This is a genomic window from Pelagicoccus albus (genome assembly GCF_014230145.1).
In the GTDB taxonomy this organism is placed as follows: domain Bacteria; phylum Verrucomicrobiota; class Verrucomicrobiia; order Opitutales; family Opitutaceae; genus Pelagicoccus; species Pelagicoccus albus.
In genome coordinates, this window is record NZ_JACHVC010000006.1 from 634,061 (window position 1) to 798,111 (window position 164,051).

General features: G+C 51.1%; 141 protein-coding genes and 2 tRNA genes (1 of these 143 cut by a window edge). 73 read left to right on the forward strand and 70 right to left on the reverse strand.

Going from position 1 to position 164,051, the window contains the following annotated elements:
- From H5P27_RS06105 to H5P27_RS06120, 4 genes are all read left to right on the forward strand, one after another.
- Positions 1-2,520: the end of a LamG-like jellyroll fold domain-containing protein gene (locus H5P27_RS06105; RefSeq protein ID WP_185659481.1), read on the forward strand. The gene continues 5,004 nt to the left of window position 1, outside the view; the window shows 2,520 of its 7,524 coding nt (coding positions 5,005-7,524); the start codon falls outside the window, past its left edge; its stop codon occupies positions 2,518-2,520.
- Between the two features lie 20 nt (positions 2,521-2,540).
- A complete protein-coding gene (locus H5P27_RS06110; RefSeq protein WP_185659482.1) occupies positions 2,541-3,146 on the forward strand; it encodes an RNA polymerase sigma factor in 606 nt (201 codons plus the stop codon).
- 1,016 nt (positions 3,147-4,162) lie between these two features.
- Positions 4,163-10,864: a PKD domain-containing protein gene (locus tag H5P27_RS06115; RefSeq protein WP_185659483.1), complete on the forward strand. Its 6,702-nt coding sequence runs from the start codon at positions 4,163-4,165 to the stop codon at positions 10,862-10,864.
- 71 nt (positions 10,865-10,935) lie between these two features.
- On the forward strand, positions 10,936-14,070 hold the full coding sequence (locus tag H5P27_RS06120) for a S8 family serine peptidase (RefSeq protein ID WP_185659484.1): 3,135 nt from the start codon (positions 10,936-10,938) through the stop codon (positions 14,068-14,070).
- A 687-nt stretch (positions 14,071-14,757) separates the two neighbouring features.
- On the opposite strand, the gene H5P27_RS06125 is transcribed toward H5P27_RS06120, so the two are convergent.
- From H5P27_RS06125 to H5P27_RS06135, 3 genes are all read right to left on the reverse strand, one after another.
- Positions 14,758-15,954: a metallophosphoesterase family protein gene (locus H5P27_RS06125; RefSeq protein ID WP_185659485.1), complete on the reverse strand. Its 1,197-nt coding sequence runs from the start codon at positions 15,952-15,954 to the stop codon at positions 14,758-14,760.
- Between the two features lie 165 nt (positions 15,955-16,119).
- Positions 16,120-16,317: a hypothetical protein gene (locus H5P27_RS06130; protein WP_185659486.1), complete on the reverse strand. Its 198-nt coding sequence runs from the start codon at positions 16,315-16,317 to the stop codon at positions 16,120-16,122.
- A complete protein-coding gene (locus H5P27_RS06135; protein WP_185659487.1) occupies positions 16,314-16,658 on the reverse strand; it encodes a CHC2 zinc finger domain-containing protein in 345 nt (114 codons plus the stop codon). Before H5P27_RS06135 ends, H5P27_RS06130 begins: the two co-directional genes overlap by 4 nt.
- Positions 16,659-16,965: 307 nt before the next feature.
- Here H5P27_RS06135 and H5P27_RS06140 point away from each other — a divergent pair, with 307 nt between their 5' ends.
- Positions 16,966-17,490: a hypothetical protein gene (locus H5P27_RS06140; protein WP_185659488.1), complete on the forward strand. Its 525-nt coding sequence runs from the start codon at positions 16,966-16,968 to the stop codon at positions 17,488-17,490.
- Positions 17,491-17,564: 74 nt separating this feature from the next.
- Here H5P27_RS06140 and H5P27_RS06145 read toward each other — a convergent pair whose 3' ends face one another.
- Entirely contained in the window at positions 17,565-18,140 is a 576-nt protein-coding gene (locus tag H5P27_RS06145) for a hypothetical protein (RefSeq protein WP_185659489.1), read from the reverse strand.
- Between the two features lie 208 nt (positions 18,141-18,348).
- Here H5P27_RS06145 and H5P27_RS06150 point away from each other — a divergent pair, with 208 nt between their 5' ends.
- Positions 18,349-18,927, forward strand: a complete 579-nt coding sequence (locus H5P27_RS06150) for a hypothetical protein (RefSeq protein ID WP_185659490.1) — start codon at positions 18,349-18,351, stop codon at positions 18,925-18,927.
- 25 nt (positions 18,928-18,952) lie between these two features.
- On the opposite strand, the gene H5P27_RS06155 is transcribed toward H5P27_RS06150, so the two are convergent.
- From H5P27_RS06155 to H5P27_RS06165, 3 genes are all read right to left on the reverse strand, one after another.
- Positions 18,953-19,180, reverse strand: a complete 228-nt coding sequence (locus tag H5P27_RS06155; protein WP_185659491.1) for a hypothetical protein — start codon at positions 19,178-19,180, stop codon at positions 18,953-18,955.
- Between the two features lie 295 nt (positions 19,181-19,475).
- A complete protein-coding gene (locus tag H5P27_RS06160; protein ID WP_185659492.1) occupies positions 19,476-19,709 on the reverse strand; it encodes a hypothetical protein in 234 nt (77 codons plus the stop codon).
- Between the two features lie 117 nt (positions 19,710-19,826).
- Positions 19,827-21,320, reverse strand: coding sequence for a MobA/MobL family protein (locus H5P27_RS06165; RefSeq protein WP_185659493.1), 1,494 nt, complete (start codon positions 21,318-21,320; stop codon positions 19,827-19,829).
- 417 nt (positions 21,321-21,737) lie between these two features.
- Here H5P27_RS06165 and H5P27_RS06170 point away from each other — a divergent pair, with 417 nt between their 5' ends.
- Positions 21,738-22,136, forward strand: coding sequence for a hypothetical protein (locus tag H5P27_RS06170; RefSeq protein WP_185659494.1), 399 nt, complete (start codon positions 21,738-21,740; stop codon positions 22,134-22,136).
- A gap of 101 nt (positions 22,137-22,237) precedes the next feature.
- Here the strand turns inward: H5P27_RS06170 and H5P27_RS06175 are convergent, their stop codons facing one another.
- Positions 22,238-22,405 (reverse strand): hypothetical protein, encoded by a 168-nt coding sequence (locus H5P27_RS06175; protein ID WP_185659495.1) that lies wholly within the window; start codon positions 22,403-22,405, stop codon positions 22,238-22,240.
- A 404-nt stretch (positions 22,406-22,809) separates the two neighbouring features.
- Here H5P27_RS06175 and H5P27_RS06180 point away from each other — a divergent pair, with 404 nt between their 5' ends.
- The 7 genes from H5P27_RS06180 to H5P27_RS06210 all read left to right on the forward strand — a co-directional run bounded on the left by H5P27_RS06180 (position 22,810) and on the right by H5P27_RS06210 (position 39,082).
- The gene (locus tag H5P27_RS06180; protein WP_185659496.1) at positions 22,810-23,934 is read left to right on the forward strand and encodes a hypothetical protein; all 1,125 of its coding nucleotides are present in this window, start codon (positions 22,810-22,812) and stop codon (positions 23,932-23,934) included.
- Positions 23,935-24,005: 71 nt separating this feature from the next.
- Positions 24,006-25,589 carry a type I restriction-modification system subunit M gene (locus tag H5P27_RS06185; RefSeq protein ID WP_185659497.1) on the forward strand — a complete coding sequence of 528 codons (1,584 nt, stop codon included), beginning with the start codon at positions 24,006-24,008 and terminating at the stop codon, positions 25,587-25,589.
- The gene (locus H5P27_RS06190; RefSeq protein WP_185659498.1) at positions 25,586-26,737 is read left to right on the forward strand and encodes a restriction endonuclease subunit S; all 1,152 of its coding nucleotides are present in this window, start codon (positions 25,586-25,588) and stop codon (positions 26,735-26,737) included. Before H5P27_RS06185 ends, H5P27_RS06190 begins: the two co-directional genes overlap by 4 nt.
- A gap of 351 nt (positions 26,738-27,088) precedes the next feature.
- A complete protein-coding gene (gene drt2 / locus H5P27_RS20035) occupies positions 27,089-28,477 on the forward strand; it encodes an antiviral reverse transcriptase Drt2 (protein ID WP_185659499.1) in 1,389 nt (462 codons plus the stop codon).
- Positions 28,470-29,930, forward strand: a complete 1,461-nt coding sequence (locus tag H5P27_RS20040) for a DUF3644 domain-containing protein (RefSeq protein WP_185659500.1) — start codon at positions 28,470-28,472, stop codon at positions 29,928-29,930. Before drt2 ends, H5P27_RS20040 begins: the two co-directional genes overlap by 8 nt.
- An 18-nt stretch (positions 29,931-29,948) precedes the next feature.
- Entirely contained in the window at positions 29,949-35,621 is a 5,673-nt protein-coding gene (locus H5P27_RS06205) for an AAA domain-containing protein (protein WP_185659501.1), read from the forward strand.
- A 74-nt stretch (positions 35,622-35,695) separates the two neighbouring features.
- On the forward strand, positions 35,696-39,082 hold the full coding sequence (locus H5P27_RS06210; RefSeq protein ID WP_185659502.1) for a DEAD/DEAH box helicase family protein: 3,387 nt from the start codon (positions 35,696-35,698) through the stop codon (positions 39,080-39,082).
- A 148-nt stretch (positions 39,083-39,230) separates the two neighbouring features.
- Here H5P27_RS06210 and H5P27_RS06215 read toward each other — a convergent pair whose 3' ends face one another.
- The 4 genes from H5P27_RS06215 to H5P27_RS06230 form a co-directional block, all read right to left on the reverse strand.
- Positions 39,231-40,460 carry a site-specific integrase gene (locus H5P27_RS06215; RefSeq protein WP_185659503.1) on the reverse strand — a complete coding sequence of 410 codons (1,230 nt, stop codon included), beginning with the start codon at positions 40,458-40,460 and terminating at the stop codon, positions 39,231-39,233.
- 176 nt (positions 40,461-40,636) lie between these two features.
- Positions 40,637-40,710 (reverse strand) — tRNA-Cys (locus H5P27_RS06220).
- A gap of 96 nt (positions 40,711-40,806) precedes the next feature.
- The gene (locus tag H5P27_RS06225) at positions 40,807-41,304 is read right to left on the reverse strand and encodes a cell wall hydrolase (RefSeq protein ID WP_221774623.1); all 498 of its coding nucleotides are present in this window, start codon (positions 41,302-41,304) and stop codon (positions 40,807-40,809) included.
- Positions 41,305-41,375: 71 nt separating this feature from the next.
- Positions 41,376-42,365 (reverse strand): helix-turn-helix transcriptional regulator, encoded by a 990-nt coding sequence (locus H5P27_RS06230; protein WP_185659505.1) that lies wholly within the window; start codon positions 42,363-42,365, stop codon positions 41,376-41,378.
- 240 nt (positions 42,366-42,605) lie between these two features.
- Between H5P27_RS06230 and H5P27_RS06235 the strand changes: the two genes are divergently transcribed.
- Positions 42,606-43,001, forward strand: a complete 396-nt coding sequence (locus tag H5P27_RS06235; RefSeq protein ID WP_185659506.1) for a helix-turn-helix domain-containing protein — start codon at positions 42,606-42,608, stop codon at positions 42,999-43,001.
- 78 nt (positions 43,002-43,079) lie between these two features.
- Here the strand turns inward: H5P27_RS06235 and moeB are convergent, their stop codons facing one another.
- Positions 43,080-44,270: a molybdopterin-synthase adenylyltransferase MoeB gene (moeB, locus tag H5P27_RS06240; protein WP_185659507.1), complete on the reverse strand. Its 1,191-nt coding sequence runs from the start codon at positions 44,268-44,270 to the stop codon at positions 43,080-43,082.
- A 117-nt stretch (positions 44,271-44,387) separates the two neighbouring features.
- Between moeB and H5P27_RS06245 the strand changes: the two genes are divergently transcribed.
- From H5P27_RS06245 to H5P27_RS06290, 10 genes are all read left to right on the forward strand, one after another.
- Positions 44,388-45,476 (forward strand): mannose-1-phosphate guanylyltransferase, encoded by a 1,089-nt coding sequence (locus H5P27_RS06245; RefSeq protein ID WP_221774624.1) that lies wholly within the window; start codon positions 44,388-44,390, stop codon positions 45,474-45,476.
- A gap of 19 nt (positions 45,477-45,495) precedes the next feature.
- Positions 45,496-45,954, forward strand: coding sequence for a Holliday junction resolvase RuvX (ruvX, locus tag H5P27_RS06250; protein WP_185659508.1), 459 nt, complete (start codon positions 45,496-45,498; stop codon positions 45,952-45,954).
- Positions 45,954-46,691: a tRNA pseudouridine(38-40) synthase TruA gene (truA, locus tag H5P27_RS06255; protein WP_221774625.1), complete on the forward strand. Its 738-nt coding sequence runs from the start codon at positions 45,954-45,956 to the stop codon at positions 46,689-46,691. The genes ruvX and truA overlap by 1 nt, the downstream gene beginning before the upstream one ends.
- A gap of 72 nt (positions 46,692-46,763) precedes the next feature.
- Positions 46,764-47,636, forward strand: coding sequence for a helix-turn-helix domain-containing protein (locus H5P27_RS06260; protein ID WP_185659510.1), 873 nt, complete (start codon positions 46,764-46,766; stop codon positions 47,634-47,636).
- An 84-nt stretch (positions 47,637-47,720) separates the two neighbouring features.
- Positions 47,721-49,145 carry a 3-isopropylmalate dehydratase large subunit gene (gene leuC / locus H5P27_RS06265; protein ID WP_185659511.1) on the forward strand — a complete coding sequence of 475 codons (1,425 nt, stop codon included), beginning with the start codon at positions 47,721-47,723 and terminating at the stop codon, positions 49,143-49,145.
- A gap of 20 nt (positions 49,146-49,165) precedes the next feature.
- Complete coding sequence (gene leuD, locus H5P27_RS06270) at positions 49,166-49,768, forward strand: 3-isopropylmalate dehydratase small subunit (RefSeq protein WP_185659512.1); 603 nt, start codon at positions 49,166-49,168, stop codon at positions 49,766-49,768.
- A gap of 165 nt (positions 49,769-49,933) precedes the next feature.
- Complete coding sequence (locus tag H5P27_RS06275; RefSeq protein ID WP_185659513.1) at positions 49,934-50,491, forward strand: MotA/TolQ/ExbB proton channel family protein; 558 nt, start codon at positions 49,934-49,936, stop codon at positions 50,489-50,491.
- A complete protein-coding gene (locus H5P27_RS06280) occupies positions 50,488-50,886 on the forward strand; it encodes an ExbD/TolR family protein (protein WP_185659514.1) in 399 nt (132 codons plus the stop codon). The genes H5P27_RS06275 and H5P27_RS06280 overlap by 4 nt, the downstream gene beginning before the upstream one ends.
- 150 nt (positions 50,887-51,036) lie before the next feature.
- Positions 51,037-51,459, forward strand: coding sequence for an SRPBCC family protein (locus H5P27_RS06285; RefSeq protein ID WP_185659515.1), 423 nt, complete (start codon positions 51,037-51,039; stop codon positions 51,457-51,459).
- 40 nt (positions 51,460-51,499) lie between these two features.
- Positions 51,500-52,312: a TatD family hydrolase gene (locus tag H5P27_RS06290; RefSeq protein ID WP_185659516.1), complete on the forward strand. Its 813-nt coding sequence runs from the start codon at positions 51,500-51,502 to the stop codon at positions 52,310-52,312.
- Here H5P27_RS06290 and H5P27_RS06295 read toward each other — a convergent pair.
- The 5 genes from H5P27_RS06295 to H5P27_RS06315 all read right to left on the reverse strand — a co-directional run bounded on the left by H5P27_RS06295 (position 52,299) and on the right by H5P27_RS06315 (position 57,494).
- The gene (locus H5P27_RS06295; protein ID WP_185659517.1) at positions 52,299-54,053 is read right to left on the reverse strand and encodes a hypothetical protein; all 1,755 of its coding nucleotides are present in this window, start codon (positions 54,051-54,053) and stop codon (positions 52,299-52,301) included. The genes H5P27_RS06290 and H5P27_RS06295 overlap by 14 nt on opposite strands.
- Positions 54,054-54,065: 12 nt before the next feature.
- A complete protein-coding gene (locus H5P27_RS06300; protein WP_185659518.1) occupies positions 54,066-54,986 on the reverse strand; it encodes a DUF368 domain-containing protein in 921 nt (306 codons plus the stop codon).
- A 21-nt stretch (positions 54,987-55,007) separates the two neighbouring features.
- Positions 55,008-55,526 carry an arsenate reductase/protein-tyrosine-phosphatase family protein gene (locus H5P27_RS06305; protein WP_185659519.1) on the reverse strand — a complete coding sequence of 173 codons (519 nt, stop codon included), beginning with the start codon at positions 55,524-55,526 and terminating at the stop codon, positions 55,008-55,010.
- Positions 55,527-55,659: 133 nt separating this feature from the next.
- Entirely contained in the window at positions 55,660-56,820 is a 1,161-nt protein-coding gene (alr, locus tag H5P27_RS06310) for an alanine racemase (protein ID WP_185659520.1), read from the reverse strand.
- Entirely contained in the window at positions 56,817-57,494 is a 678-nt protein-coding gene (locus tag H5P27_RS06315) for a hypothetical protein (RefSeq protein ID WP_185659521.1), read from the reverse strand. The genes alr and H5P27_RS06315 overlap by 4 nt, the downstream gene beginning before the upstream one ends.
- 203 nt (positions 57,495-57,697) lie before the next feature.
- On the opposite strand from H5P27_RS06315, the gene tig reads away from it, so the two are divergent.
- The 3 genes from tig to clpX are packed head-to-tail and all read left to right on the forward strand — an operon-like array spanning position 57,698 to position 60,977.
- A complete protein-coding gene (gene tig / locus H5P27_RS06320) occupies positions 57,698-59,002 on the forward strand; it encodes a trigger factor (protein WP_185659522.1) in 1,305 nt (434 codons plus the stop codon).
- A 58-nt stretch (positions 59,003-59,060) separates the two neighbouring features.
- A complete protein-coding gene (locus H5P27_RS06325) occupies positions 59,061-59,663 on the forward strand; it encodes an ATP-dependent Clp protease proteolytic subunit (RefSeq protein WP_185659523.1) in 603 nt (200 codons plus the stop codon).
- A gap of 9 nt (positions 59,664-59,672) precedes the next feature.
- Positions 59,673-60,977, forward strand: coding sequence for an ATP-dependent Clp protease ATP-binding subunit ClpX (clpX, locus tag H5P27_RS06330; RefSeq protein ID WP_185659524.1), 1,305 nt, complete (start codon positions 59,673-59,675; stop codon positions 60,975-60,977).
- Between the two features lie 170 nt (positions 60,978-61,147).
- On the opposite strand, the gene H5P27_RS06335 is transcribed toward clpX, so the two are convergent.
- From H5P27_RS06335 to mce, 6 genes are all read right to left on the reverse strand, one after another.
- On the reverse strand, positions 61,148-62,641 hold the full coding sequence (locus H5P27_RS06335) for a butyryl-CoA:acetate CoA transferase (RefSeq protein ID WP_185659525.1): 1,494 nt from the start codon (positions 62,639-62,641) through the stop codon (positions 61,148-61,150).
- A 72-nt stretch (positions 62,642-62,713) separates the two neighbouring features.
- Entirely contained in the window at positions 62,714-64,243 is a 1,530-nt protein-coding gene (locus H5P27_RS06340; protein WP_185659526.1) for a sodium ion-translocating decarboxylase subunit beta, read from the reverse strand.
- Between the two features lie 37 nt (positions 64,244-64,280).
- Complete coding sequence (locus H5P27_RS06345; protein ID WP_185659527.1) at positions 64,281-64,679, reverse strand: biotin/lipoyl-containing protein; 399 nt, start codon at positions 64,677-64,679, stop codon at positions 64,281-64,283.
- Between the two features lie 54 nt (positions 64,680-64,733).
- On the reverse strand, positions 64,734-65,129 hold the full coding sequence (locus H5P27_RS06350) for an OadG family transporter subunit (protein ID WP_185659528.1): 396 nt from the start codon (positions 65,127-65,129) through the stop codon (positions 64,734-64,736).
- 56 nt (positions 65,130-65,185) lie between these two features.
- On the reverse strand, positions 65,186-66,739 hold the full coding sequence (locus H5P27_RS06355) for an acyl-CoA carboxylase subunit beta (RefSeq protein WP_185659529.1): 1,554 nt from the start codon (positions 66,737-66,739) through the stop codon (positions 65,186-65,188).
- Positions 66,740-66,793: 54 nt separating this feature from the next.
- Entirely contained in the window at positions 66,794-67,195 is a 402-nt protein-coding gene (mce, locus tag H5P27_RS06360; RefSeq protein ID WP_185659530.1) for a methylmalonyl-CoA epimerase, read from the reverse strand.
- Between the two features lie 175 nt (positions 67,196-67,370).
- On the opposite strand from mce, the gene H5P27_RS06365 reads away from it, so the two are divergent.
- Genes H5P27_RS06365 through meaB form a run of 3 tightly spaced genes read left to right on the forward strand, consistent with a single transcriptional unit; the run spans position 67,371 to position 72,806 of the window.
- The gene (locus tag H5P27_RS06365) at positions 67,371-69,494 is read left to right on the forward strand and encodes a methylmalonyl-CoA mutase family protein (protein WP_185659531.1); all 2,124 of its coding nucleotides are present in this window, start codon (positions 67,371-67,373) and stop codon (positions 69,492-69,494) included.
- Positions 69,495-69,525: 31 nt separating this feature from the next.
- On the forward strand, positions 69,526-71,709 hold the full coding sequence (scpA, locus tag H5P27_RS06370) for a methylmalonyl-CoA mutase (RefSeq protein WP_185659532.1): 2,184 nt from the start codon (positions 69,526-69,528) through the stop codon (positions 71,707-71,709).
- Positions 71,706-72,806, forward strand: coding sequence for a methylmalonyl Co-A mutase-associated GTPase MeaB (gene meaB / locus H5P27_RS06375; protein WP_185659533.1), 1,101 nt, complete (start codon positions 71,706-71,708; stop codon positions 72,804-72,806). The genes scpA and meaB overlap by 4 nt, the downstream gene beginning before the upstream one ends.
- A 67-nt stretch (positions 72,807-72,873) precedes the next feature.
- Here meaB and hemH read toward each other — a convergent pair whose 3' ends face one another.
- From hemH to eno, 3 genes are all read right to left on the reverse strand, one after another.
- Positions 72,874-73,938, reverse strand: a complete 1,065-nt coding sequence (hemH, locus tag H5P27_RS06380; protein WP_185659534.1) for a ferrochelatase — start codon at positions 73,936-73,938, stop codon at positions 72,874-72,876.
- Positions 73,939-74,058: 120 nt separating this feature from the next.
- The gene (locus H5P27_RS06385) at positions 74,059-74,856 is read right to left on the reverse strand and encodes a helix-turn-helix domain-containing protein (protein ID WP_185659535.1); all 798 of its coding nucleotides are present in this window, start codon (positions 74,854-74,856) and stop codon (positions 74,059-74,061) included.
- Between the two features lie 162 nt (positions 74,857-75,018).
- Positions 75,019-76,308 carry a phosphopyruvate hydratase gene (gene eno / locus H5P27_RS06390; RefSeq protein ID WP_185659536.1) on the reverse strand — a complete coding sequence of 430 codons (1,290 nt, stop codon included), beginning with the start codon at positions 76,306-76,308 and terminating at the stop codon, positions 75,019-75,021.
- Positions 76,309-76,733: 425 nt separating this feature from the next.
- Here eno and H5P27_RS06395 point away from each other — a divergent pair, with 425 nt between their 5' ends.
- Genes H5P27_RS06395 through H5P27_RS06405 form a run of 3 tightly spaced genes read left to right on the forward strand, consistent with a single transcriptional unit; the run spans position 76,734 to position 81,025 of the window.
- The gene (locus H5P27_RS06395; protein WP_185659537.1) at positions 76,734-77,705 is read left to right on the forward strand and encodes an AAA family ATPase; all 972 of its coding nucleotides are present in this window, start codon (positions 76,734-76,736) and stop codon (positions 77,703-77,705) included.
- A gap of 10 nt (positions 77,706-77,715) precedes the next feature.
- Positions 77,716-78,846 (forward strand): DUF58 domain-containing protein, encoded by a 1,131-nt coding sequence (locus H5P27_RS06400; protein ID WP_185659538.1) that lies wholly within the window; start codon positions 77,716-77,718, stop codon positions 78,844-78,846.
- Entirely contained in the window at positions 78,821-81,025 is a 2,205-nt protein-coding gene (locus tag H5P27_RS06405) for a transglutaminase TgpA family protein (RefSeq protein WP_185659539.1), read from the forward strand. The genes H5P27_RS06400 and H5P27_RS06405 overlap by 26 nt, the downstream gene beginning before the upstream one ends.
- On the opposite strand, the gene H5P27_RS06410 is transcribed toward H5P27_RS06405, so the two are convergent.
- From H5P27_RS06410 to H5P27_RS06445, 8 genes are all read right to left on the reverse strand, one after another.
- On the reverse strand, positions 81,000-82,952 hold the full coding sequence (locus tag H5P27_RS06410; protein WP_185659540.1) for a penicillin-binding transpeptidase domain-containing protein: 1,953 nt from the start codon (positions 82,950-82,952) through the stop codon (positions 81,000-81,002). The genes H5P27_RS06405 and H5P27_RS06410 overlap by 26 nt on opposite strands.
- Positions 82,949-83,485 (reverse strand): hypothetical protein, encoded by a 537-nt coding sequence (locus tag H5P27_RS06415; protein WP_185659541.1) that lies wholly within the window; start codon positions 83,483-83,485, stop codon positions 82,949-82,951. Before H5P27_RS06415 ends, H5P27_RS06410 begins: the two co-directional genes overlap by 4 nt.
- Entirely contained in the window at positions 83,482-84,318 is an 837-nt protein-coding gene (gene mreC, locus H5P27_RS06420) for a rod shape-determining protein MreC (RefSeq protein ID WP_185659542.1), read from the reverse strand. Before mreC ends, H5P27_RS06415 begins: the two co-directional genes overlap by 4 nt.
- Before the next feature lie 45 nt (positions 84,319-84,363).
- Positions 84,364-85,395 (reverse strand): rod shape-determining protein, encoded by a 1,032-nt coding sequence (locus H5P27_RS06425; protein WP_185659543.1) that lies wholly within the window; start codon positions 85,393-85,395, stop codon positions 84,364-84,366.
- Between the two features lie 198 nt (positions 85,396-85,593).
- The gene (locus H5P27_RS06430; RefSeq protein ID WP_185659544.1) at positions 85,594-85,857 is read right to left on the reverse strand and encodes a Sec-independent protein translocase subunit TatA/TatB; all 264 of its coding nucleotides are present in this window, start codon (positions 85,855-85,857) and stop codon (positions 85,594-85,596) included.
- Between the two features lie 72 nt (positions 85,858-85,929).
- A complete protein-coding gene (gene rpoD, locus H5P27_RS06435) occupies positions 85,930-87,660 on the reverse strand; it encodes an RNA polymerase sigma factor RpoD (protein WP_185659545.1) in 1,731 nt (576 codons plus the stop codon).
- 21 nt (positions 87,661-87,681) lie between these two features.
- Positions 87,682-89,577 carry a DNA primase gene (gene dnaG, locus H5P27_RS06440; RefSeq protein WP_185659546.1) on the reverse strand — a complete coding sequence of 632 codons (1,896 nt, stop codon included), beginning with the start codon at positions 89,575-89,577 and terminating at the stop codon, positions 87,682-87,684.
- 36 nt (positions 89,578-89,613) lie between these two features.
- Complete coding sequence (locus H5P27_RS06445) at positions 89,614-91,146, reverse strand: tetratricopeptide repeat protein (protein WP_185659547.1); 1,533 nt, start codon at positions 91,144-91,146, stop codon at positions 89,614-89,616.
- A 283-nt stretch (positions 91,147-91,429) separates the two neighbouring features.
- Here H5P27_RS06445 and H5P27_RS06450 point away from each other — a divergent pair, with 283 nt between their 5' ends.
- From H5P27_RS06450 to H5P27_RS06460, 3 genes are read left to right on the forward strand one after another with little or no spacing between them, the layout of a single operon-like run.
- Positions 91,430-92,455, forward strand: a complete 1,026-nt coding sequence (locus tag H5P27_RS06450; protein WP_221774626.1) for a hypothetical protein — start codon at positions 91,430-91,432, stop codon at positions 92,453-92,455.
- A gap of 26 nt (positions 92,456-92,481) precedes the next feature.
- Entirely contained in the window at positions 92,482-93,576 is a 1,095-nt protein-coding gene (aroB, locus tag H5P27_RS06455; protein WP_185659548.1) for a 3-dehydroquinate synthase, read from the forward strand.
- 33 nt (positions 93,577-93,609) lie between these two features.
- Positions 93,610-94,209, forward strand: a complete 600-nt coding sequence (locus tag H5P27_RS06460; protein WP_185659549.1) for a hypothetical protein — start codon at positions 93,610-93,612, stop codon at positions 94,207-94,209.
- On the opposite strand, the gene H5P27_RS06465 is transcribed toward H5P27_RS06460, so the two are convergent.
- Both H5P27_RS06465 and H5P27_RS06470 read right to left on the reverse strand, forming a co-directional pair.
- Positions 94,206-95,393 carry a class I SAM-dependent methyltransferase gene (locus H5P27_RS06465; protein ID WP_185659550.1) on the reverse strand — a complete coding sequence of 396 codons (1,188 nt, stop codon included), beginning with the start codon at positions 95,391-95,393 and terminating at the stop codon, positions 94,206-94,208. The genes H5P27_RS06460 and H5P27_RS06465 overlap by 4 nt on opposite strands.
- 92 nt (positions 95,394-95,485) lie before the next feature.
- Positions 95,486-96,775, reverse strand: a complete 1,290-nt coding sequence (locus H5P27_RS06470) for an FAD-dependent oxidoreductase (RefSeq protein ID WP_185659551.1) — start codon at positions 96,773-96,775, stop codon at positions 95,486-95,488.
- Between the two features lie 325 nt (positions 96,776-97,100).
- Between H5P27_RS06470 and H5P27_RS06475 the strand changes: the two genes are divergently transcribed.
- On the forward strand, positions 97,101-97,940 hold the full coding sequence (locus H5P27_RS06475) for an ion transporter (protein ID WP_185659552.1): 840 nt from the start codon (positions 97,101-97,103) through the stop codon (positions 97,938-97,940).
- Between the two features lie 11 nt (positions 97,941-97,951).
- Here the strand turns inward: H5P27_RS06475 and H5P27_RS06480 are convergent, their stop codons facing one another.
- The 3 genes from H5P27_RS06480 to H5P27_RS06490 are packed head-to-tail and all read right to left on the reverse strand — an operon-like array spanning position 97,952 to position 100,720.
- Positions 97,952-98,896 (reverse strand): DNA polymerase III subunit gamma/tau, encoded by a 945-nt coding sequence (locus H5P27_RS06480; RefSeq protein WP_185659553.1) that lies wholly within the window; start codon positions 98,894-98,896, stop codon positions 97,952-97,954.
- Between the two features lie 26 nt (positions 98,897-98,922).
- The gene (gene tmk / locus H5P27_RS06485; protein ID WP_185659554.1) at positions 98,923-99,567 is read right to left on the reverse strand and encodes a dTMP kinase; all 645 of its coding nucleotides are present in this window, start codon (positions 99,565-99,567) and stop codon (positions 98,923-98,925) included.
- A gap of 40 nt (positions 99,568-99,607) precedes the next feature.
- Positions 99,608-100,720, reverse strand: a complete 1,113-nt coding sequence (locus tag H5P27_RS06490; protein ID WP_185659555.1) for a PfkB family carbohydrate kinase — start codon at positions 100,718-100,720, stop codon at positions 99,608-99,610.
- Between the two features lie 214 nt (positions 100,721-100,934).
- On the opposite strand from H5P27_RS06490, the gene H5P27_RS06495 reads away from it, so the two are divergent.
- From H5P27_RS06495 to H5P27_RS06505, 3 genes are read left to right on the forward strand one after another with little or no spacing between them, the layout of a single operon-like run.
- Positions 100,935-101,621 carry a MotA/TolQ/ExbB proton channel family protein gene (locus H5P27_RS06495; protein WP_185659556.1) on the forward strand — a complete coding sequence of 229 codons (687 nt, stop codon included), beginning with the start codon at positions 100,935-100,937 and terminating at the stop codon, positions 101,619-101,621.
- Between the two features lie 9 nt (positions 101,622-101,630).
- Positions 101,631-102,047, forward strand: a complete 417-nt coding sequence (locus tag H5P27_RS06500) for an ExbD/TolR family protein (RefSeq protein WP_185659557.1) — start codon at positions 101,631-101,633, stop codon at positions 102,045-102,047.
- Positions 102,048-102,063: 16 nt separating this feature from the next.
- On the forward strand, positions 102,064-102,897 hold the full coding sequence (locus H5P27_RS06505; RefSeq protein WP_185659558.1) for a TonB family protein: 834 nt from the start codon (positions 102,064-102,066) through the stop codon (positions 102,895-102,897).
- 37 nt (positions 102,898-102,934) lie between these two features.
- Here the strand turns inward: H5P27_RS06505 and H5P27_RS06510 are convergent, their stop codons facing one another.
- On the reverse strand, positions 102,935-103,555 hold the full coding sequence (locus H5P27_RS06510) for a class I SAM-dependent methyltransferase (RefSeq protein ID WP_185659559.1): 621 nt from the start codon (positions 103,553-103,555) through the stop codon (positions 102,935-102,937).
- 239 nt (positions 103,556-103,794) lie between these two features.
- Between H5P27_RS06510 and H5P27_RS06515 the strand changes: the two genes are divergently transcribed.
- The 7 genes from H5P27_RS06515 to H5P27_RS06545 all read left to right on the forward strand — a co-directional run bounded on the left by H5P27_RS06515 (position 103,795) and on the right by H5P27_RS06545 (position 112,652).
- Positions 103,795-104,115, forward strand: coding sequence for a hypothetical protein (locus tag H5P27_RS06515; protein ID WP_185659560.1), 321 nt, complete (start codon positions 103,795-103,797; stop codon positions 104,113-104,115).
- 141 nt (positions 104,116-104,256) lie between these two features.
- A complete protein-coding gene (locus H5P27_RS06520; protein ID WP_185659561.1) occupies positions 104,257-106,203 on the forward strand; it encodes a DUF294 nucleotidyltransferase-like domain-containing protein in 1,947 nt (648 codons plus the stop codon).
- Entirely contained in the window at positions 106,200-106,880 is a 681-nt protein-coding gene (locus H5P27_RS06525) for a 3'-5' exonuclease (RefSeq protein WP_185659562.1), read from the forward strand. The genes H5P27_RS06520 and H5P27_RS06525 overlap by 4 nt, the downstream gene beginning before the upstream one ends.
- A gap of 1 nt (position 106,881) precedes the next feature.
- On the forward strand, positions 106,882-109,401 hold the full coding sequence (locus H5P27_RS06530) for a hypothetical protein (protein ID WP_185659563.1): 2,520 nt from the start codon (positions 106,882-106,884) through the stop codon (positions 109,399-109,401).
- A gap of 158 nt (positions 109,402-109,559) precedes the next feature.
- Entirely contained in the window at positions 109,560-112,061 is a 2,502-nt protein-coding gene (locus tag H5P27_RS20045) for an ATP-binding protein (protein WP_185659564.1), read from the forward strand.
- A gap of 178 nt (positions 112,062-112,239) precedes the next feature.
- A complete protein-coding gene (locus H5P27_RS06540; RefSeq protein ID WP_185659565.1) occupies positions 112,240-112,482 on the forward strand; it encodes a glutaredoxin family protein in 243 nt (80 codons plus the stop codon).
- A 94-nt stretch (positions 112,483-112,576) separates the two neighbouring features.
- Positions 112,577-112,652: transfer RNA gene (locus H5P27_RS06545), tRNA-Ala, on the forward strand.
- Between the two features lie 63 nt (positions 112,653-112,715).
- Here the strand turns inward: H5P27_RS06545 and H5P27_RS06550 are convergent.
- Together H5P27_RS06550 and H5P27_RS06555 are read right to left on the reverse strand one after the other, a co-directional pair.
- Positions 112,716-114,155 (reverse strand): response regulator, encoded by a 1,440-nt coding sequence (locus tag H5P27_RS06550; RefSeq protein WP_185659566.1) that lies wholly within the window; start codon positions 114,153-114,155, stop codon positions 112,716-112,718.
- 26 nt (positions 114,156-114,181) lie between these two features.
- Complete coding sequence (locus H5P27_RS06555) at positions 114,182-116,227, reverse strand: sensor histidine kinase (RefSeq protein ID WP_185659567.1); 2,046 nt, start codon at positions 116,225-116,227, stop codon at positions 114,182-114,184.
- 252 nt (positions 116,228-116,479) lie between these two features.
- Here H5P27_RS06555 and H5P27_RS06560 point away from each other — a divergent pair, with 252 nt between their 5' ends.
- The 3 genes from H5P27_RS06560 (at position 116,480) to H5P27_RS06570 (ending at position 120,089) form a co-directional block, all read left to right on the forward strand.
- A complete protein-coding gene (locus H5P27_RS06560) occupies positions 116,480-116,986 on the forward strand; it encodes a DinB family protein (protein ID WP_185659568.1) in 507 nt (168 codons plus the stop codon).
- A complete protein-coding gene (locus tag H5P27_RS06565; RefSeq protein ID WP_185659569.1) occupies positions 116,987-117,721 on the forward strand; it encodes an NRDE family protein in 735 nt (244 codons plus the stop codon).
- 211 nt (positions 117,722-117,932) lie between these two features.
- Positions 117,933-120,089: a VTT domain-containing protein gene (locus tag H5P27_RS06570; protein WP_185659570.1), complete on the forward strand. Its 2,157-nt coding sequence runs from the start codon at positions 117,933-117,935 to the stop codon at positions 120,087-120,089.
- Here the strand turns inward: H5P27_RS06570 and H5P27_RS06575 are convergent.
- The 3 genes from H5P27_RS06575 to H5P27_RS06585 form a co-directional block, all read right to left on the reverse strand.
- Complete coding sequence (locus H5P27_RS06575; RefSeq protein ID WP_185659571.1) at positions 120,058-120,807, reverse strand: hypothetical protein; 750 nt, start codon at positions 120,805-120,807, stop codon at positions 120,058-120,060. The two genes, H5P27_RS06570 and H5P27_RS06575, sit on opposite strands and share 32 nt — an antisense overlap.
- Before the next feature lie 79 nt (positions 120,808-120,886).
- Entirely contained in the window at positions 120,887-121,666 is a 780-nt protein-coding gene (locus H5P27_RS06580; RefSeq protein WP_185659572.1) for a hypothetical protein, read from the reverse strand.
- Between the two features lie 36 nt (positions 121,667-121,702).
- Positions 121,703-122,317, reverse strand: a complete 615-nt coding sequence (locus H5P27_RS06585; RefSeq protein WP_185659573.1) for a hypothetical protein — start codon at positions 122,315-122,317, stop codon at positions 121,703-121,705.
- Between the two features lie 228 nt (positions 122,318-122,545).
- Between H5P27_RS06585 and H5P27_RS06590 the strand changes: the two genes are divergently transcribed.
- Genes H5P27_RS06590 through H5P27_RS06605 form a run of 4 tightly spaced genes read left to right on the forward strand, consistent with a single transcriptional unit; the run spans position 122,546 to position 127,080 of the window.
- Positions 122,546-123,394, forward strand: a complete 849-nt coding sequence (locus H5P27_RS06590) for a MotA/TolQ/ExbB proton channel family protein (protein ID WP_185659574.1) — start codon at positions 122,546-122,548, stop codon at positions 123,392-123,394.
- A 23-nt stretch (positions 123,395-123,417) separates the two neighbouring features.
- Entirely contained in the window at positions 123,418-124,923 is a 1,506-nt protein-coding gene (locus H5P27_RS06595) for a hypothetical protein (RefSeq protein ID WP_185659575.1), read from the forward strand.
- The gene (locus tag H5P27_RS06600; protein ID WP_185659576.1) at positions 124,913-125,980 is read left to right on the forward strand and encodes a vWA domain-containing protein; all 1,068 of its coding nucleotides are present in this window, start codon (positions 124,913-124,915) and stop codon (positions 125,978-125,980) included. The genes H5P27_RS06595 and H5P27_RS06600 overlap by 11 nt, the downstream gene beginning before the upstream one ends.
- Positions 125,977-127,080 (forward strand): hypothetical protein, encoded by a 1,104-nt coding sequence (locus H5P27_RS06605; protein WP_185659577.1) that lies wholly within the window; start codon positions 125,977-125,979, stop codon positions 127,078-127,080. The genes H5P27_RS06600 and H5P27_RS06605 overlap by 4 nt, the downstream gene beginning before the upstream one ends.
- A 64-nt stretch (positions 127,081-127,144) precedes the next feature.
- On the opposite strand, the gene pyrE is transcribed toward H5P27_RS06605, so the two are convergent.
- A complete protein-coding gene (gene pyrE, locus H5P27_RS06610) occupies positions 127,145-127,714 on the reverse strand; it encodes an orotate phosphoribosyltransferase (protein ID WP_185659578.1) in 570 nt (189 codons plus the stop codon).
- A 192-nt stretch (positions 127,715-127,906) separates the two neighbouring features.
- Between pyrE and H5P27_RS06615 the strand changes: the two genes are divergently transcribed.
- Both H5P27_RS06615 and H5P27_RS06620 read left to right on the forward strand, forming a co-directional pair.
- On the forward strand, positions 127,907-128,278 hold the full coding sequence (locus H5P27_RS06615; RefSeq protein ID WP_185659579.1) for a hypothetical protein: 372 nt from the start codon (positions 127,907-127,909) through the stop codon (positions 128,276-128,278).
- A gap of 226 nt (positions 128,279-128,504) precedes the next feature.
- Positions 128,505-129,575, forward strand: a complete 1,071-nt coding sequence (locus H5P27_RS06620; protein WP_185659641.1) for a methylated-DNA--[protein]-cysteine S-methyltransferase — start codon at positions 128,505-128,507, stop codon at positions 129,573-129,575.
- Positions 129,576-129,619: 44 nt separating this feature from the next.
- Here the strand turns inward: H5P27_RS06620 and guaB are convergent, their stop codons facing one another.
- Entirely contained in the window at positions 129,620-131,188 is a 1,569-nt protein-coding gene (guaB, locus tag H5P27_RS06625) for an IMP dehydrogenase (RefSeq protein WP_185659580.1), read from the reverse strand.
- A 101-nt stretch (positions 131,189-131,289) separates the two neighbouring features.
- Here guaB and menC point away from each other — a divergent pair, with 101 nt between their 5' ends.
- From menC to polX, 3 genes are read left to right on the forward strand one after another with little or no spacing between them, the layout of a single operon-like run.
- Positions 131,290-132,288: an o-succinylbenzoate synthase gene (gene menC, locus H5P27_RS06630; RefSeq protein WP_185659581.1), complete on the forward strand. Its 999-nt coding sequence runs from the start codon at positions 131,290-131,292 to the stop codon at positions 132,286-132,288.
- Positions 132,273-133,676 (forward strand): AMP-binding protein, encoded by a 1,404-nt coding sequence (locus H5P27_RS06635; protein ID WP_185659582.1) that lies wholly within the window; start codon positions 132,273-132,275, stop codon positions 133,674-133,676. Before menC ends, H5P27_RS06635 begins: the two co-directional genes overlap by 16 nt.
- Before the next feature lie 12 nt (positions 133,677-133,688).
- The gene (gene polX / locus H5P27_RS06640) at positions 133,689-135,446 is read left to right on the forward strand and encodes a DNA polymerase/3'-5' exonuclease PolX (protein WP_185659583.1); all 1,758 of its coding nucleotides are present in this window, start codon (positions 133,689-133,691) and stop codon (positions 135,444-135,446) included.
- A 17-nt stretch (positions 135,447-135,463) separates the two neighbouring features.
- On the opposite strand, the gene H5P27_RS06645 is transcribed toward polX, so the two are convergent.
- A complete protein-coding gene (locus tag H5P27_RS06645; RefSeq protein WP_185659584.1) occupies positions 135,464-136,093 on the reverse strand; it encodes an LON peptidase substrate-binding domain-containing protein in 630 nt (209 codons plus the stop codon).
- 243 nt (positions 136,094-136,336) lie between these two features.
- Here H5P27_RS06645 and dnaK point away from each other — a divergent pair, with 243 nt between their 5' ends.
- From dnaK to groL, 3 genes are all read left to right on the forward strand, one after another.
- Positions 136,337-138,274 (forward strand): molecular chaperone DnaK, encoded by a 1,938-nt coding sequence (gene dnaK, locus H5P27_RS06650; protein WP_185659585.1) that lies wholly within the window; start codon positions 136,337-136,339, stop codon positions 138,272-138,274.
- Positions 138,275-138,383: 109 nt separating this feature from the next.
- Positions 138,384-138,674, forward strand: coding sequence for a co-chaperone GroES (locus tag H5P27_RS06655; protein ID WP_185659642.1), 291 nt, complete (start codon positions 138,384-138,386; stop codon positions 138,672-138,674).
- A 52-nt stretch (positions 138,675-138,726) separates the two neighbouring features.
- Positions 138,727-140,370, forward strand: coding sequence for a chaperonin GroEL (gene groL, locus H5P27_RS06660; RefSeq protein ID WP_185659586.1), 1,644 nt, complete (start codon positions 138,727-138,729; stop codon positions 140,368-140,370).
- Between the two features lie 92 nt (positions 140,371-140,462).
- Here groL and H5P27_RS06665 read toward each other — a convergent pair whose 3' ends face one another.
- Positions 140,463-141,458, reverse strand: a complete 996-nt coding sequence (locus H5P27_RS06665; protein WP_185659587.1) for a pyridoxal-phosphate dependent enzyme — start codon at positions 141,456-141,458, stop codon at positions 140,463-140,465.
- Positions 141,455-142,417: a GSCFA domain-containing protein gene (locus tag H5P27_RS06670; RefSeq protein ID WP_185659588.1), complete on the reverse strand. Its 963-nt coding sequence runs from the start codon at positions 142,415-142,417 to the stop codon at positions 141,455-141,457. The genes H5P27_RS06665 and H5P27_RS06670 overlap by 4 nt, the downstream gene beginning before the upstream one ends.
- 144 nt (positions 142,418-142,561) lie before the next feature.
- Here H5P27_RS06670 and H5P27_RS06675 point away from each other — a divergent pair, with 144 nt between their 5' ends.
- Positions 142,562-143,176: a fumarylacetoacetate hydrolase family protein gene (locus H5P27_RS06675; protein ID WP_185659589.1), complete on the forward strand. Its 615-nt coding sequence runs from the start codon at positions 142,562-142,564 to the stop codon at positions 143,174-143,176.
- On the opposite strand, the gene H5P27_RS06680 is transcribed toward H5P27_RS06675, so the two are convergent.
- The gene (locus H5P27_RS06680) at positions 143,170-143,958 is read right to left on the reverse strand and encodes an SGNH/GDSL hydrolase family protein (RefSeq protein WP_185659590.1); all 789 of its coding nucleotides are present in this window, start codon (positions 143,956-143,958) and stop codon (positions 143,170-143,172) included. The genes H5P27_RS06675 and H5P27_RS06680 overlap by 7 nt on opposite strands.
- 126 nt (positions 143,959-144,084) lie before the next feature.
- Between H5P27_RS06680 and H5P27_RS06685 the strand changes: the two genes are divergently transcribed.
- The 3 genes from H5P27_RS06685 to H5P27_RS19625 all read left to right on the forward strand — a co-directional run bounded on the left by H5P27_RS06685 (position 144,085) and on the right by H5P27_RS19625 (position 147,933).
- Positions 144,085-145,269 carry a class I SAM-dependent methyltransferase gene (locus tag H5P27_RS06685; RefSeq protein ID WP_185659591.1) on the forward strand — a complete coding sequence of 395 codons (1,185 nt, stop codon included), beginning with the start codon at positions 144,085-144,087 and terminating at the stop codon, positions 145,267-145,269.
- 17 nt (positions 145,270-145,286) lie between these two features.
- On the forward strand, positions 145,287-145,811 hold the full coding sequence (locus tag H5P27_RS06690; RefSeq protein ID WP_185659592.1) for a pyridoxamine 5'-phosphate oxidase family protein: 525 nt from the start codon (positions 145,287-145,289) through the stop codon (positions 145,809-145,811).
- A gap of 145 nt (positions 145,812-145,956) precedes the next feature.
- Complete coding sequence (locus tag H5P27_RS19625; RefSeq protein WP_221774629.1) at positions 145,957-147,933, forward strand: sodium:solute symporter family transporter; 1,977 nt, start codon at positions 145,957-145,959, stop codon at positions 147,931-147,933.
- A gap of 134 nt (positions 147,934-148,067) precedes the next feature.
- Here the strand turns inward: H5P27_RS19625 and H5P27_RS06705 are convergent, their stop codons facing one another.
- Positions 148,068-148,499 carry an acyl-CoA thioesterase gene (locus tag H5P27_RS06705; RefSeq protein WP_185659593.1) on the reverse strand — a complete coding sequence of 144 codons (432 nt, stop codon included), beginning with the start codon at positions 148,497-148,499 and terminating at the stop codon, positions 148,068-148,070.
- Between the two features lie 165 nt (positions 148,500-148,664).
- On the opposite strand from H5P27_RS06705, the gene H5P27_RS06710 reads away from it, so the two are divergent.
- The 6 genes from H5P27_RS06710 to mutL all read left to right on the forward strand — a co-directional run bounded on the left by H5P27_RS06710 (position 148,665) and on the right by mutL (position 154,732).
- Positions 148,665-149,726 (forward strand): 3-keto-disaccharide hydrolase, encoded by a 1,062-nt coding sequence (locus H5P27_RS06710; protein WP_185659594.1) that lies wholly within the window; start codon positions 148,665-148,667, stop codon positions 149,724-149,726.
- A gap of 53 nt (positions 149,727-149,779) precedes the next feature.
- On the forward strand, positions 149,780-150,472 hold the full coding sequence (locus H5P27_RS06715) for an SDR family oxidoreductase (protein ID WP_185659595.1): 693 nt from the start codon (positions 149,780-149,782) through the stop codon (positions 150,470-150,472).
- 11 nt (positions 150,473-150,483) lie between these two features.
- Positions 150,484-150,918, forward strand: a complete 435-nt coding sequence (locus H5P27_RS06720) for an ExbD/TolR family protein (protein WP_185659596.1) — start codon at positions 150,484-150,486, stop codon at positions 150,916-150,918.
- Positions 150,915-151,361 (forward strand): ExbD/TolR family protein, encoded by a 447-nt coding sequence (locus tag H5P27_RS06725; protein WP_185659597.1) that lies wholly within the window; start codon positions 150,915-150,917, stop codon positions 151,359-151,361. The genes H5P27_RS06720 and H5P27_RS06725 overlap by 4 nt, the downstream gene beginning before the upstream one ends.
- Positions 151,362-151,425: 64 nt before the next feature.
- Positions 151,426-152,826 (forward strand): argininosuccinate lyase, encoded by a 1,401-nt coding sequence (argH, locus tag H5P27_RS06730; protein ID WP_185659598.1) that lies wholly within the window; start codon positions 151,426-151,428, stop codon positions 152,824-152,826.
- 16 nt (positions 152,827-152,842) lie between these two features.
- Positions 152,843-154,732, forward strand: a complete 1,890-nt coding sequence (gene mutL / locus H5P27_RS06735) for a DNA mismatch repair endonuclease MutL (protein ID WP_185659599.1) — start codon at positions 152,843-152,845, stop codon at positions 154,730-154,732.
- A 361-nt stretch (positions 154,733-155,093) separates the two neighbouring features.
- Here the strand turns inward: mutL and H5P27_RS06740 are convergent, their stop codons facing one another.
- From H5P27_RS06740 to H5P27_RS06810, 17 genes are all read right to left on the reverse strand, one after another.
- Positions 155,094-155,498: a hypothetical protein gene (locus H5P27_RS06740; RefSeq protein ID WP_185659600.1), complete on the reverse strand. Its 405-nt coding sequence runs from the start codon at positions 155,496-155,498 to the stop codon at positions 155,094-155,096.
- An 89-nt stretch (positions 155,499-155,587) separates the two neighbouring features.
- Entirely contained in the window at positions 155,588-155,896 is a 309-nt protein-coding gene (locus H5P27_RS06745) for a hypothetical protein (RefSeq protein WP_185659601.1), read from the reverse strand.
- Between the two features lie 75 nt (positions 155,897-155,971).
- Positions 155,972-156,277: a type II toxin-antitoxin system RelE/ParE family toxin gene (locus H5P27_RS06750; protein ID WP_185659602.1), complete on the reverse strand. Its 306-nt coding sequence runs from the start codon at positions 156,275-156,277 to the stop codon at positions 155,972-155,974.
- Positions 156,274-156,486, reverse strand: coding sequence for an addiction module protein (locus tag H5P27_RS06755; RefSeq protein ID WP_185659603.1), 213 nt, complete (start codon positions 156,484-156,486; stop codon positions 156,274-156,276). Before H5P27_RS06755 ends, H5P27_RS06750 begins: the two co-directional genes overlap by 4 nt.
- Before the next feature lie 115 nt (positions 156,487-156,601).
- Entirely contained in the window at positions 156,602-156,781 is a 180-nt protein-coding gene (locus tag H5P27_RS20185) for a HepT-like ribonuclease domain-containing protein (protein WP_425511338.1), read from the reverse strand.
- Positions 156,771-157,007, reverse strand: a complete 237-nt coding sequence (locus H5P27_RS06760) for a nucleotidyltransferase family protein (RefSeq protein ID WP_185659604.1) — start codon at positions 157,005-157,007, stop codon at positions 156,771-156,773. The genes H5P27_RS20185 and H5P27_RS06760 overlap by 11 nt, the downstream gene beginning before the upstream one ends.
- A 189-nt stretch (positions 157,008-157,196) precedes the next feature.
- On the reverse strand, positions 157,197-157,613 hold the full coding sequence (locus tag H5P27_RS06765; RefSeq protein ID WP_185659605.1) for a PIN domain-containing protein: 417 nt from the start codon (positions 157,611-157,613) through the stop codon (positions 157,197-157,199).
- Positions 157,610-157,810 carry a type II toxin-antitoxin system VapB family antitoxin gene (locus H5P27_RS06770; RefSeq protein ID WP_185659606.1) on the reverse strand — a complete coding sequence of 67 codons (201 nt, stop codon included), beginning with the start codon at positions 157,808-157,810 and terminating at the stop codon, positions 157,610-157,612. Before H5P27_RS06770 ends, H5P27_RS06765 begins: the two co-directional genes overlap by 4 nt.
- Positions 157,811-157,867: 57 nt before the next feature.
- Positions 157,868-158,248: a hypothetical protein gene (locus tag H5P27_RS06775; protein ID WP_185659607.1), complete on the reverse strand. Its 381-nt coding sequence runs from the start codon at positions 158,246-158,248 to the stop codon at positions 157,868-157,870.
- Positions 158,249-158,333: 85 nt separating this feature from the next.
- Positions 158,334-158,915, reverse strand: a complete 582-nt coding sequence (locus H5P27_RS06780; protein ID WP_185659608.1) for a hypothetical protein — start codon at positions 158,913-158,915, stop codon at positions 158,334-158,336.
- A 40-nt stretch (positions 158,916-158,955) separates the two neighbouring features.
- Positions 158,956-159,393 carry a hypothetical protein gene (locus H5P27_RS06785; protein WP_185659609.1) on the reverse strand — a complete coding sequence of 146 codons (438 nt, stop codon included), beginning with the start codon at positions 159,391-159,393 and terminating at the stop codon, positions 158,956-158,958.
- Positions 159,394-159,427: 34 nt separating this feature from the next.
- Positions 159,428-159,562 carry a hypothetical protein gene (locus tag H5P27_RS19920; protein WP_281384217.1) on the reverse strand — a complete coding sequence of 45 codons (135 nt, stop codon included), beginning with the start codon at positions 159,560-159,562 and terminating at the stop codon, positions 159,428-159,430.
- A 966-nt stretch (positions 159,563-160,528) separates the two neighbouring features.
- The gene (locus H5P27_RS06790; protein ID WP_185659610.1) at positions 160,529-161,062 is read right to left on the reverse strand and encodes a CC0125/CC1285 family lipoprotein; all 534 of its coding nucleotides are present in this window, start codon (positions 161,060-161,062) and stop codon (positions 160,529-160,531) included.
- 71 nt (positions 161,063-161,133) lie between these two features.
- Positions 161,134-161,520, reverse strand: a complete 387-nt coding sequence (locus H5P27_RS06795; protein ID WP_185659611.1) for a hypothetical protein — start codon at positions 161,518-161,520, stop codon at positions 161,134-161,136.
- Positions 161,521-161,645: 125 nt separating this feature from the next.
- Positions 161,646-162,209: a hypothetical protein gene (locus tag H5P27_RS06800; protein WP_185659612.1), complete on the reverse strand. Its 564-nt coding sequence runs from the start codon at positions 162,207-162,209 to the stop codon at positions 161,646-161,648.
- A gap of 114 nt (positions 162,210-162,323) precedes the next feature.
- Positions 162,324-162,803, reverse strand: a complete 480-nt coding sequence (locus tag H5P27_RS06805) for a hypothetical protein (protein ID WP_185659613.1) — start codon at positions 162,801-162,803, stop codon at positions 162,324-162,326.
- Positions 162,804-163,509: 706 nt separating this feature from the next.
- Positions 163,510-163,776 carry a hypothetical protein gene (locus H5P27_RS06810; RefSeq protein WP_185659614.1) on the reverse strand — a complete coding sequence of 89 codons (267 nt, stop codon included), beginning with the start codon at positions 163,774-163,776 and terminating at the stop codon, positions 163,510-163,512.
- Between the last annotated feature and the right edge of the window lie 275 nt (positions 163,777-164,051).

Below are 164,051 nucleotides of genomic sequence, written 5' to 3' on the forward strand. Positions count from 1 at the left end.
GTGCTCAGGCTTAAGTCTGGATTACTTGATGGGTCTGACGAATACACAGTCTCGCTGTGGGCCAAGATCGATGCGGATGTCAATTTGTCGAATACAAGATTCTCTCTGTTCAACCAAGGCAGCTACCCCGGTGGTAATGCTCGAAGCCCTGGATTAGAGTTCTACAATGGTACACTGAGGTATCATCATTTCGATGACGCACTAGAGATGCTGGTGGTCGACACTCCTGGTATCGTTAATGGTGAATGGTTTAACGTGACTGCCGTTTGGGCTGCAGATGGGCATCTAGAGCTATGGCTTGATGGAGTGTTAATCGGTCGGAGCGAGTCGCCAATTGGATTCGGTCAGGAGCTCAATAACTTCTATTTGGGTGCGAATGGAGGCTTCGAGAGCGACTACTTCAAGGGAGCAATGGATGAGGTACGGATTTATCACAGAGCCTTGTCGGCGGATGAAATCCAAACTCTAGCGAGTAAGACGCTAGGGTTCGCTCCAATTGCTGATGCAGGCGAAGATCAAGTGCTGTCCGTCCTAGGATGCCGTGGCACAAACTATGTAGACCTGGATGCGACAGGTAGTTTTGATTTGGATGGCCGGATCGTCAGCTACGAGTGGTTCTTGGGTAGTGAGCAAGTCGCAGTCGGCAGCAACGCAGTGGCGGCCCTCATGACTGGTCCAAATGTGTTAACTTTGGTGGTAGCCGACGACGATGGGAATGAAAACTCTGACACGGTTACGTATACTCTTTTGGACACACCTAATGAGAATCCTAGAATTCATCTAAGCGACTTGCTGGGCCTTAGTGAAGGTAGCTTTATCTATGCTTATGATATGGATGGAAATGGTTCAGAAACTGTAACGATCGATGCTTCAAAGTCTTTCGATCCAGATGGTTCAATATTGAACTACACTTGGAGCATCGACGGAAGATCAGATGTTTCTGGGAACTATGATGATAGCTTCACGGCTGAATTTGATGCGGGCGATACAACAGTTAAGCTTACGCTGACTGACGAGTGTCTGGGTGAAGCTATGGCTACTTTCGTGGTCCGAGTGTTGAGTTTCAGTGTCGATCAAGATGGAGTTATCGCTTCCTTCGAGCTTGATGGAGATGGCGAGGATGCTGGCTCGGGTTCGTTCGATATGGAAGAGATTGCTACTGCGGCTACGGCCAGTCGTTTCGAGCAGTCCGGTGAGGCGATCTACCTTAATGGCGACAGTTCATACCTTCGGTCGAAGAAGCCTATTTTGAACTCTGCAGAACCATACGCGATTTCACTCTGGCTAAAGGCGGATAGTGGGGTGGAGCTTGCTGACAGTCGCATGTCTATTTTTAACCAAGGAAGCGATCCAGGCGGGCAAGCCAGAAGTCCGGGACTCGAACTCGCCTGGGGCAGGTGGAGATTCCATCATTGGACGGGCGAGCTGCATATGATCGAAGCAGCTGCATCGAACGACGTAGTGGAAAATTGGACACATTTGGTGGCAATGTGGACCGAAGCTGGCTTTTTGGAATTGTGGATCAATGGAGAGAGGCTTGCTCGTTCCCTAACGCCAATCGAGTTTGGCCAAGAGCTCGGAAACTTTTACCTAGGTGCGAATCCCGCGTTCAACGCAGATTTCTTTCAGGGCAGCATGGATGAGCTGAGGATTTACCAAAGGGAACTGTCGACCGATGAGATTGTAGCTCTTGCTGCAGAGAGTGGAGAAGAGGATGAGGAAGAAGCTGACCCCAAACCGAATCTACAGAACTTCATTTTGGCCAACAAGGCGTCGTCAACCGACACGACCTCGGTGGTGTTCGAGTATTTGTCAGCGGATGGCGTGGCGGAGGAATTCAGAATCAGCGAGGACCCAGAATTCGAAGGAGTTAGCTGGCAAGGTATAGCGAGCTCTAATGTTTTCACTCTGAGTGAAGGGAATGGCATCAAAAAGGTTTATTTCCAGTTGAGAAATGCTTATGGTGAATCAAACGTATTGAGCGATACAATACAGCTTGATGAATTGATGCCGCCAGGGCTTGTGCAGAATATTGCAGCCACAGATGGAGATTATCCGGATCGTGTCATCGTGTCTTGGTCAAGCACTGACAGTGCAGCGACATACACCGTCTACCGAGCTGTTGCGCAAAGTGAGAGCATGACGCTGATCGCGAGTGGTATCGAAGGTAACGAGATAGAGGACACTGACATCGAACCCGGCCAGACCTACACCTATTGGGCTATTGCTCTTAATGAAGCTGGGCAAAGCGACGTAACTGAAAGCGATAGTGGCTTTGCGCTCGTCAAGGACCTTTCCTCGCCGGTGCTTCTGATTTCCCCCTTGGAAAAGGGTAGGTACAAGCTAATCGCTTTTGGCGATGCCTCAGCATCAGGCTATTTGATTCAAACCTCGCATGACCTAGTGAATTGGCAGTCCTTGGATGTTGGAGTCATTCAGCTCTCGGAGGAATCCGCTTACGAGTACCAGCTGCCGGACCTATCGGAAACTCCTATATTCTTCCGAATCATTGAAAACTAGGAAATCGAGATTCAACGCACATGAGCAAGCCAAGGGCATCAGTTGAATGCTGGCACTCGAGGGAAGATCTAAATGCTGCTCTAGAAGAATCGCTGCACCGCATCACGCTCGGTTGTGACCGAGCTCTGCCCGCGGCAATGCAGTTCCTCAAGCGGTATGCTTACTGCATCCTAAACGGAATGCTGAATGATCGCAGAGATCGAGAGGAGGTTTTTTTTGATTCTCTCATTAAGCTATATCGTCAAGCAGGACGATTCGATACGAAGAGGGGTAGGGCTTTGGACTTTTATAAGGCAATCCTCAAGAATTGCGCCATAGACCGCATTCGAAAAAGGGAGCCGCTTGTGTATCTGGAAATTCCTTACGAACTGCCTACCGATAACAGCCTTAATCGGGATGCTCTCAATCCGGCTGTTAACGCCGAAAGGAATTCAGACATCGCTTTCCTATCAAACGAAATTGATCGTCTGAATTGTAGCCAGAGAAAAACAATAGCTTGGGTATTCAAAAACGACTCGACTCTATCGGAGGCCTCAGAGGAGCTCAATATCCCCCTTGGCACCGCCAAGTCAGCTTATCGAAGAGGTCTGCTGAAACTGAGAGCGGAGTTGTTGAAAACAGCCTGAAAGAAGAAGTTTAGGAATCACTGCCGATTTTCATGCGCTCTCTTCTTCTTTTCTTTTACGGAAGCTCAGGATTGGATAATTCGCGGCTACCTTATAATTTAGAGAATGAAATCTCGTTGCTTCGTGAGAGACGGCTCGAGGGACTCATCCCCACAAGGAGTTGGGAAACGCTTTCTTGGCATCGTATGTCGAGGGGACGGAAACTTAATTTGATTCTGATATCAAATAATTCTGACGGGTTCGAGCTTCGGTGCTACGAAGACTTCAAAGCTTCTATGAGGCTTAAGGCTGTTCGCGATGAATGCTTCTCGTTAAAGAGAGATGCTGCGTCGACGTTTGTAGTTTGCCAAGCCATATTAGATGGCTGCACAAATGATCGAGAAACCCTAGTTAGGGCAAATCTTTCGGCGTTAAAATCCGCTACTGCCCGTCGAATCATAAGTAAAGCGAAGGCAGTCCTCAAAGAGAGTAAATCAATGAAGGTCCCGGAAGTAACTCGCAGAAATCTGCCATGAATATGGGAGATGAAATGATCTAATCATGACATGCGAAACATCTCATAAAGATTGTATAACCTACTTAGAGTAGTATAGCCTCTTCTGTGGTGATATCTCAATAATTGTTTATTATTATTACTGCGGTTGGCACTGAAAAGCAATCTGCCAACTGAATCAAATAGCAAAGAATTTGGCCTGTTTTTCACCTCGACGTAGAGGAGGAGAACAAAATTGGAAAAGGGAATGAGTGCAAAGGACGCGACAAATGAGATGCGTGGTCTACATCTATATTTTACCTATATCCTCACATCGATCTAGATGATGTAGAATTGCATCTTATGCGTTCTATAACCCCTAGGGTATTATACTTTATACTCCTCTTCAAGTCCTAGCCTAACCAGCTATTGCCCATAAGTTTAGCCATTCCACCTAGGAGTGGCTTCCTTGTTTTACGCACTACCCCTGCAACCTCGTGTTTTTCCTAAAAGTTGCCGCGTAAAAACCGTTCCCCTTACAAACATGCGTAATACAACGTATATTCTGATAGCGATTGCCCTTGGATCGCTGGCTCTTGTCCTAATTCCCGAAACGTCTCAGGACAAGACCGGCCCCGCTTCAATTATCGAGGGCGAGATACGCTATGCCTCAACTCAAGCATTGCCTCAGGACCTCGAAGAGATCCGCCCAAGTTCTAGAATTCCCGCGCCTGCCCCGTTCTCCTTCTCAAATTTGCGGGAGACTGCGATTGAAGACTGCGAAAGTCTCACGGCCATTTTGGACAAAAGCGATAGCGCCATTGCCGACACCGCTTCCAATAGGGCGAGCGCCCAAAAGCGTCTAGCCGCTTTGCAATGGCTACTCGACCATGACACGGATACAGCCGCCAGACTTGCATTGACTGAAACACAAAGGGCGAAACTTCCCTCAATCTGGGGAAGCAATCTAGTCGAATCCCGAATCCGTCAAACAGCCTTTATCAACGTGTTTCCGATCGATTCCGTAAAGGGGACAATCGTTACCGCCCGCACTGACGAAGGCAGCCTCCAGTTCCAGCCGGGATACCCGATCGCCGCAGTGTCAGGAACCGCTGAAATCGACTACATTGAAACCGAAGGAAAAACCGCGCTCGTTTCCGCTGTATCCGAATTGGATCCGATCGAATTTCCCCAAAGCACTACCGTGCAAAGCGACTTTGGATCCGATGTCGCCGAAATCACATCGGCGGCGAGCTCGACCTCGACATACAACAAGCTTGTTCACGTTCGGTTTTCGGACCAAGACGCATATACCGTTTCCGATACCTCGTACATAGACGAAACATCCGCTTTCCTCTACGAAACGTCCCTTCAGAAATACGCCAATGGGGTAACGGCGGATACCGCGGTCTACGACTTGCCGCAAACCGCGGACTACTACTCCTACCATATCGAAGAGCTTCTTTCCGACGTCCGTTCGGTCTACCTGGCCGAAACAGGCAACTCGATCGAATCATACAACGTAATAACCTATTTCCCGGCAAGCGACGCCTTTACCTTCGAGGCTACCGCCTCGATCGACGGCAGCGACGTCCTCCTAAATGGAGCGAACACCTTCCACCAGCTTTCCCATAACCTAGGCCATCTCCTTGGCCTACATCATGCGGAATCGGCCAACTACCCAGGCGGCGTTTCCGAAGAACTCGGAGACAACTTCGACGTCATGGGCAACGGCCAGCAAAGCACCGACCTGTTCGGCGTCTTCAGCTTGCTCCGCAGAGGCTGGGTAACCGAAAGCCAAATCGGCATAGCGGGCGAGGGGACCTATCGCATCTACAACAGTGAAGCCGTAGAGGCCAAATACTCGGAAAAGCTGGGATACCTTGTCCAACGCGGGGAGGGCGCCACTTACTTGGTTTCCTATCGAGCCGTCAATTCTCCCGACTCTGCCTACATCCAATGGGTCAAGGACTCCGAAACCGCCAGCTACATCGACGCTCCAATCGTAGGCGAACCCTTCCTTAGCCACAACCGAGACTTCAAGGCTACCGTAACCGACAGTGGCGGGGCCGCTCCTTACAACTGGATCGACGTCCAGGTAGAGGCCTTCGATCCAATCCCCCTGGATACTCCAGTCCTTACAAGTCCCGATACGGCCAATGCCCGCGAATCGGTTAGCCTTTCGGTTTACGTGCCCAACCATGAGGAAGAAGACATCCTCTACACCTGGGAATTCGACGACGGCCAAACCGCCTACGGATCTGAAATTTCATGGGTATTCGCAGCCGGCGGATCCCGAACCGTAACCGTAACGGCTTTGGATAGCTCCGGCGCCTCCTCTTCCGTCTCCAAGACAATCGAAGTATCCGACCCTCTCTCCACCTTCACATCCTTTTCAGGATTTCCGGAGCAGGCCAATTCCGTCACCTTCGTCGGGCCGGTACACACTGCCTTAACCTCAGAGGGCGCCGTATTCACTTCCGCCGACGGACAGCAATGGACCCGCGAGGGCAGCCTTCCTCAAAGCCAAATCTATACAGGCTATCTGACCGCTTCCAACGGCGACACTATCGCGGTCGCCACGCAAAACTCGGAAACGCTTTCCCAGAGCATAGTAGCGTCTAGCGACGGAGGCCGAAGCTGGAACACCGCCGACCTATCGATCCTCTCTGCAGGCGAAACCATTGCCGCCATCGAGACTTCTGGAGATTCCTTCGTCATTGCCACCAATACGCTTCTGGATAGCTCATGGGCGATTGGAATCTACTCAAGCGACAACGCCCTAAGCTGGACTTTGAAATCCACGATTTCGAGCTCGGAGCCCGCTGAGAGCTTAGACAACGCCAACGGCCATCTCATAGTAACGGGCGACAACGGAGCCCTCTACGCCAGCGACAACCTTACCCTATGGGTAGACCTTTCCCTCCAAAACGGGGAAGGCCTTGAAAGCAGAGGAGTCGCCAGCAACGGAACGCGAATTATCGCCCTGCAAAGCGACGCCATCTTTCAGACTCTCGATTCAGCCTACGATTGGGATATCCTCAGCCATTCCGCACCGGTAAGCTTTGGAGATCACGTAGAGTCTTTCCACAACCTTTGGCTTTCGATCGGAGACGATATCGCAATCGCCACCGAGAACCTCACGACAAGCCTGCCCGAGAGCTGGGGCGTCTACAGCGAGATCCCAGGATCCATTCGCAAAACCCACCAAGGGCGAATCTGGGCCTACGGAGATCAATACTCCTACTCCAGCGAACCTATCGAAACCTTTACCGCTCCATCCGTTAGCCTTACCGCCTCCGATACAGGCTTAGCTCGAACCAATATCGAAGCCAGCGCCTCCGGAGCTGACAGCTACGCCTGGAAAACCGCGCAAGGATGGAAATACGGAGCTTCCGTAAGCCTTTCGTTCCCGATTGGAGGAACCAAGCAAATCGAAACATACGGAACCCAGGGCGAGGCAACTGCCTTGGCTACCTCGGATATCGAAATATCCGACCCATTGCTCACTTGGAACTTGGCGTATGAAATGGGAGACACCCCCATCTCCACCGCTAGCCAAACCGGATCGTTCAATTCCGCTACCACAGCCTACGTCCTAAACGGAGCTCCCTTCAATCCGGCCAGCTGGGAAGGAAACGACCTTGGACTAGACCAGATCGACCTGTTCAAGAACCTAAACGGAACCTATTTCGCGGCCGGCCTCGTCGACGGCACGCCATCGTACTGCTACAGCGAAGATGGAAGCAGCTGGACCGCTCCCGTCGCGGCTCCTTTCGCCATAGTCGACATTGCCTGGATCGAAGGTAAGGCATTCGCCATAGCGGCGGATGGCCAAACGATGACATCTGAAAACCTGACAACATGGACAGGCGGAGCCATCCCCGGGCTAAGCTCGGTCAAGGCTATCGCGTTCGATGGCGATATCGCCATCATTATTGGAAACGATACATGGATAAGCGAAGACTCCGGCGCCTCATGGACCGCTCGCTCAATTAGCGGACCAAGCAATTGTTCGGCCCTTATTCCTACCCAGTCCGGATTCTATGCGATCGCGGACGAAACCCTTCGCTACGACCTTACAACCGAAAAATGGGAAACAACGGAGCTTCCTGACGGAATATCCGACATCGTATCCCTAAACGGCGTCTACTACGCCTTGAATCCCACAACCGACGAGCTCTACGCTTCTTTCGAAGGGATTCACTGGGAAAGCGCCGACCTGCCGATATCAATCGCGTTCCTAAGCGCCAACGGCGACACCTTGCTCGGAGCATCCTCGGACGGCAGCATCTATGCAGCCGGCGAAATGGGCGTCCCTCCCTCCATTACATCCTTCACAATAGGACAGGGCGCTAGCTCCACGTACCACGCATCGATCGGAGTGGATATCGAAACCTCGGGAGTTGCTACCCACTACCGAATTTCAGATTCCAATGTAACAAGCTACGACTGGATCGAGCTCGAAGACATTTCCAACTTGTGGCTATCCGAACCTTTCGGAACCAAGACCTTTCACGTCCAAGTTGCCGGCGACTGGGGCGTATCCAGCCTTGCAAGCACCTCTATCGATTTCGTGGACGGGCCCCCCGCGGTGGAGACCATAAGCTTCTCCGAAGCGGTCGATTCAGTGGTAACCACCAAATACCTAAGCCTCTCTTTCGCCACCAACAAGGCGATCGAAGAATACCTGATAAGCGAAGACCCAACCTTCGATGGAGCAGAATGGCTAGAGTACCAAAGCGACATGTCCTTCACCCTAAGCGAAGGCAGCGGCCTAAAGACAGTCTACCTTAAGGTACGCAACGAAAACGGAGTATCTGAAACTCAATCCTTGGAAGTAACCCTTGAGGCGAATCCTCCTGTAATCGATTCCGCTTCATACAGCGCCGCTTCCAATCAGACCGAAAACTCTATAGAACTCTCGTACCAGTCTAGCGGATACACCGAATACCAAATCAGCCTGGAAAACGACTTTTCCGAAGCCCTTTGGACTGAAATGCCCGAAGACGGCATCCTCACGGCTACCTTCCCAAGTGAAGATGGCTCATACTACGTTTACGCCAGGCTGCAAAACGAACATGGCGTCTCGGATCCCTATGAGATTCAAATCGATCTCGATATCCCTGATCCCGCCATACTCACGGCAATAACTTCGCCTGATTCGGCATCTTCACAATATGTAAAAATCTCCCTCGAGGTAAGCGGAGACCCAAGCTTCGAGTTCATGACTTCAACCGATGAAACCTTTTCGGACGCCTCTCCCGCAGACCTACCTTCCGACAATATAGTCATAGCAACCCTTCCGGGATTCGGGCGCCACCAGGTATACGTCAAAGTCTGGAACTCGTTTGGAAGCAGCCAGGATAGTTTCCTTATAGACTATGGCACGGCTGCAATCCTCGAATCATTCACCGCACCATCCGAAACAGATAACGAGGCTATCACTCTAACCCTCGAATGTTCGGGAAGCGGCAATATCGAATATCAAGCCAGCCTCGACCCTGACTTCGCGGGCGAACAATGGCTAAGCCTGCCCGAGAATGGCTCAATCGCATTCAATCTGCCAAGTTACGAAGGCGAGCATACCGTCTACACTCGAATCCGGAACGCTTTCGGACCGACGGAAGCCCTGAGCTCGACTTGCGCCCTTCGCTTTCCCGTTCCATCGATAGCTACGCTCTCCGGAACCGAAACTACCGCATCGACAGTCAATACGCTTTCTCTCGAGTACGACTCTCGCCTGCCAACCGAATACCAAATCAGCCTAAACGGCGATTTTTCGGACTGCGAGTGGATAGAAATGACCGAAGACGGGACCATCGAATTCACATTACCTGAAGCCGATGGAAACTATTCAATCCACACAAGGCTAAGAAACGCCAATGGCGTATCGGGAACCTCCGTACATGAAGTTACATTGAACTTTCCGGAACCCGCTTCGCTCCTTGGGATCGCATACGAGTCCATCGCCTCGAGCAAGACCGTCACCCTCGAGCTCGAACTGGAAGGAGACCCATCTTTCGAATACAAGCTCTCCTATGACGAGGACTTCTCCGATTGCGAATGGGCCGAACTCCCAAGCGATTACATTATCGAAGCGAACTTGCCCGACTCCGGCGACCATACCCTTTGGGTTAAGCTGAAAAACGATTACGGAGAGAGCCAAGCTCTCGACGCGACGATACGCTACGGATCCCCCGCTATCCTTACATCCATCGATTGCGAACCTTCCGGATATAGCAACCTTGTGGAGCTATCTCTCGAATACGAAGGAACGGAAACCTTGCAATATCAAGCCAGCCTAAGCGACACCTTCGAGAATTCCTCATGGCTAACGTTCGAAGGAGACGGCTCCTTAGACTACGTTTTGCCTACGGAAATTGGCAGCTACGAAATCTACGTCCGCCTAAGGAACGGCTTCGGCAATACTCAAACCTTAAGCTCCCAGTACGAGCTTATCGCCGCGCCAACGCCACCTCCCGAAATCGTTTCCATCGCTACTGGCGAGACTTCGGAATCCACGGATATCAACCTGTCGCTCCTTTACGAAGGGGAGGGGACCATCGAATACGAAACAAGCTTCGACCCTAACTTCGAAAACTGCTCCTGGGAACCTTTGGATTCCACTGATATCCCGATCGAGCTACCGGCAATTGCAGGCATCCATACCGTCTATGTCAGGCTGAAATCCGAATACGGCGTATCTGAAATTCAATCTTCAGAGGTTGAATTGCTCCTGGCCCCAACCATTACCAGTTGGGACCTGTTCGACAATCAAGGCATGCCCTACGCAAGCGGTAGCGTACACTACGAGGGTTCAGGAGAGATTGAATACACGATTTCATGGAATCCCAAATATCTCGATTCAGGATGGACTACCCTTAGTTCGAATACGATCAGTTGCGATCTGCCTGACAGAGTAGGAGCCTATACCATCTATATCAAACTCAGGAACGAGATCGGCGAATCGCCGCTCGCTAGCGCCAGCGCTACCGTAAAGTCCCAAGAAGACCGAGAATCAAGCCTGATTCCGCCCTCAATCCGCCACCTTGGCGTATTGGGCAACGAGCAACTTGTCGAAATTACCGGCCTCGAAACCAACAACCGCTATATCCTCTACGGCAGTTCGGACCTGCAGGAATGGTCGGAGATAGAAACCCTTCCAGTCGAAAATCCAATCACAAGAACCATACCAATCAGCAATGCCTTCCTAAGGGTAACATGCGAAAGCATCCCTGACTAAAGGCCGATTGGAACCACATCCATTCGCCGCTATCGCGCCTATGCCGATAACGGCCCCTTTCCCCTTACAAAATGAAATTCTCACGCATCCTATTAGCAACCGCGACCCTCTTCCTTCTGGGCGTCGTAGCCTATAGGCTTACTTTAAATACGACTAACGCGCCCAATGGGCACGCTAACGTATCCACGGTAACCAATTCCGAAACCCTAAATCCGGAAACGAAGCTTCCTGTCGCTAAGGTTACGCCTTCAGCCCCTAAAGCTATTCAATTGCCCGCTGAGGCAATGAGCTATGAATCCCTTCTGGATGCTTTCTCATTCCTTCCGGAACAGGCAGAGCTAGCTCCTACCCAGCCTCAAGACTCTGAGCTTCAACAGATGATTGCCACCGAAATGGGCGCTCCCCATTCAAGCGAAAACGTTATTGTATTCCTCGACAAGCGTACTGCTACCGCGCCCGCTATAGCCTCGATCGCAAAACGCTGCGAAATCGCATCGATAACCCGTTTCGAAAACCTAGGAGGCGGCATGATCCTAAGCCTTCAAAGATCTCAGCTCAGCCCCGAGGTCGAAGAGGTTTTGCTAGCATTCGGTGAAAGCGGACTTACCCGTTCCATCGAAACCGACAAGCTTTCATACATCCAGGAAGCCACTGCTCCGAACGACCCAAATTTCGACTACCAATGGGGACTCGACAACCAAGGAGTACTATTTCCCGGAGCTATTGCCGGGTCTGACATAAACGTCCGCGAAGCCTGGGACTACCAGACGAGCTCCAAGGGCACCATTGTCGCTATCGTCGATACCGGCGCCTTAACCACCCACGAAGATCTTCAGTCCAATATTTGGTCAGGAATAGGCTACGACTACGAAAGCAACGACTCCGATCCAACCGACGAGCACGGCCATGGAACCCATGTTGCCGGCATCATAGGCGCAGTTACAAACAATGGCCTCGGAGTTTCCGGCGTAGCTCAGGAAGCCGATATGATGATACTGAAAGCTTCCGGCTCTTCAGGAGGAATGCCGCTCTCAGTCATCCTAAACTGCTTTAGCTACGCAATCGCCAACGGCGCCTCCATCGTCAACGCAAGCTTCGGAAGTACTAGTTACTCTTCAGTTCAACAGGAGTCTATAGAAGACCTACGAACCGCAGATATCATCCTTGTAGCTGCCGCCGGCAATTACACTGCCAATCTCGATAACGAGGGATTCTACCCAGCTACTTACGACCTCGACAATATCGTCACAGTCGGAGCCAGTGATTGTGACGACCAAATTGCTGACTTCTCAAATTACGGATCCACCGAGGTCGATATATTCGCCCCAGGCGAAACAATCTATTCCACCTACTACACCGGAACTTCCAAATACGGCTTCAAGAATGGAACCTCCATGGCAGCTCCTATGGTAACAGGAGCATTAAGCCTTATAAGGGCAAACAAGCCTAGCCTAACCTACAAGCAAACCATCGACTTCCTTCTCGAGAATTGCGACGAAGTATCGGCACTTACTCCTTATTGCATCTATGGACGCCTCAATGTCGGAGCCGCCATCGCCGCCTCATCCGCCTACGTCCCGGAAGCGCCTGAAGGCAGCGACCCTTTGGATTTCGAGCCCGACTCCAACGATCTCCTTTTGCTAACCGAAAGCGCTATAACTAAATGGAGTATCGACGAAACCGATACCTTCCAAGGGTACGCTTCCTTGGACGGAGGAGAGATGGGAGAAAACTGGGAACCCGTCGGTTACGGCAACATCGACGCCGACATTGAAAAGGAAATCGTTTTCCACAACACTTCAGATGGCCGCATCTCCTACTGGAACGTAGATACGGGAGCCTTCCAAAGCAGCGAAACGCTGCAATCCATCATTACCGCTTCCTACAGTACTGAAGGCCTCTCCCTCCAAGCCGCGCTCGACATAGACGAGAACGGAAGCCTCGACCTTGTATGGAAAGACGCCTCCAACCATATGCAGGTTTGGATGATGGAAAACAGGGCCCGGCTCAGCCAGCATACCGTTACCAGCAACGAAGGATATCCGCTCGCCATTCTATGGAACCAAATAGAGGATCTAAACGCATCCAACGGAAAGCTTACGTTCCTTACTGATCTCAACGGTACCGATCACCTGGTCACGAAGCTTGACTCGAACCTCTCCGTAGAAACGCAAAGCCAAGTCGAAATCAGCCATCGGTACGGAGCCCTGAAAGCCTTTATGGACTTTAATGGCGACGGGCACCGAGACGCCTACTACTACCAAAGGCAACAGGGAAGGGGACTAGTCTTCTACATGAACAACTACGAACCACAAAGCTTCCAGTACGTAAAGGACGCCAACAACGACCTTTCCCAATGGATACCCGCCGCTGTAGCCGACCTTGACGGCAACAGCCAGGACGAACTGGTCTGGCAACATGTCACCACAGGTGCAATCCGCTATACCGATAACCACTTGGATACGGAATCGTTCTCAACCTACCCGTCATATTCCCAATCGCTAACCGATTCGGAGACCGCCCAAACGATCAAAGGCTCTTTACTAAAGGGATTTGCCGATCTCGACGGGGACGGAAAAAGCGACGCGCTTTTCTCCCAAAGAGACGGCAGCGTATTCTCAATGTCAGTAACCTCCGAGAACGCCTTCGCTCTATCGCATGTCGCGGAGGCAGACGGCTCATTCGGAACGATATCTACCGAAGATCTAGTGATTAGCGGAGACGTTGCAGGAATAGCCGATATCGACCTAGACGGCTACCTTGAAATCCTTGGAAGCGATTCCGAAGGCCAACTATACTCGTACACGATATCCGGATCTTCAATCACTAACGCCAACCATATCGACGGCACCACGCTACCAGCTGGGGCAACCTTGGTTAAGCTAATAGACTGGAACGAAGATTCGTTCCTGGATATAGTTTGGGCCGATGCGGATGGAACCCTGAAAGTCTGGATTCTCGAATACTATACCCTGATCGACGAGGAAACTATCCTCGACGAAACAGGATCCGAGTTAGTATCCCCGACAATCCACGACATATACCCTCAAGGATCCGGCATATTCAAAATGGCCGTATCTCATTCGGGATCTCTCGAATACTGGACATTCGATTCCGTAACCAACAGGAGAACGTCTCAAACACCTGCGCTCGACTGGCTAGGAGACCCCCTAAGCTTAACGAGCCAATCGTTCCCTCAATTCTAAATAGCAAAGGCACGGCCTTGTACTGGTAAAGAAACCATGTCATTCGCTGGGTTTCTTTGTTTCCATTGACTGTACTTAGTCGGCTTTAGTGCAATGTATTCAACCGACTCCTGGGTAGGGTCCGCACGCCAAGAATTGTCTTAGCAGACCGTATGAAGGTCTTTTAGGGCCCCAAGAGCTTCTTAGAGCGACTTTGCGATCGGAAAAGACTAAATACCGATATACTAATGGAAATTTTTGAACATGTATAAATAAAAACACTACGATAATGGTTGTCCTGTCTTTGAATTTTATTGGATGGATTATGACTGATTGCTTCGGTCTGGATGAAAGAAGCTAAGCCCAGCGTAAGATAACGAATTTCGCCCTGTGTGCGATCAATTCTATATCTAAACGAGTAACAGGTTCGCACTATCCTAGCAAAGACATCGAATCCTATAAGTCGTTGCCCGGTCGCCCTGTTTAGCTGTGGGATCAATTTAGTCTGCCTAGAACCCGTAATCAGCAACCAGCAACCGAATCAGAACCACCCACCCGTCGCGCCGAGCTCCATCTCAAGAAAAAGAAAAAGGGGAAAAGAAAAAGAAATGGAGAGCCTAGCTTGGCAGGTGGCCGTTAAGCCGTGGTTCGAAAGGAAGGGAGAGCGGACCGTTGGGCGCGGCCGCTCTCCGGGTTTGTATCGGATCGCTAGCTACAAGCGTCCCGGACGGCGTTTACGTGGCCCTCGGCTTGGGTTTGCTTCGTGTGGGCCAGGGGCAGGAGCCAAAAGCTTCCGTGCTGCGAGACGTTGTTGAATTTCGTACCGTTGTCCCGGTCGTAGCCGTAGCCCTCGTCGTGTCCGAAAACATGGTAGCGCGGCGCAATCCAACGGACGCGTTCCCGCAGGATCGGGCATCCCTTGTTGGTTCCGGGAATCGAGTCGTCCAGAATCCCGAACGGCGGCATGTGCGTGGCTAGCAGGTCTATATCATCCGGAATCGCCTCGGCTGCCGCAAGCGTCTCCTCCGCGCTTCGCAGGCCGAAGCGCTCGTTTTCCAGGCGGGAGAAGAAGGATGCCCCGTAGATCTTGAACCCTCCGATTTCGGCAAGCTTGCCATTTAGGATTTCAAAACCCTCGATCGCTTCCGCGCCCTGGCTGGCGGCCTCCAGCAAAGGGTAGTCGTTATGGCCGGGCACGATGAACTTGCGCTTGAAGTCCTGTCTGGCGAACCAGGCCTTGAGGCGCTGCAACCCGGGATCGGTTTCGCCGGACGCGTAGAAGTTCCCGCAATGGATGAGGGCGTCGCCGCTCAGGTCGAACCTGTCGTTCAGACCTGCGGTATCGGAGAGGACCGTGAAATCGATGTAGGGGTTGGTGTTGGTATTGATGCATGGAAACGGATCGGGTTTCGGCGGGGGCAACGCGGAAGCGGGAGGCTCGCGATCCTCCCGAAAGGCCTCCAGGATCGCTTCGGTATCCGGATTCACGCTTTCCTCTTCGCGAATCAGATGGGCGTAGGTTTCGAGATGGGACTTGGCCTGATCCAGACGCCCGTCGAAAGCCAGCATGCGGGCGATTTCAAGCTCTAGCTCGGCCTGGTCCTCACAAGTCTTGAAGGCTTCGTCGATGCATTTGTCCGCCTCTTCTTGCCGGCCCAGCTTGCGATAGGCGTAGGATAGGCTCATCCGGGCCCTTGCGCATTGGTCATCGTGCTCGATATGAAGTCGAGCCACGAAATCCAGAAGTTTCCAGGCTCGGGCCCTTCTGGCTCTGCCCATTACCTCGAAGCTTGGCTCGGGATCTTCGAATACGATCCCTGCGTACAGGTATTCGATCTCTTCCTCGTTTAGCTTCGTCATGGCTCGCAGATCGTGGTCCTGGTATTGTTTTATTGATGTTAACATGTCGTGTTTTCTAGGTAAGGAAAGGCCCCGGAGCGTCGCGCGCTTCGGGGCCTTTAATTGTCTTTTGGTTTTCGGAACGCTTCGTCAGTCAGATTGTTTATGGACGTCCGTTCCTTAGCGTTTCTTTGTTTTATGTATAATTGGGGTTTGTGTTGCCGACGGCCGCTACTTGGCGGCCTGGATTCTGGCCAATGCTTGTTTCACCTTTAACGGATCGTAGCGCACCAGGCGTCCGACCTTTAGCGAGGGAATCACTCCCGAACTTCGCATACGGCTAAGCCATTTGAGCGAGGGCCGGGAATGTTCGTCAAAAAGCGTTTCGAGAAGTCCGGAACCGTCGACCAGCTTGTTTCTTCCGCTCATAATCCCTTGTCCTCCCGTTTGCTTTCCGAACCAGGCAAGGAGGGGGCCTTCGGTGGAGGATCGCTCGTGAGCCGCTGGCCGTCGCTTTTGGCCAGCCGGGCAACGGCCTCCTCGAAACCGATCCCGTCCGTAGCCATGACCCAGTCTATGACGTCGCCATTTTTTCCAGTTTTCAGGCAGCGGAACCATTGGTAGGTGCCGGAGACCACCAGGAACTTATCCTTGGCTCCGTTTGTGAACGGGCTTTGGCCAAAGTAGAAGTAGTCCTCCTCCTGGTCAAGATTGACGGTTTTCCGAATCGTAGTTACGATATCGATACGAGACTTGAGGTTATTTATCATATCTCGAGAGAGCATTATTGTCCTTTTGTTATATGTTGCGCCGCTTTTGCGGCCTTGAGGGACGAGCGACTTGTCGCGAGGAACGCCATTCGCTACCAGTAGCCCCATATTCAAAAAACAAGGAATGTTGGAGCGTAAGCCCCAGCCAAAGGCTAGGGCTGGCGCTCGTTCGCCCAAAAATAATTCAAGGACAATAGAGGACTTAAAGGGACTCTATCGGACTCTAAAAGACTGTAGGGGAAATTAGGATACGGACCCCAAAAAAACCGTCTGGACAGACTGCCTAAAATGGATCTAGCGGTTGGGTATGCAAAAGATAACTGATTACGAAACAAGCAGGCTAAAGGCGGAAAGGGTTTTGGGAAAACTGGATCTTGCTGCCGTATTCAAAAGCGTATTTCCAGACTATGAAAACCATTACAAATCGACCGAGAAAGAGGACCGAGCGGGAACGGACTATTTTGTTAATTGCCGCTCGGGAATGCGCAAAGTCGACATAAAGCTGATGCTCAAGAAATCGCCTTGGATTGGATCCCGCTGCGACAACCTTCCAGTAGAGTACTGGTCGGTGAAGGAGAGGGGAATAAGGGGGCTCGAGGGCGATGCCGACTACGTCATATGGCTGTACGCCGATACTCTGCGTGCCGTCTGCGCGCCACGGAAGCAGCTACGTAACTACATAGACCGGCATCGCCTCGAATGGACATACTTTTTAAGCAAAGGTGAATCGCGAACACGTTTGTGTAGTGGTTACGAGTATACTTCGACTTTCTTTTGGGTGCCTGCTTGGGAGATTGAGAAAATTGGAGGTGGTATACTAAAGGTTGCTTAACGCGTGCTACTGCGAACTTCGTTTGCTGTTTTCAGAAGTTCTAGAACCAAAGCGATTCGGAAGCACCAAGTTTATTATGTTTCTTCCCGAATCTGGTGTAGAAAACCAGGTCGCTCCAATTCCTCAAAAACCTTCTCCATGGTTTCGCTATTAATTTCCAGAATGGATTTGAGCCAAACGATCTCACGCTGAATGCGGACTCTTTGGTCCTGTAGCGTTTTGATCTCTCTCCGGCAGCTTTCGACTGTTTCGAGATCCATTGTTTTAAGCGAAGTATGCACGAGATCGTTGCGTTCATCGACTAGCTTCCTCATGCGTTCAGTGACCTCCTCCTTCGCCTCGCCCTCGAGCTTAATACGAAATCCGGAAAAAATGGTCGTCTGGCTTGTGTTGTGATTCGCTAGCTCTGCCAATTTGGAATCTATATCAGATACAACCTTATCGAAGAATCGAGTCGAAATGCCGCCGAGTGTCTGCTGCTCGGTTTGCGGTTTTGAAATTTCTTCGCCCTTAATTTTGAGGTCCGATTTGGATACCAAGTCCTTGAGCAGTATCTCTAGTAGCTGGAACCTCAGCAGGTTTTTTCCGATCTCTTGATAAAGCAGATTGCGCAGTTCTCGCATCTCCTCTGTTTCGGGTGTCTCGCTCATTGGTTACTGTCTCCTTTATTCGATCCCAAGGAATTGACGAACTTAGCTGTCCGCTGGCACTTAGTCGAGATTCCCTAGAGAACGTTAGTGCGCCTTCAAGGTGAGCTAGCTCGTGCTATCGAAGAGTTCCGCGGAAATGACTTGGTTGTTATCACAGTTACTCAGCCAGAATCAATGTTCTTGAGGCTCGTTTAGAAGTAATAAGTTATTGCAAAAAGATAATGCAATAACTTATTACTTATTGATCATGTCTCCGAACAGGGTAGCTCAAACAAGAATACGTCGAAAGAAACCAGCCACTTCGAATGTCTCGGTACGCATTCCGTCGGAGTGGGAGAGCAAATTGGTGGAAATCGAGGTGGCGACGTTGCTGGATGTTAGTGCTCTGGTTCGAGTTGTTTGTCACAGTCTGGCTAAAGGCCTCGAAGAGAGTAGAACTTATGTTCTGCTGCCTCCAAGACCTCAGCATAGTCTGCAGGCGACATTGAGCGTGGCTTTGCGTACCGAGACCCTGGAACTGGCGAAACAGAGGATTGAGAAATTTGAGGCCAAAAATTTGGTACGACTTGCTGTGGCCCTGCTTTTCCGAGTGTTTGACTCTGGAGCTATCGTTATCCCGTTTCGTTGCGGGATCTCTGGCAACGCGTTGCAGTTGTCGAACATCGAGGCGCTAGGTAATGCTCAACCTACGCCGACCTTCAGCCGCAGCCTCGGACTGAAACTATCTTTCAATCGACGCTTAGTTATGGGACCTGGACAGACGGAAGTCCCGAAGGTTGAAAACTAGCTGAGAGTACGCAGGTTTAGCGGGACTAAATGTTACCGGCCTTGCAGTCCTCCTTCAAAAAATGTAGCTCTAAGGTTTCATGCATGGCCTTCAGTAATGAGGGATCCACGTCCGGTGGGACTTTCCCTTTTAGCAGCGAGTCGACAAGTTCCACGCGGGCCCTAGCGCGTTGCGCTGCCAGCTTAGCGCGCAACTTTGCTTTTTTGCTGTTCAGGTTTTCGATTTGCTTTTTGATGCGATCCTCGGCTTTCATTGGTAGTGGGCCTCGACTTTGGCTCGGACTCGCTCGAAGGATAAAGCTCGGTCCCGGTCAGTCATTTTAGAGTCGATCAGATTAAGGACCTCGGCCCCGATTTCCCTCGCGTAAGCTAGTTTATATCTATCGGCTTCATGTGATGGCATTTTGGTGTCCAATACGCGGTAGTAAGGGCGGATTAAGCCCAAATACAATCCGTCCATATGTCGCGGTTTAGTCCTGTAATTTGACAAGAAGAATTGCATCTTCCGCAGATTATGATGCCAAAAATATTTTCGCTTGTCGAACTGCATCATTGATCAGAACCCTCCCCGTTGTTCTTGTCCATTATCCTATCTAGCATCAGTACGATAGGGTGATCAGGGTATTCTTCGCGCAGCTTCAGAATTTCTCCGCCGTAAAGCTTTCGATCTCTCAACCGTTTCCGGCTTTCTCTTTGAGCCAGCCTGTTCTCAAGCTGCAGTATCTTTTTAGAGGTTCGCGCTATTACCGATTCAATTTCTTCGATTTCTTTATCTATCTTCATCGCTTGCTGTATGGGCGTTTTGGGGGGCGGAATCGGGAGATTTTCTGTTTTTTTACAGAATTCTGAGAGTTATGAGGATAGCTGAATGGGGATATTAGGACAAGCAAGTGAGGCGAGCTAACGACCTAGGTCACGCTCGTTGTTTTGTCTCTCACTTACCTTGTGGGTCCTATTTTCAGGCATCTGCTTCCTCCGGCTGAGCTTTTTCTCGGTCTTTGGAGAGGACTCTTCAAAGATGTCTACCCTTGGAGAGTAAGGAACAGTAGAATCGGCCAGCAGCCTACTTGCTGCTTTCAATGCGCTTTCATCGTTCTTTTTTTTGATCTGTTTATTACCCTCGGAATCGGGACTTGAAAGGTTGGTCGAGGGTAGGCTCGGAGTACTCGCTATATCATTTTTGGGATTGCGAGGGTCTTGTTTGTATCTTGCGGGACAAGGGTTCGTTAAAGGCTCTTGTTTAGCCTCTTGAGCCGAAGGTAGGATGGACGCCATAACAAGTTTGCTTGCGGCGTCCTGAACCGCTTGTTTGTCCCTTTCCGCATCAAGGGTCCTCTTTTCTCGTTTGCGCCTTTTTTCCTCTTCAGGGTCATCTTCGGGAGCATCGAGGGTCGGGGAAATCGGAGGGCTCAGGTTCGCACTCTTCAGGCTCTCCTCGGGCTGGGAAGCCTTGGCGTCAGGGGCTTTCGTTTCAACGTGAGTCTTCCAGGTTTGGTTTTGCTTGGACGGAGCCGAGTCGAAGGCCCCGGTATCACATTGCCCAAGCGGAGGCGTCGGTTCTGCCTCTTTTCCGATGCTCGCGTCGAGCGCTGTAATCTGTCTTTTCTTCAGTTTTTTCAATTGTTCGGAAAGGTTGTCTCGCTCGCGTTTCAGCGCCTTAATAGCCGGTATCAGCTCTTCGAGGACGAGGCGGTTTCGCCGACGAATCAATTCGTTTTCTCCCTTCGCGAGCTTTACGTATTCGTCTGACCCAGAGCCTACATGCTTTTCGCCGAGGGCGGGTAACCCTCGCGCCTCGTAACTTCGGTGGTCTATCCGCGTTTCGATACCCCGCGCTGCGAAAGCCCGATTTACAATCATCTCCCATGCCTGGCGTAAGCTGCGTATGTGCATGCCCGACTTACACGGATTGCCTAAATCCTCCAGGCGCTTTTGCTTGAGGAAACCGATTTGTTTACTCCCTTCCAGGCCGTAGGAAAACTCCCGGCTCGGAATAAATATATGTGCGTGTGGATTACCCTTCGCCAGGTGGATTGCGGCGACAACGACGGTGTTAAATTTGCCTGCGATGTACAGAGCCAGTCCCCAGACGCACGCGAGCATTTCCTCGGGGTAGACAGCCAATTCGTACGGTATCGCTACGACCATATCCCGTCCAAGGTTCGCTTTGCAATGTGTGTGCGATGCCTCGCAGTTGTCGCTATAATCTTGCAGGGTCATTTTCGGTTCCTCGGCACCGATGAGCTCCACACGGTATAGGTCTTTGCGGTTGCTGAAATTGTGCACATGACCAGTGCGGTCGTTGGTGAGTTTTTTACGTGCGATGTAGGCTACTTTTGCGGCCACTGAGTGGCCTTGGCTACGGCTGACTTGTTTGCAACGAGAGTAAAACATTTGAGGAACTTTGATTTGAAACGCTACCTTGCGCTGTTTGGGCTTTCTGAGCTATATATGGGACATTGGGGAGGGGCCAACAAGGCCACCTCTGAAAATCCTGATTAAACTTTCAGCAGTTGTCTCTCGGGGTTCACATTTTGTAGGCTTCGCTAGACTCCGGCCGTATCCGGGCGGTACTGTAAGAGTTGACCTATTCTCGAGGGGACGAGGTGGAGGTTTTCGAAGGGGCAACAAAGTTATTCAGCAAGACAAAGGCTTAATCGGATGGTTAAGGTACTAGTCCTCTCATTTGGTTTTTGAGGAGTATGGGCAGGATACTGCTTCCTTGAAAACCTATGGCTGATTTTTTCGGTGTTTCCGAAAAAAGTTGCCCACCCCGCTTTGACGCGACCCCTTGCCTCTCATATCCCTAGGGTGAGAACTCGTTTACCGAATAAAGCCTACCCTGAGCGCGACGTAGATAACCCTAAAGATTGTCAGGGGTGCATCATTTTTCCATCGGATTCCGCTGAGCCTGCGATCAGCAAAGCCTGCCCCGCCTGGGATATTTTAACGCAAATGCAACGAATGCTCGCCGACCAAAATGAGATCCTTGAAAGGGGCAAAGGAGGTGCAACCGTGAGATATCTAAGCACGACGGAAGCGGCACACTACTGCGGCATGGGCGGCAGGGATCCTAAGCAGCGCAAGTTTCTGCGGTTTGTGAGGGAGGAGGGCATCCGTTTCAAACAGGGCAACACCGAAACTCAAAAATTGTTCGACAAACTTGAGCTCGACAGGGTTCTGCATGACAACAGAAAGCAGCTAAGCTGAGAGCAAATGGGACCAGATTTATCCACCCAAAAGGTGAAAGGCTCTGATCGCTTCATATAAAGGTTTACCGTTGCAGGCAGAGGTTCTCGGAATAGTTCGAATCACATAGTACGATAAGGCTTGGTAACGACGTGGGATTGGAGCTGACCCTCAGGGCAAATTTTTTCGATGTCCTCATTCCCCAAGTCTGCTGGGTTATCAGTTTCAGGAATCGGAATAAGGATGCCTCGTAAGGAGGCTTGCAGGGTGTTGGCATTCGGAAGCAGCATTGTGACATGATCTTATTGTGATGGGCCTCTGGACTGTTTGATTTGCTCGCTAATATATCAGATAGGGTGCTGTCGAAGGATCTCGCCACATCCGCTAGCTCTCGCCCCATTTGATTCGGTCTCAGGGTTTCATCTTTCAGGGTAGGTGGTGGCCTAAAGGGTTTGAAGGGGTATGGCTAAAAATTCGCTTCGAGTAAGGTATCATCGTAAAATGGCATTTGTAGGGTTATGCCGATACCTCTGCAGGGTGGCTAGGTGGCTAGTCCGTTGCCCGAATCGCACGTGCAGCTCGGCCCTAAATGATCCGTCCCTTACAGATCCAAACTTGTAAAAAGCCTAGGGCCTATTACGAATGAGCGAATGTAAGAGCTTCTAGGCTCTTACCGCTTCTCGATCTTGAATAAATGAACAACGCGTACCTTTTAAACCCCGATGGCTCCTCGAATCCGATGCAGCGTATCCGGTGCTCTGACGAGACTCGAGAGCTGCAGGATATCCTCGAGAAAAACCTCGACCTGATTCCCGGGGATCAGATCAACCCAGAGGATCCGCGGCGATGGATTTGCGTCAAGCGAGAGTTGCCGATCGAGGATCCGACCACGGGAGACAATCGTTGGTCCTGCGACTTCCTTCTACTCGACCAGTCAGGCATCCCCACATTCGTGGAGTGCAAACGTTTCTTGGATTCGCGCTCTCGTCGGGAAGTGATTGGGCAGATGTTCGACTATGCGGCGAATGGCAGTGGTTACTTCTCGCGTGATCTTGTTGCCGATTATCTGACGTCGGAAGCTCTGCGTCGTGGCACCACCTTGGATGGCTTGCTTCAAACTCTAGGCCCCGACTCTGGCGAATCGCTGGACGACTACCTTGATCTGGTGGAAAACAACATAAAGCAGGGGCAGGTACGCCTTGTCTTCTTCATGGAGGAGGCTCGCCCTGAACTCCGTAGCATCGTCGAATTCCTCAACTCGCAACTCGAACGTACCGAAATGCTGATTGTCGAGGCCAAGCAATTTCAGTCTGCAAACCAGCGCTTCGTCATTCCAAGTCTTTGGGGCTACACGGAAGAGGCGCGGACCATTAAGAAAAAGGTTACGGTTACTTCCCGCGCAGGCCCACGTCGCCGCTGGACCGAGGAAGAGTTTTTTGAGGCCTTGAATGGAAACTGTGCGCCTCAGCAAGTCGATTGGCTGCGAGGGTTTAGTGATCGCTTGAAGGCGTCGGAACGTTTAACCCTCCGAATGGGAAATGGACGAAAGACTGGATCCCTCATCGTAACCTTTCCTGAACTGAGCTCCCGTTCCTTTCTTTTCTTTGATTCTAATGGAGGGATCGTGTTCTCGCTTCATCTTGTTTCGAATGATGAGGGCGGTTCCCGACTCAAGGATCTCGTACTGGAGCATTTCTCCCGTGTACCCAGACTCGCCATCCCTGAGGAGAAGCGTAGTGGCTACCATGGAGTTGAGGATTGGTTCGGCGACCGCTCGGAGATCGAAGCTTTCTTCGATAAATTGGAAGCCCTCTCGTAACCCCCCTTTCTTCGCGCAGCCTGCGCTACGCTCAAACGCACTTCTTCAATTCTTACGATAAACTTTTCTCTATGATCACTGGTGAAATCAGATCCAAGGTAGACCGCATTTGGGACGCCATGTGGGCGGGCGGCATTGCCAATCCCCTTACCGTTATCGAGCAGCTGACCTACTTGCTCTTCATCAAGCGTCTCGACGAGCTGCATACCCTGCGCGAGGCCAAGGCCAACCGACTCGGCACGCCCATCGAAGAGCCGATCTTTCCCGAGGGCAAGAACCCTGCCGTGGAGCACCGTCCCGTCGATTGCCAGGAGTTGCGCTGGAGCCGTTTCAAAAATCTCGCCCCCGAGCCCATGTTCAATCTGGTCCGCGACCAGGTCTTCCCCTTCATGAAGGCCCTCGGGCAAAACGGGCGCGACGAGCTGAGCGAAGGGGAGGGCAGCGAGTCCTCCTTCTCCAGCCACATGAAGGACGCTCTCTTCATGTTCCCCAAAGCCAGCCTGCTGGCCAACGTGGTGGACATGCTCGACGCCATCGAGATGGCCGACCGCGATACCAAGGGCGACCTGTACGAATACATGCTGGGCAAGATCGCCAGCGCCGGGCAAAACGGCCAGTTCCGCACCCCTCGCCACATCATCCGACTCATGGTGGAGATGATGGCTCCGCAGCCCAGCGACGCCATTTGCGACCCCGCTTGCGGTACCTGCGGCTTCCTCGTGGCGGCCAACGAGTATTTGCGGGACAACTACAGCAGCGAGATCTTCAAAAACGCCGCCAGCCGTCGTCGCTTCAACGAGGAGACCTTTCATGGCTACGACTTCGACAGCACCATGCTGCGCATCGGCTCAATGAACATGATGCTGCACGGCGTGGAAAACCCAGACGTGCGCTACAAGGATTCGCTGGAGGAAACCCATGCCGGCGACTCCGAGGCTTATTCGCTCATCCTCGCCAATCCGCCCTTCGCCGGCAGTCTCGACTACGAGTCCACCGCCAAGGACCTGCTGCAGATCGTCAAGACCAAGAAAACCGAGCTGCTCTTCATCGCTCTCTTCCTGCGACTGCTCAAACTCGGCGGACGGGCAGCGGTCATCGTGCCCGACGGCGTACTCTTCGGTTCGTCCAAGGCTCACAAGACCCTGCGGAAAATGCTGGTGGAGGAGCAAAAGCTCGACGCCGTGGTGTCCATGCCCTCCGGCACTTTCAAGCCCTACGCCGGCGTATCGACCGCCATTCTCTTCTTCACCAAAACCAACTCTGGTGGCACGGACAATGTCTGGTTCTACGACATGCAAGCCGACGGCCAATCGCTCGATGACAAGCGGACCAACCTGCTCGACCCCGAGCTGCTCGGCCCCGTGCCCGCCCGCCAGCTCAAGCCCGAAGAGCATGCCAAAAACAACCTGCCCGATGTGCTGACCCGCTGGAACAATCTCGCAGGCGAGACCGGTCGCAAACGCACCGAGCAAAGCTTTCTCGTGCCCAAGGTCGACATCGCCGCCAACGATTACGACCTCTCCATCAATCGCTATAAGGAAGTCGAGTATGAGGAAGTTCAATACGAATCGCCCAAGGATATTCTCGCCGGCTTGAACGAGCTGGAAGCCGAGATCGCCAAAGGGCAGAAAGAGCTGGAGGAGCTGATTGGATGAGTTGGACTATTTCTAGTCTATCCGAAGCTGCCGACATTGTGGCGGGTCAACATATCCCTTCTGATCTGTATTCAGATGATGAATCTGGTACGCCTTATCTGACTGGACCAGTTGATTTTGGAATGAGAGTCCCGTCTGTTACAAAATGGACTTCGGCTCCCAAGGTGTTTGCTGAGAAAGGCGATGTCCTCGTCACCGTCAAAGGTAGTGGTGTTGGGAAATCAAATCTAGGAATTGATGCTGCGATCGGTCGTCAGCTGATGGCAATAAGACCAAGGCTTACAAAAATAGATCAGTTCTATCTCTATACTTTTATAAAGTCGGTAGAGCCGCGAATTCACAAACTAGCGCAGGGAGCTGCCATCCCAGGTATTGTTAAGGCTGATTTAGCCGACCTACAAATCCCGCTTCCGCCGTTGGCGGAGCAGAAGCGGATAGCGGGGATTTTGGATGCGGCGGATGGCTTGCGGGCGAAGCGCCGCGCCGCGCTCGCCCAACTCGACACCCTTCTCCAATCCACCTTCCTAGACCTATTCGGCGACCCCAATCGATGGTCTTCGAAGTTCAAGATAAGTAGACTCGTCGATTGCTGTACGAAAATTACGGATGGAGAGCATGGAACCGTCGAGCGTCTCGAATCTGGTCGTCTTTACTTGATGGCTAGGAACGTAACGAAGCAGAAGTCCATCGATTTGTCTGACGTTTCTTATATCTCAGAAGAAGATCACAGACGAATCTACAAAAGGTGTGGTCCGGAGGCTGGAGATCTTTTGCTAGTATGCGTTGGTGCTACCATAGGGAAAGTTGCTCTGGTGCCTGAAGGCGAAGAGTTTTCACTGGCTCGAAGCGTAGCATTGATCAAACCGAATCGAGATCGGATGTTGCCGAGTTTTTTGCTACATCTTTTCGATTCTGGATACATTCAGTTTAAGCTTCTGGGGCAACGAAATACAGGTGCTCAGTCAGGCTTGTATTTGGGGAAGATTAAGGAATTGGAAATCCCGCTTCCCCCTCTCGACCTGCAACGTCGCTTTGCGTCGATCGTGGAATCGGTGGAGCGGCAAAAGGCCCGCCACCGCGAGCACCTCGCCCAGCTCGACACCCTCTTCGCCTCCCTACAACAACGTGCCTTCAAAGGAGACCTGTAGTGGAGTATGGATACAACAGAATTTTACCTCCTCAGCGGCAGCAGAGGACACCCAATGATGAAATAGGCGTTGGGGGCAAGACACCGAAGTCAAGCTTCGTGTACCACTTTCGTGGTGCCGTGGCCCCAGCTTCGTGCCTGCTATGGATTCTAAGATTTAGGTTCATGGTAGATATTATGCTATGCATAGTTACATACGCAGCGCTTTGCTTCGGCAAGGATCATGCACGACCTGTGGTCGTGCTTCAAAGGAGGAGAAAGGGAATGTGGACTCGCTGCTACCCTTATCCCAGCTCGTCTTCGGACGGGTCTTTCTCCTCTTGCGAATTTCTAGAGACGGAAAGGCTTCCAAGTGCCAGAGTTTGAATACAGGCCAAGGAGTTATTTGCATTTCGATGCACCGCCTAGCCGTGAGACGGCGGAAGAGCTAGCGACTTCCCCAGATCGGGTCGCTCGCCATTCGTTTTATCCGTTCCTTGGTTTCACGATCGAGACACCAAGGATTACCAAAGGGGCTGATGGACATATTCTGAAGGGAGCAGATGGAAAGCCCCTTCGGGAACCTAAGAAGCGACCGATCAAGTTGGCTGCCCATTTGGATGCAGCCATATGCTCGCACTATGCGAGGATATTGTCTGAAGCCTATGAAGCAGATGTCTTACGGACTGGGATTGGCGACAACGTAACTGCGTTTCGAAAGCTGACCGGAGCAAATAGGAACAATATCGACTTTGCTGATGAGGCATTTGAGTTTATTCAGAGCAACCGTCCGTGCGTAGCTGTCGGCTTGGATGTACGGAAGTTCTTCGATAACTTGGACCATCTTGTCTTGAAGGCTCGATGGGCAAGGACGCTACGAGTCGATCGCTTGCCACCTGATCACTTTGCGTTGTTCAAGTACCTGACTCGTTTTAAGTGGATCGACCGGGATCGGGCGTTGGAAGCGGTCGGTATCGATAGGTGGGAGACGCGAGGTAAGGGGGCAAAGCTGCGACGTATTTGCAGTGCATCTGATTTTCGCTCCAAGGTCTGCAAGCCGGAGTTGCTTTGGTCTAATCCACAAGAAGGTCGTGGTATTCCGCAGGGCTCCCCGATTAGTGCTTTGCTCTCGAATGTTTATATGTTCGAGTTCGATCGGATCATGAAGAATGCGGTTTCCGCGAGTCGTGGAATGTATCGAAGATACTGTGACGACATCCTCTTAGTCGTGCCACCGAGTATGGTTCAGACAGTGGAGAGAATCGCTGCTGAAGAGATTCGGAAGCTTGGTTTGGAATTGAATGAGGAGAAGACGGCTAGGGTCCGTTTTTCAGAAGAGCCAAAGAGTCGAGCTATCGATGATGAAGTACTGCAGTACTTAGGCTTTGATTTCAACGGAGTGCAGAAGCTGATCCGATCATCGTCATTGGTTCGGTATTATGGAAAGATGCGTCGTGGAGTACGGTTTGCAAAGATCAACTGTCGAGCTGCAAACAAGAAACTGAGGAAGCACGGACTGCCTACCACAGAGTTGCGAACACGTAAGCTGAAAGTACGCTACTCGTATTTGATACGTCGAAAGCGGAGGTTGAAATCTGGTGAGTCAAAGCACTGTAAGAAGAATTTCATTACGTACGCGATTGATGCTGCAGAGCGTATGAATGCTTCCGAGATTAAAAGGCAGATTAAGAATCATTGGAAGAAGTTGAATGAGGAGATTGCGAAGCCGCTAAAGCCATCAAAGGAGACGGATCGTGACTGATCTACGGGAAAAGGTTGATGAGGCTATCGCTCGAACGCTTTTGGTGAAAGAAACCAAGGAGCCCAGGGATGCTCTGCCATATTCATCGGATTTCGAGAGCCTTCATGCTCTCTACGGTGAACGTTCGGGATCGCGAATCTCGAAGTCAGCTCTGATGCAGGCCTTCTTCAGAATTGGGAAGAAGGGTGGAGTGAGTGGAAGGCGGGCGACTGTTCATGCTCCGAAAGTAGGGCAAAAGGAAACTGTGTTTGTTGGAAAGCAAGTGGGCGAGAAACTCGCGGCTAGAGCATCGATGGTTTACACGGTTGAGTTCGATGCTTTCCATGAAAAGTACTCGAAGCGGTTTGGGGAACTGTCAAAGTCGGAACTTTGGCTCGTGCTGGATAAAGTCGCTAAGAAGGCGAAGGGCGACGAATGGAAACTGCAGCTTCGAAAAGCGAGAGAATCTGCGTGTCTTGCAGTCGAGCTTTACAACAAGCCACTATCAACTTTTCGGACGCAAGGGTTTGTCGCACTGATGGTGATTGCTTGGACGAGCCTGTATCACGCATTCTACTACAGACTCGGGATCGTTCCCAAATACCCGAGGGCAGAGAACGAAAACGAAGACAAGTATTGGGATTTGAGTAAATGCTTGAAGGTATTCTACGGAGGTGAATCCTCTCCGTCGCGGTCCAATCTAGAGTTTTTCATCGGATTGCGAAATGAAATCGAGCACCGCAGCCTACCGGAAATAGACCATTCGCTGTTTGGCTACTGCCAAGCTATGGTTATGAATTTTGAGGATCTGCTGGTCGGTCAATTCGGTCAGAACGCTAGTTTAGCAGAGAGCCTGGCTCTCGCAGTTCAGTTTTCTCGAGCTAAGAGTGCGGAGCAATGCGAGGCAATTAGGAGACAGCTCCTGCCAATGCCAGAGGACATTGCGAAATTCATAGAAAACCACAGGGGGAATTTGAGTGGCGAGATCCAGGACTCGATGGAGTACTGCTACAAGGTCTTCATCGTTCCCAAGATCGCGAGTCGTGAGAACTCGAGTGATCTGGCGGTTGAGTTTGTCCCTTTTGATCCGGATGAACCCTCTGGCCGCAAGTTTGGGGAAAAGCTAACTGCGATGATAAAGGAGAGGCAGGTACCGGTAGCTAACAAAGGTCGGCTGAAGGCGGGTAACGTTTGCGAGAAGGTTATGACTCAGGTGAGTCAAAAGGGCTTCAAAAAGAAATTCTCTCCATCGTACCACCACGCAGCTGCAGTTGAATTTTATGGAATACGCCCGAGCAAGGACTCTAAGCGCCCAGACAAGACGATTACTAAATACTGCGTCTACGACGAGGTGCATGGCGACTACGTCTACACTCCGGCGTGGGTTGAGCATCTAATCGAAGAGCTCCAAAAAGAAGGACAGTACGAGCGGATTATGGAAGCTTGGCGTTCCAGCCGGAAGCAGGAGAGTTGAAGAGGAAATTTAGAAAAAATGTCTGAATCTGACCCAAGAAAAGTTCTAGTCGAAACGCTAGAGTACGTGAAGAAGCTCGTGGAGTTTCAAAAGAAAGTAGTGTGGCAAATTTCCGAATACACGGATTTTGCTGCAACGGAAGGCGAAGTGCAGGGCCTGCCAGGCATTCGCTATTTCTTTGAGGGTAGCGATGGGGGGCCGGTTTGGATGGAGATCGAAAGGCTGCACAAGGATTTGCCTCCGGAACTGCCGGAGGAACTCGAAGATTGGGTGGAAAACAGCGACGATCCGGAGCAGGTACCGACGCTTGTGGACTCACGAATGGTGACGGTTTCTCATGAGATGGCCGAAACTATGTTGGTGAAGGGGGAGCTGCAGCGAGGGAACGTGATGAACTCTCCACGCGAGCCAGGGATGTCGGACGTAAGGTTACTGAGCGAAGACAACCCGAGCTTGGAGAAAGCCTTAAATGCTTATTTGGAGGCCCATTGGTATCCTTGGTCTGTGGAAGAACGTCCGCGTCGGGATTCGATGAAAGTCTACCACAAACTCTTCAGCGTTCAACAGAAGATGGTGGTTGGCGAGAGTGATGGCCCACTGGAGGCGATTTGGGGGCTGGGGCATTCTACTTGGATTGCGGAAGGTGTAGACGGGCAAAAGCATAGGCTCAGTCATCCATTGATCGAGTTCCAGGTGGAGTTTGAACTGAATGGAGAACAGACTTTGCTCGTGCGGCCTCGCTCCACTTGGCAAGCGAGGCCGAGACTGAACCTTGAAACCTACGAAACGCTTGGTATCAGTGGAGTCGCTGGAGTGAAACGTTTCTTCGATGAAACGGTTCGCCAATTGGAAGAGGACGATCAGTTGCTCTCCGCAGATGATTCAGGGAATTGCGATTTGATTCTGAGAAGCGCTGCATCGCAACTTTCGGGTAGGGCGAGATATTGGCCGGATATCGTCAAGGATCCGACTGACCGAAGTCTTCCGAATCCCAGCGAGGACTTGGCGGTCACGGATACGTGGGCCCTTTTCGTTAGGAAGAAGGCGCCAAACGCCCTTTCCGAAGATATCGAGCGTCTGCAGAGTAATGCTGATAAGGTCGAGTCGACTAATGATAAAGCTGCGTTTCATTTTGCTCAGCTGCCCTCTGATGAAAAACCGACGACAGGTGGAATGGGTTGGCCGGCGAGTGGACATGGCAGTGGAAGCGGCAGTTCGGCGGATAGAAGTCGTAGTTTGTACTTCCCAAAGCCTTTCAATGATGCTCAGCGAGAAATAGTGAGGCGGCTTGAGGATCGAGTTGGTGTTGTGGTCCAAGGGCCTCCGGGAACGGGCAAGACGCATACTATCGCCAATATAATCTGCCACTATCTGGCGACTGGCAGGCGGGTTTTGGTGACGGCTAAGTCTGAGACGGCTCTCAAGGTACTGAAGAATCAAATCCCGAAGCCGATTCAGCCGCTAGTCGTTTCGCTGGTGTCCAGCGACCGGGAGGGGATGAGGCAGCAAAAGGAGGCTATTGAAACGCTTCAAGCTAAGGTCATTTCGTTGCAAGGGCGAGAGGGGTACCTGCATCAGGAAATCAGCCGGGGCGAGGTCCAGCTGGAATCGATAGAGTCGGAGCTGGAGCAGATTGCCCGGAACGTAGAAACTCTGGTAAAGAAGCAGCTCGAAGAAGTGAAGCTCCCATTTCTGGAGCAACGATTCGAGAATGCGACGGAACTGGCTAAATGGGTTGTGGAAGGAAGAAATCGCTACCACTGGTTTACCGACAAGCTTGGAAACGAGCCGAAGTATAACCCTACGTTTTCTCGTTCGGATCTGGAAAAGCTCAAGGACGCGAAAGAGTGGGTGGGCGAAGATTTGGCCCTTCTTGGAGTAGGAATACCGAGATTGGATCAGTTACCTTCGACTGAGGAGATTGCTCGGGCTCATCGCGATTTTCTCGCCAAGGACGAATTGGAAGCGATGGTAGCCAAAGGCTCCTTGATCGAGAGAATAGGGCCAGCTCAGGCGGAAAAACTGGGTGCTTTGGGCGAGGAGTTGAGACAGTTTTCGAGATGGCTCGATGAGTTGGGTGCGGGCGAAGCATGGCAACGAGAGCTCTTTGAAATCTCTTTCGATCCATCTAGGAAAAGACCTGTTTGGTACGAGCTAGCTAGGGAGCTCGACGGAGAAATAGATCGGTTTGTGGCGGAGAGAACCGTTTACCTGCGTCAGCCGATCGACTTGGGAACCGAAAATCCAGAAGAGCTGGCATTTCTTCGAGAGGCGGCAGAGCGAGCTGCGGAAGGAAAACCTGCCCTTTCGTTCATGCAACGAATGAAGCGAGGAAATCGTGAGTTGTTGGAGCGGGTGAGGGTAGTCGGCCAATCTCCCAATTCGACCACGATGTGGAAGCATATTGTGTCGTATTATATTTTCCAGGACAACTGCCGGAGCTTGGTGATCCGTTGGAATGCGGTGGCTAAGGAAGGACCGCTGAAGGAAGTTTCAGTCGAAGCTCCGCTAGGCGTGTTGGAAGGGGTGTTGGCGCGTTTACGATCTCTAGAGGAAGGAGCTCAGAAGGCGAAGCGTTTGGAAAACGCGGTTTATGAGGAGTTCAAGAACCTCAATTACCGGGTCGAATTTGGGTTCACGGGAGAATCGTTGCGATCAATCGCCGAGTTGGTCGACGTGAACGTCGCTCGTTACCGACTTTCCGCTTCAGAAGCGACTCGGCACAAGACAATCGAATACCTTTGTCGGTTTGGGTTGGACGAAGCCAAGGACGCTTTGGAACTGGTGAAACGACAACTCGGAAACAAGGAAAAGGAGGAATTGGATCTGATGGAAGCATGGCGTCTGCTCTGTCTGAGATTTAAGGAGTTGCACGACCTGCAGCCTTTTTTCCAGACGATCGATATGGTCTGTCGTCAGATATCCGAGTCGGGCGCCCCCATTTGGGCTCGGAGGCTGCGCGCCGATAACAGAGGCGAGGAGGAGCTCGGCGAGTTCGATGGGGCGTTCGAAGCATGGAGTTGGTCTCGGGCCAAGTCCGTGTTCGAAAAGGACAATGCCCAAGCTGAACTCACTGCTCTCGAAACGAAGCGACTAGATGCAGAAAAGCGGATGCGAACTACGCTGGAGAGCATCGTCGAGAAGAAGACTTTTCTGGCCTTGTGCGGTTCTATGAGCGATCGGGCCAAGTCGTTGTTGTCCCAATTCGTGGCGGCGATAAGTAATATTGGTGGCGGAACCGGAAAGAAAGCGCCATTCTTCAGAGCAGCCGCTCAGAAGGCTATGTATGGATGCTCAGGCGCGATTCCGTGCTGGGTTATGCCTAGCTGGAGAGCATCAGAAGTATTGCCCTCTGAATACGCCTCGTTCGATCTGGTAGTAGTCGACGAAGCCTCCCAGTGCGATATACGAGAGCTTCCGGCGTTGGCTCGAGCTCGCAAGGTCCTGGTTGTGGGAGATGACAAACAGGTAAGTCCGACGATAGTTGGGCTGGATTTTAATCGTGTTGTACAGCTCAAGCACAATTATTTGAGGAAACAGCCGTTCGCGGATTTGATGCTTCCAGAAAGTTCGCTCTATGATCTGGCGAGCAGTGTCTTCGCCGGTGGCCAGATCCTGCTGAACGAACATTTCCGCTGCGTGGAACCTATCGTGCGGTTTAGTTTTCAGTTCTATCGAAAGGATGGTATCTTACCTGTGAGGGTTCCAAAGGCGGCCGAACGAATTGATCCGCCACTTATTGGAGTGTATGTAAAGGATGGTTACAGGGTTCGTGATGTAAATGAACCTGAGGCACTGGCGATCGTAGACGAAATCGAGAAGCTGGTAGATGATCCTGTCTACGAAAAGCGATCGATTGGAGTGATTTCGATGGTCGGGCATAAACAAGCTCAACGTATTAATGACCTATTGCTTGATCGAATAGGGCAGAAGAAGTTCTTGACTCACGACATCGTCTGCGGCGACTCGGCTACGTTCCAAGGTAGAGAAAAGGACATTATGTTTTTGAGTCTCGTAGTGGCGCCTGGGAAGCGAAAGATCGCCAAGGTAACCTCGCGGATGTGGGAACAGCGATACAACGTAGCGGCTAGCCGGGCGAGGGATCGAATGTACGTCTACTATAGCTTCGAGCCTTCGACCTTGCAGAACGATGACTTGAAATCGCGTCTGATTGCTCACCTCAAGGAACCAATGCCACAGGTCGCGGAGGTCGGTGAGGACTTGATAGACCTTTGCGAATCGCCATTCGAACAAGAAGTTTTCTCAACTCTGGTCGAACTTGGCTACTCAGTGACTCCTCAAGTCCCGTGCGCAGGACGGCGAATCGACCTCGTGATCGAGGGTGAAAGCGATTCTCGATTGGCAGTAGAGCTAGATGGAGATACTTACCATGGTCCAGAAGTTTGGTTGGAGGATTGGTCGCGTCAGAAGATCTTAGAGCGTGTTGGGTGGAAGTTCTGGAGATGCTGGTACTCAAGTTTCGTAGCGGCTCCGGATGAGTGTATCGCCTCGCTGGTAGCGCGACTCGAGGAAGAGGGGATTAAGCCGACCCAAGGAAAGAGTGTTTCGCGTAAATACTCGGAATTCAGGACGGTGGGCGAAGACGAGATCAAAGAAGAAGGCGACCTAGATACAAAAGTTGAAGACCTAAGTGAGATTGTCGAGGTCGGTGACACTGTGACTATAGCTCGCCAGAATCCAAAATATGGATACTTAACATTGAAGGTAGTTGAGGCAGGGGAGAATCTAGCAAACTACATCTACAAACCGAGTCATCCAGTAGCAGTTGCTCTTCTAGGTATGACGATCGAAGACGAGCTTGACCTCGATATTGGTTCCGGAGTTGAGAGGGTCTGTATCGTTAGTATCGGAAAGTCTAATGAGCAAAATGAAGGAAAAAGTTCATCACAGACAGAAGGTGCTGATCAGAAAACCGAGGATAAAGGGCCCGAAATAAAAACTGTCGTAGAAAACGAAAATAATAAGAACTCGCTGGAAGGAGATCGAACGGAGTACCGAACCTCGGCGAGCGTGTCCGATGTGTTAGGGCATTGCTCGGAGGAAAAGAGCAGCCGATATGGCGAATCGCCGAGTCGCTCTAGCAGTGATGAATTTGTGGCCGAGTCTCGACAAACCAGAGGGATGCAGACCTACATAACGGATTCTGATTTTGAACTCTCTGAGTTCAACCTACCTACCGGGGTTGAAACTCAAAAGAGCGAAAACAATGGTGAAGAATCATTATTTGAGACGGAGGTCAGATCGAAATTGAAGAGCATTGTAGAGGAATATGGACCGATGTTATCCACTCATGCCATTTTGAAGACCAGCTCGACCTATGGTGACCATCCTCGGCAACTTATCAACAAAGCCATCTTAAAATTAATTCAAGCCGGGGATGTTTTGAGACAAGAGTTTTGTATTCCCGGTGAAGGCTTGCGAGAAGAAGTGCTTAAGTTGACGGGGCAGCCCGATTTCGAAGTCCGTCCTGACAGCAAACGAAATTTTTCCCAGATTCCCAGTAACGAATTGATGGAAGTTATCGGGGGGATATCGAAATCTCAGGAGGAGCTATCAAGAGAAGAACTAGAGACAGCGGTCATCAGGTTTTACGGGAAGCATGTGATATCGAGATCTGATCGCCTCCGACTGAAGGCGTGTATCGCTGCGCTGAAAAGCGGTGACGATTAAGCTGGGATGAATTGAAGTAGTAACACGACTGTGAAAAGTTAATCTGTTTATGAGAACTAAAATCTACATCCTTGATGTTATCTAACTTCCAGTTTCTTCGACCTGAGTTCTCGGAGCTTTTTGAAGCGGCTCGGAAGGCGGAGCAATATGCCCGTTCGGATGCCCGCGCTTCTGTTATCTATGCGCGAATGGCGTTGGAAGCGTCCATCATTTGGCTTTACGAGCACGACCACCGCTTGCAGTTGCCCTATGATTCCTCTCTGGGAGCTTTGCTACATGGAGAAAAGTTCCGAAACGTGGTGCCTGAGCAGTTCTTTCATAAAGCGAAGGCAATCCAGAAGGCGGGCAATTTTGCGGTTCACAATCAGAGAAAGCCGGTCAGACAGTGGGAAGCGCAGAGCCTGACGCGAGAGCTCTTCCATTCGTTGTATTGGCTAGCACGAACTTATCATCGCCAACCCTTGGCGACCGTCGGCGACTTCGACCCTGAGATTATTCCAAGGGAGGGAGAGGCTCCTGCTTCTGTGAAGCTTGACGAGGCGCGAGTGAATGAACTGCAGTCTGAACTAGAGAAGAAGGCCAAAGAGCTAGAGGAGCGGGAAAAGGCTCTCGATGCCAAACTTGCCGAGGTGCAAGAGCAGGTGGCTCTCGCCAGAGTGGCGAATATCCAGGAAGAGGATACGCACGACTATTCGGAAGCCAAGACAAGGGAACTGCATATCGATCTCGACTTGAAGCGTGCTGGCTGGGATCTGAGCAATCCTCAGGATACTGAGTTTGAAGTTGAAGGCATGCCGAATCCAAGCGGCAAAGGCTTTGTCGACTACGTCCTTTGGGGCGAGAATGGAAAGCCTTTGGCTGTGGTCGAGGCAAAGCGGACGACGGAGAATGTGGACAGAGGGCAGCAGCAAGCGAAACTCTATGCGGATTGCCTGGAGAAGCGTTTCGGAGTGCGTCCTTTGATCTACTACACGAACGGCTACGAGATCAATTTCTGGGACGACATGGATTACCCGCCGAGGGAAGTATCCGGATATCGGACACGAGAGGAATTGGAGCTCTTGATCCAACGAAGAGGTAAGCGCCAGACGCCCGCTGCATCTGGTGTGAATAAGGAAATTGCTGGCCGGCCCTATCAGAAACGGGCGATTGGAAGCCTTTCGGAACATATCGTTTCCAAGCATAGACGTGGCTTGCTGGTCATGGCTACTGGAACGGGTAAGACTAGGACGGCGATCGCACTGGTCGATCTGCTGCAACGTTGCAACTGGGTCAAACGTGCCCTGTTTCTCGCTGACAGGGTGTCTCTAGTGAACCAGGCAGCGAACGCCTTTAAGAAAAATCTTCCCAGCTCTAGTCCGGTGAATCTCTGTACGGAGAAAAAGAGCGATGGCCGAGTGTATCTGAGCACGTATCCGACTATGATGGGATTGATAGACGAGCTGGACAAAGGAATGGCTCGGTTTGGACCGGGCTTCTTTGACCTGATCATAATCGATGAAGCCCACCGTTCCGTTTATCAGAGATATCGAGCGATCTTCGGTTACTTCGATTCATTGCTGATTGGCCTAACGGCTACCCCTCGTGAGGAAGTCGACCGCAATACTTACGAGCTTTTCGACTTGGAGGATGGTGTTCCGAATGACGCTTACGAGTTAGAGGACGCTGTAAGGGAGGAATGGCTTGTCCCACCTCGGGTGAAGCAGGTCAATCTTCGTTATCCAAGAGAAGGCATCCGGTACGAGAATCTCTCTGAAGAGGAAAAGCGGAAATGGGAGACTACCGATTGGGGTGATGATATGCCAACCGATGCGTATCCGGATGGAGTTGATGCAGGAGCGATCAACAAATGGCTCTTCAACGAGGATACTGTCGACAAGGTTTTAGAGATTCTGATGGAGCAGGGCCACAAGGTCGCAGGTGGTGACCGGCTTGCCAAGACGATCATTTTCGCTCGAAGCCATGATCACGCCGCCTATATCGAGAAGCGGTTTAATCATCATTTTCCGGAATACAAAGGTAGCTTTGCTCGGGTGGTCGACAATCAGGTCAAATACGCACAGAGCCTAATCGATGACTTTTCTTTGAAAGAGAAGGATCCACATATAGCGATCAGTGTGGATATGTTGGATACGGGTATCGACGTGCCGGAGGTTGCGAATCTGGTCTTCTTCAAGCCAGTCTACTCCAAAATCAAATTCTGGCAAATGATAGGTCGAGGGACGCGACTTTGCCCTAGCCTGTATGGAGATGGCGAGGATAAGACCGATTTCAGAATCTTCGATTTCTGCTTCAACTTCGAATTCTTCGAAGAAAACCCAGAAGGAATCGGAGGGGGTGTGTCTGAAACGCTCGGTAAACGCCTCTTCAAATCGAGAGCACGTATCGTCCACTTGTTGGATGAAAGCCCGGGTTTTGAAGGAGTCGGTGGTGTCCGGGAGACCCTTGTAAGTGGGCTGCGTTCTGAGATTCACTCTATGAACAGAGAGAACTTCTTGGTGCGGAAAACTCTTTCTACCGTTGAGCTATTCGCTGAGGAGTCGCAGTGGAATTCCATAAACGAGGAAGCTTGTGAAGCTTTGCAGCGAGATCTATCGGGTCTGCCGACCCAGGTTGAAAAAGAAAAGGAGGAGACAAAGCGTTTTGATCTGCTCTGCTATCAGATCGAATTGGCTTTGCTCGAAAACGAAAGCGGAAAGTTCGAGATGCGTCGACTTCGGGTGATTGAGATAGCTGCGAATCTCGAAACGAAACCAAGTGTTCCAGCTATCAAATCCCAGCTCGCGTATTTGCAATCGGTGCAACAACCGGAGTTTTGGGAATGCGTATCGTTGGAAATTGTTGAGGAGCTCAGACTTAGGCTTCGAGGTCTCGCCCAATTTGTTGACAAGAAGAAAAAGCGAATCGTTTACACAAACCTCGAGGATGAAGTTCTCGAGGTGAAGGAGGTCCAGACTGTAGCGTTGCCTTCGATGACGTCTAGCCAGTACGAGAAGAAGGTTAACGATTATCTGAAGTCTCATCTTGACTCGATTGCGATCCAGAAGCTTCGTCTCAACGAACCACTGACGAAACAGGATCTTGAATCCCTCGAGGAAACCCTTGTGTCGATTGGCGAAAGAGAAGGGGATAAGCTTCTCAAGAGTCTCCTAGAAAAAAGTGAGTGTCCGACTATTCCCTATTTTGTCAGAACCCTAGTCGGATTGGATCGAAAGGCTGTCCAGAAGCTGTTGGGGGCGTTTTTGGAGGATCGCACCCTGTCCAGCTCTCAAATCCGTTTCCTTCAAACCCTCGTCGAGCAATTGACGCAAAGGGGAGTTGTGGAATCAAAGGCTTTATACGAAAGTCCGTATGCGGATTTCCATGACGAAGGTCCGGATGGTCTCTTCGCAGGGCGGGATAATCTCATCGAAGGCGTTTTCGAAGCACTAAGGAACGTGCGAAAAAATCTTATAGTCTAGTTAGTCCGATCAGCTGGGCGGAGAGGTTGTCGGAGGTTCGCAGGAGCAGCTCGATTTTTCAGTACAGGCGTTTATGTGGCTTCGCGATGTGCAAAAGTCACCGCACTAATAGAGTCCTTGTTCTGGATCGTCTAGGATTAGCCGATACTCAAAGCCTCAACTCTCGTAAGCGCGTGGAAGGAACGATAGAGAAGTAGTCCATCGCAACGTTTCGAGGAACCATCGTGCCTAAGTACGATTTCCACAATGTGTTCGTCGAGCGGTGTTTCAAAAGCAAAGCTGTTTTCTCGGCAGATTGGTGGAGGGAGATATGAAAGGTGCAAAAGCTGTCTCGGCGTGCATTATCTGGCCAAGTCTTAACGCCGATAGCTTTTAGTAAAGCTGGTCGCAAGTCGTAGTACCAACGGTGATCGTTGGGGTGGGGAATGGTTCCGCTTGTTTGCTCCCCTTTGTATGACTCGTACCAGAGCCAGAAATTATCCGGTAAATCCACAAGTCTCCATGCATCTTGGGTTTTAACGCTGTAATCTTCTCTTTCGGACTCCTCGTTGTAAAAAGATAGTGGGAGTAGTATTATGCGTTCTTCCGCTTTGATCCATTCAATTTGAAACCTATTCGCTTCGGAGATGCGGAAACCGGCGAAAAGCTGGAGAGCATGCCACAGTGCCCACTTGCTCCAATTTTCTTCGACTTCCAGCATCATGGCTCGAACCTGCTCTACGCTTAGAGGATTTTTCTTCGACGGAGGTAGTTTGGGTAGGTCATCGGTTGTTATGTTTCTAAGGGGTGATGAATCTATGTACTGCTGTCGCTCCATCCAAAGAAAGAAAGTTTTCCAGTTAGTGAAGTAGTTTCTGATTGTTCTGGCACCGCGCTGAGGTCTCATGCCAAGAAGGACGTCCTTAGCGATTTTCGTGGTTACAGCATCCAAGGAGAGTCCACCCCAGTGAGCTTTGAGCTCTCTCATCGCACTCTCCAAATGTCCAATCTGACGCTCTCCAACGTTTCCATTGGCTCGCTTTTCAGCTAAAAACTTTTCTACAGCTACTTCGAAACAGTCAGGACGGTCGGCAACGACATTTCTCGAGCGATAAAAGATCGCTGCTTCGACCAGGCTTACCCCGGGCGGTAGATGTCGTTTCGCCTCTTCGTATTCTCGCCAATCGACGTCGAGGTATTTTGCTGTTAGTTTCCCAAATTTCTTGGTGCCCTTGGTTAAGAATTTGAGGGCCTCCTCTGCCTCTTCTAGACTCTCGTAGGACTGGCAAAAGGACTTCCCAGCGACCATTCGGCGAACCCGAAAACGCTTTTTTGACTTTGAACTGACTCCAGTTGCTTCCTCGATTCCCTGTTTTACTCTCTTCCAGCCTTTTGCCATACCTCATTTACGAACAAGATGGTACAAAAGTTGAGTCCGAAAATGCCCGAAAATGCCTATTTTTGACGCGGCTATCCGGCGGTAGGGGAATAGGATATCTTCAACGCCTAGGGGCTAAATTGTTGATTTAGAACGATTAGGCACAAAAAAAGCCCTCTGGCGAGGGCGTTTAAGATTGGAGGCGTGGGCCGGAATCGAACCGGCGATAGAGCTTTTGCAGAGCTCGGCCTTACCACTTGGCTACCACGCCCTCCGTCTTAAAGGACGGTCACAATTGCGTTCTGATTTTGAGTTTCAAGTCGAAACTGCAATAATTGTAAATTTCCGAGGCTTTCCGGGTGGCGCTTTAATATCGTTTGAAGAATAGATGGTCCCCGATGACTGCGGTAGCTCGCATGCCGTGGCTCCAGGATGGAAGTTGGTCTCGCCGAGAGTAGTGGTCCGCTCCAAACGTGTTGTCCGGCAGAGTGTCAGCGTATAGCTGATCGACGATCTTGAGGGCTATGGGCCAGGCTTGATGATCCCGAGATGCGCGTGCTATCTCCTCTGAAAAGCCTTTTTCGCCAGTTTTACCGGTGGTGGGCTTTATCAGAGCGCTGAAGGCGTAGGGCGTCTTTACAATGCTGAGGTATTGGCTTGGGTCTCCCTTGGCGCGATTTGCGATTACGGACGCTACGGCTTGCATACCGGATTCGCCCTGATTGGCGGCTTCGAGAACGAGGCAGGTGGCCACGATCTCTTTCTCCCATTCTGTCGGTTGGGCCATGGAAGGAGTAGCCTTGGATAGACTCAAAACAATCGTTAAGCAAAGTAGTAGATGTTTCTTCATTGGAAGGCTGGGCATGCGGATTCCGATAGAAATTCAGAGCGACTAATAAGTTCCCTGTGGATGGCTTCAAATAGAATGTTCTCTTGTTAGTAGAGCTGGGCTACCTTGTTGGCGATCGACTTGATTTGCTTTTTGAGTTCCTTTGGTTGGACGACTTTCGCGTTTGCCCCCCAGCTTAGGATCCAGGATGTCACCTCCGTCAAATTGCTGAGTTTGAAGCCTATCGTTACAGTTCCGTCTTTGTGGTATTCTACTGATTGTGACGGATGCCATGTGTTTTCGGCAATGTATTCGGATATTGGATTTTGGAAGTGCACTTTTATATCATGATCGCCCACGGGTGAGTAGATTCCGAAACTGCTACCGAGATAATCGTCGGCAGAGAAGGATTTTGGCACCGAGAACGTTTCGGATCTAAGCTCGGCTGATTCCACCCTGTTTAGCAAAAAAGTTCGGATGGCTTGGCGTTTGGAATCCAGCCCGATTGCGTACCACTTGCCCAAGAAGTTTGTTAGATGATACGTTTTGAGAGTTCTAGATTCGCCAGTTTTTGCTCCCAACTTCCGGTAGACGAATCCGATTTCCGTTTTATCCAAAACTGAGCGGGTGAAAGCGTTTAATATTGTGTCGTCGATTTGTGAGGATCGGCCTTGCCGAAATGATATCGACTCGCTGAGTTCGTCTAAGTTCGCGGTTATGGTGTCGGGCAGATTGGCCGCCAACTTATTTAATGCGTTGGAAAGGGGGCGCTCGAAGGGAGTCCCCTTGTAGTGGTCCATCGCTTTGCGGGCTATGGAAAGGGCGAGCAGCTCACCTTCTGAAATATCGATAGTGGGTAGGCTTTGGACTTCTCTGGTATAGTAGAAACCATGTTGAATGGCATCGTAGTCTACGGGCAGAAGCATGCGGTCGCGCATAAAGTCTATGTCGCGACTGATTGTTTTTGTACTAACCTCCATCTGTTTGGAAAGGGAGGTGCAGTTCGGGTATGAATTGGCTTTGAGCTCGTTATGGATACGGAGCATTCGCTCTATGGCGGGCCGTTTGAGAGTGTGTATTTTTGCGTCTTTCTGCATGTCGGATTGTCCAGACTGTCGGTGCAGGCTTGGTGGACGAATGTCGGTACTAATACTTGCTATATATGAACCTCCGATGATCGAAGTTCAGAAACTAGGTATTATTCAGGGATCAATTTCTAGGGTGTTTGGTAGAACTACTGTGTTATTCAAATAATAGACTTATGATAAATGCTTATTTTGACGTAATATATTGGTTTTGAGTTGAATATTGCATTTTGTGAACTTTGTTACGTTTCAATGATCACTGATACACAGAAACAAATTGCTGCTGCAAAGGCGAAGCTCGAGGCACTCGAAAAGAAGGCCGCTGCGGAAATGTCTAAGAAATTGACTACTCTCCATAAGGAGGTCGGATTTGCAACTCGTGCCGAGTTGATATCCGCTTTGCAAGGTCTTGAAGGCGGCGCCAAGCGTGGCCGCAAGCCTAAGGCTGCTGCAGCTGCCTCTGCTGGTAAAGCCAAGAAGCGGGCCAAGCGCGCTCGCATCACTGAAGAGCTGAAGGCTCAAGTGATCGAGGCTGTCAAGGCAGGTGAGAAGGGTGCTGCGATCGCTAGTAAGTTCGGTATTTCTGTTCCGTCTTTACAGAATATCAAGAAGGCTGCAGGCCTAACCAAAACGCGCGGCAGCAAGTAAAACTCGCTTCTCGAATCTATTTCTCAGGCCTGTCTTCTTTTAGGAGGCAGGCCTGTTTGTATTTACACACCTCGAGTTTTAATAGCGAGGCAGGGAGGAGTCTATTTGGGTGCTCCAAGCATCTATGCCTCCTGCGACGTTGGAAACGGTAGAGAATCCTTGCTGTTGTAGAAATTGCACAACTCTGGCGCTTCGTCCTCCGTGATGGCAATGTACCAAGATTTTCTTATCCTTTGGCAGCTCCTCGGTTCGGTTAGGAATCTCGCCCATCGGAATATGTAGGCTTTGTTCGATTTTGCTTATATCGCGTTCGAAATTTTCTCGAACATCGAGAAGGAGAACATCTTCGGAGTCCATTAGCTCCTTTGTCTGGAGAACGTTTATTTCTATGGGCAAGTCACTCATGTTTTCTTTGTCAGGTTTACTAGTGATTTTTGGGTCGGATTTTGTTTCGCAGAGTTCCGCGTAGTTTCTGGCTTCAATCGTTTTGTACTTAGGATGGAGTCCGCAGAGAGGGCAAGACGGGTCTTTCTTTAGCTTCAGCTTCTTAAACTCTATGTTAAGAGTATCTATGAAGAGGAGTTGACCTGTTAAGGTTTCGCCGGTCCCTGTCAGGTGTTTAATGGTCTCCATCGCTTGGATACTTCCGACAATTCCGCAAAGAGCACCCATCACTCCCGCTTCTCCGCAGCTCGGTACGCTGCCAGGAGGAGGGGGCTCTGGAAACAAGCACCGGTAGCACGGACCGTCGGATGAGGAATCAAAGAAGGATGCCTGTCCTTCGAATTTGAAAATGCTCCCGTAGACGAGGGGCTTGCCTGCAAAATAGGCCGCATCGTTGTTTAGATAACGAGTCGAAAAATTATCCGTACCATCGATGACAATATCGTATTGGGAAAACAGTTCTACGGCATTGTCTGGCTGTATACCTTCTGGATGAAGGTTTACAGTGATGAGCGGATTTATCTCAGAAAGCGCTTCTTTTGCGGATTCGGTTTTCTTGCGATCCACATCGGAGTTGCCGTGGAGAATCTGTCTTTGAAGGTTGTGGAGCTCGACTTTATCGAAATCGGCCAAGCCAATCGTTCCTACTCCTGCCGCCGCTAAGTACAAAGCAACTGGACTGCCCAGGCCACCTGCTCCGATCACGAGCGCCTTGGCTGCTTTTAGCTTCTGCTGTCCTTCCACGCCTATCTGTTCGAGCAATATATGACGACTGTAGCGAGTGAGCTCAGTTGGGCTCAATTTTTCCTGTTTTGGCGGAGGCATTAGGGGCTTTGTGTGGATCGTCACAAGTGATTCAACGGTATTTGGCGCTGATTTGTATCTGGGTGGTTTGCCTGTTCTCCATTGACGGCGAGACGGTCTTCCGGTTTCTGGTGTGTCATGGCAGATCGATATGCAGTTATAATGGCAGGTGGAAAAGGTGAGCGGTTTTGGCCGGCTAGCCGGCTAGCGCGTCCGAAGCACTTGCTTCCGATCGTCGGCGATAAGCCGATGCTGACTCAAACGATTGAGCGGCTGATCGGACTTCTTCCAGTCGAAAATATTATCGTCATCACAAACAGCGAACAGCTCGAAGGGGTTCGGGATGTTGCTCCAATGTTGCCTGATGCGAACATCGTGGCAGAGCCAGTCGGCCGCGATACCGCTGCTGCCGTTGGCTTGGCGATGCTCTTGGTTAAGCAACGTAATCCTGCGGCATCGATGGCGATGCTGCCAGCTGATGCTGTGGTCAATGATGCAGACTCCTACAAGTCTGCACTCGAGACTGCCTTTAAGGCGGCTGAATCTTCCGCGAGCCTAGTTACTCTTGGAGTTCAACCCACCGAACCAGCGACCGGATACGGCTACATCCAGTGTGGTCCGGTAAAGGAAGTTATAGACAACCGAGACATTTTCAGCGTTCGCCAATTCAAGGAAAAGCCGGATCTAGAAACCGCGAAGCTCTATTTGCAAAGCGGAGAGTACTTTTGGAACGCCGGTATGTTCGTATGGAGCGTTGAGACAATTTCAGCAGCTCTTTCCGAATTCACTCCGACCTTGATGACCGGTCTCGAGGAGATCGAGTCAGGCATGAACGAAGGTAAGGATTTGGTCGCATTGCTCGGCGAGCTCTACCCACATTTGGAAAAGATCTCTGTCGACTTCGCCATCATGGAGAAGGCGGAAAATGTCCTGACTTTGGCCGCTACATTCGATTGGGACGACGTAGGCGCTTGGCCAGCGATCGAACGCCAGTTCCCATCCGACCGCGCGGGCAACGTCAACAAGGGTGAAGCCCGCTACATGGAGTGTTCCAACAACATCGTAGTCAGCGGTGAAGATCACCTTGTGGCTTTGATCGGAGTCGAAGATTTGATCGTCGTCCACACCGGTGACGCCACTTTGGTTTGCCGTAAGGACAAGGCTCAGAAAATCAAGGAAATGGTCCGTAACCTCGGTGAAGAAGAAGCTCTGAAGCGTCTCCTCTGATCGTTACTTTTATATTCCTATGCGTTGTATCGGTGTAGACTACGGTGAGCGTCGGGTCGGCGTAGCCTATGGCGATGAGATAGGAGTAGCGACTCCGCTTCCGGCGATAGTGAAAGCGACGGAAGCGGAGCGAATCGATGCTTTGGCCGAGCTCGCTAGACAACGACGAGCTACGGCTTTCGTATTTGGTTATCCATACAACATGGATGGCTCCGTGGGCTTCAAAGCCAAGGAAGTGGATGCGTTCATCGAGAAGCTCCTTCTCAAGATCCAGCTCCCTGTGCACCGCCTCGACGAGCGGCTAACCTCGGTCGAAGCCTCCAAGTCTTTTCCAAAGGGACGGAACGATGAGTTGAGGCGCTCCGGCAAGATTGATTCGGTCGCTGCGAGCCTGATTTTGCAGGATTACCTGAATCAGAATATCGCTTTGCCAGAGTATGACCCTTACGCGGAAGTCGACGAGGAGAACGGCTATTGATGCGGTGGAAGTGTACTTGCGCTTACGACGGTAGAGAGTACGCGGGCTGGCAAAAACAGAACGGCCAGATTTCGGTTCAACAGGTTGTCGAAGAGGTTATGGCGACCTTTTTTAAGGAACCAGTCGGGATTCAGGGAAGCGGTCGGACCGATGCGGGAGTTCACGCTCTGGAACAGGTTTTCCACTTCGACCAAGATTGGAAACACGGCGGCGAGAAGATGGTGAAGGCCTTCGCGGCTCTGCTTCCCAAATCAATCCAAGTGAGCTCAGTCGTTGAGGTTGAGGATGATTTTCATGCCCGTTTTTCCGCGATTTCGAAACGCTATTTCTACCAGATCAAGCTGGGTGACGCAGATCCATTCGAGGACCCGTTTTGCTGGTCGATACCGGGTCCGATTGATTTCAATCTCTTAAATGCGGCCCTCGAGCTCTTTGTGGGCGAAAAAGATTTTGCCGCTTTTGCTTCCTCTCGAGGGAATGGCCTAGAGTACGAAACGACCGTCAGGACGATCCAAGAGGCGAAGCTCAGGCAGGACTCCAGCTTCATCCGGCTATCGTTTCAGGCGGACGGCTTCATGTACAAAATGGTAAGGAGCCTCGTTGGAACCGCGGTTAACGTCGGGGCGGGGCGATTGTCACTTGAGCAACTGGAGAAGGTGTTCGAAACGAAGCAGCGTATACCTCTCGTTCAAGCAGCTCCGGCCAAAGGGCTCTTTCTCGAAAAGGTCTTTTACTAGGGATTGTTGAAATGTTGCACAGAGGAATTGTGGTGTTGATGAACGTCACAAAATGAGAATGATTTGTGCCCAATGTTTGAAAATTGGGCACTTCAGGCGAGTGAATCGGATTCGATATCTTTTCAAGATTTTGATGTAGAGGGACTTGCGGACGACTTGCACAGGCACTCTTCCTATGAGTTGGTATACATTTCTGCGGGTTCAGGCGTTTGGCAGATCGGAGGAGTGCAGGGGGCTTTTGGAGCTGGGACTCTGATCCTTTGTCCTCCTCGTGTGATGCATGCTTGGTGGAGCGGATCGGCGGCTAAAAGTGGCTCAAGAACCTCGGGAATCGTGCTCAGGTTTAGCCGTGAAGTTTTGCCAGGTTCCTTGCTGCGATTGCCAGAAATGGAGAGTCTTCGCGAGTTGGAAAAGAAGCTTTCGGCTCCCTTGGAATTCAGGGTTTTGGACCAGGCTAGATTGCGCACGCGGCTGAATTCTGTGGACCGTTCGAAAGGTGTTTTGAAGATTGCTCGTTTGTTGGTGGCTTTGGACCTAATAGCGTCTTTGGAATGTAAGCAAGTTGTTGCAGAAGAGAAAAATAAAGCGGATTTGGGCTCGAAGGATTTCGCTCGAATTGAGCGGGTGAAACGTTTCATTGAAGAGCATTTTAGGCAGCACATTTCCCGCAGTGATGCGGCTAGAGCCTTGGGTATGGAGGAGGCCGCTTTTTCTCGATTTTTCCGTCGGACGCTGGGCATGACCTATGTCGACTACGTGAATAATTTTCGGGTGCGGCAAGCGGCTGCATTGCTCGGAAATCGACGCGGGATGGGTATCGAGGAAATCGCTCGGCAAAGTGGATTTGGCAGCCTCGCGTCATTGCATAGGCAGTTTAAAAAGCGGCTCGGAACGACGCCTGAATCCTACCGCAAGGCCGCCAATTCCGAATTCCAGGCTCCTTAGCGAAAAAAGCTGATTTCGATTGCCGAACGGTCGGCAAGTTTCGATTTTGCCGAACCTCTAACTTCAGCAGAAATTCGAAATATTATGGGAAAATCATTATTCCAAAAAGTATGGGACGCGCACACGGTGCGAACCTTGTCCAATGGTCAGACTCAATTGCTGATCGGTACCCACCTCTTGCACGAGGTGACTAGCCCGCAGGCTTTCGGCATGTTGCGGGACCTCGGACTCAAGGTTGCTTATCCGCACCGCACATTCGCGACTGTCGACCATATCGTTCCGACCGATTCCCGCGTTGAGCCGTTTGCCGATCCTTTGGCGGACGCCATGATCAACGAGCTCCGTAAGAATTGCGCCGAAACTGGAGTCACTTTCTTCGACATGAGCACTGGCAAGCAAGGCATCGTGCACGTGGTAGGTCCCGAGCAGGGCATCACTCAGCCGGGTACGACCATCGCTTGTGGAGACTCTCACACTTCTACCCACGGAGCGTTTGGTGCGATCGCCTTCGGTATCGGCACTACCCAGATCCGCGACCTGCTCGCTACGCAGACCATGGCTTTGGCTCCGCTCAAGGTTCGTCAAATCAAGGTGAACGGAAAGCTACGTCCGGGAGTTTACGCGAAGGACGTGATTTTGCACATCATCCGCAAGCTTGGCGTGAATGGCGGAACCGGTTTCGCCTACGAGTATGCGGGCGAAGTGTTCGAGAACTTCTCGATGGAAGAGCGCATGACTGTTTGTAACATGTCGATCGAAGGTGGAGCTCGCGTCGGTTACATTAACCCTGACGAAAAGACCTTCGAGTACCTCAAAGGCCGTCCTTATTCTCCGAAGGGCGCTGACTGGGACGCCGCGGTTGAGAGCTGGAAGTCTTTTGCCTCCGACGACGACTGCGAGTACGATGACGTTGTCGAAATCGACGCTGCCGATATCGCTCCCACCGTGACTTGGGGAATCAACCCAGCTCAAGCCATCACGATCGAAGAGAGCATCCCTAGCGTGGATTCCGTAGCCGCTTCCGAAAAGGCGATCACGGCGGAAGCTCTCGAGTATATGAAGCTCGAAGGCGGATCTCCGATCAAGGGGACCAAGGTAGATGTATGTTTCGTCGGCTCTTGCACCAACGGCCGTCTTTCTGACTTCGAAGAAGTAGCCAAGTACATCAAGGGCCACAAAGTGGCTTACGGCGTGAAGGCTATCGCTGTTCCAGGATCCCAGATTGTAGATGCGATTTGTAAGGAAAAGGGAATCGACGTGATCTATCGCGAAGCTGGATTCGAGTGGCGTGAGGCCGGTTGCTCCATGTGTTTGGCGATGAACCCAGACAAGCTCATCGGCGACCAATTGAGCGCTAGCTCTTCGAACCGTAACTTCAAGGGCCGCCAGGGAAGTCCAACTGGCCGTACCGTTCTCATGAGCCCGGTAATGGTCGCTGCTGCAGCGATCCGTGGCGAAATCAGCGACTCCCGCGAAGTGTTCGACATCTGCGCAACCGCGAACGCGTAACCTGAAAGGAACTACATAAAATGGCTTTAGAAAAAATCACTCAAGTAACTGGTAAAGGCGTCACCGTGGCCGGCGACGAAATCGATACCGACCGCATCATCCCAGCTCGCTTCATGAAGTGCGTCACTTTCGACAGCATGGGCGAGTACCTCTTCTACGATGTCCGCAAGAACGAAGATGGTAGCGACAAGGTTCACCCGCTCAACGAAGAGCGATTCAAGGATGCGAGCATCCTTCTCAGTGGAGCGAACTTCGGCTGCGGCAGCTCTCGCGAGCATGCGCCTCAGGCTATCTACCGCTATGGATTCCGCGGAATCATCGCCGAAAGCTACGCTGAAATCTTCTTTGGCAACTGCACGACGCTCGGCATACCTTGCTTCATCGCAACGAAGGAAGACATTGCCAAGATCTCCGCAGCAGTTGAAGCGGATCCATCGATCGAGATCACCCTCGATGTCGAGAACGAGCGCATCCTCTTCGGGGAGGAAAGTCTTCCAGCCGTAGTTCGCGAATCTGCCCAGAAGGCATTGGTTGCCGGTAAGTGGGATATGATTGGGGAGCTGAAGGAAGCCGAGTCAGATATCGCTTCCGTCGTATCGAAGCTTCCATACATGGCCAAGTAGGCCAACCCAGCCAGTTTCGAAAAATTCAGCCCGGCGGTCGAAAACCCGTCGGGCTTTTTTTTGCCCAAAATTGGATACGAACGTTTTTCTATTGAACAAGCGTAAGGCTTTGCAGTCTTTTGAGGGTCGCTTCGCGAGAAGCGCCTTTTGTTCCATTCTTTGCATATGCCAGACATCCTCAAAGACGCTGGGATCTTCGTTTATCCCCTTCTTGCCTGCTCGCTAGTGGGCGTTTTCGTAATCTGCGAGAGACTTTATTCTCTCCGACGGAGAGCGATCTTGCCGGACGAATTGGCGGTAGAAGCCGGTGAAGGGCGAAGGGGCGAGGGAGAATCCGTTTCCGCTTTTGGCCGAATCTTGCGACACTGGCACAAGCACGAAGCCGATGTAGGAGCAGTGAAAGCCTATGCTCGCCTCGAAGTGAATAGGATGGAACGCGGCCTTGTGTTTTTAGAAATCGTGATCGGGGCGGCTCCTTTACTTGGGCTTTTGGGTACGGTCACGGGTTTGGTGACCGTTTTTGGAAACGTTTCTTTGGATACGGGACTACCAGAGCCCGCACTGTTCACGAAAGGCATCGCCATGGCGATGACAACTACGGTTCTGGGGCTCACGGTGGCGATTCCCTGTTTGATCGCTAACAGCTATTTCCAGCGTCGAGTGGAGACCTTCGCCGTAGAAATCGAAGCCTTGCTCGAGCAGCTAGGTCTCAAAGAGGTATGAGCGGCTTGCTGACTAGGAAGCGTCCTAAGCCGACGATCAATATCGTTCCGCTTATGGACGTGCTGACCATCCTCATCTTTTTCTTTTTGGTCAGTATGCAATTCAAGGAAATGACCACCTTGAACCTTACGCTGCCAACGATCGAGTCAGCGGGAAAAAACGAATTTCCGGATAAGATCCAGATAAGTATCGACGAAGAAGGCGTGGTTTTCTTAGAAAACAAGCAGGTCGAGATCGAAGAGCTGAAAGGTGTGATTTCCAATCTATCGGATCTCAGCAACGACATACCTGTGTTGATAAGAGCGCACAACCTGACTCCCTTGGAGACGGTTACGGACGTCATGGACGCCTGCCGACTCAATGGCTTAAGCAAAATTCGTTTGCAGTCTCGCTAGCCTGTTGAGCCCAGTTTTTTCGCCAAATCGGCTTATCCGGTTGGAAATTGGGCGTTTTTCAGCAATTTAGAGCCAATATATGGTTTCGGGGGACGATAGGTAGTTATCGGTACCGCTTGTTATGCAAGTGCTTCCCGTTCTGAAGACGCCATGAAAATAGTAGATGCAACCGTGATTCGCGAATTTCCTTATTCCAAGGAAACGGTGTGTCGCTTTTTCTCCGCGCCCGCTCTGATCGTGAGTTGGCATCCATGGATCGAAACGGTGTCGATCTTTGATAAGTGCGGACTTTCCTTTCGGAGAGCTACTTTGAGTGGTGGAGAGACGGAGTTGGTCGAAAAGTATTGGAGCGACCAGAACGACGAAGAATTCTTCTATCAAGTGGTCGAAGGCCTATGGTCAGACTATCGCTACCGATCCAAGGTTTTGGTTGAGTCGACAGGTGAGGAATCCTGTCGCATCACGTGGGAAGGTCGTCTCATGCTGCAGAAGCCCGAGGATGAAAAGGAGCAGATGGAGGCATTCTTTTCCGAAGGCTTAGACGGCTTGGAAGTCTTTCTGGCCGATCTCTAAGATTCTCGCCACGGCTCCATTCTTTGTTTCGCATAGCGGTATGGAGTTTTACGACGCCCATTGCCATTTACAGGATGCGAGGCTCGAGCCGCATCTCGATGATTTACAGAAGCGGTACAATCGCTTCGGAGTAGGTGGGGCAGTCGTAAATGGCACGGGAGAGGGCGACTGGCATCAAGTGGCGCGCCTTTGTCAGCGATACTCCTTTCTCAAGCCATCCTTTGGTCTGCACCCTTGGAGGGTAAACGAGGCTTCGGGGCGTTGGAAAGAATCGATGTTGGAGCGCTTGGACCAGTTCCCTCAAGCAGGAGTTGGAGAAATCGGTTTGGATCGTTGGATTCAAGGATACGATTTAGAGAAGCAGGAAGAAGCGTTTGTTTGGCAACTGAGAATCGCGGCGGAGAGGAACCTACCGGTTTCGATTCATTGCCTCAAAGCTTGGGGATGGATGTTGGAAGTCTTGCAACGAGTCGAGCTTCCAAGCCGCGGCTTTCTTCTACACTCCTATGGCGGGTCGTCCGAGATGGTTGAAGCGTTTGCTGATTTAGGAGCCTATTTTTCCGTCTCGGCCTATTTTGCTTTTGAAAGAAAAGCCAAACAGCGGGATGCCTTTCGAAAAGTGCCTTTGGATCGGCTTTTGATTGAGACGGACGCTCCGGATATGAAAGGTCCGGATCAGTATGTAAGCGAGACTCTAGAAGCGGATATTACGCTGAATAGCCCCTTGAATATTGTGGGCGTTTATGAGTTTTCGGCAGATTTACTAGAAGTACCTTTGGAAGACCTGAAGCAAAAGGTTGGGACTAACTATTGCCGGTTTTTTGGAATAAAAATGGGACCTACTGAGCTTTAGATACACGGTAAAGTTCACCATCCGCGTCGTTATAAACTCGAGACGAGCGCTCTTGGTTTAAGCTGTTAAGGCTACTCCAATCGAAAAGCTCTAGCTCGGCGGGAAGTCTTTTTCCGGGGTTGAGCTGTTGGTAGAAGACTGGAGCACACCGGTTGAGTGTGTAGGCCATGTTTTGGGCAGAAAACCGCCCGTTTCCGATTAATTCTGAGTTTGGGGTCGGGTCGGGTTGGGATATCAAGTAGGAAGACGCGGGTTTCTGAATAAGGTAAAACGATTTCAAGGTGCCGTAGCCAAAAGTTAAATACTGGTCTTCGACGCGAATTGCGAATCGGCCGCCTGTCACGCTGGAATCGTAATCCGAGTCAATGTATAGGGTGTCACCCTCCTGATATATCAACCTTGGATTGCTTTTAGTCAGGGTTGGGAATCTGTTACGAAGCACTTTCCCTAATTCTGAATCCGTTTCAAAAGGGACTCGGAATGCGACATCGTACAAAAGGTTTTCTACTATATTTCCATCTCTGTCGCGAGCGGTTCCAATATCCAAAGTCTGCAGGGTGCGAAGCTTTTTTTCAAAGGAGGACTCCAAAAGTTGGACGAAGTTTTTCCGGGTCTCGGAATACACTTTCGCGTTGAACGCGATGTAGGGAAAATTCGCTATGGGTGCGGCCTTTAGGAAGGCGTTTTGGACCAGAATCAATAGTTCTCCTACGTTGACGCTCAGTTCACCTTGATTGACGAGTGATAGTTCGACCGGCAAGTCGGAGAGGTTAGCAAGATGCGGTGGGTTTGCGGTGCCGATCAGTGGATTAGGAGCGTTGTATTTGACTCCAGAATACAGTGCTTGATCTCCAGTTAATTCAAAAGCGAGAAGTGCGGATTGCAGCCCGTTTAGACCTAGCGTCTCGATGAAGCTCGAGGCGTCGAAGGCGGAATAGAGTCCGCCCCGTTGCAATAATCGATTTTGGATCTGTGTCGTCGCAAGTGTGACTGCAGGTTCTAGATTTGCGTAGGCGATTACGTCCGGATCGATGATATGTTGAGCGACTTTGTGCCTCGTAAGCCGTTCCTCGAGGTTGGGTGACTCCTTGCTTTGAGCGTGCTGTAGGAGTTTTTCTAACCCATCGCTTGAGTAGGTGAGATAGAATACGTCCTCGAATACTGTGCAGCAGATGGTGGGAAATACGCTTAGGCTATAATCGAGGCTGGGGGTGATATTCAACTCTTGGTAGCGTATGTTGCCAAATGCGCTTTCGGACCACTCGAACTGTATCGATTTACTGGATGCTTGTTTCGCAATCTCTATTAGCGTTTCGTACAGGGATTCTTGGGAGCCAGAAAACTGTCCGAGTAGGGCGATGTCATTTCCTTCTGGCGACGGAATAGCAATCGCAATCTGGGATTTGAAGTGAAGTCCCAGCTTTGCGAGGAGCTTCGGGTCGACCTGGATCTCCGAGGTCCAATTTGGCAATGAGCTCGAGCTCGAGTCGCCTACGCTGAGAGCAATGGCTTGCGCCACGTTGCTCATGGATTTGAGTCGGTCGTCAGTAGCGAATGCGATAGCTGCCTTTCGGATGTGCCGAATGGAAAGATAAGCCGATGTGTCCTCAGGAAGCTTTCGTGCCAGAGAGTCACGCTCAAATCCGATAATGTAGGAGTACAAGAAAACGCATACGGCGGCTGCGAGAGTGATCGCTGCTCCGCCAATTATGAGTTTTTTGCGCATAAACAAGCTATGCATACACCACGCCGCTTAACGCGACTTGGCTGTTTTTTCCAAGAGAATGACTGACAGGACTCCGAGAACCATCAGCGCAATTGCGATCCATGTTCCACTATTTGAAAGCGAGGGAGCGTACCACTGGTAACCTTGGACGATAGATTCGCCATCTTTCAAAAGAAGCTCGCCAGCATCATCTACGAGAAACACTTCCTCTTTCCAGGGCCAAATAACGGCCAAGGATCCGAGGATGAAACCTGTTAGAGCGCTAAGGGTTGTATCGTGGTAGTGGTGGAGCAAGTACGAGATTGCTCGCGAAAGGACAATAAAACCGATGCCTCCTCCGATCGCGAAGGGGAAAATGACCTGCAAGTTGAGGTCTGGAACGGCTTGAAGCATGACGAGCTGGTAATTGCCCATCAGGATGAGAACGAAAGATCCGGATAGTCCTGGCAATATCATGCTGCATACCGCGACAACGCCGCAAATCGCCACGTAAAGGAACGCTGGGTTTTCCTCGGCTGGTTTTAGCAACGCTAAAGCCAAGGCCGCGACTGTACCGAGAACAAAGGTAATATAAACGGGAGCGGTCCGTTTCCGTATGTTTTCGGAAACGTAGTATACGGATGCCAGAATGAGGCCGAAAAAGAAGCTCCAAACTAGGATCGGGTAGTCTGAGAAGAGCCAGTCCAGCAATTTACCCAGAGAAAAGAGACTGACGGCGACCCCTAAAAAAAGAGGGAAGAGAAAGGCGAAATTTACGTGCTTTAGGAGAGCTCGAATTTCAAAGCGGAGGGCGAGTTTCAGAGCCGTCAGGTCGAACGCTTTAAGGCTATCGATGAATTCGGTGTAGATTCCGGTTACGAAGGCGATCGTTCCGCCGCTAACTCCCGGTATTACGTTGGCAGCGCCCATAGCGATGCCTTTCAGGAAAAGGTAAATGTAATTAGCCATACTGTTTGTTGGAAAGCGGTACTATGATTCCTCGCCCCCATCCTCTGTCGAGCTGGCAGCGTCGTGCAGTTGCTTGACTACTTCCAGAAGAGAAGGGATCGCCTCTACCATACTGTCGCGACAGGCCTCATATTGGGCTAGATTGCCACCGAATGGATCGGGAATCTGGGTACTCGCCTCGGGACCAATGAACTGCCGCATGAGAAATGCGTTGGGTGGAGGCGGGTCAATTTGGTAACTGAGCATCGCGTGGTGCGAGTCGGTCATGCAAAAGAAGGCAAGGGCATTGTCGACCAGCTCTTGGCTAAGGGGTTGGCTCGCATGGTCGCTCAGATCTATATTCACCTTTTTCAAAGCTGCTACGGAGTTGGCGCTAGCAGCTTGTCCAGCGAAAGCGGATACACCCGCAGAGGAGACTTTAAGGGACCGCAGAGGCTCCTCCTGAGCGGCCAATGCGTGCCTAAACAGGGCTGCAGCCATCGGGCTGCGGCAGGTGTTTGCGGTACAGACGAATACGATTTCGTTGGGAATATTTGGCATGCTTGGATCGAACGAGCGTGAAACTAGGTCATACGGACATGCTGTAAACAGCGGAATTTGATCATCGGATCAAGCGCAAGCGGAAGTCGGCAGACAAGAGATAGGATTGGAGGCACTTGTCTATTCGCAGATTTCAACCGGTTGCGATGGCCGTTTTGTAGATTCGTGGCACCCGCTTTGTTATTGAGCAAAGGATCTCCCAGGAAATGGTTTGGGCCCAACGCGCGAATTGCTCGATCTTTATCTCACCGCCACCTTGCGATCCTATGAGGCAAACTTCGTCGCCGACGGATACCTCGTTTTCGGGTAGGTCGGTTACGTCAATGATGGTTTGGTCCATGGTTACTCGACCAAGGTAGGGGCAACGTTTTCCGTTAACCAAGGCGAATCCTTTATTGCTCAATGCCCTCGGAATACCATCGCCGTATCCAGCGCAGAGAATTGCCACCCGACTCGGCCGCTTCAATCGACAGGTGCGTCCATAGCTGATCTCCATTCCGGCCGGAAGGCTTTTTACGAGAGCTACTCTGGTTTTGAAGCTGAAGATCGGGGTGGTCGGAACTTTGGCGAAGAGAGATTTGGCGTAGGGAGTGATGCCAAATTGAAGCAGGCCTATCCGCACCGCATTGTAGGCGCTCGACTTGGAGAAGCTTCGTAGTCCCGCGCTATTGTCCGCGTGAATCAAGAGCTGGGAGGGATCGATCCAATCCACCGCCGCGATTGCGGTCATGAAGCGGCGACGTTGAACCTCGGTGAATTCGACGTCTGTCTCGGCATGGGCGAAATGGGTATAGATTCCGTCCAGCTTTAGGTTTTTCGCCGCTTTCATGGCCTCGAAGAGTTCACCCGCATTTTCGTGCCAAATGCCGAGGCGCCCCATGCCGGTGTCGATCTTTAGGTGAACTTTCAGCTCTGTCCGACGCTCGACGGCCATTTTGTCCAGCATCTCTACCTCGGCTATACTCGAAAGGGTGGGTGTTAAGTCGTATTCGAAAAGAAACCCCGCTTCCTCAGGCAAGGTTGCTCCTAGGACGAGTATCGACCAGCCATTGCCCCCGATTTCACGGATCGTTACCGCCTCGGCGACATTTGCGACGCCATACATTTCGATACCTGCCTGCATGAGGCGAGCCACAGTCTGATGGACGCCGTGACCATAGGCGTCCGCTTTCACGATCGCGATGTAGCGTATGTGCTCGGGCAGAGCTGCTTGTATGGCTTTGAGGTTTCGTTCCAGGGCGGCGAGATCGATTTCTGCCCAACACCGACGAGGTATCTGCTCGTGGCCGTTCATGCTTCGGGAGCGGCGTGGATCTTTGCGTCCCACTTCTTGAATTCATTCTGGCGGATTACCAGTGGGACCGCTTCCGGAACTTGCTTAATGATAGCCAGAAACGCTTCGTTTGCGAAGGTTTGGGCGGGTGAATAGCTGATCTTGGTGATGGATGCCTCGGTTTTGGTCCAGGTCGGGAACTCTTCAAAGCTCAAGATAGCCGAACCGGCTTTCTCGAGTTGCTCGTTTCCGACGATTTGAATAGAGGAATCTGGATATGCCGGGAAGTCTAACGCATTCCAGGAAGAGCGTCTGGCATCCGTCACGATTAGTCCCGACTCTGGCAAACCGCTCGCTGACTCGACCAAACAGGCTCCTAGGCGGAGGCTATTGTATTCGAAGACATTGTTGGCTGCTTCAACCCCGATGCCCTTCCAAGACCGGATGGCCATGCAGGATGTGCGTGCCCCTAGCATCGACCCCGGACCAGAACAGAATATAATCGCCCCCAAATCGAACAAAGATAGCCCTGCTGACTTCAGCAGCTCGTCGGTAAGCTTAAACAAGGTTTTGCTCGGATCTTGCTCTTCGCACCTGTAGTCGAGTTCGTTGGGACCGCTTTTCAATCCGACCCAAGTCCTCCTCGAGGCGGTATCTAGTATTAGAAGCGGATATTTGGGAGTCGGTTGAGACATTTTCAGTTGGGAGACTGATCAGCGAACTCGGTGGCGCTCAAGCGCGAATTTAGGGCTGCAACTCACTTTCCTTTGTCAAAGAGAAGTGAGTGGAATAGCTTTTGCAGTCTGGTTGACCTAATTCCATTGACCGAGTCGAAAAATGTCTTCTAGTTTGCGCGATTTTCTCCGGCTAACTGAAACCTGGACACCCGCAATACGCAGTGAAAATCGACATACAAGACGTCAACGATACCCGTAAAACCCTCGCGGTTTCTTTTGAAGCCAGCGAGATCGCCGCTGAAGAGACACAGCTGCTTAAGCAGTTCTCGAAGCAGGCTAAGATCCCCGGCTTCCGCCCAGGCAAAGCCCCGGTCAACATGATTCGCCAGCGCTTTGGCAAGCAGATCAAGGACGAGCTCCGCCAGCGCGTCATCTCCAAGGCTTATCAGGACGGCACTAAGGAATCGAAGCTCGACCTTCTCAACGTGGTTGACCTAGCGGACGCTGAAATCGCGGCAGATCAGGACGCCGAGCTGAAGTTCACCGTAGATGTCCGCCCGGAATTTGAAATCAGCGACTACAAGGAACTTCCTGTAACAGGGCTTTCCGAAGAAGTGGGCGACGAAGATGTCGAAGCGGCGATCACCCAGATCCGCACTGAGCGCGCTGAATTCTCTCCCGTCGAGCGGGAAGCAGCCAAGGGCGACTACGTAAAGTTCTCTCACGAAGGCACCATCGATGGTCAGGCGATCAGCGAAATTGCTCCTGAGAAGCCCGTTTACGCGAAAATGCCTCAAACTTGGGAAGAAATCGGCTCCGAGCACGGATTGATCCCCGGACTTGGCGATGGTCTTGAAGGCCTCAAGACTGGCGACAAGAAGGAGATCGAAGTCGAATTCCCAGCGGATTTCACAGTTGAAGCTCTGCAGGGCAAAAAGGCTGTCTACGCGGTTGAAGTGCAGGAAGTGCGTGAGCGCAAGCTTCCCGAGCTCGATGAAGAGTTTTGTAAGGCTCAGGGCGCGGAAAGCGTAGACCAGTTCAAGGAACGTGTTACCGAGATGGTCAAGGGCCGCAAATCGCAAGAGCGTCGCGCCGACATTCGCCGCCAAGTGACTGAAGCTATTTCCGATAAGGTAAATATCTCCCTTCCCCAGAGCCTCGTGGACTACGAGACTGAGATGGCGATGCGTCAGGTCGTACAGAGCAACGTACGCAAAGGCATTTCCCAGGATAAGCTCGAGGAGAACAAGGACGAGATCCACGCGGAATCCAAGGCAGCGGCAGAAGAGGCAGTTAAATTGCAGCTGATCCTCACGCAGATCGCCGAAAAGGAAGAGATCAAGGTTGAGGACGCTGATTTCTCCCGCTTCATCATGCAGCGTGCTTATCAGTCCGGACAGAAGCCAGACGACATCGTAAAGGAACTTCGCAAGGACCAAGATCAGGTTCGGCGCATTCAGTCGTCGCTCCTATACGATAAGACACTTGAATTCCTAGTCGATCAGGCTAAGGTGACCGAGGCTTAGTCTCGAGCCGGCGCCCTTTAGCTAGGGCGTTTAACAGCACATTTAATAAAGGAAATACGTGTCATACTACTTACCAAACGTTATTGAGAACACTGGTCGCGGCGAGCGTAGCATGGATATCTACTCTCGTTTGTTGAAGGACCGTATCGTATTTATCGGTACGCCAATCAACGACGAGATCGCCAACGCTATTATCGCCCAGTTGCTCTTCCTGCAAATGGAAGACCCCAAGAAGGACATCAGCGTATATATAAATTCCCCAGGTGGCAGCGTCACTGCCGGTATGGCGATTTATGATACCATGAACTTCCTGTCCTGTGAGATCTCGACTTGGTGCATCGGTATGGCAGCCAGCATGGGCACAATCCTTTTGGCCGGCGGAACCAAAGGTAAGCGTTACGCTTTGCCGAATAGCCGTGTGATGATTCATCAGCCTTCTGGTGGAGCGGGCGGCCAAGCCTCCGATATCTCCATTCAGGCTAAGGAAATCATTCGTTGGCGTGAAACGTTGAACACTGTGTTGGCAGAACGCACCGGACAAACTGTCGATAGAATCCAGAAGGATTCTGACCGTGATTATTGGATGACTTCTCAGGAAGCTAAGGATTACGGTGTTATCGACCACGTTTACTACGGTAATAATACAAAGGCGGAACAGTAATCCAGCTATATGGCAAAATCCTCACGCATGACACTCTGCTCCTTCTGCGGTAAATCGCAGTCGGAGGTTCGTAAGATGATCGCCGGTCCCGGCGTCTATATTTGCGACGCGTGTGTATCGGTCTGTAAGACTATCATCGAACGCGAATTAGGTGGCGATGAGAAGTCGGACGAAGAGAAACCAGCCTTTAACCTGATCAAGCCTACCGAAATCAAAGCGGTCTTGGATCAGCACGTTATTGGTCAGGATCATGCGAAAAAGGTTTTGTCCGTAGCTGTTTACAACCACTACAAGAGACTGGGCTTCGAGGTGAAGAAGCCGGAAACTTCTGAAGATTCAGAAGATTCGGTAATCGCGGCCCATTCCTCTGAGTATGCGGATGTCGAAGTAGAGAAGAGCAACATCTTGCTCGTGGGTCCGACAGGTTCAGGAAAAACCTTCCTAGCCCGAAATCTGGCCCGCATTCTTGACGTTCCTTTCGCAATCGCGGATGCGACCACTTTGACTGAAGCGGGTTACGTTGGTGACGACGTCGAAAACATCGTGTTGAGACTACTTCAGTCCGCCAATTATGATGTGAAGCGTGCCGAGTGCGGAATCATCTATGTCGATGAGATCGACAAGATTGGCCGTAAGACGGAAAACGTTTCGATCACCAGAGACGTATCCGGCGAAGGAGTACAGCAGGCCCTTCTAAAAATTCTTGAAGGAACTACCTGCAACGTGCCGCCACAAGGTGGTCGTAAGCATCCTAATCAAGAGTATATCCAAGTTGATACTTCCAAGATCTTATTCATCTGTGGCGGAGCGTTCGTAGGTTTGGACGAAGTCATTCAAAAGAGATCTGGTGGTTTCACATTAGGTTTTGGGTCCGAAACGCGCGAGGAAATGTCGGGCGAGGACGTCATGAAGAAGATCGAGCCAGAGGATTTGGTGAAGTTCGGCATGATTCCGGAATTTATCGGTCGCTTGCCTGTGATTTCCGTTTTGGAACAACTCAGCGTAGAGGACTTGGAAAATATTCTCCTCAACACCAAGAATTCCATAATCAAGCAGTATGCGAAGCTCTTCTCCATAGATGGCGTGAAACTGACATTGACAGAAGGTGCCGTGAAAGCTGTAGCTGATAAAGCCATAGAGCTTCGCACTGGGGCACGCGCTTTGCGATCGATCATGGAAAATCTTACGCTGGAAATCATGTACGAGGTACCCGATCGAGATGATATATCCGAAGTAGTAATCAGCCGTGATGTTGTTTTGGGTACCAAAAAACCTGAATTCAAAAAGACGAGGTCCGATAAGGACGCCGCTTAATTCGTCCGTTTAACTTTATCGTTTTCCAAAACCGTGCTCATTGGAGTGCGGTTTTTTTGTATCTCCTTTATAGGATTGTTAGTGAATTGCCAAAAAAAAGGACAGCGCCCTCGAAGTGAGAACGCTGCCCATATGGCGGGAGTGCCGCGAAGGGCACATGAGGAACTTGATCAGACAGTCGGGGACACGGGGATTCTCATATCCTTGTGCTCGAGGAAACGCTCGTGCATCTGGAAGGCTGTCTTTAGGGTTTGTGGAGTGTGCCCTCCCTTGAAGCTCTGGAAGTACTCGAGGAGCTGCTCCCGATATTCAGGGTGGACGCAATTGTTTATGATCGCTGTGGCTCTTCCTTGTGGGTCCTTAGCGCGGAGGTCAGCTATGCCTTGTTCAGTGATTAGAACCTGCACACTGTGCTCGCTGTGGTCGAGGTGACTCACGAAAGGCACGATGGTGCTGATAGCTCCGCCCTTGGCGATCGAAGGACAGGTAAAGATGGAGATAAACGCATTTCGAGTGAAGTCGCCAGACCCACCGATACCATTCATCATCTCTTTGCCCATCACGTGGGTGCTGTTTACGTTGCCGAAAATATCTACCTCGATAGCTGTATTGATAGAGATGATACCTAGGCGTCGAATGACTTCCGGGTTGTTGGAGATTTCTTGGGGACGCAGGAGCAAGCGACGCTTGAAGTATTCGTAGTTGTCATACGTTTGCTTCAGGACCGCGGGGCTGAGGGTAAGAGAGGTTGCGCTGGCGAACTTGATCTTATCCTCCTTCATCAAGGCGATAACGGAGTCCTGGATTACCTCGGAATACATTTCGAAGGTAGGGATTTCCTCATTCTCGCCGAGAGCTCCAAGTACCGCGTTGGCTATGTTGCCTACGCCTGATTGGATTGGTAGGAATTCGGGAGGAATCCGGCCCGAGCGCATTTCGCTTGCGAGGAAGGTCGCGACGTTTTCGCCGATCTTCATCGTAGTTTCGTCAGACTCGCGGAACCCGCCGATCTCGTCGGGTTGTTTTGACGCGACTACGCCCACGATTTTAGCAGGATCGATCTGTACGTATTCGGTACCGATTCTCGCATCGCAACGGCAAAGATTGATCGGGCGACGTAGAGGCGGATCTAGAGGCTCGTAGATGTCGTGGAGGCCGTACAGTGACTCCTGGTGGGATGTGTTGAGCTCGATGATTACTTTATCGGCTACGCGCGCTAGCGTAGGGGATGCTCCGACCGAAGTTGTCAGAATTATTTTTCCATCTGCCTGAACTTCGCTGGCTTCGATAACTGCTACATCGACTTTTCCCAAGAAACCGTAACGCAGGTTTTGAGGGAGTTGCGACAAGTGCATGTCGAAGAACTTCGTTTTTCCGAGGTTGATGTTCTTGCGAAGGAATTTGTCAGATTGGTAAGGTGTACGCCATGCAACGGCGTCCGCGCGGGCAAGTTCTCCATCAAGGGAATCGCCGGTGGAAGCTCCGGTGATGACGCCGATTTTGAAATCGCGTCCGGAGTCGTGTTCTTCTTTTGCGAACTTTGCGATCGCCTTGGGGACGACCTTAGCGGCACCAGCTGGAGTGAATCCGCTAAAACCAACGGTCATTCCATTTGTTATATAGCTAGCTGCTTCCTCTGGGGTGAGTTCGATGAGCTTTTTCATTTATGTAATTGGTAAAAGGATACCGCACGGCCGCAGCCGTGCGGATTTGGAGTGTTTTGCAATAGGGATAGCCTAGTGGCCCGATCCCAACATCGTCATGAAGTAACCGGCAACGAGTGCTGTGCCGATAACGCCAGCCACGTTCGGTCCCATGGCGTGCATGAGCAGGAAGTTGCTGGAATCAGCCTTTTGGCCTTCCACTTGGCTAACACGTGCCGCCATAGGTACGGCGGATACACCTGCGGAACCGATCAGCGGGTTGATCTTGTTCTTGGAGAACAGGTTCATGAATTTCGCCATGAGGAGTCCTGAACAGGTTGCGATTCCGAATGCCACAACACCGAGCGCGAGAATCGCGAGTGTTTCAGCTTTTAGGAAGCGATCGCCTGTCATCGTGATGCCGACACTGGTGCCGAGGAAGATCGTGATTACGTTGATCAACTCGTTTTGTGCGGCCTTCGATAGTCTCTCAGTCACACCACATTCACGGAGGAAGTTTCCGAGGAGGAGAAGTCCAACCAGTGGTGATGCATCTGGTACCAGAAGGATACAGAAGATAAGTACGACCAGCGCGAAGATCAGCTTTTCGAGACGGCTTACTTTGCGAAGGCTTTGCATGCGAATCTTACGTTCTTTCTCGGTCGTCAGGGCCCTCATGATCGGGGGCTGGATTACCGGAACCAGAGCCATGTAACTGTACGCTGCCACCGCGATCGGAGCCAAGAGCTCCGGAGCAAGACTGTTCGCGAGGAAGATGGATGTCGGTCCGTCCGCCCCTCCGATGATGCCGATTGCTGCGGCTTGGCTAGAGTTGAACAGGCCTGAGGCCATTGCACCTGCGTAGGTCGCGAATACGCCGAACTGGGCAGCAGCTCCGAGGAGCAGCGTGCGAGGGTTGGCGATTAGCGGCCCGAAGTCAGTCAAGGCTCCTACTCCCAAGAAGATGAGAGGAGGGAATAGCTCCAGGATGATTCCCAGGGAGATGTAGTGGAAGAATCCACCAGTATGGTTACTGTGAACATCTGCCAATTCTGCGCCAGAGACAACGTGTTCTCCGACAATGTCTTGGTAACCGGATACACTACCTGAGGCGTCAGCCCAGACAAGTTTGTCGGTGCTACGCAGTGTTATCGGCGCTGAGTTTAGCGTGACCTGAATTTCAGAGTAATCTGGCTCTGTTGCGAATTTCTCGGGAACGTCCGGACGGATAACGAACAGTAGCATTTGCTCGTTTTCCGCAGCTTTCTCGAATTCCGATACGATCAACTCTTCAGCCTCTGACTTAGCTTTCAATTTGCCCAAGGTGTTGGGCATTTCGTGCACGACAGCTGGCAGCCTGACATCGTCTCCAAGTTCAACAGTCGAGAGGATCACCGTACCGTTTACCGGGCTCAATATGGCACCCGCTGGTGAGTTAACCATATTTTGCGTTGGCAAGTTAGCTAGTAAGGCCCCGAAAGCGATCGGAACGAGCAGGAGCGGTTCAAATTGCTTGAATACCGCGAGATACAGGAGAACCGCTGCGACGAGCCACATGACAATCATGCGCCACTCGAGAGCGAAGAATCCTGTTTGGTAGAATAGCTCTTCGATTTGCTTCATAGCGTTTGGGTGGGAGGTTTATCTAGATAATTCCCGGCTATGAGAGGGTGAGGAGCGGGCTGCCTTCGTCTACCGATTGTCCGGCGTCTACGTGGATTGCTGAAACAGTGCCTGCGCTTGGAGCGCTTACGATGGTGTTCATCTTCATCGCCTCGAGAGTCACGACTTGATCTCCAGCGGCGACAGTGTCGCCGATCTTTACGTCGACGGAAACGACCTTGCCGGATAGCGGGCTAGGCACGTCACCTGGAGCAGCGGCTGCTGCCGCTGGTGCCGGCGCTGCGGCCGGGGCTGCAGGAGCTGCCGCTACTGGTGAGGCGGCGGCTGGACGTGAGCGCGCTGGTGCGGAGCGTGGCGCTGCTTCGTTTTCTTCGCCGAGGATCTCGACATCTACTTCGTAGGCTTTGCCTTCGATGGTGATACGTAAGTGTTTCATAGGGAAATTTTATTTAAAAGTGTATTCTGAATATGGATATATAATGGCTTCAGTTTAACGGAAGCGGTGTGAGGAGAAGATCTCGCGTCGACCTTCTTGAGCCCAGCCTTGGCCCATGCTCCTAATGCTGACGATCTTTTGAGGTCTGCCTTGTAGAGCGATATGAGTAGCAGTAGCGATGAGAGCCACGATATGTTCGGGGATATCATCGTCTTTCTGTATACTGCTAGCGGGGGCTGGAGCTGGAGCGGCGGCGGGTGCCGGTTTTGCAGCTGGTTTGGCCTTTGGCTCATCTTTAATAAGACGAGTGCACAGGGCGCCGATGCACGTGGTGATCAGCGATAGTACTCCGAGGACAAACAGCACGAAAAGGAATCCCACAATGATGAAGGAAACGTTTTCCGCAAAGGTCGGCTTAGCCGCTAGGGCTGCTGCTAATGTATATGTCATGATAGACTATTGGGTTAACATCTTCTGTAATGGTCGGATTGTGTATCCAGAAGTTATTACAGAGGGATGTTTCCGTGCTTCTTAGGTGGACGTGTATCTCTCTTGGAGAGAGTCAGACGAAGCGCTTGAGCTATCTTCGAACGAGTCTCGGCTGGCTCGATGACATCGGTGATCATCGCGTTTGCGGCAGCCTGGTAAGGCGATGCGAATTCGTCGTGGTACTCCTCGACTAGTTCCGCTGTGCGTTTGGCGGGATCCTTCGCCTCAGCGAGTTCCTTTTTGAAGAGAACGCCTACTGCGCCTTCAGCGCCCATAACGGCGATTTCCGCAGTTGGCCACGCGTAGACTACGTCCGCGCCCATGTCAGCTGAACACATTGCCAAGTATGCTCCCCCGTACGCTTTACGCATAATCAGAGTGATCTTTGGCACGGTGGCGGATGCATATGCGAAGAGCATCTTCGCACCGTGGCGAATGATGCCGCCGCGCTCTTGGGCTAGGCCCGGCATGAAGCCTGGGACGTCGACCAAGTTAACGATGGGGATGTTGTATATATTACAAGTACGGATGAAGCGCGCTCCCTTGTCGGAAGAGTCGATATCTAAAGTACCGGCCTTGACCTTAGGATTGTTGCCGATGATGCCGACTACGAGGCCGCCGATTCTTGCGAAACCAGTGATGATGTTTGGAGCGAATGCTCCCATGATTTCGAAGAAGTGGGCTTCGTCTACGAGGTAGGAGATAACCTCGTGTGTATCGAGTGGCATCTTGTTTGTATCCGGTACGACGTCGTTCATGCGAGTGTCGTGCGGGATTTCCCAGTTGGCATCCAGATTGTGTGGAGGATCGGAGATGTTGTTGCTTGGGAGGAAGGAGAGCAGCTCGGATGCGAGTTCGATGGCGTGCTTGTCGTCGTCCGCCACGATGTGGATGTTACCCGCTACGGAAGCGTGAGCCGAAGCGGTTGCAAACTGTTCGAGTGACGCGTTTTCGCCAGTGGCTGCCTTGATCACGCCAGGACCGCAAATGAACATGTTGGCATTCTTCTGCGTCATGATGATGAAGTCCGCCAGAGCAGGGGAGTAGGCTGCACCACCAGCGCAAGGGCCAGCGATGATCGCTACTTGCGGCACGACACCAGAGAGGAACACGTTCTTATAGAAAACTTGTCCGTATCCAGAAAGTGAATCAACGCCTTCTTGAATACGGGCTCCTCCGGAGTCGTTAACTGAAACGACTGGGATGCCCGTATCGTGAGCATAGTCCATAAGGTCGCAGATTTTCTTGGCGTGAATACGGCCAAGAGCTCCGCCGCCTACTGTGAAGTCCTGGCTGAAGGCGGCAACTGGTCGGCCATCGACGAAACCAGCTCCGCAAACGACGCCGTCGCCCGGAAGTTTCTTGTCCTTAAGTCCAAAGCGATGGCAAGAGTGGGCGGCGTGCTGGCCGAACTCCTGAAATTCGCCGTGGTCGAAAAGCGCCTTGAGGCGTTCGCGAGCCGAGAGTTGCCCCTTGGTCTTGCGTTTCTCCAACTTGTCTTTTCCGCCGGCCAGCTCAGCTGTCTTGCGCCGCTCGGAAAGGTCTTTCAACAATTTAGGGTTGATGCTCATTTTTAGAAGATTGTTTGGTGCGTTAGCGCGTTTGGCTTATCTTCGAAATTAGTTCTATTTGCTCATGCAGAGCTCGGTGAGAACGCCGTAGGTTGATTTTGGGTGGAGGAAAGCGACTAGCTTTTCGCCTGCGCCGTCGATGGGCACTTCATGGATCAGAGCTACGCCGCTGTCCTTTGCCTTTCCGAGCTGTCCGTTGATGTCGTCGGTACGGAAAGCGATGTGGTGGATGCCTTCTCCCTTCTTTTCGATGAACTTAGCGATAGGGCTGTCTGGGCTTGTAGCCTCGAGGAGCTCGATATGGACGTCACCCGCTTCGAAGAAGGCAGTTTTGACCTTCTGTGACTCGACTACTTCGGTGCCATGGAGCTCGAGACCGAGCGATTCTTCGTAGTAGCGAGAGGCCTTTTCAAGGTCCTTCACCGCAATTCCAATGTGATCGATTTGCTGAATCATTATATAAAGATAGGTTTGTCTTTAAATGAGACTTGACGATAAGAATTCCTAAAGTCAAACATTCTAACGTATCACATTAACTAATTTAACAATTTCCCTTTTCACTTCGTTGATTTTCGCGAGTAGCTTCACTGATAATACAGGTGAGGAGCTATAATGCAAACTGGTTTTCAATATGAGCACTGAAACTAACCAAGATCTTCTAAAAGATTTTAAACAAGCGACTTACGAAGAGTGGCGCACCGCGGCAGAAGCTCTGCTCAAAGGTGCTCCCTTCGAGAAGCGGATGCTGACGAAGACTCCGGAAGGAATCGTCTTGCAGCCGATTTATCGACAAGAGGACGTTGCTGAGCTGAATACTTCCGTTTGCGCCCCAGGCGAAGGGAATTTTGCGAGAGGCGCGGATGCTAGCGGCTACCTCGGAAATGCTTGGGAAATCGCCCAAGAGCAGCCGTACGGAGATCCGCAGACTTTTAATACCGCGCTTCTCAAGGATCTGGACGCAGGGCAAAGCGCCGTTAACACTTTGCTGGATGCGGCCAGCCAGCTCGGACTCGACCCGGACCAAGCTGAAGATAGCCAAGTGGGCGAGTGCGGTCTTTCGCTCTCGAGCTTAGCCGACCTGAAAGTGGCTTTCAGCGGCCTGAAGGCGGACTTCCTTCCTGTCTATTTTCAATCCGGTTGCGCGGGTCTTAGTACAGAGGCTTTGTTCGCAGCTTGGCTCAAAGACGAAGGCTTGAAGCTGTCTGAAGTTAAGGGCGGCCTTAACATGGATCCCTATGGCGTTTTGGCAGCACGAGGCAAATTGCCGGCGAGCTTGGATAGCCTGCTCGATGAGCTCGCATTGCTCGTAAAGTATAACGCTAAGAACGCTCCTGATTTTTCAGCGGCGGGTATCAGCGGCATCCCTTACCACGGCGCTGGAGCCAGTGCCACGGAGGAGCTCGCTAGTGTGCTCTCCACTGGAGTCGCTTACCTCCGCGAAATGGACAAGCGAGGCATCTCGGTCGATGAGGCGGCTAGCCAAGTCCGATTCACGCTATCGATCGGCGGCAATTTCTTCATGGAAATCGCTAAGTTCAAGGTAGCTCGCATGCTTTGGGCCAAAATCGTCAAGGAACTTGGTGGCAGTGAGTCGGCTTGCCGTATGGTGATTCATGCCCGTACCGGTATGGCGAACAAGACTCAGCTCGACCCGTATGTGAACATGCTGCGCGGTACGACTGAAGCTTTCTCGGCAGTGGTTGGCGGGGCGTCCAGCATTTGCGTTGGTTGCTTTGATGAAACGGTACGCATGCCGGACGATTTCTCGCGTCGTATCGCTCGCAATCTGCAAGTCATTCTGCAGGAAGAGTGCGAATTGACTCATGTTATCGACCCAGCGGGTGGATCTTGGTACATCGACTCTCTGACCTCCGAACTTTCCAAAAAAGCTTGGGAGTGTTTCCAAGAGCTGGAAGCAGAGGGCGGTATTCTCGCTTCTCTGAAGGGTGGCAAATGGCAGGCTAAGCTTGCCGAGACACGTAGCGCCAAAGAAACAGCATTGGCTCAGCGTCGCTCGAGCTTGATCGGCACCAATCAGTATCCAAACTTGGAAGAGAAGCCGCTGGTCGCGGAAGTGTTTACTACGGACGCGTTCAAGGCCAAGGTTCGCGAAGCAGCCAAGGCTGCCCGTTCCGCGAAGGATTGCGATTGCGCCAAAGCTGCGTTTGCCAAAGTGAGCGATGACGAAAAGGTCGACTTCCTGATTGGCAAGATCGAAGACGGAGCGACTATCGGTTGTATCACTAAGCTTTTCCGCGCTGATGCGGTTGAAGAAGTTCTCGAAGCTCCGCTTCCAAGCTGGCGTTTGGCACAAAATTACGAAGCTCTCAGAATGGCTGCTAGTGAGTATTGTGCAAAGACTGGATCTGCTCCAAAGATCTTCCTCTCGAACCTAGGTCCACTCAAGAAACACAAGATTCGCGCGGACTTCACTCGTTCATTCTTCGCAGCTGGCGGCTTCGAGTGTCAGTATGGAGAAGGTATTGAAGATGTAGATACAGGCGTGAAGGAGTTCTTAGATTCCGGTGCACGTATCGCAGTTATTTGCGGAACGGATCCTGACTACGTCGAAAAGGTTCCCGCCTTGGCTGCAGCCTTGAAGAAGGCGGCTCCAGAAATGAAGCTTCTTTTGGCAGGTTTCCCAGGAGACAACTTGGAAACATTTAAGGAAGCAGGGCTCGACGACTACATTTTCGTCAAGTCCAACAACTACGAAGTGAATAAGTCACACCTCGAGTGGCTCGGAGTCCTATAAGTTAAGAGCCTGTAACTCAGAATTGAATACAATGAAAACAGTAGATTTTTCAAAAGTAGCCCTCGAGGCAAATGACGCAGACGTGCCCGCTTCCAAATGGGAAGAATCTTTCAAGGCAGAAAGCGGCAAGGCTCCAGAAGCGACATCGCACGAGACGATGGAGCGGATCCCTGTCAAGCCTCTCTATACCAAGGTAGATTGCGAAGGTATGACTCACCTCGGCTTCACCGCCGGTTTGGCGCCGTTCCTTCGTGGCCCGTACGCCACTATGTATGTTTTCCGCCCATGGACGGTTCGCCAATATGCGGGCTTTTCCACAGCGGAAGAATCGAACGCTTTCTATCGCCGCAATATCGCAGCAGGTCAGCAAGGCCTCTCGGTCGCCTTCGACTTGGCGACGCACCGTGGATACGATAGCGACCACCCGCGCGTTTCTGGCGATGTCGGTAAAGCGGGTGTAGCGATCGACTCAGTCGAGGACATGAAGATCTTGTTCGACAAGATTCCTCTCGATCAAGTCTCCGTATCTATGACCATGAACGGCGCGGTTATCCCGGTGCTTGCGTTCTACATCGCAGCGGCTCTCGAACAAGGTTGCACGCTCGATCAGCTCAGCGGAACGATCCAGAACGATATCCTCAAGGAGTTCATGGTTCGTAATACCTACATCTATCCGCCAGCACCGAGTATGAAGATCATCGGGGACATCTTCGAGTTTACCTCGCAGAAGATGCCGCGCTTCAACTCCATTTCGATCTCCGGCTATCACATGCAAGAAGCGGGAGCGACCGCTGACCTTGAAATGGGTTACACTCTAGCGGATGGACTTGAATACCTCCGTAAAGGTGTGGATGCGGGACTCGATATCGACAGCTTTGCTCCACGTCTCTCCTTCTTCTGGGCGATCGGTAAGAACTTCTTCATGGAAGTTGCCAAGATGCGCGCGGCTCGTCTGCTTTGGGCGAAGTTGGTTAAGCAGTTTAACCCGAAGAATCCTAAGTCTTTGGCGCTTCGTACGCACTCGCAGACTTCTGGTTGGTCTTTGACTGAGCAAGATCCGTTTAACAACGTTGCTCGTACCGCGATCGAAGCTTTGGCGTCCGCTTGCGGACACACACAGAGCTTGCACACCAACGCCCTCGACGAAGCGATCGCTCTGCCAACTGATTTCTCTGCCCGTATCGCGCGTAACACCCAGCTCTTCCTTCAAGAAGAAACCGGCATTTGTAACGTGATCGATCCTTGGGGCGGTAGCTACTACGTCGAGTCCTTGACCAAGGAATTGATGGAAAAGGCTTGGGCCCATATCGAAGAAATCGAGTCCCTCGGTGGCATGACCAAGGCGATCGAGGAAGGTATTCCTAAGCTTCGCATCGAGGAAGCGGCGGCCCGTCGCCAAGCTCGTATCGATAGCGGCGCGGAAACGATCGTAGGTCTCAATAAGTTCCGTCTCGCGAAGGAAGATCCACTTGAGATCCTCGACATCGACAATTCCGCGGTTCGCGATTCGCAGATCGAGCGTCTGGCCGAGCTTCGTGCCAACCGTGACTCTGAGAAGTGCCAAGCGGCCCTCGACGCTCTTGCGGCTTGTGCTGCGGGCGGAGAAGGCAATTTGCTTGGATTGGCTGTTGAAGCTGCTCAAGCTCGCGCTTCTCTTGGTGAAATCTCCGATGCCATGGAAAAGACCTTTGGTCGCTATAAGGCCCAGATTCGCTCAATCTCTGGAGTTTACTCCAAGGAATTCGGACAAGGATCCGCTATGGAAGAAGTTAGCACACTCGTTGAAAAATTCGAAAAGCTTGAAGGACGTCGTCCTCGTATCATGGTCGCGAAACTCGGCCAAGACGGACACGACCGTGGAGCAAAGGTGGTATCAACTGCCTACGCTGACCTCGGATTCGACGTCGATATCGGACCGCTCTTCCAGACTCCTGAAGAAGCGGCCCGTCAAGCGGTCGAAAACGACGTACATGTGCTCGCCATGAGCTCCTTGGCGGCAGGTCACAAGACCCTGCTTCCAATGCTGGTCGAGGCTCTCAAATCGCATGGTCGCGAGGACATCCTTGTCGTATGTGGTGGAGTAATCCCTGCTCAGGATTACGATTACCTCTACGAGAACGGAGCGAGCGCGATCTTCGGTCCAGGTACGATCATTCCAGACTCCGCTAAGAAGATCTTGGAGACGTTGGTCGATACCTTGGAATCTGAGGCATGAGCGAGGAGGGTAAAACCCGACCGCCAGAATGGCATCCTAGCGATGCCGACAAATCTAAGTTTGCGGGCGAAGTAATGGCTGGAAAAGTCGAAGCTTCGCCCGCGATTAAGGTTGTTCGTAAGCCGCGTCGGCGTCCATTGGATGTCGACGAGCTTTATGAAGGGATTCTGGCAGGTAACCGAACCGCTTTAGCTCGCGGGATAACGTGCGTCGAGAGCGAAGCTCCGCGTCATCGCGTCATCGCTCGAGAACTCTTGAGGAGATGTCTGCCTCACTCTGGTGACTCTGTAAGGATTGGTATCACCGGCGTTCCGGGGGCTGGCAAAAGTCAGTTTTTGGAATGCATTGGCAAGATGCTCTGCGACGCGGATAAACGTGTTGCTATTCTCGCAGTCGATCCGAGTAGTTCCGTTACGGGCGGCAGTATTCTTGGCGACAAGACTCGTATGGAGAACCTCTGCCGGGACGAGCGAGCCTTTATTCGCCCGTCACCTGCGGGGAAAACACTTGGAGGCGTTGCGGCGAAAACTCGTGAATCCATCATTCTGTGTGAAGCGGCTGGATACAAAGTAATCTTCGTCGAAACCGTAGGTGTTGGGCAGAGCGAAGTCGCAGTTCGTTCGATGGTGGATTTCTTTTTGCTGCTTCAGTTATCAGGTGGCGGAGATGAACTCCAAGGCATCAAAAAAGGTGTCATCGAAATGGCGGATGCGATCGTAGTGAACAAGTCCGACGGCGATAACGTGCAGCGGACTAAAGTAGCCAGAGGCGAATATGCCAGGGTGCTACACCATTTGCATCCTTATACGGAGGGCTGGGAACCGCAGGCTCTTTGTTGCTCCGGGCTACATGGAACGGGCGTTTGGGAAATCTGGGAAATGGTCCTCAAATTCTGCGATAAGCTGAAAGCGGAAAATCGTTTCGAAGATATTCGCAGCAAGCAAAACGCAAAGTGGTTCCGTTCTTTGCTCGAGCAGAGAGTGCTCGAAGCGTTCTACTCGAAGCAAAAAGAGTCGGGCCTGTTTCTACAGCTCGAATCAGATGTAACCAATGGCCGGATACCTGTTATCGAAGCGGTCGATCAATTACTAGGTTAGGAGTAAGCTTGCCCGCAGTTTCGCTTTTCCTGTTTGGAGGGGCTTAGAACTGCGGGCAGGTTCTTAACTAGTCCAGCCAACCTTGAAGGTTGGCTTCCACGATTTTGGCGAGGGCTTCCATGTGGGCGTCGTCGTCGTTCAGGCAAGGGATGTAAGTGAACTCCTCGCCTCCGGCTTCCTCGAAGCTTTCTTTGATCTCCTCGTTGATTTCTTCTAGGGTCTCAATGCAGTCCGCCGAAAAGGCAGGAGCGCAAATGGCGATGCGCTTCTTTCCGGCCTTCGCGAGTCGGGCGACTTCCTCGACGGTGTATGGCTGGAGCCATTCTTCAGGACCAAATTTCGACTGGAAAGTCGGGACGACCTCGATGTCATCCCATCCGAGTCTTTCGCGGAGAAGATCTGTCGTAGTCAGGCACTCGCAGTAGTACGGGTCGCCTTCGTAAACATAGCGCTTAGGCACGCCGTGGTAGGAGCAAACCAGAACGTCGGGTCGCGTCTCGAGTTTGTCGATCGCCCTTTCTACCGATTTGGCGAGGGCGTCGATGTACATCGGGTTTTCGTAATAGGGTTCTACCGTGCGGGCGATGGGTTGCCATTTGATGGTCATCAAGGCCTTGAAAAAGGCGTCACAAGCGGTGCCGGAAGTCGCTCCAGCATATTGTGGATAAAGGGGTAGAAATAGAATGCGTTGGCAGCCTTGAGCCCGAAGCGCTTCGACTTTCGATTGGGTGGAAGGATTTCCGTAGCGCATGCAGAATTCGACTCTGACGTCATCGCCGTAGCGTTCCGCCATCAGCTCGGCCATCTTTTTGGTCTGGTCCTTGGTGATGGTCATGAGCGGACTTTCGTTTTGCTCGTGATTCCAGATGGACTCGTATGCCTTGCCGGAGGCGAATGGGCGTCTGGTCAAAATGATTAGCTGCAGGAGCGGTTGCCAGAGTAGAGGGGAGTAGTCTATGACGCGTCGATCAGAAAGGAACTCGCTCAAGTAACGGCGCATGGCCCAGTAGCTGTAGTGGTCTGGCGTGCCGAGGTTTGCCAAAAGGATCCCTACGCGATCGACCCTTAAATCGGTGCAGCTTTTTGATGAATTATCTGAATCAGGTGATGGTGTAGCCGTTTTTTCGCTCATTCGAGTTTTGGTTATAGGTCGGGAGACGGATGGGTCATCAACAAAGTTGCGAATAACCTACAGTTTTTGAACGGGGAGTTCAGTGAACTTGTTCACTGATTGGCGATTTGATGAGCCAATTCAAAGAGTACGGCCGAGGCGCAAGCTTTCTGGGGACTGCCCGAGTCTGGAAGTGAATAGTTCTCGAAAGAAGGTTAGATCGTCGTAGCCGAGGTTGATCGCGATTTCCTCGATGGGCAGACTGGACTGTTGGATTTGCCGTTTTGCTTCCTCCATGCGGCGGCGAATAACGTAGTGGATTGGAGGCTCGTTCATCATCCGTTTGAATGAGCGAGCGAAACTACCAGCGGTCATTTCCGCTTCCGAAGCCAGATCGGCGACCGTCCACTTTCGAGCGAGGTCGTTCTCGATTGCGTAGAGCGCTTCGTAGGTGCGGGAATCGAAATTACCCGAATGGTGAGTCGCTTCGGAAACGATGATACGAACGAGCATCTTGATGGCATCTTCGAACAGAGTGTCATGGGGCTGGCGCGATGCGACCAGTTCGGCGAGCGGTTCTAGATTTCGAACATTGCGAATGAAGAGACTTTCGAAGTTCTGACCGACTCTTTCTGCGTCTTCTTGGGATGTATCCAAGTTTTGGAACTGAGCTAGGAAAAGGAAGAGCGGGTAGGACGGGTTTTGTTGAGCCTCGATTTTGGAACCGGGCTTTAAGAAAAAGCAAAGGCCTTGTCTCAAATCGATCTGCTGATCGTCGACGGTTAGTTTACCTCGCCCATCTAGAATTAGCAGGATGGCGTGGTCCGAAAGCGACTCTACTTTCCAGCTCCAAATTGGTTCGCAGCGGTAAAGGATCGGAGCGGTCGTGAGCTCTAGCTTACTGTGGTCGAGAATCGACTGTAAGGAGTTGGGAGGCATCTCAGAAGAATCGTAGGCCGAAGATCCGTTTTGTCGAATAGCGATCTGCGAATTGCAGCCCGCCAAAGTGTTTTGCGGAGAAATAGATTCGCCACGAAAAAGCCCGACGCAATGAAGCGTCGGGCTTGAAAGTGTAGTTGCTTTTTGAAGCTCTGAAGCGAACTAGTAACCGTACTTTGCGTTGTCGCCGAGCTGCTCTTCGATGCGGAGGAGCTGGTTGTACTTGGCGATACGGTCGGAACGGCTGAGCGAACCAGTCTTGATTTGACCGGAGTTCGTTGCAACAGCGAGGTCAGCGATAGTCGCGTCTTCCGTTTCACCTGAACGGTGAGAAGTCACGGAAGTGTATCCAGCGCGGTGAGCCATCTCGATTGCGTCGAGTGTTTCGGTGAGGGTACCGATTTGGTTGACCTTGATGAGGATAGAGTTACCTGCGCCGAGCTTGATGCCCTTGGAGAGGTAGTCTACGTTGGTTACGAAGAGGTCGTCACCAACGAGCTGGCAAGTGTCACCAAGTACCTTGGTTACTGCAACCCAACCATCCCAGTCGTTTTCGTCCATACCGTCTTCGATAGAGTCGATTGGGTACTTGTCGCAAAGCTCCTTGAGGAATGCGGCTTGCTCGTCGGATGTGCGCTTGGCGGCACCTTCGCCTTCGAACTTGGTGTAGTCGTAAACGCCGTCGGAGAAGAATTCGGAAGAAGCGCAGTCGAGAGCGATGGAAACGTCTCCACCTTCGGACTTGCGGCCTGGCTTGTATCCAGCGTCCTTGACGGCTTGGATGATGGACTCGAGGGCATCTTCAGTTCCATCGAGAGTTGGAGCGAAGCCACCTTCATCACCTACTGCGGTGGAGAGGCCGCGCTTCTTGAAGATTGCCTTCAGCGCGTGGAATACTTCAGCACCCATGCGGAGGCCTTCCTTGAAGGAAGAAGCGCCAACTGGGCGGATCATGAATTCCTGGAACGCGATCGGAGCGTCCGAGTGGGAACCGCCGTTGATGATGTTCATCATTGGCACTGGAAGAGTCTTAGCGTTCGGTCCGCCGATGTACTGGTAAAGTTCGAGGCCGGAAGCTTGAGCGGCTGCTTTGGCAACAGCGAGGGATACGCCGAGGATTGCGTTCGCGCCGAGCTTACTCTTGGTCTTTGTTCCGTCGAGGGCGAGCATCGCCTTGTCGATAGCAACTTGGTCGCAAGCGTCCATGCCTTCGATTTCTGGAAGGATAAGTTCATGGATGTTGTCCACAGCCTTGCTTACGCCCTTTCCGAGGTAACGGTCCTTGTCTCCGTCGCGAAGCTCGAGAGCTTCGTGCTCGCCGGTGCTGGCTCCGGATGGCACAGCTGCGCGGCCGATGATTCCAGAAGCGAGTACTACGTCTACTTCGACTGTTGGGTTACCGCGCGAGTCGAGGATCTCGCGAGCGTTGATGTCTATGATATCGGTCGTCATTTTCTTTTGTGATATTTAACGATTTTCCGGCGGGCAGATCCCGACGAAGGGCTGGAACTTATGACCGCGCTTCGGGGAAATGCAAGCATGGTGAATGCAACAATGGCATCCTTCTAATATTTGTTGAACGGAATTGCCGAAATGCCGGTTTTGAGGGGTTCTAAGGCTCAGTTTTTCTGCCCCAAAGAGTCCAAATTACAGTTTCTAGGCCTGAGTAATAGTCTGGTCTAATTTGATGGATTAGCCTAAGTTTTCAAAGCATGTTTTCTAATCCGTGGAGAGCTTGAAAGATCATTCGTTTTTGATGTTTTTTAGGGAACGTCTCTGGTTGATCCGGGCACAATAGGGTAAACATCGCGGTGGGGATGCCGATATAAGTGTGTCTGAACCTCCTGAGCTAAATAGTTAATTTCTAAGATCTTGTGATGAGCGAATTCCTGACCAACAGCGCCCTAAACCAATGCCGCGATACTTTGAAACGGTTGCAGACTGCTATTGGTAGCCGGATTAAGGGTAAGGAACACGTTATCGATCAGGCACTTATCAGCTTGGCGGCAGGTGGCCACGTTTTAATCGAAGACTTGCCTGGTGTGGGAAAGACCACTCTCGCCTATTGCTTAGCGAGGGCAATGAACACGGAGTTTAAGCGTATCCAGTTTACCAGCGACCTCCTGCCAACTGATGTTACGGGAATCTCAATTTACGACGAAAGGGATAGGGAATTCCACTTCAAGCCGGGTCCAATCTTTTCCAACATCGTATTAGCGGACGAAATCAATCGGGCGACTCCCAAGACGCAGTCCAGCCTTTTGGAGGTGATGGACCATGGGAAAGTTACGGTCGATGGAATCACGCACGAAGTTGGTTCTCCGTTTATGGTAATCGCCACTCAAAATCCCGTGGACTACGAAGGCACATTCCCATTGCCGGAAAGCCAGATGGACCGGTTTCTGATGCGTTTGCAAATGGGGTATCCGGACCCGGAAAGCGAAATCGAAATCCTGGCGGAAAAGAGCGAAGGCTACGACGAGTTGAAGATGCAAGATGTCGTCGACGCCGCGGATATAGAACACATCCAGAAAACCGTGCCGAACATCTACCTCGAGCGTTCAATTTTGGAATACCTTCTGAAATTGATCACTGCCACTAGAACAGAGAGTGAATTTAAATCAGGTGTTAGTGTTCGAGGAGGCATCGCTCTCAAAACTGCGGCCCAAGCCAGAGCTCTCTATCTCGGAAGAGATTTTGTGCTACCGGAGGATGTATCCCAAGTTGCTAAACCTGTTATGTGTCATCGTCTGAATCTGCGCCGACCTTCTTCGGATGCTTTGGAAGAAAGACGCATGGTTGAAGGCATTTTGTCTCGGTTAATAGATTCGGTTCCGCAACCGAAGTAAAGGTTTGCCCATGGCTGCGGACGTAGCGGAAGAACGTTTCGATTGGAAGGGGCCGGCAGCGTACAAGCGCCGGATTCCATTGTTACGGAAACTTACCCGAGTTGTTGTTCCGCCGAAGGGTCATAAGGTGGTTCCGACTGGATCTGGGATGTTGCTGATTTTTATAGGTCTCACCATTGGACTAGCGGCATACAATACGGTGAACAATGTGCTATTTGCGGCCCTAGCTCTGCTCATCTCCGCGCTCATTTTAAGTGGTGTTATATGCTGGGGAAATATGCTCTGCGCTCGTTGGAGACTTGAGGCGAGTCCCACTTTTAGGGTGGGGGAAGAAGGTAGCGTAAGTATTGTCCTAGAAAACGCTCGGAGGAGATTTCCGCTCTTTTGCGTTTCGTTTGAGATCAGTTCAGGTGGGCTTGAAGATCACTGCAAACTTTTCATGAGAGAGCGATTGGACCCGGGAGAGTCAACGGCTCTTACCTGGCGTTTTAAGCCCTCCAAGCGGATGAAGACTGCTTTTCGCATCGAGAGCGCTGTATCCAGTTTCCCATTTGGATTTCTTGTGAAATACCTGCCAGGCGAGAGCGAGCGAGAGGTTAGGATTTGGCCCCGCAGGATCGCGTACACAAGGAACCGCAGTCAGGAGTCGGTAGGCGCGAAAGAAGGCAAGAGTAGTCGCAAACAAGGTATCTCCGGCGAGCTAATAGGGCTTCGCCATTACGAGAGAGGAGACTCTTTGAGGTCCATTCATTGGAAAGTATCCGCGAAACAAGGACGGCTAATCGTAAAGGAAAACGCTACCGAAACTCAGCCTATATTCGATATTGTCGTTGATCCGGCTAATTACCTCTGGAGCGATGAAACCCATTTCGAGAAGATGTGTTCGATGGCGGCTAGCATGTCGGAAGACCTATTTCTGGAAGGCAAGATCGCGCATTGCCACGTGAAAGGTTGGGGAAGTATTCGAATCCAACGCGTGTCAGACCTTGAAGCTTTTTTTGACATTTTATCGGAGCTAAATCCGGTCGAGCCGCAAGCAACTTGGGATGTTTTGGCTGGACCAAACAGAATCAACTTTGCCCCGCTGCAAGGGGATGGGGTAGGAGCATTTGTAAATGATGTCCAAGTCGCACAGTCATAGCCTTGAGGATTTGCTCGCCCTCAAATGGGTTCTTGGCGCTTTGATGGGGCTCGTTTGTATCACGACGCTTTTCAACATCACGGGACACAGTAAGTTACCTGCGATTCTTGCTAGCGCTGCGGTGCTAGCGGCCCTCGTGAAGCCTGGCCTCATAGCCAAAATCCCGCAGGTCGTTTGGAAAACTTATGCCTTGGCCATCATTCCGCTGGTATTGGTCGATGTAATCGCCAAGGACACAATCCCGGCTCTGTTGGATCTGAATACCTGGCTGATTTTGTATCGTTGCTTAAATCACGGTAAGCGACGGGAGGAAATGCAGCTCGCCTTGCTCTGCCTTTTTTTGATGATAATGGCAGGGATTTTGACAGCTACGCTTGTATTTGGTTTTCAGTTACTAGCTTTCTCCGGGCTCGTGGTTGCGTATTTGTTGGTCAATACATCCATTGAGGCCAAGGCGGGCGGAGATTACGAGTACCTGGAGTCTTTCGTTCGGAATCATAATTTGAATGTCCTTCGGGCCTTAGGGTCGACTTTCTCAACACGCTTTTGGTTCCTTGGACTCGGCATTTTCTCGTCGATGGTGCTATTGGCTGCTGTCGTTTTTATTGCGATACCTCGTATCAATATAGACGACAAGGTAAGTCTCTTTCAGATGAAGACCAAACAAACGTATTCGGGTTTTAGTGACAGAATACAGCTTGGAGAGGTTACGAATATCAAAAATGACACGAGTGTGGCATTGAGAGTAGACGTGCCAGATGATGCCACGGTTCCCATGGAGCCCTACTGGAGAATGTTGGCTCTCGATGATTACGAGAATGGGGTTTTCCGCCTTTCTGACAGTTTAGCAGAATTGCAGAAGAGTCCGTTGGCCTCGCCGTACCACGCAGTGCGCTATTGGCCCGACAGGCGTTTTTCAGAAAAGCCTAGCTCCCTCAGCCGAGACAAGTGGACCTTTTTCATGGAGCCGGAAGTGAGTCGATATCTACCATTGGTCGGTGATTTTCAGCAAATGACCGTGTCAGATTTAGATGACATCTCAATCGGACCCCACACCTATTCGGTGGCCCTGGACGAGATTAATTCAAAAATGGTTTCGTACCAATTGGAGGGCGTTCGCTTTAACGGAGTAGTGCCTGATGTCCCATCGAGTGCTTATCCCCAATTTTTGTCAGATCCATTTGCATCCGATGTTGATCGAACAGCGTCGCAGTATCCCAAAACTTTACTACAATTGCCTAGCGACGATGCCTCTGCTCGGGTTTTTAGGAGCGCTGCAGCACGTTTAGTCAATGGCGAGAGCCTGACTCCCATAGAATTTGCGCGGAGAGCAACTCAGTCACTTTGGGATTCTCACAGTTACTCGATGTCTGTGCGTCTGCCAAAACTGGATGGAATGTCCGATCCCGTGGCAAGATGGTTTAGTTCGGAGCTTCCAGGCCATTGTGAGCTTTTCGCAACCTCCTTTGTCCTGATGGCTCGCTCTGCTGGTTTTCCAGCCAGAGTTGTCGTTGGCTTCAAAGGCGGAGAATGGAATGACTATGAAAATTACTTTATGGTTAGTAATTCCGATGCCCACGCTTGGGCTGAAATTTATGATGGTGTTGGAAATTGGATACGCGTTGATCCGACTCCTGGCTCTGCGATGCCTTCGATTGAACAAAGCACTGAACTGGTTGCGGAAAAAAAGGGGATATCCGATTCGGCCGCATTTTTGGATAGCTTGAAACTCCTTTGGTACCGAAGAATCGTGAATTTCGACGAGGAGGCCCAACGCGAAGCGGCAGTCCAGCTGAAGGATTTCTTCCTCGCTTACGCGATGGTAGCGGAAGATTGGGCCAAGCAGGCTGGGGAATATCTTTATTACTGGGTGACCTCTCCTTGGAACGCATGGAGAATCACCTACATGCTCAGCCTTTTGGCAATCCTCATAGCTGCCTTCATCATTCAGAGAAATATGGCTTTGAACCTGAGAGAGCTCGTGTTGGCTCCTTTCAGAAGGGGAGATCCTATTAGGCGAAAAGCGAGCAAACTTCTTGATCGTCTGTCGCAGAGGACGGCAAAGGACGACGAAACTTTCAATCGAGTGCTAGACGATTTGAAGAGGCTTAGATTTGGCTCAAAGCAAAGTTGGCCCAACGCTCGTGTTGTATTCAAGGATGCGCGACGCTTGCTGTAGGGGGAACGTCTAACAGGTCCGGATTTTTCTCCACGTAAGCCTGCAGCATGGCGTGAGCGACCGGAGCCGCGTGTGCCCCCCCAAAAAAATTCTGATTCAGAATTTGCCCCTCTATCACCACGGCCAGTGCGACTTTTGGATTTTCCACGGGAGCGAAAGCAACGATCCATGCCAGCTCGATCTTCCCGCCATCCTTGGCGACTTCAGCGGTACCGGTTTTTGCTGCGATGGAAAGTCCCGGAACGCGGATATTTCGACTGCTTCCCAAGGTGGCTGAACCTACCATCCCTTTCACCAGAATTTGGTGTTGCTCTGGAGTCAGACCAGTAGGTTTTGGAGGTGGACGTTGTTCGACCTCTGCCGGACTGAGGCGAAGGATACTAGGTTTGGTCACGATTTCGTTGCGGGCTACTCCCGCTATGAAGACTGCCATTTGCAGAGGAGTGACCCGGGTGAAACCTTGGCCAATCGCAAGATTGGTTGTGTCGCCGTGATACCAACCTTGGCCGATGCGTTCTTTTTTCCACTCCTTAGTGGGGATAATCATGTACCCCGTTTCATGAGGTAGGTCTATGCCTGTCTTATTGGCCAATCCCATGTAGATGGCCTCGCGACTGATATTGTCCACTCCGGTTTCCAGTCCAGTCTCGTAGAAATACACATTGCAGCTGTCGCGTATACCTTCCCATAGAATTTCTTCTTGGTGCCCGCTTCTTTTCCAACAGTACTGAATCCGTCCGCTTACGTGTTTAAAATAGCCAGGGCAGTAGTGAACGGTATCGGCGGTAACAGTGTTGGCTTTCAACGCAGCGGTCGATGTTACCAGTTTGAATGGGGAACCCGGCGGATACAGTCCTTGGATCGCTCGGTTTTGGAGTCCGCCGTCCCGCTTCATCTCCTCATAGGTTTCGGTACTGATGAAGGGGGTCGTGTCGTTTAAATCGTAGTCCGGCTTACTGACCATTGCCAGGACCTCGAGGGAATTCACATCGAGCATGACGGCGGCGCCAACTTGTTCACCTTCAGTTTCAGTGGCTTCGTCGTAGGTTTTGAATGCGTCTTCGGCGGCTATCTGGACGTCTATATCCAAGGAGAGCTGAATGTCTTTTCCTTTAACCGGATACTGTCTCTCAGTGCTTTCAACCTGGAAACCGTAAGGATCGACTATCCAGATTTCAGTCCCCATCTCACCTTGCAGAATGTCGTCGAATTGTTTTTCGACTCCGGATCTGCCAAAGGTGCCCTTCTCCGAAAACGTGGTTAGATCATCTCCCGGAAGTTGGGAGTCGGGGGTTAGGACAGTTGAGGAGACGTAGCCCAGTGTGTGTGACGCTGTTGATTCGTAGGGGTAGTTTCGCTGGTTGGAAACGTAGACTTGAACCGGCGATTCGATTGGTAGCGATTCGAGTAGAATAGCGAATTCCTCGCGAGTGAGGTCTTGGATAATCGGAAAGGGCAGAAGCGGGTTGTAGTTAAGGTGGGCGGATACCTTTTCCACATTAACGTGTTCGTCTGTCCCAAGCATCCGATTTACGTCGTCCAGGTAGGTTTGGATTACGTTGGCCCTCGCTTCCTTTTGAAGCCGTCCCACATTGTATTTCTCCTCACGCTCGATAAACCCGTCTCGCAGGGTCCGGTATTCGCGGCGGAACGCTTCTCTTACGCCGGAATCGCTGAGGTAGACGACTGCGGAAAATTTAGGCTTGTTACCCACGAGGAGTCGGCCCTCTCGGTCGAAAATATTCCCGCGAGGGGCTGGGGTAACAATTCTGCGGTGGTTTTGCTTCTTAACTCGAGTGGAAAACTCATCGGTTTCCACCAACTGCCGGTAGCCTACGCCAACGAGCAAGGTTGTAATCATCATGCCCAAGAGGATATAGAACAGGAGCAAGCGCCCCTGATATTTCGTGGTCTCCTCTTGTTTCATAAGGGCTCTCGTTGTTCCTCAGCCAAATTGATTCCGAAAATGGCGAGCACGCCAGTGTGTGTGTCGAAGAAAATCTTATTGATTATAATTACGACAAAAGTGCTTGCGAAAAGGTTCAAAACAACGGGCCAAAAGTGAATCGCTTCTGCGCCTAGGTACTTGGCGGCTCCAACAGTATAAACGCCGTAGGAGACGATGTTTAGTATGATCGTTGTGGCCATCGCTGAGGTGCTTACTTCCCGGCGAACCTTGGAGCGAAGCAGATGGGCGATCGTGCAGAGAATTAGGCTTAGCACGAGGGTGAAGCCGAATGGGAGAGGTGATCTGCTATCTAAGTAGAAGGCGATAGGGGCGAGAGACAGCATACCTTGCTTGAGACTCAGCTCCAGAGCGCTGAAGGAAATGAGCATTCCCAGTACAAAAAACTGAATGCCAGACGCAGATAGGTAGAAGTTCATCTGCGAAACGAAAAATAGGGTGAGGTAGTGCCCTAACGCCACTATCAGCCACCTGTTCCGAGAGAAGCTGATCATTGTTCGGGCGGAATAAGAATCATTACGGCTACCTCCGTGATAGAAGCGAGTCGCTTGTCGAGTTCCACTTCACCGTCGTAAAACATACCGCCAGCTCCCTGGCGGAGTCGGCGGATTTCGCCCACGCGGAGTCCAGCTGGGTAAACGCCTCCCATTCCGGAGGTGATGAGAACAGGGCGGTTTTCTGTTTCTGAAACTTGGATGTCGACGGGAATGAATTCTGCGATTCCGACAGGTTGGGCAAATGAGGTGGAGCCGCCACCGCGATAGCTCAACGGCCGATTGTCCCCTTCGATTACTACCGCGAGTCGAAGGTGATTACTGCTTATAATGTCTACCACGGAAGTGTAGGCGTGCACTTCGCGAACACGACCGACAACGCCTCCGATGAAGACGACTGGAGCTCCGACTGGAATTCCGTAGTCCCTCCCTTTGCGGATGGTGATTCGTTGCCACCATGCGTTGAAATCGCGTTCCACTACGCGGGCCACTTCGTATTGGTACTCGGGGCGAGACGGAAGCTGCAGCAGGTTTTCCAGGCGGCTGATTTCGTCCTCCAGAGATTGATTCTCCAGGGCAGCTAACTGGTAAGCGGCGTTCAATCGGGCTAGACTTTGGCCCGCTTCGAAGAGGTCGTTCTTGGATTTTGTTCTTGCTGACCAAAAGTCCTGCAGATCGCGAACATAGGACGAGGCGAGCGAAACTGGAGCCTGGAATTCGTAGAAGCTCGTTTTGAGGAAACTCTTTACGACGAATGGGAGCAGCAGCCAAAGAAACAGGGCGCTGCCTAGTACGATGATGGGCTTAAAGTGGATGAGACGCTTCTTGTACAAGGCTCAATCCTTTGTTTTCGGTGGTGAAAGCGGAAATGCTCTCACCTAGTCTTTAGCATTGCTGGTGACGTACGGAAGCAAGTCGTTTAGCTCCGCGAGAACGGCACCTGTTCCATTTGCGACTGCAGAAAGTGGATCATCTGCAATGGTGACTGGCAGACCTGTACGGTCGCAAAGCAGTCTGTCGATACCTCGAAGCAAAGCCCCACCTCCAGCGAGTACAAATCCGCGGTCAACAAGGTCAGCCGAGAGTTCTGGTGGACAGCGTTCCAAAGCGCTGCGAACCGCTTCCACGATCGCGCTAACCGTATCGGCAAGAGCTTCGCGGATTTCTTGAGAGGAGATAATGATCGTTTTTGGCAATCCAGCAACGGAATCGCGACCTTTTACCTCGATAGTCATCTCTTCGTCCAAGGTGTTTGCCGATCCTACGCGGAGCTTAATTTCTTCTCCGGTACGCTCACCGATGAGGAGATTATAGGCTCTTTTCATGTAGTTGATGATCGCTGCGTCTAGCTCGTCACCACCGACACGAATACTTTTCGCGTAGACAACCCCTGCCAGTGAAATGATTGCGACTTCGGTGGTACCGCCACCGATATCAACGATCATGTTTGCGGCGGGTTCCTCGACTGGGAGTCCGACGCCGATGGCAGCGGCCATTGGCTCTTCGAGAAGCATAACTTCTCTCGCTCCCGCATGAGTGGCAGACTCTTTTACCGCTCGTTTCTCAACTTCCGTGATCCCGGAGGGGATCGCAATAACGACGCGCGGTGGAATTATTTTGGCCGTTTGTACTTTCTTGATGAAATAGCGAAGCATCGCTTCGGTGATGTCGAAGTCAGCTATGACGCCATCTTTCATCGGGCGAATCGCCGTAATGTTTCCAGGGGTACGACCCAGCATCTTTTTCGCTTCGTCACCGACGGCGAGTACACGACGAGTTGCGCTGTGGATTGCGACCACACTCGGTTCACGGAGTACGATCCCCTTGTCTTTCGAATAGACCAGAGTATTTGCCGTTCCTAAGTCGATACCGATGTCGTTGGAGAAGAGACCGAGAAGATTGCGCCACATGGATAGCTAAGATGCTCAATAAAAGGACGTTTCGAAGCAAGCGTTTAAACGTGCGGCTAGGCAAACGCAAACTTTCGGTAAATATCGATTTTGTTACGTATAGGTTCGCTGAAAGGGGCTAGGGAAACAAAAAACCGGTCTCATCTCTGAGACCGGTTTGAAAATTGTAGTGAAGATTCGGAGACAGCTTCGGGCTACTTAGCTTTCAGCCGAGGTCTTTTCCTTGTCTGCAGTTGGTTGCGGTTTCGGAGCTGAAGGCTTTGGCTCTTCTTCAATCGCATTGCGAACTTCGTCTTCTATGCTGCTGGTTGCTTTTTTGAACTCTTTGATGGACTTGCCCACACCGCGAGCGAGTTCCGGGAGTTTCTTAGCTCCGAATAGAAGAATGAAGATGACGATTACGATCGTTATCTCCGGCCATCCCATGTTCATGATTCCGAGAACTGCGTTGTTTGCTTGCATCTGTCTTTGGTTGAATCGTTGCGAGCGAGGAGTGTAAAGCCTATTAGATGGGCTTTAAGTCGCTCGAGGAGCTTAGTCTTTGGCCTCTTTGCCTCCTTCTTCCGCTCCGGAAAGGAAGGTGTTGGGGCCGTCGAACTGCTCGTTTTCGAAGAATCCGTGGAGTTGTCTGATACGGGTAGGGTGACGCATTTTCCGAAGCGCTTTGGCTTCGATTTGACGAATACGCTCGCGAGTCACCTTAAACTGTTTTCCAACTTCCTCAAGAGTTCTGCTGTATCCGTCGACCAGACCAAAGCGGAGGGATAGCACGCGACGCTCGCGTTCCGTGAGAGAGTCCAAGACGTCGATGATCTTCTCGCGAAGTAGGCTAAACGCAGTCTGGTCGTATGGATTTTCCGCCGACTTGTCTTCGATGAAATCGCCGAAGTTTGTGTCGTCTCCGTCGCCGACCGGGCTTTGCAAGCTGATCGGTTGTTGAGCCATCTTCATGATGGTCTGAACCCGCTCTACGGGGAGAGCCATTTCCTCTGCGACTTCCTCGGGGGTTGGTTCGTGCCCGTACTCCTGCAGAAGCTGCTTTTGCACCTGCATGACCTTGTTCAGGGTCTCGATCATGTGAACCGGGATGCGGATCGTACGTGCCTGGTCTGCGATGGAGCGTGTGATCGCCTGACGAATCCACCAAGTGGCGTAGGTTGAGAACTTGTAACCGCGGCGGTACTCGAATTTTTCGACCGCTTTCATCAAGCCCATGTTGCCCTCCTGAATCAGGTCTAGGAAGGAGAGGCCACGGTTAGTATACTTTTTAGCGATGGAGATAACCAGACGAAGGTTCGCCTCGACCATTTCGGTTTTCGCCTTGTGAGCCGCTTTGAGGTGCTTTCGCACTTCGGAGATGAGAGATAGGAGTTTCTCTGGCTCCAGTCGGTAAGTGTTGTGCATCACTTCCAGTTCTTCGTGCAGAGGCTCGGTCTTGATCAGAGTATCCGCGGTAGTCTTGGGCTTTTTGGCCCTGTCGAGTTTGCGGTAGATCGCATTGATGCGAGTCAGATCCTTGCTGATCGTTTCGTCGATGTACTCCTCGAAGACCTTTAGCTTAAAAAAGAATTTTGGGAAAAAGGCTCTCAGAGTGTTTTCCTGTTTGCGAAAGCGGGAGCGGATTTTCTTTTTCGCCTCTACATCGGTCTCTTCCATGAGCTCTTCCCAAGTCGCCATCATACGAGCATAGGTTTTTTGGCTCTTTTCAACATGGACAGGTAGGTCTTGGAAGAAGGTCTCGCGGTTCTCGATCTTCTTATCAATGACGATGCGGTCGAAACGCTCTTCTCTGTTCAGCAGCTTCTCAGCAAGGTCGATGGTGAACTCGGCCATGATGCCCACTGAGAATAGGGCTTCCTGGGCTTTCAGCTCCGCATTTTCGATTCTCTTAGAAATTTCGACTTCCTGCTCGCGAGTAAGCAAGGGCACTTGACCCATCTGCTTGAGGTACATTCGGACAGGGTCGTCCAAAATGTCGTGTTGGCTCGCCTTCGTTTGCTCCTCTTCAGCTTCCTCCTGCTTTGCCTTGAAGTTGTCGACCTCTTCCGGGTCGAGGATGTCGATCTCTAGGTTTTGAAGGATAGAGATTACGTTATCGATGTCGTCCTGACTATCGATCCCCTCGGGTAGCGCTTCGTTGATGTCGCTGTGCGTAAGGTAGCCTTGCTCCTTGGATTGGCGGATCAGGTAGCGTATACGCTCGTTGACCTGATGCTTGCTAAGGCTAGGCTGATTCTCTTCTTCGCTTTTCTTCTTGCGTGGCATGTTGCTGAGTCTGGTGCTGTCTTATGAAAATAAAGAGCCCACCTGAGGCGGTTTATGCTTCAGTTGGCTTAATGCAGATAATTCTCCGAGGAGGGAAAGTGCGGCAGCGTCATTGGTTGCTTGTTTTCTTCCGATTTCAAGTTTTAATTCTTTGCTCTTTCGTTCTACGAATTTGGAGACCAATCGCTTGAGCGCTTCGTTTGCAAATCGTTCTGGGTTCTCCTGGGCCTTAGCCTCGAAGAATATAGAAGATGCAAGTGTCTTCTGTTCGGCGCTTTCTAGGGTTTCGTTAAGCGAATCGGGGCCATTCCACATGTCGTGGAGGAATTCATTCAAGACGAAGTTGAGCAGATCACCCTCAGGTAGGCTTGAATCTATCCATTCAGGATCTACTAGTTGGGCGATTTGGCTTCCGAGCTCGTCTTCCAGCATGCACAGGGCCAAGAGGTCGTGTTCCACAGAATAGACCGGTTTATGACGGGATTGTTCTTGATAAGGTGGATTTTGTGTTGGCGGTGCGTTGTTTTGTGTGGCGGGTGGGACGCTCGGACTTGGCGGGGGCGGAGGGTTGTTTCGGTCTTGTTGGCCCGAAAAACGCCTGAAATCAGCCAAGGTTGCCCTCGGGTCCAATTCGAATGCCTCTGCCGCTTGTTTCACGAATTCGACCTTGGCCGCCTCGGAATCGGATTTTTGGATAATGGCAAAGACCTCTCGAGCCGCTTTCGCTTTGCTCTGGGGAGTCATTCTCTCGCCGGGTGGGGTGTGGGCTCGGCAGGCGAATGGGATGGGTTGAAGTTTTCGTTCCAATAAGGATTCGAGCGCTTCGCGACCTCCTTCGCGGAAAATGTCGTCTGGGTCCTCTTTGTCGGTCAATGGGATGAAGACCGCTTCTACACCTTGAGCGAGGGCAAGCGGTAGCATGCGTAGGGCAGCTTTTTGACCTGCGGCATCGCCGTCCAATAGCACGATCAGTTGCGATTCGTATCGTTTCAGTAGACGGAGCTGCGATTCGGTAATGCCCGTGCCTTGCGGAGCGACGGCAGTCTTCAACCCGACGCTCCAACAGCGGATTGCGTCCAGTTGTCCCTCAACCATAACAAAAGGGGACTCCGAATTCGCTTCCATGCGGGCCCGGTCTAGGTTGAAGAGCAGATTGCTTTTATGGAAAATGGGCGTCTCGGGAGAGTTGATGTATTTCGCCTCGCGACTCGGGTCGTCTTGCGGAGTGATGTCGAGCTGCCGCGCCGTAAAAGCGGTAACGCGGCCTTGGTGGTCGCGAATCGGGATCATGAGACGGCCTCGGAAGCGATATCCCATGCGTTCGGGATCGATTCCTCGCTTGGCGTAGAACAGACCGCAAGCTTCCATAGCCTCGCGGGAAAAGCCCTTTTTCACGGCCAATCTTCCGAGCTCCACGCAATTGGTAGGCGCGAAACCAATTTTGAATTCTTCAGCCGTTTCGAGCGAGAACTGACGGTTTTTGACCCAGTAGTTTCTAATCCACTGGCCTTGCTTGTCGCTGCCGAGAAAACTCTCTCTGTAATAGTCGGTCGCGAGCTCGTGCAAGTCGAAGAGTTCTTGCCGCAGGCTTCTTTCCTCGCGGGCTCGACTGTTGCCTTGTTCGTATTCAAGTTCGAAGTTGAACCGCTTGGCGAGGGTCTCGACTGCCTCGGTGAAGGTGAGACGCTCGGTCTCCATCACGAATGAAATAGCATCTCCAGCGTTTCCCGAGGAAAAGCACTTGTAGAATCCTTTATCCGGAGAAACGTAAAACGAGGGAGTCTTTTCGTTGTTGAAGGGACTCAACCCTTTGTATTCCGAGCCTGACTTCTTCAGGGTGACCTCGCGGGAGACCACATCGTAGATGTTGATGCGGTCCTTTAGGTCACGTATACTGCTCGGTTTAATCGCTGGCATGGGGATCGCCCATCAGGGCTGCGGGCAGAATCCGTATCAATTGCCGTTTTGCAAGTACCGATTGGCCTCCTGAGTGCCGGAATCTCCCGGCTTGGCGATAGCGAGAAAATCGCGGTAAGCGGCTGATACTATTGAACGAGGAGCGCTCGCGTTTCGGAGGGTTTGAGCCAGCGTCAACGCGATTGGCGGACTGTTGGGAAATAGGAGACGCATGGCCTTAATCTCCTCCAGCGCTCGGTTGGTATTTTGCGTCTTAACGATGGTTTCCAGATACTGGTGGACAATAACTTCGGAGCGGGGGGCGCGGCGCTTGGCTTCCAAAATCGCCGATTCCGCGTCGTACCAATTCTCTTGAGCGTAACAAGCGAGCGAGAGCCGATACCAGAGCTGCGGATCGTCGACGTTGTCGGCGAGCAATTCCCAAAATAGAGAGGTTGCCTCTGAGTAGTCACCTGCTTCGTAGGCTGCGACTGCCGCTTCGTAGGGTGTCAATTCCAAGGCGTCTGTTGTGGCCTCCGGCTCTTCGATCGGATTGCTAGGCTCATCAGCTTGCGCGATCGGTTGCATGGGACTGTCCTCCAGTCCGTCGTCAAAGAGGGCGAGTGGGGGCTTGGTCGTTTCCTCTTCTGTTGGGTTCTCCTGTTGAACTTCGGAGTTTGTCTCTGTGGCGATCGCCAAGGAGCTAGCTAGATCCTCGGCTTGCTGGGCGGCCCTTGTTTCTTCCTCCTCCAGTCGCTTTTCTTCAAGTGCGCTTCTTTCCAATTCCAGTTGGGCGGCCGCTTCGGCAATTTCTCTGCGAGCACGTTCCCAGTTATCCAGAATTGTCTTCGACTCCCGAATTCGAGGGTCGCTCGAGTTTGCTCCGTATCTTTGTTCGTAGCGCTGCATCCATATGGCTGCTTGCTGGAGCTGCTTCAAACTTGTTTCCAGCTTGATGAGCTCTGCCAGCGCGTCTTTGGCTGCGTAATCGTCTTCGTATGCTGCCGCCTGGCTAAACCAAGAACGGGCCTGAGGAATGTTGCGGCTGGTAAGGTAGAGTTGTCCGAGTTTCAAGGCCGGTTGAGAAGAGGGAGTTATTTCATTCCATTTGGCGGCGGCTTTGATCGCGTTGGTCAGTTTGCCAAGCTTCTCGTTCTCGATGGCTACGGATTTCCAGGCGAGGAAGTCGTCGGCGTGATTTTTCAGGTAGGCTTGAAACGCATCCACTGCGTCCTGGCTACGGCCTTGGCTGGCTCGAATCTCTCCGATTTTGACCCAGAGCTGGTCTGCTTCGGGATCCTGCTGGATCGCCTGCTCCAAGAGGCTCGCTGCCTCCTCAAGTTCTCCAGAGTTCTGTAGGGTCCGGCTCAGCGAGATCCGAAGCTCGTTAGAATCAGGGAATTTGGATAATCCCTTCCGGAGCGTTTTAAGTGCGGCGGCGGAGTTGTTTTCGAAAAGAGCTTCGTTCGCTTCCGATTGGAATTCTTGGATACGTTCTTCTCGACTGGCGCAACCTGCCAGGAAGGCCATGATTATCGCTAAGGAAGCGACGATGTTCGCTCTTTGAAAGGGCTTTAAGTCTGGAAACATTGGCTGATGTTGCGGTGTGGGATGCGACCGTGAGCGGATTCGGCTAAAATTCCGGAGAGTTGTAGCGAGAGCGGTGGATTTTTGACAACTTTTATTTACGTATGCTGTCGACTCAAATCGCTATTCCGGAAATGCCCGGCAAAGCTTGATCCTTCAGCGAATCGTTCGCATCTTTCGCTCGTTTCTTTAGCAAGTACAAGTTTACGTGAGAATTAGTCCCAAAAAACTCCAATCTTCCATATTTTCGGGTGGCTTCGTGTCGGCCGTTTTCTGTCTGGGATTCATGCTGTTCGCCCCATCTCTTGTTGGCCAACAGATTCAGGATCAGATAGACATCTTTGCCTCGCAGCCAGCTCCGCCTTCCAATCGGGTTTTCGAGTACGAAGTGGGGGGATTTGAGGTGGATCAATACTCAGAGGCCGTGGAGGACATGATTTTGCTCTACGAGCAGGCCCAGAAGAAGCCCTTGACCAAAGGGGAGCGAGGTCGGGTAGGGCTAAAGGTTTACAGCGATTCCGGACCTGGTTTGAGTACACCCGAAGCCTTGGTAGAGGCCGTTGTCCGATCCCTCGAAAAGCGGGGGTATGATCGAAATGAAATTTTCATAATGGGCCAAAGCGCCAACAGTCTTCGGGACTCAGGCTTTTTGCCACCGCTCAGCAAGCGTGCCTACGACTTTCACCGCGTTTTTGTCCGTCCGCTTGATGGAGGCCAGTATTATCACGAAAAGTGGTTTTACGACAGCCCGTTGCCAGCCAAGTCGGCCAAATATTGGATCGATGTTGCGGCAGAAAATCCATTTCCCGCCAAGAATGAAGAGGAACTGGCCCGCAAGAGCTACTTGCCAGTGCCGCTTCTGCACGAGGTCGATTTCTGGATAAACCTTCCCTGCTACTCGGACCATCCTATTTTAGGCGTCAACGGGGCACTCATGAACGCCACGCTTTGGAACGCCAGCAATACGACTCGTTTCCTGAACAGCCCAGCTACTGCCCCTGTCGCGGTTGCGGAAATGGGAGCGATCCCGGAACTGCGCGAAACTTGGAATCTAAACATCGTCAGCCTTGAACGCTACCAGTTCGTGGGCGGCCCGATTTTCAATTCCCTCTACACGGTTTCTGAACCAATCGTTCTCCTTAGCGACAACCCGGTCATGTTGGACTCCCTTATGGCGGAACGAATCAACGAGCACCGCAGGAAAAATGGGTTTGATCCTTTGCCCGAACAAATGAAGATCCTCGAGTTTTCAGAGCAGCTCGGGCTGGGTGATAGAGACATAGCGTTGATGGACCTAATTCGGGCTAACTAGTCACTTACCAGCTACCCGAAAATCCCGTGTCGATTACCAAACAGGTTACTGTCGAAACCAGTCGTTCATCCTATCCGATCTACATCGGACGAAACCTTGGGTCCCAGCTGAAGGCTGAGATCAAGAAGCTTAGCGAACAAAAGGGCATTGTTGCCATCGTTACGGACAGCAATGTGAAGGAGGCTCAGGCAGCTTGGTTCGAGGATTTGGGAGAGGATGTTCCCTTGCTTGTGGTCCCTGCCGGAGAAACGAGCAAAAGCATTTCGTTTTTCGCGAAGGCTTTGGATTTCCTAGCCGCAAACAAGCTTGATCGAGGCGGAGTAGTTTTGGCGGTCGGAGGAGGTGTCGTAGGCGATCTGACCGGTTACGCGGCCGCTTCGTATCTTCGAGGCATCCGGTTTATCCAAGTTCCCACTACACTGCTCGCTATGGTTGACAGCTCCGTTGGCGGCAAGACGGGCATCAATATCTTAGCTGGCAAGAATCTGGTAGGAGCGTTTCATCAGCCAATTGCCGTGTATTCTGATCTAGAGATGCTCAAGACCATGCCACCGCGGGAATTTGCCGCGGGAATGGCTGAGATCATCAAGCATGGGATGCTGCAGGATGCAGAGCTGTTTGATCTGCTTGAAGAAAACCCAGTGACTGGTCCAGACGACCAACGTCTCGATGCCGTGGTGGAGTGGAATTGCATGATCAAGGCAGCGGTGGTGAATGCAGATGAGAAGGAGACGGCGGCAAGCGGTGGCCGGGCTCTACTTAATCTAGGGCACACCTTTGGCCACGCTATCGAAAATGTGGCCGGATATGGAGAGTATCTTCATGGAGAAGCGATCGGGATCGGGCTTGTTGCCGCCGCCTTGCTTAGTGAAAAGCTCGGTTACCTGAGCGAGGAGGATGTGGCTCGTATCCGAAAGGTGGTGTCGGATCATGGTCTGCCAGTAGCTCTTAATTCCCCTTTGCCAGCCGCATCCTTACTTGCGGCCATGAGATTGGATAAAAAAGTCAAGGCAGGCGTTATTCGGTTTGTAATAATGAAACGTATCGGAAAAGCGGAGACGATCGAGTCTGCCGACATGGACTTGGTAGAAGATATCTGGCGTTCCTGCGGGGCGGCTTAATTGGTATTCGCTCCCATTTAATTCGAGCATAACATGTACAAAATCGAGGAGACCATTGTTAGCGAGTACCTCGAGCAAAATGGCTTCTTGGTTCGCCCGCTTCGCAAGTCTCGGTCCCAGACAAAAAAGAGCCTAGACGAGGGGCTCGACCTCTATGTTCGCAACATGGTCTTTCGGGAAGGGGGACGAGATCCCCATTTTCTCTTGTTTTCGAGTGAGTTACGCTACCTTGAGAGTGCCATCATCTGCGTACGCGGTTGGTATGGAGATAAGGCTGCCTTGGCGTCGATGAATGGAGGAGCGGACGTTTTAAAACATCTCGAGACCAACGTATCCAAACGAGTGAAAAAATGGTTCGATTATGATCCAAGTGTAAGTTTCGGAACCAAGTCGCCACCGAAAAAAATCTTGGTAGCTCCCGTATTTCCAACCCAAGAGCCTTATCGAACCCAGTGCACAGATCTTCTGAAGTCGAAAGGAGTGGATGGAATTCTGTCGTTTAAATCGATGACTTTGGAATTAATCGACAGAGTGGATACAAAGCAAATTTACGAAAAATCGGAGCTGTTGCAATTTTTGCGCATCCTCAAAACCTTTGATTTAGTCAAAGACTCTCAGATGGATTTGCTCTAAAGAGGAGTCAGACTCCAAAGATAGCAGCTGTCCCCTCGGTTTACTACCCATTGGTCATTGGTAGACTCCGGTGCTTGGGTGCTCAGGTGTATCGATAGATAGAGGTCCTCTATCGTGGGGCACTTGGCTTTTTGCCAACGCTTGGCGGCCCGTCTTGCGGAGATTAGCGAAATATCGTCGCCGTAGAGTAGAAGCCGCTCTTCGTTAAAGAGTAACAGGCTCTCTTCATCGTATTTCAATCCCCAGAATTCTTCGTCGAAGCCTTTTCCTTTACCGTCTATCAGATAGGTTTGCTGGCAGTCGAAAACCAGTTTTAGGAACTCTATAAAGTTTTCTATTTCCGTATCCGGAAGTTTGATATCGTTCCAGCTGAGTTCTTGGTTTAGCTGAAGCTTCGATAGAGAGCCAACTGGGATTGCAGTTGTGTCTGGTTTGGAATGATCTCCCGTTACCGGGACAAAACTACAAGGAAAATTTAGTTTAGAAACGAATACGTTTTCACTCTCCTTCCGCAGCAAGGTTAAGAGATCGTAATTCGGTTGCGCTTTCGAAACGAAGACAAGGAGTCCACCCTCGGTAATTTTTTCGAAGAAAGCTGCTGGCAGGTCCCAAGCGCTCGCTGTGAAGATCCCGCGATCGAAAGGGGGTTGTGCCTCGAGGGCCTCGAATGCGTCTCCGGAACTGAAATCAACTTGGCTCAAGCCTAGGTCATTCAAGGAGGCTTGGGCTGATTCGACTAGGCAGTCGATTATCTCCACGCTTACTACTTTGCCTCCCGGCCCGACGAGTCGTCCCATCATAGCTGCGTTCCAACCGCTGCCTCCTCCCAACTCGAAAACGCGATGTCCCGGCTTCAAGTTGAGCAGGTCCAACATGTAGAGGACAAGGGATGGTTGTGATACGGTGGAGAGCGAACGACCGTTTTCGTCTCTGTATATGCATAGCGGATGATCGGAATAAATTTCCGGAAGGAAGCTCTTCAGGTCTTCCTTCTCGAGTTCGACCCATTTCCGTTTCGAAGATGAATAGTACCTCTGGGCGAAATTTTGTCGTGGCGTATCCAAAAACGCTCGACGAATTTTCTTAGGGATAGGGTCGCCCCCGAAGAATTTCTCGGCTGAGAATAGGAGGGCGTTCTGGTGCTCGGAAATGAGCGATGAGTCGTCTGCGTTGGAGCTATGCACGATCGGAAAATTAGAAGAGAGCAAACCTCTGGCGACAAAAAAACGGCTTGGGCCCTCGCGGGAGCCAAGCCGTTGTCGTGGTTGATCGCTCGTTATACTAACACGTGATCGAGCTTTGCAGCATCCATATCCATGGCTACCTGTTGGGCTAAGCGCCTGAGGGTGTCGTCCGTAGCGGGCAGCGACCGGAGTACTCGGCCCCGGTTTTTAGCGAGCCAAGAGTCTGTCTTGTCGGTCGGTGAAGTCGCGCTTTCCAAGTCTGCGAGTTGCAGCCAGTTGCCAACCATATGTTCCGAAAGCTGTGCGAGCGCTTCTCTGCTCTTTAGAGGTTCGTCTTCAAAAATCAAAAGAGCATGGGCGAGCTGTTCGGCCTCTTGTAGCCCTAGATTTAGGCCAAGGCTGCCAAGCGGAGCAAAAGAGCGAGCCGAGTCGCCAAGGAAGAATACGTTTCCTTGATAGGGTTGTTCGAGGTATCGTTTTTCGAATGGGATGGCTGCCCGGTAGCGGAGGCGACCCATGTAGCCGGTTCTCCAGGGCACTCGTTCCTTAACGAGTTCCTCGAAGTGCCGCTGGTCGAGGAAATCGGGAAGCTCTTCTTCGAGCTGCATGTACGAGCGATCCTTTTCCCGATTTCTCGATGGGAGGGTCACTCCGTTGAATTGGAACTGCAGGCGAGCAAGGCCTGTATTGATCGGTTGTTGGGCGGTGGCTAAACCATCTTTTATGCTCAACAAAGTCCGGTGGGTAGGATCGCGATCGGAGTCAAATTCGAAGGTTACGAAATATTGGCTTTCACCGAGCTCCTTTTGTTCGATACCGGCGATTCTGCGTAGCATCGAATTGTAGCCATCTGCGGCGATTAGATTTTTAGCCCGGAAACGTAGTGATTTTACGATGACGCGTTCTTCGTGGGCGATGGCGTAACCCGTTCCTCTCTCCGCGTAGCGGTCCACGGTAACTTCCAATCCGTCTTCCGTTTCCCGGTAGTCGGAGACTCTGTGATCCCATAGGATACGCACGCCAGCGTCTTCTAGTTCTTGCTCAAGGCACATTTCCAGTTCCGACTGTGGAACGGAGAGAGCGTAGGGAAATGCGACTGGCAGTTCCCGCAAATCAAAGGTTTGCCGAAGAGATATCCCGTCAAAGAATGCGTAGGAATCGATGCGGTAGCCTGTTTTTATTAGCCTCTCCGCGATGCCGAGCCGATCGAGCATCTTCAAGGTGAGCGGATGAAGCACGGCAGAATTACTGCTCGTGCAGGAGCGGGGAGCGGCATCGACGATGGTGACGTCATTACCTCCATCCGCTAGCATTAGGGCAGCAAGCATGCCGCAAGGGCCAGCTCCTACCACAAGAGTTTCAACGCTTTTTTTGCCAAACATGATACACCCTCTTTCTTTGAGATTTTTATGAACTGGCGTTGAATAGCCGGTCGGAGTTTTGGCTGTTTTGAAGGGCGCCAAACCGTGAGACATGCGTTCCTCGCCTTTGACTATAATATACGCGGATTCGGTCAAAAGACAAGGGGAGTGGAGGCTGCAGGATGATGGGCAGAAAGAAGAAAAATACCTTATACCTTGAGTTAGCTGGCCAAGGGTATTCGAGGCGGGCGAGCCATTAGTTTTACTTTGTGAAAGGACGATAGCGGCCGCCGAAAATATTCACACTTGCAATGAGCTCATGACTGGAAACTCTTCGGCTTTCAATATGAGCCATTCTAAAGATACCCCTGCTCACTGGTCGAAATTCAGGGAAAATTGTCGCCGCGTCATATTCGAATCCACGCGGTACGACGAGAAGCTCTTTGATGTGGTTCTCATTCTGGCGATTATCCTCAGTGTAACAGTGGTGATGCTCGAGAGTGTCGCTCAGGTTAGACTTAGTCATGGAAGCCTGCTTTACATTTTGGAGTGGGTTTTTACTTCGTTGTTCACCCTCGAGTATGTCGTTCGCATCTATGTATCGAAAAAACCATTACGGTATGTGTTTAGCTTTTTTGGCATCGTGGATTTGCTTTCCATCCTGCCGACCTACCTAGATCTGTTTTATCCGGGGGCACGCTATTTGATGCTGTTCCGAGCGCTTAGGGTTCTGCGCGTTTTCCGTGTTCTCAAAATGGTCAAATACATGGGAGAGGCGAACTTGCTCTACCGTGCCGTGTGGGCCAGTGCTCGGAAAATAATCGTCTTCATGATGGTGGTGGTCACCATGGTTTTGATCCTCGGTTCGATCATGTATCTGATCGAGGGACCGGAGAACGGCTTCACAAGTATCCCCAAAAGCGTGTATTGGGCGATCGTGACCCTAACCACAGTAGGCTACGGAGATATTTCCCCGCAAACGCCTTTTGGTCAGATGTTCGCCTCGCTGATTATGATTATCGGTTATGGAGTGATCGCGGTACCGACGGGAATCGTGACGGCGGAAATCGCGATGGCGCGCCGTGGCTCCAGTCGTCCCGTAGCTTGCTCGAAATGCGGTGAGCAAGACCATGAAGAGTCAGCCAAGTTTTGTCGCAAGTGTGGCGAGCGGCTTTCGTCGTCCTAGCGACTTTTCCGCTATTTAGCGGTCCAAATTCTGAGAGCTCTCAATAGATAGGATTCTAGGACCGTCTCCGTTTTCATATTCAATCGGAGTAGGTTCGTAGCCGATTCGAGGACATCGATCGTTTCGACAAGTTTTTGTGGCACGGTGCTATCATCGAAGAGCTTTTTCCGAGCGAGAGCTTCGGTAGCGTTCTCCATAGCTGAAAGAAACTCCTGCCGTATGGAAATGCTAATACGCGACTCCAAAGCCACCCGTTCGTCGTCCTTCATGTCCTCCGGCAGGTTCTTGGATTGGGCATTCCAGGCTTCTTTGCCGAGAGTTTGGATAATCGAGCTGAAACGCTCCACGAGCGCGTAGGCTCCTATGATGAAGTGCGGTATGCTTTTTTTGCCACCAGGACCGCCGGTCAGCAGATCTTCGAGCCAAGTCTGGTAGCTATCCAGCCACGCTTGGGCCGATGGGTCGTCGAAAGTGTGGGCTGCGGTTGGCAAGCGGAAGAGTTGGCAACGGCTACGGATAGTGGCGAGAAGCGAGTGTGGTCGAGTGGTGAGCAGCAGGATTGTTGTATTAAGGGGCGGCTCTTCCAGCGTTTTTAGGAAGGCGTTGGCGGCGTAGTTGTTAAAACGGTCGGCTTCGAAAACGATAGCTACCTTTCGGTCTCCAGCTTGCGGGGAATGTTGGATCTGGCGGATCGCTTCACGAGTGTCGTCGACCGAAATCACTCGCGACTTCTTTGAGGGGCGTAGGGTGAAGACGTCCGGATGACGGAAGAGTTTTTCCTCTAGCTCGTCCCCGCTGGACCGGATTTGCAAAAGCCGAGCGGATAGCTCCATGGCGAAACACTCTACCGCGACGAGGCTTTGTCCGTGTATCAGCAAGGCGTGGGCGAGCTTGTTCTCGGCCATGGCTCGGTTTACGAGCGCTTGCGGGTCTGTCGGAGCGGCTGCTTCTGTCACGGTTGAGCGATACTCTCCAAGAATTCCTACAGGTTTTCCAAAACCGTTTTCAGAATCTCTTCGCGATTCGTTTCGAGGCTTCTTGTTCCATCCACCACGTGGAAGCGCTCCGGCATGGAGCCAGCCAAAAGTAGGTAGCCATCCCGGACCTTCTTGTAGAATTCGCTGTTTTCCTGCTCCATTCGATCGGGAATGTCTGTGACGCGGCGCTTGACCCGACGCATCGATTCCTCGTGAGGCACATCTAGAATGAAAGTCAGGTCAGGTGTCACGGGACCCACCGCGAATTGATTGATGTAGGCAACAGGATCGCTGGCGATGCTGCGAGCGGCGCCTTGATAGACAGTGGTGGAATCTAGAAACCGATCGCAGATGACGATGGAGCCTTTTTCAAGTGACGGCACGATTAGCTCGCGCACCAGCTGGGCGCGAGCCGCGGCGAAAAGCAGCAATTCAGTTTCGGGCGACATGTCCTTTCCGTTAGAGCTGTGGATCAGAAGATGACGTATTTCCTCGCCGATAGGAGTCCCTCCCGGTTCCCGAGTCACGACGACTTCGTGTCCCAGATCGGCCAGCTCTTCCGCGAGCAGGTTGATTTGGGTTGATTTTCCACTGCCTTCTGGTCCTTCGAAGGTAAAGAATGTGCCGGGGTAGGTTTCTGAATTGGTCATTGCTGCTGGTACTTGGGGGGATACTAGGCTATCCGCGGTCTTACCACTCCTTCAGGAATCCTTCGATATCGTCCAAGCTTGGACTTACCGCGGTGCGGACGTAGAATCCAGAAAAGCAAACACCCACGGTGAGGCAACCTTCGGGCGAGAGTCCCAGCTGTTGTCCGCTCATGAAGCCCGCATTGAAGTGGTCTCCTGCTCCAGTGGTGATCTTCGGATTCTGCACATAGGGGCCTTCCACGCACCACTCTCCATCTTCAGTTGCGCAGGCGGCACGCTCCTTGGGGTGGATGACGACCATCTTGAGCCCGAGCTTTTGACGGATCTTGGCGGCCATAGCCTTCAGAGATTCTGGATCTTCTCCTGTTTCGGCGATGTTGTACGCCTTGCTGACCTGCTGACCTTCGGCGAGGTTAAGGCCGATTACGGCATTTCCAAATTCTTGGAACTTAGAGATCACTCCGAGTGCCTCCACCAAGTCTTGCTCGGATCGTTTTTCAGGATCCGCTAGATCGAAGAAGAACGATCTGCCACCCTCGATCTCCGGCAGCTTGGGAAGGGCCTTGGCCAAAAGGTCCTCGAAGATCTGGGTCATGTTTGGAATCATGGTCCAGTTTACAAGGGAGATGAGGGAAGAGCTTCCAAGTTCCTCGAGCAATGCCTCTTCGCCAAGCGCCTCGACGATCGCATCGTAGGTGATGTCTTCGAGGTACTTGGTGATACCCATCATGATCTTGCCGTCGGTGAACTCGATAGCATTGGTTAATCCCGGTTCGGAGATCGAAATGCTTTGTGTCTTGTCGGCGAATTCTTGGAAGACCGGGTGGATGTTTGGTTTTCCGAGGGAGCCGATGTAGCGGAGCGGGAAACCTGCGGACACCATGGCGTTTGCCATGATGGGTCCGTTTCCGCCGAGTTTCTCCATTTTCGGAAACATCTCGATGTTGGCGCTTTTACCTGCTGCGGCGGAGACGCGAGATCCGAAATCTGAAATGGTGGCGAGTCTCTGGAAATTCTCTCCGGGGCCTGATCGCTTATCGACGAGGTGGAGGATTGTATCCACGAAACCATCCAATCCGACCACGACGCGCTTTCCTGCCTGATTGCTGCGTTTTTCTGAAAGTTCCTGAAGAGCTTTTTTGCGATAGTCCATAGTGTGAGGGTAGGGAAAAGAGCTGAAATAAGAGGGAGCCAAGGTATAGCGCAATAGAATTTAGCAGGCATCCGTCCTGAGTGGGACTCTCTCTCAAGAGAGCTATTTCGCATGTAGTTACAAAATTTGTTGAACGTATCGTCGAGCTTGGGTTCAAAGAGGGTGCGTAGCTTGCATGTTGCGTCATACCTAACTTTCTTTTTCTCATCTTGCCGTGCCCATCGTAGCCCAATCCGCGAGCCTTTTCACTTATTTCAGCCAGAGCAATCTAGCAGGTAAATTCATCATCCTGGCCCTTGCCGTTTTCAGCGTTTGCGCTTGGGCGGTCATGATCGGAAAATACTGGGAGCTCAAAAAGCTCCGACTGCTTAATCTAGGATTTGAACATAGCCTGCATCGCCAGACTTCAGTTCTCAATCCGCCCGCTTCCTTCAAATCGCCGCGGCATGTTCCCTACGCCGCTCTTTATCTAGATGCGGTCGATGCCTACCACCGCATCCAAGCCAAAAGTGGCGAATCGGACGAACAGCTGCGAGCCGCTCGAGTTGAGCACGTGGAGAATGCTTTGCAGCGAGCTCTGGCGAATAAGACCCTTAGCTACGAATCCAGTATGGTTTTTCTGGCGACGATCGTATCGGGCGCGCCTTTCTTCGGTCTTTTGGGAACGGTATGGGGGGTTATGGACGCTTTCGGCTCCATGGGATTGCAATCTTCAGCCACCCTGCAGAATCTAGCCCCGGGGGTATCGGGAGCTCTGCTCACCACAGTCGCAGGTTTGTGCGTGGCGATCCCTTCTGTATTTGGCTACAATTTCCTGCTTTCCCGTACTAAGGTTTTGGTGACGGAACTTGAAAATTTCGCCAGCGCTTTGGCGGATGTAATCGAGCTCGAAAGCCGCTAAAAATCGCTAATGCCACGTTCATTCCACAGGAAACGGTCCCTAGAGGCGAATTCGGAGCTGAATGTCACGGCGTTGATAGACCTCGGATTCGCTCTCTTGATTATCTTCATGATCAGCACTCCGTTGATCGAAAAGGAGCAGGTCTTGGAAGTCGATTTGCCTGTCTCCAGCCAAAGTGAAGAGAAGTCCGTGCCGAAGTCGGTAGACATAACGGTATTGAGCAATGGATACCGAGTGGACGGCAATCTGATGGGAGAGCCGGAACTCGAGGACGAGCTCGCTCGAATCTCGATGATGTCAGACGCTCCGGTTATCAGTATCAAAGCGGACGCCGACACGCGTTATCAAAACGTAGTCCGCTTGATGGATCTGCTTAAAGAGTATAAGCTCAGTAAGATAAACCTAGATACGAAGTCGGCGGATTAAGGAATTCGCGAGCGAGATGGAAACGATTCGAGCAGCTGGAGTTTTGTACGAGCAAAGAGGGCCCTTGGTGTTCTCGGCAAGCGTACACCTCGCCATCTTGATCATCGTTGCTATATGGGCCCTCGTTTCGCCGGAGAAGGAACCGGAAGATTTCAATTTTGAATTGGTGCCCCCGCCTTCGGGTGGATTTGCTCAGCCGTTAGCGGAGCAGCCCCTGCAGCCGCTCGAAAAGATCAAGTACGAGAGGCAACCTGTTGAAGAGCTGCCGACCTTGGATGATATCGTGCTACCTGAGCGTGCCCCGATCAAGGTCGAGGTGGAATTGCCTCCAGAGCCTGCTCCGGTGGAAGAACCTAAGATCGTGGTGCAGGAAACGAAGCCCAAACCAATGAGCTTCGAGGAGTATCTGAAGAACAACCCGGACGCGAACAAAGTGAAAAATGTTCGCAAGACTCCGGAGCCCAGCAACCGGCCTAAGGTCGACTTAACGAAGGACGTCGCAGCCCTAAGGCAAAGTCTAAGCGAATTTTCGATCGCCAATCTCCCAGCCACCGAGATTGAAAGTTACAGCTTGGCAGACCAGTCCGCTCTGAGTGGCTATATTGCTTCGTTTAAGGCTGTCTTGAAGCAGAGTGTCGCCAATCACCCTCTGAGAGGGGCGAAACTCTCAGCACTGGTCAGTTGCGATATCGCAGCAAATGGTCGGGTTTCTAATGTGCGGATTGTACGAAGCAGTGGGGATCCGGAATTCGACCGTAAGGTTTTGGCCGGCTACGGCAGCATTGGTACGTTTTCTCGGCCGCCTAAGGGATCTCCGCTTATTGGGCTAGAGATCGAATTCGTTCAGTAGGGCAATTGCGACGTGCACCCGGGCTGCGAGCTGAGTATCAGTCGAGCTCCTTGCGGTATATGCAGATTTCTCCTTCGCTGAAATAGCAGATCAAATAAGCTCCATCCGCGGCTACAGAATCAAATAGGTCGAGAGTGGCTTGTTGCTCCTCTGGCCAGGGGTAAACATAGAAAATATCTACCTCTTCCAAAGTCCATTCCACGTCCTCGTAGCTTGGAGGGTGGTTATCGCGAGGTTTACCGAGCTCCCGACCGCCCTGCATTTCGAAAAAATGATAGCCTTCAGGTAGGAAACTCTGATCGAGAAAGTTCGCCTCTATCTGATTTGACTCTGCTAGTTGCCGAGCCCGTTCGAGCAAAGGTTGCTCGATCTCTAGTCCGTAGGCTTCGAATCCGAGCATGGAAGCCAGACAGGTCGCCGTGCCCAATCCGCTGCCCCATTCACAGAAGCGGTTGCCCAGCAGATGGTGGTTATTTTGCAGCTCTAAGAGGGCAGAATAAACCAATTCGTAGTCGGCCGGGATGAAACGCGGAAATCTGCGATTGTTTCCCTCTTCGAAAAAACGGTCACAGCTTTGATCTGCGACCTTCAAAAAAGCCTCTACGTGAGGAGGCAGATCGGTGCGCTCTATCTGAACTGACAGCTCATGCAGGGACATTTTGTAGCGGTTTTAGGAGGATATCTTACGGATTTGGGTGATTTGGGAGGTTCGCTTGTAAAGTATTAACAATTGGCTGCCTGTACGATAGGGGAATTTCTATTAAACTAGGAGATGCTACCATGTCGATTAAGGGCTGCCACTTAGGTCTGCTTTGTGAGAATTGAATAACAATTGTTAAAAACCTGCTTCAAGTTGTTTTCGATTGGATTGTAGTAAGCTTTTGAAATCTTACCCCCATGCTTTCTGAACTCGCAGAATTGCCCATGACCCCTAGCGCAGTGACTGGCTCCATAGCTGGACATATCGCGAAGATCGAGGAAGCCCTTAAACGGGAGCCTTGGTTGCCCTTGAACCTGCGCGGATTGCTCGCAGGTGAATTGCCGCAGCTACGCTCTATCGCGGAACGGGAAGGGCACGCTTGGAGAAATCAGATCGCAAGACAGGTAGTCGCATTGGCTTTAGCCAGCTGGATACTTGGGCCTAGTCCTCTAGAATCTGAGACGGTAGCTCTGCTCCTCGCTCTCGATTTGGAATTGAGCACTGCCTCAGCTGCGTAGCTACCTGCCTTTTCTTTAAGAGTATTTCTCAGGCTTTGCATGTTTCCATGCCGAGCTTGATTTAGCTCCGTCGCAGTGAGTTGAATACCAAAGCCGATTTGGCTATTGCCCGGCAATTCGATAGCAATCATATGCTTAGGGATGCAAACTGGCAATGTTATCCCCGAACGTATCGCCGACGCTTTTGCGGCTTACCCACCGTTTACTATGATGGATCGGGCCGATGTGGCCCGACTTGCCAGTTCTGCTCGGGTTCGGGCGCTTGTCGCAGGTGAGTATCTTTTCAAACAGGGGGATCCGCCGGGTAAGGACGTTATCTTTCTGCACCGTGGCCGGGTAGAATATCACTGGGCTCGCGAGGATAGCAGTGAGCTTGTGGCCGTGCGAGACGTGGGAGACGTAATCGGTGTGACCGCTTTGATCGATGGGTCGAATTTTAGAGTCAGCGCTAAGGTCGCTGAGGATTGTTTGTTGTATGTTATTTCTGGTGACGTCTTCATGGGATTGATCGCCAGCAATGACGAAGCCCGGTACTATGTGCGTAGACATATGTTCTGGGCAACGCGTGTGGGAGGGAAAATATCGATTCCAGAAGAAGCACGTATCCATGGGAAAAGGACGATTCTGCAGGCTCATATGGAAGGCGGAAAATTGGTCAGTCCGCGTCCCCTTGAGCGTTTGTTGACCTGTCGTTCAGACGACACGATCCTCAGCGCGGCGGAGCAGATGGTTACGAAACGAGTGTCTTCGATCCTTGTTGTCGACGAAGATAGGTGTCCTTTGGGAATCGTGACTAATCTCGCTTTGATGAAGCATACGATCCTCAAGAGCTTAAGCGCTGACCTGCCAGTCTCGGAGATTATGGTTAGCCCCGTCTACACCATTTCGAAGCATACCAGTACCACCGCGGCCATCTTGTTAATGATGCGAGAGCGAGTAGGGCAAATTTGCATCACCGAGGATGGGACTACGAAATCGCCTGCTTTGGATGTTTGCACTCACAAGGACCTTCTAGCGCAGAGCGGAAATCATCCGGCAGGATTACTGCGCGAAATGCGAATCGCAAAGCGAGTTGCTCGATTGCGGGAGATTTGCGATGAAATCGAGCAGATCGCTCGCGGCTACCTAGATGCGGGGGTATCGGGTATCTTTTTGGGACAGATGTGCGCTGAGCTCTATGATGGCCTTGTGGAGCGGCTTTCAGAGTTAGCTATTTTGAAACTGGAAAAAAGCGGCAAGCAATTGCCTGATGTTTCGTGGGCTTGGATGTCGGTGGGGAGCGATGGTCGCCGGGAACAGGTTTTGCGCACCGACATGGACAATGCTTTGATTTTTGAATCTACTGGCGACGCGGCTCAGGATGATCTCAACAGAGGAGTCTTTCTGAAATTCACTACAGAGGTAGTGGATATGATGGTGGATTGCGGGTTTTCGCGATGCCAAGGAGGCGTGATGGCATCTAACGCTCGCTGGTGCAGGACAGATGCTGAATGGGAAGAGGAGGTGCTATCGATACAACCGGGCGATGGGGACGCCATATTGAGAGGCTTGATCCTTTTCGACCTTCGCTGCGTGACGGGAAGCAAAGATCTTTGTTTGAAACTCCGTAGTTTAATATTCGATACTGTTAAATCGAAACCCTTGCTTCTTCGGAATTTGGCGGAACTCGCAGTTGAGACAAAGCCGCCATTGAGCTTTTGGGGCAAGTTTATGGTGGAAAGAAAAGGTGGAAACGCTGGAGAATTCGACATCAAGTCTAGGGGGCTTTCTCCTCTCCGGGATGCGGCACGAATATTTGCTCTGCAGTTAGGATTGACGGAACACTATTCGACGGGCGGTCGATTTGAGGAGATCAAAAGCAAGGCGCCGGCCCTGGAGGAAATCTGCAAGCTTGCCTATGAAGCTTACGACTTTCTTCTGCGACTTCGTAACTCCACCGGGCTTCGGCGTGGCGACACAGGACGCTATATCGAGCCAAGCGCTTTGAGTAAGATGGAGAAAGCTCAGCTTTCCAATGTGTTCGACGTGTCTCGCATGGTCCAGTCCAGCTTGAGGAGCGAATTTAGACTGGAGCAGACTATTCGATGATTTGGCCCTTCAATAGAAAGCTGGAGCCAGTGGCGGCCGAATATTTGGCGGCCTGCAAGCAGGGAGTGCCCAAAGGGGTCGATGTCGCGGATCTAACCGTTTTGGTTATCGATGCGGAGACCACCGGCTTTAGTCTGGATAATGATCGCTTGCTCTCTCTTGCCACCATTGAAGTTGCAGAGCGGGAAATCCATGTCCGGTCCGCCAAGGATTGGCTCATTTACCAGAATGTCGCTCCCGTCAACGAAGCGATGAAGGTGCATGGTATCCTGCCATCGGATACGGCGAAAGGACGTCCTGAGAAGGAAGTCCTTGGTGAGTTCCTGAAAAGCCTTGGATCTCGCTTGCTGGTGGGGCACCACATCAAATTCGACGCAGGGATGTTGAGCGTAGCCGTAAAACGGCACTATGGTATTAAACTCAGGGGGCGCGTTCTGGATACGGCTTTGCTCGCGATGCAGGAGTTACCTGCATTTCACAAGACTGGTTATGCCAATCAGAAGCCTCCCAGTTTGGAGGATGTATGCACATCGCTCAACTTGCCGATGATGGATCGCCACACCGCAGCTGGGGACGCCTTCACGACAGCGGCGATTTTTTTGGCATTGTGCGCTCGGCTCCGGAAGCGACTTGAGCGTCCCGTTCGTTTAGAAGACCTACCTGTGACGAAGTTCTAGAATGAAGTTTGGTTTCCTCACGCTGCTGATTGTCCTCTTGTATCCTGCTTTGTTGGAGGCGGCCTACGTTTCTCTAGATCCGTCGGATCCTATCGAGTTGCGAGACAAGTCCTTCGTTCACTCCGGTGAGGAGATCTCGCTCGGACCAAGGGCATTTTTTATAGATGGACGTCTTAGTGGCGAAGAGGCGTCACGAAGCCCGTACATTTTTCGGTCCATCGAAGATGCTGTCGAGGCATCTCAAAATGGAGACGAGGCAGAACCGATGACCTTGTACATCGCCCCTTACGTTTACTGGCTTGACGATCCTGACGACCCAGAGGTGCGAAGAGGCGAAAATGGATCCGTGCCCTTTGCTCTCAGAATTAAGCGCGACTGGTTGCGTTTTGAAGGACTAGCAAAAGATGCTCGCAATGTCGTGGTGGCCTGTAATCGGGGGCAAACTATTGGGGCAGTCGGGAATTTTACCATGCTCTGGATCGAGGGGGATGGGATTTCATGCGAAAACCTGACCTTTGGAAACTATTGCAATGTTGATTTGGATTACCCATTGGACCCGAACTTGAATAGAGCAAAGCGGGCCGATGCGATCGTGCAAGCCCAGCTGATTCTTTGTCGAGGCGACAAATTCGTAGCCAAAAACACTCGTTTCATTAGCCGGCTAAACCTCTGTCCTTTTGTAGGCGCGAGGCGCATATTGTTTGATGGATGCCATTTTGAATGCACCGATGACGCCTTGACCGGCACTGGGTTGTACTTGGACTGCACTTTTGATTTCTACAGTTCGAAGCCGTTTTATCGGACCAGTGGAACCGGTGCGGTGTTTTTGAATTGCGAAATTCGATCTAGAACACGTGGCCCTCAATATTTCACAAAGGCGAATGGTCAAATAGCTCTGGTAGACACGCAAATCGTTTCGGATTCCGCAAGTTTGGTGCAATGGAGTGACGTCACCCTTCCTGAAACGAAGAACTATCAGTTTAATGTCGGATTAAATGGAGAGACCTATCGTATCGGGCCAAAGGATACGGAAAATACAGTAGAGATGGCTGGTAAGCCGTTGCTTTCAGCTTATCGTTTTGAGGTCGATGGAGAGGTGCATTATAACGTCCTAAATCTCCTTAGTGGTGACGATGGCTGGGACCCCTTGGGGCAGAGGGATTTTATACGGGACCTTGAAGCTCGCGAACAGATCAATTTAAGCGGGTTGCCTGTCCGCCTAGAGCTTCATTCAAGCTTGAAACAGGTTGAGACGGGGCAGGACGATGTTGAGCTCCTTGCAAAGGCGTATTTGCATGGGAATTACGAAATAGAGGCTAGCGAGTTAAAATGGGAGATTCTGGGTGAAGGCGTTCGATACGCAGTTCTAGATTTCTATAGTGAATCTAGAACCTGCCGGTTTATTCCAAAGAATGAGTCTGACGAGGTTCGGCAAGTAACCGTTAAAGCGTCGACTGAATCAGGTCTGGAAGCCGTGTGCGTTATCGACGTGTCTCCACCGGTTTTGCCCGCTCCAGAGTTTTCGTCCAAACCGAAAATAGTCAGAAGTGATGTTGGCCGCCTCAAGCTGGAGTACGAGTTGGGCACGAATTACTCGGACCAAAGTCGGATTTCCTGGTATCGATCGAAAGATCTGTTGGGCAACGACCGTATCCAAATTCTTGAATCGCGAGGTGGTGAGCCTCTCGTTTTCTACGGATTGAGTGGAGCTGATATCGGCTATTTCATAATCGCATCGATCGCTCCAAAGGATGCTAGGTCAGAATATGGGGCTGAGCGGACTGCTCGATTTGAGACTGCAATTGCTACGTCGGATATCGAATTCGAGGTTGATACTCTGACTACCGATTTTGCTAATCTGCATGTTGGAAACCAAAGGGAACTTAGGCCAGGATTTTGGACTTTTATCCCAGTAGATACACTTCGAGATGGAAAACCGCTACCTGCAGACTACGAAAGGGACGCTTGGGTTTACCGGGAAGGGGAGCAAGGGCACGCGGGGCAGATGGGACTGTTGCAGACTGGAAGAAGTGCCCGAGCTCTCTACACCCATCTAGAAAGCCATTGCGATTCCATGGAGGTCGAGCTTGAGGTCTCTCCCTTTAAGACTGCAGGGCAAGGATTTAGCGTAGCCCCGCTCTTCATGGATATTCTGATCAAATTCGATAATCGATCCATGTCTGGCTACGCTTTAAGATTTCAGCGAACGACTAAATTCGCAGATGCGGTAGATTGCTATTTTGTAAAATACGAAAACGGTGTAGCGAATAGAATCAGTCCGAGTGTATCGACAAGCTGTTACAAACCAACCTGCTACATCACGCTGGCGGCAGGCGAGGGAAGGCTTTGGGCCAGGGCCGTATCTTCCAGTAATGATTTGGAAGATAGTCGACCCGAGGTAGTTCCGAGTTTGGATTTATCGATTGAGGTGGACGATGTGGGTCATGATACAGGGTTTGGGATCGAGTATCACGGTGGTTCTTCTGCGATGATAAACAATGTGTCTCTGGCTTGGCGTTAAAATCCACGATGGAGCAACTTTTTCCCATTTATGCCCCTAGGTAGTATTGTAATAATTTTGGTAAAAAAGATCTTTCCGGATTTCGGCGCTCGCAGCCTTTGGCTACCAAATTAAAACAATAGTAGACCGCTCGGATTGAGAGGACCGCCCCCTACGTAGTGGCATTCGCTCGAGGGCGTGTATTCAAAGAACAGCTCTATCTGCTTATGACAATAAGGCGAAAGTTTTTGCTCAAGGTAGTCCCTATTGTATTGATTCCGCTAATACTGTTTTGGGTCGCTTTTCAGTTTGCGATTCTTGGCGTGGTAAAAGATACGGAAACTCTCGAATCAAACATAGTGGAGCTCGCGTCTTTGTCTGAGAACACCCAGAAGGAGGCACTTCAACGGTTGGAGATGGCGATGAAAGAGGCTTATTCCTTCGCTCTCTCAAACATCGGGGCCAATATGGATGGCCAACTCGACTCAATTGAGAAATCCCTGTTGTTGTCCTCGGTTCGTGATGATGTCGCACGATTTTTGGAGGATCCGGTGAATGAGGAATCGCGTGTTGAGGTTAGCGAGTATTTTGAGGATCTAATCGAAACGCACGGTTTAGCGGAATGTAGGCTGATCGCCAATTACGGAAGGCCAGTACTGAGTCTTTCCTCGAGAGAGGGAGCTACCAGCGGAGTAGAGGTCGTGCCCACGTCGCTCATGAGAACGCGCAGGGAAACGCTAGCGGAGCCTTGGTTTTTGAAGGCCTTGAACACTGATTCCGGCACTAGCTGGGACGTTTTTGAACATTTGGTCCACGGTGGGGAGTCTAGTTCAACAGTGGTTTCTGGTGCGATCGCGATCCAACCCAGCGAATCGGAGAGAGTGCTTGGCTACCTACAATTGGTTTTGCCGATCGAAAAGTTGGCAGAGATGATTCGAGGCCCTGCTGCTCTGACATCCAGCGTTCGGCTAGTTGATGAGAATCATATCGTGCGGTGGAGAAATGCGGATGAGGAGGTCCAGACTTTCACGGGTGAGGACTTGTTTATCTCCCAAAGTGTTCGAGGAGGCATAATTAATGCGGAGGTCACCATCCCTAGATCGGTTCTCAATGCTAATCTGACACCTTACGAACGACTGTCTACGGCGATGGAAAAGAATGTGACCCGTATTCAGGAACATGGCAGTGATTTGCATCGCACAATCAATAAGGTTTCGGTTTTAATGTTTATCACGAAGCTGCTGCTTGTCTTGGTTGCGACTGTTTTGGTTTGGATTTTGTTGAGCCGCATTGCTTCCCGTATCGAGGTACTTAGTCGTGCTGCCTCACGCATACGAGATGGAAATTTGGATACTCCCCTGCCTGTTTATAGCAAAGGGGATGAACTCGATTCTCTAGGGCGAGGTATCGAATCAATGCGTTTGAGGATAAAATCCCAGATTGCGGTACTTGATAAAAAAGTTGAGGAGCGTACTAACGAGTTGGCCCACATCAACCGCAAGCTGCAGCTTGAGATTAAGGAGCGTTCCAAGGCAGAGGCAGAGGCGATGGATGCAAACAGTGCCAAAAGCGAGTTTCTCGCAACCATGTCTCACGAGATCAGAACGCCACTCAATGGAATATTAGGCGGGATGAATCTCCTGTCTCAATCTGCAGTGGATGACGAACAGAGAACACTGTGCGAGATCATCAGCAACTCCGCTAAGTCTCTAAACACTCTTGTAAATGACATACTCGACTTGGCAAAGATTGAGGCAAGAAAGCTAGAGTTCACCTCTGAACGCTTCGACCTATCTAGGGTTCTGAAAGAAGTTTGTGACACCTTTCAGTTTAAGGCCCATGAGAAGGGGATTGAACTTTTGCTGGAAGATCGGCTGCAGGATACGCTTTTGCGTGAAGGTGACCCGAATCGGTTGAAGCAAATCGTCTACAACTTGGTTGGAAACGCAGTTAAATTCACCGAAACGGGAAGCGTTACTGTTCAGGTTGAGTGTCGAGATAATGATCCAGATTTAGTCCGTATAAAAGTAGTGGATACGGGAATTGGCATGAGTCCCGAGCAGCGTGACTCTATCTTTCAACCATTCACGCAAGCGGATGGTACAATTAACCAAAAATATGGCGGTACAGGACTAGGCCTAGCCATTTCAGGGAGGCTTGCGGAGCAAATGAATGGAAAGATTACGGTTGAAAGTGTGCCCAGCGAGGGCTCAACCTTTACCGTCGAAATCGCTTTGCCGATATCCATTGGAGCTCTGGAATCAAAGCCTTTGGTTGGATCTCACTCAAAAATGGGCAAGTTGGCTGGAAGCATATTAGTCGCTGAAGACAACGAAGTGAACCGGCTCATCGTTAATAAAGTTCTGTCGGAGGCAGGCTTCACCGTTAGCACAGTGAGTAATGGCCGAGAGTGTTTAGAAGCAGTAGAGCGGGAGCGGTTCGACCTGATATTGATGGATTGCGCCATGCCGGAAATGGATGGCTGTTCGGCCGCTAGGGCCATTCGCTCCAGTGGGATCAAAACGGATGGAGTCGCTATCATGGGGATCACAGCGCATGCCACTTCGCAGCAGAAGAGACGATGCGAAGAGTCCGGTATGAACGATGTCCTATTCAAACCAGTGGATAGTTCTATCTTGGTCGAGTCCTGCCGCCGGTTGATGGCAAGTGATTGTGCTTAGCAGATCGAGGGTAGGGATGGCCTTAAAGCTGAAGGTTATTCTGCAGGCAAATCGAGAATTTGCGCGTTGACCCTTCCGCTGGCTGAGCTGCAAAATTAGTCATCTCGGATTCACGCAACGTGGTTACAGGACTTGCGCCCATAGGACTAGCTCCGCTCGAAACAGAAGCAGATTATCAATGAAAGACATCGTTTTGTACATCAAATCAGGATGCCCTTGGTGCATCGACGCTGAAAACTACCTGAAGAAGAAAGGAATCGAGTACACTAGGCTCGAAGTTCGCTCTTCGCCTGAAAACATGAAGGAAATGCTTTCGATTTCAGGTCAGGACAAAGCTCCTACTATGAAGCTGGGAGATGACGTACTTGCTGATTTTGGGGTAGACGAATTAATTCCCTTCCTCGCTAAGCACGGAATGTGAGGGAGCCTTGGTGCTTTCTCGGAGAGCCCCGAAATTGGTTAAACTTTTCGCTTGCCAAGGCGATCATTCGTTGCCGTTTTAGCGACTCTGTTTTGGGGCCGTAGCTCAGTTGGAAGAGCGCCTGCATGGCATGCAGGAGGTCGTCGGTTCGATCCCGATCGGCTCCACCATTTCGATTTCCGCCGCTTTTCGTAAGCGGCTTTTTTTGTGCCGGAGTCGAGGCCTCGTTTGGATTAGCCTCTGAAAGGAAGCGTTACAGACACTAAAACGCCTTTTTGAGAAGGGTGGTTTTGCATCGAGCAGGTTCCGCCGGCGGACCATACGTTTGCCGCAACCAGGGCTAAACCAAGGCCCATTCCTTGAACCTCCCCGGTTTGGTATCGGTCGGCTTGCCAGTACGGGCGCCATACATTGGCCAGTTCGCTCGAGCTCAGTTGGTTTGAGTTGCTCAGGAAAGAGAGAGCCAATTCCCGATTTTGAGGGTCAGACACCATTTCTATTTCGAGCGTTGGAGTACTTTGGGACGAGAATTTGACGGCGTTCTCGCAAATCTCCCTAACGCAGGCTTCGAAGTCGTGAGCGGATATTTTGAGTATGTCTTCGGTCGGGCCTTGCGTTTCGATTTTCAGAAGAAGCTGAATGTCAGCTCCGACTGTTTCAATTATTTGGCGAGCCTCCTGAAGCGAAATCTCACTATGCTGAGAGTTTTCGCTGTCTAAAAAGGCCAGTATGGACCTAATATCGTACTCTAGCCTTTCGATTCCGCTTTCCTGGATTTTAGCGACGTGTTTTACTTGGCTTTCTGACGGGCTAGCGCCGAGCATTTGATGAGCCGCTTTTATCGTATTCAGCGGGGTCAAAAGCTTATGGGACATCATCCGAGAGAAGGTATGCTTCTCGCGAAAGGAGGTGATTTGCTCGGTAATATCCTCGAGTCTCAGGAACTTCTGGTTGCCGCTCTCAAGGCCTAGCGGATGAAAGGTCGCCTGTATCCATTTGATTGGGCTCTCGCTTTGCTCTTTGCGAACCATGGTGAATGGAGGGTATTCGCTAGGCTCTTCGCATTTTTCAATAGCTTGTTCGATGTCGAAGGGGTGTAGAGTGTAGACCTCTTTGCAGATGGAAAAAAAGGAATCTTCCTCAAATGGTCGCTTCGATTGCTCGAGCATCTTTCTGGCAGATGTATTTGAAAAACGGATGCGATTATCGGAATCCAGGATTAGGAAGCCGCGATTTGACTGTGCCACGACCAACTCGAATTTATGCCGCTCGTTACAGAGCTTACGGAACCTGTTGAGCCTGATGATGCTTCGGATGCGAGACCTAAGCTCAAGTTTGTTGATCGGCTTAGGTAGAAAATCGTCGGCTCCGGCTTCGATCCCTTCGATCATGGATTCTTCATCATCTAATGCGGTTAGCATTATTATGGGGACTTCGGATACTTTTTCTATCTCACGAATTTTCCGGCAGGTTTCGTAGCCATTCATACCCGGCATCATGACATCCAATAGGATCAGGTCAGGCGTTTCCTCTTCGAGTATATCCAGGGCTTCTTGCCCGCTTTGGGCGAAAACGAAACGGAAGTTGTCTTGGGCGAGCAATGCTTCAATCGAATAGCGGGCACCGTAGTTATCATCGACGATCAGAAGCGTGCTGCGTGAACTGCTTTTCATATCGTCAGTTATTGTGCGCCCGCTTTTTAGCCTCCCAACAGGCTTGCCAACATTTTGCTGGAAATTGGCTTACAGCTACAAGCGTGGAAGCCCATCGATTTGGCTGACTCGTGGTTTGACGGGAGATCGACTGAGCCGATCGCTATCCATTTTGTCTTTTTCCAAGCAACGTTCTTCTTGGCAGTGGCAAGCCAGTCCGTGCCGTGTGACTCGAGAATCCCGATATCCACAAAAATTGCTGCCGGAGCAACTTGGTCGTGGTAGGCTGATACTTCGTTGGGCATGGCCGCTACTGGCGTCAGATTAGTAAGTTTCTGGATTTGTTGAGAAAGGCTAAAGGACCCGGGAGTATGCTCATCTACCAGGATGCAGATGCCAGACAACGAATCCTCGGATGCGATAAGATCAGAGAGTTTTGGCATGATGCGAGAGTCCTCAGCGGGCTCGATCTGATCGTAGGGCAGGGCGAAGGTAAAAACCGTTCCTTTTCCGACCTGGCTCCTGACGCTGATTCCTCCTCCATGAAGCTCGGTTAGTTTGGATGCTATTGCCAGACCAAGCCCGGTGCCCTCGTATTGTTTCGAAAGGGAGTCGTCTAGTTGAGTGAAGGGGTAGAAGATCTTGTTGAAATCCTTTTCCGGGATGCCGATTCCCTGATCGCTAATTTGGAACTTGATGGAGTGCGTGTCTGCGCATTCGTCGATGATGAGATTCACTTCCGTGTCTGGCCGTGTGAACTTAACGGCATTGACCAACAGGTTGAGCAATATTTGCCGAAGACGCCGCGGGTCCACCACCATTTCGGTTCGCGAGCAGTTGTTTACCAAGGAGCATTTGACGCGTTTCGCCTTTGCCTCTTGAGCAATCATATTGAGACAAGAGCTCGCGATTTCGCTGAAGGGGACAGAAGTGAAACGGAGCCCGAGCTTGCCCAATTCGATTTTCGAAAGGTCTAGAATGTCATTGATTAGATGAGCGAGGTGATTGCTGCTGTCCGATACGATCTCTAGGCTTTCGGTCTGCCGCTGGCTGAGCTCGCCGAATGCTCCTTCTAGCAGGGCGTGCGTCAGGCTGACGATCGAGTTGAGCGGTGTTCGTAGCTCGTGGCTAATGTTGGATAGAAAATACGATTTGGCCTTGTTCGATGATTGGGCGAGGACCGCTAATCTTTTCGCTTTTTCGATCCCTTTACGAATTTCTAGGTTGCTGGTTTCCAGCCTTTCTTTGGAGGACTCCAGTTCCTTGAACGCAGCGACTAATTTGTTCTCAGCGTTTACCCGGTGCGTAACGTCTTGAACGAACCCGACGGTGAGGGCTGATTCTTGGTTTGAACCTTCAAGTGTGCTCTTGGAAACGTCGGCAATTAGGCTTTCTCTCGCTCTACCTGGGCTAGGAATGATGGCTCTACCGTTACCCGGTCGAGAGAACAGATTACGGACAACGGGATCTTCGAAGATTGAACCAAGTGGCTTGTTGATTACCTTGTCGCGGTTGATGCCGAAAAGCCGTTCCATTTGCTTGTTCCAGACTCTGACTAGACACGGTTCGTTCTTCTCGGTCACGTACACACCGATATCTAAGCAGTCTACTGCTGAAGCAAGATAAGCCAATTTGGCATCTGGCGAAATCGTGGAAAACTGCTCAGGGAGCTCGAGCGTCAAGCGTTCAGGAGGAGCGATGGAGACCTTGCTCGCTTTCTGCTTCCCGTAAGCTATAGCCATCGAAGCTGCAGCCTCGAGAGGTGTCTCTTCGAGATCGTATACAGCGGAATATCCTATTGCGATCAAATCGGATTGGGTGGTTGCACTAAGCTCCAATCCGAAGCCTATGGTGGCGCAGAAAAGGGATGTATCGGCGGGTTCGAGTCGCCCCTCTTCGATCCAATGGCACAATATCAACTCTTGCTGCGAGGGAAGGGCTGCCGAAAGGCGGTCATTTGCCTGCTTTTCGTAGTGTATCCCAAACTCACCCGCCAAGTAATTTCCTACCCGATCAGCATAAGAATCGGGGAAGCCAACGAGGTTGATTTTGAACTTCTCAAGTTGGCGTTCTGACTGTTGGAAGCTGGCCAAAGGCGGCGAAAGTAGGCTTAGAACTTAAGTTTGGATTAAAGCGGGAATAATTTGTGTAGCAATTAGCTCTCGGGTAGCGATGTCAAAGTTGTTATTATCTTACTCTAGCGAAGTTTATTTGAAGGTAGCTTCCAGCGAGAGCCTTTTTTGTAGGGGTGGGGCAAGGCCAATTGTTAATTCTCAGTTTTCCGCAAAAACTGCGTTTACTATATCAGTGCTGGTACTACAACGAAATCAGTAACGACCCAATAGATGAACCTCCTCCACGCTAACTGCGATTTGTTGCAGCAAGGAAAAGACCTATTATCTCGAATAGACCAACGCGTGTTTACGGCGGTCGATCCTGCGAGTTATGGCTCCAGCATTGGATCCCACTTGAGGCATGTTCTCGATCACTACCGGTCGTTTATCGGTGGCGTTTCTGAGGCCTTCATTGATTACGATAATAGACATCGCGATCGGCCGGAGGAGAGCGACTTAGAAACCGCTCTGCAAGCGATAGATTCGATTTGGGTCGCTCTAGACAACATGAGTTTGGACTTAAGTTCGGCCGTCGAAGTCAAAGTGCGTGCCTCGACGGAGGGCGAAACGGTTACCTCAATGTCCAGCTTTGGGCGAGAGCTACAGTTTTTAGTCAGCCACACAGTTCATCACTACGCGTTGGTGGCGATCGCCAGTAGAATGCAGGGCGTGGAACCGGGTGATTCCTTTGGTGTGGCACCATCCACCCTGAAATTCCGAAGCACCCTAATCAAATAGATGTGCACCGCCTCGTGGAATATAGATAAGGAAGGCTTAAGGCTTTTCTTCAATAGAGACGAACAGAGGACCAGAAGCGCCGCGGTTCCCCCTCGATTCTTCGAGAGCGAGGGCGTCAGGTATGTCGCTCCAATAGATCCCGATGGAGGTGGAACGTGGATATCTGTCAATGAATTTGGGCAGGTGGCGTATCTTTTAAATAACTACAGCAAGACGACAGAGGGCGAACGCTTCAAAAGTAGAGGGGAATTGCCAATAAAACTCGCTGCCTGCAGTCAGCGGTCAGAAGCGCTCGGAATTATTTGCTCTCTGAAGCTGACTGATTATCGGCCATTCTTTCTTGGCCTCGCCAATCGAGAGTCTTTAGAGATCTTCGGCTGGGATGGATGCAACTTAGAATCAATCCATCCAGATTTACCTGTCATCACAACTTCATCATTTCGAAGTGATGAAGTCCAAAAGTATCGGAAAGATCGCTACCGATACTGGATGGGCTCCGCTGGAGGTAATTCGACAGAGAAACAACGTCGGTTTCACTTTGAGACCAGCGATTCCGATTCCGCTTTTGGACCGATGATGTATCGCCCAGATGCTCGTACTCAAAGCGTGACTTGGCTAGATGTCTCTTCGGAGTCGGTGGTTTTATCTTACCAAGAGATTCTTGAAGAGAAGTCAAAGCTGGAAGAACCGATTGTATTGAATTGCAAAATACGCAAAGAGTCTCTCGCGAGGTGAATGGTGTCCGGTGACGCGCAGTAAATTATTCATCGTCGCTTATCTGCTCCTTTTAGCGTTTTCGCATTTATGGATTGGGCTCAAATCGGAAAAAGCGCCCCAAGATACTATTGGTTTCTATACCAAGGACGATGCGTTGTGGGTTGTTTTTGAACAAGTTGGTTCACCAAATCAATTTCTCCATTTACTCCTTAGCGGGACCGACGGTCTAATGCGTATCGAGAATCTCACTCCAGAACTCTTAGCCGGAGATGGTTTGAGGCGTAACGGCTTCTCTAAAATAAATGTTTTGGGAGCGGGATACGGTGCAGCTGAAGCCCTACTGTTTTCCGAGCAAATGGAGGAGCAGAGCCTCAATGCAACTATCTTGCTTGATCCAGTGATTTCGCCGCGACTGGAGTTAATTGGAGATCATTCATTGAATAAAGCTATGAAGGGATTCCAGCTCGCTTGGGTGTGGTTACTGGAAAATGCAGTCCCTCACTTTGGGAGTCTGGATTTTCTCGGTAAAGCCAAGAGAGTCTTTTCGATAGACCTGAGTGCTTCGGAATCAGCTTTTGAATCTGGAACCGCTCCCGTTCTTTTGATTTGTTCCGATAGTGAAGACGATTGCAGGTTCTACCTGAAGGTTAGGCCAGATGCGGTATTTGTATCCGAGAATGTACTAGAATCAGCCCTGCTATTTTTAGATTCACCGCGACATTCTGAAGATCAATCCAAACCCGTGCCCTTCGAGCAATTGGACTTGGAACCTCTAGACTCGCTATGGGCCGGGCTCTTGCTTGCGATTGCTACGTTTGCGAGCGAGGATCTCGCCTGCATAGGAGGTGGATTGCTCGCCTCGAGCGGTAGTGTAGGGTTGCTTACCGCTATTTTGGGCTGTCTCCTCGGAATCTTTTTTGGGGATTTAGGGATTTACATGATTGGTCGAGTGTTTGGGACGGCAGCTTTGGAGATTCCATTGTTAAAGCATCTCGTTTCGCCTCGTCTCCTTGGAAAAGGAGACGAATTCTTCGAGCGAAAAGGCCTTCTCTTAGTGATCGCTACCCGTTTCTTTCCAGGGTCGCGAGTGCCAACCTATTTTGCCGCCGGTGTAGTCAAGGTTAATTGGATACGGTTCTCTTTTTCTCTCCTTGTGGCTTCCGCGATTTGGACGCCAATTTTAGTTCTTAGCGCGTACTTTTTTGGCGACCGTTTCCTCGATCTGTTTGAGTCTATGGGCGTAAGCTCATGGCTAGGTTTACTCGCTGTATTCGTTTCTCTCCTCTACCTCTTGAGATTCGCAGCTAGGCTGTGTAGTTGGAAAGGGCGTCGACTCTCTTATTCCAAGCTTCAGCGTTCTATCCGCTGGGAATTTTGGCCCATGTGGGTTGTCTATGCTCCCGTGGTGCCTTATATCCTCTGGCTTGCTCTACGGAATCGGTCTGTTTCTCTGCCGTTTTCTGTAAATCCTTGTATGCCAGCCAGTGGTCTTGTCTATGAATCCAAGATTCAAATACTGAATTTGCTGCAAGAGCATGGAGCCCCAGTTGCTCGATTTGAAGCAGTAGAGCTCGATTTGCCACTCGCTGATAAGCTGGACAAGTTGAAGTCATTTCTGAACCGCAACAATACGAACTACCCGGTGGCATTAAAACCAGATGTCGGACAACGTGGGCAAGGGGTGGTAATCGCGAAGAGCGAGGCTGATGCGGTGCGGTTTTTCGAAAATCAAAGAGAAGATACCATAATTCAGGAATTTGTATCGGGAGATGAATACGGAGTTTTTTATAGGAGGTTTTTCAGCCGAAAATCGGGTGAGGTAAGTTCGATTACCGATAAGCGAAGCACGAGCGTAACAGGGAATGGCATTTCCACTGTGGAGGAGCTTGTTTTGTCCGATTCTCGCGCCGTTTTGATGGCGAGGTATTTCCTGAAAGAATACGAAAGCCAATTGAATCATGTCCCGAAAAAGGGGGAGCGTTTTTCATTGGCTGATATTGGCACCCATAGCCGCGGAGCTTTGTTCCTTGATGGAAAAGACTTGCTGACTCCTGAGCTCGAAGCCGCAGTCGACGCTTTTTCACGTGTGGTACCGGGTTTCCACTTTGGTCGCTACGATTTGCGAGTGCCAAGCCCTGAACATTTGAAGCGAGGAAAGGGGATTCGAATAATCGAGTTAAATGGAATCACCTCTGAGCCCACCAATATGTATGATCCACAGCATGGCCCGTTCTTTGGGTGGTCGCAATTGATGGAGCAATGGAAGGCTATCTTCGAACTGGCAAAAGAAAACCGGCTCGCTGGGCACGAGCCGGTATCCAAAAGATTCGTTGTGAAGTTAGCTTGGGGACACTTTAGAGGTGTTCCTTCGCGAGACCTTTCTTAACGAAGGCGACGACTTCGTCGTCACTCTTGAGCTTCACGGTAGTGGCGTCTTGAGTGTCCGTGCCGATGTAGTCCGTGGCCGCCGATGCCATGATGGGAAGATACTCCCTGAGGTCGGTGCTTTCATCCTCGTTCTTGACTGTAACACTCCAAAGCTCTTCAGCCGAAACATCTCCTGATTCGGCGAGTGTGTTTTGCTTAGCGGTCAAAACGAGGTATTTCTCGTTTATGAGGATTGACCTGGCTTCTTGGCTATAGCCGATCAACTCGGTCGAAACGCGTCCTGGAACGTAAACGCGAACGGTTCGAATCTTACCGTCGGAGCCTTTAATTTGCTGCAAAACGTAGCTGCCGGGGCCTCGGATGGTTCTGTATTCAGGAACTTCGAACACGCGAACTTCCTGGCGAGGTGGCTCCATACCGTAGTCAACCTCGATCACCATGTCCGCCTCCAAGGGGTCGAGTGCTTCATACATGCCCTTTGCAGAGAGAGCGGTGCGAATCCAGTTGGCTGTCTCCTGATAACGCAGATCTGAAGTGTCCGTAGCGGGATCTCGAGGAACGAGCACATAGGATTCCGCATCGGTTTCGACGACTTGCGGGTTCGCAATTGCGTCCACCTGCATCTCATAGGTTGTGTTGCAGGCCTGCAATAGCAGTCCGAACAGCATGATGGATACAGCTTTCAGTGGTGTTTTAAAACCTGTGGAATGCTTCATGATGAAGAGCTTTGTTTGAATTAGGAATACGCTTGTATTCAGAATACTTGGCGTGTGGCGCGTGAGGCACGTTTTTGTGTTAAATGCTGATCGTATCGTCTCTGAAGTAGCTCGGTTGACTAAGACCCTTCTTGACGAAGACTACCGCTTCGTCGCGGCTGTTGATTTCGACGGTTTGAGTCGTGGTAGAATCTTCCCCGATGTAGTCGACTGCAGCAGCAACCATGACCGGTAGGTATTCTTGCAGGTTAGTGCTGTCGTCAGAGTTGGTGACTACGACGTTCCAGACTTCTTCTGTCTCGCCGTCCGCTTGCTCGCCTTGGCTGTTGAGCTTGGCGGAAAGGACCAAGTATTTCTCAACAACGATGACAGATTTGGTTTCGATCGTGTAGCCGACGACTTCGTCCATCTTCGCTCCACGGACGTATACGAGTTTCGGTTCGGAAATCGAACCAGGAGCCGGGCGACTCATAACATGCGTGCCCGGAGTCTCGACGCTCTTGTAAATGGGGGTCTTGATTTCCTTAAGCTCTTGGCGAGGAGCTTCCATCCCGTAGCTGACTTCTACGACGAGATCAGCGTCTTGTGGGTCGAGCGCTTCGTACATACCTTTCGCGGACAATGCAGTACGTACCCATTCTTCAGATTCTTTGTATTCCGGCGTGGAGGTGTCAGTCTCTGGATCGCCGGGCACTAGAACGTAGGAATCGGCATCCGGTATTTGCGATTGCTGGCTGTTGATGGCGTCTACCTGCATCTCGTAGGTGGAGTTGCAGGCTTGGATAAACATAGATATCACGACGAGCAGTAGACTCGTTGCGAGTGAGGTAACATTAGCAGACTTTGTTTTTTGGGGCATTTGGGTTTTCTTGTGTCTAAGAAAACGATTCTGGTCCTAGAGTTGGGGGTCGGACGGTTCTTCAGTCGTTTTCTTGTAAGCTGTAGAGGTGCCGCCTTCGAGTTCGGCGAGCTCCTTCTCAAGACGCGCGGCTTCGGCCAGGGCTTCACGTTCGCGTTCTTCGAGCTCGTCCAGCTCACGTTTTCTCTCGATGGCTGCGTCGCGTCTTTTCTGTAGAATGGCAAGCTGCTGCTCGGCACTCTCCGCGCGTGTCGTCATTTCAGCCAACTCTTCTTCGGTGATCCGGAAACCTTCCGCTATTTCCAAGTCTTCTTGGAGCTGGGCTTTCTCCTTCTCCTGAGCCCGCTTTTGCATAGCGATGGCTTGGTTGTAGGCACGCTGTTGAGCGAGGGTGTCCTGACGTTTGTTTTCTCGGTTTTGAGCGACGGCTCCGATAACGGTGCCGACCGCTGCTCCTGCAAGACCAGCTGCGGCGATTCCACCTGCGTCTTCACCGGCTATGAGTCCACCGACAGCTCCCACGGTCGCGCCTGTCGTGCCACCTTTAACGGTTTTTGAAGCTGCAGGTCCAGCGCAACCGGTTTGTAAGATGAGCGAGGCGGCGGCCAAGAGGGCGATAGGGGTTGAGATTAGGGCTTTCATCCGGTTCATACTTAATAAACTACGTTCGATCTTGTTTGATTGGATTCGCGTAAAATTTTTTTTGAGGTATGGGTTAGTAATTCTCTGGAAAACTTAGATCCACACGATGTGAATTTCAATGAAACTATGTTGATTCATGGATCGTATAGAAAATGGTAGGCGAGGCTGGATTTAAGGCTTCCTTTGGCTAAGCTAGGCTCGCAACTGCCCCAACCAACAAAGTTAAAGCAATCATTTATGAAAAGGAACAGCTTCCTGTCCCGCGAATTTCTGGTAATTTCCCTTGGCCTCGTCGTTTCCGTTCTGGTCGTGTTTGCGGTTTATCGGTCCTATATCTGGCCCACGGCGGAAGACATCAAGATCGCCAGCTTAGTTGAAGCGAACCAGAACCCGGACAAGCCCAAGGTCGCCAGCCGTTCGTTTATCATCATCGTTCAAGACAAAGAGCAAATGGTGTGCCTGATGCTGATGAGTTGGGCGATGATCATTCTAGCCTCCAAAGCTGTGCGGGTGATTGGCGAGCGTTCATTGGTAAGCTACCCATTTCTAGGCATTTCCAAGGGGGAGCGAATTATTCCAGAAGACGCTCTAGCTCACTACAAGGATCTCGAAAGCGAAGTCAGCCGGAAACCGAGACTTCGGGATAAGATATTGCCGGATTTGATTTTGGCGGCCCTGCACCGCTTTGACTCTACCCATTCGATCCAGGATGCGTCTCTGGCTGTCAGCGAACGATCCGAGATGGCCTACGACGAATTGGATTCTGACCTAGGTCTACTCCGCTACCTCGCTTGGGCTATTCCTTCGGTAGGGTTCATTGGTACGGTTCGAGGCATCGGCGAGGCATTGGCTCAAGCTGACGAGGCGATCCGCGGCGATATTTCAGGGGTAACCTCTTCGCTTGGCTTGGCCTTCAATTCTACGCTGATCGCCCTTTTGCTCAGTATCGCTCTCATGTTCTTTTTGCACTTGCTTCAGTCGAAGCAGGAAAAGCTCCTGCTTGATTTGAAGGATTTCGCCACTAAGCGAGTTATCGCCCTAATGAAGACGCCGGAACGTGAGGAAACTCACATCAGCTACACCTGATAACCTCTGACCCGCGAGACGATATGGCTACTTTAGGAATTGAGTTAAGCGATGTAGGCGTGCACGGCGTGGTTATCGATGACGATGGATCGACTCGTACCATCAAGCTGGGCAAGGAAACTGAACGTTTGCCTGCCTACGCCTACGCGGGTTCGGATTCGGGGGAATTGATCTTCGGAGCGGAGGCCCAGGAGCTTGGGCAGGTTTACCCTCGGAGAATGAATTCGTCATTCATCGACGAGCTGTCGCTTCTTTCCACAGACTTCGAAGGCAGGCAGTCCAGAATAGCGTATTCGCAAATAGCCTACCGTTTCCTCAAGGAACTGGTGGATCGTGTTGGCAAGGAAGAGCAAAATATAGATAGAGTCGTGCTAGCTGTGCCTGGCCATTATCTCGAGCAGAACGATCTGGCCGAGCAGCGAATCGGGATTCTATTAGGTATCCTTGGAGACTTGCAGGTACCAGTGGTGGGAGTTGTGGATATGGCGGCTGCTTCCTTGTACAGCGAGGGATTGTGGGGCGTGGCGGAAGGTGAACGCCTTTTTCACTTCGATTTGCTCCTGCACGCGACGCATATCACTGTATTCAACAAACGATACGGACTGGAGAGAGTCTATTTTTCCAGACAACCCCAGAGTGGATTTCAGGCCATGCAGGAGCGATTCTCCAATGCCATGGCAAATCGCTTTCTCAAGCAGACTTCATTCGACATCACCGAAGACCGTCGCATCGAACAAGCATTTCATTCGCAGACCCGAGAGATGCTTTTCCATCTAGGGAAGGTGACTGAAGCCAGCCTCGAGGTGTCGACTCGAGAGAAATCACGCCAAATGACGGTGACTCGTGATTTAGCGGCCTTGGATTTAGCTCCCTACGTCAAGGTCCTGACGCAAATCCTGCTACGTGCCATAAACGATTTCGGTGACGGAGATGGGCCTATGCAAGTGATCCTCTCCGAGCGAGCCGCGGCTATCCAAGGGTTAAAAGAGTCAATGATCGCACAGGGTGTCGGTATCGTTAAGCAACTACCGGCGGAGAGTTCTGCGTTTGGAGCCGCGAACCTCGGTAAGACTTGGGAGCTGCCTGATTCGATCGAGGAGGTCCGGGTCGAGACTGGTATAAATTTAGACATTCCACAAGGCGATGAATCGAGCTCTACCAGATCTCGCTTCCCGATCGGCGCCATACGACTCATCAAGCAAGGCAAGTCTCTGAATCCGACGCACATTGTTTGCGATGGCCTCGCATATGAACTCGGAAACGGCGACTTTATCGTTGGTTTTGGCGAGTCGGAGGAATTCAATCTCGTAGTCGAGAGGGACTTAACACCGGCTCCAGCAGAACTCTTCCGGCTAAAGTTCGAGGAGGATCGTTGGTTTTTGGCTGAATCCAAAAGCACCATAATCGAGTCCGCTCCGGCCAATAGTCTCAAAGCTGGCGATTCATTTGAAGTTGCCCTGCCAGGTCGACGCAAACAGCTGCTGCTGATCCACTGTATCCAATCCGTGATGACAGGAAATGAGTCGTAAGCGTAAAGAGACTGAAGTTTTTAGCCTGTCTTTCCTGGACTGTATCTGCTGCGGTTTCGGAGCTGTCTTGCTGTTGTTTGTTTTAACTGCTAGCCGCAAAGCCGATCAAATGGATGATCTCCAATCGAAGATCATGGCAGTGATTGGTGACATGGAATATGAGATCTCCCTAAAGGATAAGGAGATTGAGCGAAAAAAGGCGACGCTGGCCGTTGAAACTCGCTTAGCCAAGGATAGTGGAGCTCGCTTGGACGAAACCAAGAAACGCCGCACCGAATTGGAGGACATGTTGAAGCTTTTGCTACAGCAGTTGGCGGCGATCGAAGGTGAGCTGGGGAAGCTTATCGATGAAAAGGAAAACATGCCGACGCAGGAAGAGAAGGTCCCCATTCCTATTCCGAATCCAGACCGTCGCCAATATTTGACTGGATTCGATATCCTTGGAAATCAGGTTCTCTTTTTAGTGGAGGCATCAGGCGGTATGACCGCGGATACGCTCGTCGACGCCGCCGAATGGGCTGACAAACCTGAAAAAGAAAGGCGTGAAGCTCCCAAATGGAAGAGGGTCAAAAAAGCCCTGAAATGGATGATTGCGAACCTCAAAGAAGGTTCGAACTACAAGATCATATTTTTCAACAAGGAACTGGTACCGCTAGAGGTGGGCTTCGGTCGGGATTGGTTTGACCCGATGGATCCCGATTTAACAGTGGAAGTCCTCAATGCCATCGATGATATCACTCCAGAGGGTGGTGCGAATCTCGAGAAAGCCTTCGCGATCGTAAACGAGTTGCCGATCGAACCGGATCGCCTCGTGCTGATATGCGACGGCTTGCCAACGCTTTCGGATTCTTACGCTGGGGGTGGAAACCAAGTCATGTACGACGATCGCGTCGCCATGTTGAGAGCAGCGCAAAACGCGTTGAAGCTGAATCTTCCGGTTAACACCATCATGTATCCACTAATGCCTGACCCGGGATCTGCGGTTCACTATTGGCGACTAGCAAATTCTAGCGATGGTTCCATGATTAGCCCTTCGGAGGGATGGCCTGACATATGAGCCGCAGGGTAAGAAAGACCGAGGTATTCAGCCTCTCGTTTCTGGACTGTATCTGCTGTGGTTTTGGGGCGATCATCCTCCTCTTCATCGTATCGATGGGGGTGCAGGCGACGGAGATTATCAAGCTGCAAAAGGTATTGGAAAATACCTTGATGCAGAGGCAGCTGATGCTGGCTGATTACCAGATTCGAAACGATGAACTGGATGTGCACCTCAGTCTAGAGCGCAGCAAACGACGCCGCACCGACAAGGAGCGTAACACGTTAGAAGCTTTGATCGCCGAACTCAGGCAACAGATTAACGATAAGGAAAAGGCGAAAGAGCTTTTGGTTAGCGATTTGGAATCGATCGAGGAGGAGCTCGCCGCCTTGCAGATCGAGCCTGAGGTTGAGCAAAAGATCATCAAGCCGGTGCCAATCGGGGTCCCGGTAGAAAGCAATGTGATCGCCTTCGTGATCGATACATCGGGCAGTATGCGCGAGCACAGTACGAACCTGATAAATCCTCACGTAGTTCGAAAGTTCGAAGAAGTCATTACCTCGTATCCCGAAGTTAAAGGTATCCAGCTGCTGGATGCGTCCGGCCGTTTTATCATGGGTTCTCGACTAGGCGGACGTTGGTTGCCTGATTCGGCTGAGATGCGAGAGTCGATGGTTCGGCAAGTTCGACTTTATCCTTTTGAGAGCGAGAGTAATCCGGTACCCGGAATTAAACGCGCTATCCGCCAGCTGTACGACCCGGAAGCAGAAGAGCTACATTTCGGCATCTACGTTTTTGGAGACGAGTTTACCGGCAAACCGGAACCCGTTCTGGCTGAGATTCGAAAGCTAAATCAAGATAAGGACGGAAAACGTATTGCCCGTATCAACGCCATTGGTTTTCCCAACGTGATCAACAACGGGGCGATGCTGTTACAGAATTCTGGTGTGAAGTTTGCGAAGTTAATGCACGACCTCACTTACGAGCACGGCGGAGCCTTCATAGGAATGAACCGAGAGAATCTCGACTCCATCGATCGCAACGAAAGAGGCCGTTATCCAACGCCGCCACCGCCGCCGACGCGAGGAGGGGGAGTCATCATTCGATTCCCTGGCATCTAGTTTGGGCGTGAAAAAGGCCCGACTTGAGATCGGGCCAGAATAAGAAAACTGCTTCAGCTTTAAATCAGCTACCTGGTTTGATTGCAGGTATGTCTTTCAAATGGTCTGGCAAGTTTTCCGGATCGTAAGTTGGGAAGCCCATCTCCAAAAGGGAGTAGAGGGGGGACTCAAAGGAAGCGTTGCCTTGGCTGCGGTCAACTAAAACTCCGATGCCAGCCACGACTCCGCCGTTTTGCTTAACGATCTCAATCGCTTCGTTTACGCGACCTCCTCGTGTAACGACGTCCTCTACGATCAAGATTTTCTCGCCTTCCGCTATCTTAAATCCGCGGCGGAGCTCCAGCTTGTCGTCAACCTTTTCCACGAAGATGTAGCGTTTGTCGAATTGACGAGCGACTTCCTGGCCAACGACGAGTCCGCCCATCGCTGGGGCGAGCACAGTATCGAACTCTACTGATTCAAGCTTCGGCTTGAGCAATTCGATAAGGCGGCTGACTTCGCCGATGTATTGGCAGACCTGAGCGCATTGGAAGAAGTATTCGCTACGGAGTCCCGAGCGAAGAATGAAATGTCCTTGGAGGAGCGCTTTGGTGCGTTTGAAAATGTCTAATACTTCGTCCTGCGTGGATTGCATGGCGGCGAAACTAGGATACGCCCGCTACAGCAATCCAGCAAAAAAGACCGTGGTATCATTCAAGCGCCCAAACGTGACTTTTATCTAATCGGAACAAAGGTAGCGGTTCAGGTACAAACAGTTTTATCCGATCTATCTGTTGGCGATTGCTCAACGACCTGATCTGGCTATATTACAAACTACTTATCAAACATGGACGAAGCGAACACTTTAACAGAATCAAGCTGGTTATGGGGGACAGTCTGGGTGTTTTACGCCCTGTTCTACGGTCGCTACTTCCGGCACGTTGCGAACCGACTGAAACCGGATCTGGACCGGGTTGAGGTCCGAGGCTCTCCGGAACGCCTGAGACGGAAGGGCCGCTCGTGCCGTAGATTCGCATTTTTTCTAGCCATAGCGACAGCTTTGGAGGCGATACGGTCGACTGATTTCACCAGCGCGATCATTTCCATCACGCCGTGTATCTTTGGTCTTTGGGTAATGCACGCTGTTTGGAGCGAGGTCTTCCGTTCCAAAATACCAAAGTCAGAAACGAGTGCCGGCAAATACCGGGAACGCTCGTAACTCCCCGATCTTTTAGCTGAAAGGCGGCAACTGGTTAGTCCGGTTGCCGCCATTCCTGTTTTGGACGCGAGGGAAAATCAATGCCCGTTTTTCGGCGGCAGTCCGCACGTGTGATTTGATACTCTGGTTCAAAAACAAACCTATGATGACGAGCCAAATTGAACGATCCACTCAAGCCGGGGTTGCCAGCCAGATTTCAACAGACAATCTTCGTAGTCTGCAAACGATGCCGAGCGAGAGTCAAAACTCAGAATATTATCAAGCGCTTGTGCAGCGTGATTCCCAGTACGAAGGCGTATTCTACGCTGGCATTAAAACGACCGGGATATTTTGCAGACCCACTTGCCCAGCGAGAAAGCCAAAAGAGCAGAACTGCGAGTTTTTTGCCAAAGTTCAGGATGCGCTCCTTGCGGGCTACCGTCCTTGCAAGCGTTGTCAGCCTATGTCTCAACCCAATGCCGCCTCGCCAGCGATCCTTACCTTAATAGAATCTGTGGAAAAGGAACCTGAGAGGCGTTGGAGCGATGCGGACTTCCGAGCCTTGGGTATCGATGCTTCGACGGTTCGTAGGCAATTCAAGAAACGCTTTGGAATGACTTTTGTCGCTTACGCCCGAGCTCGCCGCATGGGATTGGCTCTCAAGAAGATCCGAGACGGTAGTCGTGTTATCGATACGCAGTTGGATAGTGGATACGATTCCGGCAGTGGCTTTCGGGATGCTTTTGCGAAGATCATGGGTTCCGCACCGCAAAACAAGGATGCTACTTTGCTGAAAGCTCACTGGCTTGATTCTCCCCTTGGGCCGATTCTTACCGTTGCGGACGAAGAAGGACTTATCCTGTCGGAGTTCACCGACCGCCGGGGACTCGAACGTGAAATCGAGAAACTCCGCTCACGCCTCAAAGCGGCGATCGTACCAGGCACAAACCTGATTCTTGAATCGATAGAGGCTGAGCTAGCGGCGTATTTCGCGGGAGAGCTAACGGAGTTCAAAACTCCGTTGAAGATGATCGGCTCTGAGTTTCAGAAAGCAGTTTGGAAAAGCCTGCAGCGAATTCCTTTTGGCGAAACCCGTTCGTATGCCAAGCAGGCTGAAGCTATAGGGAATCCGAAAGCCGTGCGAGCAGTGGCGCGTGCCAATGGAATGAATCAGATCGCGATCGTGATCCCTTGTCATCGGGTGATCGGTTCCGATGGAAGTCTGACTGGATACGCAGGAGGTCTGCCTAGAAAGCAATGGCTTCTTGAGCACGAAAGCCGTGTCAGTGGCAAACCGATCCAGATGGAGCTGACTTAGCTCCGAGACGGCGCTTCCTGCACCGGCCCGGAGAGAGAGGGAGTCTAGCCTCGTTTCGAGATTTCGATGACGTCGTGTGGGGCGGATTCTTTCATTCCGGCGGACGAGATTCGAACATAGCGGGCCTTAGACTTCAACTCAGGCAGAGTTGCTGCTCCGAGATAGCCCATGCCGGATTGGATGCCACCAGCCAGAGGAGCTAGCGTTTCAGACACGGTGCCTTGGACTTCCTTCATGCCCTCGATGCCTTCGGCGGTGAGCTTTCGGGTCGTGTCCTTCTTGTCCTGGCCATAGCGGGATGCTGAGCCTTTTTCCATGGCGCTTATGCTGCCCATGCCGCGATATTGCTTGTAGAGCTTGCCATTGATTTCAATCAACTCGCCCGGCGCTTCACGGCAGCCGGCCAACATTCCACCCAGGATTACGGCATCGGAGAGGGTAAGGGCTTTGACCATGTCGCCAGATTTGGTGATTCCTCCGTCTGCGATAATCTTGACCCCCTTTTTCTTTGCTCCCTGCGCGGCTACGTAAAGGGCGGTCAACTGGGGAACGCCCACGCCCGCTACGATTCGCGTGGTACAAATGGATCCTGGGCCTTGCCCAATCTTGATCGCATTTGCACCGCAATCCGCCAAGTACTCGACACCGCTGGCCGAGGTGACGTTTCCGGCGATGATGGTGAGATCCGGGAATTGTTCGCGAACGAACTTTACGGTTTCACCCACCCCGGCGCTGTGTCCGTGAGCGGTGGATACAGCAACGGCGTCCACTTTTTCCGCCACAAGGTTCCCGACATGTTCGGCAATCGCGTCATGATCCAAGCTGCCATCTGGCTTACGGATCGCTGATATGGCTGCGCCCACTACGAGGCGGAAATTCGAGTCGCGGGCTGGTTTGAGAACGGATTGGGACTCGGCGTTGATACGCTCGATGTCGGAGAGGGAAACGATTCCTTTCAGGAATCCGTCCGAGTTAACTACGAGCAATTTGTTGATGCCGATATTTTCGCTGAAAAACTTGTCCGCTACTCTGATCGGGTCGTGCAGCACGTCCTTCTCATTCATGGCATGGACATGGTCCAAAGGCTCCATCGCGTCTTTTACCTCAAGTGCCGAATAACGCTCCTTTACTACTCGGCTGCTGAGAAGGCCCGCGAGTCGGCCATTTTCATCTACAACTGGGAAGGTACGGAACTTGTAGCTTTTCTCGGCGATGAGCTTCAGAACATCCCCAATCTTCAGGTGGATCGGGATAGTTATCGGGTTGGGAAGTAGACCGTTTATGTGATACTTGACCCGGGTGACCTGCGACACCTGCTCCCGATAGGGCATATTGTAGTGGATGATGCCCATCCCGCCGCACAGGGCCATATGGATAGCCATCTGGTACTCCGTGACCGTATCCATATCGGATGACAGAATCGGTAGATTCAACATCAGGCGGTCCGAAAGGCTGGTTGCCAAGGAAGCGTTGCGAGGGAGGATATCCGTGTAATTCGTCGCCAACGATACGTCGTCGTATGTGAGCGCGTTGTCACGCTGGGCGGTGAAAAAGTCGTCGCTGCCGAGGTAGTAGCTATTTTCGTCGAAGTCTTTTGAACTTAGGCTGGCCATAGTCCGAGGTAGAGAGAGGGATGCTAGGAATCAAGAATTTTGAAGTTAATCCCCAAAAAATTTTGCCTAGATCGGGCAGTGAAGCTTAATCGCCTCCCACCATGGTCCGCTTCCAATACAAAGCCTACAGAAGATCCTTTGCAGGTGACTTTTCCAATGCTCGGGAGAGCTTTGCTAAAAGGGAAGGAGCGATCGTTCGACTTGAGGACAAGGATGGGCGAGTTGGCTTCGGTGAAGCGGCTCCGATACCGAGTTTCGGGTCTGAGAGCTTTGCCTCTCTTATCGCTGCCGCAGTGGCCATCGAGGAGAGGGTGGATTTTGAGAGCCTGTTGCCTCGGCTGAAAGGATACCCCTGCTTGTCTTGGGCACTGGGAACAGCTCACGCCATGATTGAACGGGAGGGAACTTGGCCATCTTTTGACAAGCCAAGAGCCATTTGCGGGCTCGTTTCGGATATTTGCGATTCAGAGGCTATATCGGAGCGAGTGAAGCTGCACTATCAATGCCTGAAGTTTAAGATCGGCAAGTTAAGCATGCTCGAGGAGCAGCGGGCGTTGGACCGAGTGATGGATATTTGCGAAGGGAAGCTGAAGATCCGCCTCGATGCCAATGGTTCGCTGGATTTTCGCTCCGCGGCTGGTTGGCTTGAACACGCAGCAGGATTGCCCGTCGAGTTCATCGAGCAACCATTGCCGATGGGGCAGGAAAAGGAGATGATGCGATTGGCTGCGGATTTCCCTGCTCCGATCGCCCTCGACGAGTCTGTCTGTAGTGTGGATGATTTCAAGCGCTGTAGAGACGCCCAGTGGCCCGGAATATTCGTTCTCAAGCCTTCGCTCTCGGGAGCGTTTAGAGAGCTTCGCGACGAATTAGAGGGGTCGGGGGATGAGATCGTGTTTTCCTCCGCTTTGGAGACTAAGGTAGGTGCGGCAAATGCGATCGGTTTGGCCCTTTCGTCTTCAACGAGCCAAAGGGCTCTTGGATTTGGAGTGGAGTCACTCTTTGCCGATCGAAATATAGGTCTGGAGTTAGGTCCATTCTTGCAGCCGGGGGGCTTGCCGAATACCGAAGAACTGGAGCAGTTGTGGAACCAGATTTAGACAGACTCTTTGATTTCGAGATGCGGGGCGGTTTGTTCCCGCAATTCGCCTCGGTTTGGGACTCGGTTTACGATTCGGCAAAATCTACGGTGGACAAGATTTGTGAAGCGAAGCCTGGTCGCTTGAGGGTGGCCATCAACGCGGCCCACCCCTTGAGTTTCGCTGCACTCTTCCTTGCCTGCGGTCGGAAAGAAATGGACATCTTCCTCTTCAATCCGACATGGGGGCGTGTTGAACTAACCACCGCCAACCGGATCGCCGATACTCATTTTCTGTTGCAAGATACCTCGGAGGGGGTGTTCGAGGCGACGGGAAGCTCCACTGCTGGGCCAGCAAGGCCAATTGAAACCGGGTTCAACAAACTTAGAGTCATGATTCCTACGGGAGGAACATCTGGACGGATCCGTTTCGCGATCCACGACTGGAGTACTTTGGCGGCAGCGACCTACGGTTTTCAGCAGCATATGAATTGCTCCCATATGGCAGCTCATTGTGTTTTGCCTTTGTATCATGTCAGTGGATTCATGCAGCTAGTGCGAGCTCTCCTGACTATGGGCAGCGTGGTCTTTGGTCGCTTGGAGACATTCGCGAAAGAGCATGAGCTATTGTTGAAGGAAGAGCGCGAGGCCCGGTTCGTTTCGCTCGTCGCCACGCAGTTGGAGCGTTTGCTCAGAGACGAATCAAATGCCCCGCTTCTGAAGGATTACGGAGCTATCTTTTTAGGTGGAGGTCCAGCCCCCGTTGGCCTCTTGGACAAGGCTCGCATCTTAGGGCTGCCCCTTGCTCTGACCTATGGAATGACTGAGACGGCGGCTCAAGTTGCGACCCTTCAACCTGCTCGATTCCTAAAAGGCGCTCAAAACCAAGGTAAGCCGCTTCCGCATGTGCGAATCGATATCGTAAATGAGGAAACGACTAGTGAGCTCCTTCCTCGCGGAGAAGTTGGCATTATTAGAATTCTTTCCTCGTCGTTGTTTCATGGATACTACGGAGATAAGGTGAATAAACCGGAACGCTCCATCTTGACCTCCGATTTGGGCAAGATAGACGAAACAGGATGCCTCACGGTGCTTGGGCGAGCGGATCGAGTGGTCATTACCGGTGGGGAGAAAGTGAGTTTGCGCGAGATCGAATTGGTCTTTGAGGACAGTGGTTTGGTTTCGGATGTTTTGGCCTTTGGTGTCGATGACCGCGAATGGGGCCAATCTTTGGCGGTCGCCTATGTCCCCAAGGATCAAGCAGTGAAAGAGACCCTTTTGAAAGAGATTATCTCTGATGAGCTTTCGAACTTCAAATGTCCGAAAAAATGGATACGGCTTTCCGCCATTCCTCGGAATGAAGCGGGTAAACCTCAGCTGGAAGAGCTGAAACGAATACAAGGATTTTAGAAAATCGCCTAGATGGATAAGAGTGAAATCGCCGACATACTGAATGAGATAGCAGTTCTGCTAGAAATTAAAGGTGAGAACCCTTTCAAGATTAGGGCTTACCAGAATGGGGCTCGCAAATTAGAGAGTTTAGACGAGGACCTCGCCGAACTTGTTGAGCAGGACAAGCTCAAGGAGGTCGCGGGATTTGGCGATGCGCTCGTACAGAAAATCAGCGAGTTGTTCGAGACCGGCCGACTCGAATTTTACGACAAGCTCAAGGCTTCGGTAGAGCCAGGCTTGATCGAGATGCTGGAGATCCCCGGATTGGGAGCCAAGAAGATCAAGGCCATGCACAAGGAACTCGAAATCTCGTCAATCGATGAGCTCAAGTCGGCGTGCGAAGATGGACGTGTTGCAGCCTTGAAGGGATTTGGCAAAAAGACCGCTGAGAAAATCGTGCAAGGCATCGCTAATCGCGAAGCCTATGGAAAGAGGCACCTGTGGTGGGATGCCTTCGAGGTTGCTAAACCTATTTTGGATGGGCTTCAGAAGTTGCCAGAGGTCGTCAAGGCTTCGCACGCTGGCAGCCTGCGTAGGAAACGCGAAACCGTTGGCGATTTGGATTTTATCGTGGGGTCGGATCAGCCGAAACCGATCATGGATTGGTTTGTCGCCCAAGAGGGCGTAAAAGAGGTCACGGCTCGCGGCGAAACCAAATCGAGCGTCAGATTCGAATCAGGCTTGCAAGCCGATTTGCGAGTAGTGCCACCGGGGCAATTCGCCTTTGCCCTGCATCATTTCACGGGATCAAAGGATCATAACGTGTCCATGAGACAGAGGGCTTTGTCCCAAGGTTATAGTCTGAGCGAGTGGGGCCTGAAGCCTGTCGACGAGGAGGATTTTTCGAAAGGGAAAAAGGCTGAGAATGAAGAGGAGCTCTTCGCCGCCCTTGGCTTGAACTTTATCCCTCCCGAATTGCGCGAAGGTCTTGGAGAATTGGATTTGGCCGAAAAGGGAAAACTTCCCGAGCTGCTTAAACCCAGCGACCTGAAAGGCGTTTTCCACAATCACACAACTGCTTCGGACGGCCGGAATTCCTTGGAGGAAATGACTGCTGCAGCGGAAGCCAAGGGTTGGGAATATTGGGGAGTCGCCGATCACTCCAAAGCTAGCTTCCAGGCCAATGGCTTGGATAGCGACCGAGTCATGGGCCTGATCGACGCGGTCGAAGAGATCAATAAGTCCGGCAAGTTTTCGACTCATGTGTTTTCTGGGATCGAGTGCGACATCCTTGGCGACGGCGCCTTGGATTTGGATGAGGAGACTTTGATGGCCCTGGATTACGTCGTCGCATCTGTTCATATTTCCATGACTCAGCTGGAGGACGAAATGACGAAACGTCTGATTCGGGCCATCGAAAATCCAGCCACAACCATGCTGGGCCACTTAACTGGGCGGATCTTGCTAAAGCGTGAGGGGTACAAGCTTAACGTTTCGAAGGTGGTCGATGCGGCGATCGCAAACGGCGTAATCATCGAGCTCAACGCAAATCCGCGCCGCTTGGACATGGATTGGAGATTCTGGCGTCAGGCTTCGGAAAAGGGTCTATTGACCAGTATCAATCCGGACGCTCACAGGGTGGAGCATTTCGAATTTGTGGAGGCTGGGGTGAATTCGGCTCGCAAGGGCTGGCTGCAGGCTTCCAGCGTCTTCAACACGCTTTCGCTTGCCGAGGTGCGTGCAGCCTTCGCTAAGCGTCGTCCGAATTTAGAACGGTTGAGCTTTTAGCTAATTCTGGAGCTTGCTCAGTATTCTGCGTCCCTCATTAGTGTGATCTGTAGGGCGAGGAAGTCGGAAGCCAGCTTGCAGCGTTTCACCAAATCGGTGGTTTCTAAGGTCTGCTGCATAAGCACACTGTTGGCGCAATAGCTCTGCATAATGAAGTGATTGAGCATTTCGATATCGTCGATCTCGTGGCAGGCTTGCGCGGTTTGATCCTCGTTCGGCCCGGTCAAAGCGCTGAGTTGGTCTACCTTTCCCAGCAGGTCCACCACGATTTCCGCCTCTAGTTCGTCATTCGGACGATTGGTGGTAGGCAAGCGTTCGATGTTAAAGACTGGGTAGGGGGCATTCCGAATAAGTTGTTCCACACGTACGCGCTCGGTGCCCTCCAGCATAAGCAGGGAGCTTCCATCTGGCTCTTGGGAGCTCATCCGAATTAGTCCCAAAGTCGCAACGACACTTTTTGCCACCGGTACCTGGTAGTCGCTATCCAGCGAATCACTGTTAATTACCGCGAAGGAGCGATCCTCTGCCAGCGCGTCTGCCAACATTTCGCGGTATCTCTCCTCGAAAATGCGCAAGGGCAAAAGCGTTTTTGGAAGAAGCACGACGCCAGAAAGGCACATCGCCGGCGTTTCATCTGGAGTTTTCATACGGGAGTTGGATCGAGGAACCTATAAAATAGTTTCCTTAGTCCCTTCAAAATGGAGGCTTGTCTCAATTGTCCCGCATCTGGCCCATATTTGTAAAAAAGTGGGACACGGGTGTGACATCTTGGCCGACTTGAAGGTGAGTTCTTGGGGGGTTCAATCGTTTAAATGTTTTATATCTTACTGTATAGCAGTAACTAAAGAATTTTCAAGTCTTGCTGGTACATTGATTGCTGAGAGGGCGGCATGGGACGTGTATTAGGCATAGATCTAGGAACAACTAACTCCTGCATGGCAGTAATGGACGGCGACGAGCCAGTCGTAATACCAAATGCAGAAGGCGCGCGTACGACTCCGTCGATCGTTGCGTTCAGCAAGACCGGTGAGCGGCTCGTAGGCCAGGCAGCAAAGCGCCAGGCGGTTACGAACCCGAAAAACACCATCTTTTCAGCCAAGCGTATGATTGGCCGCAACTTCACTGAGCTAAGTGAAGAAATTTCCAACCTCCCTTACAGCGTTGTTGGCGCCGATAATGGCGATGCTTACATCGAGTGTCAGGTTGGTGACAAGACTGAGAAGTTCGCACCTCAGCAGATTTCCTCCTTCGTTTTGGCGAAGTTGAAGGCAGATGCGGAAGCGTATCTCGGTGAAAGCATCACAGAAGCGGTTATCACCGTTCCTGCGTACTTCAACGATAGCCAACGTCAGGCTACTAAGGACGCCGGCAAGATCGCAGGACTCAACGTTCTCCGTATCATCAACGAGCCAACTGCGGCCTCTCTCGCTTACGGACTCGACAAGAAGTCCGAAGAGAAGATCTCCGTCTTTGACTTGGGTGGTGGTACTTTCGACGTATCGATCCTCGAAATCGGTGACGGTGTCTTCGAAGTGAAGTCTACTAACGGCGACACTATGCTCGGTGGTGACAACTGGGACGAATCGATCATCAACTGGATGGTTGACGAATTTAAGAAGGAAAACGGAATCGACCTCAAAGGTGACCCGATGGCCCTCCAGCGTCTGAAGGAAGAAGCTGAAAAGGCTAAGATCGCCCTGTCATCTTCTACTACCTACGATGTGAACCTTCCGTTCATCACAGCGGATGCTTCGGGTCCGAAGCACTTGAATATCTCCATGACTCGCTCGAAGCTCGAGCAGATCACTGACGACTTGTTCAGCCGCTTGAAGGTTCCTTTCCAGAACTGTCTTCGCGACGCTGACATGTCGACTTCTGAGGTAGACGAGCTCGTGCTTGTGGGTGGTATGACCCGTATGCCGAAGGTTGTTCAGATTGCTGAAGAACTCGCCGGCAAGAAGCCAAACCAAGGCGTTAATCCTGACGAAGTAGTTGCCATTGGAGCTGCTATTCAGGGTGCTGTTCTGAAGGGTGACGTTCGTGACGTTCTTCTTCTCGACGTAACTCCTTTGACTCTCGGTATCGAAACAGCGGGTGGCGTATCTACTCCGATGATACCTCGCAACACCACTATCCCTGCGAAGAAGTCTCAGACCTTCTCAACTTACTCGGACAATCAGCCATCGGTTGAGATCAAGGTCCTGCAAGGTGAGCGTCAAATGGCTACAGACAACAAGGTACTCGGAACTTTCCACTTGGATGGCATCCCGCCAGCACCTCGTGGTACGCCGCAGATCGAAGTTACTTTCGATATCGACGCCAACGGTATCCTAAACGTATCTGCCAAGGATAAGGGCACCGGCAAGGACCAGAAGATCACCATCACAGGTTCTGGAGGTCTCTCCGAAGAGGAAGTCGACAAGATGACCAAGGACGCCGAGCTTCACGCCGAGGAAGACAAGAAGCGCAAGGAATCTGTCGAAAACCGCAACCAGCTCGATTCTTCCATCTATCAGATGGAAAAGATGATGGGTGAGGCGGGCGACAAGCTTCCTGCGGACAAGAAGGCACCTATCGAAGGCGCTATCGCCGAAGGTAAGAAAGCCCTCGAGTCTGACAACCCGGAAGAAATCAAGGCAGCCCTTGAGAACTTGACCAAGGTTGGCGCTGAACTTTACCAAGAAGCGGCAGCTGCTGGTAACCCGGGCGATCCTGCAGGAGCTCCTCCTCCACCACAATCAGGTGGAGGTGAAGCTAAGAGCGAGCCAAAGCAGGCTGACGTGGTCGATGGTGATTTCGAAGTCGTCGATGACGACAAGAAGGACTAGTATCCAAATTTACGGGACGCTCCGCAGCGAGCGGGGCGTCCTTCCTATTTCCAATTGACAACCCAATTATCTAAAAACCGATAACGCAACTATGAGCGCATCAACATCAGTGAAAGTTAAACCCCTAGGTGATCGCGTGCTGATCAAGCACATCCAAGAAGACGAGCAAGTCCGTGGTGGTATCTACATCCCAGACTCTGCAAAGGAAAAGCCACAAGAGGCTGAAGTTATCGCGCTTGGCACCGGCTCCAAGGACGCAGACGGCAAGCCAGTTCCTTTCAACGTAAAGGTCGGCGACAAGGTTCTCACCAGCAAATACGGTGGAACTGAAGTGAAGGTTGACGGAGAAACTTATCTCCTCGTTCGCGAAGACGACATCCTCGGTATCATCGAAGCCTAGTACTCGATTCGAAGAAAAGTAACCAATAACCAATTACACGAAATAATTTATTATGGCTAAGCAATTGCTATTCGACGAAAAAGCACGTCAATCAGTTCTACGTGGTGTAGAAACTCTCGCCAAGGCGGTTAAGGTAACTCTCGGCCCTAAGGGTCGTAACGTCGTTATCGACAAGAAGTTTGGTTCTCCAAACGTAACTAAGGACGGTGTTACCGTTGCTAAGGAAATCGAACTACCAGACCCATACGAAAACATGGGTGCGCAGATGGTTCGCGAAGTTGCTTCCAAGACTTCCGACTCCGCTGGCGATGGTACTACTACTGCAACCGTTCTCGCTGAGTCTGTCTACCGTGCAGGTCTCAAGAACGTGACCGCTGGTAGCAATCCTATCTACCTCAAGCGTGGAATCGATAAGGCTGTTGAAGCGGCCATCGCTGAACTCGCTAAGATCTCCAAAGCAGTTGAGTCTCGCGAAGAAGTTAAGCAGGTCGCGACTGTATCCGCTAACTGGGACGCGACAATCGGTGACATCATCGCCGACGCTATGGACAAGGTTGGCAAGGACGGAACCATCACCGTCGAAGAAGCCAAGTCCATGGAAACGACTCTCGACGTCGTTGAAGGCATGCAGTTCGACAAGGGTTACTTGTCCCCATACTTCACCACCGACAATGAGACAATGGAAGCTGTTCTCGAAGACGCTTACATTCTCATCCACGAGAAGAAGATCTCTAACCTCAACGACCTGCTTCCACTGCTCCAAGCAGTTGCGAAGACCGGTAAGCCATTTCTCCTCATCGCTGAGGACATCGAAGGTGAAGCCCTTGCAGCACTCGTGGTTAACAAGATCCGTGGTACGCTAAACGTATGTGCCGTTAAGGCTCCTGGTTTCGGTGATCGTCGTAAGGCAATGCTCGAAGACATCGCGGTTCTCACCGGTGGACGTTGCGTCACTGAAGATCTCGGCATCAAGCTCGAGAACGTTCAGATCTCCGACCTCGGTACTGCCAAGCGCGTTACCGTTGATAAGGAAAGCACTACCATCGTCGAAGGTGCTGGTTCTGCCAACGACATCCAAGGCCGCGTAAAGCTCATCCGCCGTCAGATCGAAGAAACCTCTTCTGACTACGATCGTGAAAAGCTCCAGGAGCGTCTCGCGAAGCTCGCTGGTGGTGTTGCAGTTATCAATGTTGGTGCTGCCACTGAGCCAGACATGAAGGAAAAGAAGGCTCGTGTTGAGGACGCTCTCCACGCCACACGCGCCGCGGTTGAAGAAGGCATCGTCCCAGGTGGTGGTGTTGCTCTCATCCGTGCAGCCAAGGCGATCGATGCGCTCGAGCTCGAAGGCGACGAAAAGATCGGTGCCCAGATCATCAAGACTGCGGTTGCTGGTCCAATCCGTCAGCTTTGCGCCAACGCTGGTGTTGAAGGTTCTGTAGTTGTGAAGGAAGTACTTTCTCAGGAAGGTAACATGGGCTACAACGTAGCAACCGACACTTACGAAGACCTCCTCAAGGCAGGTGTCGTAGACCCAACTAAGGTAACACGTTCTGCTCTGCAAAACGCGGCTTCCATCTCCGGTCTACTCCTCACAACTGAGTGTATGATCACCGACCTCCCAGAAGAAAAGCCAGCTGCTGGCGCTCCAGACATGGGCGGCATGGGTGGTATGGGTGGAATGGGCGGCATGATGTAGTCCGTCACTGGTTACACACCTTTTCTATATACGTACCTATTATTTCAAGCGGTCCCAGCAGTGGGGCCGCTTTTTTTGTGCCCCGAACAGCTCTAGCTCTTCGTAGCGAGCTTGTCTTGGAAGCCGCATAGGCCCAAGGAAGATCCGTTGTAAACGAATAGACTAGGGCCCGCTGGTGGGTTATCTTCTAGATCGGCTATCGCCGTTTTGTAGTGCTTAACCGAATATGTGGGGTCTAATAGAAGGCCCTCCGATCGAGCTATTTGGCGACAAGCTTCGAACAGGCTTTGATTAACGGATCCAAACTTTGGCGAGATGGTCGGAGCTCGAAAACGTACCTGAACCGTGGCGTTTAGCTCCAAGTCGTAGGTTTGAAGGAGTTCGTTTCGGAAACTGTCTAGCTGTCCTCGAACCCCAGCCTCCGTTTCCGCGATCAATGTCACAACAATCTCGCGATCTGCCGGCTTTGTTTGGTCCAGTAATTCAAGTCCCAGAATCAAACCCATGGCACTAAGTCCAGTTCCGCAATCGATGTAGACACGATGAAATTTGAGCTCGTTTTCTTCCTCGTTGCGGTGGATGTCTTCAGCCAAGGTCAGGGCTCCAATTAGTCCCTCAAAACCGCTGCATCCCTCCTTTAGAAGCAACGTTTCTCCGTCACTTTCTAAGAGTGCTTTACTAGCAATATCCTCCACGCACTCCCAGTCCTTGCGGGAAACCCAAACTCTTTCGTTTTCTTCGAGGAGCATATCTAGGAAGAGGCTATTACCACGAAGCGAGCGATCGCCTGCCTCGCGAATAAAGGCCAACGGTTTGATCCCGTTTTCTTTCAATAGTTGTGCCAGCCCAACCAGATTATTGGAGTTTGGCCCTCCAATAATGCCCACTTTACGAATACGTTTCTTTTTTAAGTAGGGAAGGAGACTAGCGTATTTACGCAATTTGCTTCCCGATATGCCAGAGCTCAACTCGTCCTCCCTCTTAATCCAGAGTGGTAAATCGGGTGAGGCCGCTGACCTATGGATTCTCGTAGCTCGAGCGAGTTCATAGTTTATCCGGCTTTTTATCTCTGAAGGAAGTTGGCTCATGGGAGTTTTGAGAATATTTCTTCCAGAGGAGCTATGCAAATTCCTGAATCGGCGATCGATTGGATACGTTTTTGAAGTCCAGCTTTGAAGGCTGCGTAGCTAGTTGTATCCGTGTGGTGGGGACGATGGTGCAATGCGGTCAATATCGATTCGATTTCCCGGCAGAGTTTGGAAGCTAGTGGGCTGAGGTAAGTGTCGCAGAAACGTTCCCAGATATAGTCAGTGGCGATTTGATTCGGGTGAGTTAGATCGCTCGAGTAGAATCGATAGTCCCGCAATTCGTCCAAGAGGATTTCGTAAGAAGGGAAGTAGTCGATCTGGATGCTCGAGTTCTCGAGTTCGTGACACGCCAGTATCAAGGTAGACTTGCTCCGGTTGTTTTCGATCAACCCATCTCTCAAATGGCGAACCGGGCTTACGGTAAGGCAAACTTTAGCCCTTGGGAGTCTTTCCGTTAAATTCGAAATGGAATCTACGATCTCTTGGGTTTTTAGGATTCGGCGAGTAAACTTTTCGAGAGGAAGCCGATGATTGTGGGCAACGATTGTGTCCGCTCCCTCGGTTTGGTAGATCCAAGCAGATCCCAAAGTGAGGCAGAGCAAGTCGCAGTTAAGCAGGGACTCTCGAAGGAGGACGAGAGCGTCGTTAGCTCTGGAAATACTCTCTGAAAGCGAAGTACTTGCTAAGGAGCTGTGGATGATGAAATGTCGCCAAAGCTCCTGATGTTGGAAGAACTCATCCTCCGCAAAGGTTTGCTTATCAAGTGCCCTTGTTGCCAGCTCAGAGATCGCGACGGGATTGTAAAGTGTGCCAAACGGGTTCGACACACAGTCGAATAGGCGTGCTTCCAGTCGGCTGCCTAACTCCTCCGCGAAACAGGAACCCAAAGAAACGAACACGTCGTCGTGGCTGTATTTCAGGTGGGAATACGGAATTTCTACCTTGGTCTGCAACCGCATGCCCTAATGGAAATGGCACCTCCCGCAATCGAGGCAAGAGATCTCATTGCTTGGCGGCTAAAATCGTGACGGGACTCAATTCAGATGCTCCTTTTCCAAAATGAAGCTTTGAATCTGAAATCCTTGCATGCGAAAAACTGATCAGTGAACACCGTTATCCTCGCAGATCAGCCTGTCGCTCCCTCGAAAGTCGTCTGCCTCGGCAGAAATTATGTGGAGCACATTGCGGAACTTGGTAACAGCCGGCCGGAGCAGATGGTTTTTTTCTTCAAACCGAATTCATCTATTTCGGCGGATCTCAAGTCATCTCATGGGGGAGAGGAACTGCACTATGAAGCGGAGATTTGCTTCGGAGTAGTCGGTGGGACGCTCGCTTACATCGGGTTTGGTTTGGACTTAACGAAGCGAAAGCTCCAATCGGCTCTGAAGACGAATGGCTTGCCTTGGGAGCGTGCCAAGGCTTTCCAAGGGTCGGCTGTCTTCAGTGAGTTTCAGAAATTTTCGGGCAACACAGATGAGCTGGAAGTTGAGCTCTTAATCGACGGGGTGCAGACTCAGATTGGGTCGGTGGAACAAATGATAAACCGACCAGAAGAGATATTGGAGGAGGCCAAATCTTTCACTGAATTTGAGGATTTCGATATCCTGATGACCGGTACTCCGAAGGGTGTGGGGACTGTGTCGCCAGGCTCCGTCTTCGAAGGCGTGGTCAGCCAACGTGGAGTGGAGTTGACTCGAGCCAAGTGGTTGGCTCAATGAAAGGGCTCTGGTTTCGAGGCGGCCGCTACGATTTGGCCCATAGCTGTCTCTAATCCTTTATTTAGGGCTCTGTAGCCTGCCTCGCTTAAGTGAAGCGTGTCCAAGGAATATTCCGCGGCGATATATTTTCCGTCTCTCAAAATCGAATCGCAATCTAGCACCGTGACTCTCGGGTATTCAAAGGCTAGGAGACGCTGATTCATATCGTCGATGGCCTGATTGACTTCGTCAGACCAGAGAGGTTTGCGAAGTAGCTCAATAGGAGCGGGCGGAAAAATGGTGGTTAGAGCGACTTGGACCCCTTGGTCGCTCAGCCGTATGGCCATGCCCGTAATGTTTTGGTAGGTTTGCTCAAAGGTCGATTCTTGCGTGCCCGGGAGTACGGCAATGGTCTTCAGGTCATTGTCGCCCATCTGTAGCAGGACGATATCGGGATCGAGGTCCAAGCAGTCTTCCTGGAGGCGTCCGAGGATTTGAGGCGTTGTTTCGCCGCCTATGCCGCGATTCACTATTTCCAGGTCCCCCCAATTGGTTGGATGGTATGGTTCCCACATCGCGCAGCGGGATTCGCCAAGTATGATAAGGCGCGTTTTGGTTTTAGCCGCCGCCAAGAGAGCTTGGTTGCTTTGCTGAAAGCGACTGCTGATCGGGGTGATCCGTACCGCTGCCTCGCGTGCGTGGTATTCGTAGGCTTTTTTGAATAAGAACAGGTTTCCCGCGATGGAAAAGCCCAGTCCTAAGACCAAGATGACGATGATTATAAGATAAGCGGAAGGCCTCATACTTCGATATTGGAGTTACTAGGCTTGGCGAACTTGCAGTAAGCTTCAACTGGATAAGGATTTCTTCGCTAGAATCCCATTGCGTGACTCAGTCAGCCCCTCTAGTTGGGTTCTGCTTTCGAATAAATGCTGACCAAAGAGATTAAAAAGTTCATCGCAGACCATGCTAAGCATTCGCCGGAGCAGTTGGCTCTATTGGCGGGTAAGTACCCTGATTTGCCGATGCCGTTCATCGCCCAACAAGTGAAAGGGCGAGCTCGAATGCGTTCGAAATTGCCCTCGTGGCACGAAAATCCAGACATCGTATTTCCGCAATCCCTCTCGCTAGAGCAATGTACCTCCGAGCTGGTCGCCAGGTACCGTTCCACTCTACTGGAGGGAAATACAGCCTTCGACCTCACCGGTGGCTTTGGTGTAGATGGACGCTTCTTAGCGGAGCGATTCGAGCGCTATTTCTACAACGAGCGAGATGAGGAGCTCGCCAAGGTGGCGGAGTCCAATTTTGCGGTTTTCGGCTTGGCGGAAAAGGTTGCTTGTTCTGTTGGCGATGGGCTGGAGGCATTGCGGGCCCACACCGGGGAGCTCGATTTGATATATGTGGACCCAGCCCGTCGCGACCAGCGGAGTTTCAAGGTTTCGGCCTTGGTAAGCTGCGAGCCCAATATTTTGGAAACCTGGGATGAAATGCTGGGGCGCGCTAAGCAGGTGGCTGTTAAGACTTCACCAGGGCTCGACTTGAGCAGCGTGTTAAACGACCTCCATAGCATCGAATCGATTTACGTGATCTCGGTTGAAAACGATTGCAAGGAGCTCTTCCTGAAGGCCCGGAAGGGTTTCGAGGGGGAAGCGACAATCCATTGCGTGAATCTGAGAAAGGGGGGAGGCGTTGATGAATTGTCATTCAAGCTTTCAGACGAAAAGGAGGCGGACGGTGAGTTCGCTCCACCTGGCAAATATTTGCTCGAGCCCAACGCTTCCATCATGAAGGCAGGCGGCTTCAAGTCGGTATCCAAAAAATGGGGGCTCAAAGCTCTAAACCCACGGACGCGACTCTACGGAGCCGATGAAATAGTAGAAGATTTCCAAGGCCGCGTATTCGAAATTCTAGAGGATACTTCCATCGGAGGGAAAGAGGCCAAAAAGTTATTTCCGAAAAAGAAGGCGAACGTGATTTCCAGAAATAGCGGGATGACCGCGGAGGAACTTCGCAAGAAACTAGGCCTGAAAGAAGGTGGCGAATTGTTCGCGATCGGAGCGGCAGTCACGGGAGTAGGGCGTCGTCTATACTCTTGCCGTTTGGTGAAATCTTAAGCGAGAGGGGACGAATTGTGGATTCAGAACAACGGGAAGAACTCGAATGGGCGAAAGAGGAACTTCAGCTTCTGAAGGAAAACGTCCGCAGCTGTATTTTGGCGACTGCTTCATCTCAGGGTGTGCCGCTATCAAGTTACGCCCCAGTATTCATCGACGAAAGTGGCTGCTTCTTGGTATACGTAAGCGCCATGGCCAAGCATTACGCCCACCTCAAAAAAGGCAAACTCGCCAGTGTGAGTTTGATAGAGGACGAGGCCACTTCAGATGAGTTGTTCGCTCGGAAGAGATTAAGCGTCGATTGCGAGGCTGTCTTGATCCCAAGAGATTCCGACGCTTGGGAATCCGGCATATCTAGCCTACAGAAGAGGCATGGCGAGATCGTTGGCTACCTGAGGGACCTCACAGATTTCGACCTTTTTTCCCTGAAGCCCTCATCTGGAAGACTGGTTTTAGGCTTTGGTAAAGCCTACCAAATCTCTGGAATGGAGCTAGATCAGGTTTCTTTTCTAGGGGCTGGAGGCCACCGAAGTAAATCTTAGTTGCACCGACCGGATTTCTACAAACTTTTGACTTCTCCTATCCTGATCTTTCGGCGAGCATGGCCAAGATCCGGTTTGGGAGATTCTCTCTACCTACCCTCTCACTTTTCATCCCCCCTGTTAAACCCCATATAGATCATTTATTATGGCTGCACTAGAAGTTGTATTGTTCATTGTTTCAGTGGTTGGCGTAATCGCACTCGGCATTTGGAAAAGCCGGGACGAGGACACGACCGGCGATAAGGGTGCCAGCGACTATTTCCTCGCTGGACGCGGATTGACCTGGTGGCTGGTTGGCTTCTCGCTGATCGCCGCTAATATTTCCACCGAGCAATTCGTTGGCATGTCCGGTTCCTCAGCGAACTGGCTTGGAATGGCGATCGCCTCATACGAGTGGATGGCAGCTTTGACGCTGGTGGTCGTAGCCTTCTGGTTCCTGCCTAAATTTCTAAAAGCAGGACTCTACACTATCCCTGAATTTCTCGAATACCGATTCGATGGAGTCGCTCGCATGGCCATGGCCATTCCGGCAATCGTCACTCTCGTTTTCGTTACGACTTCTTCCGTAATCTTCTCCGGAGCCAAGTTCGTTTCGGAATACTACAACGACGTTCCCGTCATCAGCAACTTGACCGCGATGTGCTGGTTGATAGCAGCCTTCGCCGCGGTCTACGTTTTCGTGGGTGGTCTCAAAGCATGCGCTTGGACGGACCTTGTTTGGGGGGTAGCCCTCGTTATGGGCGGCGTGGTTGTGACGTATTTTGCGTTCAGTCTACTTTCAAGCACTCCAGCTGAAGAATTGATCGCAACCAAGGTCGCGAATTCCTCGGCCACTGTGCAGGACATCGAAAACGCCAGCCCTTGGGAGCGTTTCATGCTGCTAAATGATGGGGTTGACGGCGAAGCTGTTGTCCAGAACGGAGCTAACGGCTCTGGCGGCAAGGTGCACATGGTTCGCCCTAAGGAAGACTCCGATATCCCATGGACAGCTCTCTTGATCGGCTTGTGGATTCCGAACTTTTTCTACTGGGGCCTTAACCAGTACATCGTGCAGAGAACCTTGGGTTCCAAGTCCCTTGCCGAGGGGCAAAAGGGTATCGTGTTTGCGGCTTTCTTGAAATTGATCATCCCGTTCGTGGTCGTGATTCCGGGTATCCTGGCTTTCAACTTGTTTAGCGGGGACTTGCACGAATCGGCTGCGGAAAGAAATCTGAATACCGTTTCGAGCGCCGAAAGCGCTGTAGTCTTCCAGGTCGACGAAGCGTTTGTCGAACTGCAGCCAGATCTCGCCCTTCAAGTCGCGGCTAGCAACGCGGCCCTTGCAGGAACGTCCGCTCCTGCAAGCATAACTCTCTCGCCCGCTGAATTCGCCTCGACCATCAACGGCTTGGCCGCTGACGCGATGGAAGCGGATGGTGCAGTAGTCCTCGCGAACAAGCTGGTAGGCTACGACTATGACTCGGCATTCCCGGTTTTGGTTAGAAACCTGATTCGCCCTTATCCATGGATCTCCTGGTTCGTGCTAGCCGCCCTCTGTGGAGCGGTGATCAGCTCTTTGGCATCCATGCTCAATTCCGCTTCTACCATCGCCACTATGGACCTCTACTCCAAATTCTCTGGGGACAAGGATCCGGTTCGCTTGGTAAAAATCGGTCGCTTCTTCGTAGTCATATTCGTAATCCTCGCCGGCTTGGTGGCTCCGAAGTTGGATAATTTCGGCAGCATTTTCGCCTACATTCAGGAGTTCCAAGGCTTCATCTCCCCAGGTATCCTAGCCGTTTTCATTTTTGGCTTCTTCTCGCCACGCACCCCTCGCTACTTCGGAGCTGTGGGTATCGGAACCAACGTGGTTGCCTATGCTGCATTTAAATGGGCAGTCGGTCCATGGCTCGTTTCCAATGGAATGTGGTATTCGGACTCCATGGCGTTCCTCGATCGCATGGCAGTCTGTTTCTTCATCGTGCTATTGGTAGGAGCGATCTTGACTCTGGTGAGCCCTCTGCGAACTCCTGTTACGATGCCGGAAAACAAGGAGATTGCCCTTGAGACTTCGCCAATCGCCAAGTTCTGGGGGATTGTGGTCGTGGTCGCAACGATCGCTCTTTACGCGGTCTTCTGGTAAGCGAAAAATCGTACCATCCAAATTTTTGATACAACAAAGCGACTCCTTAAAAGGGGTCGCTTTTTTATGGGTTATTCTGGCTCCTCGCTTTTCAGGCAGTGGAGCAATGTCCCGTGCTTAAGCGGGAGAACTAATCATGGTTCCTCGTCGGCGGGAAGTTCCGCGAACACGGAAAGGATCTCGTCCTCGATAGCCTTAGGCCGTCCTGTGTTTCGGTCAATATAGACCCAGTCCGATTCGCCGCTCGCCACGGTGGCTCCATCTTTGACTCTGACGAACTTGTATTTGCGAAGTGCACTGGCCTTCTTAATGGACCCCGGCCAAGTGTAGGCGATAAGTTCGTCCCCGAGCAATGCGGGACGGTGGTACTTGACGAAGTGGCTCCGGATGACCCAAGTCGATCCCAATTCCGAGAGCCGTTTGTTATCATAGCCAACGGAGCTGGAATGAGCGTAGGCCACATCTTGCATCCATTGCACGTAGACCACGTTGTTTACGTGGCCGTTTACGTCTATGTGGGATTTATCAACTGTTATCGTTTGTTGGAAGATCCTCTCGTCACTCATTTCTCATTTAGCTAGACTTGGATTTAATCGCTTCCTTCCTTTTGACACAATGCCCATTTCTGATTGCTCGGGGAAAAACGCATTCTAGGCTATCACGAATTACCCCGATTTATTGCTGCTTGCTACATCCATTTTTCAGGCTGCATAACTCCAGCCCCCATTTACATGCGTGCAATTCTTTCCGCGATCCGACTCCATCTCTGCCTAGCTGTCGTTTTGGCGATGTATCCCATTTGTATGCGAGGCGAAGATGCTTGGATCTCGCTGTTCAACGGCGAATCTCTAGCAGGTTGGACCGCAAACGAAAATTCGGAAACCTGGAAGGTGGAAGATGGGGCAATCGTGGCATACGGAGTCCGCTCCCATCTTTTTTATACAGGCTCGGTCGAAGGCGGACAGTTTAAGAACTTCGAGTTTCAAGCGGAGGTGAAAGCCAGCCCCGGATCTAACTCGGGTATCTATTTCCACACTGAATTCCAAGAGGAGGGGTGGCCCGCCCAAGGTTACGAGTGCCAAATTTACGACGGCCCTATTTTTCCTGTTGAGCTTGGCCAATACGTGGAACGCAAGATGACCGGGAGTATTTACGCTGTTCGTAACACCTGGATTTCTCCAAGCTCAGGGCTGGACACATTTACCTACCGAATCCGAGTAGTTGGTAAGACGATACAGACGTTCATCAATGATGAGCTGATATGTGAATACACGGAAAGTGTTAAGCCTTGGAGGGAAGACGATAAATCTAAACGGCTTCTCGGATCAGGAACGTTTGCCCTTCAGGCGCACGACCCAGGAAGTCGGGTTGAGTTCAGAAGTCTACAGGTGCGGCCTTTGCCGAATGCGGCAGTGTTAGATGGCGAATCACTTGAGGACGCGGAGCTCGATTGGCTGGCGAGTTCGTTCGCCAATGATAACAAACCCTTGATCGATATCGGGTTTTCCAAAGACGAGCTGGAAGCGAACACGAGCTTGGGGATGGCAGCACGTAAGCTGGGATTCACTTTGATTAGCATCGATGAGAGTGATCTTCCTTCTGATGTTGCCGTAATCGAGGGGAGGGATCCTGACGCAATATTGGCCAAGCTAAAGAGGGCCAAGACTTCGGGGAAACGGATCGTTTTTAGTTCAGCTGGGAGCGGCAGGATCGATCTTGAGAAGATCAAACTCTGGTTGACGCTTACTGAGCGAGTTGGATTCGATTGGGGTGAGTTCTGGGTTCCAAATTAAGGGAATGTCCTTTCGGGCGTTGCGCTAAAATTGAAGCGAGTTAGGGTGCGTATATGGCTATGATTCTTGTTACAGGTGCCAGTCGAGGGATTGGTTTGGAGTTGGCATGCCAATACGCGGAAGCGGGCAATACCGTTTTGGCAACTTGCAGGGAACCGGAGACGGCCAACGCTCTTGCCCACCTGGCAGAGAGTCACCCGAACGTTGAGGTTCAGCCACTAGACGTTGTGGATCCCCTATCGGTTCTTTCCCTGGCTAGTCTAGTGCGAAAGCGAGGCGAAAACTTGGATGTTCTGATCAACAACGCGGGGATCTTGGTCCAAGAAAAGTTCGGGGAATGGACGGCGGATGCATTCTCGGCCACCATGGAGACAAATGTGGTTGGCCCTGCGCTCGTCATGCAAGCGTTTGCCGAGTTGGTTAACGAAGGGGGCAAGATAATCAACGTATCCTCCGCCATGGGATCTTTCGGAATAAATATGGAGGCTGGCGGGTTGACGAGCTCTTACGCCACCAGCAAGGCCGCTCTAAACATGCTCGTCAGGCAAGTCGCTCCCGGCTTGCTCGCAAAGGGAGTGATAACCGTCTCTTTTAGTCCCGGTTGGGTTAAAACGGAAATGGGTGGACCAGAGGCAAACCTCTCCGTGCGGGAATCGGTAGAGAGCTTGATCAGGGCTTTCGGGAATCTTGGTCCCGAACAGGCGGGTCAATTCCTTGATTATACCGGTTTGCCGCTACCCTGGTAGGAACCTTCGTAATGGCGATCAAACTACAAGGTGGCCCCAAACGCAGGAAGGTGGCCGGCATCTCCATGGCTCCCATGATTGATATGGTTTTCCTGCTGCTCGTTTTTTTCATGACCGCGAGTGCCATGTCGCAGGCCGGTTCCAAGCTCGAGCTGGATTTGCCAGAGTCGTCCAATTCAAAGGTCGCTCGCGACTTCTCCAATCGCCTCATCGTCAGCATCGATGGGGAAGGGCACGTGTTTTTGGGATCAGCCCCTCTTTCGGACAAGTTGCTGCGAACGACTTTGCAGGATTTCCGCGATAATTCCCCGGGTGGAAAACTATCCATCAGGGCCTCTAAAGAGACTGCCTTTTCGTCGATCAAACGGGTGATGAGCCTGGCAGCGGAAGCGGGGATTGATGATTTCCTTTACGCCACCTACGAGAGCGGAGTCGCGAAACCATGAGTATTCGAATCAAGCGAGAAGACGCGCCGCGGGAAGCCTCGGAATTACCCGTGGCTCCCATGATAGATGTCGTATTTCTCTTGCTCGTCTACTTCATGGTCAGCTCTAGCATCCAAAAGCAGGAGGCCGATATCGGTTTTTCGCTGCCTGCAACGGTGGAAACGTCCGAACCGGTCCCGTTTTCCGACCAGCAGATTATTGTGATCGATAGCGATGGAAGGCCGTGGGTGAATGGCTACGCCTACGATGATCCAGGAGAGGGCAGCTATCTAAAATTGGCTCAAATGCTTAGCCGCTATCGTCAGGCAGCTGAGGCCAGTCAGTCCAAGGCAAACGTGTCCATCGCACCTTCCGATGCCACAGCTCATCAGATGGTGGTCAAAGTCATGGACGCTTGCCAAATTGCTGGCCTGAGCTCGGTGAGTTTCCTCTCCGAGAGCTGAGGGAGCTCGCAAGGAAGAGAAGTTTCCTGTTGCTAAACGCGAGGCGATGCGAACCCTACGCAGCATGGCCAATAAAGCTCAAGCTACCTGGGGTGGACGTTTCTCGAAAGGGCCAGCAGAATTGATGCTGGCCTTTAGCGAATCCGTATCTTTCGACAAGCGACTCGCCCCTTATGATATCGAAGTCAACAAGGCTCACACCGCTATGCTGCAGAGCATCGGATTGCTGACCAAAAAGGAGCTTCGAGAGATCCACAAGGGCCTCGCGACTCTGGAGAAGATGATCGCAAAGGGTGAGCTGGAGTGGAAAGCGGAGTTTGAGGATGTTCACATGAATATCGAGCAGGCTCTTACAGCGATCACGCCAGCGGCGGCCAAAATGCACACCGCGAGAAGTCGTAACGACCAAGTGGCCACCGATGTTCGCTTGTTCTTCAAGGACGCCTGTTCGCAAGTTGTCGGAAAACTCGAGACCTTGTTGAAGGTACTGCTCTCGATCGCAGAGAAAAACCAAGCAGTATTTATCCCTGGATACACTCACTTGCAGAGAGCACAGCCAGTATCAATCGCTCACCACCTGCTGGCTTACGTCGAGATGTTTGGACGTGATGTCAAGCGTTTCCAGGAAGTTTTGGAAAATGCCAATTGGTGCCCACTTGGCTCCGGAGCGATTGCGGGAACCACACTACCCATTGACCGGGAATTCACGGCCAAGGCCCTCGGCTTCGTAGACAAGAGAGGTCGTCCGCAAGTCACTCGAAATTCTATGGATTCCGTAGCGGATAGGGATTTGTTTCTCGATTTCGCCCACGCCTGCTCGGTTGCCGCAACTCATATCTCTCGTGTAGCGGAAGACGTGATTATTTGGAATTCATCGGAATTTGGATACGTCGAGTTGCCAGACGCGTTTTGCACTGGCTCGAGCCTGATGCCGCAAAAGAAAAACCCGGACTCGCTGGAGATCTTGAGAGGGAAATCGGGACGTATCATCGGCAATGAGCAATCGCTGTTCGTAATGGTGAAGGGGCTTCCATTGACCTACAATCGAGATTTGCAGGAGGACAAGCCACAGGTTTTCGATAGCTTCGATCAATTAATGATCAGTTTGGACGTGCTTGCTGGAACCGTGGAAGGTATGGAATTCCGTTTGAACAAGTGCGAAGCGGCCGTATCGGATCCTGCTTTGCTCGCGACGGATTTGGCGGATTATCTCGTGGAAAAGGGAGTTGCCTTCCGCGATGCCCACCACGTGGTCGGCGCTTTAGTGGCTCTGGCTGAGAAGCTTGAATGTCCGCTGAACGAAGTGCCCAACGAGAAGGCAAAAGCTTTGCATCCAAAAATGGGTGACGACTGGATTAGCGTATTCGATTTGGCTCGTGCGATGAAGGTCCGCGAAGGTATTGGTATGCCCGGTCCTAAGCAGATTCGTAAGCAGCTCACACGCTGGAAAAAACAGCTCGCTTAGAGCTGCGTTGCTGTGAATGGCTAAAGTTAGGCTACTTCCAGACCACGTTGCCAACCAGATAGCAGCGGGTGAGGTCATCGAGCGTCCGGCGTCGGTCGTTAAGGAGCTTGTGGAAAACAGTATCGACGCGGGGGCTACGCGTATCGAGGTGGAGTTCCGCAGCGGAGGTACCAGCCTTATGCGCATCGAAGACAACGGTGGCGGCATGAGTCACGATGACGCCTTGCTCGCTCTCGAACGTCACGCCACCAGCAAAATCGAGAAGGTGAAAGATCTCGATGGCCTGACCACCATGGGATTTCGCGGAGAAGCCCTCCCTTCGATCGCCTCTGTATCCAGGTTCTTGCTGCAAAGCCGAGAAGCCTCGTCCGATAGCGGAACCGAAGTTTTGATCGATGGAGGGAAAATGATCCACGTGCGTGATTGCGGCATGCCACAGGGTACGCGGATGACCATTACCAAGCTTTTCAACACGGTCCCTGCTCGGAGGAAGTTTCTCAAAAGCAAGACCACAGAATCAGCTCACATCGTACAGTGCGTACGCCTGTACGCCTTGGCGCATCCGGAAATTGGATTCAATCTTTTGGATGATGGCCGGTCTCTATTTCAGTCGCCCGCTTGCAGCTCTCTGAAGAGCCGTATCGCCGAGATTTTCGGAAAGCAAATAGCCAACAATCTCATCGAGGTGGATGCCTCGGAGGATGGCATGCGACTGCGAGGTCTGATCGGTAAGCCGAGTTTGTCCCGCTCTAGCCGCCACGAAATGCTGTTTTTCGTGAACAACCGACCTATCGAAAACAAGACGCTGAGCTATGCTTTGGTGGAGTCCTACTATGGTCATATACCCAAAGGTCGCTACCCGGTAGCCTTTCTTTTTCTCGATTTGGATCCCAAGCGGGTCGACGTAAACGTACACCCTGCCAAGCGTGAGATTCGTTTCCGGGATGAAGCGAAAACGCGAGGGTTCGCAGTTCGGACTTTATTGGAGGCCTTGCGAGAGGACGCGGACAGCTACCAAAACGTTAAACCCGTGGAAGTGCGGCTGCCCAAAAAATCGTTTGAAGCGGAAAGCGTTTCGATTGAGCGACCCCAAATTAAGGATACGCCGCCGGTTCGAGATTCGGTTAAACCTAAACGACGACTGGTCGCATCGAACGAAGAGCCCGCAATAACGGGTCCTCGCAGCGAACCTCAAGCAGAACGACCCGCATCGACTCCGCCAAAGGTCGAGCCTACTCCCGCTTCTCCAACTCCAACTCCGCCTCCTGCCGAAGCAGAAAGCCCGCAGCCGGAATCCCAGGCTCGGAATTGGAATTACCTTGGTTGGGCTCAAGGTGAGTTTGCCACCTTTGATACTGGAGCGGGAGTTGTTCTTCTGAATGTGAGAGCAGCCCAACAACGCATCCTATACGAGCAGTTGATACGTGAGTTCGCTTCCGAATCCATTCGTTGCCAGAAGTTGCTTTTAGCTCAGCCCGTAGAGCTTGATCCATTGAGTTCCGCCACGCTGGAGGACAATTTGAGTTTCTTCGAAAAGCTGGGCTTTGAAATTGCTCCATTCGGGCGAAATTTTTTCCGTATCGAAGGAACCCCTACATGGCAGCAGGACGAGGACGCGGAAGAATTCGTAAAAGAAATCCTAGCCCTTTTGCGCCAAGGCAGCCTGAGCGGTCAGCAGGAAGGCGTAGCGGTGGAAATGATTGCCAAGAAGGCGGCCTCGAAGCTACGGCGTCCCAATAAAGAACCGAGCGAGTCTGATATCGACAGCCTCCTCGATAAACTATTCGCCTGTGAAAAACCGCTTACTGACCCGGAAGGAAGGCCGTCCCTCATCGAGATCACCACAGGCGAGATCGATAAGCGATTCCAGCGGCGAAACCGCCGCAAGCAAGACGAACTCTTTTAGGTGCGGTGACCTGCTCCCCTGGAACAGTACCGGGCTTGTGTTAGTTTTTCCGGCGGTCCAGGACCGAGGAAAACGCATGAAAAACAAAGGAAAACGCTTACGTAGAATCGAGATGATCGCTTTGTATTCGGTGGACTGGTGTGATGCCAGACGAGTCCTAGAATCCCCATCGCTAAAACCGTGGCAGAAGACCAAATGAATCCACTCCAATCAAAGGGTTCCACGATTACGACCTGATGAGCTAGGTAGGTGGGATTCATCTATCTTTGTCGAACGCTAAGCTGATACGCGAGGGTAGGGTCACCGGCTCCATTTCTGTTGAAGGTTTTCAGTGTCTTGTTCGATTTGAAAGTGGCTGTGCTTACCCGAGTTGTATCGACTGACTTGTTCTGCCATTCTTGTTTTTCGTTTTTGCTATCAGTATTGCCAGCGAAAGAAGTGTTCCAATCGCTAAAAGCGTGTAGGCTGTACTGCCAAGTCCTAGTTCTTTGAATACGATGGTTGAGAATACTGATAGCGCTAGACCAATAATTGCTAGGATCGCATGAAGTATGAGTAAGCCATACCTTCTAACCTTCTTTGATTCTCTTAATCCTTGAATGGAAGAAAGAGCGATGTATGGGCTGCTCGTGAAAACTAGCCCTAACTGTGCTAATTCCGGAAGTCTATCGAAGATTCCAGCGAGCCACTCAGGTGCTGCGAACATCAAAACAACAAGTATCGCTAAGATGATCTCAACTAGTGGAACTTGTATTTTTGCTTTCATCTATTTCTTGCAGAACGCCGAGGTGTCATACTCCGGTAAGCGCGGAGCGCTTACCGGAGTTGTATGGGCCGCCTGGTTGGAATTATATTTTACTCGAGTATCAGATAAAAGACTACGATTCCTAACCCAAAGCACAGCAGGTGGATTATGCCTCTCTTCATCTTTTCTTCTTTTTCTTCATTCCATTCGAAGTTTCCTAATGCTTCAAGAATGCCTACTTTTTCTTGTGCGATATTTTCTTCATTTCTCTTTTTGTAGTCATGGCTAGCAATCGCCGCCAAAGGAATAAATGAAAGCAGAGCGATTGAAGTGAATGGTTCGCCAAAGCGGTCGGCCTGTGAGGACAGGAATCCGAATAGCAGACCGAGTGTAATGCTGAGTACCCATTGGTTCTTCATCTTTGCTTTTCCAACGTGAAAGCCATACGCGGAAGTCAGCGCGGAGCGCTGGCTGGATTTGTATGGGCTGACTGGTTAGCCTTCTTTTAGCTTTTGTTCGAGTCGGCTGGGATTTCGCGAAAACGGCTCTACTACATCGATGAAGACCTTGTCCTCTTGAACTATGTAGTAGACCCCGACGGGGAACTTGCGAACAAAGAGTCTACGGTATTCGTGACGAATGATCCTTGCGGCAGTGGGGAAACGCTTCAGTGATTCGAGGGAAGCATCTAGACACAGGAGGAAGTAATTCCCGAGTCCCTTTTCCTTCTTTTCGTACCAACGTACGATTTCTCGGATGTCTGATTGAGCTTCGTTTCGTACGATCAGCTCATATCTCATAGCTCAGACTGGATCCTTTTCTTCACTTCGTCCCAAGGTAGGCCTTCTTCCGGATTGGCCTGAAATGCTTCGTAGCGACGATCCAGTAGCTCTTTTGTGTCCAGTGACAGCGGAAAATCGTCTTCTGTGTCAGCGATCTCATCCCATAGATCGTTGATCAATAGGATCTTTTCGGACTTGGACAACTTTCTGAGATTTTCGGCTAGCATGGGCCTGAAACTAGAGTCTACGTGCGAAAGTTCAATCTCTTCTTTTCTGGCTAACGATGATGTTCCTGAAACCGATGATCCTCCGGTATTCAGGAATCTTCTTTGTTAGGTTCTCCTAATCAATTCTTTCGAGCCTAGCCAATGCCTCTCCGATGATTCCGAATTCCCGTTCGAGTGCTAGCTGAAGCAATCGATTCTTCGAGAAGTCCTCGAAATCTCTTCCTTTGATGAAACCTGAAATCTCTTCACAGGAAAGAGAAATGTCCAAGAGAAGCTTCCTTGTGCTATGCGGCATAGACGAGTCTCTTGCTTCTCTCGACTTCTTCTTTGAACACTTCGTTTCTGAATCCTGTGTTCGTGAGTAGATCGACTGGTCGCTCGAGAATCGCCTCGAGCTCTTCCTTCAGCCCCATGAACTGCTCGAAAGCTCCTTCGTAGCCAGTCCGTTCGAAATCGACGATGAAATCGATGTCGCTGAGCTCGTGATTCGAGCCGTCAGCGTAGGATCCAAAGATATGCAAGCTTTAGATTTTGAAACGCTTACAGGCTCCTGAAATCGCATCTTGGTTCTTTCGAATCGGGTTCATTGTGGAGTGATGGTGGTAATTTTCCCTAGAAGGTCAAACCGTCGATTTTTTCTTTGGTGAACGTGAAGTCCATACGCGTAGGTCATCGCGGAGCGATGGCCGGAATTGTATGGGACGACTGGTTCATCCCTTTTTCATTCTTGGTTGGATGATTTCTATGGGGATGTGCTTTTGATACAAAAGATAGTCCTTGTCTTTCGACAGGATCGGAGTGCTCCAATGGACGGAGCATGCGGAAATTATGAAGTCAGTGTTGGATCCTTGGATTCCTTTGCTTCTGCAGAGGTTGAAAAACCTTGCTGCTAAGACGTATACCTCGGATGGAATCGATCTGTCCGGAAAAGCCGCCAATCTCTCTGAAAACGAATCGAAAATATGGCTCTCCCTTATTCCGGATAAGACTTCCATTCGGATGGGGCCGATCATCTCGATGCGTCCTTCCTGGATAAGATCGATCAATTCATCCACGTAAGCGGATTTCTTTCCTTTCTTTCTTCTGAGAGCTTCAGACCAAACGTCGGTATCTACGATAACCTTCACTTAACTTTTCTTTGCTTCTTGTAGTCGTAGTCTGGGTCCATGTCCACCGTTCCGAAAAAATCGAGGATCTTAAGTTGTTCTCTCCGTTGGACATACTCAGAAAGCGCCTGATTCACGGCTTCTTTCTTGGTTCTCATCCCGCCAAGTCTCATGGCTTTCGAGAGAAGTGTTTCATTGAGTTCGATGTTTGTTGCCATGTGCGAAATCTCGCACAAGAAGCGGTGGAGTCAATTTCTTTGGTGAACGCTGAGGTGTCACGCGGAGGGGGCGCAGCCCCCGGAGTTGTGACGACCGACTTGTTCTGCCTTCGTTTTGTAGTAGTAGGGAGGGTTCGGATTCTCGAATTGTACGCCTTCGTCGAAAGCATCTGAGATTTTGTTCGGTAAATACTTTCCCATAATCTCAAGATAGCAGCGATTCATCGCCGCAAAAGCTCCAGAATCTTTGGATCCCAAGAATTTCGATACATCTTCAATTGATTCGTAATGTAGAGGTTGGTGAAAGAAGCGATTCAACTCACCAATCGTTTGATGCAGATACATGAAATCTCTCAGGCTCATTTCGATCTTCTCACTCGGATCGATTGTGTCCAAACCGTATTCAATCTGCTCTTCGACTGTGGTGTATTTATTCATCCTTATTTTTGCAGAACGCCGAGTGCATACGATGGAGGAGGCGCAGCCTCCGGAATTGTATGCCACGACTTGTTCTGCTTAGTTTCTAAGGTAGTTTCGGCTTTGGTTTTAGTGAGAACTGTACCCAGTTGTTGAGGTGGTAAATCCTTCTGACGAAATGGGTAAGTTCCCAAAGGATGCCCATTATAACCATGAGGAAGAACTCATAGTGAAAACTGTCTTTCTTAATTATATCTAGATCTGTTGCCTTGGTGCGGTGAATCACCTGCCCGTATAAAAACAACTCAAAGGCGTTCCATTTCGTGTTCTCTCTGTTTGGTAATGCGACCCTTGTTCTCTCCTTTTTGAATTTTTCGAACTCTTTTCGTGCTTTCTTCAGGTGGTATTTCCAAAAACCGCTAGCTCCTAGTTTGTGGTAAATGTTCGGCATTCTATGAATCGTCCAATCGTCATCGTTAAGAAAGAAACCGCGTATTTGTCCGGTGTAACCCGCTATTATTGCTTCGGCCGGGTGAACGGCTTTGATGGTAGAGACTTTTCCAGGGGCTGACCAAGTCGTCGATAGCTGCAAATCTCGTGAGCGTCGAAATCGTATGAAGGGATGGTATTCGAGATGTTCGGCGGTATCTTGATAAAGGAGTAGAGATTCTAGGGGAGATGGAGGCATTTGTTTTTTTTTTGCAGAACGTGAAAGCCATACGCGGAGGTCATCGCGGAGCGATGGCCGGAGTTGTATGGGCTGCCTGGTTCGACTCTTTCTTAAATACTATTTTTTCGGTACGAATTTTGTCTTTTTCTGTGACTTTGGCGAAAACAACAAATCGATCTTTTCCTTTTCTTTTGAATTCGAACTCGAGTGGCCACGGGAGTTCATCTACAGATCTGAAGTTAGCTCTTCCTGATTCATTCGTGACTATCTTTCCTTTTATCTCTCTTCCCCACGTTTCAACTTCGCCATCCTCTTCGATGATACATGAAAACATTGTGAGGTATGCGATGAAGTTGTCGTCACGAACCGATACTTCTAGCCAAGTGTTGAAGCCGACCATATCATCGGTCGTGTAGGTTCCTTCTGCGAGATACGGCTCTTCGGCAGCGGTCAAGGAAACCGCTAGGAGAGAACAGACTGCGAAGATGATTTTCATTTTTTCGTCGAACGCCAAGACCATACGACGAGGCCTAGGCTTGGCCTCCATGTCTGAGGTCGTCGATTTCTAAAGGTTCGTTGTGAAAGGGGCGGGCGTTTGCCGAAGTTGTATGCGTCGCCTTGTTGGCATTTTCTTTCATTAGATTGATACCCAAAGTAATAAGCATAAAAGGAGTCCAATGGAGTTCAGTGCTGGGTAAATGCCCTTGGTCTTTCGACTAGTGATGAAATACAATAAAATCGAACATATCGAAACAGGAATGTAGGCGAGGTATGAATACAGGAATACTTTAGAAAGTGACGTTCTAGCAGGTTCGTTCAGGTGGATGAAAAGCATGATCCCCACGATTATTGCGGTGGTGGAGAATAGTGTGGTTCCAATCCAGAAATCTGAAGAAGCTACTTTGTCTTTGGTCATTTTCTTTCTGCCAACGCAGAGGCCATGCATGGAGGCCTCAGTTGAGGTTTTACTTAAATTAGGGGTTGATTTGTCTCTGGTGGGATTGAAAGGGCGGGCGTTTGCCGGAATTGAATGGGCCGACTTGTTAGCCTCTTGTAGGTAGTCTCCAAAGCCTCCATACACAAGTTGGTTTAGTTGGAATGCTTCGGGCCTTGTAGATTGAACGTAAGGTTAGGGTTCTTCGCCTGAAACCGAAGCTTGAAATGGCTAGGTCAAGAAGTTCTACCGTCTGTTCGGGGTGCTGCATCCTTCGATTAAGTAGACCAATTTCCATAATTATATTTTCGGCTAACGCAGAGGCCATGCATGGAGGCCTCAGTTGGGGTTTAGCTTAAATTAGGGGTTGATTTGTCTCTGGTCGGATTGAAAGGGCGGGCGTTTGCCGGAATTGAATGGGCCGACTTGTTAGCCTCTCGTACGTAGTCTCCAAAGCTTCCATACACAAGTTGGTTTAGTTGGAATGCTTCGGACCTTGTAGCCTGAAAGTAAGGTTTGGGTTCTTCGCGTGAGCCCGAAGCAGGAAATGACTAAGTCAAGAAGTTCTACCGTCTGTTCGGGATGCTGCTTCCTTCGGTTCGGTAAACCAATCTTCATAATTATATTTTCGGCTAACGCGGAGGACATACGCGAGGATCAGCGCGGAGCGCTGACCGGAGTTGTATGGTCCGTCTGGTTAGATTTCTTTATCTTTAATCCAATATTTCTTCTTCAGCTTTTCTTTCACGACAATAGCATCTTGAACCGATTTCTTCGGCGATCCTTCGTAATTGGTGCACTCCACGACTATCTCCATGTATGGTGTTTTCGTGGTAACAGAATCTTCGCTCTCTACCCAAGGAGTCTGAGAATATGTAGTGCCGCTCGGCCCACTGTTTTGAATAGCCGCTGGTCTACCGGCACTGAACAACGCGTCGTCTTCAATATTCGTAGTCGTGTAGGTTGTTAGATTGCTCAGGTCCTTGATCTCGAAATGAGTAAAACCGTTCTCTAGTGCTATTTCGGCAGCTTTTAGGCGAGCTAAGTCGAAGGCTTTCCTCCCCGAAGAATTCCTTTCGCCCCGATAGGTAACTCGATAGAACCCGCCACCTAAATCCACATGGCTGTAACCAAAAGGTTGCTCAGGAGAAATCGGAGAATAATACGACACTGTTTCGCAGGAGCTGAGTAGGGTGGCTGAAGCTATGGCAATTATGTGTAGTAGTTTCATTCTTATCTAACGTCGAGGACATACGCGAGGATCAGCGCGGAGCGCTGACCGGAGTTGTATGGTCCGTCTGGTTAGATACTATTTTTTATGATTATGAGGATAAGCGGAATCGCGATGGAAATGAAAAGCATCGTCTTGATCATAGTCTCCTTCGATTGATATTCTTTTTTTCTTATCGCGAGTTCCTGACTTTCAAAAGACTCATCGTTTTTCAAAAATATTCGGGCTTCTTTTGTATTTGGTGGTCTGTAGATTATTTTCCATTCATCTGAGTGGTGAAACCCCATGTAGCGGATGAAGTCTTCCTCCACTCTCATGTGCATCAGGATCACCGGTGTCATCCCAATGCCACAAGCTAAGATAGCTATTTTATTGGGAGCATAGAAGGCAAACAAGACGCTGATTGGGAGAGCAGCGTACCAAACCAGTAAAAGTCTCTCATAGCTCATTTCCTTCATTTTTGATCTAACGTCAAATCCACACGATGGCGGCTTCGGTTGAGGTTCCAAGTCTGTTGAGGTTAGTATTCATGAGGTCGTTACGAAAGAGGCGAGCGTTTGCCGCCATTGTGTGCGATGCCTTGTTAGTCTCGCATGTTTTGAATCTTTCTAATTGCTTCGCACCTGCCGCCCTTGAAGGAACACTCCCCAATAATCTTGTTTAAACATAGAGTCAGGGGGATCTTCCAGTTAGAATAGAATATCTTTTCCAGAGTCTCTGGGATTTCGATGATGTCGTTAACTTTCTTCTTCCAAGATTTTTTTTGGTTCGGGTCTAGGGACGCGAAATGGCTCTCCAACTGAAAGTCGATGTGTTCCAGATTGTGAACAAGCTTGTTGCGTAACTCTGAATACCATCGAATGAAACTCCTCAGTCCAGAGTCGAGTAGCCCGAGGTCTTTTAAGAGTACGACTTTTCCAGATTCGCTATCGGATAAAGGCATCCTCTTAACGAACTTGGTCATTTCAGGTTCACCGATTCTTCGGATCAATAAATTGGTGACTGAAGCTTCTATTAAAGCGTGGGATTTTATAACAAATGACCAATCGTCTTCTTCCAGGAGTTTGATTAGAAAATCACCGTGCTGCTTCAATTCTGAACCAACTTCATTGTAGACTAGGTCAACGAATTCTTGATTTGCGGTCATTCTTTTTTTTCGACTAACGTCGAGGACATACGCGAGGATCAGCGCGGAGCGCTGACCGCAGTTGTATGGTCCGTCTGGTTGGACTTCTTCTTTTCTTTTGTGAATTGTGTCATTTTAGAATGGATGCTTCAATCTCTCCTTTGGGTCGTTTTTCTTCTTGTATCCATCTTCTCCCCAAATCATTGAGTCCATTTCTTGACCCTCGACGATTCCGTAGTAGGAGGCGATGAATCCGGTTGAGGCTACCGCAAGGAAGAATCCAACTAGAATGTAGTACTTGAAGTTCGGTACCCCAAACTGGAACAGGATAAAGATAGTAAAGACCGTCGGAACGATGAGAATGAGAGCTGCGTAGTGAATGCAGAAATACAGATAAGCTTTCTTTCTGTTCTCTATGGAAAGCGTCGATTTTATGACTGAAAGCCGTTCCTTTCTTGGTTCGACGAATCTTTTCTGGAAATCGTGGACAATGAGGAATGTGAATCCTCTGAAGATGAAGTAGAGAATGGACAAACCGTAGATCACGAAGAAGTCGAATCGTACGTACTTCTTGTACTCATCGAGAAGGTATTCCTCTTCGTTTTGGTTAGTCATTTTCTTTTGTCCAACGTCGAGTGCATACGCGGAGGCTAGCGCGGAGCGCTGGCCGGAGTTGTATGGCACGACTGGTTCGAATATTCTATTTATATACGTCCTTTGAAGACTTCTATGTGTTTCTTCAAGAAGTCAGACTCTAAGTTTAGTTCCATTTTTAGGTCGTATTCTTCTTGTGGTGAAAACCTAGAATAGATGTAAACCGTAACAAGATTTGTACCTGCTATTTCTGTAGACGTAATTCGTGTATCAGGATCATCTATGTATTTGCGTAACCAGTTGGCTTTAGCCAATAGGGACCGGAAACTAAAATGAGCGGAGTAATTGAAGTCTCTAATGTCTTCTTCTATTTTTGTTTCTGGATATTGCAAATTCGTAAAGATTTCCAAGAGGGGTTTGTCTTCCGGATGGAAGACGATATGACTTAAGTGCTCTTGTCTTATTTGTTTTATTTTTTCGCTTCGAGAGTCGGTAGTGTTCGCTATGACGAAGAGAGGCAGAAATAGCGACAATAGTAGGACTCTTGCTCGGGGCGGTTGTGGTGTTTTCTTCAGTCGTCTGTTCATGACTTTTTCTTCGAACGCCGAGCTCAGGCGACAAGGCCTAAGCTATCGTTTGAATTTCTGGGGTGGTTTATTTTCATGTGGTCGTAGTGAAAGAGGCGGGCGTTTGCCGCAGTTGCCTGGAGCGACTTGTTCGCATGATTTTATAGCTCAATTCCTGCTCTCTTCATTTGGATATCAGGATCCCAATCCTTTTCTGGCTTCGTCCTTTTGCACCACCAAGATCCGTCTCTTCCGATTCGCCATTCTTTTCTTAATTCTGTAATTCTTTCGTCGGTTGAGTTTTCGTTGTATTCGTAGCCGGACTCGCAACCACAGCAGGAGCAGATCTCGAAAGTCGAACAGCCGTGACTGTCGAAGGCGTCAATTCCCTCGTATCCACAAATCGGACATCCTTTCGTTTCGATCATCTATTTTTTGCGAACGCAGAGGCCATGCATGGAGGCCTCAGTTGGGGTTTAACTTAAATTAGGGGTTGATTTGTCACAGGTCGGATTGAAAGGGCGGGCGTTTGCCGGAATTGAATGGGCCGACTTGTTAGCCTCTTGTAGGTAGTCTCCAAAGCCTCCATCCACAAGTTGGTTTAGTTCGAATGCTTCGGGCCTTGTAGCTTGAACGTAAGGTTAGGGTCCTTCGCCTGAAACCGAAGCTTGAAATGACTAGGTCAAGAAGTTCTACCGTCTGT

Excerpts from the sequence above, each read along its gene's own strand:
- H5P27_RS06110 (WP_185659482.1), top strand. The coding sequence starts at position 2,541 with ATGAGCAAGCCAAGGGCATCAGTTGAATGCTGGCACTCGAGGGAAGAT.
- H5P27_RS06115 (WP_185659483.1), top strand. The coding sequence starts at position 4,163 with ATGCGTAATACAACGTATATTCTGATAGCGATTGCCCTTGGATCGCTG.
- H5P27_RS06120 (WP_185659484.1), top strand. The coding sequence starts at position 10,936 with ATGAAATTCTCACGCATCCTATTAGCAACCGCGACCCTCTTCCTTCTG.
- H5P27_RS06125 (WP_185659485.1), bottom strand. The coding sequence starts at position 15,954 with ATGTTAACATCAATAAAACAATACCAGGACCACGATCTGCGAGCCATG.
- H5P27_RS06130 (WP_185659486.1), bottom strand. The coding sequence starts at position 16,317 with ATGAGCGGAAGAAACAAGCTGGTCGACGGTTCCGGACTTCTCGAAACG.
- H5P27_RS06135 (WP_185659487.1), bottom strand. The coding sequence starts at position 16,658 with ATGATAAATAACCTCAAGTCTCGTATCGATATCGTAACTACGATTCGG.
- H5P27_RS06140 (WP_185659488.1), top strand. The coding sequence starts at position 16,966 with ATGCAAAAGATAACTGATTACGAAACAAGCAGGCTAAAGGCGGAAAGG.
- H5P27_RS06145 (WP_185659489.1), bottom strand. The coding sequence starts at position 18,140 with ATGAGCGAGACACCCGAAACAGAGGAGATGCGAGAACTGCGCAATCTG.
- H5P27_RS06155 (WP_185659491.1), bottom strand. The coding sequence starts at position 19,180 with ATGAAAGCCGAGGATCGCATCAAAAAGCAAATCGAAAACCTGAACAGC.
- H5P27_RS06160 (WP_185659492.1), bottom strand. The coding sequence starts at position 19,709 with ATGAAGATAGATAAAGAAATCGAAGAAATTGAATCGGTAATAGCGCGA.
- H5P27_RS06165 (WP_185659493.1), bottom strand. The coding sequence starts at position 21,320 with ATGTTTTACTCTCGTTGCAAACAAGTCAGCCGTAGCCAAGGCCACTCA.
- H5P27_RS06175 (WP_185659495.1), bottom strand. The coding sequence starts at position 22,405 with ATGCTGCTTCCGAATGCCAACACCCTGCAAGCCTCCTTACGAGGCATC.
- H5P27_RS06180 (WP_185659496.1), top strand. The coding sequence starts at position 22,810 with ATGAACAACGCGTACCTTTTAAACCCCGATGGCTCCTCGAATCCGATG.
- H5P27_RS06185 (WP_185659497.1), top strand. The coding sequence starts at position 24,006 with ATGATCACTGGTGAAATCAGATCCAAGGTAGACCGCATTTGGGACGCC.
- H5P27_RS06190 (WP_185659498.1), top strand. The coding sequence starts at position 25,586 with ATGAGTTGGACTATTTCTAGTCTATCCGAAGCTGCCGACATTGTGGCG.
- H5P27_RS06205 (WP_185659501.1), top strand. The coding sequence starts at position 29,949 with ATGTCTGAATCTGACCCAAGAAAAGTTCTAGTCGAAACGCTAGAGTAC.
- H5P27_RS06210 (WP_185659502.1), top strand. The coding sequence starts at position 35,696 with ATGTTATCTAACTTCCAGTTTCTTCGACCTGAGTTCTCGGAGCTTTTT.
- H5P27_RS06215 (WP_185659503.1), bottom strand. The coding sequence starts at position 40,460 with ATGGCAAAAGGCTGGAAGAGAGTAAAACAGGGAATCGAGGAAGCAACT.
- H5P27_RS06225 (WP_221774623.1), bottom strand. The coding sequence starts at position 41,304 with ATGCCCAGCCTTCCAATGAAGAAACATCTACTACTTTGCTTAACGATT.
- H5P27_RS06230 (WP_185659505.1), bottom strand. The coding sequence starts at position 42,365 with ATGCAGAAAGACGCAAAAATACACACTCTCAAACGGCCCGCCATAGAG.
- H5P27_RS06235 (WP_185659506.1), top strand. The coding sequence starts at position 42,606 with ATGATCACTGATACACAGAAACAAATTGCTGCTGCAAAGGCGAAGCTC.
- moeB (WP_185659507.1), bottom strand. The coding sequence starts at position 44,270 with ATGCCTCCGCCAAAACAGGAAAAATTGAGCCCAACTGAGCTCACTCGC.
- H5P27_RS06245 (WP_221774624.1), top strand. The coding sequence starts at position 44,388 with ATGGCAGATCGATATGCAGTTATAATGGCAGGTGGAAAAGGTGAGCGG.
- ruvX (WP_185659508.1), top strand. The coding sequence starts at position 45,496 with ATGCGTTGTATCGGTGTAGACTACGGTGAGCGTCGGGTCGGCGTAGCC.
- truA (WP_221774625.1), top strand. The coding sequence starts at position 45,954 with ATGCGGTGGAAGTGTACTTGCGCTTACGACGGTAGAGAGTACGCGGGC.
- H5P27_RS06260 (WP_185659510.1), top strand. The coding sequence starts at position 46,764 with ATGTTTGAAAATTGGGCACTTCAGGCGAGTGAATCGGATTCGATATCT.
- leuC (WP_185659511.1), top strand. The coding sequence starts at position 47,721 with ATGGGAAAATCATTATTCCAAAAAGTATGGGACGCGCACACGGTGCGA.
- leuD (WP_185659512.1), top strand. The coding sequence starts at position 49,166 with ATGGCTTTAGAAAAAATCACTCAAGTAACTGGTAAAGGCGTCACCGTG.
- H5P27_RS06275 (WP_185659513.1), top strand. The coding sequence starts at position 49,934 with ATGCCAGACATCCTCAAAGACGCTGGGATCTTCGTTTATCCCCTTCTT.
- H5P27_RS06280 (WP_185659514.1), top strand. The coding sequence starts at position 50,488 with ATGAGCGGCTTGCTGACTAGGAAGCGTCCTAAGCCGACGATCAATATC.
- H5P27_RS06285 (WP_185659515.1), top strand. The coding sequence starts at position 51,037 with ATGAAAATAGTAGATGCAACCGTGATTCGCGAATTTCCTTATTCCAAG.
- H5P27_RS06290 (WP_185659516.1), top strand. The coding sequence starts at position 51,500 with ATGGAGTTTTACGACGCCCATTGCCATTTACAGGATGCGAGGCTCGAG.
- H5P27_RS06295 (WP_185659517.1), bottom strand. The coding sequence starts at position 54,053 with ATGCATAGCTTGTTTATGCGCAAAAAACTCATAATTGGCGGAGCAGCG.
- H5P27_RS06300 (WP_185659518.1), bottom strand. The coding sequence starts at position 54,986 with ATGGCTAATTACATTTACCTTTTCCTGAAAGGCATCGCTATGGGCGCT.
- H5P27_RS06305 (WP_185659519.1), bottom strand. The coding sequence starts at position 55,526 with ATGCCAAATATTCCCAACGAAATCGTATTCGTCTGTACCGCAAACACC.
- alr (WP_185659520.1), bottom strand. The coding sequence starts at position 56,820 with ATGAACGGCCACGAGCAGATACCTCGTCGGTGTTGGGCAGAAATCGAT.
- H5P27_RS06315 (WP_185659521.1), bottom strand. The coding sequence starts at position 57,494 with ATGTCTCAACCGACTCCCAAATATCCGCTTCTAATACTAGATACCGCC.
- clpX (WP_185659524.1), top strand. The coding sequence starts at position 59,673 with ATGGCAAAATCCTCACGCATGACACTCTGCTCCTTCTGCGGTAAATCG.
- H5P27_RS06335 (WP_185659525.1), bottom strand. The coding sequence starts at position 62,641 with ATGAAAAAGCTCATCGAACTCACCCCAGAGGAAGCAGCTAGCTATATA.
- H5P27_RS06340 (WP_185659526.1), bottom strand. The coding sequence starts at position 64,243 with ATGAAGCAAATCGAAGAGCTATTCTACCAAACAGGATTCTTCGCTCTC.
- H5P27_RS06345 (WP_185659527.1), bottom strand. The coding sequence starts at position 64,679 with ATGAAACACTTACGTATCACCATCGAAGGCAAAGCCTACGAAGTAGAT.
- H5P27_RS06350 (WP_185659528.1), bottom strand. The coding sequence starts at position 65,129 with ATGACATATACATTAGCAGCAGCCCTAGCGGCTAAGCCGACCTTTGCG.
- H5P27_RS06355 (WP_185659529.1), bottom strand. The coding sequence starts at position 66,739 with ATGAGCATCAACCCTAAATTGTTGAAAGACCTTTCCGAGCGGCGCAAG.
- mce (WP_185659530.1), bottom strand. The coding sequence starts at position 67,195 with ATGATTCAGCAAATCGATCACATTGGAATTGCGGTGAAGGACCTTGAA.
- H5P27_RS06365 (WP_185659531.1), top strand. The coding sequence starts at position 67,371 with ATGAGCACTGAAACTAACCAAGATCTTCTAAAAGATTTTAAACAAGCG.
- scpA (WP_185659532.1), top strand. The coding sequence starts at position 69,526 with ATGAAAACAGTAGATTTTTCAAAAGTAGCCCTCGAGGCAAATGACGCA.
- meaB (WP_185659533.1), top strand. The coding sequence starts at position 71,706 with ATGAGCGAGGAGGGTAAAACCCGACCGCCAGAATGGCATCCTAGCGAT.
- hemH (WP_185659534.1), bottom strand. The coding sequence starts at position 73,938 with ATGAGCGAAAAAACGGCTACACCATCACCTGATTCAGATAATTCATCA.
- H5P27_RS06385 (WP_185659535.1), bottom strand. The coding sequence starts at position 74,856 with ATGCCTCCCAACTCCTTACAGTCGATTCTCGACCACAGTAAGCTAGAG.
- eno (WP_185659536.1), bottom strand. The coding sequence starts at position 76,308 with ATGACGACCGATATCATAGACATCAACGCTCGCGAGATCCTCGACTCG.
- H5P27_RS06395 (WP_185659537.1), top strand. The coding sequence starts at position 76,734 with ATGAGCGAATTCCTGACCAACAGCGCCCTAAACCAATGCCGCGATACT.
- H5P27_RS06400 (WP_185659538.1), top strand. The coding sequence starts at position 77,716 with ATGGCTGCGGACGTAGCGGAAGAACGTTTCGATTGGAAGGGGCCGGCA.
- H5P27_RS06405 (WP_185659539.1), top strand. The coding sequence starts at position 78,821 with ATGATGTCCAAGTCGCACAGTCATAGCCTTGAGGATTTGCTCGCCCTC.
- H5P27_RS06410 (WP_185659540.1), bottom strand. The coding sequence starts at position 82,952 with ATGAAACAAGAGGAGACCACGAAATATCAGGGGCGCTTGCTCCTGTTC.
- H5P27_RS06415 (WP_185659541.1), bottom strand. The coding sequence starts at position 83,485 with ATGATCAGCTTCTCTCGGAACAGGTGGCTGATAGTGGCGTTAGGGCAC.
- H5P27_RS06425 (WP_185659543.1), bottom strand. The coding sequence starts at position 85,395 with ATGTGGCGCAATCTTCTCGGTCTCTTCTCCAACGACATCGGTATCGAC.
- H5P27_RS06430 (WP_185659544.1), bottom strand. The coding sequence starts at position 85,857 with ATGCAAGCAAACAACGCAGTTCTCGGAATCATGAACATGGGATGGCCG.
- rpoD (WP_185659545.1), bottom strand. The coding sequence starts at position 87,660 with ATGCCACGCAAGAAGAAAAGCGAAGAAGAGAATCAGCCTAGCCTTAGC.
- dnaG (WP_185659546.1), bottom strand. The coding sequence starts at position 89,577 with ATGCCAGCGATTAAACCGAGCAGTATACGTGACCTAAAGGACCGCATC.
- H5P27_RS06445 (WP_185659547.1), bottom strand. The coding sequence starts at position 91,146 with ATGTTTCCAGACTTAAAGCCCTTTCAAAGAGCGAACATCGTCGCTTCC.
- H5P27_RS06450 (WP_221774626.1), top strand. The coding sequence starts at position 91,430 with ATGCTGTTCGCCCCATCTCTTGTTGGCCAACAGATTCAGGATCAGATA.
- H5P27_RS06460 (WP_185659549.1), top strand. The coding sequence starts at position 93,610 with ATGTACAAAATCGAGGAGACCATTGTTAGCGAGTACCTCGAGCAAAAT.
- H5P27_RS06470 (WP_185659551.1), bottom strand. The coding sequence starts at position 96,775 with ATGTTTGGCAAAAAAAGCGTTGAAACTCTTGTGGTAGGAGCTGGCCCT.
- H5P27_RS06475 (WP_185659552.1), top strand. The coding sequence starts at position 97,101 with ATGAGCCATTCTAAAGATACCCCTGCTCACTGGTCGAAATTCAGGGAA.
- tmk (WP_185659554.1), bottom strand. The coding sequence starts at position 99,567 with ATGACCAATTCAGAAACCTACCCCGGCACATTCTTTACCTTCGAAGGA.
- H5P27_RS06490 (WP_185659555.1), bottom strand. The coding sequence starts at position 100,720 with ATGGACTATCGCAAAAAAGCTCTTCAGGAACTTTCAGAAAAACGCAGC.
- H5P27_RS06500 (WP_185659557.1), top strand. The coding sequence starts at position 101,631 with ATGCCACGTTCATTCCACAGGAAACGGTCCCTAGAGGCGAATTCGGAG.
- H5P27_RS06505 (WP_185659558.1), top strand. The coding sequence starts at position 102,064 with ATGGAAACGATTCGAGCAGCTGGAGTTTTGTACGAGCAAAGAGGGCCC.
- H5P27_RS06510 (WP_185659559.1), bottom strand. The coding sequence starts at position 103,555 with ATGTCCCTGCATGAGCTGTCAGTTCAGATAGAGCGCACCGATCTGCCT.
- H5P27_RS06515 (WP_185659560.1), top strand. The coding sequence starts at position 103,795 with ATGCTTTCTGAACTCGCAGAATTGCCCATGACCCCTAGCGCAGTGACT.
- H5P27_RS06520 (WP_185659561.1), top strand. The coding sequence starts at position 104,257 with ATGCAAACTGGCAATGTTATCCCCGAACGTATCGCCGACGCTTTTGCG.
- H5P27_RS06525 (WP_185659562.1), top strand. The coding sequence starts at position 106,200 with ATGATTTGGCCCTTCAATAGAAAGCTGGAGCCAGTGGCGGCCGAATAT.
- H5P27_RS06530 (WP_185659563.1), top strand. The coding sequence starts at position 106,882 with ATGAAGTTTGGTTTCCTCACGCTGCTGATTGTCCTCTTGTATCCTGCT.
- H5P27_RS06540 (WP_185659565.1), top strand. The coding sequence starts at position 112,240 with ATGAAAGACATCGTTTTGTACATCAAATCAGGATGCCCTTGGTGCATC.
- H5P27_RS06550 (WP_185659566.1), bottom strand. The coding sequence starts at position 114,155 with ATGAAAAGCAGTTCACGCAGCACGCTTCTGATCGTCGATGATAACTAC.
- H5P27_RS06560 (WP_185659568.1), top strand. The coding sequence starts at position 116,480 with ATGAACCTCCTCCACGCTAACTGCGATTTGTTGCAGCAAGGAAAAGAC.
- H5P27_RS06565 (WP_185659569.1), top strand. The coding sequence starts at position 116,987 with ATGTGCACCGCCTCGTGGAATATAGATAAGGAAGGCTTAAGGCTTTTC.
- H5P27_RS06570 (WP_185659570.1), top strand. The coding sequence starts at position 117,933 with ATGCGTATCGAGAATCTCACTCCAGAACTCTTAGCCGGAGATGGTTTG.
- H5P27_RS06575 (WP_185659571.1), bottom strand. The coding sequence starts at position 120,807 with ATGAAGCATTCCACAGGTTTTAAAACACCACTGAAAGCTGTATCCATC.
- H5P27_RS06580 (WP_185659572.1), bottom strand. The coding sequence starts at position 121,666 with ATGCCCCAAAAAACAAAGTCTGCTAATGTTACCTCACTCGCAACGAGT.
- H5P27_RS06585 (WP_185659573.1), bottom strand. The coding sequence starts at position 122,317 with ATGAACCGGATGAAAGCCCTAATCTCAACCCCTATCGCCCTCTTGGCC.
- H5P27_RS06590 (WP_185659574.1), top strand. The coding sequence starts at position 122,546 with ATGAAAAGGAACAGCTTCCTGTCCCGCGAATTTCTGGTAATTTCCCTT.
- H5P27_RS06595 (WP_185659575.1), top strand. The coding sequence starts at position 123,418 with ATGGCTACTTTAGGAATTGAGTTAAGCGATGTAGGCGTGCACGGCGTG.
- H5P27_RS06600 (WP_185659576.1), top strand. The coding sequence starts at position 124,913 with ATGAGTCGTAAGCGTAAAGAGACTGAAGTTTTTAGCCTGTCTTTCCTG.
- H5P27_RS06605 (WP_185659577.1), top strand. The coding sequence starts at position 125,977 with ATGAGCCGCAGGGTAAGAAAGACCGAGGTATTCAGCCTCTCGTTTCTG.
- pyrE (WP_185659578.1), bottom strand. The coding sequence starts at position 127,714 with ATGCAATCCACGCAGGACGAAGTATTAGACATTTTCAAACGCACCAAA.
- H5P27_RS06615 (WP_185659579.1), top strand. The coding sequence starts at position 127,907 with ATGGACGAAGCGAACACTTTAACAGAATCAAGCTGGTTATGGGGGACA.
- H5P27_RS06620 (WP_185659641.1), top strand. The coding sequence starts at position 128,505 with ATGCCGAGCGAGAGTCAAAACTCAGAATATTATCAAGCGCTTGTGCAG.
- guaB (WP_185659580.1), bottom strand. The coding sequence starts at position 131,188 with ATGGCCAGCCTAAGTTCAAAAGACTTCGACGAAAATAGCTACTACCTC.
- menC (WP_185659581.1), top strand. The coding sequence starts at position 131,290 with ATGGTCCGCTTCCAATACAAAGCCTACAGAAGATCCTTTGCAGGTGAC.
- polX (WP_185659583.1), top strand. The coding sequence starts at position 133,689 with ATGGATAAGAGTGAAATCGCCGACATACTGAATGAGATAGCAGTTCTG.
- H5P27_RS06645 (WP_185659584.1), bottom strand. The coding sequence starts at position 136,093 with ATGAAAACTCCAGATGAAACGCCGGCGATGTGCCTTTCTGGCGTCGTG.
- dnaK (WP_185659585.1), top strand. The coding sequence starts at position 136,337 with ATGGGACGTGTATTAGGCATAGATCTAGGAACAACTAACTCCTGCATG.
- groL (WP_185659586.1), top strand. The coding sequence starts at position 138,727 with ATGGCTAAGCAATTGCTATTCGACGAAAAAGCACGTCAATCAGTTCTA.
- H5P27_RS06665 (WP_185659587.1), bottom strand. The coding sequence starts at position 141,458 with ATGAGCCAACTTCCTTCAGAGATAAAAAGCCGGATAAACTATGAACTC.
- H5P27_RS06670 (WP_185659588.1), bottom strand. The coding sequence starts at position 142,417 with ATGCGGTTGCAGACCAAGGTAGAAATTCCGTATTCCCACCTGAAATAC.
- H5P27_RS06680 (WP_185659590.1), bottom strand. The coding sequence starts at position 143,958 with ATGAGGCCTTCCGCTTATCTTATAATCATCGTCATCTTGGTCTTAGGA.
- H5P27_RS06685 (WP_185659591.1), top strand. The coding sequence starts at position 144,085 with ATGCTGACCAAAGAGATTAAAAAGTTCATCGCAGACCATGCTAAGCAT.
- H5P27_RS19625 (WP_221774629.1), top strand. The coding sequence starts at position 145,957 with ATGGCTGCACTAGAAGTTGTATTGTTCATTGTTTCAGTGGTTGGCGTA.
- H5P27_RS06705 (WP_185659593.1), bottom strand. The coding sequence starts at position 148,499 with ATGAGTGACGAGAGGATCTTCCAACAAACGATAACAGTTGATAAATCC.
- H5P27_RS06710 (WP_185659594.1), top strand. The coding sequence starts at position 148,665 with ATGCGTGCAATTCTTTCCGCGATCCGACTCCATCTCTGCCTAGCTGTC.
- H5P27_RS06715 (WP_185659595.1), top strand. The coding sequence starts at position 149,780 with ATGGCTATGATTCTTGTTACAGGTGCCAGTCGAGGGATTGGTTTGGAG.
- H5P27_RS06720 (WP_185659596.1), top strand. The coding sequence starts at position 150,484 with ATGGCGATCAAACTACAAGGTGGCCCCAAACGCAGGAAGGTGGCCGGC.
- H5P27_RS06725 (WP_185659597.1), top strand. The coding sequence starts at position 150,915 with ATGAGTATTCGAATCAAGCGAGAAGACGCGCCGCGGGAAGCCTCGGAA.
- argH (WP_185659598.1), top strand. The coding sequence starts at position 151,426 with ATGGCCAATAAAGCTCAAGCTACCTGGGGTGGACGTTTCTCGAAAGGG.
- mutL (WP_185659599.1), top strand. The coding sequence starts at position 152,843 with ATGGCTAAAGTTAGGCTACTTCCAGACCACGTTGCCAACCAGATAGCA.
- H5P27_RS06740 (WP_185659600.1), bottom strand. The coding sequence starts at position 155,498 with ATGAAAGCAAAAATACAAGTTCCACTAGTTGAGATCATCTTAGCGATA.
- H5P27_RS06745 (WP_185659601.1), bottom strand. The coding sequence starts at position 155,896 with ATGAAGAACCAATGGGTACTCAGCATTACACTCGGTCTGCTATTCGGA.
- H5P27_RS06750 (WP_185659602.1), bottom strand. The coding sequence starts at position 156,277 with ATGAGATATGAGCTGATCGTACGAAACGAAGCTCAATCAGACATCCGA.
- H5P27_RS06755 (WP_185659603.1), bottom strand. The coding sequence starts at position 156,486 with ATGCTAGCCGAAAATCTCAGAAAGTTGTCCAAGTCCGAAAAGATCCTA.
- H5P27_RS20185 (WP_425511338.1), bottom strand. The coding sequence starts at position 156,781 with ATGCCGCATAGCACAAGGAAGCTTCTCTTGGACATTTCTCTTTCCTGT.
- H5P27_RS06770 (WP_185659606.1), bottom strand. The coding sequence starts at position 157,810 with ATGGCAACAAACATCGAACTCAATGAAACACTTCTCTCGAAAGCCATG.
- H5P27_RS06775 (WP_185659607.1), bottom strand. The coding sequence starts at position 158,248 with ATGAATAAATACACCACAGTCGAAGAGCAGATTGAATACGGTTTGGAC.
- H5P27_RS06780 (WP_185659608.1), bottom strand. The coding sequence starts at position 158,915 with ATGCCTCCATCTCCCCTAGAATCTCTACTCCTTTATCAAGATACCGCC.
- H5P27_RS06785 (WP_185659609.1), bottom strand. The coding sequence starts at position 159,393 with ATGAAAATCATCTTCGCAGTCTGTTCTCTCCTAGCGGTTTCCTTGACC.
- H5P27_RS19920 (WP_281384217.1), bottom strand. The coding sequence starts at position 159,562 with ATGCTTATTACTTTGGGTATCAATCTAATGAAAGAAAATGCCAACAAG.
- H5P27_RS06790 (WP_185659610.1), bottom strand. The coding sequence starts at position 161,062 with ATGAAACTACTACACATAATTGCCATAGCTTCAGCCACCCTACTCAGC.
- H5P27_RS06795 (WP_185659611.1), bottom strand. The coding sequence starts at position 161,520 with ATGAAGGAAATGAGCTATGAGAGACTTTTACTGGTTTGGTACGCTGCT.
- H5P27_RS06800 (WP_185659612.1), bottom strand. The coding sequence starts at position 162,209 with ATGACCGCAAATCAAGAATTCGTTGACCTAGTCTACAATGAAGTTGGT.
- H5P27_RS06805 (WP_185659613.1), bottom strand. The coding sequence starts at position 162,803 with ATGACTAACCAAAACGAAGAGGAATACCTTCTCGATGAGTACAAGAAG.
- H5P27_RS06810 (WP_185659614.1), bottom strand. The coding sequence starts at position 163,776 with ATGATCGAAACGAAAGGATGTCCGATTTGTGGATACGAGGGAATTGAC.